This is a genomic window from Scopulibacillus daqui (assembly GCF_016908855.1).
Classification (GTDB): domain Bacteria; phylum Bacillota; class Bacilli; order Bacillales; family Sporolactobacillaceae; genus Scopulibacillus_A; species Scopulibacillus_A daqui.
Genome location: NZ_JAFBER010000005.1, coordinates 1 through 185,358 on the forward strand (window position 1 = coordinate 1; position 185,358 = coordinate 185,358).

The window sequence follows — 185,358 nt, forward strand, 5'->3', positions numbered from 1 at the left end:
AAAGATCGGACGGTTTTTTTGTGTACTTTTTTTAATAAAAAAATGAAAAAGGGGCGCCAAAAAGTCAGTTATACTGACTTTTTGGACAGCCCCTTTTTCTTAACTGAGTAACGGCGCCGTTAACTGCTTTAACGAAACATAGAAGCATTCTTATACCGAAAGACGGTTATTGGCAATTGTTGAAATTTTATTAGCGATCTCACATATTTTTGGTATACACACTCGGTTTAAAAATTCATCCTTTAAAGCCGAGTCTGGGGCTGCAATATTAACAGATGCAATAGGTTTGTCTTTACTGTTAAAAATGGGCGCAGCAACTGAATTAATGCCCGCCTCATAGCCGCCGGTGCTTAATGAATAACCATTTTTCTGTATCGTTTTTAACTCTTCTTTGATTTTAAAAATCATCCCCGGGTCTGTATTCACCTTTTCCATATACTCAGGTGATAAGACTTTGTTAATTTCCTCTTCCGGCTGATAGGCGAGAATAACTTTACCTAATGTTGTCGCAAATGACGGCAGTCTGGTCCCCACTGAAATATTAACGGTTGTTGTCATTTTTCCTTGCAATCTCTCAATGTAAACAACTTCAGGACCGTCCATCACACCCAAGTGCACTGATGCACCTGTCACATCCCGCAATTCTTTTAAATAATGTTGAGCGATTTCCGGAAGCTGCAATGAATTCAAATAAGCGAAGCCTAATTCCATCACTTTCGGCGTTAATTGATATCTTTTTGTTTGTTCATCTTGGTGAAGGTAGCCCATAGATTGCAAAGTATATAGAATTCTGTATGGCGTGGTTCTTCCAACGCCTAAGTAACTTGAAATTTCCGCTAAAGACAGTGTTTGCCGTTTTTCGTTAAATAGTCTTAGAATCTCAAGGCCCCGCACTAATGAATTGGAAAGATACCGGTCTTTTTGATCTTTTTGATCAATGTCCATATCATCAATTCCTTTCTAGAATGCGCTTCGTTTGTTCAATTTTACACAAAAAATTGATGACATGGTAATTAAACTGATCTGGCGCTTCCAAATAACAAAGATGGCCGGCATGAGGGATTGTCACAAATTCGGATTTTGGGATCAATGAATGAATGATTTCAGATTCACTGACAGGTGTTACTTCATCACATTCACCGCACAAAATTAAAGCAGGGATTTTGACTAATGGATATAAATTCATTTGGTTAACATGGTATAAAGAATAGGCAGCCGAGCTATAACCTGCCGGGCGGGCTTCTGACATGATGCTTTTGGCAAGTTCTCTCACATCATGATCAGCGTAAGAAGATAATAACTTTTTAGTCCGTTCTTCTGCTAACTCGCGAGGATTAAGGTGATTAATAGAATACAGGCGCTGTTGGAGTTTTTTCTCATTTTCTTCTGGTTTTAATGCTGCTGAGCCCCTTGTCGCATCAGCGAGGATCATAGCCCGTATAACATTCGGATAAAGATTATAAAATTCTAATGCCGTTGCCGCCCCCATTGAATGCCCTAAAAGATAAATTTCTTGCAAATTTAATTGATCTAAAAACCCTTTAAGTACTTCAGCAAACTGCCTAAACTCAGTGAATGGTTTTTGAGGGTCCGAACTTCTGCCGTAGCCCGGCGCATCCCATGCGATAACTTTAAAATAATTTTTCAATACTTGGATTTGTTTCGTCCAAGAACGGGAATTATTTCCCATACCATGGAGCAAAACAAGCGGCGGTCCATCACCATCAATTTCGTAATAGATAACAAAATCATTCACTTTCTGGCAAGGCATCATTCCCACTCCTTTTCTATTGTTATCGGACGGCCATTTTAGTATTAGGACAAGCCTCTTACACCAAGCCCACCGTCGCTAGAAATCACTTCGCCAGTTATGGCTTGAGACTGATCCGAAGCCAATAAGACATAGGAGGCAACGTGATGTTCGGGCTCCATAAACATTTTCAGCGGGTTTCTGTTTCTTATGCTTTCTTTTTTGTCATTTACTGATGGTGCAGAATAATAAGGTTTTAGACTTGGAGCAACACTAAGTTCCGTAATGGTTCCGCCCAGCGCAACCCCGTTAACTCTAATATCCGGCGCTAATTCAAAAGCCATTTGCCTTAATAGGCCTAATTCGGCGTGTTTGCTTGCCGTATAAAGCACGCCTCCGCCGTCAGGATAAAAACTCGCGCCGGAAACGGAAAAGATAATGGTTCCTTTACGCTTCTTAAGCTCCGGCAATGCCGCTTTAACCCCCAGCAAGCAGCCTTTAACATTAATATCAAGAATTTCATGATAGGCTTTCTCTATAACCTCAGGAGACAGATCAGTTAATTTTTTAAAGCCATCAAATATGCCGGCATTCAAAACTAAATGATCTAATTTGCCGAATGTTTCAACAGCTACAGACACAGCTCTTTGATTATCTTCAAAATGTCTCACATCACCGCAAACGGAAATAACATCGCTGCCAAATTCATCATTTAACGATTGGAGCTTTGACTCAGATATATCTAGAATGCAAACCTTGGCCCCTTCTTGTATAAATCGTTTAACGACTGCTCGCCCTATTCCGGAGCCTCCTCCGGTTATAAGAGCCGTCTTATTTTGTAGCCACCCCATAGAAATCACCACTTCTCAATTGTTTTCAATACATTTTTGCATGATCTAAGTTCTTTCGATCCGCTGAACTTAAGTTCATTAAAATTGAACGGACTCGGCATCTTTGGCATGAATGTTTTCCGATTTAAATTTTTTAATGAGAAAGGCCATCCGTATGCCGCAAATAACAGCAATAAATTGGGCGCCAATCAGAAGAGCAAATCCGAAACTAAAACTAATCGAAATCATCGCCCCCATCACAACCGGAACAAACGCTGATACTAAATTTCCCGTTCCGTTAATGATGCCATAGGCGCTTCCAACACTTTCTGCCCTTGATAATAATTGTACTGTTGTCGGCAGCACCGGACCTTGGATGCCCCAAAAGCCATTAGCTACTATAATTGATACAGCAGACAGGATTGGACTTGTTGTCGTTATAGCGATACTGATTGAGACCATACATCCTAAACCGCCAATCATCCACATGATGGATTTTCTTTCTAAATGATCAATAAGGTAACCGCTCAATAGTTTCGAGAGTAAACTTACAACAAATGGAAGAGAAGCCAGTATCCCCATTTTTTCGATGGAAAAACCTCTGGCGCTTAGGAGGTAAGAAGGCAGCCAAGAACTGGTTCCCCATAAATAACTTGTATTGACAATCTCCCAAATCACGAGCCACAACAGTCCAGGCGTTTTAAGCGCTGCCTTGACAATGTCCCTTAACTTTTGCTGTTTATGACCAGGCTGGTGATCTTTCGTCAGGCGATGCTTATCAGGATTAATGAACAAGACGATTAATGGCAGACCAATCAATAGATTAAGGATGCCTAATGTGATATATGAGGACTGCCAGCTAAAATGGTAGACAAGGTAAGAAATTAAAGGAAAGCCGACCGCTAAACCGACAGATACGCCGAGCGCCCATACGGCATTGGCCTTTCCCCGATCGCTGTTCGGGAACACTTGACTGACAAACATCGTATTTAGAGAAAATAACGGCCCTTCGCTCAATCCGAGAACGACGCGAATGATAAGCAGTAAAAAGAAAACGCTCGATACCGGGGCAATAATGGTCGTGACACCCCATATGACCACACTGATTAACAAACCGCTTTTGACACCTATAAACCTTTCATAAAAAGGTGTTATTATAAACGCCGCAACGCCGTATGCGATTAAAAAAGCAGTCATTAACGCGCCTTGGGCGACGCGGTCATGAGCGATGTTGAAAAAGTTCAGAAAAGTGTCATTTGTAATGAGCACTGAAACATTGACTCTATCAATATAGGCGATCGTTAATATCATAAGAAGGGAAAATACACCAATCCAATTGACGATCATAGATTTTGATCTAGCCATAAAAATTCCCCCATTTTACCCGAAGCAACATCATGACTTCCTAGAAGCTAACTTATTCGTGAACTTTTGGTTGAACGACGCTTACCTTATCCCCTATTTCAATTGTCATCAGGTCTTTGCCGACAACCACTTTTCCGTTATAATTTTTCTTTGTCCGACTAACTAAATGTGCATCTTTATCAGTCAGCCCGCCAAGTAAGACAATGTGTGTAAAGACCGCAAGCTTCGGTTTTATTTGGCTGAATTCTTTTCCAGCTTGTTCAGGTGTCGTATGAATTCTAAGAATGTTTCCAAGCGCCTTATTTTTCTTCAAGTCTTCCGGTCTTGCTACAGCCGCTTCACTAATAACGACATCAGATCCTTTGGCATGTTTGATGAAGTTTTTATTGTAAGTGGTGTCACCTGAAATAGTCACCGAATGGCCTTTGTAATCAATCCGGTATCCATATGCCGGTTTGATAGACACGTGGTCAACTAAAAATGCCGTAACCTTTACGCCGTTGTGATCATAAACAAACCCTGGCTTAATCTCATGAGCGTCAATTTCAACGCCTTTATTATTTCCGTTTCCTGAATCATTGCGCGATTTAATATCAGTCGAAAAAGCTTTCTCCAAGTAAGACGTCATTTGATCTGTTCCTGCGGGTCCCCATACTTGCATAGGGCCTTTTCTAAATCCGCCGGTTGGAAGCGAACCTGTCAGCCATAAATTCGGGAAACCGACAAGGTGGTCAGAATGCAGATGGGTTAAAAATACCTTATCTATCTCACCAGGCTGAATGCCCATTTTATGCAATTGGACTGAAACACCCCGTCCAGCATCAAAAAGTAATTTTTCACCGCCGGCCTGTACTAACGTAGCCGGTCCAGACCTCTTATTAATAATCGGTGAACCGGTGCCAAGAAGGGTAACCTTTATTAGAGGCAGCTTTTTATCTTGTTTTTTTGTTTTAGAGCTTGTTTGAACCGAAGCAGAACATGAAGTGCAAATCATCAAAATCGAAAGGAGAAACATTGTCAACACACTTAATTTCTTCTTTGCATTCTTCATACAGGTACCTCTTATTAATTTTTTAAAAAAGGGAGAGGCGGCTTCTCTCCTTTTAATCATTTAAACTAAACAAAAATCGCTAAATTTCTAGTATTTAAGGTTGTTTGATCAACTAAGAAAAAGCGCTTAGATAATTTCCATTCGCCATTAAAAAATTTAAACTCATCGCGGCGCTCTCCGGAAATCAAGTCGTGATGAATATCTGTCGAGCGGCTGCGATAAATAAGCAAATAGCTGTCAACAACCGCCCTTTCAGCCTCTTCAAGCTCAACAATACGCACATTGCTGACAAACCGCCGGGTTCGCGACGGCGGCATTTCCGCCCAGGCAAACTCTGTCTTCAAACGGTCAACCCGTATCTTTAAAGTGTTAATATCATCCTGAAAAGCAAACATATCCTCAGAATAATCAGGACGCTCCATGCCTTCTTTATTCACGCGGACCGGCATCTCATACCGCAAATCCGGATGCATAAGATTAAACCACTCATCAAATTCGATTTCATCAAGCAATTTCGCTTCATCATACAGCCATTGTTCGAACGTATATTTTGCCAAAACTTTTTCTATATTCATATCAGACACCTCCCCTATGCCTTCATTAAATCAAGCCAATAACGATAAAAGTTTCTGGAATTAGCTTCAGAAAATTTGTCATTATAAACCGTGCCGGGACCTGCAAAGTCTTTGACAGGAACGCGGTGCCGGCCCATCGTATAGTTGTACTTGAAGTTTTTAGAAAGCGGAATAGGCCCGGAAGCTGCATCAGTAATATCAGTAAATACCTCAGTGTCGTCTTGTTCGAAAATGCCTGAAGGGCTGAATGTTAGAATAAAAGCTTCACGCGAACGGCGTTTCCAATCTTCTGGGGCATTTTTCTCGACAAGGAACCATGTAATCACTTCCATCTTATTAACGGCAATCGGCCTCCACAAACGGATGGTTGTATTAGAGATGGCTTCTCCCTTCACTTCCGTATGTGAAACTAAAAACGATAAATTAGGGAATATGGTTCCAATCAGATTTTTTAAGTTAGATAATACTTCAAACTGCTTATCCGATAAGTTTTCTTTATATTCAGGAATTAATTCTTCTGGAAAAGCAAAAACTGGATTAGGCATGCCGATATTACAGCCATGTCCGTTTTTTGCAGACACTTGATAGCCTTTTTTCGAATAAGCAGCATTCGGGACCATGCCCAGCTTAGCGATTGAACCATGCGTGACCATCGTGTGATAGGAATCGCTGACAAAGTTATCGGCGCCTATCTTCCACTGGGAATGGATAACGAATCTTTGCGGCGGCCCGACAACTTCCATATGAGTGCGTCCGACGGCAAGGTCGATATACCATTTGAAATCACCCAAAAATTCTGATAAAGGTTCCGGATTATCATTCCATGTTCCGAAAATAAGACCTTTATACATATCGATTGTGACTTGATGCAGTCCCATAGATTTATAATCCAGATTTCCGCCGTAAATATCTTTTTGCATCGGGACGCCAATCAATTCACCGTTATTCTTAAAAGTAAAACCATGGTACGGGCAAGTGAAGCGTCCTTTGTTTCCTTTATCAGCACGGCACAATTTCATGCCCCGGTGTGTGCACATATTGTAAAACCCTCTGATTACACCGTCGTCACCCCGTGAAATAATCACTGAATGACCCGCCAAGTCTCTTGTTATAAAATCACCATTGTTTGGAATTTCCGATTCATGGCCTAAGAAAAGCCATGTTTTCAGGAAAACTTTCTTGTGTTCTAAATCATAAATGACAGGGTCGCCCATAATATAAGCAGGAATCACTCCCTTATCAGGTTTCACCGTCTCGTCTAAATATTGAATGATTTCCCGCTGTGTCATTTCTTCGAGGCAAATATCCGTTTTGATCATGATAACCCTCCTAATGTCAGAATTTAGGGATTTTGAGCCGAAAATGAATGTAATGATTTATACTTCGGAATTCATTTCGACAATGTCCGATTGATTCGCCGCATGTTTTCTTTCCCCGGGGACGAGAGTAAATAAAGCTATAGCGCCGATGACCGCATTAAATACGAGAAAAAGTATCGCCGCAGTAAAACTGCCTGAAACTTCGACCAAATAGCCCATGAATGCTGTTGTGAATCCGCCGACAATATTCGTAAAGCCCATTAAACCTGCCGCTTTGCCCGCAGTTTCCTTTGATGAATATTCAACAAGCAATAATTGCGAAATCTCCAGCACGCCGCCGACTGCCGCCAGACCGACACCCATCATCAACGCCGCAAGCGATGATATGTTCGTTGATGTGGCTGTAATCAGCGCAATCGCACCTATGAAAAAGATGACGGCGCCTATAAAGGAAGGCCTTCTTGTCTTATCTGCAATATAGCCGACCAACAAGACAGTGATTAAAGCTAAAATCCATGAGCTGGATACCCATGAACTCATCAGAGCAGTAGAGAAATGCCGTGCTTTTTCCAGATAAGTAGGGAGCCAAAAGCTAATGCCGTAGAACAGCACACTGTCGACAAGCATCACAAGCCAAATCATCCAGTACTTATAATTCTTCAGCAAATCCCCAAAGCCTGTATGATGAGAGCGCTGTGCTTTTTGGCCCTCTTGAATATATTGCAGTTCAAGATCATTAACCGCATGATGCTGCTTCGGATCATCGCGTGTTAAGAATAAAAACAACGGTAAGTTAATCAAGAACGAAAAGGCTGCCAACAAAAAGAATGACGCTTCCCATCCGCCTAAATTGAGCGTAAATATAATAATCGGCGTCCCAATCGCCGGTCCTAAATAGTCACCAATAATCCAAGTAGATTGGGCTCTGCCAAATTCTCTAGGCGGAAACCAATTAGAGATTAACTTATTGCAGACCGGAAACAGAACGGCTTCTCCAATGCCGAGAATCATCCGGGATGCCATAAATAGTCCGTAAGATGAACTTAAACCTCCCATTATCATCGTAATGCCCCAAATGAGCGTTCCGATAATGGCCGTTTTCCTGGGACCGATTTTATCCACAATAAATCCCCATGCAATATTGGCAAAACCATAAAAAAGGAGAAAGCCTGTCATCAGAAAACCTATCTTAGCGGTTTCACCTAGCAGCCCCAAATCTTTTAAAAATTTATGGTTCGTAATAATGACAGATATTCCTAACTTATCCATCTGGCCAAACACCCAAAAGAAAAAGATAGGCGGCGCAATATAATACCACCTGACCCGTGACCGCTTCATAGTTACCCTCCTTAAGACAAAAGAGATCCGAAAATGGCGTCCGTCCGTTCAGGTTTGATATCGGTTAACCAATTTCCAGCCAGTCATGGCTGTTTTTGAGTGCAGATAAAACACTTAGTGCTGCTAAATAGCTTGTTTTTGGGTTTTTTGGCATTGGATTGTTCTCAACATTCAGTGTCAGTTTTCCGAAATCCCCTTTTGCTTCAATGGCATGAATATTTTTATTAACATGGGGATCAGCGACGATTTTCACTCTCGTCTTTTCGGCGCCGATCCCTGCCAAAGATAGAATGATAGAGACGTTAATATTTTTAGGAAATTGGCTGATCGCTTCAAAGGCGGGGCCGTCAAATAAGACTTGTTCACTTTCTACAGGTTCATCAGTAAGCGAGGAGGCAGGCTTTCTCGTTGTCAAAGTGACTGATTCTAACTGTCCGGTTGATTGGGCTGCTTTCAGTACATCTAATCCGCCGATAGCGCCTGACGGTAAATAAATCTTTCTCCCGTTAAGTTCGGAAAGCGCCTTTAATTCTTCAAAAAAAGAGCGGTCAGCCAATGCACCAACACTGATAATTAATATGTCTTTACCGTGTCTAAGAATATCCGGCGCATATTGCTTTACAGATTGAACGGTTGCCGCTTCAATGATGAGATCGGTGTCCGATTGAAGAAACGCCTGAAAATCATCATACAAACGGGTACGGCATCTGTTGGCCAAATCTTCATAGCCCTTTTTATCGCGCACAAAAACCGCATCTATTCTTGAGCCGTCAAGGAAACTGTCCATATTCAAAGATTCCAATAAAAATTGCCCGATATTTCCGCATCCGATTAACCCTATTTTCATAAAATGTTCCTCCATTTAATCAGCAAAGCCATAAGAATCAGTGAATAATTCCAAACTGCCCCATTGTGTTTCCCTGCTTAAACCGCTTTCTTTAATGCCTGGAAAATCCAGCCGCAGATCTTGGAAAATCGTATGATTATTATGGAACACTGCCCCCGCCTCTAAACGATCGGCTATTTCACGGGCCTTTGCTTTATCTTGTGTCCATACGGAAGCTCTTAAGCCGTACGGCGTATCATTTGCCATTTCAATGGCTTCTTCTTCATCGGAATACGAAATAACCGGAATAACAGGCCCAAATTGTTCAACGCCTACTAACTCATGATCATGATCAATATTCGATACGATAGAAGGAAGCATAAAGTATCCTTTATCCCAAGTCTCTGTGTCCATTTTTTGACCAAGTTCAGCTACATTGGCGCCGGATTTTTTTGTTCGTTCAATGACGTCTTTCACAAATTCAAATTGCGCTTTATTATTCATCGGACCCATCATTGCGTCGGGATGAATACCGTTGCCGACAACAACACGTTCGAATTCGCGGGTCAGCTTTTCAACAAACTCGCTGTAACGCGATTCGTGGACATAGATACGCTTAATCGCTGAACAAACTTGTCCGGATGCTCTTAAGACGCCCATTCGAATGCGCTGGATATCCGTTTTTCCTAACTCAGCATCAGGCAAAATAAGCGCAGGATCGTTTCCGCCAAGTTCCATAAATAGTTTTTTTACGGTACCGGCTGATTGACTCATAATGATTTTCCCTGTCTCGGTGCTTCCTGTAAAAGCAATGGCTCTGACACGGGGATCCGTACACAATACATCACCAATCTTAGAACCTGATCCGGTGACGATATTAATGACGCCATCAGGAAATGAAGAAGCGACGACTTTTAAACAAGTTAAAACGGTTAAAGGACAATTCGTCGCCGGCTTGATAACGACTGTATTTCCGGCTAAAATCGCAGGAACAGCCCTTTTGAAAGTTAAAATCATCGGTGAATTCCATGGCGAAATCACTGCTGTTACGCCGCGGGGACGCCTTCTGACTTGAACTGTTTGCGCCGATTGGCCAACATTCACCGGTTTCCACCATTCGATTAAGGTATCCGCCATCCGGCTCATGACCTCTACACAGCGCAATAGATCTTTTTTCGCTTCAACGAGTGTTTTGCCATTTTCTCGTACGAATAATGAAACACTCTCTTCAATCATTGGTTTTAAAGCCTCTGAAGCTTTTTTCATTCGCTCTGCCCGCTCTTCAACAGAGGTCCTTGACCAAGTTTTAAAGGCCTTGGCGGCTGCGTCAATCGCTTGCGTGACATCCTGTTTGGAACATGCGGCTGCTTCGCCGACAACCTCATCAATATTCGCGGGATTGTGAACTTGTTTGGTTTCTTTTGCTTTATGCCATTCCCCATCTATTAAGAAACGCCCCGAAATTTCAGGGAATACTCCAATCATTTTCATCACACTCCTTTACAATTTCTTCGGACGAAACGCTTCACGAGCCCCCGGAGGCCCTTCAAACGGCTTCGCCATAGGCCCGACTTTCTCCATATCGACAACTATCATTGATGGTTTCCGCCTTGAAACAGCCGCTTCTAACTCCGAAACAAATGCTTCGGCCGATTCTGCCTTTTCGGCGGTAAAACCCATTGATTCCGCTAATTTGACAAAATCCGGGCTTAACAAATCAACAGCGACTCTTCGGCCGTATGCAGCATCTTGAATATTTCTAAGAATGCCATATCCGGCATCGTCAAATAAAATAATGATAATGGGCAGTTCTTCCTGTACTGCTGTCGCCATTTCTCCGACATTGACCATAAATCCGCCGTCGCCCGCCATCAAAACTACAACCTTATCTTTCTGTCCGAACTGTGCCCCAATCGCTGTCGGGAGCCCCTGGCCGATGCCGCCGCCGGATGCATGAATGGAGGTCCGCGGTTCGTAAATGTCGAAAAGCCGGCTTCCCCACACATTGGCTTGAACCGTCACGTCCCGAACAAGAATCGTGTCTTTAGGAAGCAATCGCCGCATGCCGTCCAAGAACCCTTCATAAGGTCCAAGTGTTTTTCGCAAATGATCACGCACTTGGTTTCTAATCGTTTCAACCTCTTCCATATATTGAGGATCAGGTGATATGTCCTCTTCTGAAAGAGATTCCAAAATCTGGCTTAAAATATATTTTGCATCGCCTATAAGGCCATAGGCAACATCAAAATTCCGGTTCACAGCTTCTAAGTCCGCATCAATTGCAATGTGTTCTTCAGGAACTTCAACTTGCCAATTTGTGGTTTCATTGCCGCGAAAACGAACGCCGATACTGATCAATAAATCCGAGCTTTTCACCAATTCTTTGACTTCTTTGTAAGAGGCAAAATGGCCGATACAAAGCGGATGATTCTCAGGGATTGAGCCTTTTCCGGATTGGCTGGTAATGACCGCGGCGCCGATAGATTCAGCTAATGTTTTTACTTCTTTTGACGCCTCAGCGGCAATGACGCCGCCTCCCGCCCAAATGACAGGACGTTTAGCAGATACAATTCGTTCAATCACTTCTCTATTAAAATGAAACTTTGTTTTTGAAGGAACCGCATCCACGTTTGGCGCTGCTTCTTGCAAACGGCTTTTCGGAATAATGGCAGATTGATAGTCGATTGGAATTTGAACGGTAATCGGACCAGCTGGCGCTTTCATTGTTTCATGAATAGCCTTCCGAATGATAGAAACAATTTGTTCCGGCTTGCGAAGCTGGTATGCTTTTTTGCATGCCCCTTCCATCATGGCAAGTTGATCCTTACATTCATGAATATAGCCTCTGCCTGTTCCTAAGTAGGGTGATGCCACTTCTCCCGTAATATGTAAGACAGGGACGCCGGCACTCCATGATTCTACTAATGAACCGGCGGCATTGCCTGCACCGGTTCCCGTACTCGTGATGACGACACCAAGCTTTCCTGTCGCTCTGGCATAGCCGTCCGCCATATTAACCGCACCGCTTTCCCCGCGGGCAGTAACTAGATGAATGCTTCCTTCCCGCAATATCGCATCATAAATGGGCATATTATGAATGCTTACAATACCAAAGGCCGCTTCAACACCGGCCTGAACAAGCTCATTAACAAGCGCATCTGCTGCAGTAAACTCAGTCTGAACAAGTGTTTTCATTTCACACCCAACCTTTGTAATAAATCTTATAAGGCCTTGCCTAAACCGCCGGCTGTTTCAATAGTAGAACCTGATACATAGCTTGATTTGTCAGAGGCTAAAAAGACAATCACACTTGCTACTTCTTCCGGTTCCCCGACTCTGCCAAGCGGAATATTTCTTTTCTTCGCCAATTCATGATAATAGCTCTCAGGATCTTGGTCTGGCGCATTTTTCTTTCTTCTTCGCTCCCACTGTTCAGTACGGATTAATCCTAAACTTACAGAATTAACCAAAATATTATCCGGCGCTAATTCATGCGCCAAAGTTTTGCTTAAATTCAAAAGTCCTGCTCTTGTTGCCGCGGTAGCAACCATATGGCGTTCAGGCTCTTTCGCCAAAGTTGCATTGATGTTAATAATCCTTCCCGAACCACTTTTTACCAAATAAGGATGAGAAGCTCTTACAGCGTAAATAATTGAAAAATACTTTAAGCGGATCTGTTCGTCCCACTGTTCATTTGTAATATCAAAAAAACAGCCCATTGTACTATGTCCGGCTGCATTAACAAGAATGTCTATACCTCCGAACTTCTCAGCAGCACAATCAATAAAATGATTCACTTGACTCTCATTCGTGACGTCACAAGTACTTGCAAATATCTTATCAGGTGAAGCATGATTAAGAAGTTGCTTATAAGCAGCTTCCATTCTTTCTTGATTTCTCCCGCAAACAGCTGCTTTGGCACCTTCTTCTAAAAACATTTCCGCTGTTTTCAAACCGACTCCGGAAGTGCCTCCCATGATAACTGCGACTTTATTCTCTAATCCTAAATGCATTTCTACGACCTCGCTTTCGGCGGGATTCTGACTTGTTACATTATGGGTTTATTTATTTTGATATTGATATTGTTTAAGCGCCCATCCTTCATCGGGCTCGCCAGCCATAAATGCGCGCGCTTCCTTTGACGGCGGTCCGGCAACGCCCCATCTATCCATTAAGTGAGGCACCCTTTTCCAAACTAAAGCTTCCCATTCAGATTCCTCTTCAATCGATATGAGATAACAGGTGTATTCAATAACAAATCCGGCCGGATCGGTAAAATAGCAGAAAATATTATTTCCCGGACCGTGACGTCCCGGCCCCCACATAATTTCATAACCGGCCTCTCTGACATTTCTGATCCCGCGCATAACCTCATCGACGCCGTCGACTTCATAAGCAATGTGATTAACCGAGTTGTGTGCGGCTTGATTAAAGGATATTGAATGGTGATTTTTGTTGCATCGTATAAAGGCCATTTGGTGTTCGCTCCAGTCAGAGACTTTAAACCCTAATACTTTTGTATAAAAGTCGACCGCTCTATCGATATCGACAGTATTTAAAACGACGTGATTTAATTTCATCGGGTCAACGCTTTTCTTTTTCCAGTCCGTCGTATGAATGTCCACCCACGCAGAAAGTTCAATACACCGTCCGTCCGGGTCCACAAATCTCAGCCCGTATCCTCCTCCGGCTTCATCTAAATATCCCGGCGGAGAGACGATCGGAACATTCAGCGATGCTAATGTTTCAGCAGCCTCATCGACCGCATTTTTATCAACCATTCCGAAGGCAATATGATGCAGTCTCTTTTTCTCCCCCGCATGTAAACTTAAAATATGGTTCTCGGGGCTTGCTCCGCGAAAATAGACCGAATCGCCGCTTTCATAGACTTTATCCAATCCCCAAACCTTTTCGTAATACTGGGACTGTTCAGATAATGATGGGGTGATTAAACTGACATGCCGCAAATGAGTAACACCTATCATTTTTCCCACCTCTTATTTGCAATTTCTTGTGACAGCACGAATGATTGACGATTAGGCAACACCGAAGACCATTCAGCCTTCGGTGTAAGCGATTTTATATGAACCGGGAATCCCTAAAGACTTGCCGCTCGGCATGTTTTTCTTTATTTTTGACCGGCAGCTTCTTTTGCTTTTTGGCGTTCGATGCGAAGCTCTTCTAAAGCGCTTCCTTCTGGATATGTCGGAAGCTGCGGCTTTTGCGCTCCGAGCATAACAAGCATAAGCGCGTCTTCGTCGCCGTCGTTTCTAACCCCTCTGTAAATGCCTGGCGGTGACCAAATGCAGTCTCTTGTTTCTAATGGAATTTCAAATCTTTCTCCTTCATTTTCAACGATTGCAGTGATTATGCCTTTAATTACGAAGAACACTTCTTCAACATCATGGTGAAGGTGCAAAGGCCCTTCTGAGCCAGGCGGCAGCAACATGGTGCTTAAAGTAAAGTGGTCGGATTTGATCACATTTTGATCGTTATGTTGACCTGTTCCGCCTCCGCCAATGTAGCGAATTTGCGCGCGTCGGTATTTTGGATCGATTTTTTCTTGGAAAGACAAGACATCCCAATCAATTTTTCTGTCTTTTAATCTTGCAACATATTTTTTCTCAAATTCTTCACGAGTCAGTTTTTCTGCCATCGTGTCATCAGCCTCCCTTTCATCATTAAAAACGAAAATTGTTTTATATACAAAACACTGTTTTGTATTTGCTAACAATATCTTAACACCAGAATCATTAGATTGTCAATTGAAAATATTCTATAAAATTTGTACAATTCAACCTGTTTTTAACGAAGCGTTTTAAAAAAACGATAAAATGGGGCTATCCAAAAAGTCAGTTACCCTGACTTTTTGGACAGCCCCTGTCTGTTAGTTTGATTTAATTGACTTTGCGGAGCCGCCATCCTTAAGAGGCGCCGCCGCTTCTCGTCGCAAGGGTGAGATGATGATTCAAGTCATCGCCTTTCTGAAGCATATACATCTTATGATACAATCCTCTCAATTCTAAAAGATCTTGATGAGTGCCCCTTTCAACAATCTCTCCTTTGTGCAAAACCAAAATGTGATCAGCATCCTGAATCGTTGAAAGCCGGTGGGCAATAGCAATGGTCGTTCTCCCTTTCCGCATGTTTTGAAGCGCTTCTTGGATCGCTTCTTCTGTTTCCGTATCAACGCTTGCCGTCGCTTCATCAAGCACAAGAATTTTTGGATTCAGCGCCATAGTTCTGGCAAATGATAATAATTGCCTTTGACCGCTTGACATGGCTGCGCCGCGTTCTCCGATCGGTTCGCCATATTTTCTCGGAAGTTTTTCAATAAAAGAATCAGCCTGAACAAATTCAGCCGCCTTAATGACCTGTTCATCGGTTATATAATCGTGGTTTAAGCGAATATTCGATTTGACATCTCCGACAAATAAGAAAGGATCCTGCAAGACAAGTCCGACTTTCCGGCGCAGCTCCTCGTCGTGAAAGGATTGAAGCGGGGCGCCGTCAATCGTAATCTTGCCCCTGTCTATCGGATAGAATCTCATCAATAAATTGATGATCGAGCTTTTGCCGCTGCCTGTATGGCCGACGAGCGCAACGGTTTCTCCCGGTTTTGCTGTAAAAGAAATGTTTTTCAAAATATCTGTTTTCCCGTCATACGAAAAACTGACATTCTGAAATTCAACCATCCCTTTGTCAATGGATGGGGTGCCATCACCTTCTTTCATCGGCGCCTGCCGTTTGTCATCAAGAAGCTCGAATACCCGCACGGCAGAAACAAGCGCTTGCTGGAATCGCGATAACTGCATCATCATTGAATTAACCGGTTCAAAAAGCTGGTCAAGGTAATTAACAAAAGCATACAAAACGCCTACTTCAATAACAGCGCCGAATGATTGAATGCCAAAAAAGCTAAGCGTAATCATAAGCACCAATAAATAAAGGGCATATACCGCCGGACGAAGCATCAAGCTGTTCAATCGGATGCTTTTCATCATTGCGCTGAAGTGCTGCTGGTTAATGGCGCCGAATTCCTTCCTTAGCCGATTTTCCTGGCGCATCGCTTGAATGATATTCATGCCTTGCAGAGATTCATTGAGTTTTGCATTTAATTGACTTAATTTCTGTCTGGTCCTCATGTAAATTTTCGAACTGAAACGGCGGTAAACCTGCATCAAAATAAAAATGATCGGAAAGATGATAAGGCAAATCAAAGCAAGCTTAACGTCTAAAATAAACATCCCGATAAAGATGCCTGCCAACAATGTCATGCTCTGGACAAATGTGGATAATACACTGACGTAAAGATCTTTTATCGCTTCTGTATCATTAGTTATTCTTGAAACAAGGCTTCCTCCGGGCGTTTGATCAAAAAACGCAAGACCAAGATGCTGCACTTTGCCAAAAACATCGACACGCAGCTGTTGAATAATTTTCAATGCAATCTTTTGAAAAGATATCAGCTGAAAGTAATGCATAAGAGCCGCGATTACGTATAACAAAATAAATGAAACAATTAAGACTATCAGCTTCAACGGATCAAATACGCGAGGTGTAAGATAATCATCGATAAACACTTTGGCTAAAATCGGGCCAAGCACATCACCGGCTGTCGCAATGATAAGCATTGTGAAAGCGCCGGCAAGCGCCTTTTTATGCGGTTTCATATATCGTATCAGCCTGCGGAAAGCACTTTTTCGCGAAACTGCCCCTGCTGTATCGTGTTCATTCATGAATAAGCACCTCCTTCTTCGACAAGAGACTCAAGCTGCTGCCTTCTGAACATCGATGCATACCAATGATCGTTGGCCATTAATGTGTCATGGGTTCCCCGCTCAATAATCCGCCCCTCTTCCAATACTAAGATAAGATCTGCATGCTGAACGGCACTGAGCCTATGGGCAGAAATCAATGTTGTCTTATTGTCCCGGTTTGCTTTTAATGCCCGCAAAATGGCTTCTTCTGTATGAGCATCAACCGCTGAAAGAGAATCATCAAGGATTAAAATGTCAGGATTCATCAATAAAGCGCGGGCAATTGAAATCCTTTGCTTTTGTCCTCCGGATAACGTCACACCCCTTTCACCGACAACCGTCTGATAGCCGTCTTTAAATTCAAGAATGTCATCATGGATATTGGCTAATTTGGCCGCGCGTTCAATATCTGCTATTGATGCCTCAGGCCGTGCAAAAGCAATGTTCTCGGCGATTGTTGCCGAAAAAAGAAAATGGTCTTGCGGTACATACCCGATCGCTTCGCGCAATTTGGACAATTTAACATTATAAATAGATACCCCGCCGATTTGAATATCACCGTCTTCACAGTCAAATTCGCGAATCATTAACTTTAAGAGCGTCGTTTTGCCGCTCCCGGTTTTTCCGACCACACCGAGCGTTTGACCTTGAGCTAACGAAAATTGAATATCTTTAAGCACAGGTATGGTATGTTCCGGATAAACCAACTGTTGGATATTAAAAGACACATGACCCCTCGGTACTCTGTCAAGTACTTCCTTGCGATCGACAATATCGGGTTTGATCTTAAGAAGCTTATCAATGCGGTTATAAGAAGCCCTCCCGCGTTCAACTATATTGAACAGCAAACCGAAAGCCAGCATGGGCCAAATAAGCTGGCCTAAATAAAGCGTGAAGCTTGTTAACTCTCCAAGCGTCATTGAACCATGGACAACGAACACCGCGCCAAAACTAAGGGACAATAGATAACACATGCCCACGATAAATATAATTGTCGGATCAAATAAAGCATCCGCTTTAGCAACAGCAATGTTTTTCGTGACGACATCAGCTGATTGCTTACGAAACAGATCCTTTTGGGCTTGTTCCTGACCAAACGCTTTAATGACCCTTACGCCTGCAATATTTTCTTGCACCTTATCATTTAATTCAGAAAAGGCTGCCTGCGCCTTATGAAACCGCTGATGCAAAAGTGACGCATAATAGCTTGTTGCCCATGCCAAAAAAGGCATTGGGATTAATGCAATAAGCGTCAGCTTCCAGCTGACGAGCGTGATCATAGAAACAGCCACCATGGCGCCCATTGTAATGGAATCAATCAGCGTTAAAATCCCTTCACCCGCAGCATCTTGCACAGCTAAGATGTCATTGGTCGAGTGAGCCATTAAATCGCCGATCCGCCGCTTATGGTAGAAGCTCGGCGACATTTTTGTAAAGTGATGAAAAAGGCGGTCACGAAGCAATCTTGCCAGTCGAACCGACGAACCAAAAATCATCTGCCGCCATATAAATCCTGCCGTATAACTCACAACACCGGCGGCTGCAAGGATGATCACCCATTTCCCTAAAATGGATGGCGTCAGCTGCCTATCCCGTATGGCATCAACAATCACGCCAACGACATAAGGCGGCAGCATCGACACCAAGCTTGAACACATTAAGAAAATAATACCGATAAGATATTTCCATTTTTCCTGTTTAAAAAACCACCACAAATCAAGAAAAATCCGCATAGCCAATCCTCCTATCACCCCGAAAAAACAAACAAAAACCATGAGGGAGCCCCCATGGCATACTTGTATCAAAGATGACCTGATCAAAATGCAGGCTGTCTTATCTTTAAGTAAGTCCAGGCAGGGCTATAACAACGGTATTTTTAAATATACCTTAGGTGTTCTTATTCCTTCATTCATCATCGTATAGCCCTCCCGCTAACATTGGTAATCTTTACTATATTTTAGTATATAAATCTTTAGATTATTAGTAAAGTTATTTATTTAAACAAAATGACTTGAAATGCCAAAACCTTCATTGAATACAGGGCTTCAATCGAGGAAAGCTAAATGCCAAAGGAGGGACAACCATGCTGAAAAAAGAACCTGAAAACCGCGAATCTGAAATCGACTACCCGGATATCCGAGAAATTGAACACAAGACACCGCATCCAGGGCCGGAAAAGTTTAAAAACCTAAATGATATCAGTTATTCGCCAGGCGAAAACACTGATCTTAACGAACATGCTCAAGGCTAGCACGCTATAAAAAACCGATTCACCTTATTCAAGGGAACCGGTTTTTTATAGCGGCATGAGCAATAGCTTCCTATTCAGTTCAGCATCATCCATAATGCAAAGAAAAATCGGCAAACGATGTTTAGTATAAAACAGCTCATATATCGCTTCTAACCTTTTCAAAAAGGAGAATATCAACCTATGGAGAAACAGGGACAAAAAGTTGATAATATCAGAAATGTCCTTCTCCCGTTTCTGGCCGGCGTCGGAACGGGAGCAGCAGCCTATTATACACTTAGAAATAGACAGCTGGCTGAACAACAGGCTGGGTTTGGGCAACTTCCCCGTGATAAAACTTTAGATAATACGTTTGCTCTTTTGTGTGAAGGATATCACTTTATTCAAAACAGGTGCCGCCGTTTCCATTCCGACATTTTCGAAACACGATTATTTGGCGAGAGAGTGCTTTGCATGAGCGGCAAGGAAGCTGCAAAATTGTTTTACGATACAGAGCGGTTTCAGCGCAAAGGAGCAGCTCCAAAAAGGATTCAAAAAACACTCTTTGGAGAAAACGGCGTGCAAACAATGGATGATGCCGCCCACAAACATCGAAAGCTTCTATTTATGTCGCTTATGACACCCGAAAGATTAAAAGTCCTTGCCGATTTGACCCTGGAACAATGGGAAGCCGCAATCGGCAAATGGGAAGCAATGGATCAGGTCGTCCTTTTCGACGAAGTCCAAGACATGTTATGCCGAATTGCTTGTCAGTGGGCTGGCGTCCCATTAGAGGAAACTGAGGTGAAGCAAAGAGCAAGTGATTTTGGAACAATGATCGATGCGTTTGGAGGTGTCGGGCCGAGATATTGGTCAGGAAAAAGGGCGCGGGCTAGAGCGGAAGAATGGATCAGAGGCATGATTGAACACATTCGGTCTTTTAAATTAAATGTTCCGAAAGATACAGCGGCATATGCAATGGCCTGGCACCGGGATATAAACGGAATGCTTTTGGATACGCAAATGGCGGCCGTAGAGCTGATCAATATTTTAAGGCCAATTGTGGCTATTGCTACATATATTACCTTCGGCGCACTGGCATTGCATGAACATCCCGAATGCCGGGAAAAATTACGATCAAATGAAAATCAGTATGTCCATATGTTTGTTCAGGAAATCCGCCGATTTTACCCATTCGGCCCTTTCCTCGGTGCACGAGTAAAAAATGACTTCACATGGAAACAAATCCGCTTCATTAAAGGAACATTAGTGTTGCTTGATATTTACGGGATCAATCACGATTCGCGGTTGTGGGAAAAGCCGTATGAGTTTAGGCCGGAAAGATTTAAAGATTGGAGCGGCAATCTATTTGATTTTGTTCCTCAAGGAGGCGGCGATTATTACCAGGGTCATCGCTGCGCCGGAGAATGGTTAACAGTAGAAATCATGAAGACAAGTTTTGACTTTCTTACAAAACACATTGAGTACCAAGTCCCTGACCAGGATTTAAGATACAGCTTAGTTAGAGTGCCGACGCTGCCTAACAGCCGGTTTGCCATAAGTAACGTTAGACGAAAGAATGCTTATTAACCGTTTTTGATTCAAAGAATGTTCCACTTTGAAATTTTAATAAACGTATTAAAGCCTTGGCTCTGGCCAAGGCTTCATCATTATTTCAGTAACTTCAAAAACTCTCTCATAAATCCAGGCAAGTCCGGCCAAGCATGTCCAGTAACCAGATTGCCGTCAACATAAAGCGTTTCCTTCGTATATTGAGCCCCGAGATTTTCTACATCAAACTGGCAAGCACTAAAGGCAGCCATTGTTTTTCCTTTAAAATATTCTTTGTTTTTTATGGCTTCCAATACGAGCGCTGCATGACAAATAGCGCCAACCGGTTTGTTGTTTTCAAAGAAATGATTGAGGATGCGAGGAATATTTTCATCAAGCCTAATGTATTCCGGAGCGCGCCCCCCTGGAATAATTAAGCCGTCAAAATCAGCGGGGTCGATATCCGCAAATGCTGCGTGGGACTCAAGCAAATAGGCTTGCTTTTCAACATATGTATCCCAGTCTACAAAATCATGGGCAACTGTGTGCAGCACTTTCTTTTTTGGCGAAGCAATCACAGCTTCGTGACCTTCCTCTAAAACCCGGTAATAAGGATAAAAAACTTCTAATGCTTCTACAGCATCACCTGTAATGATAAGAACTTTTTTAGCCATCTCTGTTCTCTCCTTTTCATTTTCATTCCTTTATATCATTATCTACCCTGACACATTTTATTGTAAACAGGCTCTTTTTGTCGAATTTTAATTGTACATTCCCATTTAACAGCTTACAGTTTGTCATCTCTGTCATTTCAGCTATACTTGTAAATAGACATTTGGAACTTGAAAGGAAGTCATCCTCAATGAAATCACTTGTACTTGCTGAAAAGCCCAGCGTCGCACGTGATATTGCGCGTGTCCTCGGCTGTAAGCAAATCAATAAAAATTTTATAGAAGGCCCGAAATATATCGTTACATGGGCACTTGGGCATCTTGTTGAATTAAAAATGCCCGAAGACTACGATAAGCAATATAGGACATGGCGTCTGGAAGATCTGCCGATTATTCCTAAGCACATGGGGCTTAAAACAATTCGCAAGACGAGCCATCAATTTAAAGCCATTGAAAGACTGTCCAAACGAAAAGATCTTAAAGACCTCGTAATTGCAACCGATGCGGGACGAGAAGGTGAACTTGTCGCCCGGTGGATTATAGAAAGGATTCATTGGAAAAAACCGATTAAGCGCCTTTGGATTTCTTCGCAGACCGACCGGGCGATCCGCGATGGTTTCAAGCAGCTGAAACCCGCCAAACAGTACGATAATCTTTATCAATCCGCTGTGTGCCGCGCTGAAGCTGACTGGTTGATCGGCTTAAATGTGACAAGGGCGCTGACGACAAAATACGATGATCCATTGTCTGCCGGAAGGGTGCAAACACCAACGTTATCCATGATTTTAGAAAGGGAAAAAGACATTCAATCTTTTAAACCGCAAGAATACTGGACCATAACGGCCAAGTTCGGCCCGCTTCAAACCGCTTGGGAACGAAATGGAGAAAAGCGGATCTTTGACCAGAAGAAAGCACAAGCCATTCACGATAAGATCCAATCAGAGCAAAAAGGAACGATTAAGGATATTCATAGAAAAGAAAAAAACGAGCAGCAGCCTTTGCCGTATGATTTAACAGAATTACAGCGCGATGCTAACAGACGCTTCGGTTTCTCTGCCAAAAAAACATTAAATACACTGCAGCGCCTTTACGAGCATTATAAACTCGTGACTTATCCGCGGACAGATTCCCGCTATTTAACCCGAGACATGGAACAAACCATGGCGGACAGGCTCAAAGCGCTCTCGTCAGCCTATAAAGCTGAAGTTCAGCCTATTTTAAAGCAAAAAGGAAAAGTCGCCGCTAAGAAAGTCTTCAATGATGCAAAAGTCACAGATCACCATGCCATCATCCCTACGGACGAAACACCGTTTATCGGAGATCTGACAAACGACGAACGGAAACTGTACGATATCATCGTTCGCCGCTTCTTGGCATTGTTCTATCCGCCATATCAATACGCGAGCATTCAAGTGACGATTGGCGCTGAAGGAGAAACGTTTGTTGCACGTGAAACAGTCGTTCTGGACAAGGGATTTAAAGCTATTACAGGCAAAGATGAAGAGAAAGCCGCAAACGAACAGCTTAACCATCTCAAAAAAGGCCAAGCCCTTGCAATTAAAGATTTAATGCTCGATAAAAGATTAACAGAACCGCCGAACCGATACACAGAAGCAGATTTGCTCTCCCGCATGGAAAAATACGGCCTCGGCACACCGGCAACACGCGCGGATATTATAGAAAAATTATTATCATCTCAAGCTGTTGACCGGAACAACGGACGGCTGTTTCCTACACCGAAGGGAAAACAGCTGATTGACCTTGTCAACGATGAACTTAAATCACCTGAACTTACCGCCCGCTGGGAAAGACAGCTGGAGGACATCGCCCGCGGCAAAGGGAATGCCAAGGCCTTCCTAGGAAATATCCGTAAGCAAACTAAGCTGCTCGTCTCAGAAATTAAAGCAAGCAATAAATCATACCGGGCCCACAACTTAACCGGTTCAAAATGTCCGGAATGCGGTTCACTTATGAAAGAAATTAAAGGCAAAGACGGCAGAATTCTCGTCTGCTCAAACCGGGAATGCGGCCACCGCAAACGGAAAGACCCGAAATTATCGAACCGCCGCTGCCCGCAATGCCATAAACGCATGGAAATTCATAAAGGAGATGCCGGCCTTTACTTTCAATGCAGAAACTGCAACATCGTCGAAAAAGCTGACAAACAGAAACGAACAGTCACAAAACGCGAAGAACGCCAGCTTCTCAAAAAATACAGCAAACAAAATGATTCGTTTGCGAACAACAGTCTTGCGGATGCCTTAAAATCGGCGCTTAAAGAAAAAAATTAGACATACACTGCAGGTCTTTTAGCCTGCAGTGTTTTCTTTTTTATCATCTATCTCTTATAGACCTTTTGACTAGTAAGATTTTAAAGGAGTTTTGTCTTCTGGCATCGTAAATATTCAATACATTATTATCACAACAAAGGAAGAGGTGAAAGGATTGGCCCACACATTAATTAAGCCTGATGATACATGGACCCTCTGGGCATTTCTTGCCGGTTGGGCTGCGGTCAGCATCTATCTTGAACAACGGTATAAATGGGCCGCAAAAGTGACGGGCGCTATTATTGCTTTGCTTGGATCACTCATTCTTTCTAACTTGAAAATCATTCCGACTGATGCCCCCGCCTATGACACGGTGTGGAATGATGTTGTCCCGCTGGCTATTCCGATGTTATTATTTCAAGCCAACATTAAAAAGATATGGAATGAGAGCGGAAAAATGCTCATTATCTTCTTAATCAGTTCTGTTGGTACAGTTGTCGGCGTTTTCCTTGGATTTATAGCATTAAAATCTTACATTCCTGATCTTGATAAAATCGCAGCAATGGAAACAGGATCATACATCGGCGGCGGGGTAAATTTCGCGGCGCTGGCCGCAAAATTTCATACACCCGGAGACATGGTATCTTCTGCGGTCGTTGCCGATAATCTTATGATGGCCATATATTTCTTTATGCTTATCGCCATCCCCGCACTGTCTTTTTTCAGAAAGCATTTCCGGACACCGTATATTGATGAATTGGAGAAAAACCCGCCAAAAGAAAAGGAAACACATGCGGCTTCTTATTGGAAACGGAAAAATATTTCACTAAAAGATATAGCTTTTACAGCTGGAAGCGCGTTTGTCCTAGTCGCCGTGTCTTTTAAACTGGCAGACTTGTTCCATAAACTTATTCCTTCCGGTGAACATGTTAACTTCTTTTTTAATTTGTTAAACGGATTAATTGGCGACCATTACCTGATGTTGACAACCATCACCGTTCTTGCGGCAACCATCTTCCACCGCTTTTTTGATAACTTAAACGGCTCGCAAGAACTCGGGACATACCTCATCTATATTTTCTTTGTCGTTATCGGTGTTCCCGCCTCAGTGCCATTATTGATTAAAAACGCACCTCTATTATTAGTTTTTGTATTTATCATTATTATCGGGAACCTTTTGATCACTTTTATTTTTGGGAAGCTGTTTAAGTTCAGCCTGGAAGAAATGATTCTTGCCAGCAACGCCAATGCCGGAGGACCGACAACGGCGGCTGCCATGGCTGTCGCCAAAGGGTGGACAGAACTGATTGTGCCAATCCTGTTAGTCGGAACACTCGGTTATATAATTGGCAATTATGCAGGTTCCGCAATGGGAAATTTACTTCAAAGTATGTTTTAAGATCCCTTTCCTTCTAAGGGATCTTTATTATCCTCTTGCTTTTTTCGCTCAGAAACGAAATCCCTTTTCATTTTCCCGATGATCTTAAACTGGTCTGTTTCAACTAAGTCTGGATGATCGAACGCATATTCATATTTCTTAAGCTTCTCGTTCACCATACAATGAAAAGAATAATCCCAGCGCAGCTTATGAATAAAATGCTCTCTTGAACCGTCGAAACCGGTCTTCCCTTTCAGCCAGTTAAGGATATCTGCCTCCCAAGCGCCAGGAAGCGGAGATGTGCCCGGAATATCTTTAAACCTTATCATATCTCCGTTAACTTTTAAGGCACGCGGATGATAATACCCGTATACTGCTTCAAAGCGTTCTCCATTTTGAAGAATGCATTTCCTGCTGCGGTGTTCCCGAATTCCGTATCCGCCTTCAGTGCTGTTCATATGATCAAATTGATTTTGATCGACAAGCGTAAGCCAGATTTCTGTTTCAGTGCCGGAAACTGGTGCAATAATAGCCGGAAGAGCTCCATAAGGCGCCAAAAATGAACCAAAGACAATATCCGAATCTTTCATGGCTGCCCGAAAGCAGATGGTGAGATCACTCATATCCGGCGTTAACCCAAATTTATAAGCTAATTGCGCAAGACAAACATTAGAGCCATATCCGAGCAGAGGGATTCGATCAGTGATCGGCGCTGCGTTTTCCTTTTTCAAAAAATCTTTCACCGCCATTTTCTCTCCGCTTGCAAAAGCAAGCGATCCAAGCAAATCATTCCGTTCGGAAATATGGATGATGCAGTCTTCAACAGCCGTTCCATATGTTTCTTCAATCTTATGAGCTTTGCCTTTATAAAAAATAAACGATGATACCGGGCGCGGGCCGGGATAAATATCCGGATGGTCATAAGGGCTTAAATCAAACGGTTTTGATTTTCTGAACATTTAGGGCCTCCAAAAAAGATTTTCTTGCTTTCATCTATTTCATCATGCTTCTGAAGTTAAACAAAGGCTCACTCATATTTTTAAAAAAACATAACCCATTTTATTAAAAATATTCAAGCTTATTAATCGTTAATGCCTTTGAATATCATTCCGAAAGGCTGTCATTCTTTAATTTTTATTTCATCCTCAACTTCAATTTAAATAACCGCTGCCGGATGAGACAATGGTTATTTCACAACCGTTCATTCGTCCGGCTGCGGATTAGACTTCATCTTCATTTCTTCCATTTTGGTATAGCGATTTTCATAATTAATAAAATCATGTTCCTTGTAAGCAGCTATTATACCGTGATAGCTGATATCTAAACCTACCTCCTCTTCCTCTGGCGCTGACCGGACAGGCATCCATAATTGGATTATTTTTAAACTTAACCATGTACAGGCTAATCCCCAGAAGCTTAATACAACAATCCCCAGAATTTGAATGAATAACAAATGCCAGCCGCCTCCAGAAAAAAGTCCGCCGTCTGAGGCAAATAAACCGACTGCAATCGTTCCCCATATACCGGAAACGGCATGAACTGGGAAGGCGCCTACAGGGTCATCAATGCGCCTCGCTTCAAGCCAATTGGCTGCGAACATCATAAGCAGTCCAGAAACTGCTCCAATGAAAATAGCCGCTTGGCTGCTGACAAAAGCACACCCGGCTGTTATCCCAACTAAGCCTGCTAAAGAACCGTTAATAACCGACGGCGCATCCGCCCGATGATAACGAAATAAAGTATAGATCAACGTTGCTGCTCCGCCGGCAGCTGCAGATAGCATAGTAGCGACAGCAATATGGCCAATCCGGCCGTCCGTTGCAGTTAATGTGCTCCCAGCGTTAAAGCCGAACCAGCCAAACCATAATATGAATGCCCCGACGGAAGCGAGAGGCAGATTGCTCGGTAAAGCAACGGCCGCTGTACCATTCGGCCCCAATTTTCCTTTGCGTGGACCGATAAAAATAGCAGCAGCAAGTGCTGAAAAACCTCCTAAGGTATGGATAATTGCAGAACCAGCGAAATCTTGCATCCCCAACTTTCCGAGCCAGCCATTTCCCCATACCCAATGCCCGGCTATTGGGTAGATAAGGGCTGTCATAAAAACAACAAAAAGTAAATAAGCTCGAAAATGGATGCGTTCTGCCACGGCACCCGAGACAATTGAAATAACCGCAATAACAAATGCCGCTTGGAACAGCCAAAATGTGTCCAAAGAGATATGGAGATTTAAATGAGAGGGATGACTTGTCAACATAAATCCATTCGTGCCGATCAATCCGAATTTATCATTCCCGTACATAAGAGCAAACCCGATAAAATAATAGCAGAGGGTTCCAATTGTAATGTCTGCAAAAACTTTCATAATAATGTTGACATTGTTTTTATGTCTGACAAAACCTGCCTCGAGAAGCGCAAAGCCTCCCTCCATAAGCAAAATCATTGCAGCGGTTAACACAACCCAGATAGTATCCAAACCAGCGCCGACAGCATGAATAGTCATGACAGCTGATCCCCCGTTTCCTGCATTATTTTTAATTGTTCGACAATTGAAGCCGGCAAAACAATCTCTTCCTGAAACGAGCCGTTTTCTAAATGACGAAGCGCTTCGTCTATTTTTGCAATGAATTGCCTTAATTTATCTATCTTTCTTAGCCGTTCTTTCACATGAACAAGATATTCAACTGCCTGGTGATGGCTGGGAGGGCGGGCTGCAAATAACTTCCGGAGCGGTGATAAGGACTGGTATAGAGCTTCTTTCGCTCTTTTGTCTTTTTCGTATTTATAAATTTTTTCCTTGACTTCAGTTATCTCTGCTTCCTTTTTCTGTTTCAGAGATTGAAGCATATGAACCAATTCTTCGGATGACACATGGAAAATTTTGTTTTGATACAACTCATCTACAATACCCATGTCATATCTCCTTACATATAACGTTATATTTTTTACAATTATATGAGTTATTGAATTTTTAGTCAATACAGATACTTTCTTTTCTTTATTAAAAGTCAAAAAACTCCTGAAACCATCCGGGCCAATAAATGTGATTAACAAGATGTTTGAAAAAAAGGAAGCAGCCATAAAAGCCCCCTATGAACCATTCATAGGGAGCTTTCAACGATTAAAATTCACTTCCAGGCGGATAATGGTTATTGATTGTCAGTCCGCCGTCAATTTTAATGACTTGTCCGGTAATGAAGCATGCAGCATCGCTTGCCAGGAATAAGGACAGATTGGAGACATCTTCAGGTTGTGTCAGTCTTCCAAGCGGTGTTTTATAGATGACGCCTTCTTTGTATTTCCTAAAGCGATCGCCGGCATAGAAAGTTAAAGAATCGGTTTCAACGACACCAGGAGAAACGCAGTTAGCCGTAATGCCTTTTGGGCCTAATTCTCTTGCAAAATAGCGAGTCAGCGATTCAAGGGCCGCTTTGGCGGAACCGATATTAGCATAACGCGGCAGCGCAAATTCGCTGCCCATGCTTGAGCATGTGATAATGCGTCCGGCGCGGCCTTCCATTAACGGTACAGAACGCTGCACCGCTTGAAGCGTGCTATTGACCACCACTTGGTACGTTTTTTCAATATGATAATCTTTAATATCCAAAAGATCCTTGAAAGCTGTCGCTGCTGCATTAGCAATAAAGATATCAAGCGCGCCCCATTGCCTTTCAACATGATCGAACATCGCATCGATCTCTTCGCGGGAATCAAGATCAGCTTTAAAAATAAGCGCTTGTCTGCCTAATTGACGGATTTCTTCAGCAGTTTCTTCAGCCGCCCGGCCTTCTCTGCGATAATGAATGAGAACATCAGCGCCTTCTTCAGCAAACTTAAGGGCAGTGGCTCGTCCGATCCCCCGTGAGCTGCCAGTGATTAGTGCTTTTTTTCCTTTTAAAGTTTCACCCATTCATTTTTCTTCCTTTCTAATAAGTTGTCGCTTCTGATTGACAGCCATAGAATAGATCATATGCTTGGCGAATGGCTCTGGCTGCATTTAGATTCCTAGCATCTAAACTGCCGCCGATCACTTCAACTGGAACTTGACCTTTTAAATGGTCATAAAGTGCTTTGTCAGCAGTTTGTCCTGCACAAATGATAACTTGGTCAGCCTTAAGAAACCGTTCTTCCTCATCATTGCGAACCCAAACACCGTCTTGACTAATTTCCCGGCATTCAAAACCTTTTAAAATATGAACACCTAAACGCCTCAATTCAGAAAGGAGAACCCAACGCGTCGTTGGTCCGACCCCTTTTGCGATTCTCTTCGATCTAGAGATGATTGTAACATCTTTGTGATGAGGAAAATCTATCTTAACGCCATATTCTCCGAAAAAGCTCTTAACATCAGCTGGTATATCATTAGCTTGAGCAATAAGGCTGGCAAGGTCGCAGCCGATGCCGCCGCCGCCGACAATCGCGATTTTTTTCCCTAATGCCACTTTGCCGGATAAAACGTCTGAGTATGTCGCGACATGAGGCAGATTTGCACCCTTTATCTGCTTAGGGATGTACGGCTTAACGCCAGTGGCGATGATGACCTTATCGAAAGCTTTCAACTCTTCAACAGCAGGTTTGGCTGATCGTTTGATAGTGACGTTTAGTCGGTCGAGTGATATTTTATAAAATCTAATCGTTTCAAGAAACTTGTCCTTGCCTGGAATTTGCGAAGCCAGCAAAAAATGGCCGCCCAATTGCTCTCTCGCCTCAAAAAGTGCCACATGATGCCCCTGTTCAGCCGCCGCTTTGGCTGCAGCCAAGCCGGCAATGCCGCCGCCTACAACCGCAATGTATCGTTCCTGACGATGGCGGCTTTTTTCCTTCTCTTTTATTTTCCATTCCCATTCGTGTCCTGTCCGCGGGTTTACAAGGCAGCCAACCGGAAGAAGAGGGTTTCCTAATGTATGATCTAGGCATACTTGGTTACAGGAAATGCACAAATTCAATCCTTCACGATCGCCCTTCTGCGCTTTTAATGCAAAGGATGCATCGGCAAGCCATGGTCTCGCCGGCGCAACAAAATCCATCAGCTCCTGTTTCAGCATATTTTCAGCAACCTCCGGTGTATGGATGCGATTGGCGCCGATCACAGGAACATCTACTGCTCGCCGAATGTCGGAAACAACATAGGCAAAGGCGCCTGCTGGAACGGTCGCTGCAACAGTTGGAATCCGCGATTCATGCCAGCCGACGCCGACATTAAGAGCATCCACGCCGAGGTCGGCAAGCCGCCGGGCAAACTCAATTGTTTCCTCACGTGTTGTGCTTCCCTCCATATAGTCGTCTCCTGATATCCGATAAATAACAGGATAATCGCCGCCCGCTTGATCACGAATCCCCGCCGCAATGTCGAGCGGAAACTTCATTCTTTTATTAAGATCGCCGCCATATTCATCAGTCCGCCGGTTTGTCACCGGCGATAAAAATTGGTTAAGCAAATAGCCTTCAGAACCCATAATTTCGATGGCGTCAAAACCGGCAGATTTCGCGAATATCGCGCCTTCAATAAAAGCGTCCCTAACTTTCTCAATGCCCTTTACCGATAGTTCAACAGGGGTTTCCTTGGTTATCCTTGATATGATCGGACTGGGCGCAACTGGTTCTAAGCCGGTTTCAGAGCTTTTAGCGTAGCGGCCTTGATGCTGAAGCTGCAAAGCTATTTTTCCGCCCGATTGATGGACTGCTTCTGCCAACTCTTTCAGTTGATCGCGGTGGTCTTGTTCTGTTAAACAAAACATGTGATCACCGCCTCCTTCAGGAAGGACGGCAACACCGCCTGTGATAATAAGCGCCGCACCGCCTTTTACTCTCTCGATGTAAAAAGCTTTCAGCTGATTGAGTTGATTCCTGTCGCCTTCAATCCCGAGATGCATGGCGCCCATCAGTATGCGATGATCTAACGTCATTGATCCAATGGTTCCTTTTTGAAAAAGCAAAGAAATGGACATATCATTCACCCTTCAGCCCAAAAAATGTTTGGCGATAACAACTTTTTGTGTTTCGGCAGTACCCTCTTCAAACCACTGCATGCGGGCATCACGATAAATTCGTTCTATTTCGCTGCCTTTGAAATATCCGATGCCGCCAAATATTTGCAATGCCTTATCGGTGACCCGTTTCAGCATTTCAACGCTATAAAATTTTGCCATAGATGCTTTAGCCGGGACCAGGGCTCCCTGGTCTTGGAGATGCCCGGCATTTTTGCACAACAGGCGGGCCGCTTCAATATCAGCAGCCATTTCAGCAATGTGAGATTGAATAAGCTGCCGTTTGCTTAAAGGTTTGCCAAATGTTACACGTTCATTGGCTCTATTAACCGCCAGATCGAAAGCGCGCTGAGCAAGTCCGACACAGGTCATCGCTACGGAAATGCGGCTCGGATCCAAAAAGCCGTTAAGGGCGGCAATCAAACCTTGTCCAGGCTTACCGAGCAAATTTTCAGAAGGCACCCGGGCATCTTTTAAAATTAAATGCGCATGTCCGGTTCCTGTTTGCCCCATCGTTGGCGGCATCAGCTTAATATCTAGCCCCGGCGCATGCCTCGGCACCATTAGAGCAAGGGTCCCGTCATAACCGGTTGTTCCTTCAAGACGGGCAAAAAGCAAAAAATAATCAGCAATATCGCCAAATGAGATCATCCACTTCTCGCCATTGATAATATACTCGGACCCTTCCCGGCGTACGGTTGTTTTAATATCGGCTCCGGAACCGCTGTTTGGTTCTGTCAATGTGAAAGTTGCTAAAATATCACCTGCAATAAGCGGTTTTACAAATCTTTCTTTCTGTTCCTCATTTACAATCGGCAAAAACGGCCGCCAAATGCCGTTGCTGACATGAATAATCACTCTAATTGATCCATGTGACTGTGCAAATAATTCAATAATCTCAAGATATTTAGAAAAGGAAAGACTTCGGCCCCCTAATGATTCCGGTGCCGTCAAATTAAGATAACCCCGTTCTCTTAATGCGTTCCAAACCTCTTTCCCGCATCGGCCGGTTTCCTCTATTTTTTTGGACATTTCTTGCAGAGGACCGTTAATGTATGCTTTTATTTCATCTTTTAATTGTTGAAACGTTTTATCGTCCATGAAGCATCCCCCTGCCTTAGCTTAATCATTAATTTTTTCAAGCCTGACCTTTTTGTTATGTTCAATCAGCTTTTGATTTGAAGTTTATCTGCAATCATTTCCCTTAAAATATATTTCTGAACTTTGCCTGTGATCGTCCGCGGCAATTCATCAATTAACTCCAGATGTTCCGGCCAGTAGATTTTTGCAACATTCTTGGAATCCAGATAGGATGTTATATCTTCCAATGAAAAATCCGTTTTCTTATTAAGGGTCACATAAGCGCAAATCCGTTCGCCTAGACGAGGATCAGGCATGCCGACGATCGCTGCGTCTTTAATATTTTCATGCTGGTATAATAAGTTTTCTATTTCTGCAACTGGAATTTTTTCACCGCCGCGGTTAACAATGTCCTTAACACGGCCCGTAATTTTTAAATAGCCGTCCTCATCCATAACAGCTAAGTCGCCTGTCATAAAAAAGCCGTTTTCGTCAATTGATTCTTCATACCAATCGTGATGGTCTAAGTAAGTTTTGAACATCGCCGGCGTTTTGACGCGGTACATGCCTTCGATCCCGGCAGGAACCTCATTGCCTTCTTCATCGGTTACCTTCATTTCCATGCCTTCAATAACTTTGCCATCGGTGCCCCAAATCCTTTCATCATCACTGTAAGGCGAATTGACGCTGACAAGGCAGGTTTCGGTTGAACCCCATCCGCCGACGACTTTGCACTCTAAGGCTGCCGTTGCATCATGAGCAAGCTGTCTCGGAACGGCTGAACCCGTCGCAACAAAAATTCTCAATCCTTTTGGCGGATGAGGATCCCGAGAAATATCTGCTAAGAACGGCATAGCCGCTTGAACAAAGGTTGCCCCATGTTCTTCAATGGCAGCGCGCGCTGTTTTGACATCCCATTTGGGTTGAAGGACTTGTTTCGCGCCGAGATTGAGGGCAGCAATCATACCGTACAAAAATCCCGTTTGGTGTGCGAGCGGCGATGGAACCCAAATAATGTCGTTTTCTGTTAAGCCTAATGCTTTTCTATGAGCTTCAACGGCAAAACTTAATGAACCGTGAGTTTGAATAACACCCTTGGGTTCGCCAGTCGTACCTGAAGTGAAGAGCAGCTGGGCGTTGGTTTCTGATTTCGGCATGCGCTTATCAATGTCCTCTAAATGGGGTTCATTTACCGCTAGTCCGCCTAAGCAATTTTTTATATCATATGGATCTCTAGATTTAATCACAACCTTGGATTCTAGATAAGGAAGATCACCTGAAAGACGGTCAATCATCGTTTCATATTGAAAGCGGCGAAACGCCTCAGGGAAAATCAAAATTCTGCTTTTTGATTTTTTCATAATAAAGGAAACTTCATGGTCGCGAAGCGCTGGCAAAATTGGACAAGCGGTTGCGCCAATTTTCCAAATCGCCAATGTTGCAACGATAAATTCCCACCAGTTTGGCAAAATATAAGCTACAAATTCTCCCGGTCTTATTCCTTTTTCAATAAGTCCTTGAGCCGTACGATTTGCCAGATCCTCTAACTGGCCGTAAGTCAACTTTATCGGCGTTTCAAAACTGAGATCAACAATAGCTTCTTTGCCTGGCTCAACTTTGTCTAATTGTTTTAAAAACATCTGCTGATTGTCCAAATTGTACGGTTTTACCATACGGAAACAGTCTCCTTAACTTGTTTTCTATCACTTTCAATTTTCATAGATAAACCTAATTGTTTCATATGTTCCAAGAATTCAGGATAAGAAATTTTGAAAGCATTAGGGAAAGTCAAATCACTGACTCCCTTAGCTCGTGTAGCAGCTAAAGCAAAGGCCATCTCGACCCGATGATCATTATAAGTAGATATTGGTGCCGCTTTTAAAGATTCTGTCCCGTTAATGATTAAATGATCGCCTTCTTCTTTTATATCCGCCCCCATTTTGTTTAGCTGGAGCATCGCTTTAACACGATCAGATTCTTTAAATCTTCCCGGACCGACGTTCCTTAATACTGTTTTTCCTTTAGAAAGTGATGCCAGCACACACATAGCCGGAATTAAATCCGGAATGTCTTTCATATCAATGTCAAGGCCGGCAGTCGTCCGAATGCCATCGTGCTTAATATGTATGCAATCATTTTCACGATCAATGCCAACCGGCAAGCCCATCTTTTGTACAATCTCCAAAATTCTACCTTCAGGATGGGAGCCTGCTTGAGAAATACCTTCTAATGTTAAGTCGGAAGGATGAAGAGCTGCCAAAACAAATAAAAAGGCGGCTGATGAAAGATCAGGCTCTATTGTCATTTGACAAGGCTGATAAGATTGCTTAGCAGGGACAGTCCACATCCGGCCATTTTCATGTTCGATCACTTTAATGCCAAATTGGCTTAACATATGAATGGTCAAATGAATGTACGTCTTTTCGTTTAAAGGAGGTATGGCTTCGATGATAGTATCCTCAGCAGCAAAAGGCGCCAAAATTAATAAGCCGGAAATCCATTGGCTTAATGTCCCTTTAATTTTTATATGACCGCCTTTTGGCAGCCCGGGATATACAGTTACCGGTAAACGCCCGTTATCCGATTCGAGTTTTACGCCCATATCTGACAAGGCATCGAGCAGCGGACCCATCGGCCTTGCTTTTAATGCTTTATGCCCGTCATAAACCGCGGGTCTTTCTTTTGATAAAGATCCTAGACCAATTAAAAATTGTGAAGTTGTCCCGGAACTGCCGACACGAACAATGTCATTTTTTGGAGCATACTGTCCCCCTTCGACAACATAACCGTCTTTTGTTTTACTTATGTTAATCCCTAAGTCTTTTAAAGAGTTAAGAGAATCTTTGATATGCAAAGCACCCGATTGACCTGTAATGCGTGTCTTCCCTTCAGCTAATGAACCGAAAATTAATGCGCGGTGGAGATGGTATTTTGATGCTGGTACACGGACAACACCGTTAATCTTTCCTTGGAATGTTTTTACTTTCAATCTTCCCATTGAGTAAAACCCCCATGCGTAATAATGATAAAGATTTATATTTATTCATATTGTCCGTACTTCCTATTGATGAGCGCCAACCTGCAGAAGCCAAAACTATGGAAGATGAAGAGCAAAAGACAATGAAACTCATTTATTAAAAAATACAAAAATGGGAAATAGAATAATAAGTTTAATTTATATGACAGTAAAAATTTTTATATCGTCCAAGCACATTCCATTAAGATGAATGCCGCGATCTATAGACTCAATGGAATGAGGAGAAACGTACATTGCGGAAATGCATATTTCAGCAGCGATGCAGGCAGACCCTTAACCCGTATAACAAAAATCCTGATCCGGCGAAAAATGTTCAGCTAACAGGCTACGAGTTCCTTTTTGCCCGTTCGCGGCGGCGGGCATTCGTAAGCATTCCCTCAGCAATCGTCATCTTCTGCATTTCCGCAGTTCCTTCTTCAAACCAAAGTGAACGTGCATCGCGATACAGACGCTCAATGGGACTGCCGACGCAATAGCCGATGCCTCCAAATAAAGATAAAGCCCCGTCAGTCACTTCGCCAACCATGCGAATAGCATTAGCTTTTGCAATAGATGCCTCGAGAGAAATATCTTGCCCATCATCAAATTTCTTAGCAGCGTCTAAGCAGAGCAGCCGCGCGCCCTGAACAGCAATTTGCATCTCTGCCAGACGCATCTGAACGGCTTGACGACTGGCAATCGCCTTTCCAAACGTTTTTCGTTTTCGAACATGATCTAAAGTCTTATCCAAAGCCTCCTGCGCTAAGCCAACCGCACTTTGCGCAATACAAGCGCGGCTCTGATCCAGGAAGCCGCGGACAGCTACACCAAAGCCGTCGCCGATTTCTCCAAGCACCTCATCTTCAGAAACCTCGCAATTATCAAATGAAACAACAGCGTGAGAGCACCCTTTATCGCCCATCATATGTGCCATAGGTTCGAGCTTCATGCCCTTCCGTCCATTCGGTATTAAAAATGCGGTTAATCCGCCTCTGCCTGAGCCGCCTTCCATTTTTGCAATAACAGCTATAACAGAAGCCTCTTCAGCAAATGTGATAAGGTGCTTCCGGCCGTTCAGAATAAATTTACCGTTCTCGTATTTGGCCATTGTCTTTAGGTCAATGCCTGTCCCGTTGTCGGGTTCAGTCAATGCAAATGCTACAAGTGCACCATCTTCAACCAACTTTGTAAGCCAATATTTTTGCTGTTCTTTTGAACCTTGCCCGACAGTGCGCCAAATACTGTTGTAAGCATGAAAAATCATCCGGATAGAGCCATGGCAATGCGACATTTCTTCAAGGATCGGAAAATATAGGGAAAGAGGCAGCCCTTCGCCGCCAACCCACTTAGGCTGCGTCAGTTTATGGAAACCAAGTGCCCTTATCCGTTCCCACAGCGCTTCAGGAATTTCCTCAGAGCGCTCTATTTGCTCAGCCCAATCATTCGCCTCTTCTTCCCGGAATTGCAAAACCCTGTTGCGTATTTTATTGGCGCGGCTGACAAGTTCCGAATCAATGGTTTGATGGTTTACTTGAATAGCATCCTGTTCAGAATCATTTAATATGCCCATTCCAATCCCCCATCCATGTTTTGTTCTCAAATGAAATTCCTTTTGCGACTCTATTTTTACTTTTTATGGGAAAACTTAACTTGCTCTTCTCTAGCGGCGAAATCGCGCTGACGCTGCGTGAATGAACAACTTTACAGCATTTACTTCACAGGTTCTCTTTCCGGAACAGAAGCCGAACCCCTTAATTCTTAAGAAGGCTCATCTTTTATGCCTCAAGCCGAAACCGTTCGCGCAATTCTCTATTTTTAATTTTCCCGGAATGTGTCATTGGCAATTCTCTTAGAAATTCCAATCGATCTGGGTATTGGAACTTCGCTAAGCCATGCTTGCCGAGGTAATCACGCAATGCTTGCAAAGTGAATCGCTCAGCGCCTTCTTTCAATACAATACATGCGACAGTTTGTTGTCCAAGCGTCTCATGCGGCGCTCCAACGACTGCAGCTCTCTCAACGGAATCAAGACCGGAAATGACATCTTCGACACTTTTGGGGTCAATTTTTGTGCCGCCGCGGTTAATCACATCATCTGCCCGAGCAATAAAACTGTATCGGCCGTTTTTATCTTGCCGAAGCAAATCGCCGGAATGGAACCATCCTTCATCATCCCATTGACGCTTGGCCGCTTTTTCATTTTTATAATAACCGGCACAGAAGTTCGGTCCGCGCGACCAGAGTTCGCCAATTTCACCTTGCTTTACATCATTGCCGTCTTCATCAACCAGACGAATTTCAATGTCTTTAAGTGCGAAGCCGACCGTATTGCTGACTGCCTCAATCGGGTCATCCGGACGGTTCGCCGTGGCTACAAAACCTTCTGACCAGCCAAACATGCCGCCGACCCTTATGCCGCCGTCCGTTTGCAGCCTTTGGAGGATAGTGCTTGGCACAGGTGCTCCTGCATATATAAATACTTTAACACTCGATGTATCAGAAGATTTTAAGTCTGGAGCATTCGCAATATGGATGACATGAGGCGGTGCGCCAATAATGAAACTTGGTTTCTCTTTTTCAACCCACTTTAATGCACGCTTAGCTGAAAATCGGTCTAGAAGGAGGATGCGTCCGCCGGCGGCAATGGTCATCATAACACCGGCAAGCATGCCCGTTTGATGGCTGATCGGCGCCAAGTCAAGGACACCGCATTTGGGGTCATAACCAAAATTTTCAACCAAGCTGCGGGCTGACCAAAGGTAATTTGCATGAAGATGTACGATACCCTTCGGCGACCCTGTTGTACCTGAAGTAAACACCATAACAAATGCATCTAACGGCTTTGGTTTGTTCTCATCAAGGACATCCTTGGGAAGGGCCTTGCCGCTGTTGCGCAGCGATGAAAACGTTGTTGCATCATTATGTATACCGGAAGTATCGCCTTGTAAGATGATGTGTTCTATGGAAGGAAGTTCTTTTTGGATATCCAGCGCTGTCTCAAATAGAGGCTGTCCACGGTAATGTCCCGCAATAATCCAAGCTTTTGCGTCTATTTGTTTCAGACTTTGGACAAGCGCTTCTCGGCCAAGGTCGACTTGTAAAAATACACCGACCGCACCAATACGCGCAGCACCAAAAATAGCGATCACGTAGTCAAGGGTGTTAGGCATTTGAAGACCAATCGTATCGCCTTTGCGTATGCCCATTTCATATAAACTGGCAGCAACTGACTCGATTTCTTGCCACATTTCTTTATAGCTTAGACGCCGATGCTCATCCTTGTGGATCACATCAGGATAGAGCTGTACATGGCGCTCCAAAACATCGACAAATGATTCATTTGTCCATAAACCTTTTTCAATGAATTGAAGGGCACGTTCTTCTGTCAGTGTTTTTCCCTCAAATTCGAACATGATGTTTCTCTCCTTTAAAGATTAATCTAAGCGGCCGATAATATAATTGATTGCACCTGAAACCGTTGAAAGCTGCCCAAAATCAGAGTCAGGAATCTCAATATCAAACTCGTCTTCAAACGCAATGGCAAGTTCGGTAAGATCAAGCGAATCCGCGCCAAGATCATCAACAAACAAGCTGCTTCCCTGTACTTTAGAAGGTTCAACTTGCAGCTGGCTGGAAACAACATCTCGTACTTTTTCCTCTATTTGTTCTTTTGTAAATGCTGTTGCCATATCATCATCTCCATTTCATTTAATTTATATAGCTAGAGTAGTTTTATAATTTTGACACCCCGGAAGGCTATCCCTTCTTTCTGCAATAAAAACCAATTGTTAAGCTCAAAAAACACCACATAGACGCATTAAGCGAAGATGGTGCCGTCATTATGAAGTTTTCCAGCTGGTCTTTCGATACTCAGCCGACGAGATGAAACAATTTCATTTCGCCGGCGCCTGCCAAATTTAATCATATCTATCTTGTTTCTAAGAAAAATGCAGCACCTCTTATCGGCTTTATTCTACTCCTGAGGAAAAACAAGTTCAAATAGTTTGATTGTTCGGTCAAATACCGGCGATATCTGCCCGTTCATAAGCCAACATCATAGAATCCTATGGTTTCCGGCATGAACGGCTACGGAACAAGCAGTGTCATGCCTCCATCTAAGCGAACCGTTTGCCCCCGCATCATCTCGGCTTCCTTCGAACATAAAAACAAAGCGACATTAGCAATATCATCTGGTGTCACCATACGATGATACGGCATCTTCTCCTTAACCGCTGCCAATGTCTTGTCCATCTCCGGAAAATGCCCCAATGCATCTGTTTCAACCGCTCCGGCTGAAATAGCATTAACATTGATTTTGCGCGGCGCCAATTCTATGGCAAAGTAACGGACCAGTGATTCCAATGCCGCTTTACTGGCTCCGACCGTTGTATAATATGGGAATACCCGGTCCGAACCAAACGATGAAAGCGCAAGCATCGCGCCTCCCTCTTCAGGCATTAATGACGCAGCTTGCTGAGCGCCTATCAGGAACGCGCGGGTATTGATGTTAACAGTCCAATCCCAGCCCTTGACGTCCACTTCCATGGCCGATCTATTCCGCCCGGAGGCAGCATTGTGGATAAAAACATCTAAACGCCCGAATTCTGCATGTATATCGTTAAACATTTTAATAATTTTTTCCTCTTGGGCCATATTCGCCCGTACAAGCAGCGCCTTGCGTCCATAACTCTCCACTTCTTTAACTGTTTCTCGAGCGGCGTCGCCGTTGCGAAAGTAATTAACAACAATATCAGCGCCTTCCTCGGCGAAACGCAAAGCAAGTTTGCGGCCGATACCGCGTGAACTGCCTGTGATACAAACAACCTTATCTTTATATCTTTTAACAGGGATTTCCATGTTAATTATTCCTCCTTAGCAGACATTTCATACACCTCTTAATCAATGTCCTGTCTAAAAGGTAAAGGTATAGAATATATTCTATCAAGACATAATATTCAAGCAAATCAATGTTGTCCTTGAAACGGTTATGATAATATAATGAATGTTACCATTATTTATACTCATTATTCAATTAGCAGACTTTTATCATCCCGTTTCTTTATGCCGCTTTGATTATGAAGCCGCTTCCGGAATGGTTTTCTTTACGCTTTCCAGAGGGAAACGGAAGTAGTGCCATGAATGATCTCGACGAAGAAGCGCCGCTTTCAGCAGTTCTAAAGCAAAGGTGATCCCCTGGCCTAACTATCTAGCGCTGACCACTAACATACATCTGTGAGGTGAATATAAATGAGCGACCGTACTCGCATCGTCGTCACCGGTCTGGGTGCCGTCACGCCATTTGGTTCCGGAGTGCCTCAATTTTGGGATGGCATTGTCTCTGGACATTCTGCTATCCGCGAAATGGAAAATGACCATTGGCAACAATGGGTACCCGCCGCAGCTCAAATTTCAGACTTTAACCCATCTGACTATCTGACAAGAAAACAAATTCAAAATACAGACCGATTTACACAGTTCGGCCTCGTTGCTGCAATGGAAGCCTTCCGCGATGCTGGATGGAAAGATGGCCATTCCCTGCATAAAGATTATAGTGAGGATCGGATTGGCATCTCAATCGGATGCGCCTTTGGCGGCGTTCAAACTTTGGAAGAAGGCTCAGCGAGAATTTCCTCTGGACGGTCAACCCGGGTAGGCGCGCGCCTTGTCCCGAAAATGATCCCGAATGCCGCTGGCGCAGCCATCGCAAAATATTTCCAATGCCATGGTCCTGTAATGACATACGCGACAGCTTGCGCCTCCTCCGCTAACGCCATTGGCGAGGCAAGTTATTGGTTAAGATTAGATGAAGCTGATATGGTATTAGCCGGCGGTGCTGAATGTCTGTTCAGCCCTGTCATTCTTGCCGGACTCCGCGATTCCGGCGCCATTGCAACTATCGGCCCTGAAGACATGAGCCAATGGTCTCGTCCTTTTGATAAACAACGCGCAGGCATGGTGATGGGAGAAGGAGCAGCAATGATCGTTCTTGAAAAGCTCGAACACGCTAAAGCGCGCGGTGCACGTATATACGCCGAGCTTATCGGATACGGTTCGTCTAATGATGCCTATCATGAAACAGCTCCAGATCCTAAGGGACGCGGAGCCGCATTAGCAATGCGAAGAGCAATTAAAAGCGCCGGGATAGAAGCGAAGGATATTGATTATATCAACGCTCATGCAACAGCTACACCAACAGGAGACATCGCGGAATCTATTGCACTTAGAGAGATATTTGGCAGTCATCTAGACAATATCCCGGTCAGTTCTATTAAAGGTTCGATCGGCCACATGCTTGGAACAGCAGGCGCTATTGAGAGCATTGCCTGTATTAAGGCAATGAACACAAGCACTTTGCCTCCTACTTTAAATTGCGATGATAAGGAAGAATTTGCCCCTCGAGATGTCGTGCCTAACCATAGCCGTACCTCCCGTATCTCTCGGGCTTTAAGCAATTCATTTGGATTTGGCGGACAAAATGGTGTTTTGATTTGGAAAAATGCAGAATCGATTGATAAAAACAACCTTCTGTAAGAGGCTTTGAACAACCTCTTACTTTTTTATGCTTTCAAAGATCTTTTTTTGCTAATAAGCCCTCATCTATATTCACAGCCATATATGATTAACCGCTGCTGCATTAATGGCTGCACTATTAACCTTCCCAGTCATGATTTCCATATTTAAACCTTGGAATAGATAATGTCAAAAACACCGTTCGAAATGGAAACGGTGTTTTGAAGATATTACATTGAATATTGATCTTTAGGCAAAGGCGTTTCCTCAGACTTCCTAAATGCCCTTTCCCATTTAGATACAACAATACAAGCAAGAGCGTGCCCGGGTACATTAACGCCGGTGCGAGCCATATCCATAACCCGGTCAACACCTGCGATAATTGCCACTCCTTCAGCCGGCAGCCCTACGGCTTGAGCCGTTGCCAATAAAACGACCAGCGAGCCTGATGGCACTGCTGCTATCCCTTTGCTTGTCAAAATAAGAACAAGCATTGTTAACAGCTGCTGCGACAATGACATGTGTACGCCAAACGCTTGCGCCAAAAAAACACTGGCTACTGATAAATATAATGTAGACCCGTCACAGTTTAGAGAAAGCCCAGATGGAACAACGAATGAAACGACCCTTTTTGGACATCCGTAATTCTCCATCCGTTCCATCAGCTGAGGCAGAACAGTTTCTGTGCTTGTTGTTGAAAAAGCGATCAAAAACAGATCCCAAATCATTTTCAACACTTCAAAATATTTAATTTTAAGGAAAGACGCTATAATCGGGAAAAGAACAAAAACGATAACAACAAGGCCTAAGTAAACGCTTCCAATTAATTTCAGCATAGGGATTAACAGCTGAATGCCGTATTGTCCGACAGAGGCAGCCATTAAGGCGAAAACCCCGATTGGTGCCACAGTCATGACCATTTGTGTTAATTTAAACATAATATTTGCGACGGACTCGCAAAAACGTAAAGCGGGCTCAGATATTTTTCCAATGCTTCCAGCAGCAACGCCAAACAGAATAGCAAAAAATATAACAGCCAAAAGGTCATTTTTAGCCATAACATCAATAATATTTTCAGGGATGATGTTCAGAAGCATTTGTTTAAAGTCAACCACTTGTTCTGTATACCTTGATAAACCGGAGATATCGCCTTTGGCAATATGTGAAAAGTTAATGCCGTGTCCCGGTTTCAATAAATTAACAATTAATAACCCAACACCTAGGACTAACGTCGTAATAAATTCAAACCATATAATAGTCTTTAAACCTATGCTCCCCATTCTTTTTATATCGCCGCTGCCGGCAGCCCCAAGAACAATGGTTGTGAAAACAATCGGAACAACAATCATTTTAATTAAACGTATAAATCCATCGCCAATAGGCTTTAGCGCCATCCCAAAGTTTGGGAAGAAGTGCCCGATCATTGCCCCAATAATTAACGCTATTAGGATTTGGTAGGCTATTGTTTTTTTCATAGATACCCTCCTTTAAGATGTATATTTTATTTATCATAATCACATCTAAAGGAATATATTCGAGTTATATCATGCCATTTCCTTTCCAAATGAGGCCATCTGGCTGCCCAAACAGTTTTTTTAAATTATCTATTCATGCTCAAATCTATTAATCCCATTGTCTATAACACTTTAAATTGATATCAGTAGCAAAGTGTCGACAGCTCATTAATATTGTTTGATTTTGTATTTAATGTAAAAAAAATCATATCCCAAACCGTTTTTTAACCTTTATAACGTATCATGTAACCCCATATTCAGCCCTCTAGTATCATCTCATCAATATATTTATAAATGGTTCCGCTTTCAAATGCTATTTGAACTTATTCCATATGACTTTGTCAAATACCCTTGATATTCATTATTAACGTGTTATTATAAGACCATTGTTCAAAAAAATACGAACAAAACTGAAGAAAATGCGAACAAAGCTAAAAATGATAAGGAGGCATTCGAATCGAAAGCAATCAAGTCGATTTTTATAGAACCGCTTCTCTGGCGGAAAAATTTTCCCTAAGTTAGACTCCCCATATTAAACATCAGAGTCTCAGACTATATTTTAAGTTAAATATTTCCATTGTGGATACAACGATTAAATTAGATAAAAGGAGTCAAATTATGCATTTTGGCGTTTTTGTTTCACTTGGCATTTATATGATCGCTATGCTTCTCATTGGTTTCTGGTCATATAAGCGAACCTCTAACTTATCAGACTATATGTTAGGCGGACGAGGACTCGGGCCTGCCGTCACTGCTCTATCGGCTGGAGCCTCAGATATGAGCGGATGGATGGTCATGGGGCTTCCAGGAGCGATGTATGCAACAGGCATATCCAGTTTGTGGCTGGCCATTGGATTAACATTGGGTGCCTATATTAATTATCTTGTCCTCGCTCCCCGTCTTAGAACCTATACTGAAATCGCAAATGATTCAATAACCATCCCGGATTATATGGAGAATAGATTTGGAGACAAGAAGAATATCCTCCGCCTTTTTTCAGGACTCGTCATTCTTGTTTTCTTTATTTTTTATACGTCATCTGGTATGGTTTCCGGCGGAACACTGTTCGAAAGTGCCTTTCATCTCGACTATCGCACCGGCCTCATTATTACAGCCGCTGTTGTCGTATGTTACACACTTTTCGGCGGTTTCCTAGCGGTTAGTTTAACAGACTTTGTCCAAGGGGTCATTATGTTTGTTGCCCTTGTGTTAGTTCCAATCGTTGCCCTTACAAAAGTCGGGAGCGCGCATACCGTCATTCATGATGTTCGCAGCGTTGATCCATCACTTTTAAATATTTTCAAAGGCACATCAACACTTGGTATTATCTCATTAATTGCATGGGGGTTAGGCTATTTTGGACAACCTCACATTATCGTCAGGTTTATGGCTATCAAATCTGTCAAAGAATTAAAGTCAGCGCGCCGGATCGGCATGAGCTGGATGACTTTAACGATTTTTGGTGCAGCAGCCACAGGTCTAGTCGGTATTTCTTATTTTCTCGAACACGGTGGCAAGTTGGATAACCCCGAAACTGTCTTTATTCAATTTGCCAACGTGCTCTTCAATCCGTATATCACTGGCTTTTTATTGGCAGCCATGCTTGCGGCTATTATGAGCACCGTTTCATCTCAATTATTAGTTACATCAAGTGCGGTAACCGAAGATTTTTACAAAACCTTTTTACGCCGTAAAGCCTCAGATAAGGAACTTGTTTTCGTCGGCAGACTTGCTGTTCTTGTTGTGGCTTTGATAGCCTTTTGGCTCTCCTATAAACCAAATGATACCATTCTCGGTCTTGTCGGACATGCCTGGGCGGGATTCGGTTCTGCCTTTGGGCCAGCGATTCTATTAAGTTTATATTGGAAACGCATGACGAAGTGGGGAGCACTTGCCGGAATGATCACGGGCGGCATTACAGTCATCGTCTGGATACAAACAGGCCTGTCACATAAGCTGTATGAAATGATTCCAGGATTTTTCCTGAGTATGATTGCTGTGTTCATTGTCAGCCTGTTAACAAAAGAACCGTCTGAATCAGTGAAAAAAGGATTCAAAGAAATGGAAAATCAACTGTCAAAGCAAAAGGCATCATAAAAGATAAAAAGGCGCATGCCCGTAAAGGTTACCTTTATGGCATGCGCCTCCTCTTATGTCTTTATTGATGCCATTTCCGGCAAATGAAATTTTAGCGCGTTCTTTTTTCCTCCACCCCTATATAAAAGTTAAAAAAGAAGCTGGATAACATGGAAAATAAATATTCGATCCCCTTAGAAATAGGGAGTCTTGCCGAAGAAGTATATTTGGATGAAGTGCTCTTCAAATAATTGTATAGTCGCGTTAAAATAAAATAGCATATAATTAGAAAGATTAAAAAAGTGAGGTGGAACTGTTTTATGGGTAATCCTAGTATAGGCGAGTCGGACATAGCTCCGACGTTAGAGGAAGTCATGCAGCTGAATATCCGAAGCGGGTTACTGCATAAAAGCAGTTGCCGCTTTACTTGAATTTGGAAATGATGACTTCCTCCTATAAGAGAGGAGGTTTTGTACAATGGTACAAAAAATTTGGAAGCCATTCAAAGGCCAAAAAAAAGAATCTGTAAAAATCCAAGGTTTTGATATTAATTTAAACCAAGAAAGCTTAAAGCGTATTGATCGGCTTGTAGATCGCTATGAATCAGAAATTCTTCATCAACTTGACAGTGAATATACCCAAAAGACAAAATGGTCAGACCGGCTGGCAGATAAAATCGCACAGTTTGGAGGAAGCTGGCGCTTCATTATTTGGTTTGCAGTGTTCCTAAGTATCTGGATTATTTGGAATAGCTTAATGTTTACAAAAGCAGCCCACTTTGATCCACCGCCATTTATTTTGTTAAACCTATGTTTGTCCTTCATCGCCGCATTTCAAGCGCCTGTTATTATGATGAGCCAAAATCGCCAAGCTGCGCGCGACAAACATGAATCCATTATCGACTTTGCGATTAATTATAAAGCTGAGCAAGAGATTGACGATATGCAAAGGCGCCTTCATCATATAGAAAATGAGTTGACAGAGATCAAGGAGCTTTTGAAACAGTCGAAAAGCGAATAACTATAATCCAAGTAGCGAAAATCATTTTTTAGGGGAGCTGAACATTCGCCCCCCTTCTATATAAATCTAAACAACTGTCAGATCCTTTCAATTATCTTGTCGACTAACCCGTATGCCATTGCTTCTTCAGCTGTCATAAAGAAGTCGCGGTCCGTATCTTTTTCTACCTTTTCTATCGGCTGGCCAGTTGTTTCCGAAATAATACTGTTGATTTTCTTTCTCATCCCTAAAATACGCCGGGCACTGATTTCAATATCGGTCGCTTGCCCTTTTGCCCCTCCCAGAGGTTGATGGATCATGACTTCGCTATTCGGAAGGGCAAGCCGTTTACCTTTTGTACCTGCTGTTAATAACACTGCCGCTGCTGATGCTGCCATTCCTGTACAAATGGTCTGAACATCCGGTTTGATATATTTCATCGTATCGTAAATCGCAAAACAAGATGTGATTGAGCCGCCCGGGCTGTTAATGTAAATTGAAATATCCTTATCCGGATCTTCAGCAGCAAGGAATAAAAGCTGGGCAACAATACTGTTAGCCATATTATCTTCGATTTCGGTACCGACGAAAATGACTCTGTCTTTCAATAAGCGGGAATAAATATCGTAAGACCGTTCACCGCGATTTGATTGTTCGATAACATAAGGAATAAAATTTGACATATAACCACTCCCTAAGCGGCGAGTAATAACGCCGATTTTTGTAAATGAGACCTATATGCTTCAATCCATGAAAGCAAAACATTGATTTCCGCTTGGTAAAACGGCATAACAAGTGTTTTTCCGTTATTCAGTATTATTGGAACAAGATAATAGACCGAACGGCCGCTGCCGACACCCTTAATCAGGCGACTGCTAAATTGAGAATGTGATGCCATGCTGTTAACGATACCCGCTTCTTGCTTATACAATGCAGCAAACCGCTCAGGGGAGCCGCTGTAAAACGTTTGAACATAAGTTCTGACATCTTCTTCATTAGAAGCTGAATAGATATCCTTTTTCTTATCAATCAATTGAAGTTTCTTATGAGCACGATGGAGAACAGCTCTGACTGCGCCTTCTTTACTGCCGATCATCTCGGCGACTTCTTTATGAGTAAAGTTAAACCCTTCAATCAGCAATAAGACAGCACGCTGCTTTGGCGTCAGCTTCTTTAATAAAATGCCCATCGCTTCTTCCACTGCCGCTTTATCTTCTGATTCGTTTAATGATATGTTGGTTAACTCTGCGGAATCATCTATATCAGGCTGGCGCTTTCGATGCCGATCAATCCATGCATTTGAGGCAGCCTTGAACAAATAAGCCTTCGAAATATTTCGATTATGACTTTTCCATTTACTGAACGCTTTTATTAATGTGTCCTGAAACAAATCTTCCCCGTCCCATGACGACTTTGCCAGAGAAAGACAATAACTTTTTAATTGGTGAAAATACGGCTTGATCGCTTTTTCAAAATCCGCATCATCAATAATTGATGACGTATCACTAACCGATGCCTGCATGATGCCCCTCCTTTTTTACTCGGTTATCTATAAAAACGAAAAAGTGAGCGGAAACGTTACGTTTTTTATAAAAAATTTTTTCTTTGACAGCATTTCCTTTCTGTAATTTTTCATTCTGTTTCTTATCTTAAAATAAAGTGACATTCTTAAATTCTTATACTCATTATATATTTATTTCCTTTAAAGAAAAGTAAGCGCAGATTTAGGCTCCCAAACAGAATCTTTTCTTACAAACTTCCCGAATACGTTAAGCAGAAAGCGAATGGAAGGTTGACAACTTGCAGAGGCCTGCACAAGATCGCTGTCAAAAATGATTGAAGCGCAATATGACATGTCATACCCCAACAAATATTGTAGAGCCAATATTATAGAGCCCATATTATAGATCCCAAATAAAAAACCCCTTCCAGCGCATCAAAAGCACGGGAAGGGGAGAACCTTTTTGGGCCGCTTTAAGATTTTACAAGCTCATTACCTTGGCTTTGCAGCATTTTTTCTCGATATGCTTTTTGTTCTTTTTTGGACATTGCTTTGAAGTCCTTCAAGAATTTTTCATATTTCGGCATGACTTCTTTCATCGTTCCGTAGTCCTTTACCCGGCCGTATTCCAGCCATAAGGCTTTTTCGCAGAATTTCTTCATTTGCCCGATGGAATGACTGATAAAGAAGATTGTTTTACCTCTTTTTTTAAAATCATTCATTTTGTCATAACATTTATCAGCAAATGTTTGGTCGCCGACAGACAGCGCTTCGTCAATAACAAGAATATCGGGATCAACTGTCACTGAAATTCCAAATCCCAGGCGAGACTTCATACCGCTCGAATATTTTTTTACAGGCTGGTCGATGAACTTGCCAATATCCGCAAATTCAATGATTTCCGGCTCAAGCTTGCGGATTTGCTTTTTATTGAAGCCCAGCATCAAACATTTAAGTTCAATGTTTTCTCTGCCTGTCAGCTGGTTATTGAGTCCGGATTGAACCGCAATCAGCGAGGTTTCACCCTTTGTTTTCACAGTGCCTGATGTCGGCGGAACAATCCCGGCAATAATATTGGACAGCGTTGACTTTCCTGAGCCGTTAATTCCGACAATGCCAACGACATCCCCTTCTTCTGCCTCAAAGCTGACATTTCTCAAAGCATAGAAATCTTCGCCGTAACCGGTTGGCAAGATAATGTCCAACAATCTCTCAGATGTCTTTGTATGCAGTTTATAACGCTTGGTCACATTTTTGACGATTACTGATTTCCCCATGATTCATCACATCCATCATTACTTATAATCAATAAAATGGCCTCTAAACTTTACATGCATCATGGAACCTAATAATAGCATCACAAATACTACGATCCAAAAATAAATAGTGTATTGATAATGTTCAACAAAGTACCATGAAGGTTTGCCTAACAGCGCGGAACGGTAGCCTTCTACAATATAATATAACGGATTAATCCTCATTATAGTTTGGATAAAATGAGGCAGTCTATTAGGCGCCCAAAGAATTGGTGTTAAATAAAGCAGCATCCGCATAATCGCTTGAATAAACATCTGCACATCACGTACAATCGTTGTCAATGTGGATGTAATCAGCGATAAGGAAATAAGAAAAGCTATTGACGCAAACATATAATAAGGCAATTGAACAATTTCTAAAGTGACTGGAAATCCGCTGAATTGCAATATAATGAATACAATGATGAGCAGCATTAAATGTTGGTAAAACTTTGCCAAAATCACATAACTCGGTATCGCACTCATTGGAAAACTCATCTTTGACATCATATTTATGCGTGTATAAATGGATTTAGCCGACTGAGTGATAGCCGGATTGACGAAAAACCAAACAACAATCCCCGCCAGCATCCATTGAAAAAAAGGAATGCCGTCAACGGCGCTGTTTCGGCGAATGCCGAAGCCAAAGACAAACCAATATACAGCAATTTGAATCATCGGGTTTATGATTTCCCAAAGGATGCCGAGGTAATTGTTTTTATTCGCGCTTTTTACTTCATAGGCCGCTAGCCGCTGAATTAAATAAAAGCTATTTATTTGTTCCTTTATTACGGTTATCATTGATTTCATGTTGGGATCCTTCCTAAAAAGACTCTCTCAACTACTCTCCGGGACGCTTCACCATCCTCCAAATAACAGAAACGGTGATGAAAATGCTTAAAATTGTCCGGACATTTAAAGTTGTTTTTTTCGATATCAAAAATAACGTCGATGACCTCATCCGTTGTTTTGACAAGCGGACCTGGCGCCTCTTTCTCAAAATCAAAATAAAATCCTCTTAATTTATCGCGATAATGTTCAATGTCATAAACAAAAAAGATCATTGGACGATACAAATTCGCATAATCAAAAAAAACAGATGAGTAATCCGTTATTAATAAATCAGAAATGAGATAAAGCTCTCGGATATCCTCATGATGAGAAAAATCATAAGCAAAACCTTGAAACGGAGATAAATCGAAGTTTTCCGAGACAAGATAGTGCATTCTGAGAACAATAATATAATCATGGCCTAATTGCTTTTGCATTTTATGAAGATCTAAATCCAGATCAAATTTATAGCGGCCTTTGGCGTAAAATTGATCATCCCGCCAAGTAGGCGCATATAATAACACCTTTTTATCAAGGGGCAGGCCGCATTTTTCCTTAATCTTCTTTATCGTTTGCTCATTATTTTCCTTGTAAAGAAAATCATTTCTTGGGTATCCCGATTCAATGATTTCTTTATCAAATTGAAACGCTCTCCGAAAGATCTTCGTCGAATAAGCATTCGGAGATATTAAATAATCCCATTTCCTCGTTGCTATCTTAAAATTTTCCTTATATACTTCGGTTGTCACTTCGGGCATATGCACTTCATCAATATCCTCCGCTAATTTCTTCAGCGGCGTGCCATGCCACGTCTGTAAATAAGTAGTATGTTTAGGCTTAGGCATCCATAAGGGAAGCCTGCTGTTAATCACCCAGTATTGTGCACGGGGCATAAGGGAAAACCATCGAAATGAAAACCTTTTTATAATAGGTACATGACTCTCTTCAAAAGTTTTGGCGTACCTTTTATCAACGCTCCAATACATTTTATACTCCGGATGATTGCTGGACAAGTATTCATAGATCGCTCTCGGATTGCAGCTGTATTGTTTGCCGTGAAAACTTTCAAATATAACCACATTCTTTTTCACAGGCAGACACCCAATTAACTTAAAAATACCTTTATAAATACTTTTCGCTTTCGGGTGTCTTTTTATTTTCGTAAGCAGGCGCTTCATATTAATCATTCCTTTATCACCCGAAGGAGGTCTATTACAAAGTACCTCTTTCTCTTTTTTGAAGCCCCATTGATGATTCCTTTTCAAATAAATATTTAACAAGGTTTTTACTGGAATGTCCATTAGAATAGACGTTCCATTTTTTAGAAAATAATGCGACCTCATTTAAATCAAACTGATGATCTTTTATTTGGCTAACTAATTGATCTGTCGTATATACAACGGGACCTGGAACAGACTGCTCGTAATCTTCCCAAAACCCTCTTTGGCTTCGGTATTCCTTAAGATCATACGGAAAGAAAATCATCGGTTTATTCAATAAAGCAAATTCATAAGGAATAGACGAATAATCAGAAATAAGAATATCCGTGACAAACAGAAGATCATTGACATTTGGATAGCCTGAATAATCATAAACAAAACCGGGATATTTTTCTTGAAAATTGACTGCCCGGTCTTTAACCGCCGGATGAAAACGAAGCAAAAGCACGTATTCATCATGCAATTCTCTGTACATTTTATCCAAATCTAACTTTAAATCAAAGCGGTCAAGTTCATGGTCGCGAAATGTTGGGGCATATAAAATAACCTTTTTGCTTTTTAAAGCTTGATTTTCGCTGTATAAATCAGAAGTGACTCGCCGCTTGTAATCTTGGTCAAAAAAAAGGTCAGTCCTTGGAACTCCCGTCCTTAAAATCCGATCAGGCGGGAGATCGAAAGCCTCTATAAATATATTGGCCATCGCTTCGGAACCGACAACAACTCTATTAAATTTTTGATAAACGTTGGAAAACCTTTTTTTCGCCGCAGCGCTTCGATGCAAAATATTTTTATCTTTTAAACCGAATGTTTTTAAAGCGCCGGCTGCATGCCATAATTGAACGCACTCAACGCCTTCTTTAAATTTAACGGCAGATAAAAAGCCGTAATAATTGTCAACAAATATATACTGTGATGTGGCTATATGATAAGCAGATTTTATCATATCAATGATATGATATGTTTCAAACGCTATCGTTTTTGCACCATTGATATTTTTAAATTCTTGAATGCAAGAAGGCTTGCATAGGAAGACAATTTCACAATCTATTTTTTGGCTCTTTATTTCTTCATAGACAGATAGACTGTTTTGCCCAAAAGTGGAAATAAACGTAACTTTTCTTTTAAGCGGGAGCCAATTAAAAGCATTGAATAATATCTTAAAAACAAACAAGTAAATGAATATAATAAATTCCCTAACCATTTCTTGACTGAAGCAAGTCCTGTTTAATTTTTGTTGTTGAAATACCGGCCGTCCGAGGCAGATAAACCACATCACAATACTCTTTAAGAAAGTCAAAATGTCCTTCCCAATCGTCGCCCATGACAAAAATATCAATCTCATGTTCTATCACATCCTGAACCTTTTGTTCCCAATTTTGCTCAGGAATAACCTCATCAACGTAGCGAATGGCTTCAAGGATCATTTTTCTATCTTCATAGCTGTGATAAGCCTTCTTTTCTTTTACAGCATTAAACTCATCAGTTGAAAGCCCTACTATTAAGTAGTCGCCCAGTTCTTTAGCTCTTCTTAGCAAGTTAATATGCCCGCTGTGGAGCAAGTCATACGTTCCGTAAGTGATGACTTTCTTCATTATTATCTGCTCCTTTTTTTCATTGTCCTTCATACCTGTTACGGCAATCGGCATATCAAACAGAAGATGCAACTATTGCATTGTTTCTTATTTTTCAGAGTGAGCTGCGATTATAGCGGTACGGTTTCTACTCATTTCTACATCAATTCATACATATAACCCATTATACTCAAAATGCATCAGATTTCAAATAGTTATCCACAGGCCTGATTTTACTCTCGGCTTGAATGCCTTTCTTAATATGTAATATGACCTATAGAAGATTTAATAATGCTTGGTAATCATCTGAATTAAAGGAAATTATAAACATAATCTATAACGCTTTCTCCGGAAATAGTCATCTGTGATATTCAGCCATTTCATGCGTTAGAGCAGGAAATATCGCAAAAATAACAAAGATACGTTTAAAAAACTAAAAAAACAGGTATTAATCCATTGTTACCTGCAACATGTCCTATTTGAAAAACTCAGAAAGTCCCGTTAAGCTTTTTTTAGGCAGACTTTTTAACTAAAATGAAATATTTCCAAAACTCGTGGAGGTGTCACCTATTTGCTGAAATTTGACAATGTAACAAAGATATATGAAGGAGGAAAAAAAGCGGTTGATAAAATGAACCTAGAGGTTGAAAAAGGAGAATTTATTGTTTTTATCGGGCCGAGCGGCTGCGGTAAAACAACAACAATGAAAATGATCAACCGCTTAATCGAACCATCGGAAGGTACGATTTACATCAACGGTGAAGATATCATGAAAAAAGATCCGGTGAAGCTAAGGCGTTCTATTGGATATGTTATTCAACAAATCGGGCTGTTTCCTCATATGACAATCCGCGATAATATTGCGCTTGTCCCTAAATTGCTAAAATGGCCTGAATCTGAAAGGCGCGCCCGCGCGGAGGAATTATTAAAGCTGGTCCACTTACCGCCGGAATATTTAGATCGGTATCCTCATGAATTAAGCGGCGGCCAACAACAACGTATCGGTGTACTGCGTGCCCTGGCAGCCGACCCGCCTCTCATCTTAATGGACGAACCCTTCGGAGCCTTAGACCCTATTACGAGGGATTCCTTGCAGGAAGAATTTAAAAATTTACAGCAATCACTCGGCAAGACAATTGTCTTTGTCACGCATGATATGGATGAAGCAATCCAGCTGGCCGACCGCATTGTGATTATGCGCGACGGCAAATTAGTGCAAGTCGGCACCCCGGATGAAATACTTCGGAACCCGGCAAATGATTTCGTAGAAGAATTTATCGGCAAAGAGCGTTTAGTGCAAGCCCGCCCAAATATTCAGACTGTCGAACAAATCATGAACCCTGCTCCAGTGACCATTTCTGTTGATAAGTCATTGTCGCAAGCTATTGAATTAATGAAACAGCGCCGAGTGGATACATTGCTCGTTGTCGATGACCAGCAAATCTTACAAGGCTATGTCGATGTTGAAATGATCGACCAGAAACGCAAAAAGTCTTATCAAGTCGGCGAAGTCATGGAAACAGAAATGTATACAGTAAAGAAAGATACACTGCTGCGCCATACTGTTCGCCGGATATTAAAAAGAGGCATGAAGTACGTCCCTGTTGTCGATAACGATCATCGTTTAGCCGGCATTGTCACCCGCGCAAACCTTGTTGACGTCGTCTATGATTCAATCTGGGGCGAAGAAAATCCCGAAATGACTGGACAACAGGAGGGATGATATGGATAGTGTCATAAAGTTTTTGTCACAAAACTGGAGTGAGATACTCATCAAGTCATGGGAACATTTATATATTTCTCTCGCCGCCGTCCTTCTGGGCATCATCATCGCTATTCCGCTCGGGATCGTCCTTACGCGAGTCCCGAAAATCGCCGGATTTGTAATGGGCATTGTCGGCGTCATTCAGACCTTCCCAAGCCTTGCCATACTGGCCTTCTTTATTCCAGTCCTCGGTGTCGGCCAAGTACCGGCGATTATAGCGCTATTTGTCTATGCACTTTTGCCGATTTTAAGAAACACATATATAGGCGTTAGAAGCGTCAATAAAGGCATGCTTGAGGCAGGACGCGGCATGGGCATGACAAGCTGGCAGCGGATTGTCCATGTGGAATTGCCTCTTGCCGTCCCAGTTATAATGGCCGGGGTTCGCCTGTCAACGGTTTACTTAATCGGCTGGGCAACGCTTGCTTCATATATTGGCGCAGGCGGACTGGGCGATTATATTTTTGACGGCCTCAATCTGTTCCGAACCGATTATATTATCGCGGGTTCTGTCCCGGCAATCATTCTTGCATTGATTGCTGATCTTTTGTTGGGCCGTCTAGAAAGATGGGTCACACCCAAAGGGATTAGAAACTCTAAGGAAGCCATTTAGAAGGAGGTGTTTCAAAAATTGCTTAAACATAAATGGAAACTGTTATTCACTCTAATAATCGCAGTTGCATTACTCAGCGGATGCGCTTTGCCGGGTTTGAGCGGCCCCAAAGAAGACACCATTACCATCGGTGCACAAAATACGACGGAATCCATGATCGTCAGCAGCATTGTTCAACAAATGATCGAACATGACACAAAATTAAAAACAGAACTAATCAACAATCTTGGCTCATCTACGGTGTCCCACAATGCGATGATAAGCGGTGAGGTAGATATTACCCCGACGCGCTATACGGGCACTGATCTAACCGGTGCATTAGGAATGGAACCCGTCAAAAATCCTAAAAAAGCGCTGAAAATCGTACAGCAGCAGTTTGCCAAAAGATTTGACCAGACATGGTTTCCTTCGTATGGCTTCGCAAACTCGTATGCTTTTACAGTCAGAAAGGATCTAGCCGATAAAAATCATTTAAAAACCGTATCCGACCTTAAAAACATTGCCCCTCAGCTTAAATTAGGCGTAGACAGCAGCTGGCTGAAGCGCAAAGGGGACGGTTATGATGGATTTGTGAAAACATACGGTTTTCATTTCGGGCATACTTATCCGATGCAAATCGGCTTAGTCTACCAAGCATTAAAAAACAAAAAAATGGACGTTGTACTTGCCTACACGACGGACGGACGCATAAAAGCCTTTAATCTCGTTACTTTGAAAGATAATAAAAGGTTCTTCCCGCCGTATGATTGTTCGCCGGTTGTCCGCAATGATGTGTTGAAAAAACATCCGGAAATTCGAACCGTTCTCACTAAGCTTGCGGGAAAAATCAGCACAAAACAAATGCTCGAAATGAACTATGAAGCGGACGTGAAATTAAAAGAGCCATCGGTCGTTGCTAAGGAATTTCTAGAGAAACATCATTACTTTGATAATAAAGGAAACCCGCCGGCTGAAAATAAATAGTCAAGTCAGACACTTGGCCGCCACTGATTTGGGGTCTAAATTAAGCCTCTATAGATTTGGCGGCATTGATCCGGTTTATCTTTCTTAAAGTATGAATAAGGCAGGTGATAGTTGTGGAAACACTAAAGGAACTTTGGACATACTACGGACAAAATGGATGGTATGTTTGGGAAGAATTTTACAAGCATTTTCTGATGTGCGCTTACGGCGTTATGTTTGCAGCTGTCATTGCTATCCCGGTCGGCATCATTATCGCCCGATACAGCCGGCTCAGCACTTGGGTATTGACACTCGCAAATATTATTCAAACGATCCCGGCGCTGGCGATGCTTGCCCTTCTGATGCTAGTCATGGGACTTGGCGCTAATACCGTTGTTTTCTCACTATTTTTGTATTCTCTCCTACCTATTATTAAGAACACGTATACAGGCATTCGAAATGTCGACAATGCACTTCTTCAATCAGGGCGCGGCATGGGCATGACAAAATTTCAATTGCTTTGGATGGTAGAACTGCCGCTGTCTTTGTCAGTCATTATGGCCGGGCTAAGAACCGCCTTAGTTGTTGCCATCGGTATTGCTACGGTTGGTACATTTATCGGAGGGGGCGGCCTCGGCGACATTATTGTCCGCGGCACAAACGCCACTAACGGAACAGCCATTATTTTAGCGGGGGCAATACCTACAGCCTTAATGGCAGTCATTGCCGATATTTTGATGGGCTGGCTGGAGAAGCTTCTTACACCTATAAAAAGAAAAAATCTAAAACATGCGGAAGATCCTGCATCATAACAAAAATCCACTCGGATCCTTAACCCGAGTGGATTTTAATATACTTTATTAAAAAGCTTTTTTCAGATGGGAATCAATAAGGAAGCGGACTGTTACCTTATGAATTTTTTCTTGATAGCTTTCAGCATAAAGATCGGCAGCACAGACATTCTGCGCCATCTTGACGGCTGTTGGCACAAACGGTACAACCATTCAAGATTAAATTTTTGCCATATCTTAGGCGCGCGTTTGAGTTTTCCGGCAATCACATCATAGCTGCCGCCGACGCCCATAAACAAACCATGATTAAAGTCCTTCAAATGTTGATGAATCCATTGCTCTTGCTTTGGAAAACCTAGTCCGACAAACACAATGTCAGGCTGTTTTTGACGAATTTCATTCACAATGGGCTTATCGTCATGAATATACCCATGATGATAGCCGGCTATATTTAGCCGAGGGAAATCCTTTTGAATTTTACTAACCGCTTGCTTGATGATTTCAGGTTCCGCCCCGAGAAAATAAACAGAATAACTTTTTTCCTCAGCAGATTTTAACAGTTCCTGCATAAGGTCAAAGCCTGTTATTCTTTCCATTAACGGCGTACCCAAAATCCTTGAAGCAATGACAACGCCGGCCCCGTCTGGCGCAATATAATCCGCTTCGTGAATGATTTCGCGATATTGAGAGTCTTGGCCCGCATACATGATAATCTCCGGATTTGCCGTGATGATAAATGTTTTTATGCGGTTGGCCAATCTATCATTTAAGTCTTGAACAAACGAATGAATATCCGAATTTATAAAATGATAATCCATGACTTCAGTAGTTCTCATATCAGTCAACTCCTACTTTATAAAGTTATTTTTTCATCTATTAAAATCGTACCGTAGGAAATGACGTAAAAAACATCTAACTACTAATATATCATGGATAACAAAAGAAGAACATATCAAACTATAACCAGCAAGGGAATTTAAACCCAATAGATTGGGATAAGCTTATGCCTGAGGCAATTAAATGTTAAAATAGTGAATACATTTAGTCATTATCGCGGGGGGAATTATGTTTAAAACAATCTTATTTGATATCGACGGCGTTCTTTTAAGTGAAGAACGTTACTTTGATGCTACTGCGCTAACGGTATACGAATTAATTTATAGTTCCAATTATCTTGGCTTAAAGCCTGAATTATTTGCCTCTCAGCCTTCGGAAGAACAAATACGTAAAATCAGAAGCCTAGTGTTTGACAATGATCATGTCTTGCATTTTATGAAATCGCGCGGCATCAACGCCAATTGGGACATGGTTTACCTTGCTTTTTCCTATCAGCTGATTCTATTATTAGAGCCATTGGCTAAGACTCACAAAGATGTTATCAAGAATTTCCTACATGGAAACATAAGTCTTAAGGATTTACAAACATTAGGCCAATTAGTTAAATCATTGGATATCAATGCCGAACCCGACTTTCCTGCTTTTATTCACGATTTTAAAAAGGGAAATGCAACTAAGCAAGCATTAATGACCTATTTGAACGACATCGTTAAAGATAAAATCGGTCTTTCAACTTCACAATTTTCGCGGAACAGTTCTTTATGGCGCATATGCGAAAAAGCTTTTCAAGAGTGGTATCTTGGAGATGAAAAATTTATTCAAGATGAAGGCATTCAACCCGTCCAAGCCGGTAAACCAGGGTTTCTATCCAGCGAGATTCCGATTGTTGAACCGGCTCATCTGCAAAGACTATTTCAAAGTTTAAAAGACAAAGGAATAAAACTCGGCATCGGCACTGGACGTCCAGATATTGAGACCATTGAACCGTTGGCTTCAATAGGCGTTCTTGAATACTTCAATAGAAGCTGCATTTCAACCGCTACCGACGTACTAAAAGCTGAAGAAGAGCATCCGGAGCGTTCGCCGCTGGCTAAGCCTCAGCCATTTACTTATATAGCGGCGCTTCTAGGTAAAAAGTGCAGCGATCCAGACGTATTAAATCATCCGCTCCCTATCGAAAACGGCCGCGACATTCTTATCGTCGGCGATTCTGTCGCTGATTATTATGCCTCGCAATCAATGGGATGCACGTTTGCTGCAGTATTGACTGGGTTGTCAGGACAGGCCGCCCGCTCTGAATTTGAAGCCCTGCGTACAGATTATATTTTAAATAACGTCATGGAATTGCTGAATATTGTATAAGCGTCTCTAAAGTTTCTTGTTGGGCTGCACCCCGGAAAAGTGACCGTCATATGATTGAAAAATCAAGACTTTGTATGTATGGTGATGCATTTGCTAAAAAGCCTGATTAAAGACAAACGGTCAATATACCATCAATTCTGAATAGTTATAGTTTAAATAGGCTATTTTAGACAGGGGGCAATGTTATGGCCAGCATTACTATGAAACATATGAAGAAGTCATATGATAATAAAACTTATGCTGTTAAGAATCTTAATTTGGATATTAAGGATAAGGAATTTATCGTTTTTGTCGGCCCATCAGGCTGCGGCAAGTCGACAACGCTTAGAATGATTGCCGGACTTGAAGATATTACAGACGGCGAGCTCTACATCGGAGATAGATTAGTCAACCAAGTTCCGCCAAAAGACAGGGATATTGCAATGGTTTTCCAAAACTACGCCTTATACCCTCATATGAATGTTTATGATAATATGGCGTTTGGCCTGAAAATGCGAAAGTTCAAAAAAGACGAGATTAAAAAGCGCGTAAACGAAGCGGCCCGTATTCTAGGTCTTGAAGATTATCTTAACCGGAAACCTAAAGCGCTCTCAGGCGGACAAAGACAGCGCGTTGCTCTAGGGCGCGCCATTGTTCGTGATCCGCAAGTATTCCTTATGGATGAGCCGTTATCAAACCTGGATGCCAAGCTGCGCGTCCAAATGCGTTCAGAAATATCTAAACTGCATCAGCGCCTGCAGACAACAACCATTTATGTCACCCATGACCAGACAGAAGCTATGACAATGGCCACTCGTATTGTTGTGATGAAAGATGGCGCTATTCAGCAAGTCGGTTCGCCAAAAGAAGTTTACGATTCACCTGAAAATGTCTTTGTCGGCGGATTTATCGGATCGCCGGCCATGAATTTCTTTCAAGCAAAGCTTACCGGCCACGAAGTGATTGTTGGCGATGTTAATCTTAAAGTGCCCGAAAGCAAGATAAAAGTTCTTCACAGCCGCGGCTATGTTAATAAAGACATCATTCTCGGCATTCGTCCCGAGGATATTCATGATGAGCCTCGTTTTATTAATCATTCCGGAGGCAGCGCCTTCACAGCTGCTATTGACGTTGCCGAACTGATAGGCGCTGAAACGTATTTGCATTCTAAAATGAATAATGAACCATTTATCGCCCGGGTTGATTCACGAAGCGATATAAAGAGCGGCCAAAAATTGAAACTCGCTTTCGACATGAATAAGGCGCATTTCTTTGATCGTGAAACAGAGAAAAACATTCATTAAGGTTGGTTCCAGACCCATTTCTAAACATAACGGCTGTGAGTTCCCCGCTTGCAGCCGTTATAAAAAAACAGCTGTACGGATAAAGCCCCCATAATCCCGCAAAAAAAGTTTTTTGTCAAAAATGACTGGCCATTTTCCCCCTCACTTTTCTCATGAATAATCAGAGATGGTTTCGATGACAACGGGCAGCAGCTGAGTCCGGCGATATTTCTCACGAATAGGCTTCCTCGCAGCCGCAAAACCTAAACAATGATCATTTTTAATCATTTACATGAGCGGATGGGTAGACATGACAAAAACAATCACGCAATTTTTCAGCAAAACGAGTATCATATGGCAAACGGCCCTGGCTTGTGCGGTTTCTTGGCAGCTTGCCAAATGGTCCGGTTCAAAAGATCCCTTTTTGGCACCGCTGACATCCATTTTATGTTTGCAGCCAACTATTGATCAATCCATTCAATTCGCCTTTCAGCGCATAGTAGGAACGAGTATCGGCATATTGATCATTGAATGCTTTGTTCAATGGCTGAATGTAAACTTTTGGACACTCTTTCTTGTCATACTCATTTCAGTCGGCATCGCCTATTTGATGAATTTCAATAATATCGTCATTCACCAAATCGCACTAAGTGTTTTATTAGTATTCCTTCTTACCCGCCAATCCCATGAATATGCTATAGACAGATTAAGAGATACATTTATAGGAGCAGTGACAGCGGTTATTGTTTGCCTGTTTTTATTTCCGCCTAACCTAACAAAGAAAGTCAAACAATCGTTATTAACCTTTACGGACCACCTTTCCGATAATTTTACCGATTTCGCCGTTTGGATCGAAAACGGCTGCAAAATAGACGAAGGAGAACAAATTCAACATCATATAAAGCAGCTTTTAAAAGAATCTCATCAAGTATCGTCTGAATTAGAAAAAGCGTTGAATCATAACCGCTTAAATATTTTTGCCAAAAAAGACCTCGTTCGCTTAAGCAAGCATCAGCAGAATCTGCTTCGTCTTAAAAATGGCTGCGCTCACCTTTCCGGGATGCTCAGAACAACGATGGATTGGGCATCTTCCGGCAGCATGACACCTTCTGACCGGCAAATGTGGGCCGGATACATGCACCAATTGGCAAGCTATATCCAAGCATGGAAACAAACAATGAACAATCAATCGGCTTACTTTAATCATATGAAAACGGATATACATCTGCCTGCCAATATGGATAAAATCCAGTATCGTTACTCGCTTTACAATGCCGCCAATGAATTTATTGAGGACTTTAAAAGCTTATCGTAAGCAATTATGCTAAAATTTAAGAAAAGCATTTTATCGGAGTTGAGCGGATATGAAGGAATCCATGCATTTATGTCCACGATTTGAATCGGCCTTTGAAATATTAGGGAAAAGATGGACAGGACTCATTATAAGAGTGCTCTTAACAGGCCCGAAACGTTTTAAAGATGTTTCTGAGAGTATTCCTCAGTTAAGCGATCGCGTGTTAGCGGAGAGATTTAAAGAACTCGAAAAGCAAGAAATAATCCGGCGAAATGTCTATCCAGAAACACCGGTGAGAATCGAATATGAGCTAACAGACAAAGGAAAGTCACTGCAGCCTGTTATGGATGCCGTACAAGAATGGGCGGTAAAATGGATTGAATAGCAGCCTTTTAGTTTTTGCCTGACTAAAAGGCTGCCATTTATGTTACAGCACAAGTTTTTTATGTTAAAATAATATGATCATAAAAGTCTGATACTTCCTATTGTTGAAAGGATGTTCAAGAGAATGAAGCCAATTGCAGAACAGTTGAATAACGTTTTAAAATCTGAAAACCAGCACGTCTTAGATATGCTGTCCCAACTCGGAAAAGAACTATTTTATCCGAAGGGAATTTTAAGCCAATCAGCTGAAGCCAAACAATCAGCGCATAAGTTTAATGCAACGATTGGCATGGCTACAGAAAATGGCGAGATGATGCACCTTGATCTTATTCAGAAAACATTATCTGATTATGAGCCAAAGGATCTATATCCATATGCGCCGCCGGCAGGAAAGCCCGAGCTTCGTTCTGAATGGCGGAAAAAAATCATTCGCGACAACCCATCATTAAGAGATAAAACGTTCGGCACCCCAATTGTGACTAATGCGCTGACACACGGGATGAGCATTGCAGCTGATCTATTTGTCGACCATCAAGATCCGGTTATTGTACCTGACAAATATTGGGGAAACTATAACTTCATTTTTGAACTTCGCAGAGGCGGCAGATTAAACACATTCCCTCTTTTCAACGATCAAGAAACGTTCAATGTCGAAGGGCTTCGCGAAGCGGTATTTGCACAAAAAGACCATGGAAAAGCTGTCGTGGTGCTAAACTTCCCGAACAATCCGACTGGCTACACACCGCATGAAGAAGAAGCAGAAAAAATCGTTTCCGTTTTATTAGAAGCGGCAGAAGCCGGCATGAATATCGTGGCCGTTACAGATGATGCTTACTTCAAATTGTTTTTTGAAGACTCAATTAAGGAATCCTTATTTAGCCGTCTGGCAAATCTGCACCCTCGCATTCTGGCGGTCAAAGTCGATGGCGCAACTAAAGAGGAATTTGTTTGGGGCTTCCGTGTCGGTTTTATTACTTTTGCAAGCACCAGCTCTAAGGTCGTGGATGCGCTGGAACAAAAAGCAACCGGACTAATCAGAGGAACAATCTCAAGCGCCTCTCATCCGTCACAGACATTTGTATTAAAAGCCTTGCAGTCCCCAGAGTTTGCGGAGCAGCAAGATGAAAAATGCAATATCATGAAAAAGCGGGCCAATAAAGTGAAAGACGTGCTGAACAATAACGAAAAATATCGTCAGCTATGGTCATACTACCCGTTTAATTCCGGATACTTTATGTGCCTAAAATTAAAAGAAGTCAATGCAGAGGAAGCGCGCAAACATTTATTGGATAAGTACGGCGTCGGGGTCGTTGCCATTAATGCAACGGATCTGCGGGTCGCCTTCTCCTGTGTTGAAGAGGAAGATATTGAAGAATTATTTGAACTTATCTACCAAGGCGTTAAAGATTTGTCAGCCGTTCGTTCATAAATTGCAAATACAAGCCAGTCCCTTGCTTTCATTAAAGTGAGCGGCTGGCCTTTTTGTTTAATCATTACGGTTGCAATATAAAGCAAATCATGCTATATTCTTTTGCAATATATTCATTAGGACTTTATCAAACTTTCAAATAAAAAACTAAACAGAAAGGAGTTATCAAGATGAGAAATGTAACGTTAGAAAAAGTTTTTACACATCCGGTGGCACAAAAATATTTAAACCGTTCTGGAATGGCACATGCCGTAGCAGTGGCCGAATACGCGTTTTCGTATGCTCAAGAATATCATGTTGATCCAGATCTCGCAGCGAAGGCCGGCCTTCTTCATGATATCGGCCACTACACATGGTACCATAATGGCAAATGGGATTTTCAACTTTATAAAGATAATGATATCCATGCCATCAAAGGCGCCAACCGCGCGCATAAGCTGTTAATCCGTTCTGGCGAAAACCGCCGTGCCGCAAAAGAAATTGCCCTGGCCATATTGCTTCATACCGATTCTTATCTGCCGGAAGGCGACCTGCATCTCAAACCGCTGCAAAAGGTTGTAGCGCTTGCCGATGAAGCGGATGAAGAGCCGGCTGGCAAGCATCATTATCGAAAGATGGATTACCAAACAGCCCTTAACCGTATCCGGCAGTTAGACCATCGTATTGATCACATGCAAAATATAAAAGGTCAACAGTGCACTAGTTAAGGAAAGCTCTCCTCCATCTCAGAGCTTTTCTTCATTCATAAGCACCCCAGCTCCCCCCTATTTCTTGCCATTAGATAATCCCCTGTCTTTTACAACCCTTAGGCCTATGCATCAATTTATGGATACTTATACCCATAATAAAGAACAATTGAATAGAAATAGAGTAGGTTAAATGGCAGAGGAGGAACCTTTAATGGATTATCAAAATCCCTATCAGCCGCTAATGAATCATCGTCAGGGGCAAGGCGGTGCACAAGGTTATGGAGGCATGCCTTTCACTGGCCAAGGGCAGGGCCAGAGTACAGTACATGAAGGCGGAGGGCCGCAAGAAGGACATGGCGAAGGCGCAGAACTCCATGCACAAGGCGGGATGCCTAGCATCAGTCTATTTCCGCCGCCGCCGATGCCGGGACAGGGATACCCTGTTCAAGGCAGACTCTCAGACACTCAATATATGGTACAGATGATGACAAGGTTGGCGATGTTAGTCGAGCAAAACAATCATCTGCTTCGATCTATGCTTCAGCAGCAGGGCCAAGAAAAGCAAAGGCAAATCGTGACTAGCGGCGGCGGGTCAGTCATTGTTCGTATGTAAGCTGTTTCCCGATCACAGTAAAAAAGCGGCCCTTTTTTTGTTGTTGGATAAAAAGAGGAGCCGCTTCTTTTTTTAAAGTCCTGTAAACCCTCCAAATACTCGGCCGACAAGAAATGAAGTAATCTTTGTCATCCAATTAAAATATAAAAAAATCCCCATGACAATCATGATATAGCCGCCGATTTTCGTTACTTTGCCGCTGTATGTCTTAATCCAATGCATTCTGCCGATAAAAAATGAGAAAATAATAAACGGTACAGCAAAGCCCAGGACATAAGCCATCATATAAAATAAACCTTCGCTTGGATGCGTAACGCCTAAAGCAATGACCGCCGCCAAAATCGGTCCGGTGCAAGGCGTCCAGCCGGCTGCAAAGCCCATGCCGATGATCATGGAACCTAAAAATCCGGATGGCCGTTCACGAAAGGAGATTTTCCTATCTTTCATCAGAAAAGAAGGTTTCAGCCACCCGACAACAACCACTCCAAAAAAGATAATCAGTATAGCGCCTGCTTGACGAATCACATCGCCAAATTGATGAAATAAGCCGCCGATGAATGAAGAGGACAACCCTAATGCGATAAAGATAAGTGAAAAACCCGCTAAAAAAAACAGCGTATGCAACCATGCTCTGCGCTGGAGCAGCCCGTTGTTTTCCTTTAATTCATCTACAGATATGCCGGTAATATAAGAAAGGTAAGCGGGATACAACGGCAATGAACACGGTGAAACAAAAGAAAGCAATCCGGCGCCGAAAGCTATAAATATATTGACATTAGCCAAACAAATCCCCCTTTCTTAGTTATTTTTTATAGCATAAGAAACGATAAGTGCCATTCAGCCTCTCTCTATTCAAGTCCGCCAATCTCAGAGAGATTCATTAACAGATGTATGCTGAAGTGATAATAATAAGAATAATCGATTATATTAACTATTTTTCTATACTAAATGCATCATTTCCTTTAAATTTTCTATTCTTATTCATCTTCCAGTTATCTTCCTTAAATTTTCCTAATGCAAGAAGCAAGCCATCACTGCTTATCAAAAAAGCCGAGGTGCTATCGAATCGATAACCCCCTCGGCTTTGTTTAATCCTATGAAGGCATTCCCAAAACAGCTTTCACTTCAAGGTATTCATTGATGCCATAATCGCCCCATTCTCTGCCGATGCCTGATTTCTTATATCCGCCGAACGGCGCAGAGAAGTCAGATGGCGCTTTATTGATTCGAATTTGGCCGGCCCGAATATTAGAGGCCGCTTTCTTTATTGCTTCCGGATCTTTGCCGACAATATAGCCTGCCAATCCGTATTCGGTATCATTAGCGATTTCTAGAGCTTCATCTAACGTTTCATAGGTGATGATCGACATGACTGGACCAAATATTTCTTCTTGGGCAATCACCATATCATTTTTTACATTAGTGAAAACAGTGGGCTTGACATAATAGCCCGTTTCAAGCCCTTCAGGTTTGCCAAGACCGCCAACAACCAATTCCGCTCCTTCATCAATTCCTTTTTGAATGTAGCCTTGAACCCGATCCCATTGCTTTTTGGAAACAAGCGGACCGACAAAATGTTTGTCATTTGGGTCACCAACCGGGAACTTCGGCAATACGGCTTTGACGGCTTCGATAAAGTCATCATGCATGGATTTTGGCACAAGCGTCCGTGTTGCGGCTGTACATACTTGTCCCGTATTCATAACAACATTTGAAACCGCAATTTTTGCCGCTTCTTTTAAATCGGCATCTTCTAAAATAATCAACGGCGATTTACCGCCAAGTTCAAGGGCCACTTTTTTAATGGTTTTCGCCGCATTTTCCATGACCCTTTGACCAACGGCAGCAGAGCCGGTGAAAGAAACAAAGTCAATGTCCGGATGCGCGCTAATGCCGTCGCCAATAACTTCCCCTGTTCCATTAACAAGGTTAAAGACACCTTTTGGCACACCCGCTGCGTCAAAGACTTCTGCCAATATAACAGCGGCAAACGGTGTTATTTCTGCCGGCTTCAGCACAACCGTGCTCCCGGCAGCAAAGGCGCTGGCAATTTTTGTAGATGTCTGGTTTGTCGGGAAATTCCAAGGTGTAATCAGTCCGCTTACACCGATGGCTTCCTTCTCTATGAGTGTACCCCCGCGCCTTTCTGTAAAGGAAAAGTCTTTTAATAATCGCGCCGTTTCACGAAAATGATTCAGCCCCATTTCATAATGCACTTTCTCAGACATTGAACGAGGAGACCCTAATTCCTCGGTAATCGCATCGATAAAATCATCTTTCCTCTTCTCATATTCATCGGCAATATTCTCAAGCAATTGAACTCGTTCTTCCTTAGAAGTTTTCGAGAACGCCGGAAAGGCCGCCCGCGCTGCTTTTACCGCACGGTCAAGATCTTCAAGCGTGCCTAGACTGATTCGGCCGGCAACTTCCTCCGTTGCTGGATTAATGACATCCATCGTTTCCGTACCTGTAGATTCGATCCATTCACCATTAATATAGTGCTTCAAATATTCTCGCATGCTGGCAAAACCCCTTTTTAAACAGCTTTTTATAGATGTATACCCTTACAAAGGCCAGGTTGAAACATTCTTATACCGAAAAATAGCCTTGTAAAATATATATAATGTTCAGAAATATGGGAATGAACAAAGAAGAATATATGTTATATAGATCAGAATTATAGAAGTAAGTCAATCAATAGGCGCTTTAAAAGGAGAAAAAATCCATGAACATGAAGATAAAATATTATGGTTTCCATCATGCGGAAAACATGATGCTATCGTTCTTGCCTCAGCACAAAAAGCCCGCTTAGCCTTTTTTAACATTTTTGTCCAATAGGTTATATTCATTTCGAGTGCTCCAGCATCCCTCTTTTCAAAACATTTTATCACTTCCTTTTAGGGGAAAATAGAGAGAACCGGCCTGTTACAATGAGGCAGCTGGTCTTTCTTGAGGGCGTTTGACTTTTTTCATAGCACTTGTTATTGATTTAAAAAGTGAGACTGTTTGTATGCCAAAAACACCTGCTGCCTTTCTGTTAGCAGGCTCCCTTTTACTATATAGATATTCAGTTTGATATTTATCATAAATCCGAATTTAATTCGTTATTAAATAGTTAACCAAAAAAGAAGAAACGAACATTTCTAACTATATTGATAATCACAAATCCAATTGTTATATTTTATGATGTGAGCAAATGAGTGGTAAAAGGGGTGGTCAAATGAGATTTTGGACAGGTCTGTCATTAGCTATTATATGTGAAGTTATTGGAGTGACCTTTTTAAACTATTCCCGCGGACTAACCGAATTATTTCCGACTCTAATTGCTTTCATATTTTATTTATCTTCGATTCTGTGTTATATGTGGAGCGCCCGGGGGAAAGAAGTGGGTGTGGTCGGTGCATTATTTGCTGGTCTTGGAACAGTCCTCGTTCTATTAATAGGTTTTTTCGCATTTGATGAAAAAGTGTCCATGCTAAAGTTAATAGGTATAGCCCTCATCATCATAGGTGTAGCAAGACTAAGCAAAAAATCTAAACGGAAAGGAGCGTTTTAGCCATGGGTGCGGTTTTCTTAATGGTGTCAACCATATGTGCTGTTGCCGGCCATATTTTTGTTAAAAAATCCGAAGATATGACAAGAAAAATGTACGCATTATTGGCCGTATGCGCCTTCTTGACAGCCATAACCTTATTGTCTATTGCTATAAAATACGTGAATATGGGCATCGCTTTTGCAATATGGTCGGGGCTGTCAATAGTGTTTAACAACTTGTTTAATATTATAATATATAAAGAAGAGTTTTCATTTCGCAAATTAAGAGGTATAGCTTATATTGTTATAGGCGTTGTTATATTAGAAGCATTTTAAATCCGTTAAATGCCAATATTAGGAAGCGTAATAGCCTAACCCATGCTTCGCACGTGTCAATACAGTTTAAGCTGTATTGACATTTATTATGTCATCGCCCAGTTGATCCGCCGATTATGACATAATCTTCTGTCAATTATCTCAATCGAATATATTATAAACATTAAAGTATAACCTTTCAAACCATCATACCAACAGGATAATCATTTATTGCTGATAGAATTACCCCTTAATCATATCTCATGTCTTAAAATCTGTCAATCATAAAAAATATTGGCCTTTGTATTGGACAACTCAGCAGCCAATCATATCGTCTGAACGGAACAGCGTACATCCTAACATCACATCGCAAGCTAAAGCAAACTGCCGAACATCACCCTAATGTCTATGAGTAACCTGACGTTAAAATTATTTTGCATATAAATGAACAAATAAGAATATAATAAAGATGTAAAGGGCTTTGAATATGAGTTCTTCTCGTATTACCTCCAATGAATTACCCTTGAGAAAATGCACTCAAGGGGATTTTTTATGCTCATCGTAGTTGATAAGAAATTTGAATAAATGCCCCAGTTCATGTGAAAACACAAGTAAAAAATGACATAGCTGATAAAGGTTTGGATAATTTTATTGCCTTGCTAAAATTATTGTCCATTATTTTTCTGGCTTCTTCCCCCGCAGACTTTATATACTTCCATAAACAAAAAATGATAATAGTTAATTGTTCTTGGCATTATACTTATTGTGATTAGAAAATCAAAAGCTTTCTGTTTTTTTCTCATCATTGTCCCTTATGCAGGGTGGGCTAAAACATACCAAAAAATGATGTCTTACTTTTTTTAAAGTGTATCTCACATCATCATGACAATTATAAATATGTTACCTTTTTGTCATATATTATCTTAAAATTCATGTTATGGTTGAAAGTAAGAAAAATGAAGTTACATTATACGGTGGTTTTGTATGGCTAAATTTTTATGGAAAAAGGCATATTTCTCGTATATATTAACGTTCTTACGCCTATACCTTGGATTGCAATGGATACAAGTTGGATGGAGAAATATTGCGGGAGATTTTGATATAACAGATTTCCTGGTATCAGCAGTAAAAAGAACTTCTGATGGCCATTCGTCTTTGCAAGTCATATGGGGAGATCTATTGCAAAGCTTCGCTATACCGCATATTGATCTATTCAATTTAGTATTGCCCTGGGTTGAATTTTTTATAGGAATTGGACTTATATTAGGATGCTTGACGTCCATTTTAGCCTTTATAGGGCTGATCATGAATTTAATGCATATGCTTTTTGCGGGGAGCGCACCTTTTCAAATGGTCTTGATTGAAATAATACTTCTTATAGCCCCTTATGTGAGAAAGCAAGCTTGTTTAATAAAAGGAACGGTAAAATTTATAAGGCAAACCGACAAGGGATAGCTGTCTTTTAGAGATTAAAAAACGATTCTCCTAAAAAATAAAGGAGAATCGTTTTTTGTTATGCGGCTTTTTGGCTTAGTTTTTGATTTATAAACTGAAGGAACCGGAACATTGGCGGCAATAAGACAAGTATGGTGACTAATCGCAAGACTTGCACAGCCACGACAAAAGCTGAATTGGCATGAAGCGTTAACGCGGTTGCTGCCATTTCGGCCACCCCTCCAGGTGCAAAAGCCAATATAGCTGTAACCAATGGAATCCCCGTCAAATCAGATATCCCAATCGAACATAAGAACATAGCGATAACCAGTCCCATAGAACTCAGCAAACCTACCAATACAACCTGTTTGGCTCCTTTGAACATTGTTCTGTTTAGCCGGGAACCGATGCTTGCTCCTATTAAAACCTGAGCTATAATCATTGTCCAATGCGGCCACCATGCTGATATATTCCCGCCGTTAATAAATGAACTGACAGCTTGTATTGCTCCGACTCCCAACATCCCCCCTACGAGCCACGGGGCCGGCAGTTTCAATCGTTTGCCAATGTAATGTCCTCCCCAAGCAGATACCGCCAATACAATTGTCCATAGGCCAGAGGCTAAATTTAAGGTTGAATGTGCACTCATTAAGCCTTGACCAGGACCCGCAGCTTGGCCAGAACCTGCATTCCAATACGAAGCCATCAAAGGGATCGCACTTACGACTATAATAATACGAGTGATCTGAACAATACTGACGACGACTGTACTGGCTCCCACTTCTTCAGCAATACTCGGCATCGCCGAAACGCCGCCGGGGGTTGTTGCAAAAAGACTCGTTAATAAATTAGAGTTCGTATAACGCCATAGAACAAACCCGGCCAGCAACGCAAATAAAATAGACAGAAAAAGCATCAAAACGATTGTAAGAAAGTTATTTTCAAAAGTATTAACAACAGATAAAGTCACCTGCTGCCCTAATGTTATTCCCAGCATCCATTGGCCTATATGCCTCCAATAAGGTTGAATCCCTTTTTGCTGTTTGATCAAAGCCCATCTAGGCCGCCAAAAAGAAAGCAGACCGGTGGCTGTCAGCGCACCCATCAGCCAGCCGATGGACAAACCAGTTAAAGAGAAAAGAAATCCTCCAAAACTACCTAATAGGATCAGCCAAATATTTTGAATCGTCGAATTGTCTTTAATCAATGCGTTTCACTCCTTTAGGTATTCGAACGGCTTAGTGCGTTCTAGTAAAATGACGGCAAGCCGGCACCTAAAGTTCATATACAGCCATATCCAATTATTATCTGGCTTGTTATCTTCAACCATACTAGTTTTATCAGATAGAAACCTGGTTCTGTATTTTAAAGAATAGATTTTTATTTATTGCCTATTAATAAAAGGCGTTTTAATAGATTAAATCATTGATTTTTGTCGTTTTCCTTACGTTAATCTATTCATAATCATAAAAAATTCATATTTTATTAGCGAGAATGATCGGAAGGGAGGGTTAGTGATGCAACAATGTGTTGTTGAAGTCAATGGACAATGGTTTTTACGAGTAACCCTTGACGGCATTACTATTAATTTAGAAATTACTGCTCAAGCAGCAGCCATCTTGCAAGCATTAGGCATCCCGTTATGTAACGCTGCATAGTGCACAAGTTTATATAAAATGCAGGCGTTCCTAAAAATGTGCTGTCCGCAATTATCACGAACAGCCTCCAAACCCATCATTCACCTTCAACTGACCGCGCCGAACGGATCAGAGCATTGCTGTTAACAGCAGCAATGCTCTCTTTTTTTCATATGCAACTATTTTTTTATAAGTTATGCTTTCGGGGTTTTTCCTTTCTTCTAACCATGGGCAAAGGGAAAGGAAGCCACACTCAATCGGATAACCGGATGTACCAGTAACACCTTTGACGCCCTTAAAGTAATGCCTCAATTCCAATCATAACATTGGGAATAGGATCTTTTTCATGGATTAAAGCTTAAACAATCATTTCATAAATGCCAATTAATATGAGTAATATGCCGGCTACCAAGCCAGAAAATTTGCCAAACCATGTGCTTGCTATTGTATATCCAAATTTAGAACCGCACCCGATAAATATCAGGGAAAATACCCCTGCCATTATTGTCGTCCATAAAGGGGACACACCTGTTGTTCCTGCGCCGATGCCAGTGGCTATATTATTCATTGCTAGCGCTATACCTAATGTAAATGATTCCTTCAGCGAAATCACATTATCTTTGTTAGCATCGCAAGCATAAGGATTTGGAATCGGCTTAATATCATCGTTATTTGAGCTTGCATTTTGCTTAGCGCACGGCAAACTTTTGATTATAGACCAAAGCCCAATACCAAGGAGAAGTGCAGCTCCAATCAAATTTGACATAAACCCTGAAATATAATGCGCAATCACCTCTCCCATTGTCATGGATAAATACGTCCCCAACATTGTAATCAACGCTACAATCAAATTAGACAAAATCGGTATTTTTGTAGATCTTATCCCAAATGCTATGCCGATGGCTAAGTTATCCAGATTGGAAGCAAATGCAATAATTAACACAGAAATCAAGTGCACTATGCTTTATCCCCCTTTTCTGAACCCTTTACCTTACCATATGTCACCGTTAAAAAATGGTTTCCGATAAGACATCCTTCCCATTTTATAATTTATTAAGAACGAATGATAAACAATTGATCAAAGCGTTTTATCATTTTCGGTAAGTTAATCCCGATTTTTTCAGAAGTCATTTATCCCCAAAATAAAAAACCCATATTCGGATAAATTTACCGATATGGGCAGACTTTCTCTGAAAATAATATTAAAAGTTAAGGTTATTATCAAAAACAACGATTTGCGTTTTAGTCATACAATAATAGGATTAAAAAATCCCATTGGCTTATCAGAGCCTTATTTCGTTACTAAAAGGTACTTTTTCAATTCCTCCATTAAAATTTTTGCCCCTTCTGGACTCAGGGTTAGCTTATTATTTCCAACACTTATATTTTCGTCCGAAATCTCTCCGGTTATTTGACAGGCATTTTGTGATGTATACTTTTTCAAAATAATTTTGTTATCATCAAGGAAAATTTCAATCGGGTCTTTCTCTTTTATGTCCAGTGTACGGCGCAATTCCTTTGGGATCACAATACGGCCTAATTCATCAATCTTTCTGACGATTCCTGTTGATTTCATTTTATCTTCTCCTCATAAATAAGTTTCAATCCTACGGTATTGCTTAATTTCCAATTGAAATATTGTTCTTTGAAAAATGAATATCCCTATTCTGAGACAATCGGAAAACCCATTTAGGGCTGGGACTAAAATAACTTCTAGTCATTCACATAAAAATGAGATTTAGTTGCCTTTTTTAATTAACATAGGTTATTTAATTTCCTATTCAACTGTTTTTGTACTTACATCAAACCGTAGGACTTGAAGTTTTTATAATAGCGTAACATAAATCCCCAAATAAGATATAATCATGGGTTATTTTACATATTTTTAATTGGCAACTCAGTCAATTTTCTCGGAAAATAGCATGAGTGAATAAGGCTGGCTGTGATTTTGAATTAAATATGAAGGATATCAGAACTAGAATTCAAGTTTTTTCCCGATAAAGTAAAAATTCATTCCAGGAAAAAAATCTTAAAAAAAGTATTGAGTTGATACTGATGGTAATGTAGTATAATATTGGGATTAAAGTAGGGGGGGAGTAAAATTGAAAAGAAATACGGAATTTACCTTATCACTCATTGCAACAATCTTTTTAACGATTGGATGGTTCTTTACAGCTATAATGTCATTTTTGTTAAGCTTTATGCCTGCAGATGCTGACGGTTTTGGATGGTTCGTATACTTATTAATCTGCACGATATTTTCAATTCCGCTTCTTGTTCTTATCTGGATTGCAACATTTAAAATCAGAAATAACAGCAAGGGCTGGGGCATTTTTATTCTAATTATGGGCGTCTTTTATACCTTTTCCATTTACTTTGTGCCTGGCATATTACTTTTAATCGCCGGCATTATGATGGTTGCTAAAAATGATAAAAGCAAGAGTATGAATCTATCAGCTTAGGGATTAGATAGACATAATCAAGGATTTTCTCATCAAACCAGTTATAGCTTATAATTTTTGTGCTGTATACATAGAGTTAAGAATGATAAAAGCCAATGCTCTGAAACACGCTAAGCCAAATACGTGGATTTTGTTCGTTAAGCAAAATTCACGTTTTTTTTTGCAATAACGGTACCGGGTGCTGGAATCTATAAACCGGTTCAATAAATCTTTCAAATCTAAAGCCTTTTCGTTGTAAGCCAAGATTGAAAACCCAAAAGTTAGATTGTTACACTAACTTTTGGGGTGCAGTACATATCAAAATGGGTACTGGGGGATTTTCTGATATTGATATTTACATTTACAAATCTAAAATCTTAGCAATGTTATTTTCGTACATCCCGTCTGAATAATATCCTAACAACACCTCTTCTACATGGGGCATTGGAATACTGTCCACGGGAAGACCTTTTATTTCAGCAACCTTTTCTCTGAATTCTCCCTTCGTCGGTATTTTTTTAGTTAACTGAATATGAATTAAATAGCGATCTAATTGATTCTTTTGCTCAGACGTATATCCATATTTAAGTAAAACTGAATCTCTTGTTCTAAAATGAGGATCCACATGTTCATATAATGATACTACGGCATTAGTCAATAACAACAATCGAGAATGTATTTCTTCTCTTTCTTTATCATTCATATTTTAGACCTCCTATTCTTTAAAATAACCATTTCATAACATATGTAAGCCATTATACTATTGCTTTGCATAGCTCCCCGCCTCTAATTTGTGTCCATTTTTCTCCATTTGAACAACAATCTCCTTATTATTTTTTTTGAAATTTCCATATAGCATGAGTGTATGCATTGGCGTAAACTCATAATCTGTAAATTCAACTTCTGAGTGTTCTTCCTTCATCATATATTTCTCCGCCACTTTTTCGGCTTGTGCTGCGATTTCCTTTTCCTCTTCATCGTGCTTATGTTTCAAATAGACACCTTCTATAACTTATTTTTCCCGTGTCCGTTTGGAAGTAGGGATTTTAGATTAAACCTATTTTATAAGAATATTTCCCGATCTTAGGTAGTTTAAAAACTTGAATATGAAAGTATCAAGAAGTCCATGAACCGTTTATTAATGCTTTGGTAAAAAAGGAAAATAATCGTTGAAATATTACGTTCGAAAAATCTATCAAAAATATCAAAATTAAAACACAATTGATTGAAAAAAGGGATTATTATGACGATAAAAAAGAAAAAAGGAATTATTGCTTCATTATTTAAAATTTTTACTTGTAATGACGTTTTTTATGATTCATTGGCTCATACTTCTCATGCTGCCATAGTAAAGGTCTTTAAATTTAAATCTGGAAATGTATTGGTTACTAAGGATACTTCATCAAAAAGATTGACGGGCCGCACTAATATTGTAATTATTAGTGGCTCTCATTTTATATATATTGCTGGACCAGCTCATTATCCAGCACGCCATACTATTGTTTGGTGGCTAAGCCATTACCCGCATACAAAAGTTATTCGTTATAAGTCTTACACATCTGTAAAAAAGGCTGCTAGTTATGCTTATAATCATTAATATAAAGAGCCATATAACCACCGTTCTTATCGGGTAACAATAAATTCTAAAGATAGAACATATCTTTATTGCTCAGAAATTGTTTTGCAATCATATTATTACAATGCTAAAAACATTTCTTAATTACCGTAAACACTGAATAAATTCCCTTTAATTTTTTCAATATTCACTTCTATTTCTAGTCCTTTCTACCTATTTACTTAAAACATCTTTCTTAATTTGTAAATATCGGAATTGGAGGTTTATTTATAAAAAAATAATTGCTGGTATTTACGTAATAGTTAAATTCCTTAAAAAAGAATTACAATGGGAGGCTTTTTTTATGAAGAAGTATAATATTTTTATTAAGAGTATTTTGGTGGTCGCTAGTTTCTTGTTAGTTTTCACTGTAGTATTTACACCTATATCTAAAGCGAAAACAGCTAATAAAGATGAAATGGCTAGTATCGACTATAATAAGAGAGTTAAACAATTTGAGGATGCTTTTAAATTTATCTATGGAGTCGCAGCAATAACTGATAAAAATGGAAATGTAATTGATTTTGATTTTGATAAAATCAGGGAAAAATATGGTGATTCAAAACCTCTTGATATGTTAGAAAAAGAAATTAACGATAATAAACAAACAACAGGTGCTATTCAACTTAGATCATATTGGGGATGTATGAAGTCATCACTCATTGATTTCTTTGGTGTGAATGCTGTTCAGGCTGCTATTAATGGTGGAATAGCTAACTATATAAGAAAACATGCCTTTAAGGAAGCAGCTAAATTAGCAGCGAAATATTTTGTTGGTACTAGCGTTGCTGGAATAATCACTACACTAACATATTATGGAACAAAATGTACTTTTACTAAGTAAGGAGGTTTAAAGTGACTCCTAGTAACAAATTATTGTTTAAATTACTTTTTATAATGTCGCCCATAATTTTTATGGTGATATTTTTGTTGTATAATTTATTCATTAACAACAATAATTTTTTATCAAGCATCATGAATGCTTTATCTATCGTGGCTATATATTACTTTTGCATTAGTTTATATTTTATATTTTTTAATATAAAAGATGATAAGACCAACAATATGTAATTTATCAGTAATAGAAGTAGCATAACGGATTAACTATCTTCTGGCAACAAGTGATGAATTACCTGTTTCAATAGCATCTATAGAGTTTTAAATTCTTGTGAGTATTCTTGTCGTTTCATATTGTTTGCCCCCTAGCAATTAAAATTATAAACAGTTCGATTATTAAAAAATAACAGGAGATCCTTTATTAAACTGGCACCTATGATTCGCTTCGTGTTCAATCAAATGGAAAACAACCCACTCAGGTGTGACGTCATAATGTTTAAGACCCCTTGGTTTACGCCAATCGGCAAGATCCATTGTGCGAAAGTGGGAAAGAAATACTTTCCGTACTGTATTAAGGCGGTGAAAATGCTCCTCCAAACTCTGACCTTCAATATGAGTTAATAAGCCATCATCTAAAAGAGCCTCAAACGGGAACAACGAGCGTATCTCAGTATCCCATTCAGAAACAAGAACTTCTTCATATAACCAATCTGCCTCGACCAATGCAATGTGATATAAAAGCGTGCCAATCGTTTGCCTTTCATCAATTTTTGTGTCAAGGATACTTTGGCTGGTTCGCGTTAATCTATTAATAAGTGTTTGGCGAACATCCTCTAAACACCATAGCCATCTACCAATTTCTTCTTCATATCCTGGTAACGACGACACCATTAAAGACTTTCTCTCAACATGATCACCTACTTTCCCATTTATAAACTAATATTCTATTATTAAATAGATATTTCCTTTTCCAATTAAACTACTTGATGAACTGATCGTAATGGATACATCCACAAGTTGCCCCCGGTAGCGTTTTTTTTTGTGCACGCTTCGGTCCCTGCACAAATAAAATGCCATTCCCTGCATTTTTGCCATAAACAATAATGAACTTACTTTGCCGCAATATTTTTTATCAAAAAAGTATATTCCATAAAGGATTTTTATTATGGTTCATGGAATTAAATACCATGATGAGGAGGGAAAACAAATGGCACTATCAACAGAAAATATTGTGGAATTAACAGAAGAGAATCAGTTTTTAGAAGCATTCCCAGTGGTAAATCAATTACGTACGGATTTAACTGAAGAAAGTTATATGGAATTTTTAACGCAGATGAGACAAAATGGTTATAAATTATTCGCTATTTATGGAGAAGAAGGCATTGCAGCAGTAGCAGGGGTTAGTTTACAGGTTAATTTTTATAATAAGAAGCATGCATTTGTATATGACCTTGTAACAGATGAGAAATATCGCTCCCAAGGGTATGGTTATAAATTATTAAGTTATATAGAGTCGTGGGCAAAATTAAATGGAGCTGAATTTGTGGCTATCGAATCAGGAATTCAGCGTAAAGATGCGCATAGATTTTATGAAAAAAAACTGAATTATAATAAATGGTGTTATTCATTTCGTAAGCCAATATAACCTCAAAGACCGATATAAATCAAAAAGTGTTTTATAGTGACATAAGACTTTTAATTAATCTACAATAAAATGAAATATTATATAGAGGAAAGGGAGTGGAGTTTTATGAAAGAAATTGAGGTTAGATTTAAACTAAAGGATAAAAATTATTTTAAGAAAGCCGCCCTCTTCCGCCCTCAAAATCATCACATCTTCTCATCCAGGTAAAATCATGTTAAAATGCATATACACGCAACTCCTATTCTTTTCTTGTTTCTCGTCAATTCAAGTGTAAAGGATTAAGGAGCTTGCGTGTATTTTTTTGTTTTAATTTTTCTCATACCCCAACAAATATTGTAGAGCCATAAAAAAAGACGCCTTATCAAAAGCGTCTGTTAAGATTCATTTTGTTGTTTTTTAATGCTTTGATAACAGTATATCGCAATTTTCACCACGAAACCTTAGTCCGTTGATATGTAAGGTTTGGTGGAGACGGTGGGAGTCGAACCCACGTCCAGAGATATCGTAATTTAAGCTTCTACGAGCGTAGTCGGTATATTAGACTTTCGCCTGCACGTCGGCCCACCGACAGGCTTCGATGCGGCTAGCCCGATTGTTCTCTTCCTTGACCCTCAGGCTGCGGGCTTCCGGCGTATCCCACTCAGAGTGAGTCCCTTACCCTACCACGTGGGCGATGGAGGGAGGAACCGCTCGCTGACTTACGCAGCTAGAGCGAAGTTGTTTTCTTTTTTGCCAGTTATTGGCTGTGGCATTTTTACGAGACTGCCAGCTCGGCTCGCAACTTAAACCCGACCTATCCCTGTCGAATCCGAAACGTCCCCTTAATGTAAAAGGTTGATGTTCCATAAGCGGTTCTTCTTGATGATAAGAAGACCGTAAAAGTCAGATCTAAGCTCACATAAAATATATTAACACACATCTAAAGCTTTGACAACCAGTTTACATTTTTTGTCGTTCACGGAAAGCTTTTTCAATTTCACGCTGCGCGGTCTTTTTCTTTAATGTTTCCCGCTTATCATAGTTCTTCTTACCTTTGGCAAGTCCTATGAGCACTTTTGCGTATCCGTTTTTAATGTACATTTTTAGAGGAATAATCGAATAGCCTGTTTCTTTGGATTTCCCCATCAGCTTACTGATTTCTTTCTTATGAAGCAAGAGCTTCCGGGTTCGAAGCGGATCATGGTTATATCGATTTCCTTGCTCATAAGGGCTGATGTGCATGTTATGAAGAAAGACTTCACCGTTTTCTACACGAGCAAAAGCATCTTTGAAATTGACTGACCCTTTGCGGACTGATTTAATTTCTGTTCCTTGTAAAACAATGCCTGCTTCAAATGTTTCTTCAATAAAATAGTCGTGGCTGGCACGGCGGTTTTGAGCAAGCACTCTTCCCTCACTTTTTGCCATGTCTTTCTCCTTTCTCTTCTTTTTACGTATTCATTATTATATACGGGCGTAAAATGCCAAGCAAGTGATTTGTTAGCATTGTAAAGGAATGGGCTGCCGCCAGCTGAAATTGAAACTAGCGGCGTTCCCGTCTTGCAAAATCAACAAATCTGAATTTATCGAGGCGGTGTCTGGATTCAGTATATTGTAAAAGACTGGCATCCTCTAAATAAACATAATTTTTAACCACAACAACATGCGTATAACCCTTAAGATCCAAGCAGGCTTTGTCTGCTGAGGATGCTTCTTCCACTGTAATTTCTTTTTTGGCAAAGCTGATAACTAGATTGAGGTCATTTTCAAAATAATTGTAGAGAGAATTCTCGCAACAATCTTTTGTGATGGTTGGAACGAACTGTTTTTTAATGTAATCTATATCTAAAATGATCTTCTCATCATCAATCTCTCTTGATCGCACCACTTTCCAGACTTCATCAGTTTTTTTCAGTTTTAATTGCTGCTGAATGTAGTGATTCGGTTTGACAAGGACAAGTTCGTGGACATTTGTCTTCCAGGGCTTCCCTGTTCTTGTTGCAAGTTCTTTAAAACTAACCAGCCCGGAGACCGGAAAATCATATTTTCCGACGTCTAAAACAATTGAGCCTTTGCCGCGCACCTTTTGAATATATCCGTTTTGTGATAAGAAATTAAGGGCTTTGCGAATCGTTTCCCGTGATGAGTCATAGCGGTCAGCCAGCTCATGTTCAGAAGGCAGGAGTTCTCCTGTCATATACTTTCCTTTTTGGATTTTATCAGCTAGGTCATTATAAATAGCCAGAAATTTATTTTCTCTCATTTTAATATCACCAAAAATATTGTAGCATGAATATTTTTTTAGCATCATTCTTTATCAGCAAGTATTTTTCACTAAATAAACAATGGATTCATAAGGCCTTAATTTTATTTTCGGACTGATATTTGGCGCGTCCGGATAATTGGCAATAAGTATGCTGCAAAGGGATTTTTCTATCTGCAAATCAGCCGGCATATGAAACAGTGTTTCCTCTTCGAAAAAATTATTTATAACTAAAAGCGCGTCGCCTTGCCGCCGTCTTAAATAAGCGTATATCCGGGGATGATCAGGATAAAGCAAGCGATAATCGCCATAAGTGACAATATCGTATTTTTTTCTAAGCTTAATTAATTTTTGGTAATGATAGAAAATGGAATCACGATCTTCTAAAGCGGCTTCTGCATTAATATCATGATAATTAGACGCCGGCTCAATCCAAGGCTGGACATTAGAAAAGCCCGCATATTCTTGATCATTCCATTGCATCGGCGTCCTGGAATTATCTCGAGATTTCTGCTTAAGAATATTTAAGATCTCTTCTTCCGGCTTCCCTTCTTGCTTTAAGATCTGATACATGTTCAAAGACTCGACATCACGGTATGAGTCAATGTTCGAAAAGTTCGGGTTTGTCATCCCAATTTCTTCACCTTGGTAAATATACGGCGTTCCTTGCAGCATATGCATGGCTGTGGCGAGCATTTTGGCTGAAACTTTCCAATAAGTCCCTTCATCACCGAATCGAGAAACAATCCTCGGCTGATCATGATTGCACCAAAACAAAGCGTTCCAGCCGCCCCCTTGATGCATTTTCATTTGCCATTCTGACAGAATGCGCTTTAAAGCGAGAAAATCAAAATCAGCTGCAACCCATTTCTCGCCATTCGGATAATCAACTTTTAAATGATGAAAATTGAACACCATATCCAATTCCCGCCGCTCTGGATTTGTATATTTAATGCATTCATCAATAGCTGTAGAAGACATTTCGCCGACAGTCATTAAATCGTCGTTTGAAAAAACTTCTCTGTTCATTTCCTGAAGAAATTCATGAATACGCGGACCATCTGTATAAAATTTTCTTCCATCCCCTAAGGCATCGATCCCATCGTCATTTGGAAATCGCTGGTCTTTAGAAATTAAATTAATCACATCCAGCCTAAATCCATCGACCCCATGATTCAGCCAATAACGCATCATGTCATAAACCTTCCCGCGTACAGCCTTGTTTTCCCAATTAAGGTCCGCCTGGCTGATATCATACAGATGAAGATAATATTGACTTGTTTTTTCATCAAATGCCCAGGCGGAGCCGCCAAATTTAGACTGCCAATTATTTGGTTCAGAACCGTCTGCCGCCGGGTCCTTCCAAATATAAAAATCACGATATGGGCTGTTCTTCGAGCTTCTGGCTGATTTAAACCATTCGTGTTCTGTCGATGTATGATTGACAACAATATCCAAAATAACTTTAATACCGCGATGATGCGCCTCAGTTAACAGCCTCTTAAAGTCTTTAAAACTTCCATACCGTTCATCTATATTAAAATAATCGCTGATATCATACCCGTTGTCCCGGCCTGGAGACTTATAAATCGGCGTTAGCCAGATAACATCCACACCAAGCTTTTTCAAATAATCAAGCTTCTCAATAATGCCTTGTATATCTCCAATGCCGTCACTGTTTGAATCATTAAAGCTTTTCGGATAAATTTGATAGACAACCGCCCTTTTCCACCATGGTTCATTCATACAATAATCACCTTTCTATTTCCAAGTCAGATCCCTAATGGATTTGAATATTGTGAATAATTACTGGTTATTGGCCATTTTGCTTTGAAAAATCTCGTCTTTGCTTGCTCCTTTTTTAAACTTAGAGAAAACAAAGGTCAAAGTAAAAGGAATAACAATCGACAGCGCCATGCCTATAAAAAAGACGCTCCATTTTTGCGGAAAGATGGTTAAGAACCCCGGCAAGCCGCCGACACTGATGGAAGCAGCCCTAACATGATTAACAGCCAGCACTGCTCCGGCGATCGCCGCGCCGATCATCGCTGATACAAACGGATACTTAAATCGTATGTTCACACCGAACATCGCAGGTTCAGTTACACCTAGAAACGCTGACACAGCAGAAGTTAACGATAAACTTTTTAGTTTCTTATCTTTTTTCATGACAAACATCATAGCCAATGCCGCTGCGCCTTGCGCAACGTTCGACATAACGAGTATCGGCCAAAGATAAGTGCCGCCAACACTTGCAATAAGCTGAAAGTCAACAGCAAGAAATGTCTGATGCATCCCGGTAATTACAAGGAGCGCATAACACCCGCCGTAAATGAGTCCGCCTATAATTGGAATATGGTTAAATATGCCGACCACCACATTGGTTATAAAATTTCCTATTCCAAAAGTCACTGGACCAATAACGATAAACGCCAAAAATCCTGTAACCAACAGTGCAATTGGTGCGACAACCAGCAGTTGAATAGAATCAGGTATTCGTTTTTTAAGAAAAATTTCTATCCTCGCCAAAACATAAGCGGAAACAAGGACAGGCAAGACTTGACCCTGATAGCCGACTTTTTCCACATGAAGCCCGAATAAATTCCAATGCGGAACCGTTCCATTTTTGACAGCGCTGCCATAATTATTGCCGTTCATAAGCTCAGGATGAACAAGCATAAGACCTAAAACGATGCCGAGCAATGGATTGCCGCCAAAACGCTTAACAGCCGACCAGCCAATGAGAACCGGTAAAAAAGTAAATGAAGTATTTGCGATTAAATTAACAATATCCGCAAGATCTTTCCATTCCTTATGAACGTCTATAAATGCCTTGTTATCATAGAAAATGCCTTGACCGGTCAGCAAATTATTTAGCCCTAATAACAAACCCGCTGTCACGATTGCCGGTAAAATAGGAATAAAAATGTCAGATAATGTTTTCACCGCTTTTTGCAGCGGATTAAGCTTTTTTGATGATTCATTTGTGACGTCTTCTTTCGTGGCCTCATCCAGCCCGGAGATTCGAATCAATTGCTCATAAACTTTATCCACAGTGCCTTGCCCTATAACAATTTGAAACTGCCCGTTTGCTGAAAATGAACCTTTAACTAAATCAATCTCTTCCAATTTCTCTTTATCGACTTTTGTCTCATCTTTTAAAGCAAAGCGCAAACGTGTCACACAATGAGTAACCGCATAAACATTGCTCTTTCCGCCGACTGCAGCCAATATTTTTTCGACAGATTCCTTTTTAATGCCCATAAGTCTTCCCCCCAATGCCCTGAATGTATTCGCTTACAACTATTGGATTACGCTTTCATTTTCACTTCCATCATCACTGTTTCTCCTCTGACTGCATCAGTTACCGTTCGTTTCTCAATACTTGCAACCGCATCCATATTTGTAATGACAACAGGTGTTATCGTATGGGCTGCCTTGTTTTTAACTTGTTCTAAATCAACATTAATTAATGGGTCGCCGGCTTTTACTTTTTGCCCTTGCCGAACATGAGCGGTGAACCCCTCACCATTCATTGAAACGGTTTCAAGTCCAATATGAATTAATAGTTCCATTCCGGATTTTCCTCGAATCCCGACAGCGTGTTTGGTCGGAAACAGCTGAACGATTTCACCATCAATCGGTGAAGACACTGTGCCGTCTGATGGAATGACAGCGAGACCATCACCTAACATTTTTTGTGCAAACGTCGGATCAGGAACCTGTTCCATGTCAGCTATTTGTCCGTTTATCGGTGCCAGTACGTGCTCAGTTGTTGTTTTTTGCTTTTTTTGAAAAAGACTTTTAAACAATGTGAATCCCCCTTACTCCATATTTGTATATACAAGAATTAAGTATATTTTAATTTGTATATACATGTTAGTCAATAAAAAATTTTAATTGTAAAAAAATAAAGGATTATGGGCTCGAGATAAAACAAAAAATATGGAGAAACAAAGTCCCTCCATACTCTGATTACCTGTTCAAAAACAGTTATTTTTTACGTTTTTTCTTTTTCTTAACTCCTTCATAAAAAGGCGTTTTTTTCGGCGTTTTGCTATCTTTTTTTCTTTCGTTCCCATTTTTTCTCTTACTATTCTTTGTATCCTTGGAATCGCCTTGTATAACTGTTGGACGGGCTTTTCGTTTTCTTGCTCTTCGCTCGACCATGCCGACAATTTCAAAATCAATGGAGCGTTCGTCTACATTGACATCAATAACACGAACTTCAATTCGGTCGCCGATTCGAAAGACATTGCCCGTTCTTTCGCCGATAAGCGCCATATGCTGATCATCATAGTGATAATAGTCATCCAATAAATAACTAATATGAACGAGTCCTTCGATCGTATTCGGCAATTCGACGAATAGGCCGAAGTTCGTAACACTGCTGATGACGCCTTCGAAAGTCTCGCCAATCTTGTCTTCCATATATTCCGCTTTCTTAAGGTCATCCGTTTCTCGTTCAGCATCAACTGCGAGCCGCTCTCTTTCCGAAGTATGTCTGGAAATCTCAGGCAGTTCTCTTTCCCAATAGTGCTTCGTTTTTGGATCAATTTTTTTCTCAAAGAGGTATTCCCGGATCAAACGATGCACAATTAAATCAGGATAACGGCGGATTGGCGATGTAAAATGCGTATAAAAATCCGTCGAAAGGCCAAAGTGTCCAAGGCTTTGATGATAATATTTCGCCTGCTGCATTGATCTTAGCATGACTGTATTAATGATTGGCTCTTCAGGTTCGCCTTTAATTTCTTCAAGCAGGGATTGCAGCGTTTTTGGATGTATGCTATCCAGGCTTCCCTTCACAACGTAGCCGAAGTTAACAGCGAAGTTGTAAAACCTCGCCAATTTTTCCGGATCAGGCTCTTCGTGAATCCGGTAAATGAACGGCAAGTCAAGCCAATGAAAATGTTCCGCGACCGTCTCATTTGCGCAAAGCATAAATTCCTCGATTAACCGTTCGGCTATTGAACGCTCGCGAATGACAACATCGACAGGTTTGCCGTCATCGCCGATGATAATTTTCGCTTCAGGAAAATCAAAATCTATCGCTCCCCGCTCACGGCGCCTTTTTCTTAAGATTTCTGCCAACTCAGCCATCAATTCAAAAAACGGGACAAGATGTTCATAACGATCAATGACTTCCTGATCTTCTTTTAATAGAATCTTGCGGACGTTCGTATATGTCATCCGTTCCGTTGTATTAATAACGCTCGGAAAGATATCATAGTTTACCACTTTCCCAGATGCCGTGATTTCCATCTCACAGCTGATCGTTAAGCGGTCAACATGAGGGTTCAAGCTGCAAATCCCGTTAGACAGCCGATGCGGAATCATCGGAATGACGCGGTCAACAAGATAAATGCTTGTCCCCCGGGCAAGGGCTTCTTCATTGATTGCAGATCCTTCCTTAACATAATGGGTGACATCTGCAATGTGAACGCCAAGCTTATAATTGCCGTTATCAAGCTTAACAACATTTACAGCATCATCTAGATCTTTCGCATCTTCGCCGTCAATCGTCACGATTGTTTCATTTCTAAGATCGCGGCGGCCTTCAAGTTCCGCAGGATCAATTTCATCAGGCACCGCATTCGCTTCAGCAATCACCTCGTCCGGAAATTCCTGAGGCAAATTGTATTTATAGATGACTGACAGGATATCGATGCCGGGGTCATTTTTGTGCCCCAGTATGTCGACAACCTTCCCTTCAGCATTCATGCGGCCCTCAGGGTATTTGGTTATCTCAACAACCACCTTATGGCCATCAACCGCACCATTAAATTCTTCTTTAGGTATAAAAATATCTTTTGGAATACGCTTGTCATCAGGTATAACAAATCCAAAATGTTTATTATCCTCAAACGTGCCGACAGTTCTCGTTACGCCCCGTTCAATAATGCGAATGACAACACCCTCGGGACGCTCTCCGGATGATTCATGGGAGAGGCGGACAATAACCGTATCGCCGTTCATCGCTCCGTTCAAATCTCCTTGCGCCACGTAGACATCGTCATATTTATCGACCTCATCCGGAATAATGAACGCAAATCCCTTGGCATGGCCTTGAACTTTCCCGCGCATGAGGTTCATTTTTTCCGGCAAACCGTAACGATTGCTTCTCGTCCTTACAATTAAACCTTCGTCTTCCATTTTATTTAACGTTTTAACAAACGTTTTAAAAGCTTCAGAGTCAGTCAATTCAAAGACGTCTTCAAGCTCAGTTAACGTCATCGGCTTATAAGCTTCTTCTTTCATATAATCTAGAATTTCTTGTATGCGATCTTCTGTCACAAATTATCACTCCTGTTCATTAGGAAACGGTCCAGTCCAACCCTTCTAAGAAGCGGTAAATATCTTCATGAAGCTGTTCTTTCTCATCTCCTAATGTAATTACATGCGACGAGTGTTCATACCACTTAATGTCTTTGTCATCCGACTGCACTTCATTATAAATAATGTTAGCGCTGTTTGTATCAATCATTTCGTCATTGCGGGCCTGAACAACAAATGTCGGCACATATATCATATCCACATGATTGCGGACATCTTTAATTAAGTTTTGCAGGTCTTTAATCGTCGCCATCTGCTTTTCCTTAAAGACTGCCATTTCTTCTTTTATTTGCTCATCGGATTTGCCTTCACGCTTTTTATATTCTTCAGCGTACTCCAAAACGCCTTCATAAATTTGCTTTTCTGTTTTGGCGTTCATCGGTGCACACATTGTCACAATACCCTTTACTGGAAGAGTGTAACCACATTTAAGGGAAAATACCCCTCCTAAAGACAAACCTGCAACTGCAATTTCTTCATAACCGAGGGACTTCAAGTGTTCATAGCCATTCTTAACATCTTCCCACCAGTCTGTCGGTCCTGTCTCTAAGAGCTCCTCAGGCGGCACACCATGGCCTTTATAATGAGGAGCATGGCTTGTATACCCTTTATCCTGCAAATATCGGCCAAGCATTCTGACATCAGAAGAATTGCCGGTAAACCCGTGCAGCAATAAGACAGCGCGTTTTCCTGCTTCGAATGTAAATGGTTTTGGCGGTATAATTTTCACAATCATTCTCTCCTTTATCTATATCATGATTCGATTCGCTTAGGTTTATTAATTCAAAATTCACGTCAAAGACATGATCATATACCCTTATTTATTTTTTATAAAACAATTGTATGTAAGAACTATCGTAAACAAAAAGAAAACAGCATGCCTCAATGGCTGCTGCCTAAGATTTAGAAAAAATATCCTAATAAAAAGGTAATGACAAAGAATAATACAGCCATGATTGCTGTGAATCTCGTTAAAACCGCGTCAATACCTCTTGCCTTTTGCTTTCCAAATAATTGCTCAGCTCCGCCAGTTATCGCTCCTGATAAGCCGTCACTTTTGCTTTGTTGCAAAAGAACAAGCACAATAATGCAAATAGCCACGATAACTAATAGCGTTATTAACAACGTATGCATTCGCTGCACCTCCGCTTTTACGCAAAAACACTATTCTTAATGTAACATAAACAAGCTTTCCTTTCCAGTGTACAACGCATCATAATTTCTCCGGATCATCGGATGACGACTTTGGTGTTATAGGGAATATTATCGTATATCCACTTGGCATCCGGAACAGTTAAATGAATGCAGCCATGGGAATCTTTTTGTCCCAGTTTTTTTGCATCAGCCGTGATGACATGCTGGTTTTTATCCATCGGCACACTATGGAAAAGAAATTCACCATGATTCTTCCATGAAACCCAATATTTTGCGCCTTCTTTGTATTTAGGCGAGTAGAACCATTCGCCGCGTTCAGCTTGAATATGGAAAGTGCCAGTCGGTGTCGTTGTATCCGGGTTCTTGTCAAGTCCTGTAGAGGCAATCATCGTGTAAATCGTTTTATCCCCATCTTTAACATACACTTTTTGATCCTTTTTGGAGACATCGAGCCAAATGTCTTGTCCTTTTTTCAATTTAGGGTAAGGCCCGCCTGATGGCGCGTTCCAATCAATGGTTTTTGGCTTTTCCGATTTTTGATGATTGCTGTTGCCAGTCTTTTGCTTGGCTGTTGTGTCTTTTTCATGGTGCTGATCCGTTTTATCGTGTGCTTTCGGTGCAGATGCACTGCCTGACGCCGATTCAGAACATCCGGCAGTAATGACGGCGAGTATCGATAAGGCTAGAAGCAGACACACATACTTTCTCCATTTCATCATATCACCTATTCCCTAACACAAAATTTAATACGCAGCATGAGTTGAGTACGCATAACTTCATTATAAAGCAAACCAAGCTTCAAATCACTGATAACTGCTTGAGTCATTGAACACGCTGAACAAATAAAAAAGCGATGCTAATGATTACAATGTTTTTATAAGACAGCCTTTTATTCAAATCGCAGCCAGGACAGCCGCTCTCAAAGAAAAAGCTCCTCCTATCAGGAGAAGCTTTTGCATATTAAGATGCTTGTCTTAATTCTTTCAGATATTGTTCGCCTTTGGCATGATCATATTGATTTTCCAATTTAGACATAACAACCGCTGCCAATGAGTTGCCTACGACATTAACTACAGTTCTAGCCATATCAAGGATACGGTCAATACCTGCAATAAATGCCAGCCCTTCAATCGGAATGCCGACAGAACCGAGCGTTGCAAGAAGCACAACAAATGAAACGCCTGGAACACCAGCAATGCCTTTTGATGTGACCATTAAGACAAGAACTAACGAAATTTGTGTACCAATGGACAGATCAATGCCGTACATTTGAGCAATAAATACGGCCGCAATAGCCTGATAAAGGGTCGAACCATCCAAGTTAAATGAGTAGCCCGTCGGAATGACGAAAGAAGAAATGGCTTTAGGGCAGCCGAATTTCTCCATCTTTTCCATAAGCTTCGGCAGAACAGTTTCCGAACTGGATGTTGAATAAGCCAAAATAAGCTCGTCCTTTAGAATCCGCAAGAAATTAAAAATGTTCACACCGGCAAATTTCGCAACTAAACCGAGTACAACTATAATAAAGAAGATCATAGAGCCGTAGACTAAGATAACCAGCTTGCTTAACGGAATAAGGGATTGAAGGCCAAATTTAGAAACGGTTACACCAATTAAAGCAAACACTCCAAACGGTGCAAATCTCATCACTAAATTTGTAACAGTGAACATGGCCTCGGCAGTACCTTGGAAAAAGTTAAGCACAGTTTTGCCCTTGTCTCCAATATAAGCCACACCTATTCCAAAAAGAACAGAGAAGAAAATAATCGGCAGCATATCGCCTTTCGCCATTGAATCAATCAGATTGCTTGGGACGATATTTACAAAAGTATCAATAAAACTATGATGTTCAACTTCTTTTGCTGTTTGTACATAAGATGAAATATCCGTTTTTTGAAGCGATTTCATATCAACGCCTGTACCGGGATGAAAGATATTCGCTGCAAGTAATCCGATAATAATAGCAAAGGTTGTAATGATTTCAAAATAGAGAATCGTTTTTCCGCCTAGCCTTCCCAACTTCTTAATATCTCCAACACCGGCTACGCCGACAATAATGCTTGAGACAACAATAGGGATAACAATCATTTGAATTAAGCGGAGAAATATATCGCCAATCGGCTGTAAATAGGTTGCTACTGCAGGATTATTATAGAAAACAGCACCAACAATAACCCCCAATACCAAACCTGCAAATATTTGCCATGCCAGTCCAAACTTTCTTCTTTTCATTTAAACACCTCTTTTATAATGGAATAATATTATAAATATTTAATTTTCTATATTTTCAATAAATTTACGTGGAATTAGCGTACGGTAAATTTAATAAGAGGTTTTGGATATAATGAAAAGCATTATCCAAAGTATATAGCATCAATGATTTAGGAAGGCTTCCAAAGATGAATAATGACATTTATACTTTTAACCTATCTTTCTTATTTTAAATTATATCAAAATGAAATGCAAAGTTCAACAGATATTTCTACAAAATTTGCACCTGTTACCAGCAAAAATTGGCATTATTAAAGCTATGGAGAACCCATAGCTTTCAAGATAATTATCTTTTACATTCCCTATTTTTTGATTTGCCCATTGCCGTGCACGGTATATTTTGTTGAGGTTAGAGCTCGAAGCCCCATCGGCCCTCTGGCATGCAATTTTTGCGTGCTGATGCCAATTTCCGCGCCGAAGCCAAATTCGAAACCGTCTGTAAACCGCGTTGAAGCATTATGATAGAGCGCGGCTGAATCTACCAATTGGAAAAACGCCTTCGTATTTTCATATGATTCAGTTATGATAGCTTCTGAGTGTTTCGTGCTGTAAGTGTTAATATGATCAATCGCTTCTTGTACATTTGCGACGATTTTAATAGCTATGATTTTATCCAGATACTCGGTTTCCCAATCTTCTTCCGTACAAGCGATGAGATCCGCAACGATTTCCCTTGCCTTGTCATCGCCGCGAAGCTCAACGTGATGGTCTCGCAATCTATTAACAAGCTCTCCCAGATGCCTTTTTGCCCAATGTTCATGAACAATGACTTTTTCAGCCGCATTACAAACGGAAGGGCGCTGTGTCTTAGCGTTAACTGTTATATCAATGGCCATTTGCGGATTGGCTGAATCATCAATAAACACATGGCAGTTGCCTGCACCCGTTTCCAGCACAGGCACCGAAGCATTTTGCACAACGGTTTGAATAAGGTTCTTCCCGCCGCGCGGAATCAAAACATCCAGGCAGTCATTTAATTTAAACATTTGTGACGCGGTATTCCGGCTGACATCCTCTAATAACTGAACGGCATCTTTGGGAATTGCTGTTTGTTCAAGTGCGCGGCGGATAACTGATACAAGCGCACGATTAGAATTCAGTGCCGACGAACTGCCGCGCAGAAGAACAGCATTGCCCGTTTTTAAACATAGGCTCGAAGCATCTGCCGTGACATTGGGTCTTGCCTCATAAATCATCCCGACAACGCCTAACGGAACCCTGACCTTTTCAATTTTCAGGCCGTTCGGACGCTCCCATGATTCGAGCACTTCACCGATTGGATCCATTAATTGCGTCAATTCTTCAAGAGCGAGAGCCATTTCGCGAATTCTTTGTTCGTTTAGCATCAGGCGGTCAATTAAGGTGGCGTTTACACCATTTTCTTTTGCCTGTTCCAAATCCTTTTTATTTTCTTGTAAAATGTAAGGCATTTCCTTAATCAATTGACCAGCGATTATGTTTAACGCGTCATCTTTTTGTTTTGTAGTTTTTGCAATTAATTGTCCGGCTGCGATCTTAGCTTTTTTAGCTTTTAACATTAATTCACTCATATCATTTTCTCCTTTACAGTAAATACAAACTGATCGTGATGTATCACTTCAGGATGTTTCGCCCGTGTTATTTTCATCGCCGTCTGGCTTGCGGCCCCTTTGATAATTTCTAATTCTTCCGATGTATAATTCACTTGTCCCTTGCCGATGACTTCATTCTTATGGTTGACGACCTCAACAACATCCCCGGCTTTAAATGTACCGCTAATTTGTTTGACTCCTGCCGGAAGCAGGCTTTTCCCTTTGAAAACAATGGCCGTTTGTGCACCATCATCAATCTTTATTTGTCCTGAGATTTTCGAGTGAAAGGCAATCCATTGTTTCGGTTTTTTTAATTGAATTTTTGGGGAATTCCCTATATAAGTGCCGTCTCCTTCTCCCTTTAAAATCTTGGTCAATTTGTCCGGCCCCGAACCTGTGCCAATAAATACATTGACACCGAGGGATAGAGCTGTTTGTGCGGCAATTAATTTCGACTTCATTCCGCCCGTTCCAACTTTTGACCCTGATGAGCTTTTGGCTTGTTTTAAAAGTTCTTCAGTTATTTCAGGGAGATAATCGTACCGTTTCGCATCTGGATTCATATGAGGGTTTGCTGTATACAAACCGTTTATATCTGTCAGCATGATGAGAATGTCCGCATGAACAAGGCCGCTGACAAGGGCTGACAACATATCATTATCGCCGAAGGTCAGCTCATCAACCGCAACAGAATCATTTTCATTGATAATCGGCAAAACAGACCGTTTAAGCAGCTCATGAAGAGTAGCATAGGCATTGCTGTAGCTTTCCTTATGAATAAAATCTTGCCTCGTTAATAGCAACTGAGCACTGACCAAACCATGCCTTTTAAAAGCATCTGTATAGGATTGGATCAGAAGTCCTTGACCTACCGCAGCCGCCGCCTGTTTGCCTGATATTGTGACGGGTCGTGCCGGATATCCAAGATCAAAGAATCCTGCCGAGACAGCGCCGGAAGAAATTAAAATCACTTCATGTCCTTCTTTTTTTAATTGTGCAATCGCTTCAACATGTTCTATTAATTTCTTTTTATTAAGCCCGCCGTTGGCATGCGTTAACGAACTGCTGCCAATTTTAACAACGATTCGTTTTTTCGCCATATTGTACACACCTTTCTATTAAGTATGATAAAAAACGAAAAAACCCTTCCCATCCTTACAATGACTTGCAAAGGACGGAAAGAGTCTGTATTCCGCGGTACCACCTTATTTGACATCATTATGACGCCCGCTTATTTTCCTATAACGCAGGGTCCGGTCGGGTTATTCGCCCAACAGCTCAAGGGATAGGTTCAATTGTTTGGCAGCGATGGAATCTTCCAGCCGATGAATCCCACTCTCTAACGCGCCAATGTCTATTTACTGGTCCCCGTCTATGCTTATCAGTGTTAAATTTATGATATATTATGCTTAAAGCCAATGGTGAAGTCAAGCCGTTTTTAAATAAAATTATCGATATTTTTTGACTTTTAAATTTCTTAGCAGAGAACCCCTAAATTATTGTAAAGCGGGAACACCGGCTGCAGATAGCGGAAACTGGAAGAAGATTCCACCCCAATGAATCTGGGCAGGAAAATGAGACACGCATAGAAAATATTATACTTCCTTCAAGCAAATTGATTCTGCATCATGCTTATTTATATCATTCATTCCGAAATGATTAATCTTATTAACTCCAAACCTGTTTCCCATTAAACTTAGGAACCTTTTCCTAGAGGCCTGTATAATTCAATCACACTTTGTGAGGTTGTTGGTACAGGTTTTTTCATTTTATCTACAGCCTTTGCATCAGCTAATATTTTCTTGTTTCGGTTATTGAAAGCTACAATAAACTGCCTCTGTTCCATTTTGTATACATGATTTAAAATCGATTTGTCTAACTTGATTTCATGAGACTCTTCTTTATTAATTTTTACGTGTTTTGCTAACTCTTCTGTATTTCCATACTCATCAACAAGAACAATATCAACGCTGGTATGATAAGGAAGAGGGCGAATTCTTAGGCTTTCAACTTTTCCCTTAGAAAAAAGCTCTCCATTTTTTTCAATAAATTTCACCGGATGTGATGCTTGTTTATACCAATCTAGAACCGGCAGTAAGGAATGTTTCTCAGGATTAAAGTTCTTTGGCAATTGAAAAGCCTGCTGATCAATCATTTTCTTTGATACAGTCGGATGTTTGCTTTTAGATACAAAAAAACGAACAAGACCCAAAGCTGCCCCATTATATTGATCTGTTTTGTCAGTTTGATTTATAGGAAATATCGTTAGTTCTTCACCTTCAGATGGTTTCCAATTAATTTTGATTGGAACTTCAATATGCTCATCAGGCGAAGCTTCTAAAATTGCGGCAGGAGCCCAGTGACTATGGCCTGTTTTTATTTTGGCTGTTTTATTGCCTTGTAAAAAGACGAATGTGAATGTTTGTTTTTTATTGGTTTTGTTTTCTATATACATTTTCCCTGTGATGACTTGCGCATGTTTAGAGTTGTCTATGTATTGAAATGATGTATCCTGCATTTTAACAGATCTGATCCATTTTTTATCAGGGTTAAATCCCATCGAAAGATTATAATTAACTGAATCGTCAAGAATCTCTTCAGTTTGATCAAGTGCTGAATGTTTTTTAAACTGTATTACTCAGAAGGCTTAACTCTATACACCTCCCTTTTTGTAAATTTTTGTACAAACCGTTCATTATCGAACGCACTGGCAGCTAGAAGAATGCAAATAAGACTTAATAAAGAAAATCTTGTTTTGTTCATTATCAATCTCCTTTAAATTTAAGACCATCATTATTTAACATTCAATAACCAGACGTTCTGATTATTTTCCCCATATATTTACTCTAATGGAAGATAGAGATAGATTTAATATCTATGGGCTTGCGATGTTTTCCAATCCTACGGCAGTACTTAATTTCTATTCGAAATATACTTAATGATTCTGCATCCCTAGGTTGTTGACTGAGTTTATAATAATATGAATCTAATAACATTTCATATACGATACATTTTTCCTAGGACAATATCAATAGTTTTTGTATAATTTTTTAAATTGCTTTTGGTTATTTATATCTGTCAACATTTATAACTAAAAAAAGAGATGCTCCGGCCGTGAGCATCTCTTTTAAATGGATTTAAATATTTTTGAGGTTATAGAAAGAACTTTTACCGCCGTATTGAGCTGATTCACCAAGCTCATCAGCTATACGGAGAAGTTGATTATATTTAGCAACGCGGTCAGTGCGTGACGGTGCGCCTGTTTTGATTTGGCCCGCGTTTGTCGCAACTGCTATATCAGCGATTGTTGTATCCTCAGTTTCACCAGAACGGTGGGAAATGACTGCAGTGTAGCCTGCACGTTTCGCCATTTCAATCGCATCGAATGTTTCTGTCAATGTGCCGATTTGGTTCACTTTAATTAAGATGGAATTGCCGACACCTTTTTCAATACCTTCTGCCAACTTTTTCGTGTTCGTTACAAAGAGGTCGTCGCCAACAAGCTGTACACGATCGCCAAGTTCTGCTGTTAGCTTCTTCCATCCTTCCCAATCGTTTTCATCAAGACCATCCTCGATCGAAACAATTGGATATTTATCAAGCAAGCCGCGATAGAATTCAATCATCTCATCTGAAGTTCTTGTGACGCCTTCACCTTTGAAATGATATTTGCCGTTATCATACAGTTCACTAGAAGCTACATCAAGGGCAATTTTCACTTGATCACCTGGTTTGTATCCGGCTTTCTCAATCGCTTCGATAATCGTTTGGATGGCTTCCTCATTTGAAGATAAGTTCGGTGCAAAACCGCCTTCATCACCTACAGCAGTATTAAGGCCTTTGTCTTTTAGAACAGCTTTAAGGTTATGGAAAATTTCCGCTCCCATACGGATCGCTTGCGGGAAGCTTTCAGCACCTACCGGCATAATCATGAATTCTTGGATATCAACATTATTGTCAGCATGTTCGCCGCCGTTAAGGATATTCATCATTGGTGTTGGCAGTGTTTTGCCATTGAAACCGCCAAGATAACGGTAAAGCGGCATGTCAAGATAATCTGCTGCAGCATGAGCAACCGCCATAGATACGCCAAGAATAGCGTTGGCGCCTAATTTGCCTTTATTATCTGTTCCGTCAAGCTCAATCAGAGCACGGTCAATGCCGGTTTGGTCAAGTGCGTCATAGCCGACAAGCTCCGGCGCAATAACATCATTAACATTTTCTACAGCTTTTAAGACACCTTTACCCATGTAACGGTTCTTTTCGCCGTCGCGAAGTTCAACAGCTTCATATTCGCCTGTTGAGGCACCGCTTGGTACAAGCGCACGGCCAAATGCGCCTGACTCTAAAAATACTTCAACTTCAACAGTTGGGTTGCCGCGTGAATCCAGAACTTCACGGCCATAGATATCAACAATCATAGAAGACATAACTTTTTCTCTCCTTTTACACATTTTTATCAATCGGAGTGTTTTAGGTACCCTAACTCCTTTGTCCAAATGCTTCATTCACATCGATGTTTTAGGTTAAATCAAGTGTGCGCTCCTAAACCTTCGGCATCAAAATGAACGATTTTGGCTGTGGTACAAAGACGCCTTCACCGGCTAATTCGAGAAGCTTCGCCTCTTCTCAGCGCCGGTCAAGAAATATTCTCCGATGCTCCTTGCAACCTTACTTTTCGTGTTTGATCAATGTTTTTCCTGTCATTTCTTCAGGCTGCTTAACATTCAACAGATCAAGCAATGTTGGTGAAAGATCGGCCAGAATGCCGTCCTTTCTCAATTCAACGCCTTCTTTTGTAACAATGACAGGGACTGGTCTTGTCGTATGGGTTGTCATTGGTTCGCCTTCTGAAGTAAGCACTTCATCAGCATTGCCATGGTCAGCAGTGATAATAGCTGCTCCTCCTTTGGCAATAATGGCATCAACGACTTTACCTAAACATTCGTCAACTGCCTCAACGGCTTTGGTGGTCGGTTCTAATTTTCCCGAATGGCCGACCATATCAGGATTGGCGAAATTTAGGATAATAGCATCATGCTTGTCTGCCTCAATTTCTTTTAGCAATGCATCCGTTACCTCGTAGGCACTCATTTCCGGCTTCAAGTCATAAGTAGCAACTTTCGGCGACGGAATAAGAATACGTTCTTCTCCAGGGAATTCTTCTTCACGTCCTCCGCTAAAGAAGAAAGTAACGTGAGGATATTTTTCTGTTTCGGCTATGCGCAGCTGCGTTAATCCGTTCTGTGATAACACTTCTCCGCATGTGTTATCCAAATTGATGGTTTTGAACGCAACCGTGCCGTTAACCGTTTCACTGAAATGAGTCAAGCATACAAAGTGGATATCCTTCGGCTGCTTGTCCCCGCGATCAAAGCCGCGGAAGTCCTCGTTCGTAAAGACTTGCGAAATTTGAATCGCACGGTCAGGACGGAAATTAAAGAAAATAATCGCATCTCCATCTTTAACTGTTGCAACAGGTGATCCATCCTCATGCTTAATGACAGACGGAATCACAAACTCGTCGTAGATGCCGTTTTTATAGGAATCTTCAACAGCTTCAAGCGGATCGGTGTAGTCAGGACCTTCCGCATAGACCATCGCCCGGTATGCTTTTTCAATACGTTCCCAGCGATTATCGCGGTCCATGGCATAATAGCGTCCGGATAATGTTGCAATTTCTCCTACACCGTACTCTGCTATTTTTTCCTTAGTTTGTTTAATATATTTTTCTGCCGATTTTTCAGCCACATCACGGCCATCCAAGAAACCATGAATGTAGACATTTTTAAGATCCTGCATTTTTGCCAGCTTCATTAAGGCAAACATATGATCAATATGGCTATGAACACCGCCGTCAGATAAAAGACCAATAATATGGAGGTTGGTTCCTTTTTCTTTAACATAGTTCATAGCATCAAGAAAGGCGTTATTCTCGAAGAATTCACCTTTTTCAATGGATAAGTTTACGCGCGAAAGACTTTGGTAAACAATGCGGCCGGCACCGATATTCATGTGGCCAACCTCAGAGTTCCCCATTTGTCCTTTCGGCAAGCCAACGTGTTCCCCATCAGCTCTTAACGTCGCATGCGGATATTGATTCCAGTAGCGGTCAAAGTTGGGCTTATTTGCTTGCGCCACCGCATTGCCTTGAGTTTCTTCACGAAGCGCAAAGCCGTCAAGAATAATGAGTGCATGGGGTTTTTTAGTCATGATTAACACCTTCTAAAAGCTGCAAGAATGATTCTGGCTTGAGACTTGCGCCGCCGACGAGGGCGCCGTCGATGTCGGACTCTGCCATGAACGTTTTAATATTTTCAGGCTTAACGCTGCCGCCGTATTGAATTCGGACAGCATCTGCCGTTGCCTGGTCATATAGTTCAACAAGTGTTTGGCGGATAAATCGGCAAACCTCATTAGCATCTTCAGAAGACGCTGATTTTCCAGTTCCGATGGCCCAAACAGGTTCATAGGCAATGACAGCCGTTTTTGCAAGTTCCGCACTGATTCCCTCAAATGCCTTAGACACTTGCTCTTTCACAAGCTTTTTCGTTTCTCCATTTTCCCGTTCTTCAAGTGTTTCACCGACGCAAATGATCGGGATTAATTGATGCTTAAATGCCGCATGGACTTTTTTATTGACTGTTTCATCAGTTTCAGCAAACATCGCCCGGCGTTCAGAATGGCCAAGAATAACGTAAGAAACGCCGATATCCTTTAACATGACCGGGCTGATTTCGCCTGTAAAAGCACCGGAATCTTCAAAGTGCATATTTTGCGCACCGATTTTCAATTCTTTTCCTTCAGCATCTTCAATAAGCTTATCGAGAAAAAGGGCAGGTGCACAGATAACAGAATCAACTGCATCTTCCGACGGTATGAGCCCCTTTACTTTAATGACAAAGTCATGTGCTTCAGGTAAAGTCAAATTCATTTTCCAGTTTCCTGCAATAATTGGTTTACGCATCATGACACCTTCTTTCCATTTTCGCTGTCTTTCAAAAAAATTCTTGTATGATTATTTATCGCTTAAAGCAGCCACGCCTGGCAATGTCTTACCTTCCATGAGTTCAAGCGAAGCGCCGCCGCCTGTTGAAATATGATCCATTTGCTCAGCCAAATTGAATTTTTCAACAGCTGCCGCGGAATCACCGCCGCCAATAATTGAATAGACGCCTTCAGCATTTGCCAGAGCCTTTGCAATACCTTTCGTTCCTTTTGCGAAAGCATCTTTTTCAAAGACGCCCATCGGACCGTTCCAAACAACAAGCTTGGATGAACGGATGACATCGGCATATTTTTCAACTGTTTTCGGGCCGATATCAAGTGCTTCCCAATCTGAAGGAATGCTGTCAATTGGAGCAACCTTTATATTCGCGTCTTCTGAGAAGTCATCAGCAATAACGACGTCTGCCGGTGTATAAAATTTAACACCTTTTTGCTCAGCTTTTTCCATGAATGATTTTGCTAAATCAATTTTTTCTTCATCAAGAAGCGATTTGCCTACTTCATAGCCCATTGCTTTAACAAAGGTATAAGCTAGACCGCCGCCGATAATAAGGTTGTCAACTTTGTCCAATAGGTTATCGATAACGCCAATCTTATCCTTTACTTTCGCTCCGCCAATAATGGCAGTGAAAGGACGTTCTGGGTCTTCCATTGCTTTGCCGAGAACTTCAAGTTCCTTTTCTAACAGGAAGCCGGCAACAGCGGGAATATAGTGAGCGACCCCTTCTGTTGAAGCATGTGCTCTGTGAGCAGCTCCAAAAGCATCATTGACATAAATATCAGCAAGATCAGCAAATGCTTTAGCCAATTCAGGGTCATTTTTCTTTTCACCTGGATGGAATCTTACATTTTCAATGAGCATGATGTCACCAGGGTTCAGGCCAGAAGCAGCCTTATGTACTTCATCGCCTATCACTTCATCTGTTTTCACAACTTCAGAATCAAGCAAATCACTTAAACGCTTTGCAACCGGATCGAGCCGAAGCTCTTCTTTTACTTGACCGTTCGGACGTCCAAGGTGCGAAGCCAAAATAACTTTAGCGCCTTGCTCTGACAAATATTGAATGGTAGGCAATGCCGCACGAATTCTTGTATCATCCGTAATTTCACCATTTTCAAGCGGCACATTAAAATCAACGCGGCAAAAAACTGTTTTGCCCTTTAAATCAACATCACGAATCGTTTTTTTGTTCATCAGTTACCCCTCCTTCGGCATAAACATGAAAGGAACATTGAATGCTTCCATTTATTAATCTACTGTAAAGTCGTTCAATAATAAAGAGAAACTTGCAAAGATAAAGTATAAATGTCGTAAAGAGGAGAAAAAATTTCTCCTCTTTATCATTTAAGTGACTATCCGATTATTATAACCCTTTTTTAGCAATATAAGCGGCTAAATCGACAACGCGGTTGGAGTAGCCTGTTTCATTGTCATACCAAGAAACAACTTTAACCATATTGCCTTCGATAACCATTGTAGAAAGGGCATCGATAGTAGAAGAATGTGTATTGCCATTGAAGTCGCTTGATACGAGAGGTTCTTCAGTATAATCAAGAACACCTTTCAATTCGCCGTTAGCGGCTTCTTTAAGTACTTCATTAACTTCTTCAACAGTTACTTCTTGGCCTAATTCGGCAACAAGGTCAACGATTGACACGTTTTGAGTCGGCACGCGCATAGCCATACCATTTAATTTGCCTTTAAGTTCAGGAAGTACAAGCGCAACGGCTTTTGCAGCGCCAGTTGTTGTTGGGATGATATTTTGTGCTGCTGCGCGGGCACGGCGATAATCTTTGTGCGGCAAGTCAAGAATTTGTTGGTCATTTGTATAAGAGTGAACAGTTGTCATCATACCGCTTTTAATGCCAAATTTATCATTTAATACTTTCGCAAACGGCGCTAAGCAGTTTGTTGTACAAGAAGCGTTTGAAATCACGTCATGCTTAGCCGGATCATATTGATCTTCGTTAACGCCCATAACAATAGTGATGTCTTCTTCTTTTGCCGGTGCAGAAATGATAACTTTTTTCGCACCTGCTTCTAAGTGTTTAGCTGCATCATTGCGGTTAGTGAAGCGGCCTGTTGATTCTACAACGATATCGACGCCGAGATCGCCCCAGCCAAGCTGAGCAGGATCGCGTTCAGCCAAAACTTTAATTTCACGGCCATCGACAACAAGGTTATCATTGTTAACAGATACTTCTACAGGCAATTCTCCGTGTACTGTATCATATTTCAAGAGATGTGCAAGCATATTAGCGTCAGTTAAGTCATTCACTGCAACAATCTCTACTTCTGGATGATTTAACGCTGCACGAAAAACATTGCGTCCAATACGGCCAAAACCATTAATACCTACTTTAACTGTCATTATTAACACTCCTTATGTTTAATTGATTAATTTATTGTGATTAAGTATTTCCTCTGCTGCACCTTCATCGGTGACTAAAATAGATTGAGGGCCTTCTTTAAAATAGGCTTCAATCGCTTTCGCCTTTGACCGTCCGCCAGCTACGGCAATGGGCGTTTTGTTGTCATATAAGTTTTCCAAACGTATCCCGATGGTTTTTACTTTATGAACAATTTTCCCATTTTGGTCAAAGTAATACCCAAAGGCTTCTGCGACCGCATTTTCTTCGTCGATTTTTTTCAGAAGTTCTTCACTCGATCTGCGGCGCTTAGCCATGGTTTTGGCATCACCAATGCCATGAATAATTATAGCAGCCGATTGAATGAGCGATAAAACCTCGCGTATGCTTGGCTCCTCAATTAATGACGAATACGATTCCTCACTTAATTGATCAGGGACATGAAGCATACGATAGCTTCCCTCAACTTTTTCTGCCATTTTTGCACAAATGGTATTGGATTGATTTTCAACTTGTTCTCCTAATCCGCCTCTTGCTGAGACAAATAAGAGATTGGCCTGCAAATGTTTCAATGGGTGCATCATTTCTGCAACGGCTGCCACAGTCGTACCGCCGGTTACAGCAATAATGCTGTCATTCTTAATCCTTTCTTCCATTTCGGAAACGCAGGCGCGCCCCATTTCATTTTTGACCCAAGGTTGAACATCGCTGTCTCCAGGGACGATCACAACACGAGAGATGCCTAGAACCTTCTCTAATTGTTTTTCCAAATGATTCAATCCTGATACATCTTTCATGATTTCTTCGAGTGCTTCAAGCAAACGCTCCCCGTTTTCAGTCAGCGACATACCATTTGTTGACATTTTGATTAAGCCCTGGTTGCTAAGAAAGGTCACCTCGCCTCGTAAAACGCGTTCGGTCAGCCCCAAATTACTAGCCAGCGTTCTTCTGCCTATGGGCTGAAGAAAATGAACCGATTGGAGGATGCGATAACGTTCAGACATAACGTCTAAAACATCTGGCACTAATTTTTTTTGCAAATCAAGTAAACGTTTCAAATCGATCCTCCTTTTACAAAGCGTTGGACTCAAAAAGTCCCAGTCAGTCATATTATGTCCCAACCGTTACAAACTTATAATAGCAAAAGTGAACGGCCTTTTTCAAGTCTAACAACTCTCGAAAATAAAATATGGGCTTATTTTAACTTCTTAATAAGAAAAATATAGTTCTTCAGATGCTAAGATCGGGGGATTAATGCTTAAAATGACAAGCATTAATCAAAAAGCAGTTATGGGGGAAACATTTAAATTAAGATGAATTTGCAAGCGAGGTGCACAATGCAAAAATATTTTCAATTTCACTATAAAGGGGCTTCTTTTCATCTCTTTTCTAAAGAACATATTCTGGCTTTAGCTATTATTGGGCTGCTTGGCGTCTGTCTGTTTGTTTTTCGGCGTTTCCTGCAGCAGCCTCATTGGGAAAAGTTCGTCCGCTATTTACTAGCTTTTTTGCTTATTGTTTCGGAGATCAGTCTTCAATCGTGGTACATTTATTTTCATGAGTGGTCGCCCCGCTATTCGCTGCCTTTAGAATTGAGTGATCTTACGGTGCTTTTGTCCATTGTTATGCTGCTGACGAGAAGCGCCGGCCTGTTTAAATATATTTATTTTGCCGGTCTCGGAAGCTCGCTTCAAGCCATATTGACGCCTGATCTCAGCGTCTATTCTTTTCCTCATTTTCGATATATCGAATTCTTTGTATCCCATGGCGGCGTCTTCCTGGCCTGTCTTTTTATGATTGCTGTCGAAAAGTTCAAGCCGACGTTCCGTTCGCTTTGGGAAACTGTATTAGCATTAAATATTTACGGCGCTTGTATTTTTATTGTCAATCGATTAGTTAACGCCAATTACTTATACATTATGAAAAAGCCGAACCTCCCGACCGTTTTAGATGTCCTCGGCCCTTGGCCGTGGTACCTTATACCGATGGAAGCCATTATCATTATTGCTTTCCTTATACTATATGCTCCTTTCTATATTTACGAGAAAATCAGAGAGCGCTCAGCTTTTTCTTGAAAGATAAAAGGACTAAAACTTAATGACAACAAAATGACTGGAAATGCGCCTCAAGTTCGCTAAACATAAATTTTCCCCAGAGCACTGCCCGGCCGTCAATGGAGACGACCGGGATCATCAATTGATACGCCTTTAATAAATTGTCATCTTGATAGATATCTGCCTCTTGATAGCTTTGATGGTATTTTTCGCAAAGGATATGCAGCATCTCTTTGGCTTCTTCGCATAATGGACAATTTTTCTTTGTGTATAAGACAATTTCCCGCTTCATCGCTTAATCCTTCCTTTTCCGTTTGGTTGAAGAAAGAATTCCGCACTCGCTCCGGTATTTTGCCACCGCCCGTCTCGAGATTTGAATGCCTTTTTCTTTGAGACGCATTGTTATTGCTTGATCTGATAATGGCTTAGCTGGATTTTCCGATGCAATTAATCTTTTAATCGTTTCTTTGATGTCATGAGTTGAGATTGAACCTTCTGCGGTCTTAACCCCTCTGACAAACAGTTCTTTATATGGAAAAAGCCCGTGCGGCGTTTGAATATGCTTATTTTTGATCGCCCGGCTGACCGTGGATTCATGAACCCCGAGCTCTTCGGCAACCATCCCTAATGTTAGCGTTTTCAATAACTTTGGACCCTTTTCTAAAAAAGCCCGCTGTCTCTCTATTACAACTTCTGTTACTTCAAGCAGCGTTTGCTTTCTTTTGGAAAGGCACTGCACCAGCCATTGCGCTTCATGGTATTTTTTTTGCAGATAGCGGCGCGTTTCTTTATCGCCGTCTTTTCGCAAAATACGATAATCATCAAAATTAACCGACAACTGAGGCAAAAAGTAATCCTCCATTATACAGCGATAGCCTGATTCATCTTTTTTTATTGTGACATCTGGAATAATGTATTGAACAAGACCTTGTTCAAAATTATCTACAGGATTGGGATGAAGCGACTGAATCATCTCGACAGCTTTTTGAATATCATGGCCGGTGACTCCAAGCTCTTTGCTGAGAGAGGACCAATCCCCTGTAATAAAGACGTCGATAAATTCCGACACGATCTGTTCAGCCAGCGGCGCCTTTTCCGGCAAAGATTTTAGCTGCAGCAATAAACATTCCTGCAAGCTTCTTGCGCCAATACCGGCCGGCTCAAAGCTTTGCAATATGGCTAATGCTTCGTTAAGCAAGGAAATATCAATATTTAAGTCTTCTGCTAATAATTCTAACGATTCCTCAAGATAACCATGATCACTTAAACTATCTATTAAATAAATCAGGGCTTTTTTCAAAGAATGGTCTAAAGACAGTACATTGGCCTGTTGATACAGCGATTCTCTATAATCGCCTTTATCGCTGATGGTTTCCTCAATAATATCTGTTCTCGTTTTATCAGCCGGCTGATTATGCCAGCTGGAGGACAAAGGCTTTGAAGACATGTATGATGAGTCTTCTAAATGAATCAAAGGATTTTCCATAGCCTGTTCTTTGATGAAATCGACAAGTTCCGTATTCGTATATTGAAGCAATGAAATCGCTTGATACAAAGCAGGGGACATCTTCAGATTTAATGTTTGTGTCTGTATCATTTCTAAAGCCATTAAAATCACCTTCTTTCTTTAATTATAAACGCTTACATTTTATTTGGCTATAAATCGCGCCTAAAAATAATATAGAATATTTTGACAATACAAGGGAGCTATCTGTTAATATTACTTTTTTATTCTATCATTCAAGCAAAAATGCCTGTCAACCCATTTAAAAGCTCCGGAAAAATCCGGAGCTTTCTTAAAAGTATTTTTTCTTCCAAAAGATGACCACTATGACAAACGATAAAGTAAACGAAATGAGAAGAGGAAACCAAATAGCATGAGGACTGTTCTGGAATGGAATATGAACGTTCATCCCGTAGAAACTGGCCACCATTGTCGGGATTGTAAGAACAATCGTGATGGCTGTTAAGAATTTCATAACAAAGTTCACGTTATTGTTAATAACCGAAGCATACGTATCCATCATGCCGTTAAGGACTTTGCTGTATACTTCCGTCATTTCTATCGCTTGTTTATTTTCAATAATGACATCTTCCAGCAAGTCTTGATCATCTTCATACATTCTTAGAAAATGCTGTTTTAACATTTTCTCCATGACGATGTTATTTGCTTTTAAGGATGTTGTAAAGTAAACAAGAGTTTTCTGTAAGCTTAATAAATTGAATAATTCTTTATTTTTCATTGCTTGAGAAAGCTCGTATTCAATTTCTGTTGTTTTGCGGTCGATGCGCCGCAAATAATTTAAATAGTAAACAGATATCATATATAAGATCTGTAAAGTGAAACGTGTTTTTTTATAGGTAAAAAAGCCCTTTACTTTGTTTTGCGTAAATCTATTAATAATTGGATTTTCCTGCAAGCATACGGTAACAAAATAAAATGGCGTTACAATAATACCTATTGGAATTGTATCATATAAAGCCGAATCGGTTTCATCATTTACTTTTACTGGAATATCAACAATCGTAAGGACATTTTGATCTTCTTTTTCAATACGTGATCTTTCATCATCATCCAAAGGGTCTCTGATAAAATCCTCTGGAATTTCTGCATGATCGACGACATATTTAATTTCTTCGGCTGTTGGACTTGTTAAATTAATCCAACATCCTTTTGTTAATTCATTGACTTCATTTAACTTTCCATGTTCATCTGTTAAATAAATACTCAGCATGGAGCCACCTCCTCATGTTGTGAGGAAGTTCATCCATTCCCAGCCATTCGCTAGTTGACAACCTAAAGAGCGATCCGGGCAGGCTAGTATGAAGACTTCCTCCGAATGGGTCTCGGGATCAGGATTCGAACTGTCAATACTCATTAAGTTATCAACTCCTCTCTTGCAAATATGCTTGGGCAATCTCTATCATACAGGGATTTTTATAATAAAACAAATATAAATTTTTTATTAAAATTCACACACTTTCAATTTCCATGTTATGCACGAAAATAATCGCCGAATATTGTTTCCTGTAAAAACTCCGGAGTCATCCAGAACTCCGGAGTTAAAATTAAACGATTTTGATTTGATACTTTTTAAGCCATTCATTCACTTGGATTAAATAGTCAAAGAGCCTTGCAGCGTATTGCGAATCCAAATCAGCTTTGCCATCCATAACTGCTGAAATTTTTTGCTTATCAATCAGTTGAAGAACCGGTTCATCTGCTGTATTTAAAATGGTATTCATCCAGCTGGCTACCCCTTTTAAGTATGCTGGATTTTGATTAAACGGGTAGGCGCTTTTCTTTCTTGTCCGAACAGCATCAATCAGAATACCGTCGACGGCGCGGCGAAGAATTCCTTTTTCTCTGCCATCAATCGCCTTAACTTCCCAAGGAACATTCCATAAATATTCAGCGATACGGTAATCACAGAACGGCACCCTGACTTCAAAACCGTGCGCCATACTCATGCGGTCTTTTCGATCCAGCAGGAAAGGCAGAAAACGGGTTAAATTGAGGTATTGCATTTCCCGGCGTCTTGTATCAATTTTGTCTTCCCCTTCGAGCCTAGGCACTTCGGAAATCGCTTCACGATAACGGCGGTTAATATACGCTTCAGGCTGAATATATTCTAATGTCTCTTGATTAAGTACATTATAAGTTCCAACCCCAGTATACCTCCATGGGAATGTATCCGCATTCAAAAATTCTTCCTTATAGAACCAAGGATAACCGCCAAAAACTTCATCTGCTGACTCTCCTGACAAAGAAACAGTCGCATCTTTTGTCATTTCTCCAAATAACAAATATAGCGATGTTTCCATTTCACCCATGCCCGGCAAATCTCTTGCATGCATTTGTTTTAACAAGTGATCAACCAATTCAGGGGTATCCAAGATTTTCTCGTGATGCACCGTTCCTACCGCTTCGGAAACTTTATAAACAAACGGTGTATCACGATTGACATGCATCAGGTCTTGTTCAAAATGCTTGTCACTGTCAACAAAATCAACTGAATAAGTATGGAGGGTTTTCCCTTCTTTCTTAAACATTTCCCCTGCTATCGATACTAAAGCGCTGGAATCAAGTCCCCCGGATAACATAGAAACAAGCGGCATATCTGACTGCAATTGTCTTTTTACAGTATCTATCAAGAGCTCCCGTATTTTTTCAGCACTTGTTTCAGGCGTATCTTCATATGGCTTGCTCTCAAGCTGCCAATAAGGTTTAATGTGCAAGCCTGCTTTATTATAAACCATGAAATGACCGGGACGAAGCTCATGAATATTCCGGAACACCCCGACGCCCGGTGTTCTCATTGGGCCTATGGCGAAGATTTCCGCAAGCCCTTCTTTATCAATTTCAGCATCCACCATCGGATGAGCCAAAATGGCTTTTATTTCCGAACCAAAAATGAAAGATTGTTCTCTTTGAGCATAAAACAAAGGTTTAACACCCAAATGGTCACGAGCCATAAAAAATTGCTGTTTATATTCATCCCAAATACCGAATGCAAAAATACCGTTTAAATACTTAGCGCAATCTTCTTTCCATTCTATGTAGGCATGGAGCAAAACTTCCGTGTCAGAAGTTGTTTGAAATCGATGCCCTTTTTGTTCAAGCACTTGCTTTAATTCTTTGTAATTATATATTTCTCCATTAAATGTGATTGCAAAAAGCTGTTCGCCATCACGATAAATCATCGGCTGGGTCCCGCCGTCGGGATCAATGACGATTAAGCGGCGATGCGCCAATGCAGCATGGTCTGTCATCCAAAAACCTTCCGCATCCGGCCCGCGATGTTCAATCGAGTCAGCCATTTTCTTCAGAGTAGCTTGTTCCCCATTTAATTGACGTGTAAAATCAATCCAACCAGCAATTCCACACATGATTCCGCATCTCCTTCTATCTGTTATATATAAGTGCGGCCGCAATAATAATTGTGAACCTATTTTTTTACAAATACAATTAAGAAGATTCGATATAGAAGAAATTAATCCATTATTCCCATATTAATAGTCAATTTTTCCCATTCTGTTTATGTCTGCCATAGGTCATTCGAATGGCATTTTTTATAAATTTTCGAGGTTATTCCCGCATGATTGAATCAGTGTTGAAAAATACTAAACATTAGGTTGCCAGGACATTGTTAGGGGGTTAAATATGGGGTTCAACCAACATCATATGTTATGTTTTTTATTCACATTTTTATTATTATGTTATTGTCCTAATCATGCTTATTGCTTTACAATAAATCGTAGTTACTATGAATTGAAAGGCGATATTGTTTGGGAAGTGCCGACAAATGAAAAAGTCGCTGCAATTACGTTTGACGACGGTCCACATCCGATATATACTCCCGAAATATTAGATATACTGAAAAAATACCATGCCAAGGCAACGTTCTTTCTCATAGGCAACAGAATCGAACAATATCCTTACCTTGTCCAACGAGAGGTGAACGAAGGCCACGAATTAGGCAATCATACATACTCTCATATATACCTTAATCAAATGCCCTATTTTAAATTTTTGGAGGAAGCGAACCGGACAGAAAACCTTATCAAATTATACCAACATCCCCAAATAAAATTATTCCGTCCTCCCGGAGGCGCATTAAACACCGATATTATTGACACAGCATGGATTGAAAACTTTGAGATTATTTTATGGTCTTGGGACCAAGACCCCAAAGATTGGGCATCCCCAGGAACTGACCGTATCGTCAGCCATATTCTTAATCACATTCACAATGGAAGCATTATCTTATTACACGATTCAGGAGGCGATCGATCACAAACCGTTCATGCATTAAATAAAGTTATACCGAAACTTCAAGAGAAAGGATATCGGCTTGTTACCGTTTCACAGTTATTGAAAATGAACCCAAGATATGCATCGTTATTTAATTTTGGAATAAAAAATATCATGCCTTCAATGAAAGAATAAATCAGGTGAAGAGAGACTCTTCACCTGATTAGTTGCTTTAACGGGGTGCTAGGATAAATCCCCCAAATAATGAAGGAAATCCCTTAACCATTTCTAACGAATAAGTTTAAAATTGGAAAACAATATCTATGAAAATCTGTTTCTCAATGATTATTCATGATATAGAAAGATAGTTTAGGATGAGGAGAACCATGTCGAAAAAGAAAATATTTATTATCATTTTGGTCGCTTTGCTATGCTTAGTTGTTATATTTTTGAGATACGCCGGGTCTCTTCTTGTCATCAATCAAAAACCGGTAAAATCTGATGTGATTATCGTATTAAGCGGGGATCAAGGACGTTTGCAGAAAGCCATTGAATTATATAACGAAGGTTATGCGCCTTACCTCATGTTTTCCAATGGACAAGAAAATTACTTCTATAACGGTGCCTTAGAACAAGGTGTGCCCAAGGATAAAATTATATTAGAAAATAAAGCAAAGAGCACAACCGAGAATGCTTTATTTACTGAAAAATTAATGAAAAAGTTTGGATTCCATTCTGCCATCGTCGTTTCGTCGAATTATCATATGAGAAGAGTTAAAGCAAATTTCGATGATGTCTATAAACAAACGGGAATCAGACTTACTTATTGCGCCAGTGATTACAACAACTATAATCCAAATAGATGGTGGGCAACTTCTGTTAATCGGACAATCACCTTTACAGAATATGTAAAAATGCTCGGCAACTTTTTCGGATATAACGGCGAAGCCTCAAAAGAAACATTAAGGAGATTTATTTAATGATTTTAAAAAAAGGGGGATTATCGCTTGGATAACCCCCTCTTGAAGAAGAAAAGTTTTTTTAGGTCATACGGTTATTTATCTTTCGGAGACACCCTCTTTCAAAGGTTTTGTTCATTGTTAAAGTTACTCTTTTCCAATGGAACCATCTCCTTAAAAGATCCGTTTACTAAAAGCACTTTTTTCTTCTTCAATCATTATCATCCCCGTCTTCAATAAAAATATACCTTTTTTTTAAAAAACCCCGCTTTAAAAATAAAGCGGGGTTTAATATCTCATATATGTATGGCGCGCTCGGCAGGATTCGAACCCGCGACACATGGTACCGGAAACCATTGCTCTATCCAACTGAGCTACGAGCGCATAATCACAATATAAAAGTGACACAAAAATATTATATAAAACTTTCGCCAATCAATCAACCCCCTGAATAATTAAATTTTTAATCACACAATATAAAAGAAAATGGAGGGATTGATATGCTAAAAAAAAGTCTTATTATCAGCGCCTTATGTATCGCACTTGTTGCCGCAGGCCTTTTCTTTGAACGGGATAAATTAAATACCCATGCAAACAGCAACAAAGCTGTCTTTACAGGGGTAAATTTATCATGCAATCAATGCGAGAACCGCATGGATCAGGCACTAAGCAAAATTATCGGCATCAAAGAATATAAGATGAATCCGGCAGAAAAAACAGTAACCGTCACATTTGATCATAATGTCATGAAAGCGGAATGGATTGAAAATTCTCTGAAATCGGCAGGTTTTAACCCCAAAGGCATTGAATATTAACTAAGGCGAATCATCTCGCCTTAGTTTTCTTTTTTTCAGACATTCTCCAGGTTTAAAATACGCCCGCAGCGGGAAAAATGGGTTGTATGCCAGGTCTGATAAACGCTTACATACATAGATTAACATACGATTTCATGCCGGGACATTTTCTCAGTTAATTTTCGGTTTAAAATTTGACCTATCTTGACCATTAGGTTATGATGAAATCAAGAAGAGAATTTGGATATTGAAAAGGAGGATGTTGAATGACTTTAATACCTACTGTCATTGAACAAACAAACCGCGGAGAACGTGCTTATGATATTTATTCCCGACTGCTTAAAGACAGAATTATTATTCTGGGAAGCCAGATTGATGATCAAGTAGCCAACACGATTGTCGCGCAATTGCTTTTCCTGGAAGCTGAAGACCCAGATAAAGATATTTCTCTTTATATCAACAGCCCTGGCGGTTCAATCACAGCCGGAATGGCTATTTACGATACAATGCAGCACACTAAAGCAAAAATTTCAACAATTTGCATGGGAATGGCTGCTTCAATGGGTGCCTTCCTGCTTGCTGCCGGTGAGCCCGGAAAGCGTTTCGCTTTGCCAAACAGTGAAATTATGATTCACCAACCTCTTGGCGGCGCTCAAGGACAAGCGTCAGATATCGAGATTCACGCTCGCCATATTATTAAAATTCGTGAAAAAATGAATAGAATTCTTTCTGAAAGAACCGGTCAGCCTATTGAAGTCATTGAACGCGATACAGACCGCGACAACTTCCTAACAGCTGAGGAAGCCAAAGATTACGGTCTCGTTGACCAAATTTTAACACCAAAAAACGCTAAATAATTGGATATAAAATATAAGCCTCCCTGAGTGAGAGGCTTATATTTTTTCATTTTCTACAAAACTTTGCAATGCTGAAACGGCTTCATTTTCATCTTGGCCTTCAGCCGCTAAGGTTACATTAGAGCCGGCGTTTATTGCCAAACTCATAATTCCCATAATACTTTTGGCGTTGACTTTCTTATCATCCTTGATGAGATAAATAACTGATTTGAACCTGTTCGCTTCCTGAACAAAAAGGGCAGCCGGTCTTGCTTGCAGCCCGCTTTTTAATTTAACTTTTACCTCTTTTTCTACCACGAAGCCTACCTCCTTTTATTAATATTCAGCTTGGATTCGAAAGCCCGTTTCTAATTTTATCTGCAATCGCTTCAATTTTTCTAAAGCGGTGATTAATCCCTGATTTGCTGATTTTTTCGCCTTGAATCAATTCCCCCAGCTCTTTTAGCGTGACATCCGGGTGTTTAATCCTAAGCTCGGCGATTTCTCTTAATTTGTCGGGCAGCTGATCGAGGCCCATTTCGCTTTCAATCAATCTTATATTTTCAATCTGTTTCATTGCTGCACTGACGGTTTTGTTAAGATTGGCCGTTTCGCAATTAACAAGGCGGTTTACAGAATTTCTCATATCCTTCACAATGCGAATATCCTCGAAATAAAGCAAGGCTTTGTGCGCGCCGATGATATTAAGAAATTCTGTAATTTTTTCGCCTTCTTTCATGTATAAAATATAGCCGTTTTTTCTTTGCAGCATTTTTGCATTCAAATCAAAACTATTCATTAATTTTTCCAGTGATTTTGTATGATCTTCATAAATAGAGAAAATCTCCAAATGATAGGAAGATTCGGGATGGTTAAGGGAGCCTCCTGCCAAAAACGCTCCGCGCAAATAGGAGCGTCTGCAGCAAGGCTTCTTAACGAGCAAAGGATCAATATCCCTCGTAAACATCAAATGATCATCGACTATTTTCAAGTCTTGAAGGATGCTTCTGGCATGTTCCTTTACCCTAACGATATAAACATTATTTTTCTTTAATCTCATCTTGCGCCGTACAAGCAAATCAATTGGAAAATCGTAGCTTTCTTTAATTAATTTATAAATACGCCGGGCAATGGCGGCATTTTCCGTCGTGATATCCAACCCTAATTGCTTATTAACGATAGATATCGAACCGTTCATGCGTATAAGGGCTGCAAGTTCAGACTTATTGCAGCACCCTTTGACATTAAGCTGGGTGAGTTCCTTTTTCGTTTCAGCAGCAAATGACACGGGTATTAACCTCCAATCAGACCTTATTCTGTGCCGTCGCTTTGGAGCAGGGACATTAACCACTTAGTCAAGACTTTTTCGTTATGCCTGATCACAGAACGGTCGTATTTTATAATCCGGTCGCTGATTATTTTGAACCCCAACGATTCCAGCTCTTTCTGATCATAAATGACCGGTGCAGCCCCTTCAGTCGCATAGCGCTCCAAAATACGGGTCGGAATGGTTTTGTTATTAACAAGTACATAGTCCAGAAAATCTTCGGACACATGGTTTAATAAAACTTTAACATGATCAGAGGCCGTAAATTGGTCTGTCTCACCCTTTTGAGTCATGACATTGCAAATATATACTTTCTTCGCCTTTGCTTTTTGGATTTCCTCGCTGATTCTTGGCACGAGCAAGTTCGGCAGGACACTCGTATATAAACTTCCCGGCCCCAGGACGATTAAATCGGCTTCTTGTATGGCTTCTATGGTTTCAGGTAATGGCTGAATATCATTAGGCTCCAAGAAAACCCGTTTAATTTTCTTGTTGGCTTTAGGAATAAATGATTCCCCTTCAACAAGGGTACCGTCAGCCATAACAGCCTTTAGTATAATGCTTTGATTGGCGGCAGGCAAAACTTGGCCTTTTACATTTAAGACCCGGCTGATTTCACTGATGCCCTTTGCGAAATCACCGGTAATGGATGTCATTGCTGCGAGCAATAAATTACCAACGGAATGCCCTGTCAAACCATTGCCATTTTCAAAACGGTGTTGCAGTAATTTCTCAAATAATGGTTCAGTTTCAGATAGCGCGATAAGCACATTACGGATATCACCGGGCGGCGGGATTTGCAGTTCATTTCTTAAAATGCCCGAACTCCCGCCGTCATCTGCCACTGTTACAATTGCAGTAATATCCATCTCTTCTTTTTTTAACCCTCTAAGCAGAACCGAAAGACCGGTTCCTCCCCCGATAGCGACAACTTTTGGCCGTTTATTCATCTACACGCGCTCTTCCTTTATGGATATCACGATGTGAAACATGTGTGGCATATTCATCTGAAACTTGTTTGGCGACAGCTTCCGCAAGAGCAACTGAACGATGTTTGCCGCCGGTACAGCCAATCGCAATCACTAACTGTCTTTTTCCTTCACGTTTATATTGCGGAAGCATAAATTTTAGCAGATCCATTAATTTTTGAAGAAACTGTTTTGTTTCCGTCCATTTAAATACATAATCGGACACATCAGCTTCCAGTCCGGTTTGTTCCCTCATGTGTTCGACATAGTGCGGATTTGGCAAAAAGCGAACATCAAAAACAAGATCGGCATCGATAGGCAAACCGTATTTAAATCCAAAAGAAAGGACATTTACGCAAAAAGTTGGTTCGTTTCTGCCTGAAAATTGTTCCGTAATTTTCTCGCGAAGTTCAATAGGCTTTAAATCAGTTGTATCAATATAATACTGGGCAATTCCTTTAATTTCATCAACCATTTTTCGCTCGGCTTTGATCCCCTCTAGAGGCAGCCCAGTTTGCGCTAACGGATGTGAACGGCGCGTTTCTTTATATCTGCGCACTAACACATCATCGCTTGCATCCAGAAAAAGAATTTTCGGTTTAATGTTTTCGTTTTTGCTTAAAGCGTCAATCGATTCAAACAAAGAATCGTAAAACTCTCTGCCCCGCAGATCCATGACTAGCGCCAGCTTATTCAGTTTATCTCCTGACTCCTCAATGAGGTCGATAAACTTCGGAAGCAGCGTCGGCGGCAAATTATCTATACAGAAAAACCCGAGGTCTTCAAAACTTTGTGTGGCAACTGTTTTCCCCGCGCCGGACATGCCTGTGATGATAACGACTTGAATATCTTTATTCATTATCTCCATCCCCAATATTTTTTAGAAAAACTTGGCTCCTCACCAAGTTTTAATAGCAAAAGCCTAAGTTTTTCTTTATTATTTCATCAGATTAAAGCAGTTAAATGTTCTTAAAGTGACATTAACTCGGATCAAGCCTGTAGCTTAATAATTTAAAATCGGGCGAGTAATGGAAGGTGCCGAAGATCATGCCGTGGCCGCGAAGCACATAATCCAAGAGGTGCCGGTCTCCTTCAGCCATCGGCAGTTTTTGAAAGTGATCAATGGACTGCCATTCCAATTCGCCTTCCTCGCTTGTCTCTAATAATTGCCCTTCAAATTGATCAGCATAAAAGGTAAACATCATCCATTCTGACTCAATGTGTTCACCATTTTTTATAACAAAAGTAAAAACGCCTTTTAACACAGGGTTCTGCAAGTATAAGCCTGTTTCTTCACGAAACTCCCGAATCACGGTATCTTTGACCGATTCACCGCTCTCCATCTTTCCTCCAGGAGCGACCCACCAACCCCGTCTAGGCTTTTTCAGCATTAATACTTGATCGCCTTTACGCAATAGACAATTTGTTACTCTTTGCATGATTACACCTCGATTCTTAGTATACTACGAATTAGTGTTTGTCTAAAGTATCTGCTAGTGAAAAAGGGGATTGCTGCGAATTTGATATACCGTCTATTCTTAATGAAAGCCTTTTCATTTGTTTTTGCCATCTAAAGTTATGCCTTCAGCTAAGGTAAAATCCCGGCCTAGCAGCCGAGATAGAGTAGATAGTATAAGTGCAGCAAGAGCACTTCTGCCCGACGCTGATTAGTGAAGCTTCTCTCCGACCTCTCGCCCCAAGTCGAATTGAGGCTTATTCAAGATGCCTTCTTTGCTTTCGTCCAGCGGCTTGCCAGTCGACAAGTTTTCTTGAAAACGAAATATATTTCTGTAACATCATTGACAAAAAAATAAAAAAAGAGACATGGACTTTTGCCCATGCCGTCAAAGAACTTTATTAAAAAGGGGGTCAATTTATTCTTTTATAATACCCCAATTTTATTTCACCACTGTTACAAACGGTTTAAGAGCAAATAACTTTATTTAGTCACTAAGTTATGAGACTTTAGATTTTTCTTTTATGGCTTCTACATAGGCCTGAGCCGACTGTGCCGCAATGCTTCCGTCGCCGGTTGCTGTAACAATTTGACGAAGTTCTTTTTCGCGAATGTCGCCGGCCGCAAAAATACCCGGGATTTTTGTCTCCATTTTTTCATTTGTGACAACATATCCTTCTTCGTTTGTAATGCCCAGGTTTTTAAATGGCTGATTAAGCGGCAGCATGCCAATGTAAATGAAAACGCCGTCCATATCCATTTCTTTTTCAGAACCATCTTGGGTATTAACAAGTGTGACTTTGCCGACCTTGCCGTCCACTTCATGAATTTCTTTAACGGTATGATTCCAAATAAAGTCCACTTTTTCATTATCAAATGCTCGCTGCTGCAAGATTTTTTGCGCACGAAGCTCATCGCGGCGGTGAACAATCGTTACTTTAGAAGCAAAACGCGTTAAGTAAACACCCTCTTCTACAGCAGAGTCGCCGCCCCCAACAACGATTAATTCTTTATTCTTGAAAAAGGCGCCGTCACAAACAGCACAATATGAAACGCCTCGTCCGCCAAGTTCTTCTTCACCGGGCACGCCTAATTTTTTATATTCAGCACCTGTTGCAATAATAACTGACAACGCTTTGTATTCTTTGCCGCCTGCGATAACAGTCTTATAATTTTCGCCTTCGCGGATTTCTTTGATATCGCCGTAAGCATATTCCGCACCAAATTTTTTGGCATGTTCAAACATTTTATTTGACAGATCAGGACCCAGAATGCTTTCAAAGCCTGGATAATTTTCAACGTCCTCAGTATTAGCCATTTGCCCGCCTGGAATGCCGCGTTCAATCATAAGTGTATCCATATCGGCACGAGAAGCGTAGACAGCTGCCGTCATCCCGGCAGGACCGGCTCCTACAATGATCACATCATAAATTTTTTCAGTGGTCATTTAGATCATTCCTTTTCTGAAATATAAAATACGAGTTCAAAAAGGCGGAATAAATATTACAAACTCGAAGCGATGCGGTGAGAAGCGGCAATCGCTTCTCTGCACCCGTTCCCGGCCTTTTTGAACATCCTCTAAATTCAGCTTCATTTAGTTTCTGTTTTCTATTCTAATTCTATGCTATATAAGACCCCTATTTAAGTCTATCAATATGCTCATGACGGTAATATTGTGACTTTTACTGACTTTTTTGAGCGATCAAAGGTTGTAATCGTTTAATATCCTGCCAAGTTTGTCAATATGCTTTTTTAGCCGGTAAACAGTCGTCCCAAACATTTCGGCGACTGTTTTTTGTGTTTCTTTTTGCCCGGTTTCTTTAAACCACAAATAGGCAAGGCCTGCTGCCCAGCCCGATACATCCAAGTTTTTCTCATCCCTTGTGATGTCAAAAACAATGGTCCACCAGCCGTATAGATCATAGTGATTAATGATCGGCGCACCATTACTGAATTGTTTTTCTAATGCGCGCATAATTTCAAGACGCTGATCTTCGCATTCGTTATCTGACAATAGACAGGCAATATCGCTGAGCGGCTGCTCCCCATTTAAGTTCCGGCGGAATTGTTCGATTTTCTGGCTGGCGTCCTCATTGTCCAAGTACTTTAAATAAAAAAGAGAGAAAACCTTTGATGCTGTTTCTCCTTCACGAAGCTGCTGATCAACAAGGGAGAAAACCATTGGATTATTGACCGCATCATCGGCAAAAAGCATTTCTTGGATTTTCCCATGTTCGTATGGATGAAAAGGCCGCCCTTTAAAAAAGTCAACCTTTTTCCATGCGCGCATGGCTTGATCCATTCGGCCGGTTCGATAGCTTGAAAGCGCCAGCCAGTAATAGAAGGACTGGTCGCCGTACACTCCTGCCTTTTCTGCGGATAATAGCCAATGATAAGCTTTTTCATAATCCTCTAAGAAAAAGTACGTCGAACCAAGCTTGCTGCGATGTTCCGGATAAAATGGGTGAAGCTTATCCAAAACAGCTGTCAATTGATTGAGCTTCTTTGCATCATTCAGTTGGTAACTGAAAGTGGCCAAATTGCATAATGCGTGGACATTCCCTATGTCCTGCCTAAGCACTTGATAAAGCGTCTCATAAGCTTCCTCAACGCGTCCTTGAGAAAAATAAGCAATAGCAAGGTTATTATACGCTGCCCAAAATAAAGGCTGATCTTCTATCACCTTTTTAAAACACCGGACAGCCTTGTCAAATTGTCCGTGCTCCAGCGCTTGCCTGCCTTTCTCATGGTCAGCAATATAATTTTCTTCTTCTTCGATAAAATGACCCGATTCAACCGTCAAAAGCTTATAAAGCTCCCTTGCTTCCTGAATAAATGTGCCTTTAGGATCTAGGGACATATAAGTCCTTACTTCTTTTAAAGCCTCATCAAAACGGCCAAGATAAGCATAGTTATTTGCCATAAAAAAGTAACATTCAGTTAATTGTTCATCCAATTCATGGACGACTTTATTCAATATGTCAATGGATGCCTCGTATTCTTCTAATTCCGCTAAAATCGCAGCTTGTTGACACAAATATTCCGTCTCGTTAGGTTCAAACGCAATGGCTCTCCCTATATATTTATGAGCACGGTATAAATCACCTTTTTGATAGGCATTTATCCCTTTTTGAAAATAATATTCCCCGTCTGGACGAAAGAAAATGATATGTGCTTTCTTAGACATTCGTTCCAAAATGGTCGTCCCCCGTGTTTACTTTTTATCCCTTCAAAAAGTATAACATACATCAAGCTTGAGAAAGGACGAAACTGTTAATTTTATAGACATTAAATTTTTAGAAAAAGTGGATTTTTGGACAAGGGCAAAAAAGCATGTATCGTTATAACATGTTAAACTGGTTAAAATCAAATCCATACTCATTAGAAAAAGGAGAAAACGAAATGAGTGGTAATGAGTTAGAATTATCGCTTAATAAAAACAAAGAAATCATTATTAAAAGATAAATAGGTTTCAAACCAATTGTATCCCTTATAAATAAACAATAAACTGGGGACTATCTCTTCAACCTGGAAAAATGATCATACCGATATTATTTATGCTAATCTTTATTTTTTTCTATAAGATAAACCCAATAACATAATAAAAAAGCACCTATAAACCAAGGCAAGTCAAGTAGAAAATCAGCCCATATTGGGAACTGATCCTTCCCAGCCAAATTACGTACAACGATTCTTAAAATAGTAGCAAAAAGAGTAAAAAGAAGTGAAATCCCCACCATTTTTTTAAAATTCATATTCATTATAGGTTCACCTCAAATGGTTTCCATTTCTCCAACACCTCTTCCGGTGATTCGGAAGCGGAAACAATCGCAACGTACATAAATGGCCCCTTTTTAAAACAGACTGTACAATTGCTTAGCAATATATAGAGCTACACCCCATATAATGATGGCTGAAACTTTGTTTATCAGTTTCAAAAAAGTACCGTTTGGATCAAGCTTGCCGATTACCTTTCCTGTTATTGCGAGACTCAAAAACCAAATCCACGAGACTGCAATACAAGCAATAGTAAATGCTACCTTTGCTGAACCTGTGTAGCTAAGAGAATTAGTCCCAATTACACCAATCGTATCAAGGATGGCATGAGGATTAAGGAGAGACACTGACAAAGCAAACATAATCTGTTTCTTAGGTGACATGGCTGTTTCTTTTTGATTTAAGGCTGCGGGATCACTTTTCCAAATAGACCACCCCATATAAAGAAGAAATAATAGTCCAATTGAAAAGATGACTGTTTGTAGAACAGGGGCAGATAATACTACAACGGAAACCCCTAGGATTGCTAATAATATGAGTAAAGTATCACAAAGTGAAGCTGTAATGACAACTGGAATTGCTCCTCTTAACTTCGGTTGACAAGCCCCCTGATTAAATACAAATACATTTTGAGCACCTAGGGGAATAATTAGACCTAAGGCTAATAAGAATCCGTGAAGCAGTGCTACTAACATAATGTTCTCCCCCTTTTCTAAAAATTAGCTAATTTTCTTTTATGTATATCAACGGCCGAATGCTCTGCCATTTCTGCCCAATATCGTAAAATTTAAAATGTGATAAGAAGAGGCACAAACCAGAACAGAATTAATTCCTGTCAGAAGTTAAAGGCAACACTCGCTATAATAATAGACATCTAAAATAAAACTTTAGCTATCCTTTCTGAAAATATATTTTGGAACGTGTGTTAGTATAAGAGGCTTACTATATGCTACATTATTTTGCGGTTTGTCCAATCCGATTAGAGCATATCTTTTTGTATTGGGCAGCTACGGGTCTTGCTAAAACATTAATGATGACTCTCCCTATTTAATGATATTATGAATCTATGCGTTTCATAGGGAAGGATGATATTGTGGGTAAAAAACAGCCATGGTACTTAAAAACAGGCTTTTTATATTTCTTTTGCTTTGTAACTCCTCCAATTGGATATATAATAGTTGTTACTAACTTAAGGAAATTTAAATACGATGATAAAATAAACTATCTTACTATCACAACACTCATGATGGCTGTATGGGTTTTGAAATTTTTGCCTGATGGTTTAAATTTGTATGTATGGTGTTTTATACTGGCAGTGTTAATAGGGAATGCTATTTTAAAGTTTTTTAAAAAAAAGTAAAAACGAATAGAGAAATACATAAAAAAAGGTTGCGAGGATTTTCACGACTACCTGACATACCAAGAATGGTGTGTCCTCATATAAAACATCAAAATATGCTTTCGGACATTTATTTTTTAATTGCTGAATAAATTTAGATTGATCATCAGGAGAAATCACTGTAAGATTACCTCCTTTTTCGGTAATTGTTAATCGATCAGAAGAAAGTGCCGGTCCGGCTAAAGCTGTAAATCCTTTTACAACCGATTCAACTTGTTTAAATTGAATATATTTTTTCCTAAAAGGTATGAACGAAATAACGAGACAATCGTCTTGTATAATATAATATGTATTAAACCAAACTGATATCATTAAAATGCCAGAAATCATTAAGACTAAGGATAAAATCAATAAGATAAAATGTTCCCACACAAAATGGAAGGAAGTATTAACATTTTCTTTAATAGCAATAAAAGAAAATAAAAGCAAGATAATAGCAATAGACCAAATTATAATAAAATTAACTGCCGACTTCTTTGACTTAAATTTCAATTGCTGCCCCCTTTGTTTTTGCCCTTCTTCTCAAAAAGTTGGAGCTTTCGATAAATAAATCTATCATATAAAGAGGCGCCCGTTTTTTTTCTTGGACTTTTCATAAAGTTACTATTCTCCCTATCCAAACAACAAGCACTATTATGACTAAAACAATAATTATATAAATGGCTGTGTTTTTGTAAACAGTTTTTTGGTCAGCTTGATCATGATCATTTACTTGTTTGCCATGATTGCGGATTACACTTACTATGTAGAAAATACCAGGAATAATTGCAAAAAACAGATCTCTCGGCTGAAAAGGTTTTTCTTTAAGGATTACTCCGTTATAAAACATGATGAATAACTCCGCGCAGCCAAACCCAATAACTCCATATATCAGTGGATTTATTATTTTCAAAAACGCCTTTTTTGGAAATTTCAAGTTGTCCCGCCTTCCTAAATGGACAGTTAGAATTCTTACCATCATTATAAATGTAAATAGATCGAAAAAAAAGATTATTGCAAAATACATTCCGGTTGACTTGTCAGAATAAAAAAAATGAAAAGGGCGCCAAAAAAAGTCAGTTACCTTGCTTTTTTGGGCAGCCCTTTTTTATGTAACTGACATCATGTTATCGGCACTTTAGATTAAAGGAAATATCAAACTCAACTAATGGTTTATAACTCAGTTTACAAAAAACAACTAACATTATCGTGCTTATTTTTATGACTTCTTTTATATTTGGAGTAAAGGAGGTGAGACAAATGGAATTAGGAGATAAATTAAAAAAGCTTCGAAAAGAAAACAGCTATTCTCAACAACAATTAGCCGAGAAATTAAATGTCACTGCCCAGGCCATTTCTAAATGGGAAAATAATAAATCGGTTCCTGACATTATTAACCTTGTTCAAATAAGTGAATTGTATCATATTAGCCTGGATTACTTAATTAAACCGGATAAACAGTTACAAAGTGAGTTGTCTATAAGAAATATTCGTTTAAGGATATTTAATTATTTTGCAGCAGTTTTTACTTTAATCTTTATTTTGGCCGCTAGCCTTTTAATAAAGGCAAAATTTTTTATGTATCAACATAGTTTAGGCGGCTGGTTAATGATTGGATCGGGCTTCTTGTTTATCATTTTGGCTTTTTTAAGTATTTATTGCTATATAGTCAAGAAAAGGCATTTTATATTCCTTTGGAGTGCCATTTTAATGCTTGGCTTCATGGTCTTTTTAGGGCTGTTTTATGACTATATCGTTGAAGTATTGTATCCATTATAATAAACAATCCGGTTTACATAAGAGCTGTGATAAGAATGACAAACCGATTCCCTAAAATGTAAGGAATCGGTTTTGTTATAGGCCCTTCTGCACGATGGTTAATCCTATCGTTAGCGGCTTTCGATGTTCGGCAAGTTAAGATTGGTGCCTCTTATTTAGAACAGCCAGTATATCGTCTAATCCAACATTTTGTTCTCTAAGCAAAACCAACAGGTGATACAGTAAATCGGCGGCTTCCCATTCCAATTCTTCACTTGAGCGGTTTTTGGCAGCGATGATGACTTCTGCCGCTTCTTCGCCGACTTTCTTGAGAATCTTATCCAACCCTTTTTCAAAAAGATAAGTTGTATAAGCGCCTTCAGGCATCTCCGCTTCCCGCCTGGCGATTGTCTCCTCTAACTCATTAATAATCTGAAAGCGGCTGGGAGACGCTTCCGGCTTTCCGCTGTCTTTTATCAAAGATTGTGAAAAACAGCTGTACGAACCATTGTGGCATGCAGGGCCTTCCGGGATTACTTTGACAATTAAAGCGTCTTTATCACAATCAAAACAAATATCAGCAATTTGCTGTTTGTTTCCTGATGTTGCCCCTTTGTTCCACAATTCTTGGCGGGAACGGCTGTAAAACCATGTTTCTCCAGTTTTCAGCGACCTATTTAATGATTCCTGATTCATATAAGCTAACATGAGGATCTCTTTGCTTTGTACATCTTGGACGATTGCCGGTATCAAACCTTTTTCATCAAAGTTCAGCTCGTCAATAGTCATCTCACTGCTACTCCTTTATCCTTTAAAAATGATTTGACTTGTTCAATAGAAGTGTCTTTATAATGAAAAATCGAAGCCGCCAAGGCCGCATCCGCCTGTCCTTCCTCGAAAACTCGATAAAAGTCTTCCGCGCATCCCGCGCCGCCTGAGGCAATAACAGGTATTGAGACTGCTTGGCTGATCTGCTTCGTTATGGTTAAGTTAAACCCCGATTTTTCGCCATCACAATCCATGCTCGTTAATAAAATTTCTCCGGCACCGTACGCTTCAGCCTGTTTTGCCCATTCCACAGCATCAAGGTTCGTTTTCCTGCTGCCTCCGTGTGTATAAACTTTAAAACTGTTTGCCGACGGATCGTATTTTGCATCAATGGCGACAACAATGCATTGGCTGCCAAAATAGCGCGCGCCCGCTTCAATAATCTCAGGATTGCTGACGGCTGATGAATTTAATGAAACTTTATCTGCGCCGGCTCTTAATATTTGTTTCATATCTTCCAATGATTGAATGCCGCCCCCGACAGTAAAGGGGATCGATAATTGCTCTGCGACGCTTCTCACAACTTCAATCATCGTTGTCCGCCCTTCATGAGCAGCTGATATGTCAAGAAAAACAAGCTCATCAGCACCTTCACGGTCATATTGTTTAGCCAATTCAACAGGATCGCCGGAATCTCTTAAGTTATGAAACTGAATCCCTTTAACCACCCGTCCGTTTTTGACATCCAGACACGGAATCAAACGTTTAGTCAGCATATTCAACAACCTCTAAGGCTTCCCGCAATGAAATCAAACGGGTATACAGCGCTTTGCCGATGATTGCCCCCGCTACACCGTCTTTCGATTTCCCGGCAAGCTTTTTGACATCCTCAATCGTTGACACGCCGCCAGAAGCAATGACATTTTGCCCCGTTTCAATCGCGAGCTGGGAAATAGCCTCAATGTTCGGTCCTTTTAATGTGCCGTCTCGGGATATATCTGTGTAAATAAAAGTTCTTGCTCCGGCTTCAGTCAGTCTCTTTGCTAATTCAATGTCTGTCGTTTCTGATGTCTCTATCCAACCTTCAATCGCTACCTTTCCATCACGTACATCAATCCCAATCGCGATATGATCGGGGTACTCCCGCAGAGCCTCGTTAACGAATGCCGGTTCAGAAATGGCGGAACTCCCCAAGATCACACGTTTGACCCCGGCTCCTAAATAAGTGTCAACTGTCTTCATATCTCTAATGCCGCCGCCCGCTTCAACAGGAATCGGCACCGATGAGGCGATCTCGCAAATCGTTTCCAGGTTAGCCGGCTTCCCTTCTTTCGCCCCATCCAAATCAACGAGATGGAGCCACTGCGCACCTTGTTCATAAAAAGATTTTGCGACGCTGACTGGTGAATCATGATAAACGGTCTCATGATTAAAATCGCCTTGATACAGGCGAACGCATCGCCCTCCACGGATATCAATGGCGGGAAAGATGGTAAATTGCATCATAAATCACTCCACGTTCGCTTAATTGGCAAAAATGCGATAATAAATTTAATCCGAACTCTCCGCTTTTTTCCGGATGAAACTGAGTGCCGAAAACTTTGCCCCGCCCGACGATCGCAGGTACTTCTATGCCATAATCGGCCGTTGCAATCAACAAGCTTTTATCTTCTGTTTCGACGTAATATGAGTGAACAAAATAGGCATAATCCGCTTTAAGATGTTTGATCAGGGGCGCTTGCGGCTGGTAAACAATGAGCTCGTTCCACCCCATATGAGGCACTTTATATCCTCCGGCGGGAAAGCGCCTGACTCGTCCCGGCAATAATTCGAGACCTTCTGTTAAACCATGCTCTTCACTTTCATTAAATAATAATTGCATGCCCAGACAAATGCCGAGGAGAGGTTTGCGCTTCGCGTAATCTTTAATAAATTCCACATGCCCGTCTGCATGCAATAGATTCATAGCATCTTTAAAGGCGCCGACACCAGGCAATATTAATCCGTCTGTCTCTTCAAGATGTGATTGCTTTGATGACACTAGGCCATCAACACCCAAACGTTTTAAAGCAGAAGCCACACTGTGTAAATTCCCCATCCCGTAATCTAAAATACCAATCATCTTACAGCATCCCTTTCGTTGAAGGTATTCCTTGCACTCGCGGATCTATCGTTGACGCGGCATCGAGCGTTCGTCCCAGGGCTTTAAATATTGCCTCAATGATGTGATGTGTGTTTTTCCCGTAAAAAATTTTCACATGAAGATTCATTCGCGCTTCAATGGCAAGTTTGCATAAAAACTCATGAACGAGTTCAGAATCAAAAGTACCGACTTTTGGCGAAGGCAGTTCACCGTTAAATTCAAAGTGCGGACGGTCGCTTAAATCCGCGGCAACCATGACTAGCGCTTCATCCATCGGCAGCACCATGTGTCCATATCTCACAATGCCTTTCTTGGAACCAAGCGCTTCCCGAAACGCTTGGCCCAGACAAATCCCAACGTCCTCAGTTGTATGATGGTCATCTATCTCGGTGTCTCCGGAGGCCTTAACGTTCAAATTGAAAAGGCCATGCTTTGCAAAAAGGTTAAGCATATGGTTAAGAAACGGAACACCTGTCTCAACTTCTGCCAAACCTCCGCCATCTATTTCTAAAGAAAGGTCGATCTTTGTTTCTGAAGTTTTTCTATTTATGCGGGCTTCTCTTGTCATCCCTATCACCTCTTCAAACGTGCTTCAATGGCACGGGCATGCGCTTCAAGCCCTTCATAACGGGCAAATCCAGCTATTTTTGCAGCGTTTTCTATTAAAGCTTCCCGGCTGTAACGAATCATGCTTGAACGCTTAATAAAACTTTCAACACTTAACGGACTGCCGAATTTCGCAGTTCCATTTGTAGGAATGATATGGTTAGGACCTGCAAAGTAATCGCCAACAGGTTCAGTGCTGTAAGAACCGATAAAAATGGCGCCGGCATGTTTAATTGCTTTAAGTATTCTCTCTTCTGCCTTTTGTTCGACCATGATCTCAAGATGCTCAGGAGCCAATTGATTGACGATTTCCGCACCATCTTCAAGGTGTTCCACCAGAATAATTTTTCCAAAGTCTTTGATTGAGCGTTCGGCAATCTCCTTTCTGGGCAGCATAGACAAAAGATTGGACATTTCGGATTCAACCGCCTTCCCCAAAGCCTCTGACGGCGTTACTAACACAGCCATTGACATAGGATCATGCTCCGCTTGTGATAAAAGATCGGCAGCAATCCAGTTTGGCTCAGCAGAATCGTCGGCTAAAACAACAATCTCGCTTGGTCCTGCCAAACTGTCAATATCAACTGTTCCAAAAACTTCACGTTTAGCCAAAGCAACGTACTGATTACCTGGACCAACAATTTTATCAACCTTAGGCATCGTTTCTGTTCCATAAGCTAAAGCAGCAATCGCCTGGGCCCCGCCGACTTTATAAATGTCGGTCAAGCCAATTTCATTAGCGGCGATTAACACGCCGTCGGCGATCGTGCCGTTTTCTTGCGGAGGCGAAACGATCACAACCTTTTCGACGCCTGCTGCAAGCGCTGGTATTGCCCCCATTAATACGGAAGAAGGATAAGCCGCTGTACCGCCCGGAACGTAAACGCCGACCGCGTCAAGCGGAGTCACCCTTTGGCCCAGTATTGACCCGTCAGGCTGAACCTCCAGCCACGACTCTGGCTTCTGTTTTTCATGAAAGGCTTTAATATTAGCCGCCGCTTCCTTAATAATGTCCACAATTCCTTTTGGTGCTTGGTGATAAGCTGAATCTATTTCTTCTTTCGTTACCTTGAAATCTTCCAGGATAACATTGTCAAATTTGATAGTATATTCCCGAAGCGCAGCGTCACCTGATTTTTTAACATTAGCGATGATTTCACGGACGGCCTTTTCTCGTTCAGAGGATACATTAAGTTTTCTTTTATTTAAGAACTTCAACTCCTGATTTTTGATCCATTCCATTTAAATTCTCCTTCACAACCTCTGTTAATTTACCGATTAATTGATCTATGTCAGCTTTTTTTAGCCGGTAACTTACCGGGTTGACAATTAATCGCGAGGTAATATCAGAAATCTTCTCCTTCTCAACCAAACCGTTTTCTTTTAATGTGCGGCCCGTTGAAACAATATCAACAATGCAGTCGGCCAAACCAATGAGAGGCGCTAATTCAATCGAGCCGTTTAAAGTGATGACTTCTACTTGTTCGCCTTGTTCTCGAAAGTACCGGGCAGCAGTCTTCGGATATTTTGTCGCGACTTTGTATGCCGATGAGCGCTTAGCGGCATCCGGCAATCCGGCGACAGCCAGATGGCATGCGCTGATCCCGAGATCCAAAACCTCGTAGACATCACTTTCTGCTTCCATTAACACATCTTTTCCGGCAATGCCTATATCAGCACCGCCGTATTCTACGTATGTCGGTACATCAACCGGCTTCGCTAAAATAAATTTCATGCTGCAATTTTCAGCTGAAATAATTAACTTCCGGGAATTTTCAAAATCTGCCGGCAGCTGGATGCCTGCTTGGCGCAAAAGTTTAGCTGCATCTTGGAAAATCCGCCCTTTCGGCATGGCGACTGTTAATTCTTGAGCCAATTCAGCCACCTCCTTTGTTGAAACTAACTTCGGATTAATGCTTAAAGTGAAAAATCAACAGCCGAACTGAAATGTTTCACAAACGCTTCAGCATCTTCTAAACCGGCTTGGGCCTGTAAAACGACAGATTGCCCTTGTTTTCTTAATTCTTCAGCATATTTAAATGCCTTTTCTTGGTTAGCTTCGCTGTAAATGACAACGGTTTTATTGATGGAATCATTTCCTTGGCAATTGCCGAGGGCCTCAATCAGCCGATCCAGCCGCAATCCGAATCCTGTTGCCGGCAATGGACGGTTAAACTTGGCAAGCAACTCGTCATATCTGCCCCCGCTGCTTATCGCAAAGCCTTTCGAACCGCCGTATCCTTGAAAGACAACACCGGTGTAATAATCAAGATGACTGACTAAAGTTAAATCGAGATCTATACATCCAGAAACACCGTGATTTTCCAAAAGCAGGTACAATTGAGATAAATACTGATAAATGACCCGGCCATGAGAAGAAGGCAATAATGTTTTTATCTTAGCTAATGTATTTTCATTATGTTCTCGACGGGAATCAATAAACATGAACAGTCTTTGCTTATTTTCATCTGTCATGTTCAAAGAATAGACGTGTTCACGAAAGCCGACATCATTCTTTTTATACAAAAACCATCTTAATGCCGATTCGTCGTCTGCTGAATCGGCAATATCTGCTAAGAAGGCATTGACAAACCCTGTATGTCCAATCACAACCTTGACATTTTTCAAACCGGACATTTTTAACAGTGAAACCATAAGAGCAATCACTTCAGCATCTGCATGAGCCGTTGCATCTCCGATCAGTTCAACACCCGTTTGCTCAAATTCCGCTGGACGCCCTCCCTCAAATTGCTGGGTTCGAAACAAAGCAGCCGTATAAGCCAACCTTAAAGGCAGCGGCTGTTCCTTTAAGCTGGAAGCCGCCACTCTCGCAATCGGCGCAGTCATATCAGGCCGAAGGACAACCGTTCGTCCTTCTTTATCCAATAATCGAAAAAGGTGATGATCAACTATGGCTGAAACTTTTCCGATTGTCTCTTCATACTCCAAAGCCGGGGTTGCCATAAAATCATAACCCCATTTTCCTATCTCATCATTTAAAATATTTTTAATTCTCTGTTTGCAGCGATATAAAGCTGGTAAAGTATCGCGCATGCCCAAGGGCTTCTCAAACATATACAAGTCGCTCAAAAAATCACCCCGTACTTTACTTCGCTAATATGATAATAAATTAAAGTTTAAATAGTAGTTTACACAACGTACTTTAAAACGTCAAGAGTCAATTTTTATTAAATTTAAATAAAAAATAAATAGTTGAACGATAATGTTATAAAATAATGAAGGAATAGTTCGTTTTTAACAGAGGAGGTTATACGTTGAATTTCATTTTCCTTGTCATTACGATTATCGGAGTGCCGGTATCGATCATAGGCAGCTTATTGCACTGGACGCCAACCCTTATGTTCATAATTTTTTGTATAACGATTATAGGCTTGGCAAGCTTTATGGGGCGCGCTACAGAAAGCTTGTCAATTGTTGCCGGTCCATCCATCGGCGGACTGTTAAATGCGACCTTCGGCAATGCCGTTGAACTGATTATTTCTATTTTTTCTTTAAAAGCCGGACTGATTAATGTGGTCATGGCTTCGATTACCGGCTCTATTATTGGCAATCTTTTGCTTGTCGGGGGCCTCTCATTTCTTATCGGCGGATTAAAATACAAGCGTCAGCAATTTAATATTTTTGAGGCAAGGCATAACGGCGGTCTGCTCATGTTTGCGATTATTGTTTCCTTTGTATTTCCGCTTGTCTTTTCAACGCAGCTTAACAGCTCAGAAGTCCGTGTGTTAAGCGCCGCCATTTCGATTATCATGATCATCATTTATTTATTTGCATTGTTTTTCAAACTCGTCACACATCGCGGGGTTTATAAAAAAAATGAAGCGGCGGCGGAGGAACACGAGGAACCGGAATGGGGACTATGGAAATCAGTGATTATTCTTTGCGTAGCCACTATTTTTGTCGCTTATATAAGTGAAAACTTGGTACATACCATTAAACCTGTCGCCGAATCATTTGGCTGGTCAGAAATATTTATCGGCGTGATTATTGTAGCCATTGTCGGCAATGCCGCCGAACACGCATCAGCCATTATGATGGCCTATAAGAACCGCATGGGAGTGACTGTGGAAATCGCCATTGGATCGACTTTACAAATCGCTATGTTTGTAGCGCCTATTCTCGTCCTGCTTTCATTGGCTTTCACCAATTTCCTGCCTTTAGTCTTTCCTGTTACTGATTTGGTCGCTATGGTTTTAAGCGTGCTGCTAACCATCAGCATTACGACTGACGGAGACACTAACTGGTTTGAAGGTGCGCTGCTGCTTGCTTCATATGTTATTATGGGGTTAGGATTTTATTTATTATAATAATGAAAAGCCATCCTCACTTGATAGACCCCCTCACGATTAACAGATGTTATTTTCTAACCTGTCCGCCTTGGAGGGAGTCCACCGTTTTTTAGGATGGCTTTTATTTTAGCTTATTTTTTATAGCCTGCTTGACGCGCGGTTTCGGGTCCCAGCAATTAAACTTGTAAAACGGCTTGGTTTCATAGCCTAGCCTTGAGCAGACAGCGGTTTTGCCGCCTTCGTCTGAACACCGTATGCGAAAATGCCGACACGAGGCACAGCAATGGTAATGGTCAATGATTTTATCCAATGACCGGTTCCCCCTTAACCATTATTTTTTTCCATTTGTTTTTGGCGTTCCTCTTTTGTATAAATGATTTTCATCGGGTTTCCGCCAACAAAAGCACCCTCCGGCACATGTCGATGGACTACTGTTCCTGCACAGACAACCGCATCATTTCCTATAGTGACACCAGGCAAAATGGTGCTGTTGGCTCCGATCATCACGCGGTCACCAATCCTCACTTTGCCAATCCGGTACTCATTAATAAGGTATTCATGCGCGAGTATAGTCGTGTTATAACCGATAATTGTATTTGAACCGATCTTAATAAACTCCGGAAACAACAAATCGGGCATGACCATGAAGGCAAGCGCTGTACATTCGCCGATTTCCATTTTTAAAAAGGTGCGGTACAGCCACCGTTTTAATCGGAGCGAGGGCGTATACCGGCCAATTTGAATGACAATAAAACATTTGGCCACTTTCCAAAAGGAAACCGTTTTATATAATTGCCATAATGAATTAGGACCTTTTACCGGATAGCGCGTCGTTTGTCTCATCCGCCATTTACACCTGCAATGGATAGAATTTCAGACATGTCATCGATAATAAAATCAGGCTTCTCATTTTCAATCACTTCCCGGCCTTTGATTGTCCAGGCAACGCCCACTGTTTTGACGCCCGCATTCTTACCAGCTTGAATATCATAAGAACTATCGCCGACCATCATAGCCGTTTCCGGTTCTGCATCCAGCGCTTTTAACGCTTTAAAAATCGGTTCAGGATGAGGCTTGGCATGTGTAATATCATCATAAGTAATGACAACGGGAAAGAACTGTTCGAGCTGGGTCAGCTTTAGCCCCATCAAAACAGTCGGCCGCATTTTTGTTGTCACAATGCCGAGCTTATAGCCTTTTTCTGATAATGTTTGAACCGTTTCATATACATGCGGATATTCTTTAACCAGCTCATCATGGTATTCATGATTGTGCGCTCTGTACATATCAATCATGTCTTGCGCTTTCTGTTCATCCACTCTCTTAAATGAATCCTCAAGGGGTTCGCCGATAAAACTGATAATGTCGCGGCGGCTGTAGCGTCCCGGATAATAATGTTCTAACGTATGAGCAAATGAAGCGATGATGAGATCATTAGTATTAATTAATGTACCGTCTAAATCGAATAATATTGTTTTAATCAACTAAGACACTCCCCTATTTTTTCAAGGCTCTGCTTGATTACTTTTCCAAATATTTCACTTTTGAATACCCTTTTGTGCGGCGGTAAATCCAAATGACAAGACTGACAATGATAAAGACAACCGACAGGACTTGCGAAACCCGCAGATAGCTTGTCAACATTAAGCTGTCCGTTCGCAGCCCTTCTATATAACAGCGCCCGGCCGAGTACCAAATAACAAAACTTAAAAAAATCTCGCCGCGCCCTAAGTTAAGCCTTCTTAATATGAGCAAAATAATAAAGCCCAATATATCCCAAACAGATTCATATAGAAACGTCGGAATATAGTAAGTCCCATTTATGTACATTTGATTAATAATAAAGGACGGAAGATGCAGATTTTCAAGAAATTGCCGGGTTGTTTCAGCTCCGTGAGCCTCTTGATTTATAAAATTTCCCCATCGGCCGATGCCTTGGCCAAGAATAATGCTGGGTGCAGCGATATCAGCTACCTTCCAAAAGGACAAATGCCTGATTTTACAAAAAATGACCGCTGTTATCACAGCACCAATTAATGCGCCGTAGATAGCGATGCCGCCGTGCCATACGGCAATGATTTCGGCGGGATGCTGTGAATAGTATGGCCACTCAAATATAACATAATAGGCTCTCGCACAAATAATTGAAATAGGCACTGCAAATAATACCAAATCAATAAAAGTGTCCTTCGGCAGCCCTCTCCGCTTACCTTCCCGCACGGCAAGGAAGAAACCCAACAGAGCGGCAAATGCAATAATAATGCCATACCAATATATATGAAACGGGCCAAGCTGGAAAGCTACACGGTTTAAAGGGTATATATCCTGATTCACCGATTTCCACTTCTCCTTCTTCGTCGATTATTCAAAGAAGTATTCCACTTCTTATCATTAAACGGCAAAAATAATTTTTACAGCAGTCGCTGTATTTTTGCCTTTATCTATCTCTGATTGCTTCATTAAGCCTCTCAGAAAACTGTTGAGCTGTGTTGACCCCCATATTTTTCAATCGGTAATTCATTGATGCAACTTCTACAATAACCGCCAAATTTCGCCCAGGTCTTACAGGAAGCACCAGTCTTGGAATAAACGTATCAATTAATTTCACTCTTTCTTCCTCCAGCCCAAGACGATCGTAAACTTTATCCGGGTCCCAAAATTCAAGATGAATGACCAAAGCTATCTTTTTATAATTCCTTACTGCACCAGCACCAAACAGCGTCATAACATTAATAATGCCTAACCCGCGAATTTCGAGAAGATGGCGGATTAACTCGGGCGCATTGCCGACTAATTCATTTTCACCTGCCTGCCGAATCTCAACAGAATCGTCAGCCACTAACCGGTGTCCCCGCTTAACAAGCTCTAATGCCGTTTCGCTCTTTCCGACACCGCTGTCTCCGGTTAACAGAACACCGACACCATATACATCAACAAGCACACCATGAATAGATGTTGTAGGTGCTAACCGGGTTTCAAGATAGTTAGTAATCAAACTGCTTAAACGTGTGGATTTAAGTGTAGACCTTAATACCGGAACCCCCGCCTTTTCCGAAGACTCGATCAACTCCTCTGGCACTTCTAAACCCCGGGAAATGACGATTGCAGGTGTCTTTTCAGTACAAAGCTGATTCATTCGGTCTTCTCTTTCCTTTTTTGATAATGATGCAAAAAAGGATAATTCAGTCTTGCCCAGCAATTGAACGCGTTCAGCTGGATAATAGGTGAAAAAACCAGCCATTTCCAAACCGGGTCTTGAAATGTCACTCGTCAGAATTTCACGGTTGATTCCCTTTTTGCCGCATATCAGCTCTAATTTAAAATGGTTAATCACTTCTTCGACAAGAACCTTTGCCATGGCTGCCTCCTAAAAACTATGCTTGTCTGATTTTAATAAACACATATGTATATTTTAGCAGTTTTGAAACTTGGCATAAAGCCGGGCAGAAAATAATCGCTAATGTAAAAAGAAGCCTTGCTTAGAAGGCTCCTTTTTCTTAAAGACATTTTATTTATTTTTATATCTTAATGGGTTAATGATGAGCCCTTGAATCAATGCATTTAAAAGAGCCATGATAACAGCTGCCAGCAGCGCCGTGCCGAAGTTGGAAATTTGAAAAGCGTGGCCCATGATGCCGGCTGTAATCCAAAGTGTAATAGCGTTGATGACAAATAGAAACAGCCCCAGCGTAAAAACGGTTATTGGCAAAGTCAAAAGTATAAGGATGGGTTTAACGATTAAATTTAAGATCGATAAGATAATGCTTGCCGCAAAAGCAGCCCAAATGCTGCTTAAATAGAAAGTATGTACATATCCGGCAATAACGACAAGCACGATGGTGTTAACGATAATATTTATCAACCAATCCTTCATCATAAATCATCACTGTCTTTCATAGTCATTTGGCAGGACAAGCCATGCAATAATATAAATTAACCCCATTGGGAAAAATCCGGTAAATATAAAAATAACAATATAAATGAGTCTAAGGAGCGTCGGACTGACACTAATAAATTCTCCTAAACCGCCTAATACTCCTCCAAGAACTCTATGCTTTGTGGAGCGGCATAAATTAAACATTTTTCCACCTCATTTTTTATGAAGCATATTGATTTTATTTTACTATACCCGTTCATCAAAAGTAAAAAACCACGCATATCAAACGATCCAATCTTTTTTAGCATATGCCAAAAGAGCAATTATATTAAAGAAAATATCAGGTTGTTAAGACTTCAACAACCTGATTAAATAGTTTGTTTCGTTTCTATTCTTTTTTCCATTCGCAGTTTGTCACGTTTCAAAACAGGCTTAAGATATTGTCCGGTGTAAGACTCAGGCGTTTCAGCTATTTCTTCCGGTGTACCGGCAGCAACGATTGTACCGCCGCCGTCGCCCCCTTCAGGACCAAGATCGATCAAGTAATCGGCTGTTTTTATAACATCAAGATTGTGTTCGATGATCAATACAGAATCACCATTATCTACTAAGCGATGGAGTACATCTAACAGCCGTGAAATATCATCGACATGCAGACCGGTCGTCGGTTCATCCAGAATATAGAGCGCGCGCCCTTTCGTTCTCCGATATAACTGCGAGGCGAGCTTTACCCGCTGCGCTTCGCCGCCTGATAAAGTTGTCGCCGGCTGCCCCAGCTTAATATAGCTGAGCCCGACATCATATAAAGGTTCAAGCCGCCTTTTAATGCGCGGAATATTTTCAAAGAAATGCAAAGCTTCTTCAACCGTCATTTCAAGAACGTCGGCAATATTTTTTCCTTTATATGTGACTTCAAGCGTCTCGCGATTATAACGTTTGCCGTGGCAGACTTCACAAGGAACATAGACATCCGGGAGGAAATGCATTTCAATCTTAAGAATGCCGTCTCCGCGGCAAGCTTCACACCGCCCGCCTTTCACATTAAAACTAAAACGGCCTTTTTTGTAACCGCGTATTTTCGCTTCATTGGTTTGCGCATAGACCTCTCGAATCATGTCAAAAACACCGGTATATGTTGCCGGATTGGATCGGGGCGTCCGCCCAATCGGTGATTGGTCAATATCGATCACGCGGTCAAGCTCATCAATGCCTTTTATCGAACGATATTCACCGGGCTTTTCTTTTCGTCCATGAAGTTTTTGGGCTAATGTTTTAAATAAAATTTCATTGACGAGCGTACTCTTTCCTGAACCTGATACGCCTGTGACACATGTCAATACGCCGAGCGGTATTTCTACTTTTACATTTTTAAGATTGTTTTCTTTTGCGCCCGTGATTGTAATTGACCGTTTCTCTGGTTTCCGCCTTTCCAGAGGAACAGGAATGAATTTTCTTCCTGATAAGTATTGTCCGGTTAATGAATTTTCATCTTTCATTAATTCCTCAGGGGTCCCTTGAGCGGTAATATAGCCGCCGTGAGCACCCGCTCCAGGACCAATATCAATAATATGATCGGCTGCGAGCATTGTATCCTCATCATGTTCTACAACGAGCAATGTATTGCCAAGATCACGCATATTAACAAGTGTTTTAATCAGCTTATCATTGTCCCGCTGGTGCAAGCCAATTGAAGGCTCATCCAATATATACAAGACGCCCATCAAACGTGAGCCGACTTGGGTTGCCAAGCGAATCCGCTGTGCTTCGCCGCCGGATAAAGTGCCTGCCGCCCGGCTTAATGATAAATAATCAAGACCGACATTAACAAGGAAACCTGTCCGTTCAATAATTTCTCTTAATATTAACCGGGCGATTTGTTTTTCTTTATCAGATAACTGAAGTTCTTCAAAAAATGCTTTGGCTTCACGAATCGATAGAGAGGTGATTTCACCAATGTGTTTACCCGCAACTTTCACGGCTAAAGCCTCGGGTTTCAGACGATAGCCTTTACAAGCTGTACAAGACTTTTGCGCCATGTAACTTTCCATCTGTTCGCGGACCCAATCAGACCCCGTTTCTTTATAACGGCGGCTAATATTGTTAATGACTCCCTCAAAATAGATCATATTTTCTTTTACTTGGCCAAAATCATTTTCATACCTAAATAAAATTTTCTCTTTTCCGCTTCCGTATAAAATATTATCAAGCTGTGATTTTGGCAAGTCTTTCACTGGAACATCCATTTCAATACCATAGTGGTCGCAAACACTTTTCAAAAGCTGCGGATAATATTGGGAGCTGGTCGGCTCCCACGCCGCAATGGCATGTTCTTCAAGAGTCTTATCCCAATCCGGAATCACTAAGTCCAAATCGACTTCAAGCGTTGCCCCTAAGCCATCACAAGACGGACAAGCGCCGAATGGACTGTTAAAAGAAAATAAGCGCGGCTCCAGTTCACCAATTGAAAAACCGCAATAAGGACAGGAATGATGCTCGCTGAATAACAGCTCATCACCATCAATAATATCAACAATCGCCCGTCCGTCAGCCAGTTTGGTCGCGGATTCCAATGAATCTGCCAAACGGGAGCGCACGCCTTCCTTCACAACGATCCGGTCGACCACAACTTCAATATTATGTTTTTTATTTTTCTCAAGCTTAATATCTTCAGCAACTTCTCTTAATTCGCCGTCTATACGAACTCGAACGTAGCCCTGCTTTTTAATATCCTCCAAAACTTTGACATGTTCGCCCTTGCGCCCGGAAACGACCGGCGCTAATATTTGCAGCTTAGTCCTCTCCGGATACTCTAAAATTCTATCGACCATTTGTTCAATGGTTTGCGATGAAATTTCCACGCCATGATTTGGACATACCGGATGACCGATTCTGGCAAACAGCAGCCTCAAATAGTCATATATTTCAGTAACAGTCCCGACAGTAGATCTCGGATTCCTGCTTGTTGTTTTTTGGTCGATGGAAATCGCCGGCGACAGTCCTTCAATGGCATCAACATCAGGCTTATCCATTTGCCCAAGAAACTGCCTGGCATAGGCAGATAATGATTCAACATACCGCCTTTGGCCTTCGGCATAAATGGTATCAAAGGCAAGCGACGATTTTCCTGATCCGGACAGGCCGGTGACAACAACGAGCTTGTCTCTCGGAATCGTTACATCAATGTTCTTTAAATTGTGTTCACGCGCACCTTTTACAACAATATTTTCTAATCCCATACAGGTCATCCTTCCGCTTTAAGTTCCAAGATGATGTCCCTTAACTCAGCAGCCCTTTCAAAGTCTAATGCTTTTGCAGCTTCTTTCATTTCTTTTTCCATATTTTCAATAGCTTTTTCCCGTTCAGCTTGATTTAGATTGCTCAAATCAGGCGCTTTATGATAATCCTCAGCTTCTTCCGCCACATATGTTGCTCTGATTAAATCAGGAATATCCTTTTTAATCGTTTGCGGCGTAATGCCGTGCTCTTTATTAAAAGCCTTTTGGATATTCCGGCGCCTTTCAGTTTCATCGATCGCAACCCTCATTGAGTCAGTGATTTTATCAGCATACATAATGACATGGCCATTAGCATTCCTTGCCGCCCGGCCAATCGTTTGAATTAATGATCTTTCCGCACGCAAAAATCCTTCTTTATCAGCATCCAAAATCGCTACTAGCGAAACTTCAGGAATATCAATCCCTTCACGCAGCAAATTAATGCCGACAAGGACATCAAAAGCTCCCATGCGTAAATCGCGGATAATTTCAATCCGCTCAAGCGTCTTAATTTCTGAGTGCAAGTAACGGACTTTGACGCCCATATCATTCAAATAATCTGTTAGGTTCTCAGCCATCTTTTTCGTAAGTGTTGTCACAAGCACCCGTTCATTTTGTTCGATGCGTTTATTGATTTCACCCAACAAATCATCTATCTGACCCTCAATAGGCCGAACATCTATTGTCGGATCTAACAGGCCGGTCGGACGAATAATTTGCTCCACTGGTTGAGGACAATGTTCCATTTCATAGAGGCCGGGTGTCGCCGAAACATATAAAATCTGATGAACGTGATCCTCGAATTCTTCAAATTTTAACGGCCGGTTATCTTTTGCGGACGGCAATCTGAAGCCATGTTCAACAAGGACATTTTTCCGTGCCTGGTCCCCGTTGTACATTCCGCGGATTTGCGGAATGGTGACATGGGACTCATCAATAATAATCAGAAAGTCATCAGGAAAATAATCAAGCAGCGTATACGGCGTTGAACCCGCTTCTCTCAGCGCCAAATGCCGGGAATAGTTTTCAATGCCCGAACAAAAGCCCATCTCCTGCATCATTTCAATATCATAATTGGTTCTCTGCTCAAGTCTTTGCGCTTCTAAAAGCTTGCCTTGATCCTTTAATTCTTTCAATCTTTCTTGCAATTCTTCTTTGATCCGCACGATGGCCTTCTTCATTTTTTCTTCTCTCGTAACGAAGTGAGAAGCAGGATAAATAGCTACATGATCCCTAAGGCCTATAATTTCGCCTGTCAGCGCATCAATCTCGGAAATTTTATCAATCTCGTCACCAAAAAATTCGACGCGAATGCAATGTTCATCCCTTGAAGCCGGGAAGATTTCAACAACATCGCCGCGAACCCGGAAAGTTCCGCGGACAAAATTAACATCGTTGCGGCTGTACTGAATATCAACAAGTTCTTTTAGCATTTGGTCACGGTCTTTTTCCATGCCAACCCTTAAAGAAAGCACAAGCGAGCCGTACTCTTCCGGTGAACCCAAGCCGTAAATGCAGGAAACGCTGGCAACGATAATAACATCTTTTCTTTCAAATAATGCGCTTGTCGCTGAGTGCCTGAGCTTGTCAATCTCGTCATTTATGCTGGCATCCTTTTCTATATACGTATCTGATTGCGGAATATAAGCCTCCGGCTGATAGTAATCATAGTAGCTGACAAAATATTCAACTGCATTATTGGGAAAATATTCTTTAAACTCACTGTACAGCTGTCCGGCGAGTGTTTTATTATGCGCAATAATGAGTGTGGGTTTATTCACTTGCTGGATGACATTCGACATTGTAAATGTTTTACCTGTTCCTGTTGCACCAAGCAATGTTTGATGCTTTTTATTTGCGTTAATCCCCTCAACAATTTTTTTAATCGCCTGAGGCTGGTCACCTTGAGGCTGATACTTAGAAACAAGCTCAAATCCCATCTCATTGCCTCCAATATCACGTTATCGTGATTACCATTATAGCACAGATCAAGCGCTGATTGACAAATAATACGAACTGATATTCGAAATCCGCTCGCTTTTAACCTATATTATCTATGATAGACGAACATATTCAAAGGCAAACCTTCTATCATCCATCAAAAGAAAAAAGGGGCGCCAAAAAGTCAGTTATACTGACTTTTTGGACAGCCCCTCACATTTTCTTTTATTTGATTTTTCATTTTATCCAGGATTGATATGTTCTTTTCATAATGAAATGGAAAATTTTAGAGGAACGTTTCTTTGTTCTTATCATAATCATCAAGTCAACTAAAACAAAAATTTAAGATCTTTTATGTTCATTCTTTTTACATAAATAAGCGTTGCCCCATGTCTCTATAGATTTAAGTATTGGGACAAAATCTTCTCCAAGAGCTGTTAAATAATATAAAACCTTTTTAGGGTTATCGTTTGTTTCTTCTCTTTCAATGATCCCATCATTTTCGAGGTCTCTAAGTTGCAGTGTAAGAATACGTTGGCTTATACCCGGTATTTCACGTCGCATTGCATTGTAATACATTGGTGACTGCGACAATAAAGATAAAATGATGCCTTTCCATTTACCACCAAAAATATGCATTGTTAATTCAATTGGACAAGCTTGCTTTACAGTAAATGTACAAGTACCATATTGATCGCTTTTAAAGCCTGACATTTTCTCACCTCAATGGGCAGTAACAAAAATGTGCCTTCTTGTTACACCTTTTTTCACTTATTAAACTAATCATATCAAATAAATAAGAAGAAGGTGTATGAATTGGAATTTGTTCAAATCTCTGAACATGTTTATAAACTTACTTATGAAACCGTCGTTGGGATACCAGTCAAAATCAATACATGGTACGTGGTTGATGGTAAGGATGTTTATATCATTGATACCGGAATGAAAGACTATGCACGTACGCAATTGAATGCAGCAAAATCTTTAGGTGTTCCAAAAAGTATCTTACTGACACATGGTCATTTGGACCACATTAATGGTGCCAAGTATTTACGAGATGAATTAAACATTCCTATATACTCGCACGAAATTGAAATTCCGTTTATCAATGGTGAAAAGCCATACCCAAACAAAACAGAAAAGGAAACAACAGGTGTTGAACATCAAGTTGAAGGTTTAAGTGACAATATCATTAAAACTTTACCCCTAGACATATATTTAACACCCGGTCATACTCCGGGGCATGTGATATACCATCATAAAGATGACAATGTATTGTTAACTGGAGACTTGTTCATTTCTCATGCTGAAACCTTACACCCGCCAATTCAAAAGTTCACAGTTGATATGGACGAAAATATTAATAGCGGGCAAGTTATAGATGAAATTAAACCCTCTATCATATCTTCATCACATGGCGAAGATGTTAAATACAATGATGAGTTATATGCCATTTATAAATTTAGATATGAATAGGAGGTAGAAAAATGAAAATACAATTATTTCAAATTGAGATTATAGAAGGAGAAGTTGAGCAAAACGAAAGCCGTATAAAAGCCTTATTTAAAGAAAATCTCGATGCAGATACTGAGATTGTTGTGATACCTGAAATGTGGAATAACGGTTATGATTTACACCATTTAGCAGAAAAGGCAGATATCAATTTAACAAGAAGCCTTCCTTTTATCCAAGGTTTAGCAGCCAAACATCACGTGGATATGATTGCAGGTTCAGTTTCAAATAAACGCAATGACAACATTTATAATACAGCCTTTGCGGTATCAAAAACGGGTAAGCTACTCTATCAAAAAGATAAAATACATCTCGTGCCGATGTTAGATGAACATCTGTATTTAACTGGCGGGGATGAAGTTCCAGAAGTATTTGAAATTAATGGTATCAAAGCGAGTCAAATTATATGTTACGACTTGCGTTTTCCGGAAATTACACGCTTCCCAACGTCTCAAGGAGCCAAAATCATATTCTATGTTGCGCAGTGGACTACAAAAAACATAGATCATTGGAGAACACTATTGAAAGCAAGAGCCATAGAAAATTGTGTCTATGTCATTGCATGTAACAGTGTTGGGGACGTTAATAATGAAAATCATGTCGGCAACACATACGCGGGGCATTCAATCGTCATCGATCCAAACGGAAACATCGTAGAAGAAGCGGGCAACCAAGAAGCGATCATAACGGCAGAAATCGATATACAGAAAGTAGCAAAACAACAACAAAACATCCCAATTTTTGAAAACCTGAGACCGGATGTTTATAAGTATGCGGAGTAAAACTGTGTATAAAGTTTTGTATCCTATAAAATCCGCTTTATGTAACAAAACATAAGTTTTATAGTTTAGGATTGTGGTTTTAGCCCACAACATACTGAAAGCAAGTGGAGAAAAACAATTCGTTTTTCTCCACTTGCTTCATTTTAAGGACTTATCAGACAAGCCCTTTCCCTATTTTTGACATCGCTGTCGCCAAATGGCCTGCGGCGGATTCGGCTTGGGATGTTATTGGGTTTTCGATTTCAAATACCGTTTTCTTCTATCCGATTCTAAGAATAATAAACCGATGGTATGATAGTCTCCTTCATGAACAGAGCCTCTTTCAAACCGAAGCTCTCCGTTGACATCAGCCACGTCAATCTTACAGTACGCGACATTCAATTGCAAAGCGTGATAAAAGTCTTTTTCCGATAATACAGTCTGATCATTTACTTTTTTAATGATTTCTCCTTCTTTTAAATTCATACGGTCGGCAGGTGAACCTGGAATAACGCCGATGATCATCAGGCCGTCAGACTTTGTCGAGAAGAAGAAAGGTTTCTTTTCAAGCTGGTAATGGTGTACAAATATAAGGAAGAGTCTGCTGATAATCGCAAATGCCGCTCCAATAATCAGCAAAGCTTTCACATGCCAATAAATGCCCGCACCAATGATAACAGCTGTGACTGCACTGGTTGCCAGCAGCCAAATACCTGTGTCTTTAACCGCTTTTTTCGGCAGAGTGTAAGTGATTAACTGCTGCAAGCCAACACCTAATGGAAAGAGCACAAAGCCGAAATTCGTTCCTTGGCTAAGCGGCCACCAGCCATAATGATGGACGCTTCCGGCCATTGGCACGAGAAAAAACAATGGCACGATCCATATGTGACTGGCTTCATGCGCGCCTACTTTCTTGCCGCGCTTGCTGTTGATAATTCGCGGTGAGGTTTGCTTATGCCCCCATATAAGAACAAGTGCACTTTCAATAAATAAACTGACTATAAATAACACACCAAATGAAAAATAAGACACATGGTGAATATCGTTCAACCAGCCGTCAATTAACGAAACGCCTGTTTTAAATTGAGGAATGATGTCACTGATGATCATGGTTATTCCTAAAATAATCGCTGGAGACAAATACCTCAGCTGAAGCGTCAGCATGATCAATAAATGGCAAATAACCATAAGCACAATCATGCCGGCAGGGACAGACACACCTGTCACAAGCAGCACGGCAGTCCCTATCAAACCGACAATAAAGCTTGGGATAAATATCGAAAAAACATTATTGAACATACCATATACTTTAACCCCGAAGGAAACGCGTTCCCTCCTGACACGTTGGTACCCAAATAAACCGAGCCCAATTAATAACAGATAGAATAATGGATTATAAAAAAGAGTTAATATCCCTTTCAAAATATCTATGACCATTTAACATTCCTCCAAATGAACTTGAATTTAGTCAAGCAAAACGGACATGTTATGTACAAAAGCTAAAGAAGGCACGGGCAGAGAAGCTGCAGCTTGAAAAAGGCGCCGATGACGTTTGCTGCCAATTGACACTGCCTAACGTACAAAAACTTCATACTATAACTATTATACATTAATATAGAAAACTGGCGAATGAATAAGAAAAAAGGATATCCGTGAATGTTACACGAATATCCTTCGACATAGTTGAACAAATTCCCTTTTATTTCTCGGGAAATATTACTTTTTTACCTTTTCTGTTCGCGAAACTGCGAAGATATTATTGATTGCCGTTTTAATCATTTTCCACTTTCTTTGGCTGCAACATGCAAGGCGGCTTTCAGCTGTAAATCATTATCAGGGTTTTTAATCGCTTTAAGTATGCTCAGCTGCAGCAGGCCTGCTGTTTGTTGATTAATTGAGCCTGTAACTGGAAGGTGATGCCGCTTTTGAAAAGCGCGGACGGCTGTAACTGTTTGTTTATCAAAATAGCCATCCTCCCGGCCAGGATCAAATCCTGCCCCTTTTAACATCATCTGTGCATCCTTAATTTTGGAGCTTGTTTGATTATATCCTAATGCCTCGCCTTTATCAATAGATAACGGTGAGACATAAAAATATTCAGGCTGTTTAACTTTAATGGTTGGTTCAATGCCTTTTTTGTGGATCCAATGTCCATCTGGCGTTAGCCATTTAAAGGTTGTCAATTTAAGTTCGCTTCTATCTTTCATTTGAATGCCCTGTTGGACGGTTCCTTTTCCAAATGACTTTGTGCCAATAACCGGGTATCCGCCGGCTTCTTTTAACGCGCCTGATAATATTTCTGAAGCCGATGCTGTTCCGCCGTCAATCAGTGCAGCGATAGGATACGGCTTCTTCTTTTCTAATGAAGAATGGTAACTTTGCCGTCTGCCATGCCGGTCTTCAATTTGTACAATCGGTTTATCTTTTGTAATAAATTGATCGGCAATATGTTCAACAGCTTGCAAATAGCCGCCCGGATTATTTCTTACATCTATAATCAGCCCGTCCATGCCTTTATCTTCCAGCTTGCTTAGGGCATCCTTAAATTCCTTATCGGTTCTTTCATTAAATGATGTAATATTAATATAGCCAATATGCTTTTGATTTTGTTTCATCATCTTTGAATAAACGGTTCTTAATGGAATTTCATCACGCTTAATATTAAAGGATAATGTATGGGAAACACCCGGCCTTTTTACTTGAAGATGAACAACCGTCCCTTTTTTGCCTTTAATTTTAGATACGGCTTGATTGATGCTTAAACCTTCAGTTGTTTGTCCGTCAATAGCAATAATTTGGTCGTTGGGTTTTAACCCTGCTTTTTCGGCTGGTGAACCTTTAATCGTCGAAACAATGCTTATTTTCCCATTTGACGATTGAACTTCTGCACCGATGCCTTTAAAAGATGATGAAAGTGATTGTGTGAACTCTTTAGCGTTCTCCGGATCCATATAACTTGAAAAAGGATCATTCAACGCTTCAATCATCCCTTTAATCGCGCCTTCATAAAGCTTGTCCCCGTCTATTTTTTTATAATAATTTTTTTCTATAATATCATGGATGGCAATGATTTTTTGCGCTTCACTGTCAGATAACATATTTTCGTTATTGCCTTGTCCGCTTTGCTTATGCTTATCGTATAAACTGACAGCGGCATACGATCCTCCCGCCCCAATGATTATAGATATGACAATAAGCAAGGCAACAATTTTACCGCTGAACTTCATGTTCGACACCCCTTAAAAAAAGCATCACACCTCTTGATGATGCGATGCCTTTGAAAATTGTGTCCCATACACAACCTGTCTAGTTGCTTTGGATAGTAATCTATATGCAACATCCATCTTTGATATGACGATGTTCAAAAAGTGATAAGTTCGTCCCGTTTGTTAACGCAAAATGATTTAGACTATTGGAAAGGTTCGCCTTCCTTACTTAACATCTCATCCATCGTTAATAAGGCGGAATTCGCTATTCAATACTTATTATAACACCGATAATCGGCAAGTTAAGCCAAAAATGCCGGCATTTTCATTCATTAAAAAAATTAAAAGCCGCTTATTATTTAATGAAAAACCTGACCTTGCGTCCCAGCGCAAAAAAATAAGCAAGTATAAAGATTGAACTTATTTCATAAAATAAAAGCGGGACTTTTATACATGCAGCGATCACATTTTTCTGCTTTGATCATACAATATAAAAAAACTTAACTGGTGATAACGCCCAAATGCATAGGCAGCTGCCTAATTTCAAATCAAACAACCATTTCCTCGATGTTACCGTGTGCATAAATACCCTAAACTTCGCACCGTGCACACCCGTTTTCACTCTTATCTCCAGTAAGCCCAACAATCCAAGAAAAAACTTTAGTTGGTCATCCGACACGCTGTGTAACTCATTTCCATCAAAAATAGAGGAATAAATCACATGATTTCGTAAGGGAGGTCTGCTTATGTCAAGCAACAGAAAAGAAAATATCTTAAAGGCCGAAATCCAAATGAATACAGTTTTAAATCCGGAAATGAATATATTCCCGGAGGATAGAAACAGTATTGAGCAACATTTATCCTTTTTCAATGATACAACACAGATCGATTCCACATTGTCCGATAATGAAACATGAGCAACGTCAACAACCCGGAACTTAGCCGTTCCGGGTTATTGCTTTTATAGCTGAGACCGCAGGTAAGCATCGATAAATTCATCGAGTTCGCCGTCCATGACACTTTGGATATTGCCAGTTTCTACATTTGTCCGATGGTCTTTTACCATTGAATACGGGTGGAAAACATAAGAACGAATCTGACTTCCCCAGCCGATTTCTTTTTGCTCACCGCGAATTTCATCAAGCTCAGCTTTTTGCCTCTCAATTTCCATTTGATATAGCTTAGCTTTTAACATTTTCATCGCTTTTTCGCGATTTTTGATTTGTGAACGTTCCGATTGGCACGTGACAATCGTATTTGTCGGCAAATGAGTAATCCTAACTGCCGAATCAGTGGTGTTGACATGCTGTCCGCCGGCTCCGCTAGAACGGTACGTATCAATTTTAAGTTCATCAGGCTTAATTTCAATTTCTACATCTTCGTCCATCTCTGGCGTCACTTCACAGGAAACAAATGAAGTATGCCTTCTGCCGGATGAGTCGAACGGCGAAATCCGAACGAGGCGATGGACACCTTTTTCAGCTTTCAGATAACCGTATGCATTATATCCTTTAATCAGCAGCGTCACGCTTTTGATGCCGGCTTCTTCACCTGGCAAGTAATCCAGCGTTTCAACGGAAAAGTTCTTCTTCTCAGCCCATCTCGTGTACATGCGAAGCAGCATTGATGCCCAATCCTGGGATTCGGTACCGCCGGCTCCAGGATGCAATTCTAAAATAGCATTATTTTTATCAAGCGGATCGCTTAATAGCAGTGTCAGCTCGAAATCGCCGAAAGCTTTCAGCAAATCCTTTAAATCGGCTTCCAGCTCCTGCTGAAGCTCTTGATCATTTTCCTCTTTTACAAGTTCATATGCCGCTTCAAGGTCGCCGTAGCCTTCTTCGATCTTTTTAAAAGCATTGACTTTATCTTTAAGGCCATTCGCCTCATTAATGACTTTTTGTGCTTCATTTTGGTTATCCCAAAAATTCGGCATTGACATTTTTTCTTCTAATTCTGTAATCCGGGCTTGCTTCTCTTCTAAGTCAAAGAGACCCCCTAAACTCTTGGAGACGCTCTTTCATCTCCGATAGTTCATGTTTAATATCAGCTAATTCCATATCTATCCCTACTTCCCATGGCAATTTTTGTATTTTTTCCCGCTCCCGCATGGACAAGGGTCATTGCGGCCGACGCGGTTTAATTTGACTATAGGACTTTTTTTCTTTTTCTTTGGCTGCTCCTCATCTTGCGGATTAACCGCTTGTCCTTCAGCAACCTTTTCTCGCTGAATATTGCCTTCTATTTCAGCCTTCATCAAGTAATTAACAACTTCCTCCTCAATGGAAGCAACCATTTCTTCGAACATTTTAAAGCCTTCTATTTGATACTCGCGGAACGGATCAATTTGCCCGTATGCACGAAGATGAATGCCTTCGCGAAGCTGATCCATTGCATCGATATGATCCATCCATTTCGTATCAACTGCCCGCAAAGTAATGACGCGTTCAAACTCTCTCAAACGTTCTTCCGTAAACGCTTCTTCTTTTTTATCATATTTCTTTAATGCCTTCTCATAAAGAAGTTCAATCATTTCTTCAGGCTCTTTGCCTTTTAAATCGTCTTTTGTGATTTCACCTTCTACAAAAATCAAGGCATTGATATAGTCGGCGATCTTCTGTAAATCCCATTCTTCAGGCACTTCCTCATCAGGGGTATGGGCACGAACATGCCTTTCAATGACCGAATGAATCATGCCTTCTATATCTTCTTGAAGATTATCGGAATCAAGGACTTCAAATCGCTGTTTATAAATAATTTCCCGCTGCTGACGCATAACATCGTCAAATTGCAGAAGCTGCTTACGAGCATCAAAGTTATTGCCCTCAACACGCTTCTGTGCCGATTCAACCGAACGGCTGACTATTTTACTTTCAATCGGCTGATCATCTGCCATTCCCAACCGATCCATCATGCTTTGCATCCGTTCTGAACCAAAGCGGCGCATTAATTCGTCTTCCATTGACAGATAAAATTGCGACATGCCGGGATCGCCTTGCCGTCCTGAACGGCCGCGCAGCTGATTATCAATCCGCCGTGATTCATGACGTTCGGTGCCAATAATATATAATCCGCCGAGCTCGCGGACACCTTCACCTAACTTAATGTCTGTACCGCGTCCGGCCATATTAGTAGCAATTGTAACGGCGCCTTTTTGACCGGCATTCTCGATAATCTCAGCTTCCTTGGCGTGGTTTTTCGCATTTAGAACATTGTGCGGAATCCCTCGCTTTTTCAGCATCTTAGAAATCAACTCTGACGTTTCAACCGCAACCGTACCGACAAGCACAGGCTGTCCAGTTTTATGGGCGCGAACAATCTCATTCACAACCGCACGAAACTTGCCTTCCATTGTTTTATAAATCAAATCCGGCTTGTCAATGCGAACAACTTCTTTGTTGGTTGGAACAACAATAACATCCATATTATATATGCTTTGAAATTCCTCTTCTTCGGTCTTAGCCGTACCTGTCATTCCCGCAAGCTTTTGATACATTCTGAAGTAGTTTTGGAATGTGATGGTTGCCAATGTCTTGCTTTCACTTTGAATAGGCAGACCTTCCTTGGCTTCAATCGCTTGATGCAATCCTTCACTGTAACGGCGGCCTTTCATTAGACGGCCTGTGAATTGATCGACAATGACAATTTCCCCGTCTTGAACAACATAATCAGTATCACGGTGCATAATGGCATGAGCCTTAAGCGCCTGATGAACATGATGGTTTAATTGCACATTGCTGTAATCAAACAAATTATCAATTTTAAAGAAAGTCTCGGCTTTCGTCATGCCTTCTTCTGTTAATTGGACAGACTTTGTCTTAAGATCAACGGTGTAATCTTCATCTTTTTTTAGAATACGAACGAATTGGTTCGCCCGTACATATAGATCTGTTGATTTTTCGGCTGTTCCGGAAATAATGAGCGGTGTACGCGCTTCGTCTATAAGAATAGAGTCCACTTCGTCAATGATCGCGTAATTCAATGGGCGCTGAACCATTTCTTCTTTATAAAGCACCATATTATCACGCAAATAGTCGAAACCAAACTCATTGTTCGTTCCGTAAGTAATGTCAGCCGTATAAGCTTCTTTCTTCTCTTGTTCAGACATGCCCGGGACGTTCAGACCAACGGTGAGGCCTAAGAAGTTAAAGAGTTTTCCCATTTGTTCAGCGTCACGCGATGCCAAGTAGTCATTGACTGTCACAAGATGTACGCCTTTTCCTTCTAAAGCATTTAGATAAAGGGGCATCGTTGCCACCAGCGTCTTACCCTCACCTGTTTTCATTTCGGCGATATTGCCTCCATGCAGGGCAATAGCACCGACAAGCTGAACAAAATAAGGGCGCATATTCAAAACGCGAGCTGCTGCCTCACGGACAACCGCATACGCTTCAGGTAATATATCATCAAGCGTTTCTCCGTTTTTCAAACGCTTTTTAAACTCTTCCGTTTTTGCCTGTAAATCAGTGTCGCTTAACAATTTATATTTATTTTCCATATCATCTATTTTACGAGCAATTTTCTCTATTTTGCTCAGTTTCTTAAGTCCCGGATCTCCGAGAACTTTTTTTATTAATCCCATCATGGTTTATACACCTCATTTTAGAGATAGACGTTGACACTTTACTATTTTAACAATTATAGTTGAGGTTTACAATTAAGAGTAAAGCCGCTGCCCTTAATATGATCATTGCCTCCACGAAAACAGGTATGCTGCCGAGAGTTATCATTTGCGGAAAAGGGCCTTCAGACGCAGCTGTAGAAATCTCAACTCAAGTAAAAAACACAATAAAACCGCCTATCGAACAATAGCCCGATAGGCGATGGTTTATTCCCATTATTTAATAAGCTCGGATGCTTAACCCTATAAACTATCATTTATATCATTCGGGTTCAATCAATCCGTAGCGACCGTCCTTTCTTTTGTAAACAACATTAGTATCACCGGATTCTGCGTTGGTAAAGACAAAGAATGAGTGTCCAAGCATGTCCATCTGTAAAATCGCCTCTTCAGTATCCATCGGCTTAAGATTAAAACGCTTATTTCGGACAACTTCAAAATCCGTATCTTCTTCATCCACCTCCGTATATGTAACAGTGGCTGAACCATTGTAAAGTTTATTTAACTGTTGTTCACGAGTATTTTGTCGCTGTTTGCGATTCATCTTAGTTTTATACTTACGAATTTGTCTTTCAAGCTTTTCAACCACCAAATCAATTGCGGCATACAAATCCTCATGGGATTCTTCTGCCCTTAAGAGAAGTCCTTGCATTGGAATTGTAACCTCGATGACCTGTTCATTATTATGAACATGCATATTAATGTGAACATCTGATATAGGCGGTGAATCAAAATACCTCTCCAACTTCTTCACCTTTTTCTCAGAATAATCTCTTAGAGAGGGAGTCACCTCAATGTTTTCACCACGAATGTTAAAATTCATGTAGAACTCCTCCTTTCGTTTATATATATATTCGTTATACCCTAATCATATCCCTTCAAAACATATTGAATTTTGGAAAGGTTCTGAAGTAAAGAAGGGATATTTTCTATGCATTTGACCGCGCCTTCCGAACAGCCTATTCTCTCTTGTCCAGAAACACGCCATCGGTTGACATACCTTGATATACACTGTAATACTTATTCGAAAATTCCCGTTTTCTCTTCAGCTGAAGGCGATCGTCCTTAATGTCATTTAAAATGCAGGTTAACCCTTTGTTAATTCTTTCGTTCACTTTAACCATTTCCTGACCCCATATTTTTTCTTTCTGAGTATAATGACTCGGCAGAACGGCTATCAGCTTTTCACGATCATCCAGCAGACATTTAATAATAGATATTGTCTTCTCCCGATTTTCCTGCTTCTTCCGATAGATTTCAATGGCTTTATCCAACTTTTGAGTCGTTATATATAAGTCATAGACAGCTGACATTACGCCCGCCTGCCTTCTGAATAGGCTTCCTTCCGGTTCAGTTTAATCACTTGCTTCCATGTATCTCGAAATTCCGTGACTAACTCTTCCACTTCATCCAAAATTTTAGGGTTATTTGTAATGTTTGCCTCTATGAGCCTATGACAAATATATTCATAAAGCGGCAAAATATTTTCAGAGATAGGTTGACTGCGGTCGAGTGTTGCCATTAATTCATAAATAATATTTTGCGCCTTAATCAGCTGTTCGTTCTTCGCTTGAATGTTTTTATTGATCATAGCCTCTTTGCCTTGCTTAACAAACTTAAGACAACCGTTATACAGCATCAACGTCAATTCACCGGGTGAAGCTGTCGTTACAGAATTGTGCTGATAGGCTTCCTGCGGCTTTAGAGACATGATATTGACCCCCTGCTCATTATGCTCCGCCTCCAAACTGATTCTGTATAAAGGCTGCCTGCTGATTCGCTCGATCAATCGCCTGTTCCATTACGTTAAATTGCTTATAATATTGATTCTCAACATCGTTTAAGTGATTTTGAAAAGCTTTAATTCTATCATTTAAATGTTCCAGCCTTTGACCTAACAAAAATCGACTGTCAACCATCGCCGCATTCCCGGCTTTTTGTTTAATTTGATTCATGGCTTCCTTAATATCATCATCCAGACGCTTAGCGATTCCTTTAGAGTGAAAATCATCTCCGTTCTTAGTAAAAAGCGCCATCACTCCCTGCGGATCATCAGCAATCGCCTGCTTCAACTTATCCGGGTCGATGATTAATTTGCCATTGTCTTTATAATCGTTAGATGCAGTAATACCGATTTTCGCCAATTGGTCCGCTTTTGAATCGACACCTGTAACCGGACTGTAAAAAGCCGTCCGCATCTTAGCAAGCAGGCTTGATAAAATACTGTCGTTATGAAGCATGCCGCTTTTCGCCTTATTCTCCCAAAGCTTAATCTCATCATCTTTCATTTCCTTTTTCTGATTATCAGTTAGGGGCGGATAATCACGGTTCGGCACTTCTGAAATTTTTTCGTTTATGGTGTTCATCACTTCATTATATTTATTAATATAATCGGTGATTTTTTGATAAACAGCATCCGTGTCGTTTTCAACGGTTATCGTTACTGTTTCGTTATTCGTCATATTATTTTTTAAATTAAAGGTTACGCCGTTCACGGTGAAAGAATTGGAATGGCGGGTTGTTTGAAGGCCATTCAAAATAAAAGATGCATCCTTGCCGCCCGCTTCTTTGCTTGAGTCCAATTTAAGGGTATCTGTTAGAAAATCGCCCGAGAATGCCATTTCCGGGCCGTTTTCGTTCATATTCCCGGTATCTGTCCGTGTAAATGAAACTTTGCCGGTTGAATGATCATAGAAAGCATTAATGCCTAAATTCGATCTGTTTATTTCCTTTAAAATATGATTTAAAGAGGTTGATTGGTCAAAATCAAACGCTTTTTCAACCGGCTTTCCTTCTTGGTCATAAGTTGTTATTTTAAAACTTATTGAACCCTTTGGGTCTAACGGAGGCTGGAATTTGTCTCGCATCTCACTCAGGCTCTTATTTGGATCAAAGTCTTTATCAGCAATTCTTTCCGTACTTTCGTTATGCGCTGACGTCGCCAAATTAACTCCGGATAATGTATATGCCGCGTTTCCAATATTGCCGCTTGCCGTTGCCGTTACTTTCGAATCATCGGACGAGGATGTCTTCTTAGTCAAATACGTCGATTGCAGTCTCATATCCAAAGTTATCTTGCTTAATTCATCAAGCCGCTTATTTATATCACGGTAATCATCCCGCCGCCATTCGAGCTTCTGCCTATCCTGCTTCATCTTATCAAGCGGCTTCCGCTCAGCCTGCATTAATTTGTCTACCATGGCATCTATGTCCAAACCACTCGCTAATCCGCTAATTCTCATAGGATTTCCTATCATATTGAACACCTCTCAAGCTTTTATATTTTATATCGGATATTAGTCTTAGTTAATAAAGAGTATATATTAAGACATTACTATTGATAAAAATCAATGAGGAAATACTTTAGAAAATAAGTAACATAGATACTGAAATGCTAATCCTTCAGAAATATTAAAAAGGCCATGGTTTTCCCATGACCCTTAATTTTTAATATATTAAAATTTGCAAAGTGATGATTATTCATCAACTTAAACCGTCAATTTTTTAACCAGATTCACTTAACGAAGCAATTGAAGGACACCTTTAGGAAGCTGATTAGCCTGACTCAGCATGGCTTGAGCTGACTGAGTGAGGATATTATTTTTTGTAAATTCCATCATTTCTCTGGCCATATCAGCGTCTCTTATACGTGATTCATATGCGATGAAATTTCCGCTAGATGTTCCAAGGGTATTTATAGTATGTTCTAGACGGTTTTGAACAGCACCAATTTTAGACCTTTGTGTTGAGACGGTTTTAATGGCATCATTTATAACTGTTATAGCCTTATTGGCTGCATCTTGGCTAGATGAAATATCAATACCGGCTGTTTTTATAACTCTAAGTTCTTGTCCTCTATTAAGCGGACCTAACCGAAAAAGAGGTTTAGCACCAGCTTTTGCTTGGAGTTGACGTATCCCCTTATCATCAATCTCTTCAATATCATTTATATTATAATAACCATCATTAATAAATACAGCACCTATACTAATTTTAGCCGGATTATTCGGATCTAAAATCCCCATCACATTTGTTTTGCGATACGTTTTTTCGTTGCTGGTTCCTTGATTCATCGTAAAGTCCATTATACCAGCTTTATATACAATTGAACTTTCGGACGCTACTTTTAAAGTCGCTGCATCCATTTTATCTAATTGAACAGAAAGATTTTGGTCCTGATTTGCCCCGACATGGAATATCATTTTAAAATTTCCATCAAATAATTTCCGCGAGCTAAATTCAGTATTTTTAGATATGTCATTAATAGCATCAACCAGTTGATCTACTTCCAGTTGAATCTGTTTGCGGTCTTCCGCTGTATTTGTATCGTTGGCTGACTGAACAGCTAATTCACGCATTCTTTGAAGTATGCTGCGGGTTTCATTTAAAGCGCCATCACCTGTTTGAAGAAGCGCAATGCCGTCTTGGGCATTGCGTTGAGCCTGCTCAAGCCCTCTGATTTGCGCACGGGGTTTTCTCCGAATTGGCAAGACCTGCTGCATCATCAGCCGCTCTGTTAATACGCAAACCTGAAGATAGCCTTTCTAAAGCCTTTTGCGTATTGCTGTTGTTAATGGACAGCTGGCGATAAGCGTTTAGCGCCGGAATGTTGTGATTAATAATCATTTTAAATTTTCCTCCTTGAAAACTGTAATCCACATCCGTGTGGCTGAAACAATAGTAAGGCGCGCCCTTTCTATTGTTCTTATAATTTACATATCGGTTTTCGTTAGGCATTGTTTAATAGATTTATCATTTCTGTAATAATTTTAAGTCTTCCAGAAGACCGTTCGGCAGTTTAGCTTTAGCGGCTTGACTGTTCTCCTCTTGAATAGATAAGTAGATTTCCTTGCGGTGAATATCTATATCTTTTGGAGCTTTAATGCCTAGCTTTACTTGATCTCCTTCTACGCCAAGAATTTGTATTTCAATATTATCTCCAATCATGAGGGATTCGTTCGGCTTTCTCGTCAATACAAGCATATTATCTCTCCTGACCTGCTGATTGATTTTGCAGAAGCGGCTGTCTGATTTTATAGTTATCATTATTTAAAACAACCTGCTTGCCAATTTGCTGCTTAGAATTAATAAGAACCGGCGCACATAGATTGATGGTTGATGTTTCAAACGGCTCTTTAACTGTGACAATCGAATAAACGTTAACATCCCTATTGCTTTGAAAATTGAGTTGTTCCGCAAGGCTGTTTGGTATCTCAAATTGATAATCCTTGAAAAAAATAAAAGGCGGAACGACGATAAAAGCAACGTTAGGCGTTTTTATCGATTGTAAAATGTGAAAAGGCGCGCCTTCCGCAAACGGCAGTACAACAAATTGCTTTTCTTCTAAAAAACCCGGTATACCGTTTGGGAACGCAATGATATCTTCTTGTTTTATCGTTTGTATGCCTAAATATTTTGTTTTAATTTCCATTGAGTTTATCCTCCCTTATCCTTCAGATATTTAAAATTGAAAAGCGGGGAACATTGATTCTTATTAAAAAAATATTAAAAGGCCATGGTTATCCATGACCTCATTTTTGTTAAAGACTATTCAGACTTTAAAATTATCATTTTTTGCAAACAACTTAACGAAGCAATTGAAGGACGCTTTGCGGAAGCTGATTAGCCTGACCCAGCATGGCTTGAGCCGACTGAGTGAGGATATTATTTTTCGTAAATTCCATCATTTCTCTGGCCATATCAGCGTCTCTTATACGAGATTCATATGCGGTGAAATTTTCGATAGATGTTCCAAGGGTATTTATAGTGTGTTCTAGGCGGTTTTGAACAGCACCGATTTTAGACCTTTGTGTTGAGACGGTTTTAATAGCATCGTTTATAACTGTAATAGCTCTATTGGCCGCATCTTGGCTAGATGAAATATCAATGCCACCACCTTTTGAATCTGTAACAGCTGTAACATTTGTTCCATCAGCAAATGGTTTAGAAACTGAAACAAGGGGCTTAGCGCCGCTTTTTGCTTGAAGTTTATGGGTATTGTTAGGTAAGCTAACAGCCAAAACATCATCCAAAGCATAATAGCCATCATTAATGAATACAGCTTTATTAACATTATTTTCCTTTAAAACATTTACATTATTAAATTTTCTATCGTAACCGAAAGCATCTTTCACACTTATATTTGCTGTAGCAGCCTGACCAATAACTCGTTTATTTGTACCCTTTAATAAAGTCGCTGCGTCCATTTTATCTAATTGAACGGAAAGATTTTGGTCCTGATTTGCCCCGACATGGAATATCATTTTAAAATTTCCGTCAAATAATTTCCGCGAGCTAAATTCAGTATTTTTAGATATGTCATTAATAGCATCAACCAGTTGATCTACTTCCAGTTGAATCTGTTTGCGGTCTTCCGTTGTATTTGTATCGTTGGCTGACTGAACAGCTAATTCACGCATTCTTTGAAGTATGCTGTGGGTTTCATTTAAAGCGCCATCACCTGTTTGAAGAAGCGCAATGCCGTCTTGGGCATTGCGTTGAGCCTGCTCAAGCCCCCTGATTTGTGCACGGGTTTTCTCGGAATTGGCAAGACCTGCTGCATCGTCAGCCGCTCTGTTAATACGCAAACCTGAAGATAGCCTTTCTAAAGCCTTTTGCGTATTGCTGTTGTTAATGGACAGCTGGCGGTAAGCGTTTAGCGCCGGAATGTTGTGATTAATAATCATTTTCATTTCCTCCTTGAAAATTAAGTAGTCCACATCCGTGTGGTGTAACAATAGTAAGACGCGCCCTGTCTATTGTTGTTTCACTATATATATCGGTTTAGGAGGAAAATTGTTTAATAGATTTTGCATTTCTTAATCATTTTAAGTATGCCAAAAGATCATTCGACAGTTTAGCGTTACGGTTTTACCTTATCGTGCTTTTACTATTGAAGAGGCCGGATCAAAAACCCCTAAAGGTGTAGGCACAGATCCATCATCTAAACCTTCCTCATAGCTCATTTTTCAACTCGACCGACTTATTCCTTCTAATACTTATACCTCACGAATCCTTAAATCTCTTCTTTCTCGCAGAAGACATCATTTTCTTACTGTCCTAATCCTAATCAGCAATAAGTCCCTTTAATTTTGGTCTGACATCATTTTTAAAATAAAGATAAGAGGGTGCCTCTCAAAAGCTAGGCTTTTAGGACACCCTCTCATACACAGACATCATTTATTTGATAAAATCAACCAGCGAAGGCTGGATGAGTTTCCCCGCGACTGAAAGGGCAGCCCGGTAAACACTTTCTTGTTGAGCCAAATGAATAATCACTTCTTCAAATTCCGCATCTTCATTTGCTGCCATAGCTTTTTCAGCGATTTCCTCTTGCTGTTCTAATCGGTTAACAAACAAGTCAACCCGGTTTGTTTTGGCGCCGACTTCCGATCTCGCTGCAATCACTTCGTCAAGATGCTGATCAATTTTGCTTAAAAAACCGCTGATATCTTCGCTTGAAGACGAATGGTCCAGCAGTTTCTTTTGAAGGGCATCCAAATCATCAAATAACCCCTGGGTAAATACTGTGGCCGGATCAACATTAATATCAATATAAGTACCGTCGCTGATTTCAACTGAAAAGCGGTTTGTTTGCGGATCGGCGCCTTTGAAGGTGACATCGACATGACTAATATATGTTGGCGGTTCGCCGGCGGCTTCACCATTTTCGTTGACGCTTAATGGTTTTTCCGACGTTCTTTGACCGTTAAAAATATATTTGCCGGCGACCCGCTGGTTGCCGATAGCCGCAAGCTGCTGTTTAAGCTGGTCAATTTCACCGTTAACCGCTTTACGCTGATCGATATTATACGTATCGTTGCTTGCTTCAACGGTCAGCTCTCTAACCCTTTGAAGAACGCTGGTGACTTGATCAAGGGCGCTATCTGAGGCATCCAGCCATCTTCGTGCTTCTGAAAGATTCCTTTTGAATTGTTCAACATGATGTACATCACGACGATATGATATTCCTATAACCGCTGCGACCGGATCCTGTGAAGGACGGGAGACTTTCTTTCCTGAAGCGAGCTGCTGTTGATATTTAGCAATGTTTTCATAGCCATTGCCAAGCTGCCTTAATATATTTTGTGACATGATTCCTTGCGTGACACGCATTACAATCACCTACACTCCCATTTTGTTGATAAGGGTATCCAGCATGTCATTGACAACATTAATCATTCTTGCTGATGCTGTATAAGCCTGTTGATACTGGATCAAGTTGATCATTTCTTCGTCAAGAGACACTCCGCTGACCGACTGGCGCCGCTGATCTGCATTTTGCATCAGAATATCTGTATGCTTGGCCATGCGCTGCGCCGTTTGAACATTCACGCCAAGATTGCCGATCATGCTTTGTATATAGCTTTTAAGCGTCCCTTTTGTTCCATCATCAAAAGTTAATGTCTGATCTGATAAAACTTTCACCAAGCTGTCAATAATTGAGTTATCGCCGATGGGTGCTTCAGGCTTCCGGGTGGCAATGTTATTTAAGGAATTCTCAATGTCGTCCGAAATCTTGATATTTTTCGCTGCACCGTCCTTTTGATCGATGCCGCTGAAAAAATCAACACCCTTCTTCGAACCTTCAAGACCTTCCCCCTGTTCATGAACCTTATTAAAAGCCTGGGCCAATGTATAAGCCATATCATCGAGCTGCCTTGTTAAATCGGGAAGATCCTTTTCATACCCCTCAATCAGCCCTTGAAGCTTTCCGGGAACACGCTTTCCACTAATATCAAGGCCTCCCAGGGAAAGACTAACGTTCGCTTGGCCCCCTTTGTCTGCAGCATTGACTGACAGCTCATTCAATTTATTGCGTTCACCGTCAATAAACGCACCAACTTCATGACCATCCTCATCCAGCAATACAACTGTATATTTCCCCTCCGCGAGTGCAGAAGAATTGCCGCCGCTTTCCGCTCTGTCAATTCTTATATTAATCAATCCTGACAGTTGGTCGACTAAACGATCACGCTCGTCGTATAAACCATTGGGTAATTGGCCGGTTTGTTCAACTTCGGCAATTTGTTTATTAAGCTCAATAATTCTCTGACCGAGAGCGTTCACTTGATGTACTGACATATTGATTTGCTGATTAAGATCGTCTTTGATTTTGTCTAACGAATAAGACAAGTGATTAAACGTTCCCGCTAACGCTCTCCCGCGTTCGCGGACAATTGACCGGACGCCTGTATTTTCCGGGTTAGACGCTAAGTCTTGAAGCGCTTGCCAAAAACCATCCACCGCTTTTGATAGGCTGTCATCAGAAAGTTCATTTAGGACATCTTCCACCCGGTCGAATGTTCCGCTCTTTGTTTCCCAATAATCATTCTGGTTAAATTTGTCCCTGTATTGGTTATCAGCAAATTGATCGCGAATCCTTTGAACAGATTTAATATCAACACCTGTACCGAACTGCCCGCGGATCATTGGCTGGTCAAACCCGGCGGGAGGAAAAGCCTTCGACGGCGAAAAGTTCACACGCTGCCTTGAATATCCCTCTGTATTGGCATTAGCGATATTATTCCCTGTTGTATGAATGGCGCCTTGCTGAGCCGCTAGCCCGCGACGGCCCGTCTCAAGGCTTCCAAACGTTGATACCATTTGTTTATCCTCCCATTCTTAAGTAAGCTTCCGTCTGGCCAGGCAGAGTAAGTTAAGATGCTGCTCTGAAAAGCGCCATGACGAAGCGGCAAGCCATACTTCTATTTGACTGCAAGCTGTGATGAAACGTAATTTTACTCAAGGTCTGAAATAAGCACATAAGCACTGCATTTTGCTTCTATAACTTTATAACTAAACCCGGGAATCAATCCGGGCTAATGCCGGCTCCTGTCGGCTGCCTTTTCCGGACGGCTGATAATTTTCTAATGTTAACTGAGGTTTGAGTAAATGGAGATTCAAATGAATCCATTGCAATGATTCCCGGATGAGCTGCTGGTTCAAATCATTTTTTCCTTTTAGTTGGTCTATTTGCTGAACTAATTCAAGCCGTAAACGCTTAAGCTGATCTTGAAATATAAAGGGGACACAGGCTAGTAGACTGGAAAAAGACAGGGAAGAATCAGCAGGCAAATGCGATTTTTCTACTATTCTGAGAATTTGGGCTTCCCGGGTCTTTTCCAATTGTTCAATCCGGCGAAGGACAGCTTCTTCAAGTTTGATTATTTGACTAAGCTGCTCAGCATTTCCGTTCTTAATGGCTTGCATTTTCATTTCTGACTGTTGATTAAGCGTCTGAAATTCATTTATCATTGCCTTCAGTGTTTTGATAAGTTCTTCAACCATCTTTTGGCCACCTTTTTACAGCATGATGCTCAACAGGCCAGAGAAGCATTACCGGCAATCTGCTTGCTGCTTGCCGCAATCGCTCCGGTCCCTTTTACAGCAAACAGTTTTTCTAGCCTTTTTCTCTATGCTTCTTGGCTCCCGGCATATTCAGAGAAACGCCCCAACTTTCGGCAGCAGCCTGCTTGTTCCTCCTTTGGGGCGCTTTCTTTTTATCGATTCCAAAAATCATAGAGTTTCTTAGCTATTTCTTCAGGTTTGATTTTATATGTGCCGTTGTCAATTTCAGCCTTTAATCTCGCTATTTTTTCTTTTCTCTGCGCTTCAAAATCAGATGTTTTTTGTAGCTGTTTGGCTTTAGAAGATATTTCTACTTGGTCTTGTTCAGGCGTTTTTTTGAAAAGTTCTTTATTCCTCTCCGATTGCTTTTGGTAAGATTGATATTTTTGAATGCCATGATAGGCGTCAATTTTCATCGATGACTCACCTCTTTTTGATAACTTGAGTCGTTCTTTCTAATATTTATATCGGCGAAATAATGGCTGCCTTTAATTATACCAAGAACAAGATCCGCAAAAAAACTTGGCTAGCAGCAAGCCAAGTCTATACATTCGCATAATCATCGTCTTTTGAAAGATTTTCTTTTGTTTCTTGCTGTTTTTCATAAACTTTCACTTCGTGTGACAGCCGTCTAAAACAATTGCCGCAAAGGGTTCCCGACTGAATCATTTGTCCGCACGAACGGCACGGATAATTTAAATTAACAAAATCAGCCGGTTTTAACTTTCCTTCCTTGACCCAATCATAAATCAGCGACTCCTCTACACCAGTTGCTTCATGCACTTCCATAACTGTCGCTTGGCGATTTCCTTCCTGACAAATAAAGTTATAGACAACGTCATACTTTCGGTCAATGTCTTTCCGGCACGTCGGACAAACAGACGCCGCGACTTTGACATATAATTTTCCGCAGTTTTTACAATTAAATAATTCAGCCACATATGACACTCCTAAACACGCAATCTCTTCTTTTTTGTTCATCTCTCCGCCGTTTAATAAACATTCGGCACAGCTGCTTAACGATCTCATGCCTTAGCTTTTATAGTTATCGCCAGGTAAGTTTTATTTACAATTTCCCTTATGGATTGACAGAAAGAACAACAACGATGAAAATAATATTGTGGAAGGGGATGAGCATGAAACTTTTTAAGAGATTTTGGATGGTATTTTTTCCGTTAACTATTATTATTATTTTTGCTTTGATCATTTTTGAAATTGATCCTCGCCATGCTCTGGAAAAATCTAAGAATCTTAAAAACACCGAAGCTACTAGCCAGCCAGTAGCCATGGTTCATTCGGTGCAATCGAATCTGGGGCAGCGTAAATATATTTTAAATGCACCGCTGATTCATCAACAGCCTCAATTAGACAGGGGTTGTGAAGTGACAAGCCTTGCCATGATGCTTAATTACGCGGGCGTTAAAGTCAATAAAATGACTCTAGCCAATAATATTGACAAGGTTCCATTTATGAAGGATGGTTATCGCGGAAATCCGCACGATGGTTTTGTAGGCAATATAAAAACATTCAGCAAATCCGGTCTTGGCGTCTACCACGAACCGCTTGCCAGATTAGCAGAAACATATATGCCAAATCGAATTATCGACTTGTCAGGCGAATCTTTTGACAAAGTCCTTGATCAAATTATAAAAGGTCACCCTGTTGTCGCTATTACCAATTATACATTCAAAAAACTTCCTGACGGCCAATTCCGTACATGGGACACAGTGGACGGCAAAGTAAAAGTGACATACTATCAACATGCTGTTCTGATTACCGGTTTTGACGACCAATATATTTACTTTAACAATCCGTTAGGGAAGAAAAATGAAAAAGCCGACCGGGATGACTTTATAGCTGCATGGAAACAAATGGGCAGTCAAGCGATAAGCTACAACTAATCATCGGATAGCAGTTACGCTCCTCTGGCAAGCGTTAAAGCATTAACTTCTTTTGGCTTAAAAATCCGCAATGCTTCAGCAGCCATCCGGATGGTTGCACCTGTCGTATAAATATCATCTATGAGAAGAACGCTTTGACCTTCAAGGCGTTCTTTAAATTTTTGATTGGCCTTAAATGGATTTTCCCGATGCGCCATTCTCTCTTTTCTCCCTTTCTTGCTTTGCTTATTTTCATGAATGGCCCGTATTAAGCCATGGCAGACAGGCTTTTCAATAAGTGCAGCTATATGTTCCGATTGATTGAAGCCTCTTTCTGCGAGCCTTTCAAAGCTTAAGGGTACAGGTACAACAACCGCATTCCTAAAGTGCTTTTTATAGAAGCGGCAGACATCTGTTTTAAAGCCGTGTACAAGCGCGACGTCTCCCTGGAATTTAAAGGCTTTTACGACTTCTTTTAAAAAATCGTTATAAACGTAAAGGGAGCGATTTTTACATAATAAGCCCCGCCATTCACTATTTTCCCAGAGCCGGCAATCACGGCAAACATCGTCTTTAATATATTTGGCATCTATGAGTTTTAAATGCCGTCCGCAAATCCTGCAGCACTCCCTTTCATCAATAGGCTGCAGCTGCTTATAACATATGGAACAAAATCCTGTATGAATATCGATTGAAAAGAATGACCGAAAGCCAATTTTCGGTTGAAAGGCTTGATGACACCATAGGCAATACCCCATTACAATTGCCCCTCCTTATTCATATTTAAGATATGCTTTACAGCTCTTGTCATCTCAAGCGTTACACCATAATGGAAAAAAATGACCGATCCCGTCGGATGGTTCATATCCCGGCCGACCCTCCCGGATATTTGCACTAAGGCTTGTTCATCAAAGATATCATCGTCCGCACCGAATACAGCAGCATCAGCATAGGGAATCGTTACACCGCGTTCAAGAATCGTCGTGGTTACTAATATTTGCAAGCGCCCCTCTCTGAAGTCCATCACCTTTTGATGACGGTCTGGATCATTCGCATGAACGCCGCCGACTGCGGCTGCTGATGCTTGTTTGATTATCGGTTCTATCATATAAAGCACTTCGACAGACGGAACAAAAACAAATACAGGATGCATCAATTCAACACGCTGATTTAACCATTTTAAAAAAACTGGACTTAATTTACCTTTTTTTATTTGTTTTCGCCAGTGGCCAACCCACTTGGATTCAGGCACCGGCAAAGGATAACCATGAAATCGGACTGGAATCTTTATACCGTTTAAAGATTTAGATAAATATTTTTCTCTTAATTCACGGGAAGGTGTCGCCGTCAGGCAGACGAGGGGAGAAGACGGTTTAAGGGCTTGTCTTGCCGCAAAAGCCAGCATCGGATCGTAATTAAAAGGAAAGGCGTCGACTTCGTCAATAATAATAAGGTCGAAGTGATTCTTATATCTCAGCAGCTGATGGGTTGTTGAGAGGACAAAGGGAGCGGGATGACGGCGTTCTCTGCTGCCGCCGTATAATACGCTGATTGGCACTTGAGGAAAAGCTTGACGGATGCGCGGGGCTAATTCGAGAACGACATCGGTTCTCGGCGAAGCAATGGCCACTATTTTGTTTTGCGATAACACTTCATTAATTGCCGGAAAAAGCAGCTCGGTTTTTCCTGATCCGCAAACAGCCCAGACCAAAAAGTTTTCTTGCCTCTTTACGGATTCAAGCAAGGCTGAGGCAGCTATGGTTTGCGCCTCTGATAATTCACCTTTCCATTCACAAAGGGATTGGCTGTCCGGCTTCCAAACATCCGGCGCCGGGCCTGTCCATTCTACAAGCGATGAACAAGATTTTACAATCCCAAGCTTCAGACACCGGCGGCAATAATAACACATTTGACCGCATTTTGCGCATCGGTAAGCGTAAAAAAGACGCAGTGAATGGTTGCTGCAGCGTTTACATGTCAGAGGGCGATGGTTGACAGCCCGATCAATTTTTACATATCCATGAGCCGCATGTTCATTAATTAAATCTTTCGGAAGCGGGATTTCATCTAATAAAAGGCGGCGGCCATACAAAATTTTTTGCAGATCTTGATTAAATAGAAAAGAGATTTTGGCAGGCGGTGCTGCAGGGGAAGTACAATTAGCGGGCAAAGCTTTTGATTTCCTTATAACTTTGTTCATGATTCGTTTTAAAAAAGACAGCAAGCGGTTTTAATCACCCCAGCTTTCACTTAAGCTTTGCATTTAATGCCATCATCAGGGCCGTTATCACAACCTTTCTGCGTTTTATTATAGTCTGGTGAACACCCTCGGGATATCGCTGCTTTTTATAAATTTTATATCGTCCGTCTTTACATAATCTTTATATACCCTTTACACGCTTCTCAACAAAAAGACGATAACAATCTGATATGATTGAGATAAACATAATGAAAGTTAATAAACAAACCAGTCCATGCATTTAATTAAAAATTATAAGGAGCTCATCTATGGATATCATCCTCGACCTTATCATATTTATCGTCATACTCGGCCTGGCTTTTGACTTTATTAACGGATTTCACGATACCGCCAACACATTTGCAACGTCTATCTCGACCAGAGCTCTGACGCCGCGCCGCCGTATTACTTGCCGGACAATGAATTTTATTGTTGCGCTGATGTTTACCGGCGCTGCGGAAACGATAAGCAAAGGGATTGTTGATCCGTTCTCATTAAATACCTGAATCATGCTGCCGGTTCTTCTTTATTTAATGATAAAGAAGGTTCGCTTTACCCCCTGAAAAAAAGCTTGTCATCTTCAAATGACAAGCTTTTTCCTTTATCCTACACGAACCCAGCCGTTTTTAATGGCTTCAACAACCGCCTGTGTACGGTCATCGACATTCATTTTCTGCAAAATATTGCTGACGTGGTTTTTGACTGTTTTTTCACTGATATAGAGCGCGTCGCCAATCGCACGGTTATTTTTGCCGTCTGTCATTAACTGCAGAACTTCACATTCACGGCGAGTGAGGATATGAAGAGGTTTGCGGTATTCAATATCTCTGAAACCAGATGGAATGCGTTTGTTTCCGCTTGTTGCCAAACGGCGGAATTCATTAACGAGATTATGCGTCACTTTTGGATGGATATAAGCGCCGCCGTCTGCGACGACTTTAACAGCTTCAATCAGCGAATCCGCATCCATCTCTTTCAGCAAATAGCCGGATGCGCCGGACTTAAGGGCGTGGGTGACATAAGTTTCATCATCATGGATAGATAAAATTAATACTTTCACTTCCGGGTTTTTGCGAATGAGGCGGCGGGTAGTCTCAACGCCGTTAATCCCCGGCATGTTAATATCCATTAAAACAACATCCGGTTCATTTTTTAAAATAATATCCTCTGCCTCGCTGCCGTCATCCGCTTCAGCCACAACCTCAAATTCATCTTCAAGTTCTAAAATGCGCCGAACCCCTTCCCGAAAAAGGCGGTGATCATCAATCAACACAATTTTGGTTGTTTTTTGGCGAATATTGGTCATGTTTCACCCTCCTTAAGAATTGGAATCTGAATAACAATAAATGTCCCATGATTAACGTTTGATTTAATGGACATTTTTCCTTCCAGTAACTCAACGCGTTCTTTCATACCGATAAGCCCAAATGTATTTTCTTTCTTTTTCTCATCAGGATTAAACCCTTTGCCGTCGTCTTCGACTAACAAATTGATATATTTATCCCGAAATTCAATATTAACAGTTATTGTTTTAGGGTTAGCATGCTTACAAGCATTTTGGACAGCCTCTTGCGCCAGTCTAAATAATGCCGCTTCCATTCGCGAAGGCAAGCGGCGCTCTTCCCCGACGCTGTTAAATTCAAATTCAATTTGCGGATATTGATCTTGAATGCGGTATAAGTATTTTTCAAGTGTTGGCACCAGGCCCAAATCATCAAGCGACATCGGCCTTAAATCATAAATAATGCGCCGGACTTCATATAGAGCATTACGAATCATTTCACGAAATCTCTTCCATTCTTCATTCGCGGCGTCTAGACCTTTCTCTCGCTGCACCCGTCCGATAAGTTCCGAGCCGAGGAGAACATGGGCGAGAAGCTGCGCAGGGCCATCATGAATTTCCCTTGATAAGCGTTTTCGTTCTTCCTCTTGCGCCTCAATAATTTTTAAGCCGAAGGCCTGCTTCTCCTGAGCATCTTCGATGAGTTCTCCCACCTTTTTGAGATCTCCGGTTAAATAATCAAATACGACTGACACTTGGCTGACAAGTTTTTCCGCTTTGCCAACAGTGCTCTTGAGACTATTAAGGCGCTTTTCAATATCATTGCGCCGCTCCTTAAGCTGTCGTTCATGTTCTTGTACAACCGATAACTCGACTTGAATATTATTTGCTCGTTCATATGTACGTCTGATGTCTTCTTCATCATAAAATTGAAAGTGTTTGCTGACTTCAGCCAATCGGCTGCGCGCTGCTCTAGCTTGTACTTCCAACCTATCGGACCGCTCGATAATATGTTTCGTTTTTAATTTAATTTCTGACAATTCTTTTTGCAAATTTTCATACTCTTGCCTAGACTGTTCACCAATTTCAAATATTTGGCCCTTGCTTTCGCCTACCGTGTCCACCATCTGGTTTAAAATATCATCTAAATATTTGGTGTCGATGGCAGCAGGAAAATTCTTATTAGATGACATTGCTACTCCCCCAATATTACTTTAACGAAATGGCGAAACAAGCACTAGAACCTTCTTACCTAATTTTAGATAGGTCTTCATCTCTATATTATCCTATCATATATGTTATTCGAATATAAATATGCCTTTTTGACAATGTCTTACGTCTGTATATATTGAAAAATTACCCCTGAAAAAATATGATAGTATATGAATATATTTCAGGAGGAAATCTTTATGGTTACTTCTTATTATACAGTAAAAAACGCTGCAGATAATGAAATTATTATACAAAATTCTCGATTTATAGCTCAAATAAAGCGAGTTGAAACAGAAGACGAAGCGCAAAATGAAATTAATCGCATCAATAAAATACATTGGAAAGCCAATCATAATTGCTACGCTTATGTGATTGGAGAAAATCAACATATTCAAAAGGCCAGTGATGACGGAGAACCCAGCGGCACAGCCGGCGTCCCTATTCTTGACGTGCTAAAGAAAAAGGGGCTCCGCGATACGCTTGTGGTTGTGACAAGGTATTTCGGAGGCACTAAGCTTGGTGCCGGAGGTTTAATACGGGCCTACTCAAAAGCAACAAGCGAGGGTCTTAAAGCATCAGGAATTGTTGAACGCATACCTATGAATATAATGAGAATAACTTTCGATTACACATTGCTTGGGCAAATTGAAAATGAATTGCGGCAATCTGCCTATATCATTAAAAACATGGATTACGGTGAAAACGTGTCGATTGATGTTTATGCAACGCAGGAAAAAACGGACGATTTTGTCGAATGGATAACGAATTTATCTAACGGAAAATCACAAATTGATCATATTGGCTGGGAATTTTTAGAACAAGATATTGATTTATAGAAACTTCCCTGTGTACTTTTTTCTAAAATAGTATTATGATTGAGATTGGAGTAATGTCATGAGGATATTGTCGATTATCCTTTAATTCTTTTTTATAAATATTACCGAACGTTTTCAAACATATCCTCAATGCTCATCAAACATGAGCATAATTTAATCTCATTCTTGAAATCATAATTACTGCTGGATTTATAAAAGAAGGTGACCATATGCATTTTTTTAATCATTACACCTTTGCTTTTTTTATTTCATTGATAGTGACCATCATGGCGACACCGATTGTCAAAAGAGTTGCTATTCGGTTTAATTTTGTCGATAATCCAAACGACCGCAAAATACACAAACAGGCTATGCCTTACCTTGGCGGTATAGCGATTGCTATTGGTTTTTTTGCGGGATATATTTTCTTAAAGCCAATAAGCCCCGTTTTGCCTGCATTTATTTTAGGAGCTATTCTTATTTTGATCACAGGGGCTATCGATGACAAATGGTCCATTTCGCCAAAATATAAACTGCTGGCTCAATTAATCGTAGCCATTATTGTAGTTTCGAGCGGTGTTTCCATTGATTTTATTACATTTCCAATCCTTGGGCATATCGATTTCGGCTGGTGGTCTTACCCGATCACGATCTTTTGGATTGTTGGTATGATGAACGCCATTAATTTAATTGATGGACTTGATGGTTTAGCATGCGGTGTATCGGCGATTGCGCTTTCATCTATGCTCGTAATGGCAATTATTAATGCCCAATTGCTTGCAATTTCTTTATCAGTCATTTTATTGGGAAGCATGCTCGGATTTTTGTTTTTCAATTCACATCCGGCATCCATTTTCATGGGAGATACAGGATCGCTTTTTATCGGATATACCTTATCAATTATCTCTATTATAGGTTTATTCAAAAGCATCACGATCTTTTCGTTGATTTTGCCAATCATCATCTTGGCTGTTCCAATTCTAGATACGTCGCTTGCGATTATTCGCAGGCTGTTAAGCGGACAAAAAATATCATCGCCGGATCGCTCCCATCTCCACCATAGACTTATTGATTTTGGGTTCAGCCACAGAACAACCGTTTATATCATTTATACCATCAGTTTTCTTTTCGGTTTGGCTGCTATTATCTTTACAAAGTCGATTATTTGGGGATCCTTGCTAATCCTTGGCTTATGTATTGTTATGCTGCAATTTACCATTGAAATTATCAATGTGTTGAAAACCGATCGAAAAAAGCCGTTGTTAAACTTTGTGAAAAAATTTGTTCTTGCTCATCAAACATCGTCAAGAGGAAAATAGAAAAGCCTTGTGATGCCGTTCAGTCATCACAAGGCTTTTTTCATTTGGATAATCCTTTATCGTTTAATATGAACGATTGTTGTCAGTATGGCTGCCAGAACCACTCGGATTCGGGTTCTCCGTTCCATATGTCGTTTGGCTTCCTCCCACACTGCTTCCTGTATTGCGCGGCTTCAGACCAAGGGAGTGATTGATTTCACCGCTGACTTTTTGGACATTCGCTTCATTCGGAATAAAATAGTAAACACCGTTAATATTTGCGTCCGTACCAATATCCAATCTATATGATTTAATTTTAGAGGAGTCAACCTTCGAATAAGCTTGTTCTAATCCATATATTTCACTTGGTTTTAAATTTGTTTCAACATTTTTTCCTAAAATATTAGTGATATCATCAATCTTAAATAATATATTTGCGCTCTTTGCTTTGCTGATTGCCGCCTTAATAACCTGGCGCTGTCTCTCATTTCGACCAAAGTCTCCCCTAGGGTCTCTGTGCCTCATTCTTACGTAAGCAAGGGCTTCTCTGCCGTTTAAATGCTGTTTGCCTTTATGGAAGTAAATTTTATGTTTGTGGCTTTCATCATATTCCCAGAAGCTAAACGGAACATTAACATCAACGCCGCCCAATTCATCAATAACTTCCTTAAAACCGTTAAAATTAATCTTTGCATAATAGTCGATTGGTATATTTAGATAATTTTCTACGGTGTCAATCACCGCTTTGTTGCCGCCATAACCGCTTGCTTCACCGTAAGGATAAGCGGCATTAATTTTGTCATACTTTCCTTTTCCGGCAATCATGACTCTTGAGTCGCGCGGTATACTTGTCATTGTCATTTTATGGGTATGCGGATTAAGTGTTACGACAATCAATGTATCCGTTCGTCCGCCTCTTCCTTTTGTAGCATAATTTTCAACACCCATAAGCAAAATAGAAATCGGGTCTTTACCTATTTGAACCGCTTCTTCGCGCATCTTTGATTTGTCCCTGTCCAGCGGATTATAAGAACCATAAGCCGCTCTGTATGCGTTAAGAGCGAGATAACCGCCGTATCCTACAGCAACAAATATTAATATCATAAAGACGAGCATAATTTTTCTTGCTGTCCGCTTTTTCTTTTGTTTCTGCCGCATTTCGCTTCTGCTGGAAACCATCTGCAACTTCCTTTACATTTTTAAAATTTATGAATGAATGTGATTTTCCTTTCTCATTGAAACAATATAGTTGAACAATAAACCTGAGACAATCCAAAAAATGACATTGACTTGAGGTATAAAATAAAGATTATTCGTCAAATTTTGCATAAAATAAGTAGCGCTGCCCGCAAAAATGGCAACTATAATTGGCCTTATGCGATGATTTGAGAGAAAATACTGCCTTGCGATAAAGTAATAATAAACAGCAAAAATCGACAAAAAAGTGATTAAACCCAAAATTCCTGTTTCGGCTAATATTTTTAAATAAGAGTTATGAACAGAATAAGCGCGATACCCCAGATTAAGATTCGGATATTTTTTTACATAATCCGGATACCTTACTAAATAATTTCCTTCGCCAACCCCAAGCATTGGATTTTCTTTAAACATCATCCATCCTGTTTTCCAAAGGATTGTTCTAGAGACAACCGCTACCTCAGTATTATGATCTTCTCTTATGCTTTCAATGCTTTGGTTTTCTTCAATATTATTATTTTCGTCTGCGGCTTTCTTTTCTTGATCGTCACCTATATAAGTTTGTATAACATTTGACATAGCGTGCAAGGCTGATTTAGTTCTTAATTGAACATCCGGCATATTAAACAGAACGGCAATGATCACGACCGCAGAAATGATGATCCGCCATTTAAACAAACCTTTATAAAAGGCTTTTCCAGAAAACACAAATATTAAAAACAGTCCGCCAATAAATGTCACCCATCCGGCGCGGGTATAGGTGAGTATTAAATTAATAAGCAGAATGCCGCAGACAGCCATTCCAAATATTTGCAAAAACTTTGATTTGACATAACAAACGACAAATAATAAAACGCATGGAAGGACAAAATTAATAAAACCTGCATAATAATTTGGATTAACAAATGTAGAAGCCACCCGGCCTTTTGCTTCATTTAGTGCATACATACCGCTTTGGTTAAGAGAAAAGCCAAACATATATTGAGCCAGCCCATAAAGCGCCACTAAAATAAGAGAAGCGCTAAACGTGTACAAGAACATCCGAAAATGGACATCCGTAAATTTCACCTTAACAACAATTAAAAATAAAAAAACATAAGAGAGATACCTCATGATTTCCATAGCCCCGGCTGCTATACTATAGGCTTTAAAAAGAGAAATAACTGAAACGATAAAATAAGCAGCAAAAGCAATCACAAATGGGGATATGCGAAATGCAGCAAATGAGATGGCTCCTCTTATATAATCTATAAAAAAACAAATGGCCAAAATTGGAATCGTGATAATTTCTATAGATAAAGGGAGTGGTCCTAAATAAGCCTTAAAGAATACAATCGGAACAAAAAATAAATTTAACAAAATCGCATAATAAGTCAATACGATTTTTGACGTATTTTGTCCAACCATGTTTATTCCTTTCCTTTTTTCGATTCTAAAATCGAAAAAACACTTTTTATCGTACCACAAAATAAAAACATTACAAGAGACTTGGTAAAATTTATCATAATATATGCTGATAATTGTCGTATATCATTTCGTACAATTGATGCAATGAAAAATGGCTTTTGGCATGCTGATAAAGCCGCTCTCCCATATCTCCAAGCTTTCCTGCCTGTTTTATTTTTTTAGCCGTTAAAATGGCTTCTTTCAGAGAAGCAGGGTCTCCCTTTGGCACAACAAAACCCATTGATTGGTCTGGAATCAGCGCGTTTACGCCGCCGACATTAGTCGCGATTACAGTCTTTTTCATTTTCGCCGATTCCAATAAAACAAGCGGAAAACTCTCACTATAAGAGGCTAACAGACTTATATCAGCCAAATCGATAAGCGCTTCAACATCACTCCTGAAACCTAAAAAGCGCACTTGTGATATCAATCCCATTTCTCTTGCCTTAGCTTCTAGGTCTTTTTTTGAAGGCCCATCGCCGATGAGAAGCACCTTAATATTTATATCGTTTAATTCTTTTAATGCTTTAAAGACAATTTCATGGCCTTTAATGGGGTGGCATCGAGCAGCCATAGCAATGATAAAGTCATCTTCTGTAAGACCAAATGCTTCTTTCTTGAGTTTTGAGAGATGCAGGCGATTGTCAAACTGAATGCCGTTATATACCGTTTTTATTTTTTCTTTCTCAAGCCCCTCTTCGATCAGCCTGTTTTTGAGATGATCAGAAACTGCAAAAATTAAATCAATGCTGTTGAATGTCTTTTTATTGATCATGCTGAAAATTTTTCCTCTAAGGCCTTTATGCATAAAATCTAAAGATGGGTCGCTGTGAACGGTCGCCACCCATGGGGCACGCAATTTACGCTTGATTAAGTATGTAAATAAATTGGCTCGGGCACCATGGGAATGAATAATATCATAATCCTTTTCATTAATATGATTCACCATCTTTTTTAATACAGATAAATCATAGCGGGAGGTTTGTTCCAATAATTGAACGTTTATATCTAAATGACAGGCCTCATCATATAACAGCCCTTTTTGGAAAACAATCAAGGCTGCGTCACCTTTTGGAAAACATTTAAGCAAAGAAAGCAAATGTTTCCGTGAACCGCCTGTTTCTCCGCCGCTGATCACATGAACAACCTTCATATCGCTGCCTCCTTTTAATAAAGAAGCCCCGTATAACTTGCTTTGCTTTATCTTTCAGCTAGTGCTCAGGCTTAATTTAAACCAAGTCTTCCTTTCGATTGAGCAATGCTTTTAATAAAAATGCCGGCAGAACAAGCTGCCTCCTAATCCGGGACGGTTCTTTCATTAAGCGGTAAAACCATTCTAAGCCTGTCTTTCTAAAAACTCTTGGCGCACGTTTGACATTGCCGCTTAACACATCAAAGCTGCCTCCCACCCCTTGGACAACCTTAGCATTCAGCTTGTCAAGATTTTCTTTAATCCAAAATTCCTGCCTTGGACTTCCCAAAGCGACAAATAATAAATCGGGGCGACAATGATTGATGTCAGAAACAATTTTATCTGTATCTTGTTCATAACCGTGCATAAATCCGGCTATTTCAAGATTCGTATATTTTTTGCTGATCTCTTCAGCGGCTTTTGCAACAACCGTGTCTCGCGCGCCGAAAAGGTAGATTCGATAACGTTCAGCATGAGCTAGTTCAAGCAGCTGTTCCATCAGATCAATACCAGTTACCCTTGATTGAATCGCTCCCCTTCTTAATTTGCTGGCAATGATCACGCCGATCCCATCCGGTATTTGATAAGTTGCTGAATTAAGCAGTTCTAATAAGGCTTCGTTTTTATTCGCCCTTACAATTTTTTCTGGATTGATCGCTATAATCGTTGACTTTAAGCCTGCTTGTATCCTTTGGTTGATGCTGTCGATAATCTCTTTATCATTTAACGGTGTCACATTGACCCTAAGAATCATTTCCCTATCCATTTGCCTTTGCCAACCTTTTATAAAGTCTATTTATACGTATTGTTGGCGAATGAATTGAGTAATATGCAAAAAAGCAAAGCTGCATCATGAACTGATTTTCAGCTTTGCCCTTGGCATCTCTTTTAGTTTTTCTTAACTTTCTTTATGTTAACCTTATATTTCATTTTTCTTGACTTTATCACATTTTCCGTCATTTCCTCAGCTTCTTTTAAATGGCCGATTTTATATACTTTGATGCCGTTATTTTTCAGGCTTATGCAATCTCTTGTATCGAAAATAACCGGGGTTTTCATATTTTTGATAAATAGTTGAGCATCAAACTGTTTAAATTCTTTATGATCAGTTAAGACAACAGCTAAATGAGCTTCAGACAGCGCTTTGTCTAATGAAACAAGGTCAATATTAATATTTTCCTGCTTAATATATGGATCATAAATATTAATGCGTATTCCATTGAGATTTTTCAATAAGCGGTATACTTGAATGGCCGGACTTTCCCTTATATCGTCGCTGTTCCCTTTATAGGCAAGGCCTAATAAGGCAACTTTGGGATTTTCTATATGAGAGATTAGAAGTTTAACATGGGAAGCGACAAACGAAGGCATTGATTGGTTAATATCCCTTGCCAGCTTAATTAACTTTGCTTCATTTTCGGCTTTTTCAACAATAAAGTAAGGATCAACAGCGATACAATGCCCCCCGACGCCTGGACCGGGCTGATGAATGTTAACCCTTGGATGCTTATTGGCGAGCCTTATCACTTCATGAGCATTGATGTTTAACTTTTTGCTGATTTTTACTAATTCATTCGCAAGGGCAATGTTCACATCTCTATATGTATTTTCCATTAATTTGGCCATTTCAGCTGCTGCTGCTTCTGTCTCCAAAACCTCTCCTTTGACAACTTTCCGATAAACTTTTGCAGATTCTGATGCTGCCTCTCGAGTATAGCCCCCGACAATCCGGGTATTATGTATTAATTCATGAAGAATATTCCCGGGTATCACCCGTTCTGGACAATAAGATAGATAAATATCGTTATTTTCAAGAACCCAGCCTGCTTTTTTTAACATCGGCACAACAACATCTTGTATCGTCCCCGGTGGAACCGTTGATTCAACAATGACAATATTTCCTTTTCTAAGATAAGGCAATATTGATTGAACCGCTTGAATAACCGCATCAATATTTGCCGTGTTATCGTCGTGGACAGGTGTTGGCACGGCAATGATATAAACATCCGACGGAGCCGGCTTAATATCAGCCTTTAATTTCCCGCTTTGAACAGCCTCTGTCACAACCTTCCTCAGACCTGTTTCTTCAATATGAATATTGCCCTTTGTCAAAGTTGATACAATTTTGTTGTTAATATCAACGCCAAGCACATGGTAGCCGGCTTTTGCAAAAATCGCCGCCGTCGGCAAACCAATATACCCCAGCCCAATCACGCACACTTTTTCGATCACCCAGTATCCCCCGCTCCCAGATGCTGACGATGGATTTTCTTTCATAAATATTTGAGCCAGCCTCTTATATCATCATAGTTCACAAGCGGGCCGATTATGACTTGACTTAACAAATCGGCACGATGTCATTGATTTTTATCAATAAACATATATATTTACCATTTCATCTCAGAAGCGGGGGTTGTATATGAAAGGGATTATTCTGGCAGGCGGTACAGGATCAAGACTTTACCCTTTGACAAAGATCACTAATAAACACTTGCTTCCAATCGGGAAATATCCAATGATTTATCATGCCATCAATAAGCTTAAAGAAGCTGACATTGATGATATTTTAATTGTTACCGGCAGAGAGCATATGGGCGATGTGGTTAATTTGCTGGGAAGTGGGCAAGATTTTAATGTAAAGTTCACTTATAAAGTGCAGGATCACGCCGGCGGTATTGCCGAAGCTTTGGGCCTTGCTGAAACATTTGCAGGACATGAGCGAATGGTCGTTATACTCGGAGATAATATTTTTCAAGACAACATTCGCGAATACGTGAATAAATTCAAAGCACAAGCATCAGGTGCGAAAATACTTGTAAAAAAGGTTAAAGATCCTCATCGCTTTGGCGTTGCTGAAATTGCCGGCAATTATATTGCATCTATTGAAGAAAAACCTAAATATCCTAAGTCTGACTATGCTGTTACCGGCATTTATATGTACGATTCACAAGTCTTTGACATTATTAAAAGCCTTAAGCCGTCAGCCCGCGGCGAATTGGAAATTACCGATGTTAATAACACTTATATTGAAAAGGGGCTGCTGACATTCGATATCCTTGAAGGCTGGTGGACTGATGCGGGAACACATCCGTCATTATATTATGCGAACACATTAACTAAAGGCATGGATTTAGAATACATTCAAAACGATCTATAGCTGATTCTTCTAAGCCGTCTATGAAAAATATAAGGAGCATGCTATGACATCAATAAATATCGCTGTCGTCATTCTCAATTGGAATAATTGGCAAGATACTATAAAATGTATTGATGATTTTAAAAAACAAGAAAAACCAGTAGATATTATCGTTGTTGACAATGCCTCAACAGATGGATCACAATCATATCTTCAAGACATTGACGGCATTACTTTCCTGCAGAACGATAGAAATGATGGCTATGCCCGCGGCAATAATCTAGGCATCTATTCAGCGATTAAAAGAAATAATGATGCCGTTGTCGTTGTGAATAACGATATTACAATACGCTCAACAAGCTGGTCAGAAGATCTGCAGACATCCATTAGCAGACTGCCGGCAAATTGGGGGTATCTTGGGTTTAAAATTGTCAATGCGGACGGCTCTGTTTTTCAAGACCGCCCCGTCAATTTGCCAAATCTGAAAGATATTTTCTTAAGCAATACATTGATAGGCTGTCCATTAAGACCTTTTAGGCGGCAAAAGCCGTTTGCAGCTCATAGTCATCTGATTAAATCAGATATTGTTTCCGGTGCATGTTTTGCCTTAAATAGCAAGGCTGTCAAACAAATCGGCGCTTTCGATCCTTTTACCTTTTTGTACGGCGAAGAAAGGATTTTAGCCAAAAAATACTTAGACCACCATTGGCAAGGATATATTGATTTATCTATAGAGGTGGAGCACGCAGAATCTTCAACAACTAAACATTATCCATCCATTGTTTATGTAAACCGATTAAGAAGCGAGCTGTATTATATTTACAAAACCCGCCAATATAAAGCGCCGATCTGCTATTTATGGATATTATTGCGAATAACCGATACTTTATTGCGGACATTCATCAAAAACGTTTCATTGACGACATTTAAAGATACAATCAAAATGTATAAAAATATTTTTAACGACATTCAGCGCTTTGAATCTGACAAAGAAAAGCTTCCGTCTTTTAATCATTAAAGATTTTTCTTCTGTTCTCCTATAAAAAAACGGACACTTCAGCGTGAAATGTCCGTTTTTTCTTCGAGAAAATCCTTTAAGGCCAAACGCCAATGCCTCATCTCCTGAAACCCGCCTAATCTCAATGATAAATGCTCAAAAACTGAATTTTTCGGCCTGCTTGCCGGGCGCATAAAGTCTGCCGTGCTGACTGGATGGACTTTAACAGCCCTGTCAGATTCCTCAAAAATAGCTTGAGCAAATTCATACCAGGAGCATGCCCCGGTGTTTGAAATATGATAGATGCCAAATTGATCAGTTTTGATAATATCAATCAGACGCAGCGAAAGGTCGACTGTATAAGTCGGCGAACCAAATTGATCATTAACAACTTTAACCTCTTTTCTTTCCTTAGCCAGGTTAAGCATTGTATTGACAAAATTCTTGCCATGCCTGCCGAAAAGCCATGACGTTCGTATAATAAAAAATTTTGAATGAAAGTCCTTAACAAAGGCCTCGCCGGCTAGTTTTGATTGTCCATATACCCCCAGCGGACTTGTATTGTCGAATTCATGATAGGGTCCTTCTTTTAAACCATTAAACACATAATCTGTACTTATATATACTAGTTTCGCCCGAACGTCTTCTGAAGCAGCAGCAATATTCCTTGTACCATAAGCATTAACAGCGAATGCTTGATCACGGTCGGTTTCCGCTTGATCAACGTTTGTATAGGCTGCGGCATGGATAACAATATGAGGACGAATGTCTTTAGCAACGGCGGCAGTCTGCTGTTGGTTGGTAATATCCAATTGCTTATGGCCGAATGGGTAAACAGAATAACCGCAGCTTTTTAGAATCCAGGTTAACTCTCTGCCAAGCTGACCGTTTGCACCGGTGATGAGAACCTTTTGACTCATACACGTTCCCTGTCCAACAGAAGATAGTCGCCAGTCTGAATATGTTGCCGCCAAGTTTCATGCTTAACATACCAATTGACAGTATCTTCAAGCCCTTGACTAAACGTATATTTAGGCTCCCAACCTAAATCTTTATTAATTTTTGCCGTGTCCACGGCATACCTTAAGTCATGCCCTAACCGGTCATTGACAAATGTAATAAGATCTGTTGGCTTTCCTAATATTTGCAATAACATGTTAATAACCTCTAGGTTCGTTCTTTCATTGTGCCCGCCAATATTATAAATCTCACCAGGTCTCCCGTTATGAATGACAAGATCAATGGCAGAACAATGATCTTGAACATGAATCCAGTCGCGGACATTTTTGCCGTCGCCGTAGACAGGCAAAGGCTGATCCTGCAAAGCTCGAGTAATCATCAGCGGAATCAGTTTTTCGGGAAATTGATAAGGGCCGTAATTATTTGTGCACCTTGTGATATTCACATTTAATCCATACGTTGTATAATATGACATCACCAAAAGATCCGCCCCGGCTTTGCTTGCCGAATAAGGACTGTTAGGGGAAAGCGGTGTTTCTTCCGTAAAATAACCTTCCCTTCCCAAAGAGCCGTACACTTCATCTGTTGAGATTTGAATGAACTTTTCGATATGATTTTGTCTTGCGGCTTCCAGCAATACTTGCGTTCCCATCACATTGCTTTTAATAAAGATGCCCGGGTCTTTAATGCTTCTATCAACATGTGACTCTGCCGCAAAATGAACGATAATATCAATCGCGTGCTCTTTAATTAGACCGCCAACAAGTTTACTGTCGCCAATATCACCTTTAACAAACGTATAATGCTTGTTATCCTCGACATCTTTTAAATTCTCCAAATTCCCAGCATAAGTCAATAAATCCAAGTTCACGATACGATAGTCCGGATACTTTCTTAGCATGTAGTGCACAAAGTTGCTGCCGATAAAACCCGCGCCGCCTGTAATAAGGATATTCATAGCGTGCACCTCATTTTTTTAAAAATTAATCTCCGCATGCTTAAAACCAGGGTACTTTTGATCTTTTTCCGATAAGATGGGATCAGTGACAGGCCAGTCAATATTTAACTCAGGGTCATCCCATTGTATTCCTCTTTCGTGATCCGGCGAATAATAGCTGTCGACTTTGTACATCACTTCCGTATCGGGCACAAGCGTACAAAAACCGTGGGCAAAACCTTTAGGCACAAACAATTGATACTTATTATATTCGGTTATGATAAAACCTTGCCACTTGCCGAAAGTGGATGATTGTCTCCTTAAATCGACGATCACGTCATAGATTGCCCCGCGAAGCACTCTGACTAATTTAGCTTGCGATTTTGGATTTAATTGATAATGAAGTCCTCTTAAAACGCCAGGCTCCTTAGAAAAAGACTGATTATCTTGAACAAATGCCGGATAAATTCCAAATGAAGCTAAGGTTTGCGCATTGTAAGCTTCCATAAAAAAACCGCGGGCATCCTTAAAAACATCAGGATTTATCAAAAAAGCATCAGCAAACTTCGTCTTTATTAATTGCATCAGAACCTCCCCTTTTTTTGGGATCGGGCCCGTGATCTGCCGATAAACTTTATAGGATTTTATATTTTTTTATATAGTAGATCCTGTATAATAAAATGAACATTTCCACCAGCGCCGTAAACAAAGCGATCGTTGCAATATTCAAGACATGGGCAGCATAAGCAATGCCCAAAACGGCAATATAAAATAAAGCGCCATAAATAGTGCTTAAGTTAAAGGCTTTTGAATAGCCGAAGACAACTAATGTTGTTGTGCCTAAAAAGGTATGTATACTGATAAAAACAATCATTAATGACAGAAATCTCAGCACATTGACGGACGGCAAATAAGCATGGCCGCCTAAGATTAATATGATCGGTTTCGCAAAGATAAGGACGATTATAAAAATGATAAACCCGGCGCTCCCCGTCCATTTAATGACTTTTTTAATCAATGCTTTATTTTTATGCGCAGCCATATTCGGATAAATGGCCGAGTTAAGCAGCTCAAACGGCTTTATTATAATATTTACGATTTTTTCAGCTAAACTATAATAACCAACTTGAGTTGTTGAAAATAAAAAGCCGATAATCATACTGTTCGTCACAGTATAAAGCGTCAGTGAACCCCTTGATAAGAAAAAAAAGAAACTGCTTTTTAATAATTCAACCGTATATGGCCAATTAAAATGACAGCGAATACGATAATGTTTAAAAACCAAAAACAAACTCATCATGCCTATAATGATTGTTGCCAGCGAATTGATGAGCGGTACATATAAATAATCGCTCGCTTTTTTAACAAAAATAAAAATAGACGCCGCATAGATGATCCTGCTGATTACATTTAATATCGTAATATACTTCATCTTCTCTACCCCTTGGAAAAACCAAAGCGGAAACAGCACATTGCCAATAACAACCCCAAACGCGAAATAAAACACTAAAGGATCTTGATGGAACTTATCAACAACTGAAACCATGCCTATCAAAATAAAAAAACTGATGAATAAAATAACAAACTTAATCGCGATAACTGATGTAAATATTTTAGACATTTCATCTATATTATGACGATGAACAGATATTTCCTTAGTCGCTGATAAATTAAAACCGTAATCCGTTAAAATGGTAAAATACATCGTAAAGGCTTGGGCAAATGTAATCAAACCATAGTGCTCTGTGCCCAAAACTCTTAATATATACGGGAGTGTCAGCAAGGGCAAAAGATAATTGGCTCCTTGCAAAATCATTAAAGCCATAAAATTGCCAAGCATGACCTTATTATTTTGTGTTAATTTATTTGCAATTTTTTGCATCAATTCCATGGCAGCCTCCAGATGTCATTCCATTGTCTCCTTATTATTCTCTCCATCCTTTTAGCGATATAAAACAAGTCAGCGCCATCGAACAAGCCTATATCATAAAAAGCCGCCTCAAGTCTTTGAGACAGCTTCTCATGTATTCTATCCAAAATAATTCAGAATAGCTTCTACAATTCTCTTCGATGCAAGCCCATCGCCGTACGGATTAGATGCCTTTGACATCGCTCGGTAAAGGTCCCGGTTTTTAAGCAGCTCATTTGTCAGTTGATAAACCTTTTCCTCATCCGTTCCGGCAAGTTTCAATGTTCCGGCTTTGATCCCCTCGGGCCTTTCCGTTGTTTCACGGAGAACGAGAACCGGTACGCCAAGCGAAGGCGCTTCTTCCTGTACCCCTCCTGAATCGGTAAGAATAATATGAGCTCTCGCTGCGAAATTATGAAAATCAATCACACCCAGCGGTTCAATTAAATGGACTTTGGGATGCCGGCCAAATTCACGGTGTGCGATATCCCTTACCGCCGGATTGAGGTGTACGGGATAAACCACTTGAACATCATCATTTTCCTCAACAATTCTGCGGACAGCTCTAAATATATTCCGCATAGGGTCACCTAAATTTTCCCTCCGGTGTGCCGTAAGCAAAATCATCCGATCCGTGCCGATTTTTTTTAATACAGGATGGCTGTAAGCCTCTCTAACCGTTGTTCTTAACGCATCTATCGCTGTATTCCCGGTAATAAAAATACGATCCTGCGGTTTGTTTTCATTCATTAAATTTTGGGCAGATGCCTTAGTCGGGGCAAAATGAAGATCCGCCATCACACCTGTCAATTGACGGTTCATCTCTTCAGGAAACGGCGAGTACTTATTATACGTTCTCAGCCCGGCCTCAATATGCCCAACAACAATTTGATTATAGAAAGCCGCCAAACTGGCAGCAAACGTCGTTGTTGTATCTCCGTGAACAAGAACGATATCGGGCTCAGCTTCCTTTAAAATACGATCCAAACCATTTAAAGCCCTTGTTGTTATTTCGCTTAATGTTTGCCGATCTTTCATAATGTTTAAATCATAGTCAGGGGCAATTTTAAAAACGTCAAGAACTTGATCCAACATTTCACGATGCTGAGCGGTAACAGCCACAATCGATTCAATTTGATCTTCATACTTCTTTAATTCAAGAACGACAGGGGCCATCTTAATGGCTTCCGGTCTTGTGCCAAAAATCGACATAACGCGAACTTTGTTTGACATATAATCCTCCATGTACTTATAATATCCAAGTTTATCTTACATTTTCGTGACCTTTATGTCTATTTTCGGGAGGGATATAACAAAGCCCACCCCTGAGCGGGATGAGCTAAGGAACAATATTTTTGAGCAATGGCACTTTACTCATGATATAAACAACTGTAAAACTTAATACAATGGTTAGACCAGTCACTAAAGGAATGTCAACTAAAGGATGACTTTCCACATCAATAAAATGATAAACGACATCTCTTAAGATCGGGTGGATTAAATAGACGCCAAAGCTGATATTGCTTAATAAAAAGATTATTTTATTTCTTTTGCTTTCCAAATTTAAATGTTTGAAAAAGAGAAAGACAGCCGAGGCAACAATAATCGTATTCGGCCTAAAATAATCGTATAAAACATCATTAAAATCGCTCGTGTCCCTTATTGTCAGAAATAACGTGCCGAAAATAGTGATAAACAAACTGATAAGCGCAAATAAATATATCAGCTTTCTTGCGGTTGTGCTGAGTCCGTAATGATGCAGATAGTAACCTAAAATGAAAAATCCAATATAACCGCTGACCGTTTCAAAAACATACTGTATATTTAAGCCGAATAAATTATTCACCAGCGGAATAAACGAAGCGATAAACCACAAAATAATAAAATAAAGAATGTTTTCTCGTTTAGCATGACTGACATACACTTTGAAAATTGGCGTGACAAGATATAAGCCAATAATCATGTACATAAACCAAAGGTGAAAATAAATGTTGGAGTCAAAAAAGTCTTTAAGCGTCCCTGAAAATGTAAACACTTTATCATCATGATAATGCCGGTACAAAATATAAACAAATGTCCATATTAAAAAGGGGATAACCACTTTGGTCGTTCGCTTTTTGAAAAAGTCAGCAAGTGTTTCCTGTTTATTTGTATTTAAAAGCAAAGCGCCGCTGACCATAACAAATACCGGTACACACCACCGTGTTAACGAATCATAAACATCTCCTATAAAATAAGAGAAGGGGCTGGAATTATAATCATCTAAAAATCCGGCAGATGTATGGAGCAAAACAACGGCGCAGATGGCGACGATTCTTAATATGTCAAAGTATAAAACCCTCTGCATCAAATCCCTCTTCCTAGCTTTTGAACTAAAAATACCATTCAGCTAATCAAAAAATTTAAATAATGTTCACTTATTCCCTTCGGTTCCTTTTGTTATTTTTTTACCGTTTGTTATTAAGGTAAAATTAGTTATTTTATAATATCATTATCATTCTATTTAAATATATAAAATCGTCATGTTTAAACGGTAATAAACGAAATAATTTATGGTATCCTGTTAAATAACATTAAAAATTGTACAATCAATTGAGGTGCTAAAAACGTGGCAAAAATAAGTGTTGTTGTCCCTGTTTATAATGTAGAGTCTTATTTGGAAGATTGTCTCAACAGCATCATGAAACAAACGTTACCAGTACACGAAATTATCGCTGTAAATGATGGATCCACGGATCGAAGCGGTCAAATCCTTGATGAATGGTCTAAAAAATATAATCATATTCACGTTATTCATCAACCTAACAGCGGCGCTCCGGGCGGACCAAGAAATAAAGGCATTGAATTAGCAAAAGGAGATTTCATCAGCTTTATTGACCCCGATGATCTGATAGAAGATGATTATTATGAAACAGCTTTAAAAAATATCGGTGAAACCATTCCGGATATTATCGTTACAAATATTTATAAGTTCAACAGCAAGAAAAAATGGCTGCCGCCAACTTTTAAAAAAGTTGGGCTGTTTAATGAGAATAAATTAACGAATTTATTTGAATTCCCACATTTAATCCACAATTTAGGTCCGGCGAATAAGTTATTTAAGCGGAGCTTTTTAATCAACCATCAGCTCCGATTCCTTGAAGGCTATGCTTACGAAGACGTCCATTTTACATGCTGCTGTTATTATCTAGCAAAAGAAATAGTCATTAATAAAGACGCTGTCTATTATTGGCGCCGCCGCGAAAGCGAGGAAAACCCATCAATCACGCAGCAAAAGCATTTATTTCAATCAGTTCTCGACCGGATTACCGTTCATCAGGAAATTGATCAATTTTTAGAATCCCATGATTTTACGGACTATAAATATATTAAAGATGTCCGGGCCATTTTGGATTTTATAAGGCATGGGAATTCGCTTTATAAATTTGATGATAAAGAACGTGAAGCGTTTTTTGACAAAGTCAATCAATATCTTGAGACAATCGACGCAAAAGCTTATGATTATTTGCCGGCTCATGCCAAAAGATATTACTTAACAAGGCTGTTTTTCTTAAGAAACCGGCTTGATTATGAATTAGTTGCTTCAGCGGTTTCTGATTATGGCTTTTTACCAGCCGAAACAAAAAATAAAGATGGAAAACCAAAGATACTTTTCGATCTCAGTTATTTGAAATCAGACTACGGTGATGATGACCTTTATTACAAAGAAGCAGGGGTTCCTTCAAATTTATTGACCGCCAAGGCCATTCTGAAAAAAGGTTCGATTGATGAACATAAACTTTCTCTATCTGGTTACGGATATATTGACTACATGAATGTCTTCTTAAAAGAACAAATTGACATCGAAGTACTCATTCGCAAACGCGGTTCAGATAAAGACTTAGCTTTTCCTGCGGCACTGCGTCCAAGCCCGGAAATAAACGGTGTCATTAAGCACAATTATTGCGGGTTTACTGTTGAAATCCCGCTGGATCAAATCGATTCACTCATTTCAAATGGCGGTATTTTAGATATTCGTCTGTCCATCACTATTGACGGCTTAAATAAAATGAAACGGCTTGGACTCTCAAAGAATCAAGCCGCCCAAAAACCGCTGTTAGAAAACCATTCACCGCATTTGGAATTGTATATTACAAAGAACGAAAATATATCAATTAAAGAAAAATCATAAGACTTTTAAACTTGATAAGACTGCCCTTCCAGCTCATTTAAACCATGCTGACGCAAATAATCACTGATTCAAATAAGATAAAGATAGCACTTGCCTGAGCGCATACAGACGAGCCAAGCTACCTTAGCTGGGCTCGTTTGTACTTTATTTGTCCATCCTATTCCCTAAGATGATGATAAGCCCCATCATTATCGATATAAATAACTGCGATTTGTTATAATTTAATTAACAATTCATGTTCCAGCCATTCTTTCAGTATTCATCAATGAGGTGAAATCATTTTGTCTAAAGTACGGAAAGCCATTATCCCAGCTGCCGGCCTTGGTACACGTTTCCTGCCAGCTACAAAAGCTATGCCTAAGGAAATGCTGCCTATTGTAGACACACCGGCCATCCAATATATTGTCGAAGAAGCCGTTAAGTCGGGAATTGAAGATATTATTATAGTAACCGGACGCAACAAAAGAGCTATTGAAGACCATTTTGACAGCTATCCTGAATTAGAGCATTTGTTGGAAGAGAAAAAGCAAACATCGCTTCTAAAGAAAGTTCAGAAATCAACAAACTTAGCTGAAATACATTACATTCGCCAAAAAGAGCCAAAAGGATTAGGTCACGCGGTTTGGTGCGCACGTAAATTTATTGGCAATGAACCCTTTGCTGTTTTATTAGGGGATGATATTTTTCAGGGCAAAAAACCGGGGCTGCGTCAATTAATAGACCAATATAAAGAAACTTCTGCTTCAGTGATCGGAGTGCAGCGGGTTCCTGATGATCAAACTCACCGATACGGGATCATTCATCCCGCTAATGATCAAAACGATTGTGATCGCCTTTATTCAGTTAAAGAGTTTGTTGAAAAGCCCGCCCAAGGTACAGCACCATCGAACCTTGCCATTATCGGCCGTTATATATTTACTCCTGAAGTCTTTGCATTTTTGGATAAACAACAAGCCGGCACCGGCGGAGAAATTCAGTTGACAGATGCCATTCAAGGGCTGAACACCGATCAAGAAGTCTATGCCTATGAGTTAGAAGGAAAAAGATTTGATACTGGAGAAAAAATAGGGTTTATTGAAACAACATGTGCTTTTGCATTGGAAAATCCAGAAATCGGTAAGGATGTACTTAAAGTCTTAAAGCGCTTAGTTAATGAATATGAAGACAGGTCATTTCATTCTTTAGTGCCATCGTTAACAGAAGAATGATACATCAAAAACAGCTAAAGGGGCTGTCCAAAAAGTCAGTATAACTGACTTTTTGGCGCCCCTTTTTCATTTTTTATTTAAAAAAGTACACAAAAAAATCGCCCAATCTTGTAAAATGAAGTTACCACACAAACATTTAAAGAA

Annotated in this window: 175 protein-coding genes, 1 tRNA gene, 1 other RNA gene and 2 pseudogenes; 47 read left to right on the plus strand and 132 right to left on the minus strand. The window is 40.5% G+C overall.

Annotated features, from left to right (window positions below):
• Positions 1 to 150: 150 nt before the first annotated feature.
• The 16 genes from JOD45_RS05325 to JOD45_RS05400 all read right to left on the minus strand — a co-directional run bounded on the left by JOD45_RS05325 (position 151) and on the right by JOD45_RS05400 (position 18,547).
• Entirely contained in the window at positions 151 to 945 is a 795-nt protein-coding gene (locus JOD45_RS05325; protein WP_205002837.1) for an IclR family transcriptional regulator, read from the minus strand.
• Between the two features lie 4 nt (positions 946 to 949).
• Positions 950 to 1,771, minus strand: coding sequence for an alpha/beta fold hydrolase (locus JOD45_RS05330; protein ID WP_205002838.1), 822 nt, complete (start codon positions 1,769 to 1,771; stop codon positions 950 to 952).
• A 44-nt stretch (positions 1,772 to 1,815) separates the two neighbouring features.
• Entirely contained in the window at positions 1,816 to 2,601 is a 786-nt protein-coding gene (gene hcaB / locus JOD45_RS05335) for a 3-(cis-5,6-dihydroxycyclohexa-1,3-dien-1-yl)propanoate dehydrogenase (RefSeq protein ID WP_205002839.1), read from the minus strand.
• Positions 2,602 to 2,679: 78 nt separating this feature from the next.
• Complete coding sequence (locus JOD45_RS05340) at positions 2,680 to 3,945, minus strand: MFS transporter (protein ID WP_205002840.1); 1,266 nt, start codon at positions 3,943 to 3,945, stop codon at positions 2,680 to 2,682.
• 52 nt (positions 3,946 to 3,997) lie between these two features.
• The gene (locus JOD45_RS05345; protein ID WP_205002841.1) at positions 3,998 to 4,996 is read right to left on the minus strand and encodes an MBL fold metallo-hydrolase; all 999 of its coding nucleotides are present in this window, start codon (positions 4,994 to 4,996) and stop codon (positions 3,998 to 4,000) included.
• A gap of 65 nt (positions 4,997 to 5,061) precedes the next feature.
• Entirely contained in the window at positions 5,062 to 5,571 is a 510-nt protein-coding gene (locus tag JOD45_RS05350) for an aromatic-ring-hydroxylating dioxygenase subunit beta (protein WP_205002842.1), read from the minus strand.
• A gap of 14 nt (positions 5,572 to 5,585) precedes the next feature.
• A complete protein-coding gene (locus JOD45_RS05355) occupies positions 5,586 to 6,890 on the minus strand; it encodes an aromatic ring-hydroxylating oxygenase subunit alpha (protein WP_205002843.1) in 1,305 nt (434 codons plus the stop codon).
• 57 nt (positions 6,891 to 6,947) lie between these two features.
• The gene (locus JOD45_RS05360; RefSeq protein ID WP_205002844.1) at positions 6,948 to 8,228 is read right to left on the minus strand and encodes an MFS transporter; all 1,281 of its coding nucleotides are present in this window, start codon (positions 8,226 to 8,228) and stop codon (positions 6,948 to 6,950) included.
• 64 nt (positions 8,229 to 8,292) lie between these two features.
• Positions 8,293 to 9,075 (minus strand): aspartate dehydrogenase, encoded by a 783-nt coding sequence (locus JOD45_RS05365; protein ID WP_205002845.1) that lies wholly within the window; start codon positions 9,073 to 9,075, stop codon positions 8,293 to 8,295.
• Positions 9,076 to 9,090: 15 nt separating this feature from the next.
• Entirely contained in the window at positions 9,091 to 10,539 is a 1,449-nt protein-coding gene (locus JOD45_RS05370) for an aldehyde dehydrogenase family protein (protein ID WP_205002846.1), read from the minus strand.
• Between the two features lie 15 nt (positions 10,540 to 10,554).
• Entirely contained in the window at positions 10,555 to 12,249 is a 1,695-nt protein-coding gene (locus JOD45_RS05375) for a thiamine pyrophosphate-binding protein (protein ID WP_205002847.1), read from the minus strand.
• Positions 12,250 to 12,275: 26 nt separating this feature from the next.
• Positions 12,276 to 13,067 (minus strand): SDR family oxidoreductase, encoded by a 792-nt coding sequence (locus JOD45_RS05380; RefSeq protein WP_205002848.1) that lies wholly within the window; start codon positions 13,065 to 13,067, stop codon positions 12,276 to 12,278.
• A gap of 48 nt (positions 13,068 to 13,115) precedes the next feature.
• The gene (locus JOD45_RS05385) at positions 13,116 to 14,039 is read right to left on the minus strand and encodes a VOC family protein (RefSeq protein WP_205002849.1); all 924 of its coding nucleotides are present in this window, start codon (positions 14,037 to 14,039) and stop codon (positions 13,116 to 13,118) included.
• A gap of 143 nt (positions 14,040 to 14,182) precedes the next feature.
• Positions 14,183 to 14,710 (minus strand): cupin domain-containing protein, encoded by a 528-nt coding sequence (locus JOD45_RS05390; protein ID WP_205002850.1) that lies wholly within the window; start codon positions 14,708 to 14,710, stop codon positions 14,183 to 14,185.
• Positions 14,711 to 14,978: 268 nt separating this feature from the next.
• Complete coding sequence (locus JOD45_RS05395; protein ID WP_205002851.1) at positions 14,979 to 16,793, minus strand: ABC transporter ATP-binding protein; 1,815 nt, start codon at positions 16,791 to 16,793, stop codon at positions 14,979 to 14,981.
• On the minus strand, positions 16,790 to 18,547 hold the full coding sequence (locus JOD45_RS05400) for an ABC transporter transmembrane domain-containing protein (RefSeq protein WP_205002852.1): 1,758 nt from the start codon (positions 18,545 to 18,547) through the stop codon (positions 16,790 to 16,792). Before JOD45_RS05400 ends, JOD45_RS05395 begins: the two co-directional genes overlap by 4 nt.
• 350 nt (positions 18,548 to 18,897) lie before the next feature.
• On the opposite strand from JOD45_RS05400, the gene JOD45_RS05405 reads away from it, so the two are divergent.
• Both JOD45_RS05405 and JOD45_RS05410 read left to right on the plus strand, forming a co-directional pair.
• Positions 18,898 to 19,065 (plus strand): hypothetical protein, encoded by a 168-nt coding sequence (locus tag JOD45_RS05405; RefSeq protein ID WP_205002853.1) that lies wholly within the window; start codon positions 18,898 to 18,900, stop codon positions 19,063 to 19,065.
• A 180-nt stretch (positions 19,066 to 19,245) separates the two neighbouring features.
• Complete coding sequence (locus JOD45_RS05410) at positions 19,246 to 20,631, plus strand: CYP152 family fatty-acid peroxygenase CypC (protein WP_205002854.1); 1,386 nt, start codon at positions 19,246 to 19,248, stop codon at positions 20,629 to 20,631.
• 80 nt (positions 20,632 to 20,711) lie between these two features.
• Here the strand turns inward: JOD45_RS05410 and JOD45_RS05415 are convergent, their stop codons facing one another.
• Positions 20,712 to 21,266 carry a DJ-1/PfpI family protein gene (locus JOD45_RS05415; protein WP_205002855.1) on the minus strand — a complete coding sequence of 185 codons (555 nt, stop codon included), beginning with the start codon at positions 21,264 to 21,266 and terminating at the stop codon, positions 20,712 to 20,714.
• 188 nt (positions 21,267 to 21,454) lie between these two features.
• Here JOD45_RS05415 and JOD45_RS05420 point away from each other — a divergent pair, with 188 nt between their 5' ends.
• On the plus strand, positions 21,455 to 23,554 hold the full coding sequence (locus JOD45_RS05420) for a DNA topoisomerase III (RefSeq protein WP_205002856.1): 2,100 nt from the start codon (positions 21,455 to 21,457) through the stop codon (positions 23,552 to 23,554).
• Positions 23,555 to 23,708: 154 nt separating this feature from the next.
• Positions 23,709 to 24,932 (plus strand): DUF819 family protein, encoded by a 1,224-nt coding sequence (locus tag JOD45_RS05425; protein WP_205003003.1) that lies wholly within the window; start codon positions 23,709 to 23,711, stop codon positions 24,930 to 24,932.
• On the opposite strand, the gene JOD45_RS05430 is transcribed toward JOD45_RS05425, so the two are convergent.
• From JOD45_RS05430 to fabL, 12 genes are all read right to left on the minus strand, one after another.
• Positions 24,929 to 25,870: a hypothetical protein gene (locus JOD45_RS05430; protein ID WP_205002857.1), complete on the minus strand. Its 942-nt coding sequence runs from the start codon at positions 25,868 to 25,870 to the stop codon at positions 24,929 to 24,931. The two genes, JOD45_RS05425 and JOD45_RS05430, sit on opposite strands and share 4 nt — an antisense overlap.
• Positions 25,871 to 26,112: 242 nt before the next feature.
• A complete protein-coding gene (locus JOD45_RS05435; protein WP_205002858.1) occupies positions 26,113 to 27,414 on the minus strand; it encodes an ammonium transporter in 1,302 nt (433 codons plus the stop codon).
• Entirely contained in the window at positions 27,411 to 27,824 is a 414-nt protein-coding gene (locus tag JOD45_RS05440; RefSeq protein ID WP_205002859.1) for a hypothetical protein, read from the minus strand. Before JOD45_RS05440 ends, JOD45_RS05435 begins: the two co-directional genes overlap by 4 nt.
• A 208-nt stretch (positions 27,825 to 28,032) precedes the next feature.
• Positions 28,033 to 28,821, minus strand: coding sequence for an SDR family oxidoreductase (locus JOD45_RS05445; protein WP_205002860.1), 789 nt, complete (start codon positions 28,819 to 28,821; stop codon positions 28,033 to 28,035).
• Positions 28,822 to 28,837: 16 nt separating this feature from the next.
• Complete coding sequence (locus JOD45_RS05450; RefSeq protein WP_205002861.1) at positions 28,838 to 30,859, minus strand: oxidoreductase; 2,022 nt, start codon at positions 30,857 to 30,859, stop codon at positions 28,838 to 28,840.
• Positions 30,860 to 30,871: 12 nt separating this feature from the next.
• Entirely contained in the window at positions 30,872 to 31,999 is a 1,128-nt protein-coding gene (locus JOD45_RS05455) for an acyl-CoA dehydrogenase family protein (protein ID WP_205002862.1), read from the minus strand.
• Positions 32,000 to 32,064: 65 nt separating this feature from the next.
• Positions 32,065 to 33,651 carry an AMP-binding protein gene (locus tag JOD45_RS05460; protein ID WP_239549101.1) on the minus strand — a complete coding sequence of 529 codons (1,587 nt, stop codon included), beginning with the start codon at positions 33,649 to 33,651 and terminating at the stop codon, positions 32,065 to 32,067.
• A complete protein-coding gene (gene aroA / locus JOD45_RS05465) occupies positions 33,645 to 34,976 on the minus strand; it encodes a 3-phosphoshikimate 1-carboxyvinyltransferase (protein ID WP_205002863.1) in 1,332 nt (443 codons plus the stop codon). The genes JOD45_RS05460 and aroA overlap by 7 nt, the downstream gene beginning before the upstream one ends.
• Before the next feature lie 364 nt (positions 34,977 to 35,340).
• Complete coding sequence (locus JOD45_RS05470) at positions 35,341 to 36,564, minus strand: acyl-CoA dehydrogenase family protein (RefSeq protein ID WP_205002864.1); 1,224 nt, start codon at positions 36,562 to 36,564, stop codon at positions 35,341 to 35,343.
• Between the two features lie 205 nt (positions 36,565 to 36,769).
• Complete coding sequence (locus JOD45_RS05475; RefSeq protein WP_205002865.1) at positions 36,770 to 38,407, minus strand: class I adenylate-forming enzyme family protein; 1,638 nt, start codon at positions 38,405 to 38,407, stop codon at positions 36,770 to 36,772.
• A 21-nt stretch (positions 38,408 to 38,428) separates the two neighbouring features.
• The gene (gene acpP / locus JOD45_RS05480) at positions 38,429 to 38,683 is read right to left on the minus strand and encodes an acyl carrier protein (protein ID WP_205002866.1); all 255 of its coding nucleotides are present in this window, start codon (positions 38,681 to 38,683) and stop codon (positions 38,429 to 38,431) included.
• A 397-nt stretch (positions 38,684 to 39,080) separates the two neighbouring features.
• Positions 39,081 to 39,851: an enoyl-[acyl-carrier-protein] reductase FabL gene (gene fabL / locus JOD45_RS05485; RefSeq protein WP_205002867.1), complete on the minus strand. Its 771-nt coding sequence runs from the start codon at positions 39,849 to 39,851 to the stop codon at positions 39,081 to 39,083.
• Positions 39,852 to 39,996: 145 nt separating this feature from the next.
• On the opposite strand from fabL, the gene JOD45_RS16740 reads away from it, so the two are divergent.
• Together JOD45_RS16740 and JOD45_RS05490 are read left to right on the plus strand one after the other, a co-directional pair.
• The gene (locus tag JOD45_RS16740) at positions 39,997 to 40,125 is read left to right on the plus strand and encodes a hypothetical protein (protein WP_275583926.1); all 129 of its coding nucleotides are present in this window, start codon (positions 39,997 to 39,999) and stop codon (positions 40,123 to 40,125) included.
• Between the two features lie 116 nt (positions 40,126 to 40,241).
• Positions 40,242 to 41,525: a beta-ketoacyl-[acyl-carrier-protein] synthase family protein gene (locus JOD45_RS05490; protein ID WP_205002868.1), complete on the plus strand. Its 1,284-nt coding sequence runs from the start codon at positions 40,242 to 40,244 to the stop codon at positions 41,523 to 41,525.
• 209 nt (positions 41,526 to 41,734) lie between these two features.
• On the opposite strand, the gene JOD45_RS05495 is transcribed toward JOD45_RS05490, so the two are convergent.
• Entirely contained in the window at positions 41,735 to 42,979 is a 1,245-nt protein-coding gene (locus JOD45_RS05495; RefSeq protein WP_205002869.1) for a dicarboxylate/amino acid:cation symporter, read from the minus strand.
• Between the two features lie 657 nt (positions 42,980 to 43,636).
• On the opposite strand from JOD45_RS05495, the gene putP reads away from it, so the two are divergent.
• Both putP and JOD45_RS05505 read left to right on the plus strand, forming a co-directional pair.
• Positions 43,637 to 45,115: a sodium/proline symporter PutP gene (gene putP / locus JOD45_RS05500; protein ID WP_205002870.1), complete on the plus strand. Its 1,479-nt coding sequence runs from the start codon at positions 43,637 to 43,639 to the stop codon at positions 45,113 to 45,115.
• A gap of 456 nt (positions 45,116 to 45,571) precedes the next feature.
• A complete protein-coding gene (locus tag JOD45_RS05505) occupies positions 45,572 to 46,114 on the plus strand; it encodes a DUF1003 domain-containing protein (RefSeq protein WP_205002871.1) in 543 nt (180 codons plus the stop codon).
• A gap of 77 nt (positions 46,115 to 46,191) precedes the next feature.
• On the opposite strand, the gene clpP (JOD45_RS05510) is transcribed toward JOD45_RS05505, so the two are convergent.
• The 7 genes and pseudogenes from clpP (JOD45_RS05510) to tagD form a co-directional block, all read right to left on the minus strand.
• A complete protein-coding gene (gene clpP / locus JOD45_RS05510) occupies positions 46,192 to 46,776 on the minus strand; it encodes an ATP-dependent Clp endopeptidase proteolytic subunit ClpP (RefSeq protein ID WP_205002872.1) in 585 nt (194 codons plus the stop codon).
• 11 nt (positions 46,777 to 46,787) lie between these two features.
• A complete protein-coding gene (locus JOD45_RS05515) occupies positions 46,788 to 47,615 on the minus strand; it encodes an RNA polymerase sigma factor (protein WP_205002873.1) in 828 nt (275 codons plus the stop codon).
• A gap of 452 nt (positions 47,616 to 48,067) precedes the next feature.
• A complete protein-coding gene (tagH, locus tag JOD45_RS05520) occupies positions 48,068 to 48,871 on the minus strand; it encodes a teichoic acids export ABC transporter ATP-binding subunit TagH (protein ID WP_205002874.1) in 804 nt (267 codons plus the stop codon).
• 18 nt (positions 48,872 to 48,889) lie between these two features.
• Entirely contained in the window at positions 48,890 to 49,699 is an 810-nt protein-coding gene (locus JOD45_RS05525) for an ABC transporter permease (protein WP_205002875.1), read from the minus strand.
• Positions 49,696 to 50,895 (minus strand): annotated as a pseudogene (locus JOD45_RS05530) (CDP-glycerol glycerophosphotransferase family protein); the annotation flags it as partial. The gene JOD45_RS05525 and the pseudogene JOD45_RS05530, both read right to left, overlap by 4 nt.
• Positions 50,896 to 50,932: 37 nt before the next feature.
• The gene (locus JOD45_RS05535; RefSeq protein ID WP_205002876.1) at positions 50,933 to 52,141 is read right to left on the minus strand and encodes a CDP-glycerol glycerophosphotransferase family protein; all 1,209 of its coding nucleotides are present in this window, start codon (positions 52,139 to 52,141) and stop codon (positions 50,933 to 50,935) included.
• A complete protein-coding gene (gene tagD / locus JOD45_RS05540; protein ID WP_205002877.1) occupies positions 52,134 to 52,532 on the minus strand; it encodes a glycerol-3-phosphate cytidylyltransferase in 399 nt (132 codons plus the stop codon). The genes JOD45_RS05535 and tagD overlap by 8 nt, the downstream gene beginning before the upstream one ends.
• A gap of 550 nt (positions 52,533 to 53,082) precedes the next feature.
• Between tagD and JOD45_RS05545 the strand changes: the two genes are divergently transcribed.
• The 4 genes from JOD45_RS05545 (at position 53,083) to JOD45_RS05560 (ending at position 56,643) form a co-directional block, all read left to right on the plus strand.
• Positions 53,083 to 54,234, plus strand: coding sequence for a betaine/proline/choline family ABC transporter ATP-binding protein (locus tag JOD45_RS05545; protein ID WP_205002878.1), 1,152 nt, complete (start codon positions 53,083 to 53,085; stop codon positions 54,232 to 54,234).
• A gap of 1 nt (position 54,235) precedes the next feature.
• Positions 54,236 to 54,889, plus strand: coding sequence for an ABC transporter permease (locus JOD45_RS05550; protein WP_205002879.1), 654 nt, complete (start codon positions 54,236 to 54,238; stop codon positions 54,887 to 54,889).
• A gap of 18 nt (positions 54,890 to 54,907) precedes the next feature.
• Positions 54,908 to 55,852, plus strand: a complete 945-nt coding sequence (locus JOD45_RS05555) for an osmoprotectant ABC transporter substrate-binding protein (RefSeq protein ID WP_205002880.1) — start codon at positions 54,908 to 54,910, stop codon at positions 55,850 to 55,852.
• Positions 55,853 to 55,965: 113 nt separating this feature from the next.
• A complete protein-coding gene (locus tag JOD45_RS05560; protein WP_205002881.1) occupies positions 55,966 to 56,643 on the plus strand; it encodes an ABC transporter permease subunit in 678 nt (225 codons plus the stop codon).
• A gap of 92 nt (positions 56,644 to 56,735) precedes the next feature.
• Here JOD45_RS05560 and JOD45_RS05565 read toward each other — a convergent pair whose 3' ends face one another.
• Entirely contained in the window at positions 56,736 to 57,458 is a 723-nt protein-coding gene (locus JOD45_RS05565; RefSeq protein ID WP_205002882.1) for a WecB/TagA/CpsF family glycosyltransferase, read from the minus strand.
• Between the two features lie 229 nt (positions 57,459 to 57,687).
• Here JOD45_RS05565 and JOD45_RS05570 point away from each other — a divergent pair, with 229 nt between their 5' ends.
• The 7 genes from JOD45_RS05570 to JOD45_RS16925 all read left to right on the plus strand — a co-directional run bounded on the left by JOD45_RS05570 (position 57,688) and on the right by JOD45_RS16925 (position 64,492).
• Entirely contained in the window at positions 57,688 to 58,821 is a 1,134-nt protein-coding gene (locus JOD45_RS05570) for an HAD family hydrolase (RefSeq protein ID WP_205002883.1), read from the plus strand.
• A gap of 185 nt (positions 58,822 to 59,006) precedes the next feature.
• Positions 59,007 to 60,104, plus strand: a complete 1,098-nt coding sequence (locus tag JOD45_RS05575) for an ABC transporter ATP-binding protein (protein WP_205002884.1) — start codon at positions 59,007 to 59,009, stop codon at positions 60,102 to 60,104.
• Positions 60,105 to 60,393: 289 nt separating this feature from the next.
• A complete protein-coding gene (locus JOD45_RS05580; RefSeq protein ID WP_205002885.1) occupies positions 60,394 to 61,398 on the plus strand; it encodes an FUSC family protein in 1,005 nt (334 codons plus the stop codon).
• A 49-nt stretch (positions 61,399 to 61,447) separates the two neighbouring features.
• Positions 61,448 to 61,762: a winged helix-turn-helix transcriptional regulator gene (locus JOD45_RS05585; RefSeq protein WP_205002886.1), complete on the plus strand. Its 315-nt coding sequence runs from the start codon at positions 61,448 to 61,450 to the stop codon at positions 61,760 to 61,762.
• A gap of 123 nt (positions 61,763 to 61,885) precedes the next feature.
• On the plus strand, positions 61,886 to 63,190 hold the full coding sequence (locus JOD45_RS05590) for an aminotransferase class I/II-fold pyridoxal phosphate-dependent enzyme (protein WP_205002887.1): 1,305 nt from the start codon (positions 61,886 to 61,888) through the stop codon (positions 63,188 to 63,190).
• 170 nt (positions 63,191 to 63,360) lie between these two features.
• A complete protein-coding gene (locus tag JOD45_RS05595; protein ID WP_205002888.1) occupies positions 63,361 to 63,897 on the plus strand; it encodes an HD domain-containing protein in 537 nt (178 codons plus the stop codon).
• A gap of 193 nt (positions 63,898 to 64,090) precedes the next feature.
• Positions 64,091 to 64,492 carry a hypothetical protein gene (locus JOD45_RS16925; RefSeq protein ID WP_239549102.1) on the plus strand — a complete coding sequence of 134 codons (402 nt, stop codon included), beginning with the start codon at positions 64,091 to 64,093 and terminating at the stop codon, positions 64,490 to 64,492.
• Positions 64,493 to 64,564: 72 nt separating this feature from the next.
• Here JOD45_RS16925 and JOD45_RS05605 read toward each other — a convergent pair whose 3' ends face one another.
• Both JOD45_RS05605 and JOD45_RS05610 read right to left on the minus strand, forming a co-directional pair.
• On the minus strand, positions 64,565 to 65,275 hold the full coding sequence (locus JOD45_RS05605) for a cytochrome c biogenesis CcdA family protein (RefSeq protein WP_205002889.1): 711 nt from the start codon (positions 65,273 to 65,275) through the stop codon (positions 64,565 to 64,567).
• Positions 65,276 to 65,586: 311 nt separating this feature from the next.
• Positions 65,587 to 67,011 (minus strand): aldehyde dehydrogenase family protein, encoded by a 1,425-nt coding sequence (locus JOD45_RS05610; RefSeq protein ID WP_205002890.1) that lies wholly within the window; start codon positions 67,009 to 67,011, stop codon positions 65,587 to 65,589.
• A 701-nt stretch (positions 67,012 to 67,712) separates the two neighbouring features.
• Here JOD45_RS05610 and JOD45_RS05615 point away from each other — a divergent pair.
• The 3 genes from JOD45_RS05615 to JOD45_RS05625 all read left to right on the plus strand — a co-directional run bounded on the left by JOD45_RS05615 (position 67,713) and on the right by JOD45_RS05625 (position 69,796).
• Positions 67,713 to 68,048: a DMT family transporter gene (locus JOD45_RS05615; protein ID WP_205002891.1), complete on the plus strand. Its 336-nt coding sequence runs from the start codon at positions 67,713 to 67,715 to the stop codon at positions 68,046 to 68,048.
• A gap of 2 nt (positions 68,049 to 68,050) precedes the next feature.
• Positions 68,051 to 68,362 carry a DMT family transporter gene (locus tag JOD45_RS05620; RefSeq protein ID WP_205002892.1) on the plus strand — a complete coding sequence of 104 codons (312 nt, stop codon included), beginning with the start codon at positions 68,051 to 68,053 and terminating at the stop codon, positions 68,360 to 68,362.
• Between the two features lie 963 nt (positions 68,363 to 69,325).
• A complete protein-coding gene (locus JOD45_RS05625) occupies positions 69,326 to 69,796 on the plus strand; it encodes a DoxX family membrane protein (protein WP_205002893.1) in 471 nt (156 codons plus the stop codon).
• Positions 69,797 to 69,854: 58 nt separating this feature from the next.
• Here JOD45_RS05625 and JOD45_RS05630 read toward each other — a convergent pair whose 3' ends face one another.
• On the minus strand, positions 69,855 to 70,982 hold the full coding sequence (locus JOD45_RS05630; RefSeq protein WP_239549103.1) for an AbrB family transcriptional regulator: 1,128 nt from the start codon (positions 70,980 to 70,982) through the stop codon (positions 69,855 to 69,857).
• 310 nt (positions 70,983 to 71,292) lie between these two features.
• Between JOD45_RS05630 and JOD45_RS05635 the strand changes: the two genes are divergently transcribed.
• A complete protein-coding gene (locus tag JOD45_RS05635) occupies positions 71,293 to 71,433 on the plus strand; it encodes a DUF3956 family protein (RefSeq protein WP_205002894.1) in 141 nt (46 codons plus the stop codon).
• 337 nt (positions 71,434 to 71,770) lie between these two features.
• Here the strand turns inward: JOD45_RS05635 and ytaF are convergent, their stop codons facing one another.
• Together ytaF and JOD45_RS05645 are read right to left on the minus strand one after the other, a co-directional pair.
• Positions 71,771 to 72,370: a sporulation membrane protein YtaF gene (gene ytaF, locus JOD45_RS05640; RefSeq protein WP_205002895.1), complete on the minus strand. Its 600-nt coding sequence runs from the start codon at positions 72,368 to 72,370 to the stop codon at positions 71,771 to 71,773.
• Positions 72,371 to 72,703: 333 nt separating this feature from the next.
• The gene (locus JOD45_RS05645) at positions 72,704 to 72,988 is read right to left on the minus strand and encodes an AbrB/MazE/SpoVT family DNA-binding domain-containing protein (protein WP_205002896.1); all 285 of its coding nucleotides are present in this window, start codon (positions 72,986 to 72,988) and stop codon (positions 72,704 to 72,706) included.
• 526 nt (positions 72,989 to 73,514) lie between these two features.
• Between JOD45_RS05645 and JOD45_RS05650 the strand changes: the two genes are divergently transcribed.
• Positions 73,515 to 73,874 (plus strand): DUF4064 domain-containing protein, encoded by a 360-nt coding sequence (locus JOD45_RS05650; RefSeq protein ID WP_205002897.1) that lies wholly within the window; start codon positions 73,515 to 73,517, stop codon positions 73,872 to 73,874.
• A gap of 340 nt (positions 73,875 to 74,214) precedes the next feature.
• Here JOD45_RS05650 and JOD45_RS05655 read toward each other — a convergent pair whose 3' ends face one another.
• Together JOD45_RS05655 and JOD45_RS05660 are read right to left on the minus strand one after the other, a co-directional pair.
• Complete coding sequence (locus tag JOD45_RS05655) at positions 74,215 to 74,556, minus strand: hypothetical protein (protein WP_205002898.1); 342 nt, start codon at positions 74,554 to 74,556, stop codon at positions 74,215 to 74,217.
• 57 nt (positions 74,557 to 74,613) lie between these two features.
• A complete protein-coding gene (locus JOD45_RS05660; protein ID WP_205002899.1) occupies positions 74,614 to 74,847 on the minus strand; it encodes a hypothetical protein in 234 nt (77 codons plus the stop codon).
• Positions 74,848 to 75,096: 249 nt separating this feature from the next.
• On the opposite strand from JOD45_RS05660, the gene JOD45_RS05665 reads away from it, so the two are divergent.
• Together JOD45_RS05665 and JOD45_RS05670 are read left to right on the plus strand one after the other, a co-directional pair.
• Positions 75,097 to 75,450 (plus strand): hypothetical protein, encoded by a 354-nt coding sequence (locus JOD45_RS05665; RefSeq protein ID WP_205002900.1) that lies wholly within the window; start codon positions 75,097 to 75,099, stop codon positions 75,448 to 75,450.
• Positions 75,451 to 75,772: 322 nt separating this feature from the next.
• Positions 75,773 to 76,312, plus strand: a complete 540-nt coding sequence (locus tag JOD45_RS05670) for a hypothetical protein (protein WP_205002901.1) — start codon at positions 75,773 to 75,775, stop codon at positions 76,310 to 76,312.
• Between the two features lie 389 nt (positions 76,313 to 76,701).
• Here the strand turns inward: JOD45_RS05670 and JOD45_RS05675 are convergent, their stop codons facing one another.
• Positions 76,702 to 77,196: a DinB family protein gene (locus JOD45_RS05675; protein ID WP_205002902.1), complete on the minus strand. Its 495-nt coding sequence runs from the start codon at positions 77,194 to 77,196 to the stop codon at positions 76,702 to 76,704.
• A gap of 316 nt (positions 77,197 to 77,512) precedes the next feature.
• Between JOD45_RS05675 and JOD45_RS05680 the strand changes: the two genes are divergently transcribed.
• Entirely contained in the window at positions 77,513 to 77,950 is a 438-nt protein-coding gene (locus JOD45_RS05680; RefSeq protein WP_205002903.1) for a GNAT family N-acetyltransferase, read from the plus strand.
• A gap of 463 nt (positions 77,951 to 78,413) precedes the next feature.
• Here JOD45_RS05680 and ssrA read toward each other — a convergent pair.
• The 20 genes from ssrA to JOD45_RS05780 all read right to left on the minus strand — a co-directional run bounded on the left by ssrA (position 78,414) and on the right by JOD45_RS05780 (position 101,961).
• Positions 78,414 to 78,771, minus strand: a transfer-messenger RNA (tmRNA) gene (ssrA, locus tag JOD45_RS05685).
• 118 nt (positions 78,772 to 78,889) lie between these two features.
• Positions 78,890 to 79,357, minus strand: coding sequence for an SsrA-binding protein SmpB (smpB, locus tag JOD45_RS05690; protein WP_205002904.1), 468 nt, complete (start codon positions 79,355 to 79,357; stop codon positions 78,890 to 78,892).
• A 115-nt stretch (positions 79,358 to 79,472) separates the two neighbouring features.
• Positions 79,473 to 80,192, minus strand: a complete 720-nt coding sequence (gene treR, locus JOD45_RS05695; RefSeq protein WP_205002905.1) for a trehalose operon repressor — start codon at positions 80,190 to 80,192, stop codon at positions 79,473 to 79,475.
• A 54-nt stretch (positions 80,193 to 80,246) separates the two neighbouring features.
• Positions 80,247 to 81,938, minus strand: a complete 1,692-nt coding sequence (treC, locus tag JOD45_RS05700) for an alpha,alpha-phosphotrehalase (RefSeq protein WP_205002906.1) — start codon at positions 81,936 to 81,938, stop codon at positions 80,247 to 80,249.
• Positions 81,939 to 81,998: 60 nt separating this feature from the next.
• On the minus strand, positions 81,999 to 83,456 hold the full coding sequence (gene treP, locus JOD45_RS05705; RefSeq protein WP_205002907.1) for a PTS system trehalose-specific EIIBC component: 1,458 nt from the start codon (positions 83,454 to 83,456) through the stop codon (positions 81,999 to 82,001).
• A gap of 47 nt (positions 83,457 to 83,503) precedes the next feature.
• Positions 83,504 to 84,004: a PTS sugar transporter subunit IIA gene (locus tag JOD45_RS05710; protein ID WP_205002908.1), complete on the minus strand. Its 501-nt coding sequence runs from the start codon at positions 84,002 to 84,004 to the stop codon at positions 83,504 to 83,506.
• A 181-nt stretch (positions 84,005 to 84,185) separates the two neighbouring features.
• Positions 84,186 to 86,453 carry a ribonuclease R gene (gene rnr / locus JOD45_RS05715; RefSeq protein ID WP_239549111.1) on the minus strand — a complete coding sequence of 756 codons (2,268 nt, stop codon included), beginning with the start codon at positions 86,451 to 86,453 and terminating at the stop codon, positions 84,186 to 84,188.
• Positions 86,454 to 86,508: 55 nt separating this feature from the next.
• On the minus strand, positions 86,509 to 87,258 hold the full coding sequence (locus tag JOD45_RS05720; protein WP_205002910.1) for an alpha/beta fold hydrolase: 750 nt from the start codon (positions 87,256 to 87,258) through the stop codon (positions 86,509 to 86,511).
• Between the two features lie 173 nt (positions 87,259 to 87,431).
• Positions 87,432 to 87,662 carry a preprotein translocase subunit SecG gene (gene secG / locus JOD45_RS05725; protein WP_205002911.1) on the minus strand — a complete coding sequence of 77 codons (231 nt, stop codon included), beginning with the start codon at positions 87,660 to 87,662 and terminating at the stop codon, positions 87,432 to 87,434.
• 95 nt (positions 87,663 to 87,757) lie between these two features.
• Positions 87,758 to 88,402, minus strand: a complete 645-nt coding sequence (locus JOD45_RS05730) for a L,D-transpeptidase (protein WP_205002912.1) — start codon at positions 88,400 to 88,402, stop codon at positions 87,758 to 87,760.
• A 241-nt stretch (positions 88,403 to 88,643) separates the two neighbouring features.
• Positions 88,644 to 89,915: a glutamate/aspartate:proton symporter GltP gene (gltP, locus tag JOD45_RS05735; protein ID WP_205002913.1), complete on the minus strand. Its 1,272-nt coding sequence runs from the start codon at positions 89,913 to 89,915 to the stop codon at positions 88,644 to 88,646.
• 341 nt (positions 89,916 to 90,256) lie between these two features.
• The gene (locus JOD45_RS05740; RefSeq protein WP_205002914.1) at positions 90,257 to 91,504 is read right to left on the minus strand and encodes a glutamate-5-semialdehyde dehydrogenase; all 1,248 of its coding nucleotides are present in this window, start codon (positions 91,502 to 91,504) and stop codon (positions 90,257 to 90,259) included.
• Complete coding sequence (gene proB / locus JOD45_RS05745) at positions 91,501 to 92,625, minus strand: glutamate 5-kinase (protein WP_205002915.1); 1,125 nt, start codon at positions 92,623 to 92,625, stop codon at positions 91,501 to 91,503. The genes JOD45_RS05740 and proB overlap by 4 nt, the downstream gene beginning before the upstream one ends.
• Positions 92,626 to 93,221: 596 nt before the next feature.
• The gene (locus JOD45_RS05750) at positions 93,222 to 94,043 is read right to left on the minus strand and encodes a hypothetical protein (RefSeq protein WP_205002916.1); all 822 of its coding nucleotides are present in this window, start codon (positions 94,041 to 94,043) and stop codon (positions 93,222 to 93,224) included.
• A 619-nt stretch (positions 94,044 to 94,662) separates the two neighbouring features.
• Positions 94,663 to 95,955: a phosphopyruvate hydratase gene (eno, locus tag JOD45_RS05755; RefSeq protein WP_205002917.1), complete on the minus strand. Its 1,293-nt coding sequence runs from the start codon at positions 95,953 to 95,955 to the stop codon at positions 94,663 to 94,665.
• Between the two features lie 241 nt (positions 95,956 to 96,196).
• A complete protein-coding gene (gpmI, locus tag JOD45_RS05760) occupies positions 96,197 to 97,738 on the minus strand; it encodes a 2,3-bisphosphoglycerate-independent phosphoglycerate mutase (RefSeq protein WP_205002918.1) in 1,542 nt (513 codons plus the stop codon).
• Positions 97,731 to 98,492, minus strand: a complete 762-nt coding sequence (gene tpiA / locus JOD45_RS05765) for a triose-phosphate isomerase (protein WP_205002919.1) — start codon at positions 98,490 to 98,492, stop codon at positions 97,731 to 97,733. The genes gpmI and tpiA overlap by 8 nt, the downstream gene beginning before the upstream one ends.
• 51 nt (positions 98,493 to 98,543) lie before the next feature.
• Positions 98,544 to 99,728 (minus strand): phosphoglycerate kinase, encoded by a 1,185-nt coding sequence (locus JOD45_RS05770; protein ID WP_205002920.1) that lies wholly within the window; start codon positions 99,726 to 99,728, stop codon positions 98,544 to 98,546.
• A 169-nt stretch (positions 99,729 to 99,897) separates the two neighbouring features.
• Positions 99,898 to 100,905, minus strand: coding sequence for a type I glyceraldehyde-3-phosphate dehydrogenase (gap, locus tag JOD45_RS05775; protein WP_205002921.1), 1,008 nt, complete (start codon positions 100,903 to 100,905; stop codon positions 99,898 to 99,900).
• Between the two features lie 18 nt (positions 100,906 to 100,923).
• On the minus strand, positions 100,924 to 101,961 hold the full coding sequence (locus JOD45_RS05780) for a sugar-binding transcriptional regulator (protein WP_205002922.1): 1,038 nt from the start codon (positions 101,959 to 101,961) through the stop codon (positions 100,924 to 100,926).
• A gap of 279 nt (positions 101,962 to 102,240) precedes the next feature.
• On the opposite strand from JOD45_RS05780, the gene JOD45_RS05785 reads away from it, so the two are divergent.
• On the plus strand, positions 102,241 to 102,978 hold the full coding sequence (locus JOD45_RS05785) for a YwaF family protein (RefSeq protein ID WP_205002923.1): 738 nt from the start codon (positions 102,241 to 102,243) through the stop codon (positions 102,976 to 102,978).
• 19 nt (positions 102,979 to 102,997) lie between these two features.
• On the opposite strand, the gene JOD45_RS05790 is transcribed toward JOD45_RS05785, so the two are convergent.
• From JOD45_RS05790 to asnB, 4 genes are all read right to left on the minus strand, one after another.
• Positions 102,998 to 103,249, minus strand: coding sequence for a glutaredoxin family protein (locus JOD45_RS05790; RefSeq protein ID WP_205002924.1), 252 nt, complete (start codon positions 103,247 to 103,249; stop codon positions 102,998 to 103,000).
• 3 nt (positions 103,250 to 103,252) lie between these two features.
• A complete protein-coding gene (gene rpoN, locus JOD45_RS05795; protein WP_205002925.1) occupies positions 103,253 to 104,566 on the minus strand; it encodes an RNA polymerase factor sigma-54 in 1,314 nt (437 codons plus the stop codon).
• A gap of 187 nt (positions 104,567 to 104,753) precedes the next feature.
• The gene (locus tag JOD45_RS05800) at positions 104,754 to 105,692 is read right to left on the minus strand and encodes a magnesium transporter CorA family protein (RefSeq protein WP_205002926.1); all 939 of its coding nucleotides are present in this window, start codon (positions 105,690 to 105,692) and stop codon (positions 104,754 to 104,756) included.
• A gap of 334 nt (positions 105,693 to 106,026) precedes the next feature.
• The gene (asnB, locus tag JOD45_RS05805; RefSeq protein WP_205002927.1) at positions 106,027 to 107,847 is read right to left on the minus strand and encodes an asparagine synthase (glutamine-hydrolyzing); all 1,821 of its coding nucleotides are present in this window, start codon (positions 107,845 to 107,847) and stop codon (positions 106,027 to 106,029) included.
• A 382-nt stretch (positions 107,848 to 108,229) separates the two neighbouring features.
• Between asnB and JOD45_RS05810 the strand changes: the two genes are divergently transcribed.
• Positions 108,230 to 108,907, plus strand: coding sequence for a polysaccharide deacetylase family protein (locus JOD45_RS05810; protein WP_239549105.1), 678 nt, complete (start codon positions 108,230 to 108,232; stop codon positions 108,905 to 108,907).
• 191 nt (positions 108,908 to 109,098) lie between these two features.
• The gene (locus tag JOD45_RS05815; protein ID WP_239549106.1) at positions 109,099 to 109,692 is read left to right on the plus strand and encodes a YdcF family protein; all 594 of its coding nucleotides are present in this window, start codon (positions 109,099 to 109,101) and stop codon (positions 109,690 to 109,692) included.
• 286 nt (positions 109,693 to 109,978) lie between these two features.
• On the opposite strand, the gene JOD45_RS05820 is transcribed toward JOD45_RS05815, so the two are convergent.
• A tRNA-Arg gene (locus JOD45_RS05820) sits at positions 109,979 to 110,055 on the minus strand.
• 116 nt (positions 110,056 to 110,171) lie between these two features.
• Between JOD45_RS05820 and JOD45_RS05825 the strand changes: the two genes are divergently transcribed.
• Both JOD45_RS05825 and clpP (JOD45_RS05830) read left to right on the plus strand, forming a co-directional pair.
• The gene (locus JOD45_RS05825; protein ID WP_205002930.1) at positions 110,172 to 110,486 is read left to right on the plus strand and encodes a heavy-metal-associated domain-containing protein; all 315 of its coding nucleotides are present in this window, start codon (positions 110,172 to 110,174) and stop codon (positions 110,484 to 110,486) included.
• Between the two features lie 245 nt (positions 110,487 to 110,731).
• Entirely contained in the window at positions 110,732 to 111,322 is a 591-nt protein-coding gene (gene clpP / locus JOD45_RS05830) for an ATP-dependent Clp endopeptidase proteolytic subunit ClpP (protein ID WP_205002931.1), read from the plus strand.
• A 36-nt stretch (positions 111,323 to 111,358) separates the two neighbouring features.
• Here the strand turns inward: clpP (JOD45_RS05830) and JOD45_RS05835 are convergent, their stop codons facing one another.
• From JOD45_RS05835 to JOD45_RS05875, 9 genes are all read right to left on the minus strand, one after another.
• Entirely contained in the window at positions 111,359 to 111,619 is a 261-nt protein-coding gene (locus JOD45_RS05835) for an HPr family phosphocarrier protein (protein WP_205002932.1), read from the minus strand.
• 25 nt (positions 111,620 to 111,644) lie between these two features.
• Positions 111,645 to 112,589: a DNA-binding protein WhiA gene (whiA, locus tag JOD45_RS05840; RefSeq protein ID WP_205002933.1), complete on the minus strand. Its 945-nt coding sequence runs from the start codon at positions 112,587 to 112,589 to the stop codon at positions 111,645 to 111,647.
• Positions 112,590 to 112,612: 23 nt separating this feature from the next.
• On the minus strand, positions 112,613 to 113,578 hold the full coding sequence (locus JOD45_RS05845) for a gluconeogenesis factor YvcK family protein (RefSeq protein ID WP_205002934.1): 966 nt from the start codon (positions 113,576 to 113,578) through the stop codon (positions 112,613 to 112,615).
• Complete coding sequence (gene rapZ / locus JOD45_RS05850; protein ID WP_338056027.1) at positions 113,571 to 114,455, minus strand: RNase adapter RapZ; 885 nt, start codon at positions 114,453 to 114,455, stop codon at positions 113,571 to 113,573. Before rapZ ends, JOD45_RS05845 begins: the two co-directional genes overlap by 8 nt.
• Positions 114,456 to 114,576: 121 nt before the next feature.
• On the minus strand, positions 114,577 to 115,035 hold the full coding sequence (locus tag JOD45_RS05855; RefSeq protein ID WP_205002936.1) for an 8-oxo-dGTP diphosphatase: 459 nt from the start codon (positions 115,033 to 115,035) through the stop codon (positions 114,577 to 114,579).
• A gap of 516 nt (positions 115,036 to 115,551) precedes the next feature.
• Positions 115,552 to 116,499: a thioredoxin-disulfide reductase gene (trxB, locus tag JOD45_RS05860; protein WP_205002937.1), complete on the minus strand. Its 948-nt coding sequence runs from the start codon at positions 116,497 to 116,499 to the stop codon at positions 115,552 to 115,554.
• Positions 116,500 to 116,754: 255 nt separating this feature from the next.
• Positions 116,755 to 118,239 (minus strand): tetratricopeptide repeat protein, encoded by a 1,485-nt coding sequence (locus tag JOD45_RS05865; RefSeq protein ID WP_239549113.1) that lies wholly within the window; start codon positions 118,237 to 118,239, stop codon positions 116,755 to 116,757.
• Between the two features lie 373 nt (positions 118,240 to 118,612).
• Entirely contained in the window at positions 118,613 to 118,813 is a 201-nt protein-coding gene (locus tag JOD45_RS05870) for a hypothetical protein (protein ID WP_205002939.1), read from the minus strand.
• 93 nt (positions 118,814 to 118,906) lie between these two features.
• Positions 118,907 to 119,524, minus strand: coding sequence for a LysE/ArgO family amino acid transporter (locus JOD45_RS05875; RefSeq protein WP_205002940.1), 618 nt, complete (start codon positions 119,522 to 119,524; stop codon positions 118,907 to 118,909).
• A gap of 398 nt (positions 119,525 to 119,922) precedes the next feature.
• Here JOD45_RS05875 and JOD45_RS05880 point away from each other — a divergent pair, with 398 nt between their 5' ends.
• The gene (locus tag JOD45_RS05880) at positions 119,923 to 120,189 is read left to right on the plus strand and encodes a hypothetical protein (RefSeq protein WP_205002941.1); all 267 of its coding nucleotides are present in this window, start codon (positions 119,923 to 119,925) and stop codon (positions 120,187 to 120,189) included.
• Here JOD45_RS05880 and JOD45_RS05885 read toward each other — a convergent pair.
• Positions 120,166 to 120,720 carry a PH domain-containing protein gene (locus JOD45_RS05885; protein WP_205002942.1) on the minus strand — a complete coding sequence of 185 codons (555 nt, stop codon included), beginning with the start codon at positions 120,718 to 120,720 and terminating at the stop codon, positions 120,166 to 120,168. The genes JOD45_RS05880 and JOD45_RS05885 overlap by 24 nt on opposite strands.
• Before the next feature lie 100 nt (positions 120,721 to 120,820).
• Positions 120,821 to 121,144 carry a hypothetical protein gene (locus JOD45_RS05890; RefSeq protein ID WP_205002943.1) on the minus strand — a complete coding sequence of 108 codons (324 nt, stop codon included), beginning with the start codon at positions 121,142 to 121,144 and terminating at the stop codon, positions 120,821 to 120,823.
• Positions 121,145 to 121,467: 323 nt separating this feature from the next.
• Here JOD45_RS05890 and JOD45_RS05895 point away from each other — a divergent pair, with 323 nt between their 5' ends.
• Positions 121,468 to 121,986 (plus strand): helix-turn-helix domain-containing protein, encoded by a 519-nt coding sequence (locus JOD45_RS05895; protein ID WP_205002944.1) that lies wholly within the window; start codon positions 121,468 to 121,470, stop codon positions 121,984 to 121,986.
• Between the two features lie 135 nt (positions 121,987 to 122,121).
• On the opposite strand, the gene hisIE is transcribed toward JOD45_RS05895, so the two are convergent.
• Genes hisIE through JOD45_RS05935 form a run of 8 tightly spaced genes read right to left on the minus strand, consistent with a single transcriptional unit; the run spans position 122,122 to position 128,557 of the window.
• Positions 122,122 to 122,754 (minus strand): bifunctional phosphoribosyl-AMP cyclohydrolase/phosphoribosyl-ATP diphosphatase HisIE, encoded by a 633-nt coding sequence (gene hisIE, locus JOD45_RS05900; protein ID WP_205002945.1) that lies wholly within the window; start codon positions 122,752 to 122,754, stop codon positions 122,122 to 122,124.
• Positions 122,751 to 123,509, minus strand: coding sequence for an imidazole glycerol phosphate synthase subunit HisF (gene hisF / locus JOD45_RS05905; RefSeq protein ID WP_205002946.1), 759 nt, complete (start codon positions 123,507 to 123,509; stop codon positions 122,751 to 122,753). The genes hisIE and hisF overlap by 4 nt, the downstream gene beginning before the upstream one ends.
• On the minus strand, positions 123,499 to 124,236 hold the full coding sequence (gene hisA, locus JOD45_RS05910) for a 1-(5-phosphoribosyl)-5-[(5-phosphoribosylamino)methylideneamino]imidazole-4-carboxamide isomerase (RefSeq protein WP_205002947.1): 738 nt from the start codon (positions 124,234 to 124,236) through the stop codon (positions 123,499 to 123,501). The genes hisF and hisA overlap by 11 nt, the downstream gene beginning before the upstream one ends.
• On the minus strand, positions 124,208 to 124,855 hold the full coding sequence (hisH, locus tag JOD45_RS05915; protein WP_205002948.1) for an imidazole glycerol phosphate synthase subunit HisH: 648 nt from the start codon (positions 124,853 to 124,855) through the stop codon (positions 124,208 to 124,210). Before hisH ends, hisA begins: the two co-directional genes overlap by 29 nt.
• A gap of 1 nt (position 124,856) precedes the next feature.
• The gene (hisB, locus tag JOD45_RS05920; protein ID WP_205002949.1) at positions 124,857 to 125,444 is read right to left on the minus strand and encodes an imidazoleglycerol-phosphate dehydratase HisB; all 588 of its coding nucleotides are present in this window, start codon (positions 125,442 to 125,444) and stop codon (positions 124,857 to 124,859) included.
• Positions 125,445 to 125,449: 5 nt separating this feature from the next.
• On the minus strand, positions 125,450 to 126,724 hold the full coding sequence (hisD, locus tag JOD45_RS05925; RefSeq protein WP_205002950.1) for a histidinol dehydrogenase: 1,275 nt from the start codon (positions 126,722 to 126,724) through the stop codon (positions 125,450 to 125,452).
• On the minus strand, positions 126,684 to 127,358 hold the full coding sequence (gene hisG, locus JOD45_RS05930; protein WP_205002951.1) for an ATP phosphoribosyltransferase: 675 nt from the start codon (positions 127,356 to 127,358) through the stop codon (positions 126,684 to 126,686). Before hisG ends, hisD begins: the two co-directional genes overlap by 41 nt.
• 41 nt (positions 127,359 to 127,399) lie before the next feature.
• On the minus strand, positions 127,400 to 128,557 hold the full coding sequence (locus JOD45_RS05935) for an ATP phosphoribosyltransferase regulatory subunit (RefSeq protein WP_205002952.1): 1,158 nt from the start codon (positions 128,555 to 128,557) through the stop codon (positions 127,400 to 127,402).
• Between the two features lie 200 nt (positions 128,558 to 128,757).
• On the opposite strand from JOD45_RS05935, the gene cax reads away from it, so the two are divergent.
• Positions 128,758 to 129,810: a calcium/proton exchanger gene (cax, locus tag JOD45_RS05940; protein WP_205002953.1), complete on the plus strand. Its 1,053-nt coding sequence runs from the start codon at positions 128,758 to 128,760 to the stop codon at positions 129,808 to 129,810.
• 306 nt (positions 129,811 to 130,116) lie between these two features.
• On the opposite strand, the gene JOD45_RS05945 is transcribed toward cax, so the two are convergent.
• The 9 genes from JOD45_RS05945 to JOD45_RS05985 all read right to left on the minus strand — a co-directional run bounded on the left by JOD45_RS05945 (position 130,117) and on the right by JOD45_RS05985 (position 139,599).
• A complete protein-coding gene (locus tag JOD45_RS05945; RefSeq protein WP_205002954.1) occupies positions 130,117 to 130,635 on the minus strand; it encodes an acyltransferase in 519 nt (172 codons plus the stop codon).
• Entirely contained in the window at positions 130,632 to 131,276 is a 645-nt protein-coding gene (gene ppaX, locus JOD45_RS05950) for a pyrophosphatase PpaX (protein WP_205002955.1), read from the minus strand. The genes JOD45_RS05945 and ppaX overlap by 4 nt, the downstream gene beginning before the upstream one ends.
• 37 nt (positions 131,277 to 131,313) lie before the next feature.
• Positions 131,314 to 132,126 carry a prolipoprotein diacylglyceryl transferase gene (gene lgt, locus JOD45_RS05955; RefSeq protein WP_205002956.1) on the minus strand — a complete coding sequence of 271 codons (813 nt, stop codon included), beginning with the start codon at positions 132,124 to 132,126 and terminating at the stop codon, positions 131,314 to 131,316.
• Between the two features lie 103 nt (positions 132,127 to 132,229).
• Positions 132,230 to 133,150, minus strand: coding sequence for an HPr(Ser) kinase/phosphatase (hprK, locus tag JOD45_RS05960; RefSeq protein WP_205002957.1), 921 nt, complete (start codon positions 133,148 to 133,150; stop codon positions 132,230 to 132,232).
• 150 nt (positions 133,151 to 133,300) lie between these two features.
• Positions 133,301 to 133,666 carry a phage holin family protein gene (locus JOD45_RS05965; RefSeq protein WP_205002958.1) on the minus strand — a complete coding sequence of 122 codons (366 nt, stop codon included), beginning with the start codon at positions 133,664 to 133,666 and terminating at the stop codon, positions 133,301 to 133,303.
• 9 nt (positions 133,667 to 133,675) lie between these two features.
• Positions 133,676 to 133,873, minus strand: a complete 198-nt coding sequence (locus JOD45_RS05970) for a PspC domain-containing protein (RefSeq protein ID WP_205002959.1) — start codon at positions 133,871 to 133,873, stop codon at positions 133,676 to 133,678.
• Between the two features lie 164 nt (positions 133,874 to 134,037).
• On the minus strand, positions 134,038 to 136,905 hold the full coding sequence (uvrA, locus tag JOD45_RS05975; protein ID WP_205002960.1) for an excinuclease ABC subunit UvrA: 2,868 nt from the start codon (positions 136,903 to 136,905) through the stop codon (positions 134,038 to 134,040).
• Between the two features lie 5 nt (positions 136,906 to 136,910).
• Positions 136,911 to 138,884, minus strand: a complete 1,974-nt coding sequence (gene uvrB, locus JOD45_RS05980; RefSeq protein WP_205002961.1) for an excinuclease ABC subunit UvrB — start codon at positions 138,882 to 138,884, stop codon at positions 136,911 to 136,913.
• Between the two features lie 343 nt (positions 138,885 to 139,227).
• Positions 139,228 to 139,599: a winged helix-turn-helix transcriptional regulator gene (locus JOD45_RS05985; protein WP_205002962.1), complete on the minus strand. Its 372-nt coding sequence runs from the start codon at positions 139,597 to 139,599 to the stop codon at positions 139,228 to 139,230.
• 102 nt (positions 139,600 to 139,701) lie between these two features.
• Here JOD45_RS05985 and JOD45_RS05990 point away from each other — a divergent pair, with 102 nt between their 5' ends.
• Together JOD45_RS05990 and JOD45_RS05995 are read left to right on the plus strand one after the other, a co-directional pair.
• Positions 139,702 to 140,361: an MBL fold metallo-hydrolase gene (locus JOD45_RS05990; protein ID WP_205002963.1), complete on the plus strand. Its 660-nt coding sequence runs from the start codon at positions 139,702 to 139,704 to the stop codon at positions 140,359 to 140,361.
• 11 nt (positions 140,362 to 140,372) lie between these two features.
• Positions 140,373 to 141,179: a carbon-nitrogen family hydrolase gene (locus JOD45_RS05995; protein ID WP_205002964.1), complete on the plus strand. Its 807-nt coding sequence runs from the start codon at positions 140,373 to 140,375 to the stop codon at positions 141,177 to 141,179.
• A gap of 225 nt (positions 141,180 to 141,404) precedes the next feature.
• On the opposite strand, the gene JOD45_RS06000 is transcribed toward JOD45_RS05995, so the two are convergent.
• Complete coding sequence (locus JOD45_RS06000) at positions 141,405 to 142,595, minus strand: PDZ domain-containing protein (protein WP_205002965.1); 1,191 nt, start codon at positions 142,593 to 142,595, stop codon at positions 141,405 to 141,407.
• Positions 142,596 to 142,933: 338 nt separating this feature from the next.
• Positions 142,934 to 144,385: a S41 family peptidase gene (locus JOD45_RS06005; RefSeq protein WP_205002966.1), complete on the minus strand. Its 1,452-nt coding sequence runs from the start codon at positions 144,383 to 144,385 to the stop codon at positions 142,934 to 142,936.
• A gap of 725 nt (positions 144,386 to 145,110) precedes the next feature.
• Here JOD45_RS06005 and JOD45_RS06010 point away from each other — a divergent pair.
• Positions 145,111 to 145,281 (plus strand): hypothetical protein, encoded by a 171-nt coding sequence (locus JOD45_RS06010; RefSeq protein ID WP_205002967.1) that lies wholly within the window; start codon positions 145,111 to 145,113, stop codon positions 145,279 to 145,281.
• Between the two features lie 44 nt (positions 145,282 to 145,325).
• Here JOD45_RS06010 and prfB read toward each other — a convergent pair.
• Positions 145,326 to 146,424 (minus strand): peptide chain release factor 2 gene (prfB, locus tag JOD45_RS06015; RefSeq protein WP_205002968.1). Its coding sequence is split into 2 segments (ribosomal slippage): positions 145,326 to 146,351 and positions 146,353 to 146,424, totalling 1,098 coding nucleotides; the frame shifts between segments, so codons are not numbered across the junction.
• Positions 146,425 to 146,432: 8 nt separating this feature from the next.
• Complete coding sequence (secA, locus tag JOD45_RS06020; RefSeq protein WP_205002969.1) at positions 146,433 to 148,949, minus strand: preprotein translocase subunit SecA; 2,517 nt, start codon at positions 148,947 to 148,949, stop codon at positions 146,433 to 146,435.
• A gap of 98 nt (positions 148,950 to 149,047) precedes the next feature.
• Here secA and JOD45_RS16745 point away from each other — a divergent pair, with 98 nt between their 5' ends.
• A complete protein-coding gene (locus JOD45_RS16745; protein ID WP_275583927.1) occupies positions 149,048 to 149,176 on the plus strand; it encodes a hypothetical protein in 129 nt (42 codons plus the stop codon).
• Between the two features lie 71 nt (positions 149,177 to 149,247).
• Here JOD45_RS16745 and hpf read toward each other — a convergent pair whose 3' ends face one another.
• From hpf to JOD45_RS06090, 14 genes are all read right to left on the minus strand, one after another.
• Entirely contained in the window at positions 149,248 to 149,808 is a 561-nt protein-coding gene (hpf, locus tag JOD45_RS06025) for a ribosome hibernation-promoting factor, HPF/YfiA family (protein ID WP_205002970.1), read from the minus strand.
• 136 nt (positions 149,809 to 149,944) lie between these two features.
• Entirely contained in the window at positions 149,945 to 150,298 is a 354-nt protein-coding gene (locus tag JOD45_RS06030; RefSeq protein ID WP_205002971.1) for a hypothetical protein, read from the minus strand.
• The gene (fliS, locus tag JOD45_RS06035) at positions 150,298 to 150,696 is read right to left on the minus strand and encodes a flagellar export chaperone FliS (protein ID WP_205002972.1); all 399 of its coding nucleotides are present in this window, start codon (positions 150,694 to 150,696) and stop codon (positions 150,298 to 150,300) included. Before fliS ends, JOD45_RS06030 begins: the two co-directional genes overlap by 1 nt.
• 19 nt (positions 150,697 to 150,715) lie before the next feature.
• The gene (locus JOD45_RS06040; protein ID WP_205002973.1) at positions 150,716 to 152,242 is read right to left on the minus strand and encodes a flagellar hook-associated protein 2; all 1,527 of its coding nucleotides are present in this window, start codon (positions 152,240 to 152,242) and stop codon (positions 150,716 to 150,718) included.
• A 261-nt stretch (positions 152,243 to 152,503) separates the two neighbouring features.
• A complete protein-coding gene (locus tag JOD45_RS16750; RefSeq protein WP_420825885.1) occupies positions 152,504 to 153,490 on the minus strand; it encodes a flagellin N-terminal helical domain-containing protein in 987 nt (328 codons plus the stop codon).
• Complete coding sequence (locus tag JOD45_RS16930) at positions 153,432 to 153,611, minus strand: flagellin N-terminal helical domain-containing protein (protein WP_205002974.1); 180 nt, start codon at positions 153,609 to 153,611, stop codon at positions 153,432 to 153,434. The genes JOD45_RS16750 and JOD45_RS16930 overlap by 59 nt, the downstream gene beginning before the upstream one ends.
• A 126-nt stretch (positions 153,612 to 153,737) precedes the next feature.
• Positions 153,738 to 153,968 (minus strand): carbon storage regulator CsrA, encoded by a 231-nt coding sequence (gene csrA / locus JOD45_RS06055; protein ID WP_205002975.1) that lies wholly within the window; start codon positions 153,966 to 153,968, stop codon positions 153,738 to 153,740.
• A gap of 1 nt (position 153,969) precedes the next feature.
• On the minus strand, positions 153,970 to 154,416 hold the full coding sequence (fliW, locus tag JOD45_RS06060) for a flagellar assembly protein FliW (RefSeq protein ID WP_205002976.1): 447 nt from the start codon (positions 154,414 to 154,416) through the stop codon (positions 153,970 to 153,972).
• A gap of 154 nt (positions 154,417 to 154,570) precedes the next feature.
• Positions 154,571 to 155,671: a flagellin N-terminal helical domain-containing protein gene (locus JOD45_RS06065; RefSeq protein ID WP_205002977.1), complete on the minus strand. Its 1,101-nt coding sequence runs from the start codon at positions 155,669 to 155,671 to the stop codon at positions 154,571 to 154,573.
• A gap of 493 nt (positions 155,672 to 156,164) precedes the next feature.
• Positions 156,165 to 157,100 carry a flagellar hook-associated protein FlgL gene (flgL, locus tag JOD45_RS06070; RefSeq protein WP_205003008.1) on the minus strand — a complete coding sequence of 312 codons (936 nt, stop codon included), beginning with the start codon at positions 157,098 to 157,100 and terminating at the stop codon, positions 156,165 to 156,167.
• A gap of 9 nt (positions 157,101 to 157,109) precedes the next feature.
• Positions 157,110 to 158,591: a flagellar hook-associated protein FlgK gene (flgK, locus tag JOD45_RS06075; protein WP_205002978.1), complete on the minus strand. Its 1,482-nt coding sequence runs from the start codon at positions 158,589 to 158,591 to the stop codon at positions 157,110 to 157,112.
• A gap of 192 nt (positions 158,592 to 158,783) precedes the next feature.
• Positions 158,784 to 159,275: a flagellar export chaperone FlgN gene (gene flgN / locus JOD45_RS06080; protein WP_205002979.1), complete on the minus strand. Its 492-nt coding sequence runs from the start codon at positions 159,273 to 159,275 to the stop codon at positions 158,784 to 158,786.
• Positions 159,276 to 159,487: 212 nt separating this feature from the next.
• On the minus strand, positions 159,488 to 159,751 hold the full coding sequence (flgM, locus tag JOD45_RS06085) for a flagellar biosynthesis anti-sigma factor FlgM (RefSeq protein ID WP_205002980.1): 264 nt from the start codon (positions 159,749 to 159,751) through the stop codon (positions 159,488 to 159,490).
• A 127-nt stretch (positions 159,752 to 159,878) separates the two neighbouring features.
• Positions 159,879 to 160,274, minus strand: coding sequence for a hypothetical protein (locus JOD45_RS06090; RefSeq protein WP_205002981.1), 396 nt, complete (start codon positions 160,272 to 160,274; stop codon positions 159,879 to 159,881).
• A gap of 197 nt (positions 160,275 to 160,471) precedes the next feature.
• Here JOD45_RS06090 and JOD45_RS06095 point away from each other — a divergent pair, with 197 nt between their 5' ends.
• Positions 160,472 to 161,236 (plus strand): C39 family peptidase, encoded by a 765-nt coding sequence (locus tag JOD45_RS06095; RefSeq protein WP_239549108.1) that lies wholly within the window; start codon positions 160,472 to 160,474, stop codon positions 161,234 to 161,236.
• Between the two features lie 14 nt (positions 161,237 to 161,250).
• On the opposite strand, the gene JOD45_RS06100 is transcribed toward JOD45_RS06095, so the two are convergent.
• Together JOD45_RS06100 and JOD45_RS06105 are read right to left on the minus strand one after the other, a co-directional pair.
• Positions 161,251 to 161,973: a ComF family protein gene (locus tag JOD45_RS06100; RefSeq protein WP_205002982.1), complete on the minus strand. Its 723-nt coding sequence runs from the start codon at positions 161,971 to 161,973 to the stop codon at positions 161,251 to 161,253.
• Positions 161,973 to 163,415, minus strand: coding sequence for an ATP-dependent helicase ComFA (locus JOD45_RS06105; RefSeq protein ID WP_205002983.1), 1,443 nt, complete (start codon positions 163,413 to 163,415; stop codon positions 161,973 to 161,975). Before JOD45_RS06105 ends, JOD45_RS06100 begins: the two co-directional genes overlap by 1 nt.
• Before the next feature lie 308 nt (positions 163,416 to 163,723).
• On the opposite strand from JOD45_RS06105, the pseudogene JOD45_RS06110 reads away from it, so the two are divergent.
• Positions 163,724 to 163,951: pseudogene (locus JOD45_RS06110) on the plus strand (inorganic phosphate transporter); the annotation flags it as partial.
• A gap of 104 nt (positions 163,952 to 164,055) precedes the next feature.
• Here the strand turns inward: JOD45_RS06110 and JOD45_RS06115 are convergent.
• Positions 164,056 to 164,760 (minus strand): response regulator, encoded by a 705-nt coding sequence (locus tag JOD45_RS06115; RefSeq protein WP_205002985.1) that lies wholly within the window; start codon positions 164,758 to 164,760, stop codon positions 164,056 to 164,058.
• A complete protein-coding gene (locus JOD45_RS06120; RefSeq protein ID WP_205002986.1) occupies positions 164,757 to 165,929 on the minus strand; it encodes a sensor histidine kinase in 1,173 nt (390 codons plus the stop codon). Before JOD45_RS06120 ends, JOD45_RS06115 begins: the two co-directional genes overlap by 4 nt.
• A gap of 216 nt (positions 165,930 to 166,145) precedes the next feature.
• Here JOD45_RS06120 and JOD45_RS06125 point away from each other — a divergent pair, with 216 nt between their 5' ends.
• Complete coding sequence (locus JOD45_RS06125; protein WP_205002987.1) at positions 166,146 to 166,784, plus strand: YigZ family protein; 639 nt, start codon at positions 166,146 to 166,148, stop codon at positions 166,782 to 166,784.
• A gap of 257 nt (positions 166,785 to 167,041) precedes the next feature.
• The gene (locus JOD45_RS06130; RefSeq protein ID WP_338056030.1) at positions 167,042 to 168,082 is read left to right on the plus strand and encodes an MraY family glycosyltransferase; all 1,041 of its coding nucleotides are present in this window, start codon (positions 167,042 to 167,044) and stop codon (positions 168,080 to 168,082) included.
• 63 nt (positions 168,083 to 168,145) lie between these two features.
• On the opposite strand, the gene JOD45_RS06135 is transcribed toward JOD45_RS06130, so the two are convergent.
• From JOD45_RS06135 to JOD45_RS06155, 5 genes are all read right to left on the minus strand, one after another.
• Complete coding sequence (locus JOD45_RS06135; RefSeq protein WP_205002989.1) at positions 168,146 to 169,219, minus strand: LCP family protein; 1,074 nt, start codon at positions 169,217 to 169,219, stop codon at positions 168,146 to 168,148.
• A gap of 48 nt (positions 169,220 to 169,267) precedes the next feature.
• Positions 169,268 to 170,665, minus strand: a complete 1,398-nt coding sequence (locus tag JOD45_RS06140) for an O-antigen ligase family protein (RefSeq protein WP_205002990.1) — start codon at positions 170,663 to 170,665, stop codon at positions 169,268 to 169,270.
• 94 nt (positions 170,666 to 170,759) lie between these two features.
• The gene (locus JOD45_RS06145; protein ID WP_205002991.1) at positions 170,760 to 171,857 is read right to left on the minus strand and encodes a glycosyltransferase; all 1,098 of its coding nucleotides are present in this window, start codon (positions 171,855 to 171,857) and stop codon (positions 170,760 to 170,762) included.
• Between the two features lie 76 nt (positions 171,858 to 171,933).
• Positions 171,934 to 172,662, minus strand: a complete 729-nt coding sequence (locus tag JOD45_RS06150; protein ID WP_205002992.1) for a WecB/TagA/CpsF family glycosyltransferase — start codon at positions 172,660 to 172,662, stop codon at positions 171,934 to 171,936.
• Positions 172,663 to 172,784: 122 nt separating this feature from the next.
• Positions 172,785 to 174,125 (minus strand): nucleotide sugar dehydrogenase, encoded by a 1,341-nt coding sequence (locus tag JOD45_RS06155; protein WP_205003010.1) that lies wholly within the window; start codon positions 174,123 to 174,125, stop codon positions 172,785 to 172,787.
• Between the two features lie 190 nt (positions 174,126 to 174,315).
• Here JOD45_RS06155 and JOD45_RS06160 point away from each other — a divergent pair, with 190 nt between their 5' ends.
• On the plus strand, positions 174,316 to 175,053 hold the full coding sequence (locus tag JOD45_RS06160) for a sugar phosphate nucleotidyltransferase (protein WP_205002993.1): 738 nt from the start codon (positions 174,316 to 174,318) through the stop codon (positions 175,051 to 175,053).
• Between the two features lie 43 nt (positions 175,054 to 175,096).
• On the plus strand, positions 175,097 to 176,050 hold the full coding sequence (locus JOD45_RS06165; protein WP_205002994.1) for a glycosyltransferase family 2 protein: 954 nt from the start codon (positions 175,097 to 175,099) through the stop codon (positions 176,048 to 176,050).
• 38 nt (positions 176,051 to 176,088) lie between these two features.
• On the opposite strand, the gene rfbD is transcribed toward JOD45_RS06165, so the two are convergent.
• From rfbD to JOD45_RS06195, 6 genes are all read right to left on the minus strand, one after another.
• Complete coding sequence (rfbD, locus tag JOD45_RS06170; RefSeq protein ID WP_205002995.1) at positions 176,089 to 176,949, minus strand: dTDP-4-dehydrorhamnose reductase; 861 nt, start codon at positions 176,947 to 176,949, stop codon at positions 176,089 to 176,091.
• Positions 176,946 to 177,947 carry a dTDP-glucose 4,6-dehydratase gene (rfbB, locus tag JOD45_RS06175; protein WP_205002996.1) on the minus strand — a complete coding sequence of 334 codons (1,002 nt, stop codon included), beginning with the start codon at positions 177,945 to 177,947 and terminating at the stop codon, positions 176,946 to 176,948. Before rfbB ends, rfbD begins: the two co-directional genes overlap by 4 nt.
• An 18-nt stretch (positions 177,948 to 177,965) precedes the next feature.
• On the minus strand, positions 177,966 to 178,511 hold the full coding sequence (gene rfbC / locus JOD45_RS06180; RefSeq protein ID WP_205002997.1) for a dTDP-4-dehydrorhamnose 3,5-epimerase: 546 nt from the start codon (positions 178,509 to 178,511) through the stop codon (positions 177,966 to 177,968).
• A 49-nt stretch (positions 178,512 to 178,560) separates the two neighbouring features.
• Positions 178,561 to 179,817: an oligosaccharide flippase family protein gene (locus JOD45_RS06185; protein ID WP_205002998.1), complete on the minus strand. Its 1,257-nt coding sequence runs from the start codon at positions 179,815 to 179,817 to the stop codon at positions 178,561 to 178,563.
• 138 nt (positions 179,818 to 179,955) lie between these two features.
• Positions 179,956 to 181,068: a non-hydrolyzing UDP-N-acetylglucosamine 2-epimerase gene (gene wecB, locus JOD45_RS06190; RefSeq protein WP_205002999.1), complete on the minus strand. Its 1,113-nt coding sequence runs from the start codon at positions 181,066 to 181,068 to the stop codon at positions 179,956 to 179,958.
• Positions 181,069 to 181,174: 106 nt separating this feature from the next.
• Positions 181,175 to 182,182, minus strand: coding sequence for an acyltransferase (locus JOD45_RS06195; protein WP_205003000.1), 1,008 nt, complete (start codon positions 182,180 to 182,182; stop codon positions 181,175 to 181,177).
• A 261-nt stretch (positions 182,183 to 182,443) separates the two neighbouring features.
• Between JOD45_RS06195 and JOD45_RS06200 the strand changes: the two genes are divergently transcribed.
• Both JOD45_RS06200 and galU read left to right on the plus strand, forming a co-directional pair.
• A complete protein-coding gene (locus tag JOD45_RS06200; protein ID WP_205003001.1) occupies positions 182,444 to 184,006 on the plus strand; it encodes a glycosyltransferase in 1,563 nt (520 codons plus the stop codon).
• A 281-nt stretch (positions 184,007 to 184,287) separates the two neighbouring features.
• Positions 184,288 to 185,214 carry a UTP--glucose-1-phosphate uridylyltransferase GalU gene (galU, locus tag JOD45_RS06205; protein ID WP_205003002.1) on the plus strand — a complete coding sequence of 309 codons (927 nt, stop codon included), beginning with the start codon at positions 184,288 to 184,290 and terminating at the stop codon, positions 185,212 to 185,214.
• The last annotated feature ends 144 nt before the right edge of the window (positions 185,215 to 185,358 follow it).

Excerpts from the sequence above, each read along its gene's own strand:
- JOD45_RS06165 (WP_205002994.1), top strand. The coding sequence starts at position 175,097 with ATGACATCAATAAATATCGCTGTCGTCATTCTCAATTGGAATAATTGG.
- JOD45_RS06160 (WP_205002993.1), top strand. The coding sequence starts at position 174,316 with ATGAAAGGGATTATTCTGGCAGGCGGTACAGGATCAAGACTTTACCCT.
- JOD45_RS05815 (WP_239549106.1), top strand. The coding sequence starts at position 109,099 with ATGTCGAAAAAGAAAATATTTATTATCATTTTGGTCGCTTTGCTATGC.
- JOD45_RS05870 (WP_205002939.1), bottom strand. The coding sequence starts at position 118,813 with ATGAATATGAATTTTAAAAAAATGGTGGGGATTTCACTTCTTTTTACT.
- JOD45_RS05635 (WP_205002894.1), top strand. The coding sequence starts at position 71,293 with ATGCAACAATGTGTTGTTGAAGTCAATGGACAATGGTTTTTACGAGTA.
- JOD45_RS05875 (WP_205002940.1), bottom strand. The coding sequence starts at position 119,524 with ATGTTAGTAGCACTGCTTCACGGATTCTTATTAGCCTTAGGTCTAATT.
- JOD45_RS05995 (WP_205002964.1), top strand. The coding sequence starts at position 140,373 with ATGAAAATACAATTATTTCAAATTGAGATTATAGAAGGAGAAGTTGAG.
- JOD45_RS05825 (WP_205002930.1), top strand. The coding sequence starts at position 110,172 with ATGCTAAAAAAAAGTCTTATTATCAGCGCCTTATGTATCGCACTTGTT.
- flgN (WP_205002979.1), bottom strand. The coding sequence starts at position 159,275 with ATGGTTGAAGAACTTATCAAAACACTGAAGGCAATGATAAATGAATTT.
- JOD45_RS06095 (WP_239549108.1), top strand. The coding sequence starts at position 160,472 with ATGAAACTTTTTAAGAGATTTTGGATGGTATTTTTTCCGTTAACTATT.
- hisA (WP_205002947.1), bottom strand. The coding sequence starts at position 124,236 with ATGCAATTTACCATCTTTCCCGCCATTGATATCCGTGGAGGGCGATGC.
- csrA (WP_205002975.1), bottom strand. The coding sequence starts at position 153,968 with ATGCTTGTATTGACGAGAAAGCCGAACGAATCCCTCATGATTGGAGAT.
- JOD45_RS05575 (WP_205002884.1), top strand. The coding sequence starts at position 59,007 with ATGGCCAGCATTACTATGAAACATATGAAGAAGTCATATGATAATAAA.
- JOD45_RS05375 (WP_205002847.1), bottom strand. The coding sequence starts at position 12,249 with ATGAAAACACTTGTTCAGACTGAGTTTACTGCAGCAGATGCGCTTGTT.
- JOD45_RS05405 (WP_205002853.1), top strand. The coding sequence starts at position 18,898 with ATGCTGAAAAAAGAACCTGAAAACCGCGAATCTGAAATCGACTACCCG.
- smpB (WP_205002904.1), bottom strand. The coding sequence starts at position 79,357 with ATGGCAAAAAGTGAGGGAAGAGTGCTTGCTCAAAACCGCCGTGCCAGC.
- JOD45_RS05895 (WP_205002944.1), top strand. The coding sequence starts at position 121,468 with ATGGAATTAGGAGATAAATTAAAAAAGCTTCGAAAAGAAAACAGCTAT.
- JOD45_RS05460 (WP_239549101.1), bottom strand. The coding sequence starts at position 33,651 with ATGGTAAAACCGTACAATTTGGACAATCAGCAGATGTTTTTAAAACAA.
- JOD45_RS05985 (WP_205002962.1), bottom strand. The coding sequence starts at position 139,599 with ATGTCAGGCTTTAAAAGCGATCAATATGGTACTTGTACATTTACTGTA.
- fabL (WP_205002867.1), bottom strand. The coding sequence starts at position 39,851 with ATGGAAATCCCTGTTAAAAGATATAAAGATAAGGTTGTTTGTATCACA.
- hisH (WP_205002948.1), bottom strand. The coding sequence starts at position 124,855 with ATGATTGGTATTTTAGATTACGGGATGGGGAATTTACACAGTGTGGCT.
- JOD45_RS05440 (WP_205002859.1), bottom strand. The coding sequence starts at position 27,824 with ATGGGTATTGTAGATGAGTTGTATCAAAACAAAATTTTCCATGTGTCA.
- gltP (WP_205002913.1), bottom strand. The coding sequence starts at position 89,915 with ATGAAAAGAAGAAAGTTTGGACTGGCATGGCAAATATTTGCAGGTTTG.
- JOD45_RS06100 (WP_205002982.1), bottom strand. The coding sequence starts at position 161,973 with ATGGGGTATTGCCTATGGTGTCATCAAGCCTTTCAACCGAAAATTGGC.
- JOD45_RS05665 (WP_205002900.1), top strand. The coding sequence starts at position 75,097 with ATGACGATAAAAAAGAAAAAAGGAATTATTGCTTCATTATTTAAAATT.
- JOD45_RS05670 (WP_205002901.1), top strand. The coding sequence starts at position 75,773 with ATGAAGAAGTATAATATTTTTATTAAGAGTATTTTGGTGGTCGCTAGT.
- clpP (WP_205002872.1), bottom strand. The coding sequence starts at position 46,776 with ATGTCAAATTTTATTCCTTATGTTATCGAACAATCAAATCGCGGTGAA.
- hcaB (WP_205002839.1), bottom strand. The coding sequence starts at position 2,601 with ATGGGGTGGCTACAAAATAAGACGGCTCTTATAACCGGAGGAGGCTCC.
- JOD45_RS05505 (WP_205002871.1), top strand. The coding sequence starts at position 45,572 with ATGGTACAAAAAATTTGGAAGCCATTCAAAGGCCAAAAAAAAGAATCT.
- JOD45_RS05395 (WP_205002851.1), bottom strand. The coding sequence starts at position 16,793 with ATGAATGAACACGATACAGCAGGGGCAGTTTCGCGAAAAAGTGCTTTC.
- JOD45_RS06185 (WP_205002998.1), bottom strand. The coding sequence starts at position 179,817 with ATGGAATTGATGCAAAAAATTGCAAATAAATTAACACAAAATAATAAG.
- JOD45_RS05550 (WP_205002879.1), top strand. The coding sequence starts at position 54,236 with ATGGATAGTGTCATAAAGTTTTTGTCACAAAACTGGAGTGAGATACTC.
- JOD45_RS05620 (WP_205002892.1), top strand. The coding sequence starts at position 68,051 with ATGGGTGCGGTTTTCTTAATGGTGTCAACCATATGTGCTGTTGCCGGC.
- gpmI (WP_205002918.1), bottom strand. The coding sequence starts at position 97,738 with ATGACTAAAAAACCCCATGCACTCATTATTCTTGACGGCTTTGCGCTT.
- JOD45_RS05445 (WP_205002860.1), bottom strand. The coding sequence starts at position 28,821 with ATGGGTGAAACTTTAAAAGGAAAAAAAGCACTAATCACTGGCAGCTCA.
- rfbD (WP_205002995.1), bottom strand. The coding sequence starts at position 176,949 with ATGAGTCAAAAGGTTCTCATCACCGGTGCAAACGGTCAGCTTGGCAGA.
- JOD45_RS05770 (WP_205002920.1), bottom strand. The coding sequence starts at position 99,728 with ATGAACAAAAAAACGATTCGTGATGTTGATTTAAAGGGCAAAACAGTT.
- flgL (WP_205003008.1), bottom strand. The coding sequence starts at position 157,100 with ATGCGTGTCACGCAAGGAATCATGTCACAAAATATATTAAGGCAGCTT.
- JOD45_RS05645 (WP_205002896.1), bottom strand. The coding sequence starts at position 72,988 with ATGAAATCAACAGGAATCGTCAGAAAGATTGATGAATTAGGCCGTATT.
- JOD45_RS06005 (WP_205002966.1), bottom strand. The coding sequence starts at position 144,385 with ATGAAGTTCAGCGGTAAAATTGTTGCCTTGCTTATTGTCATATCTATA.
- proB (WP_205002915.1), bottom strand. The coding sequence starts at position 92,625 with ATGGCGAAAAAACGAATCGTTGTTAAAATTGGCAGCAGTTCGTTAACG.
- JOD45_RS05525 (WP_205002875.1), bottom strand. The coding sequence starts at position 49,699 with ATGAAATCAATGATAACCGTAATAAAGGAACAAATAAATAGCTTTTAT.
- JOD45_RS05585 (WP_205002886.1), top strand. The coding sequence starts at position 61,448 with ATGAAGGAATCCATGCATTTATGTCCACGATTTGAATCGGCCTTTGAA.
- JOD45_RS05595 (WP_205002888.1), top strand. The coding sequence starts at position 63,361 with ATGAGAAATGTAACGTTAGAAAAAGTTTTTACACATCCGGTGGCACAA.
- putP (WP_205002870.1), top strand. The coding sequence starts at position 43,637 with ATGCATTTTGGCGTTTTTGTTTCACTTGGCATTTATATGATCGCTATG.
- JOD45_RS05330 (WP_205002838.1), bottom strand. The coding sequence starts at position 1,771 with ATGCCTTGCCAGAAAGTGAATGATTTTGTTATCTATTACGAAATTGAT.
- JOD45_RS05945 (WP_205002954.1), bottom strand. The coding sequence starts at position 130,635 with ATGAGACAAACGACGCGCTATCCGGTAAAAGGTCCTAATTCATTATGG.
- JOD45_RS06140 (WP_205002990.1), bottom strand. The coding sequence starts at position 170,665 with ATGGTTGGACAAAATACGTCAAAAATCGTATTGACTTATTATGCGATT.
- JOD45_RS05475 (WP_205002865.1), bottom strand. The coding sequence starts at position 38,407 with ATGTTCGAATTTGAGGGAAAAACACTGACAGAAGAACGTGCCCTTCAA.
- hprK (WP_205002957.1), bottom strand. The coding sequence starts at position 133,150 with ATGGCAAAGGTTCTTGTCGAAGAAGTGATTAACCATTTTAAATTAGAG.
- uvrB (WP_205002961.1), bottom strand. The coding sequence starts at position 138,884 with ATGGGATTTGAGCTTGTTTCTAAGTATCAGCCTCAAGGTGACCAGCCT.
- JOD45_RS05610 (WP_205002890.1), bottom strand. The coding sequence starts at position 67,011 with ATGCGAGAATATTTGAAGCACTATATTAATGGTGAATGGATCGAATCT.
- trxB (WP_205002937.1), bottom strand. The coding sequence starts at position 116,499 with ATGACCACTGAAAAAATTTATGATGTGATCATTGTAGGAGCCGGTCCT.
- JOD45_RS06120 (WP_205002986.1), bottom strand. The coding sequence starts at position 165,929 with ATGTCATCTAATAAGAATTTTCCTGCTGCCATCGACACCAAATATTTA.
- tagD (WP_205002877.1), bottom strand. The coding sequence starts at position 52,532 with ATGAAGAAAGTCATCACTTACGGAACGTATGACTTGCTCCACAGCGGG.
- hisD (WP_205002950.1), bottom strand. The coding sequence starts at position 126,724 with ATGGAATGGATCAAAAATCAGGAGTTGAAGTTCTTAAATAAAAGAAAA.
- JOD45_RS06115 (WP_205002985.1), bottom strand. The coding sequence starts at position 164,760 with ATGACCAATATTCGCCAAAAAACAACCAAAATTGTGTTGATTGATGAT.
- JOD45_RS05415 (WP_205002855.1), bottom strand. The coding sequence starts at position 21,266 with ATGGCTAAAAAAGTTCTTATCATTACAGGTGATGCTGTAGAAGCATTA.
- JOD45_RS05680 (WP_205002903.1), top strand. The coding sequence starts at position 77,513 with ATGGCACTATCAACAGAAAATATTGTGGAATTAACAGAAGAGAATCAG.
- JOD45_RS05380 (WP_205002848.1), bottom strand. The coding sequence starts at position 13,067 with ATGCATTTAGGATTAGAGAATAAAGTCGCAGTTATCATGGGAGGCACT.
- JOD45_RS05370 (WP_205002846.1), bottom strand. The coding sequence starts at position 10,539 with ATGATTGGAGTATTCCCTGAAATTTCGGGGCGTTTCTTAATAGATGGG.
- JOD45_RS06125 (WP_205002987.1), top strand. The coding sequence starts at position 166,146 with ATGGTTACTTCTTATTATACAGTAAAAAACGCTGCAGATAATGAAATT.
- JOD45_RS05345 (WP_205002841.1), bottom strand. The coding sequence starts at position 4,996 with ATGAAGAATGCAAAGAAGAAATTAAGTGTGTTGACAATGTTTCTCCTT.
- JOD45_RS06040 (WP_205002973.1), bottom strand. The coding sequence starts at position 152,242 with ATGATAGGAAATCCTATGAGAATTAGCGGATTAGCGAGTGGTTTGGAC.
- JOD45_RS05785 (WP_205002923.1), top strand. The coding sequence starts at position 102,241 with ATGCAAAAATATTTTCAATTTCACTATAAAGGGGCTTCTTTTCATCTC.
- JOD45_RS05935 (WP_205002952.1), bottom strand. The coding sequence starts at position 128,557 with ATGTTTGAGAAGCCCTTGGGCATGCGCGATACTTTACCAGCTTTATAT.
- JOD45_RS05750 (WP_205002916.1), bottom strand. The coding sequence starts at position 94,043 with ATGCAGGATACATCATTTCAATACATAGACAACTCTAAACATGCGCAA.
- JOD45_RS05580 (WP_205002885.1), top strand. The coding sequence starts at position 60,394 with ATGACAAAAACAATCACGCAATTTTTCAGCAAAACGAGTATCATATGG.
- secA (WP_205002969.1), bottom strand. The coding sequence starts at position 148,949 with ATGATGGGATTAATAAAAAAAGTTCTCGGAGATCCGGGACTTAAGAAA.
- JOD45_RS05435 (WP_205002858.1), bottom strand. The coding sequence starts at position 27,414 with ATGACTATTCATGCTGTCGGCGCTGGTTTGGATACTATCTGGGTTGTG.
- aroA (WP_205002863.1), bottom strand. The coding sequence starts at position 34,976 with ATGGGAAGATTGAAAGTAAAAACATTCCAAGGAAAGATTAACGGTGTT.
- JOD45_RS06030 (WP_205002971.1), bottom strand. The coding sequence starts at position 150,298 with ATGTCAGCTGTCTATGACTTATATATAACGACTCAAAAGTTGGATAAA.
- JOD45_RS05390 (WP_205002850.1), bottom strand. The coding sequence starts at position 14,710 with ATGGCAGAAAAACTGACTCGTGAAGAATTTGAGAAAAAATATGTTGCA.
- JOD45_RS05730 (WP_205002912.1), bottom strand. The coding sequence starts at position 88,402 with ATGATGAAATGGAGAAAGTATGTGTGTCTGCTTCTAGCCTTATCGATA.
- JOD45_RS05495 (WP_205002869.1), bottom strand. The coding sequence starts at position 42,979 with ATGAAAAAAACAATAGCCTACCAAATCCTAATAGCGTTAATTATTGGG.
- JOD45_RS05420 (WP_205002856.1), top strand. The coding sequence starts at position 21,455 with ATGAAATCACTTGTACTTGCTGAAAAGCCCAGCGTCGCACGTGATATT.
- JOD45_RS06135 (WP_205002989.1), bottom strand. The coding sequence starts at position 169,219 with ATGCGGCAGAAACAAAAGAAAAAGCGGACAGCAAGAAAAATTATGCTC.
- JOD45_RS05515 (WP_205002873.1), bottom strand. The coding sequence starts at position 47,615 with ATGCAGGCATCGGTTAGTGATACGTCATCAATTATTGATGATGCGGAT.
- JOD45_RS05625 (WP_205002893.1), top strand. The coding sequence starts at position 69,326 with ATGGCTAAATTTTTATGGAAAAAGGCATATTTCTCGTATATATTAACG.
- JOD45_RS05350 (WP_205002842.1), bottom strand. The coding sequence starts at position 5,571 with ATGAATATAGAAAAAGTTTTGGCAAAATATACGTTCGAACAATGGCTG.
- JOD45_RS05570 (WP_205002883.1), top strand. The coding sequence starts at position 57,688 with ATGTTTAAAACAATCTTATTTGATATCGACGGCGTTCTTTTAAGTGAA.
- treR (WP_205002905.1), bottom strand. The coding sequence starts at position 80,192 with ATGAGAGAAAATAAATTTCTGGCTATTTATAATGACCTAGCTGATAAA.
- JOD45_RS05365 (WP_205002845.1), bottom strand. The coding sequence starts at position 9,075 with ATGAAAATAGGGTTAATCGGATGCGGAAATATCGGGCAATTTTTATTG.
- rfbB (WP_205002996.1), bottom strand. The coding sequence starts at position 177,947 with ATGAATATCCTTATTACAGGCGGCGCGGGTTTTATCGGCAGCAACTTT.
- hpf (WP_205002970.1), bottom strand. The coding sequence starts at position 149,808 with ATGAATTTTAACATTCGTGGTGAAAACATTGAGGTGACTCCCTCTCTA.
- asnB (WP_205002927.1), bottom strand. The coding sequence starts at position 107,847 with ATGTGTGGAATTGCTGGTTGGATTGATTTTACACGTCAATTAAATGGG.
- JOD45_RS05800 (WP_205002926.1), bottom strand. The coding sequence starts at position 105,692 with ATGCTGAGTATTTATTTAACAGATGAACATGGAAAGTTAAATGAAGTC.
- JOD45_RS05790 (WP_205002924.1), bottom strand. The coding sequence starts at position 103,249 with ATGAAGCGGGAAATTGTCTTATACACAAAGAAAAATTGTCCATTATGC.
- flgK (WP_205002978.1), bottom strand. The coding sequence starts at position 158,591 with ATGGTATCAACGTTTGGAAGCCTTGAGACGGGCCGTCGCGGGCTAGCG.
- JOD45_RS05740 (WP_205002914.1), bottom strand. The coding sequence starts at position 91,504 with ATGAGTGAATTAATGTTAAAAGCTAAAAAAGCTAAGATCGCAGCCGGA.
- JOD45_RS06065 (WP_205002977.1), bottom strand. The coding sequence starts at position 155,671 with ATGATTATTAATCACAACATTCCGGCGCTAAACGCTTACCGCCAGCTG.
- JOD45_RS05855 (WP_205002936.1), bottom strand. The coding sequence starts at position 115,035 with ATGCAAAGAGTAACAAATTGTCTATTGCGTAAAGGCGATCAAGTATTA.
- JOD45_RS06105 (WP_205002983.1), bottom strand. The coding sequence starts at position 163,415 with ATGAACAAAGTTATAAGGAAATCAAAAGCTTTGCCCGCTAATTGTACT.
- JOD45_RS05535 (WP_205002876.1), bottom strand. The coding sequence starts at position 52,141 with ATGGTTAGGGAATTTATTATATTCATTTACTTGTTTGTTTTTAAGATA.
- eno (WP_205002917.1), bottom strand. The coding sequence starts at position 95,955 with ATGTCTTCTATGATTGTTGATATCTATGGCCGTGAAGTTCTGGATTCA.
- hisB (WP_205002949.1), bottom strand. The coding sequence starts at position 125,444 with ATGACAAGAGAAGCCCGCATAAATAGAAAAACTTCAGAAACAAAGATC.
- JOD45_RS05615 (WP_205002891.1), top strand. The coding sequence starts at position 67,713 with ATGAGATTTTGGACAGGTCTGTCATTAGCTATTATATGTGAAGTTATT.
- JOD45_RS06000 (WP_205002965.1), bottom strand. The coding sequence starts at position 142,595 with ATGGTCATAGATATTTTGAAAGGGATATTAACTCTTTTTTATAATCCA.
- JOD45_RS05470 (WP_205002864.1), bottom strand. The coding sequence starts at position 36,564 with ATGGGCATATTAAATGATTCTGAACAGGATGCTATTCAAGTAAACCAT.
- JOD45_RS16750 (WP_420825885.1), bottom strand. The coding sequence starts at position 153,490 with ATGATGCAGCAGGTCTTGCCAATTCGGAGAAAACCCCGTGCGCAAATC.
- JOD45_RS06195 (WP_205003000.1), bottom strand. The coding sequence starts at position 182,182 with ATGCAGAGGGTTTTATACTTTGACATATTAAGAATCGTCGCCATCTGC.
- JOD45_RS05675 (WP_205002902.1), bottom strand. The coding sequence starts at position 77,196 with ATGGTGTCGTCGTTACCAGGATATGAAGAAGAAATTGGTAGATGGCTA.
- rpoN (WP_205002925.1), bottom strand. The coding sequence starts at position 104,566 with ATGGCTTTAGAAATGATACAGACACAAACATTAAATCTGAAGATGTCC.
- JOD45_RS06145 (WP_205002991.1), bottom strand. The coding sequence starts at position 171,857 with ATGAAGGTTGTTCATGTGATCAGCGGCGGAGAAACAGGCGGTTCACGG.
- rfbC (WP_205002997.1), bottom strand. The coding sequence starts at position 178,511 with ATGCAATTAATAAAGACGAAGTTTGCTGATGCTTTTTTGATAAATCCT.
- treP (WP_205002907.1), bottom strand. The coding sequence starts at position 83,456 with ATGGGCATTAAAAAGGAATCTGTCGAAAAAATATTGGCTGCAGTCGGC.
- fliW (WP_205002976.1), bottom strand. The coding sequence starts at position 154,416 with ATGGAAATTAAAACAAAATATTTAGGCATACAAACGATAAAACAAGAA.
- tagH (WP_205002874.1), bottom strand. The coding sequence starts at position 48,871 with ATGGGGAAATCAGTAATCGTCAAAAATGTGACCAAGCGTTATAAACTG.
- JOD45_RS05565 (WP_205002882.1), bottom strand. The coding sequence starts at position 57,458 with ATGAGAACTACTGAAGTCATGGATTATCATTTTATAAATTCGGATATT.
- JOD45_RS05385 (WP_205002849.1), bottom strand. The coding sequence starts at position 14,039 with ATGATAGGTGTTACTCATTTGCGGCATGTCAGTTTAATCACCCCATCA.
- JOD45_RS05340 (WP_205002840.1), bottom strand. The coding sequence starts at position 3,945 with ATGGCTAGATCAAAATCTATGATCGTCAATTGGATTGGTGTATTTTCC.
- JOD45_RS06150 (WP_205002992.1), bottom strand. The coding sequence starts at position 172,662 with ATGGATAGGGAAATGATTCTTAGGGTCAATGTGACACCGTTAAATGAT.
- rnr (WP_239549111.1), bottom strand. The coding sequence starts at position 86,453 with ATGAAAGAAGAAGCTTATAAGCCGATGACGTTAACTGAGCTTGAAGAC.
- JOD45_RS05590 (WP_205002887.1), top strand. The coding sequence starts at position 61,886 with ATGAAGCCAATTGCAGAACAGTTGAATAACGTTTTAAAATCTGAAAAC.
- JOD45_RS16740 (WP_275583926.1), top strand. The coding sequence starts at position 39,997 with ATGTTACCATTATTTATACTCATTATTCAATTAGCAGACTTTTATCAT.
- JOD45_RS16925 (WP_239549102.1), top strand. The coding sequence starts at position 64,091 with ATGGATTATCAAAATCCCTATCAGCCGCTAATGAATCATCGTCAGGGG.
- hisIE (WP_205002945.1), bottom strand. The coding sequence starts at position 122,754 with ATGACTATTGACGAGCTGAACTTTGATGAAAAAGGTTTGATACCGGCA.
- flgM (WP_205002980.1), bottom strand. The coding sequence starts at position 159,751 with ATGAAAATTGACGCCTATCATGGCATTCAAAAATATCAATCTTACCAA.
- JOD45_RS05655 (WP_205002898.1), bottom strand. The coding sequence starts at position 74,556 with ATGAATGATAAAGAAAGAGAAGAAATACATTCTCGATTGTTGTTATTG.
- rapZ (WP_338056027.1), bottom strand. The coding sequence starts at position 114,455 with ATGAATAAAGATATTCAAGTCGTTATCATCACAGGCATGTCCGGCGCG.
- JOD45_RS05845 (WP_205002934.1), bottom strand. The coding sequence starts at position 113,578 with ATGAATAAACGGCCAAAAGTTGTCGCTATCGGGGGAGGAACCGGTCTT.
- JOD45_RS05970 (WP_205002959.1), bottom strand. The coding sequence starts at position 133,873 with ATGTTTAATTTATGCCGCTCCACAAAGCATAGAGTTCTTGGAGGAGTA.
- JOD45_RS05430 (WP_205002857.1), bottom strand. The coding sequence starts at position 25,870 with ATGTTCAGAAAATCAAAACCGTTTGATTTAAGCCCTTATGACCATCCG.
- gap (WP_205002921.1), bottom strand. The coding sequence starts at position 100,905 with ATGACAGTTAAAGTAGGTATTAATGGTTTTGGCCGTATTGGACGCAAT.
- JOD45_RS05400 (WP_205002852.1), bottom strand. The coding sequence starts at position 18,547 with ATGCGGATTTTTCTTGATTTGTGGTGGTTTTTTAAACAGGAAAAATGG.
- fliS (WP_205002972.1), bottom strand. The coding sequence starts at position 150,696 with ATGTCTCTAAAGCCGCAGGAAGCCTATCAGCACAATTCTGTAACGACA.
- uvrA (WP_205002960.1), bottom strand. The coding sequence starts at position 136,905 with ATGGGATTAGAAAATATTGTTGTAAAAGGTGCGCGTGAACACAATTTA.
- acpP (WP_205002866.1), bottom strand. The coding sequence starts at position 38,683 with ATGGCAACAGCATTTACAAAAGAACAAATAGAGGAAAAAGTACGAGAT.
- treC (WP_205002906.1), bottom strand. The coding sequence starts at position 81,938 with ATGAATGAACCATGGTGGAAAAGGGCGGTTGTCTATCAAATTTATCCG.
- JOD45_RS05410 (WP_205002854.1), top strand. The coding sequence starts at position 19,246 with ATGGAGAAACAGGGACAAAAAGTTGATAATATCAGAAATGTCCTTCTC.
- JOD45_RS05865 (WP_239549113.1), bottom strand. The coding sequence starts at position 118,239 with ATGTCTAAGAAAGCACATATCATTTTCTTTCGTCCAGACGGGGAATAT.
- JOD45_RS05490 (WP_205002868.1), top strand. The coding sequence starts at position 40,242 with ATGAGCGACCGTACTCGCATCGTCGTCACCGGTCTGGGTGCCGTCACG.
- JOD45_RS05325 (WP_205002837.1), bottom strand. The coding sequence starts at position 945 with ATGGACATTGATCAAAAAGATCAAAAAGACCGGTATCTTTCCAATTCA.
- clpP (WP_205002931.1), top strand. The coding sequence starts at position 110,732 with ATGACTTTAATACCTACTGTCATTGAACAAACAAACCGCGGAGAACGT.
- JOD45_RS05450 (WP_205002861.1), bottom strand. The coding sequence starts at position 30,859 with ATGTCCATTTCTTTGCTTTTTCAAAAAGGAACCATTGGATCAATGACG.
- JOD45_RS06010 (WP_205002967.1), top strand. The coding sequence starts at position 145,111 with ATGTCAAGCAACAGAAAAGAAAATATCTTAAAGGCCGAAATCCAAATG.
- secG (WP_205002911.1), bottom strand. The coding sequence starts at position 87,662 with ATGCATACGTTGTTAATAACGCTATTAGTTATCGTGGCTATTTGCATT.
- JOD45_RS16930 (WP_205002974.1), bottom strand. The coding sequence starts at position 153,611 with ATGATTATTAATCACAACATTCCGGCGCTAAACGCTTATCGCCAGCTG.
- JOD45_RS05455 (WP_205002862.1), bottom strand. The coding sequence starts at position 31,999 with ATGGACGATAAAACGTTTCAACAATTAAAAGATGAAATAAAAGCATAC.
- JOD45_RS16745 (WP_275583927.1), top strand. The coding sequence starts at position 149,048 with ATGATCATTGCCTCCACGAAAACAGGTATGCTGCCGAGAGTTATCATT.
- wecB (WP_205002999.1), bottom strand. The coding sequence starts at position 181,068 with ATGTCAAACAAAGTTCGCGTTATGTCGATTTTTGGCACAAGACCGGAA.
- JOD45_RS05355 (WP_205002843.1), bottom strand. The coding sequence starts at position 6,890 with ATGATCAAAACGGATATTTGCCTCGAAGAAATGACACAGCGGGAAATC.
- JOD45_RS05360 (WP_205002844.1), bottom strand. The coding sequence starts at position 8,228 with ATGAAGCGGTCACGGGTCAGGTGGTATTATATTGCGCCGCCTATCTTT.
- tpiA (WP_205002919.1), bottom strand. The coding sequence starts at position 98,492 with ATGCGTAAACCAATTATTGCAGGAAACTGGAAAATGAATTTGACTTTA.
- hisF (WP_205002946.1), bottom strand. The coding sequence starts at position 123,509 with ATGCTGACTAAACGTTTGATTCCGTGTCTGGATGTCAAAAACGGACGG.
- JOD45_RS05965 (WP_205002958.1), bottom strand. The coding sequence starts at position 133,666 with ATGAAGGATTGGTTGATAAATATTATCGTTAACACCATCGTGCTTGTC.